Source organism: Microbacterium sp. C23T, assembly GCF_053345975.1.
Map to the genome: position 1 here is coordinate 1 of NZ_JBKFBD010000003.1, position 199,825 is coordinate 199,825.

Genomic DNA, 199,825 nt, shown 5'->3' on the forward strand with positions numbered 1-199,825 from the left:
CCGGCCGGTGGCCCGGGGTCCCGGGGGGCAGCGGGGGGGGCCGGGGGCGCCGCCCGCGGCATCGGCGTCGAGGTCGCCCGGCCAGCCGGTGACCTCGACGAAGCGGAAGCCGTGGAAGGTGAAGCGGGGTTCCCACTCCTCGACCTCGCGGCCGGCGAGCGTGTAGTTGTCGGTCGAGCGTGCATTGCGGAGCGGGCGCGTGTAGATCTCGCCGTCCTGCATGACCTCCGCGGTGCGCAGACTCACGGTGGTGCCTGCCTCGCCCGAGACCCGGATCCGCACGCGGCCCACCAGGTTCTGCCCGAAGTCGAGGATGCGCGAGCCGCTCGGCCCGGTCAGCACCGCGACGGGGTGGACCTCCTCGGTCGAGCGCACCGGGGGAGCGGTCGGCGCGACGAGCGTCGCGGGGTCGCGGTGGCGCTCCTGCACGCCCTCCCACGCCGAGTCGTCGTAGCCGGGGGTGGACCAGTCGGGCAGCTCCTCGCGAGCGTCGTAGTCCTCGCCGTCGTAGATGCCGCTCGCGAGGATCGGGCTCGGCGCCGAACGCCACGAGTGGTCGGTCGCGACGATCTCGCGGGATCCGTCGCTGTAGGTGAGCTCGAGCTGGCCGAGGAAGGACTGGTCGTCGCCGTAGAGGTTGCGGAAGCCGCCGCGCCAGCCGAGGCGGCCGCGGTACCAGCCGTCGCCGAGCCACGCGCCGAGCGCGTTGTCGCCGGGTGTCACGAGGTCGGTCACGTCGTATGTGTAGTACCGCAGGCGCTTGCCGTACACGGTCCAGCCGGGCGAGAGCGTGTCGTCGCCGACGCGGGCGCCGTTGAGCTCGGCCTCGTAGACGCCGTGCGCGGTCGCGTAGAGGCGGGCGCGCACCAGCCCGTCGCGCACGTCGAAGCCGCGGCGGACGAGCGAGGGGCGCCGCTCGTCCGACATCGGGTTCTCGTTGCGCGTCGCGCCGACCGGTCGGGCGACCCAGTCCGAGGGCTCGAGCAGCCCGGCCTCGAGGACGGTGGGGACGGATGCTGCGGACCACGCGCCGTCCTCACCCCGAACCGAGATCCGCACCGAGACGATCTCCCGCGAGCGCAGCGGTTCGGCGGGCCAGGCGACGAGCACCTGCTCGCCGGAGTCGATGACGTAGGTCGTGACATCGCCGCCACGGTCGACCTCGACCGAGTACGACGTCTGGCGCCAGCCGGACGGAGCTGAGGTGACGCGCCACGAGAGGCGCGGCATCCGCTCTCCGATGCCGAGCGGTTCGCGATGGTGTTCGATGCGGGGTGCGTCGACGATGACGGACATCGGAGTCCCTTCCGAGAGAACTGAAACGTTTCGGTTTCAACGTGTAAAGTGAGTGTCGCACCGAATTCGAAACGTTTCAAGTTGCGGTCGGGGTGCGAGTACACGGAGGTACGACATGCGGATCGGCGTCACCGGCAGCGGAGGCAAGCTCGGGCGGGCCACGGTGGAGCGCCTGCGCGCCGACGGCCACGACGTGATGGGCTTCGACCTCACGGGGACGCCGGGGCCGGGCTTCACCCGCGTCGACCTCACCGACTTCGGGCAGACCCTCGACGCTCTCCTCTCGGTGACCGCGCGCCACGACGGGCTCGACGCGCTCGTGCATCTCGCGGCGATCCCGGTGAACGGGCTGGTGCCCGACGCGGCGACCTTCCACAACAACGTCACGGTGTCGTTCAACGCGCTGTTCGCCGCGCACCGCGCCGGCATCCGCACGATCGTGCTGGCGTCGAGCATCACCGCCATGGGCTTCCCCTTCGACGAGGCGCCGCCGTCCCTGCCGGTCGACGAGACGTACACGAGCGCCAACAACACCTACGGCCTCGGCAAGGTGGCGGAGGAGGCGATCGCCGCCCAGCTCGTGCGATGGACGCCCGACACCTCGATCACCGCGCTGCGCTTCACGAACGTGGTCGGGCCCGACGAGTACGCGACGTTCGAGCGGGCGGCCGAGCCCGGCTACCGCCGCGACCTCGTCGGCTCGTGGGTCGATGCGCGCGACGGGGCGCTCGCGGTCGCCCTCGCGCTCGCCGCAGCGGAGCCCGGCTTCGAGGTGTACAACGTCTCGGCGCCGGAGTCCGGCAACGCGGAGCCCTCCCGCGAGGTCGCCGAGCGCTGGTTCCCCGGCACCCCTGTCGCCTCCGACCTCGGCGAGTTCGAGTCGCTCATGTCGACCCGCAAGATCCGCGAACGGCTCGGGTTCGCCGCCGAGCACGACTGGCGCTGACATGTCGCGCCCCGGCATCCGCCAGGTGGCCGCCCACGCCGGCGTGGCGGTCGGCACGGTCTCGGCCTACCTCAACCACCCGGATCGCGTGTCGCCCGAACGGGCGGGGCGCATCGCCGCGGCGATCGACGAGCTCGGCTTCGTGCCGTCGAGCGCGGGACGCCAGCTGCGCCTGGGCGTCAGCAGCCTCATCGGCTACCTCTCGCCCGACGTCAGCAACCCACGCTTCAGCGAGCTCGCCCAGGAGGTCGAGTACCGCGCCGAGCGGCTCGGCATGACGGTGTTCTTCGCTCACTCCCACGGCGACCGCGAGCGCGAGGACGCGTATCTCGAGGCCTTCGAGCAGCGCCAGGTGCGCGGCATCCTGGTGTCGTCGTTCCAGCCGATCGAGGCGAGGCTCGCCGCGATGCGCGAGCGCGGCACGCCCTCGGTCCTCGTCGGGCGACGCGCGTGCGACGAGCTCCAGCCGTCTGTGTCGATCGACGATGTCTCGGGTGGCCGGCAGGCGGGCGAGCACCTCATCGCGAACGGATGCCGCCGGCTCGCCTTCGTCGGCGGCCCGCTGCCCGTGCAACAGGTCGCCGATCGGCTCGACGGCATGCGGACCGCGGCGGTGGCAGCATCCGTCGACGCTCCTGAGGTCATCGAGGTCGCCGAGCGGTCGATCGCCGTCGGACGCGCGGTCGGCGCGGCTCTGGCGGCTCGCCCCGCGACCCAGCGCCCGGACGGCGTGTTCGCCGCGAACGACGTGCTCGCGCTCGGCCTGCTCCAGGCGCTCGTGGCCGGCGGTGTCTCGGTGCCCGGCGAGGTCGCGCTCGTGGGGTACGACGACAACGAGTTCGCCGAGGCGTCCCTCATCCCGCTCACGAGCGTCCGCGCGCGTCACGACGACTTCGGTGCGGCCGCGGTCGACCTGCTGTTCGAGGCCATCGAGCACGGAGCCGGGCCGCGCGCCGACGGCGCCACGGCGCAGCGCGTGTACGCGCCCGAGCTGATCGTGCGCGAGAGCTCGCGCCGCGCGCACTGAACTCCCACCCGTCACACGGATACGACATCGAAGGAGAATCCCCGTGTCCTCAGCGCTCCGCGCTCCCCAGTCCGAGCTGTACCGCCCCGTCGAGCTGACCTTCACCGGCAGCGACGTGATCCCCGCGGACCGCACGCCCGTCACCGTGCACGCGCGGCACGGAGCATCCGGAGCCGAGCGCGTCGCCCCCGGCTTCTGGGATGGCGGCACCTCCTACCGCGTGCGGTTCGCGCCCGACCTCGAGGGGGAGTGGTCGTGGACGAGCGAGAGCACGGATGCTGCGCTCTCGGGTCAGTCCGGCACGTTCGAGGTCGTGCGCGGCAGCGACCACGGGCCGGTGCGCGTCGCGCACCGCTTCCACTTCGCGCACGCCGACGGCACGCCGTTCCGGCCGGTCGGCGCGACCGTGTACAACTGGCTCCACCAGGACGAGCCGCTGTTCTCGTCGACCGTCGACGGGATCGCCGAGGCAGGCTTCAACAAGTTCCGCTTCATGGTGTTCCCGCAGGGCGGCGGGTACATCGAGCACGTCCCGACGCTCATGCCGTTCGAGAAGACCGACGGGCGCTGGGATGTCACGAAGCCCGTGCCGGAGTTCTTCCAGCGCCTGGACCGCGCCGTCGAGGTGCTCGGGGAGCGCGGCATCCAGGCCGACGTGCTGATCTACAACGCGTACGACCGCGGGCAGTTCGGCCTGAACGAGCTCACCGAGGAGGAGGACGCGGTCTACCTGCGCTACCTCGTCGCGCGGCTCGCCGCCTTTCCCCACGTGTGGTGGTCGCTCTGCAACGAGTTCGACCAGCTCGAGCGCCCCGACGACCGCTGGGACCGCACCGGCGAACTGCTCGCCGAGATCGACCCGTACGACCACCTCCGCTCGATCCACAACTGGATCGAGCTCTACGACAACAACCAGCCGTGGGTCACGCACGCGTCGATCCAGAACGGCGCGGTCACGACCGACTTCGGCCGCGCGAACCTGTACCGCGACGTCTACGGCAAGCCGGTCGTGCTCGACGAGATCAAGTACGAGGGCGACATCCCCGACCGCTGGGGGCACCTCGATGCCGAGCAGCTCGTGCACCAGTTCTGGATCGCCACCGTCGCCGGCACGTACGCGTCGCACGGCGAGAGCTTCGCGACCGAGTCCGGAAGCCTCCACATGGTCGAGGGCGGACCGCTCCGCGGCGACTCGCCGGCGCGGCTGGGCTTCCTGCGCACGGTCCTCGAGGAGGTCGATGGCGCGGGCCTCGACCCGATCGACAAGTGGGACGACCCGGCGTACGTCGCCGGCATCCCGCGCCGCCTGTACGTGCAGTATCTCGGCGCCTCGGCACCCGCGACGTGGGACTTCCGCCTGCCGATCGGCGTCCCCGGCGAACGGCCGGAGCCCGGCGACCGGTTCGTGGTGGACGTGATCGACACCTGGAACATGACGGTGACGCCGGTCGGCCGGACCTTCACCCTCGACGACGTGCAGCGCAACGACGCGTACGACCGCGCATCCGCTCCCGTCGAGCTGCCCGAGGGCGAGGCGCTCGCGCTGCGCATCACGCGGATCGGAGGCTGAGTCGTGGCATCCGTCGATCGCCTGCGCGCGTGGCGGGGCGGACCGCGGCTCGGCACGGCGTACTACAACGAGTACCTGCCCGATCCGGACCGGCTCGAGACCGACCTCGACCTGATGACCGAGGCGGGGATCACGTGCATCCGCGTCGGTGAGTCGGTCTGGTCCATGTGGGAGCCGCGCGACGGCGAGTTCGACCTCGAGTGGATGACGCCGATCCTCGACGCCGCCGGCCGGCTCGGGATCGACGTCATCTTCGGCACCCCGACCTACGCGGTGCCGCCGTGGCTGGCCCGCGCGCACCCGGAGCTCGCGGTCGTACGGCGCGACGGCTCCGCGGTGCCGTGGGGCGGACGGCAGGAGGTCGACTACACGTCAGAGCTCTTCCGCGGCTACGCCGAACGGGTGATCCGCGCCGTGATCGGCCGCCACGGTCGGCATCCCGCAGTGATCGGAGTGCAGCTCGACAATGAGGCCGGCCTCCACCTCATCCACAACGACGACGTCGTGCAGCGCTTCCGCGAGTGGGTCGCGGAGCGCTACGGCGACGTCGAGACGCTCAACCGGGAGTGGGGGCTGACGTACTGGTCGCACCGCATCGCCGACTGGGACGAGCTGTGGGCGCCGGCCGGCAACACGACCCCGGCCTACGACCTCGCCTGGCGCCGGTTCCAGGCGGAGCTCACGGCGGACTTCATCGGGTGGCAGGCCGGCATCGTCCGCGAGCTCGTCGACGACGACACCTTCCTGACGACGTGCATCGCCTACCAGCGCCCCGCGATGGACGACGTCGCGGTCGGCGCGCAGCTCGACATCGCCAGCGGCAACGCCTACTACCTCGCCCAGGACGCGCTCGACCTCGACCGCGAGGGCGCCGGCGGCCAGTGGTACGCCGACGACGTCCCGCAGTTCGTGCTCATGGCAGACCGCATGCGCGCCACGACGCAGGGGCCGTTCCTCGTCACCGAGACGGGTGCCGCGTCCATCGGTCCCGCGTGGCTCACGCGCCCGCCCTATGACGGGCAGCTCGCGCAGGCGGCCTGGCTGCTGGTCGCGCGCGGGGCGCGGCTCGTGTCGTACTGGCACTGGCACACCCTGCACTCGGGCGCCGAGGTGCACTGGGGCGGCATCCTCGGGCACGATCTCGAACCCGGCCGCATCCACGCGGAGGTCTCCACGATCGGCCGGCAGTTCGCGACGGCGGCGGAATGGCTGACGGATGCTGCGCCCGACGCCGACCTCGGGCTCGTGTACGCGCACGACAGTGAGTGGATGATGACGTTCGAACCGCCGCTCGCCGCCGGATCCGAGGGGGACCGCGGGGCGTACGCGCGGATCGTCGGCGCCTTCGGCCGCGCCGCGATCGATGCCGGGCTGCAGGTCGGATACGTGAACGAGCGCCAGCTGCCCGAGGCCGACGAGCTCGTGCGGCGCTACCCGGTGCTCGTGGTCGCCGGGCTGGTGGCAGCATCCGATCCCACCCTCGAGACGCTCGTCGAGTACGCGCGACTCGGCGGCCGGCTCGTGCTGGGTCCGCGCACGGGGTACGGCGACGACGAGGGCCGCCTGCGCGCGGCGCTCGCACCGGCGATCGTCGGGCCGGCGGCGGGAGTCGGCTACCGGGAGTTCGCGGCGCTCGCCGCGCCGGTGGAGGTCGTGCGCGACGGCGAGCACGTCGGGAGCGCCCGGGGCTGGGTCGACGGGCTCGAGCCCGACGATGCCGAGGTCGTGCTCGGATACCGGCATGAGCTGTTCGGGCGCTGGGCCGCCGTGACGCGGCGCGATGTCGGTGCGGGCTCGATCACGGTGGTGGGCACGCTCCTCGACCGCGCGACGCTCGCCGAGGTGATCACCGGCGTGGCGGGTGCGCCCGACGGGATCCTCGCGGCGCGGGCGAGCTCGGTCACGGCGCACTCCGTCACCGGGGAGCGGGGCCGGGTGTGGGTCGTGCACAACTGGTCGCCGCAGCCTCGGACGGTGGTCGTCGCGCGGGCGGCGGCATCCGTCCTCGATGACGCGGTGCATGAGGCGAGCGCCGAGGTCACGCTCGCACCCTGGGACGTGCGCGTCTGGCGCGAGGCCTGACCACCGACCGAACTCGGAGATCTGGCGGAACTCGGAGCGTTGCCGGCGCGGGCGTCCGCGTTTCGCCGGATCTCCGAGTTCCGCCCGTGTCAGAGGCGCTGGAAGGTGCCCGGGGCGAGTTCCGCGGTGCGGGACTCACCACCCGGGAGCTCGACCTCGGCCGCGCGGGGGGGGGGGGCGGGGGTCGCGGCGGGCACCGCGGCCCCCCCCGCGGGGGGGGCCCCCCCCCCCGGGGGCCCGCCCCCCGCCGGGGGGGAGCGGCGGTCGAGGTTCGCGACGAGCACGACGTCCCCGCCGGCGGTGCGGGCGCCGAGCGCCCACACGAGGTTGTCGAGGGAGTCGCCACGGAGGCCCGGCTCGCCCGCGAGGGCCGCGAGCGCGGCGACGGCGTCGAACACCGGCAGCGTGGCGCTGTCGGCCGTGCGCAGCCCGCGGGGGCCCCACTCCTCGAAGTAGGCGAGGGTCGCGACGCCGGGCACCGCGAAGGCGGCGGCGCTCGCGACGGTCCACGCGGCCAGCTCGGGGGCGGCCTGGCGCGCATCGACGGCGTCCGTCAGGGCCGAGCCGTAGCCGTCGCGGAGGTCGTCGTGCTCGGGCATCGGCGGCGGGGTCGTGGCCACGTCGTTGAAGTGCGGCCGCAGCGAGATCGGCCCGATGTGCACCGGCAGCCCGCCGGCGAGGCGCACGGCCTGCCCGGCGGCGACCCGCTGCATGCCGACGGACTCGACCAGTTGGGCGGTGCTCAAGCTGTGGAACAGCGGCGTGCTGCTGAACACGATCCCGTCCAGGCCCCGCGGAAGGCGGTGGTGCTCGCGGTTGAGCTCGGTGAAGTGCGAGCGCGCCCCGCCGACGACGTCGGCCTCGATGCCCGCCTCGGTGAGGGCGTGGCGCAGCGCGGCGATCGCCTCGAGGTCCGAGACGTGTCGCGCCGGACCCGTCGCCGGGAACGCGGTGACCCGTGCGACCGACAGGCCGTGGAGCGTGCGGACGGCGTGGTCGATGGCGGCCGGGTCGGCGTCCGCGAGGACGAACCTCACGTCGAGAGGGAGTCCGGATGCCGCGGCACGGTCGAGTGCCGCACGCCAGTTGCGCGTCGCGAGGTCCAGCTCGACGAGCACCGTCCCGCCGAGGGCGGCGAAGTCGGGCGTGGGGTCGGGAGCGGTCGACGCCGACACCCCGATCGCGGGCAGCGCCGGCCCCTCCTGGAGGAGGATGCGGGTCACCGGGTCGTCGACCACGGTGCCGGGCGTCCCCGACACGACGATGTCGACCGCCTGGACGACGCGCTCACCGGCGGCGAGAGAGTAGGGGAAGGGGAGCGCGAGGGGACGGCTGTACGTCTTGTACGAGGCATCCGACCAGTTGCGCTGGTCCTCCATCTCGAAGACGTCGCCCGCGAAGCGCACGTCGACGTCGAGGCCGTCGTGCGTCCAGGACAGGGCTGCGATGTCGAACGCCGGCTGATGAGGGCTGATGCCGGCCGGGAACCGGGAGCGCACCACCGCGCCGTCGGAGTGGCGGACGTGCAGCGTGGATCCCGCGAGCGTCGGCGGGTGGAGCACGACGAGGCCGGTGCGGTTGGTCTCGAAGTCCGAGGCCGACTCGAGGTCGGCGAGGACGCGCAGGCGCCCGGCGCCGCGCACCTCGGCGCGGACGATACCGCGGAGATCCGAGCCGAGCCCGGTCGTGTGCACGTGCAGAGTCAGCGCGATGCCGGACGCGTCGACGCGGTCGACCACGAGGCCGGCGGTGTCCCAGTTGCGATCGCGCACCACCGCGCGCACCGAACGGAGCACGACGCTGCCGTGGTACGAGATGTCGGCGAGCTCGTCGTCACGGAGTTCGAGCGACCATGGGCCGCTCCGCCACTCGCGTGCCGGCTCGCCGTTCCACAGGTCCGTCATCGTCCCATCCTCGCCTCGCCTGTCGCGATGTGCCACGGGTGGCGGCCGTTCGTGACCGGCGAGCAGTTCGTGTTCGTCCGGAGATGCTGCTCACCTGTCACGAGGTGCCACAGGTGGCGGCGGATCGTGACAGGTGAGCAGACGGTGATCGGGGTCAGAGTGAGGTCATACCGCCGTCGACCTGGAAGGTGGCGCCCGTCGCGAACGAGCCGTCGTCGCTGGCGAGGTAGACCATGATGCCCGCGACGTCGTCCGGCGTTCCGGCGCGACCGATCGGGATGCGGCTGACGATCGCGGCGCGGGACTGCGGGTCCTCGCTGATCGCCGCGACGAGGGGCGTCTCGGTGTAGGCGGGCTGCACCGTGTTCACGCGGATGCCGCGATCGGCGTACGCCGCGGCGACGGTGCGGGCGAGGCCGTGCATGCCGGCCTTCGACGCGCTGTAGGCGGTGAAGTCCTTGCCCTCGCCGTTGACCGCGGTGGGGCTGCCGGTCAGGATGATCGACCCGCCGCCCCGCAGGAGCATCGAGCGCACCGCGTGCTTGACCGTCAAAAAGGCGCCGGTCAGGTTGATGTCGATCGTCCGTCGCCACACCTCCAGGTCGAGGTCGGCCGCCTGCGCATCCTGTCCGAACAGCTGCACGCCGGCGTTTGCCACCACGACGTCGGGCGCCCAGCCGGCCGCCTCGACCTCGGCGAAGGCCGCGGCGACCGCGTCCTCGTCGGAGATGTCCATCGTGACGGCACGGGCGTTCTCGCCGATCGCCGCCGCGGCCGCGGCCGCGCCCTCGCCGTTGCGGTCGGCGAGGATCACGCGCGCGCCCTCACGGGCGAAGCGCTGGGCGACCGCGAGGCCGATGCCCAGTGCACCGCCCGTGATGAGCGCGGTCTTGCCCTCGAGCTGTCCCATGGATCAGCGCTCGATGTGGTCGAGGTGCAGCATGCGCGCGAGGTTCTTGTCGAGCTCGTCGTCGCGGAAGATCTTCTTCCAGTCGTCCTTGATGATCGACTCGCGGCCGTAGTCCATGGCGATGAGGCAGGCGTCCGAGAACGGGTTGTCGCCGCGCAGGCCGTTGGCGAGCGCCACCTGGGTGTGGCCGTACAGGATGCTGCGCGCCGCCGCCTCGGGAACGCCCATGGTGTTGATCGCCTCGTCGAGGGCCTCGTTGAGCAGCGCGCCGATCATGCAGGCGACGGTCTCGACCAGGGTCGGCTCGAGCTGGGCGAGCTGCTTGACCGTGACGAAGTGCACGTCGATGACGGGGGCGTAGATCGCGCGGACCGTCGCCTCGACGATCGCCTTGTGGGCCGGGTCGTCGCTCTCCACAGCAGCGATCGCGTCCTGCGGAGCGGCGATGCCGCCGAACGTGTCGGCCCACTCCTCCTTGGTGGTGCGCTCGAGGAACACCGACGGGTGGCACGGGTGCGCGACGGCCTGGATGACGTCCTCGCGCGTGGTGAGCAGGCCCGCGTACGCGGCGGCCGGGTCCAGCGTCAGCACGATCGCGCCCGACTTCAGCTGAGGCACGAGGTCGGCGGTGACGGGGCCGAGGGCGAGGTCGGGCACGGCCAGGACGACGATGTCGGCGTCGGCGACGGCGGTGGCGGCATCCGTCAGCTCACGGCCCGCGTCGATCGTGCGCTGCTGGCCGGCGGGCGAGTTCTCGACGTACCAGACCGTGTGGTCGGTCTTGACGAGGTTGTTGGACACGCGCATGCCCATCTTCCCGCCGGCGCCGACGACGGCGATCTTGTACGTCTCGGTGGTGGTCGTGCTCATGTCGTGCTCCTCAGATATTCGATGGTTCGGCGGGTCCATTCCCGCTCGGTGCGGACGGTGGTCTCGGCATCCCCCTGCCACGAGAGCCAGTGCTCGACGATCTCGTTGATCCCGCGCTCGCGCGGGCGGACGGTCTCGAGGAGGTGGGGGTAGTCGTGGAGGCCGTCGCCCATGGGCGCGCCCCCGTAGGTGAAGCCGACCCAGCCCGGCTGGCGGGCGAAGGCGAAGTCCTTCACGTGCACGTTCTTGACGTGCGCCGCGGTCTGCTCGACGCAGTCGCGCGGACGCTCGAGGCGCGCGACGACGTTCGCGGGGTCGAGGCAGATGCCCAGGCGGTCGCTGCCGATGCGCTCGACGAGCCCGGCGAGGTCTTCGGTCGAGACCTGCTCGTACGTCTCGAGCGCGAGGTCGACGCCGGCCGCCTCGAACGAGGGGAGCACGGCACGCAGCCATTCCTCGGCCTGCTCCAGCGTGGGACGGGTCTCGGCGGAGTACAGCATGCTGCGCACGAGCGTGGTGTCGAACGCGCTCGCGAGATCGAGGAACCGGGTCAGCCGGTGCGGCTCGATGCCCTTGGTGCCCAGCTCGATCGTCAGCTCGAGGTCGCGCGCCGCGGCTGCGGCATCGGTGAGCTCGGCGCCGGTCATGGCCTCGAGGGGCGCGTAGTCGCAGATCTGGAACAGGTCGACGCCGAGTTCCTTCGTCGCCTCGAACGCGCCGACGAGCGAGAGCGGCTCCGGCACCTGGTCGGAGTGCTGCCAGAAGAACGCGTACGTCCCGAGGCCGATCATGCGTCGACCCCCGCTCGGGACGATGCGAGAGCGGCGGCTTCGTCGAGCACGGCGATGAGGGCGTCGGGGTCGTGGGCGAAGCGGCCGAGGAAGAGGCCGTCGACGGCGTCGCCGAGGCGGGTGAGCAGGCCGGGGCCGGCGGAGCCGCCGTAGATGACGACGCTGCCTGCGCGGGCGGGGTCGGCGTCGACCGCGGCGCGGAGCGCTCGGGTGACGGTGGCGATGTGCGTGTCGGGGGCGGGCTCGGCGGCACCGATCGCCCACACCGGCTCGTACGCGACGATCACGGGGCCGGCCGGGACCTGCTCGAGGTTCGCGGCGAGCTGCTCGACGTTCGCGAGCGCTGCGGCGGGGGCGCCGAGGTGCTCGGCCTCGCCGATGCAGAGCACCGGGGTGATGCCGTGGGTGAGGGCGGCGGTGGCCTTGCCGGCGGTGACGGTGTCGGTCTCGTCGAACAGGCGGCGCCGTTCGGCGTGGCCGATCTCGGCGACCTGGACGCCGACCTCGGCGAGCTCTTCGGCGGTGACCTCGCCGGTGTACGCGCCGGGCGGGTAGGCGGAGACGTCCTGCGCGCCGACCAGCACCGGGGTGCCGGCGAACGCCTCGAGGGCGGGGAGGATCTGCAAGTAGGTGGGGATGACGAAGAACCGCACGTCGCCTGCGGCCACGGCGGGGTGACCGGCGGCGCGGGCGGCGACGTCGGCGAACCACGCTCGTGCCCGCTCGTGCCCGAAGTACGTCTTCAGGCTCACCCCGACCGTGATCCGGGGGTGCACCAACTCCTCAGATTCGCTCGAAGCCTGCGGACTCCGGGCGGACTCCTGCGAGTCCGGTGCGGTTCTGAGGAGTTCGTGCTCGGTCATCAGCAGGACCCGGTGGTCTCGAACTCGTCGATGACGGCGACCTTGTCGGCCGACGCCGAGGTGGTGTCGAACCGGTAGGTCAGCCACTCCCGCACGAGGCGGCGGGCGAGCTCGATGCCGACGACGCGCTGGCCCATGGTGAGCACCTGCGCGTTGTTGGACAGCACGCCGCGCTCCACCGAGAACGAGTCGTGCGCGGTGACGGCGCGGATGCCGGGCACCTTGTTCGCCGCGATCGCGACGCCCAGGCCCGTGCCGCAGATCAGCAGCGCGCGGTCGGCGGTGCCGGCCGCGACCTGCTGCGCGGCCTCGATGGCGACCTTCGGGTACGGCGTGTGGCCGTCGGCGTCCACGCCCACGTCGATGACCTCGACCACGCCGGGGTTCGCTTCGAGGTCCTTCTTCAGGATCTCCTTGTAGTCGAATCCGGCGTCGTCGGCGCCGATCACGATGCGCAGCGGCTGGGCGGTCTCGAGCTCAGGCATTGGCGCCCTCCTTCTTGTTCTCGGCCGCGAGCGTCTCGCCCACGGCGGTCACGATGAGCGCGAGACTGATCGCGCCCGGGTCGGGGGTTCCCACGCTGTTCTGGCCGTGCGTGCGCGCGCGGCCCATGCGGGGGAGGAGCTCGGCCGTCGCGGTCGCGGCGCGGGTGGCAGCATCCGCCGCCGTCCGCCACGCATCGGTGAGGCCCGCGCCCGCATCCACGGCACCGGTGAGGGTGGTGCTGAACGGCACGAGCGCGTCGACCAGGGTCTTGTCGCCGACCTCGGCCTTGCCGTAGTCGGTGACTCCCCGCGAGCCTGCCGCGACGCCCGCGGCGACGGCCGTCGGCTCGGGGCGGCCCTCGTCGCCGAGCTTCGCGGCGACCGCGTTCAGGATGACGCCCCACAGCGCACCGGAGGTGCCGCCGGCCTTGTCGGACCACGCGTCGGCGGCGTGCGCGAGCGTGGTGCGCGCGCCGGCGTCGGCGTCGACGGCGGCGGTCGCGGCGGCGAGGGCGGCGTGCGAGCCGCGCTGCATGCCGATGCCGTGGTCGCCGTCGCCGGCGATCGCGTCGATCCGGCCGAGCTCGTCGACGTGCGTGTCGACGGTCTCCGCGATCGTGCGCACCGCGGCGAGCACGGTGCGGGCGACGGACTGGGATGCCTCATCGCCGGGCTCGATGGCCTCGGCCACGGCGGCGGTGCTGTCGGCGGCCACGAGCCGCTGCTGCGGTGCGACCGAGCCGCGCCGGTAGGCGGGGGTGTCGACGGGGGTCTCCCACAGGCCGGCGAGCTCGTGGTCCAGCCAGAACAGGGTGAGCGACGTGCCGGCCATGTCGAAGCTCGTGCAGTACTCGCCCACGTGCGGGTCGACGATCTCGAGACCCGCGTCGGTGAGCAGCTGGGCGATGCGCCGGTAGACGACGAACATCTCCTCGTACTTCAGCGACCCGAGGCCGTTGAGGATCGGCACGACGCGGGCACCCGCGAGCTCGACCCCGTCGGGCACCTCGGCCAGCAGCCGCTCGACGAGCAGCTCGGCCAGTCCGTCTGCGGTGGGGATGTCGGTCTCGTCGATGCCGGGCTCGCCGTGGATGCCGAGGCCGATCGCCATCCGTCCCTCCGGGACGGTGAACAGCGGCTGCTCGGCACCGGGCAGCGTGCAGCCGGTGAACGCGACCCCGAACGAACGGGTGCGCTCGTTCGCGAGGCGGGCCAGGCGGGTGACCTCGGCGAGGTCGGCGCCGGCCTCGGCCGCGGCGCCCGCGATCCGGAACACCGTGAGGTCGCCGGCGATGCCGCGCCGCTTGTGCTTCTCGTCGGCCGTCGCGCTGACGATGTCGTCGGTGACCGTGACGGTCTCGCACGCGATCCCGTCGGCACGCAGCCGCTCCTGCGCCGCGTCGAAGTTCAGCACGTCGCCGGCGTAGTTGCCGTACGAGAAGAACACGCCGCCGCCGTTGTCGGCGGCCTTCGCGACCGCGAACACCTGCTGCGTCGAGGGCGACGCGAACAGGTTGCCCATCGCCGCGCCGTGCGCGAGCCCCGGACCCACCAACCCGCCGAACGCGGGGTAGTGGCCCGAGCCGCCGCCCACGACGACCGCGACCTGACCGGCCGGCGACACCGTCGACCGCACCACGCCGCCCGGCACCCGCCGCACGTACCGCTCGTTCGCCGCGACGAACCCGTCGATCATCTCGTCGGCGAAGTCCGCCGGCTCATTCCACAGCCGCGTCATCGCGCGTCACCCTTGGGGTCGGCCGCACCGTGCAGGGCCTCCGCGTCCACGGCGGGCGCAGCATCCGCGTCGTCGACGACGACCGGGTTGATGCGGTTGCTGCGGGCGAGGAGCACCATGAGCACCGCCGAGATGAGCATGACGAAGCCGACGATGAACATCGGGACCTCGTAGCCGCCGGTCCAGTCGTGCACGAAGCCCGTGACGAACGGGGCCGAGAAGCCGGCCAGGTTGCCGATCGTGTTGATCAGCGCGACGCCGGCGGCAGCCGCGGCTCCCGTGAGGAAGCGCGTAGGCAGCGTCCAGAAGTTGGGCAGGGCGGCGAAGATCGCGCAGGCCGTGACCGTGATGACCGCGATCGTGGCGGCCGGCGATCCCATGAACAGCGCCAGCGGGATGCTGACGGCACCGGCGATCGCGGGACCCGCGATGTGCCACGTCTTGAGGCCGCGCTTGGAGGCGTCTCGCGACCAGAAGTACATGACGACGGCGGCCGGCAGGTACGGGATCGCGGTGATGAGGCCCTTCTGCAGCGTGTCGAAGGTGACGCCGGACTGCGTCTGGAAGCCCTCGATGATCGTGGGGAGGAAGAACGCCAGCGCGTACAGGCCGTAGATGAACCCGAAGTAGATGAACGAGAGCACCCACACGCGTCCGCTCTTGAACGCGAAGCGCGCCGAGACGTGGCCGTGCTCCTTCTTCTGCGTCGCGGCCTTCTCGCGGTCGAGCGCGTCGGTCAGCCAGACCTGCTCGTCACGGGTGAGCCACTTCGCGTCGGCCGGCTTGTCCTTGAGGTAGAACCACGCGATGACACCGACGATGATGGCCGGGATCGCGACGCCGAAGAACATGAAGCGCCAGCCCTCGAGGCCGAAGAACACTTCGTGCTGCTGGATGAGCCAGCCGGCCAGCGGGGCGCCGATGACCGTGGTGAGCGGCTGCGCCAGGTAGAAGAGCATGAGGATGCGGCCGCGGTACTGCGCGGGCACCCAGAGGCTGAGGAAGAGGATCGCGCCGGGGAAGAAGCCGGCCTCGGCGACACCGAGGAGGAAGCGCAGCACGACGAGCTGTTCGAAGTTCTGCACCCACGTGAACAGCAGCGCGACGATGCCCCAGCTCACCATGATGCGCGAGAGCCAGCGGCGGGCGCCGAACTTGTGCAGCGCCAGGTTCGAGGGCACCTCGAGCAGGATGTAGCCGATGAAGAAGACGCCCGAGGCGAAGCCGAACTGAGCGGCGCTCAGGGCGAGGTCTTCGTTCATGCCGTTGGGGGCGGCGAAGCCGATGGCGGTGCGGTCGAGGTAGTTGATGAAGAACATCAGCGCGACGAACGGCACGAGGCGGATCGACACCTTGCGGATGGCGGATCGCGCGACGGGGGGCGCGTCTGCGACGGTCTGGTTCTGGTCCACGGTGACTCCTGCTCATCGACGGTGATCGAGGTGGTTTCCGTCGACCATTGTGACAAACCGGTTGACCAATTGCAAGTGAGAATGGATGCCTCGTCCGCGCCGCGGCGTCACGCACGGCGGTGTGCGCACGCCGAGGCGCGAAGCATCTCGGGTTCAGGCGACGCGGCGGGCCGCGGCATCCGCGATCTCGAACTCGAGCGTCTCGCCGCCGGGATCCGTCGCGGAGATGCGGAGCTCGACGTCCCCGAAGCGCTGTGTCCAGACGTCGGGCTCGCCCGCGTGTGCGGCGATCGCGTCCCGCGCGGCGTCGTCGTCGAGCGACTCGTACACGATCCAGCTCCCACGGCCGACCCGAGCGGACCGCGAACGCTCGGGAGCGCACAGCCAGGCCGCGATGAGCACGGTCGCGCCCGCTTCCGCGTGGGCGCGCAGCGCCTCGAGGGTCGCGCGGGGGAGCCGGCTGCCCGCGACCACGACGAGACCCGCGTCGGCGAGCTGATCGGCGCGCACGTGCTCGTCGAACACGAGCGTGCTGCGGGTCGGCTGGAACAGCCCGTGCAGGCGGGTCTCTTGAGCGGCGCCCGCGTCGAGCGGGAACCGCGGCCGCGGGATGCCGTTCAGCTCGTGGCGGGGGAAGTCGTAGCCGGGGATGTGGAGGCAGCTCCCGTGGTCGGGGAGCTGCCCGTGACTGAGCGCGTGCCAGGCCTCGAAGACGCTGCGGGAGGTGGCGGGCGCCGTCGTCGCCCGGTTGCCGAACGGCCGCGCGCCGCGGCCGAAGTCGCTGTCGTCGGCATGGACGAGGGCGATGTCGGCGCGGGCATCGAGATGGCTCCAGCGGAGCGGATGCCGCGGCACGAAGTCGCGGACGAACTCCCGCCAGACCTCGCCGTGGGCGGTGCGCTCGAACGCCCCCGAACCGCGGTGGCGCACGAGCACGTCGATGTTCTCGACGAACAGCCGCGTCGGGGCGAACAGGTGGGCCAGGCGCAGCGCCGACGCGAACTCGGCGGGCGAGTGCCCGGGGAAGCCCGGGGCGCGGGTGAGCCAGGGCCCGATGTCGGGGCCCCAGAGATCCGCGCAGATCCACAGCTCGCGCCCGTACTGGAGGGCCGCGCCGAGCGCGGTGCCCAGCTGCAGCGGCTGGAACGACTCCTTCATCACCTTGGGCGTCGGCGTCATCCCGGCGCGGGCGAGCGTATGGAACATGACCGGGAACACCTGCTCGGCGAGCACCGGAACGGACGCAGAACCCGCCGCGGAGGTCGCGGCGTCGACCTCGCGCACGATGCCGCGCACGGCGTCGTCGATCACCGCGACGGCCTCGCGCGCCCCGAGGCCCTCGGTCTGACCGAAGTGGGGCAGGTGCGCGTCGTGGCGGTACTGATCGGCGTGGATCTGGAGGTGCTCGGGCTCGTCGTACAGCACGCCGGCGAGCACGCCGGCGGCCGCAGCATCCTGGATCAACTCGGCCGGGAGGTCGTACCGGTTCGTGCCGTCGACGAAGGGTCCGTTGATGTTGCCGTACTCGTTGCCCAGCACGAGGTCGATGCCGGCGTCGGCGAGGTCGCCCAGCAGTGCGCCGTGGTCGGCGTGGGTCGGGATGACGTGGTGCACGTAGAAGTCGGCGCCGAGGTCGCGCAGCACGCCCACGAACTCGCGCGGTGTCGGCGGCGGATCCTGCGACGGGATCGGGATGCCGGTCCCCGTGCGCATGATCTCATCCGAGGCGGCTCCCGCCCAGGGGTCCTGGAACGCGACGACCGGCCCCTGGATGCCGAGCGACGGCCGGGCCGGGGTGGGGACCGATGAGGGGGTGGATTCGTCGACGGGCACGGGGACTCCTCGGAGAGTGGAACGGAGGTGCGGCGGCCGACGTTCCCTGGAGTCGGCCGCCGCACGGAACGGGTTACTGGTTCAGCACCACGTCCATCTCGGCGAAGAACTGCTCGACGGCCTGGTCGACCGTGAGCGTGCCGAAGTTGAGCTCCTCCGTCAGCTCACGGAACTTCTCGTGCAGCGAGCCGTAGCCGACGATCGGGGCCGGCGGCGCCTCGCCCAGCCGGTCGGCGATCGACGCCTCGTAGTCCACGATGTCCTGGCTCACCGGGTCGAGGTCCGCGGCCTCCCGCGCCGTCGCCGAGGCCGGCAGGCCGCGGTTGGTGCCGAAGATCTCGCCCGACTCCGGCGAGTTGATGAGGAAGTCGATGAGCGTCGCGGCCGCGGCGGGGTGCTCCGAGTTCGCCGCGATGGAGTACATCTGCGACGCCTTGAGGTACAGGTCCTTCGCGCCGTCCACCGACAGCGGCGGAGCCTGCAGCGTGACCTCGTTGCCCTCGCCGAGGTTCGCCAGGTAGCCCGCGAGGAAGTTGTCGGTCTGCGTGTCGCTCGCGCCGAGCCCGGCATCGAAGGCCGTCAGCGGCTGCACCTCGGCGACCCGCTGCTGCGGCACGAACTTTCCGCCCTCGCGAGCGTCGGCACCCTCTTCCCAGTACTCCGTGAGGCGCTCCTCGTCGAAGCCGGGGTTGCCCTCGTCGTCGAAGAGGTCCTTGCCCTCGGCGCGCAGCTGCATCTCGAAGTTCACGAAGCGCGAGGACGGGTCGACGCCGCCCCAGACGTCGGGCACGCCGGCCGCCTGCGCGGCGTCGGTCACCTCGGCGACCCACTCGTAGTACTCGTCCCACGTGCCGCCCGCGAACGGCTCGACGCCGATCTCATCGAGGATCGTCGTGTTCATGAACATCGACCAGGCGTTGGTGGAGATCGGGACGGCCGTCGTGACGCCGTCGACCACGCCGGCGCCGAGCACCGACGGCTCGATCGGGTCGGTCTGGATGATGCTGCCGAGGTACGGCTCCAGGTCGAGCAGTGAGCCGCTCTGCGAGTACTGGCGGATGTACGCGAGATCCATCGTCACCACGTCGGGGAGGCCGCCGCCGCTGGCCTCGATCTGGCGCTTCTCCCAGTAGTCGTTGGGGGAGAGGAACAGCACGGAGACATCGATGTTGGGGTTCTGCTCCTCGAACGCGGCGATCGCCTCGTTGTAGAGCTCAGCGCGCACGTCGTTGCCCCAGAACGTGAACGTGATCGACGCTTCCTCGTCGGGATCGAGGGTCGGCTGGCTGCTGGCGGGCGCGGCGGACGCGCAGCCGGTGAGTCCGACGAGGGCGATCAGGCCCACCCCTGCCACTCCCGCGAGGAGCTTCCTGTTCCGGAACTTCATTGTGATCGACCTCTCGTCTTCGAGTATCAGGAAACGTTTTCTCGTTGTGCCGTGAGAAAGGCGACTGACGTCGCCTGCCCACAGTCTGACAAACCGGTTGACCGAAAGCAATCCCAGAATCGTCCCGACTGCCGTAAGTTGTTCGCATGCCCGCCTACCCCGACGATCGCTCGGCCGAGATCACGGCGGCCCTGGGCGCCCTTCCGACCGGTACGCCGGTCTCCGAGGTCGCCCGCCGCCTGATGGACCTCTTCACCAGCGGCGACCTCGAGGCCGGCACCCGCCTGCCCCCGGAACGACAGCTGGCGGCGACGCTCGGCGTCGGGCGGTCCGCGGTGCGAGAGGCGCTCGCCGCGCTCGAGATCCTCGGCATCGTGGACGTGCGACCCGGCTCGGGCACGTACCTCCGCGGGACCGCGAGCGAACTGCTGCCCCAGACGCTGCGGTGGGGGCTCCTCATCGGCCAGAAGAACACGGCCGAGCTGCTCGAACTGCGCTCGGGGCTCGAGATCTACGTCGCGCGGCTCGCCGCAGGCCGGGCCGCGGCATCCGATCTCCGCGCGATCTCGGGGTCACTCGAGCGCATGCGGTCCGGCGTGGGCGATCTCAAGGCATTCGCGCGCGCGGACCTCGACTTCCACAACGCGCTCGCCGCGGCCGCGGGCAACGACACGCTGATCGACCTGCTGCATGTGGTGCGGTCGCTGCTGCAGGTGTACGCCGACCGGGCCGTCCACGACGAGGCCGAGGCGCGCACCGCCATCGACGAGCACGACGCCGTCTTCCGAGCGATCGAGGCGGAGGACGAGGATGCCGCCGCCTCCGCGATGGCCCTCCACATGGCGACCGCCTCGCAGCGCCTCGCGGCCGAAGCCGCACCCTGAACCGCATCGTCCGAAGGAGGCGCGATGCCGCGCAATTGGGCTGGAACGTACGAGTACTCCGCGCCGCGGATCGTCGAGGCGACGTCGGTCGACGACGTCCAGCGGGTGCTGCGTGAGCCGGGGCGCGTGCGCGCGCTCGGCACACGGCACTCGTTCACCGACCTCCCCGACACCACCGGCACGCTCGTCGATGTGACCGGGTTCGCGGCCGAGTTCGAGCTCGACGAGGTCGCGCAGACCGTCACAGTGCCCGCCGGCATCCGCTACGGCGTGCTCGCCGTGTGGCTCGACGACCGCGGGTGGGCCCTGCGCAACATGGGCTCGCTGCCGCACATCAACGTCGGCGGCGCGACGGCGACGGGCACCCACGGCTCGGGGGACGCGAATCCCGTGCTCTCGGCATCCGTCCGGGCGCTGCGCTACGTCGGAGCCGACGCCGAGGTGCACGAGGTGCGCCGCGGCGACCCCGACTTCGACGCGCTCGTCGTGGGTCTCGGCGCCTACGGGATCGTGGTGTCGCTCACCCTCGACGTCGTGCCCGCGTTCCGCGTGCGGCAGGACATCTACACCGGCATCTCGTGGGAGGCCGCGCTCACCGACTACGACGAGCTCACCTCCGCGGGATACAGCGTGTCGGTGTTCTCGCGCTGGGAGGAGCCGTCGGTCGGCTACGTGTGGCTGAAGACGCGCCTGGAGGCGGACGACGATCCGGTGCCCGACACGATCCTCGACGGCGTCCGCGCGACGGAGGGCGACTCGCCCCTCGGCGTGGAGGACAACATCACGGAGATCGCCGGCGTGCCGGGACCGTGGATGCTGCGCCTGCCGCACTTCCGCCTCGACGCCGAGCCGTCGTTCGGCGACGAGATCCAGAGCGAGTACTTCGTCGCGCGCGCTGACGCGCGGGCCGCGCTGGAGGCGGTGCGGACGCTGGGCGACAGCATCCGTCCCCATCTCATCTGGACCGAGCTGCGCACCGCCGCCGCCGACGAGCTGTGGCTGAGCCCGGCCTACCGCCGCGACGTCGTGATCATCCACTTCACCTGGTACAACCACCCCGACGAGGTCGCCGCCGCCGTCGCGCGCGTCGAGACAGCGCTCGAGCCGTTCGACGCGCGCCCGCACTGGGGCAAGATCCACGGCTTCGACCGCGCCGCGATCGAGCGCGTGCACCCGCGCCTCGCCGACGCGCGCGCCGTGTTCGAGCGCCTCGACCCCGGGGGCCGTTTCTCGAACGCGCACCTCGAGCGCCTCGGCGTGCGCGAAGCCCGCTGAGCGGAGGCATCCGATGGACTTCGCGGTGATCCCCTGGACGGTCGCGGCATGAGCGATCGGCGATTCCCCCGTTCGGTGTTCTCCCGGGGGACGGAGCCCGACGCGCGGTTCACCCTCGCCAACGAGCGCACCTTCCTCGCGTGGATCCGCACGGCCCTCGCGCTGATCGCGGGCGGCGTCGCGCTCGAGGTGCTCGGGCTCGACCTCGACGCGGGCCTCCGCCTGGCGGCGTCCCTGGTGCTCGTCGCCGTCGGCGTCCTCACTCCGGCGCTCGCCTGGTTCGGCTGGATGCGCACCGAGCTCGCGCTCCGCGAGGGGAGGCCCCTGCCGACCTCGCCGCTCGGGGTCATCCTCGGCTCGTCGGTGACGCTGGCCGGGATCCTCGTGATCCTGGCGATCCTGCTGCGATGAGCGAGCTCTTCGACGACGGCCTGCAGCCCGAGCGCACCGAACTGGCGTGGCGGCGCACGGCGCTGGCACTCGCCGTCGGGTCGCTCGTGGCGTTCCGCCTCCTGCCGTCGGCGTTCGGCGACGCCTGGTGGGCGCTCGGCGGCGTCGCCGGCCTGCTGGCCACCGCCTGGCTCTCCCTCAGCGCGCGGCGTCGGTACCGCCGCGTGAACGAGGCCCTCCGCCGGGAGGGCGACAGGGCGCGGATGCCGAGTGCCGGAGTCGTCGGCATCCTCGCTCTGTTCGTCCTCGCGGTCGGGATCACCGGCGTCGCGGTCGTCCTCGCCGTGGCCCTGCGCGGCGGCGCAGCGGTCTGACCGGCGTCGGGCGCCCGTCGGCCCGCGGGGTCACCTCCTGTCAGTCGGCGACGCGGATCGCGCGGACGGCCATGAACTGGCGGCCGGGCAGCGGCACGCGCACCGTGGTGCGGTGGGTGCCCTCGAGGCGCTCGACGGTCATGTTCCACGTGTCGATGACGTCGATCGTCCACTCGCCGTCGCCGAGCACGACGTTGCGGAAGCGGGGACGGTTGAAGCCGAAGTAGCCGACGCGGTGGGCGTCGCTGCCGCCCCAGGGGACGTCCCAGTCGGAGGGGAGCGGGTCCCAGACCCCGTCGGGGGCGTCGGCGAGCAGTCGCTCGAGGAAGCCGATGCGGTCGGGCGAGGTGCCGTGCAGGGCGCCGCCCTTCGACCACCACAGCACCTCGTCGTCGAGCCCGAGCGCCGAGGGGAGGTAGGTCTCGCCGTGGCCGACGTAGCCGCCGCGGACCGCACCCTCCCAGAAGCGCCGGGTCATCTCCTCGCCCGTGATGTTGCCCCAGCCCTGATCGATGTCGCCCTCGTAGGCGCACTCGTCGATCACGACGGGCTTGCCCCAGCGCTCGCGCCATTCGTCGGTGTTCTCGGCGGTGCGATAGACGTCCACGCGCTGGATGCTCACGTGGGTGATCCACGGCTTGGCGTAGTCGTAGAGCGGGCGGCAGTTGTGGATCGAGTTGAGGTGCCCGAACGGGTCCTCCTCGCCGACGATCGCAGCCAAGCGCTCCCAGTCCGCACCGGTCTTCGACCACAGCAGGTCGTACTCGTTCGCCATCGACCACCACACGTTCGAGAACGCGGCGAGGCGGCGCACCGCGTAACGCAGGTAGCGCTCATCGACGGCGGGTCCGAGGTCGGCGAAGCCCCACCGGTCGTACGCGTGGAACAGGATGAGGTCGGCCTCGATCCCCCGTTCGCCGAGCTGCGCGATGCGCCGCTCGAGCCGCCGGAAGTGGGCCGGGTCGAACCGCTCGAGATCGAAGCCGTCCTCGAGAGAGCCGGGGAACACGAAGTCGGCGGGCTCGTTCGCGTTGAACAGGTACGACTTCGGGAACAGACACATGCGGATCTTCGTGAACGGCGCCTCGGCCAGGGTGCGCAGAGTCTGCTCCTGCAGCTCCTCGAGCTGGTGGGTCCACACGTAGGCCGTGGTGCCGAGCGGGCGGTGGCGCGTGCCGTCGGCGTGCCGGAAGTGGAAGCCGTCCACCCGCACCGGCCCGTGCGAGCCGTCGCGAGCGGCCGTCACCGCGACCGTGCCGGCGATCCCATCGAGCGAGCGCGCGGTCGAGCGGGTCACGAAGGTCCACTCGCCCTCGGCGTCGGCGAGCGCCCGCACCAGGTAGCGGCCGTCGCCGTCGTAGAAGCCGCCGACGCGGACGTCCGAGCCGTCCGGACGCGTGAACACCGCGTCGAGCTCGACGTCGACGAACGGGTTGCCGTGGTCGGGGCCGTCGAAGCGCACCTCCAGCACGTCCCACTGGGGCGTCGAGGAAGGAAGGACGACGGATGCTGAGCCCCGCGTCACCTCGTCGCCCTCGTAGGACGGGTCAGGGCTGATCGCCGGCGCGTAGGGCGCACGCTCGTCGTCGCCGTCCTCGATGTCCGCGAGCGCCGCCCACAGGAGTTCCTGCGCGTCGGGGTCCTCGAGGGCGGGGACGAGCGCCACGAGCTGGCCGAGCCGCACGCCGCGGTACTGCGCCGCCATCGGCGACGCCGCGATTCCGGGCAGGTGGGTCTCGAGCACGGCACGGCCGGCGGGGCTGTCGAGGGTGTCTCCGAAGGTGGAGGCGCGGTCGAACACGGGGTTCCTTACGGTCAGAGGGTCGAGGTCAGCGGGCCACGGAGCGGCGGGCGGAGGGGGTGGCGATGCGGGAGCGCGGGAGGCGCGGCATCCGTCATTCGTCGTGTCCTTCCGCGACCCAGCGCAGCACGGCGATGTCGCCGTCGACGGCGTACACGCCGATGACGCGGCCGGTGAACGACTCCGCGACTTCGGAGGAGAGGAAGCGGCCGTCGATCTCGGCGAGCTCGCGGCGCTCGCCTCCGATCGTCGCGCCCAGGTGGAACATGTCGCTCGTCCGCGTGAAGACGCCGTCGGACACGGGCCGGCGCGACTCCAGGTGGAGGTCGAGCTCACCGCCGCTGAACGGGGTCCGCCATTCCTGCACGAGCCCCGCGATCGCGGCGCGGGCGACGACCTCGCCGGCACCGGCCTCGAGCTCGATGTGGAAGTGCTCGTCGTACCGCACGGCGAGGCCGCCGACCCCGGCCGAGACGTCGATGCGCACCGTCACGGCGTTCGTGAGGTGCTCCTGACGACGCCCGACGAACACGGGGCGCGGGTCGTTCAGGGTGGTGCCGTCGGCGTGGAGCACGAGCCAGCCCGGCCGCGCGGCGAGGTCGGCGTGGTCGGTCGGCAGAGCGCGGACGGCGATCCACTCGCCGTCGAGCGCCGTGTCGGTGGCGAACCCGATGTCCGCGCGCCTCCCCGGCCGCGGGTTCAGCTGCACGGGGTCGATCTCGGGCCAGCCGTCCGCGCCCCAGCGCACGGGGGTCACGAACGACTCGCGGCCGAGGGCCGAGAAGGCCCGGGTCATGCTGCGGGGGCGCACCCCGAGCAGCACGCACAGCCAGTCGCCGTCGGGACCGATCACGAGGTCGCCGTGCCCGGTGTTCTGCACCGGACGCGTCGTCCCGCGGGCGGTGACGAGGGGATTGTGCGGCGCCGTCTCGAACGGACCCTCCGGGCCGTCGCCACGGGCGATCGACACGCCGTGGCCGCGCTCGGTGCCGCCCTCGGCGATCATCAGGTACCAGCGCCCATCCACGTCATAGAGGTGCGGCGCCTCGGGGAATCCGCCGCCGGTGCCCGACCACAGTGATCGGGGCTCCTCGAGCGCGCGGTGGGTGGCCAGGTCGACCTTCACCTGCTGGATGCCCAGGTGCGCTCCCGCGTGTTCGCCCGAGAGGATCATGCCCGAGAAGGTGATGTACACGGTGCCGTCGGCATCCCACGCGATGTCGGGGTCGATGCCGTCCAGGCTCCCCGAACCGTCCGCCCTGAGGATCAGGTCGCCGTCGCTCCACGGACCTGCGGCGTCCGCGGCGGTGAAGTGCAGCATCCCGCGCCCCATCGCGTCGCTGATGACGAGATGGAAGACGCCGTCGCGGTGCCGGATGGTGGGCGCCCATGCGCCGCCCGCCGTCGGCACGTGCTCGACCGCGAGCTGACCCGTCCGCGTCGCGACGTGGCCGATGAGCTCCCACGTCTCGAAGTCGGTCGAACGGTGGATCGGGATGCCCGGCAGGTACTCGAACGTCGACGTCGCGAGGTAGTACACGCCGTCGACCGCCACGACGCTCGGGTCGGGGTGGAAGCCGTTGAGGAGCGGGTTGTAGAGCGTTGTCACGAGGTTCCTTCGGAGGGGAGGTTCAGGACGAGAGACGGATGCCGAGTTCCCGGGCGAGCGCGACGGCACGGGGGTCCGCCCCGCCCGGCCACGGGCCGCGCGCGATCGTCCACGCGAAGGCGAGGCCGGTGTCGGGGTCGACGCAGGCCAGCGCGCCGGCCGCGCCATCGTGGCCGAACGCACGTGGCCCGCCGAACGCGAGTTGCTGCGACGGCTTCTGGAACACGATCGCGTGCGCCCGGTCCTGCTGGTGCAGCACCTCGTCGTAGCCGCGGATCTGCTGCTGGCCGATCTCGGCGACGGTGTCCGCGCCGAGGAAGGGCTCGGCGCCGTCGACGCCCGTGACGGCCGCGGCGAACAGCCGCGCGAGGCCGCGGGCGGTCCCGGTGCCCGAGCCGGCGGGATGGCCGTACTCCCAGCTGCGTCGCGAGTTGGCGAGGTCGACCTCGCCGCCCATCGAGCCGAAGACGACCGGGCCGAGCGCCGAGAAGGTCGGAGTGGAGGTGTCGGAGACCGGCTTGATCATCGGCAGCACGTCGACGCGGCGCGACTCGTGCTCGGCGGGGAGGCCGAGGAAGAAGTCGATGCCGTACGGGGTGCGGATCTCCTGCTCGTAGAACTCGTGAAGCGTTCGGCCGGTCACCCGGAAGACGAGCTCGTCGCCGAGGTTCCCGATCGTGATGGCGTGATAGCCGAACGCGCTTCCCGGGTACCAGTACGGCCGGCTCGCCGCCAGGCGCTCCGCCGCCGCGTGGTGGTCGAGCAGCTCGTCCCAGGTGAGCGCGGGCTCCGCCTGCGGGAGACCGGCCTGGTGCGAGAGCAGCTGCCGCACGGTGACGTGCTGCTTGCCCTTCGCCGCGAACTCGGGCCAGTAGGTCGCGACGCGCTCGTCGAGGTCGAGCTCGCCCCGCTCGACGAGCAGGCCGATCGAGAGGCCGATCGTGTTCTTCGTGACCGAGTAGGGCACGATGACCGAGTCCTCGGCCATGTGCGGCCCGCCCCACGCGTCGAGCACGGGATGACCGTCGTGGAACGCGGCGACCTGGAACGACAGGTCGGGGTCGGCGGCGAGCAGCCCGTCGAGGCGTGTGACGACCTCCTCCAGCCGCTCGTCGGCGCGTCCCTTCAGACCGGCGGTGCCGAGCGCATTCACGCGACGCTCCAGTCGATCGACAGCGGCAGGTCGGCCACCGAGGCGCCTGCACGGAGCGTGAAGGCGCCGGGCTCGACGACCCACTCGCCCGCCCAGTGCGCGAGGCTGCGCGCCGGCACGGGGACCGACGCGGTGACGGTCTCACCGGGTGCGGCGTGCACGGTCGCGAATCCGACGAGCCAGCGCTCGGGGCGCTCCACCGCGGACTCCGCGCGCTCGGCATACACCTGTACGACCTGCTTGCCGGCACGGTCGCCGGTGTTCGCGAGCGTCACCTCGACCGTGTCGCCGATGCGCTGCGCGGCACCCCACGACCACGTCGTGTACCCGAGGCCGTGGCCGAACGGGAACGCCGGCTCGGCATCGGCCTTCAGCCACGCGCGGTAGCCGATGTGCAGGCCCTCGCGATAGTCGAGGCGGCCGTCGGTCGGAACGACCTCGGTCACCGGAACATCGGCGAGGGCTCCCGGCCACGTCGTGGGGAGGCGCCCGCCGGGCTCGGCGGCTCCCGTGAGCACGTCGGCGATCGCGTGCCCGAACTCCTGGCCACCGAAATACCCCTGCACGACGGCCGCGACCTCGTCCGCCCACGGCAGCACGACCGGCGAACCGGCGTTGACCACGACGATCGTCGGGGTTCCGGTGGCGGCGACGGCGCGCACGAGGTCGTCCTGGCGGCCGGGAAGGTCGAGGCTGGTGCGGTCGTAGCCCTCCGACTCGACCTTCGAGTTCGTGCCCACGACGACGATCGCGACCTCCGATGCCGCGGCTTCTGCGACCGCGCGGGCGATGAGCTCGTCGGGATCGGTGCGCTCGGGGGCGATGCCCAGCGTCGCGCTGAGGGCGCCCGACAGCGCACCGTGGCTCTCGCGTGTGAACTCGACGCGGACCGCGGTCTCGCGACCGGCCTCGACGGCGACCGTGGCGGTGATCGACGGCGGGTTGAGGAACGCCGCACCCAGGTCGGTGCCCTCGATGACGGGGGCGTCGTCGAGGACGAGACCCTCGTCGACGTACAGCCTGCCCGGGTTCGCGCCGGCGAAGCCGAGCTCGATCTCGCCCGACTCGGCGGGCGTGTACACGGTCTCGAACACCACCCTGGCGCTCGCCGAGATCGGGGCGTCGCCGCCGAACCAGACCAGCGCCGTGGAGCGGCGGTTCTCGGCGAAGAGCTCGGTGCCGTCGGCGTCGAAGAACGCGACGCGGATGCCGGCCTCACCCGTCGCCGGGTTGGTCAGCTGTGCGAGCGGGATCTCGGCGACCCCCTCCTGCACGACCGCGCCGATCTCGAAGTTCACCTCGACCGCCGGCACCGCGGCGCGGATCGCCTCGAGCGGGGAGACCACGGACTCGGGGATCACGGTGGCGCTGCCGCCGCCCTGCGTGCGTGCCTCGCGGGCGTGCTGCCCGATGACGGCGACGCGGCCGAGGGACGCGGCATCCAACGGCAGGACACCCTCGTTGCGCAGCAGCACCGTGCCCTCGATGGCGGCGTCGCGCGCGAACGCGGGACCATCGAGCGGAGCGGGCTCGATCGGGGTCGAGTCACCGAGGGCGCCGACGCGCTCGGCGAGCAGCAGCAGGCGCAGCACCTTGCGGTCGAGGTCGGCCTCGTCCACGCGGCCGTCGCGGATCGCGTCGACGAGATCGGCCCACGCGGGCGCGGGGCCGGGCATCGCGAGGTCCTGCGCGGCGGGCACGGAGCCGAGCGAACGGACGGCGGTCCAGTCGCTGATGACGACGCCGTCGAAGCCCCACTCCGAGTTGAGAGGCGTCTCGAGCAGGTCGTTCTCGGTCATCGTGACGCCGTCGACCGCGTTGTAGGCGCTCATGATGGTCCAGGCGCCGGCCTCGACCGCGCGCTCGAACGGCGCGAGGTACAGCTCGCGCAGCGCGCGCTCGTCGACGCGGACGTCGACCGTGAAGCGGTCGGTCTCGGCGTCGTTGGCGACGTAGTGCTTGGGCGTCGCGGCGACGCCGTTGTCCTGCAGGCCCCGCACGTACGCGGCGGCGAGCTCGGCGCTCAGTTCGGGATCCTCGCTGAAGCACTCGAAGTGCCGGCCGCCGAGCGGCGAGCGGTGCAGGTTGATCGTCGGTCCGAGGACGACGTCGACACCCTTGCGACGGGCTTCGGATGCTGCGGCCGCCCCGTAGCGGTAGGCCAGGTCGACGTCCCACGACGCGGCCAGCGCCGATCCCGACGGCAGGTTGAGCGACGGCTCGCGCTCGTCCCAGCGAGGACCGCGGACGCCGGCCGGGCCGTCCGACAGCGTCATCGCGCGAAGGCCGATCTCGGGCACGGGGACGGTCGTCCAGAAGTCGGCGCCCTGCACGAGGGCAGCCTTCTGCTCGAGGGTGAGGCGCTCGAGCAGCGGCACGAGGTGCAGCACCGACTCGGGGTGCGTGGAGGTGGCGGTCTCGGTCATCGGGGGAGTTTCCGTTCTCGGAAGGAGGGTCAGAGGGAGGATGCCGCGGCCCGGCCCTCGCAGGCCGGGCCGCAGCATCCGTCGCGTCAGAGGACGCCGGCGGCCGCCTCGGCGTCGAGGAGCGCGCGCCGGGCGACGCGGCGCTCCTCCTGCTTGTCGGGGTCGGGCACGGGCGCGGCCATGAAGAGCCGCTGGGTGTAGGGGTGCTCGGGCGCGGAGGTCACCCGGTCGCCGTCGCCGGTCTCGACGATCTCGCCGCGGTACATCACCGCCACGCGGTGGCTGATGTGGCGCACCACCGCGAGGTCGTGCGTGACGAAGAGGTAGGCGACGCCGGTGCGGTTCTGGATGTCGATGAAGAGGTCCAGCACGCGCGCCTGGGTCGACAGGTCGAGCGCCGACACCGGCTCGTCGCACACGATGAGCCGCGGCTCCAGGGCGAGCGCACGCGCGATCGCGACGCGCTGGCGCTGACCGCCCGAGAACTCGCGGGGCAGGCGTCCGCGCGCGTCGGCGGGAAGCCCCACCTGATCGAGCAGGTCGCGCACCCGCGACTTCGCCTCGCTCGACGAGACACCCGCCGCGGTGAGCGGCTCGGTGAGGATCTGCTCGATCGTCATCGACGGGTTCAGCGATGAGTACGGGTCCTGGAAGACGACCTGGATCTCGGAGCTGAGCGCGCGGCGCTCCTGGCGCTTGAGGTGCGAGATGTCCTTGCCGTCGTAGACGATCGACCCCTCGGTCACCGGCGCGAGGCCGAGGGCCGCGCGGCCGAGAGTGGTCTTGCCCGACCCGGACTCGCCGACGAGGCCGACCGTCTCACCCGGCAGGATGTCGAGCGAGACGCCCTTCAGGGCCCGGAACGGCTGGGCGCGGAAGCCCTTGCCCGGGTACTCGACGACGAGGTCCTTGATGTCCAGCAGCGGAGTGCTCATGCCCGTGCTCCCTTCATGACGAGCGGACCGCGGGCGGGACCCTCGTCGAGGATCGCGTCCAGCAGCGCCTGCGTGTACGGGTGCTGCGCGTCGTTGAAGATCGCGCGCACCGGGCCCTGCTCGACGAACCGGCCGCTCTGCATGACGGTCACCCGGTCGCACAGGTCGGCGACGACGCCGAAGTTGTGCGTCACCAGGAGCATCGCCATGTGACGCTCGGCCTGCAGGTCGCGCAGCAGCTCGAGCACCTCGGCCTGCACCGTGACGTCGAGGGCCGTGGTCGGCTCGTCGGCGATGATGAGGTCGGGGTCGGTCGACACCGCGCCCGCGATGAGCACGCGCTGCGCCATGCCGCCCGAGACCTCGAACGGGTACGCGTCGAACGTGCGCTTCGGGTTGGGGATGCCGACCCGGGCGAGCAGCTCGAGCGAGCGGTCGGTAGCCGCCTTCTTCGAGAGCCCGAGGTTCTTGCGCAGCGGCTCGACCAGCTGGCTGCCGATCGTGAACGACGGGTCGAGGTTCGACATCGGCTCCTGCGGGATGTATCCGATGCGCTTGCCGCGCAGGCCCGCATACGTGCGGTCATCGCCGTCGGCGATCTCGGTGCCCTCGTACAGGATCGAGCCGCCGGTGACGTGGCCGCCGCGGGGGAGCAGGCCCAGCACGGCGAATGCGGTCTGCGTCTTCCCCGAGCCGGACTCGCCGATGAGACCGTGCACCTCGCCCTTGCGGATGTCGAGCGAGACGCCGTGGACGACCTCGATGTGCGAGCCGTCGGGCTGGTCGTAGCCGACGTGCAGGTCGCGGACGTCGAGCACCTTCTCGGTCGCCTTGCTGCGCGCGTCGCCCTTGTGGACGATGACCCCGTCGGTCTCGAAGACCGGCGGCTCGTCGAGGTCGACGACGTCGCCTCCGCTGAGTCCCACCGACGTCGTGACGGCGGCCACCGAGCCGGTCGCGGTCGCGACCGCACGGCGCCGCTTGCGCCGCACCGACACGGTGCGCTCGATCTCGTCGCGCATCACGTTGGCCAGGAGCGTCAGCGCGATGCAGGTGAGGGCGATCGCGAGCGACGGCCAGAGCATCAGGAGCGGCTCCTTGTAGATGTTCTTGAAGCCGTCGTTGAGCATCTGGCCCCACGTGGGCACGGCGATGTCGCCGAGGCCGAGGAACTCGAGGCCCGACTGGATCGCGATGGCGATGCCGGCGATGATCGCCGACTGGATGATGATCGGAGCCCGCACCACCGAGAGCACGTGGCGGCTGATGATGCGCGTGTCGCTGAGGCCCGACACGCGGGCCGCATCGACGTAGAGCTCGGTGCGCACGGCGGTCACCGAGGCGTACACCAGTCGGTAGAACGCCGGTGCCAGCAGGATGCCGAAGATGAACATCGAGATCCACACCGACGGGCCGAGGACGGCACGCGCGGCGAGCAGCACCACGATGCCGGGCAGCGCCATGTTGAGCTCGGTGACCCACGTGGCCGCGTTGTTGAACCAGCCCTGGTAGTAGCCGGCGATGAGACCGCTGATCACTCCGAGGATCACCGCGACGACGAGGGCGAGCAGGGCGGCCAGGACTGTGGTCTGGGTGGCCACCAGGAGCCGCGAGAACACGTCGCGGCCGCTGCCATCGGTGCCGAGGAGGTGTTCTGCGCTCGGCGAGGCGAGCACGTTGCGGATGTCGGCGTAGTTCGGGTCCTGCGGAGCGATCCACGGCCCGATGACGGCGATCAGGCCGAGGAACGCGAGGAAGATCAGCGAGGCGAGGCCGATCGGCCGGCGCACCAGACGGCGCCAGAGCGAGACGCGTACCGGTGCGACCGGCACGTCGAGGGGGACGTCGATGGCGGTCATGAGAGTCGCACCTTCGGGTTCAGCGCCGCCTGGGCGAGGTCGATGAGGAGGTTCACGATGACGACGATGATCGCGAAGGCGATCACGACGCCCATGACGACGGGGATGTCGCCGAGGGTGGTGGCGCGGACGGTGAGCTGGCCCATGCCGGGGATGGCGAAGACCTGCTCGACGATCACCGCCCCGCCGAGGAGCCCGATGAACTGCACGGCGAGGACCGCGAGCGCGGGGCCGCCGGCGTTGCGGAGCACGTGGCGGTACACGACCGAGTTCGTGCTGAGGCCGCGCGAGCGGAGGGTGCGGACGTAGTCCCGCGACATCGCGTCGATGACCGAGCCGCGGACCTGCTGCGACACCGCCGCGATCGCGCCGATCGACAGCGCCACGATGGGCAGGGTCACGGACGACAGCCAGCCCGACACCGAGGTGGTCAGCGGCACGTAGCCGGTCGCCTTGAACCAGCCGAGGTTGATCGCGAACACGAGCACGAGGCCCAGGGCGATCAGGAAGCCGGGGATCGCGAAGCCGATGAGCGCGATCACCTGGACGCTGCCGTCGACCCAGCCGCCGCGACGGGCGGCGAGGATGCCGAGGACGACCGCGACGATCGCCGAGACGAGGGTCGCGCCGATCACGATCGCGAGGGTGACCGCCAGGCGGTTGCTGACGCTCGTCGAGACCAGCTCGCCGGTGAACCAGCTGCGACCGAGGTTGCCCGTGAGGGCGCCGGTGACCCAGTTCCAGTACTGCTGAAGGAGCGGCTGATCCAGCCCGAGCTGCTCGGTCTTCTTGGCGACCGTCTCGACAGTGGCGTTCTCGCCGAGGATGCGGCGGGCGATGTCGCCGCCCGCGGCGTAGAGGAGGACGAACGCGAGGAACGAGATCACCGCGATGAGGATGACGCCCGACAGTACGCGCCGGAGGATGAATGCAAGCATGTCGCTTTCCCGTGGGTGGTGTCTCCCCGCCCCCCCCCGCCGGGGGGGGGGGGGCGGGCGGGGAGAGGATTCAGTTCTTCGGCGAGAAGTCGAAGATCGACGGGTAGGCGTTGGTGGGCCAGAACTCGAGGTTCGTGTTCGCGTCGGTCGCGTACGTGCCCTGGACCCGGAAGAACGGCGCGAACCAGGCCTGGTCGACCAGGTAGGCGTTGAGGTCCTTCGTGGCCTGGTCGGCCTCGTCCTTCGTGCCCATCTGGATCGTCGAGATGTACTCGTCGACCTGCGGGTCCTGCGAGTGGAACGGGTTGAACGTGGCCTCGGGAGCGATCATGAAGTTGATCAGCTGCCAGTCCGGGTTCTGCTCGAGCGCCATCCACGTCGCCGGGTACTTCGGGGCGAGCATGTCGGTGATGAAGTTGCCCGTACCGGGGTCGGTGTAGTTCACCGTGATCCCGATGTCGGCGAGCTGCTGTGCGACCAAGTCGAACGTGGTCTGGAACGCCGGGGTCGACATCATGTCGATCGAGAACCCGTCGGGGTAGCCGGCCTCGGCGAGGAGCTTCTTGGCACCTTCGGGGTCGTACTCGTAGGTGCTGTCGAGCGCCTCGTCGTACCCGACCGACGTTGCAGGGAAGACCTGCTCGGTGACGGTTCCGTAGCCTGCCTGCAGCGCCTTCAGCAGCGCCTCGCGGTCGAACGCCATGTTGATCGCCTGGCGCACCTTGACGTCGGCGAGCTCGGGCGCCATCGTGCCGGCGCGGTCGAACAGCAGCAGGCCCTGGAAGTCGAGCTCGTTGGACTCGATCGTCCAGCCTGACGCCTCGATCTCGGGGATCGTGTCGTTGTTCACGATCTTCGCGCCGTTGGCCTCGCCGGCCTTGAGGGCGTTGAGCGTCGCGGTCGGGTCCTCGATGACGTTGATCGTCAGGTTGTCGTACTTGACGGCATCCGGGTTCCAGTAGTCCGGGTTGGCCGTGTAGACGTACGTGGTTCCCGTGACGGTCGCCGCGGTGTCGAGCACGTACGGGCCGGAGCCGATGGGCTCCGTGGCCGAGTCGGGGTCGTCGAACGTGGACGGCGCCTGGATGAGACCAGGGGCGATCGAGAGCATGTTGACGAGGGACGGGTCGGGCGCGTCCTGCGTGATGGTCACGGTGGTGGCGTCGACGGCGGCGAACTCCTTGCCGGCCAGCGTCGCGGCCTGCGGCGACGTGCCGTCGCGGAAGCGCTCGAGGCTCGCCACCACGGCGTCGGCGTCGAGCTTGGTGCCGTCGGTGAACTCGACGTCGTCGCGGAGCGTCAGCGTCAGCACGGTGTTGTCTTCGTTGTACTCCCACTTCGTGGCGAGCCAGGGCTCGATCTCACCGTCGGAGTTCTTCTGCAGCAGCGTGTCGAACACGGCCTGGAAGAACGGGCTGCGGTTGCCGTACTCCGCTCCCTGCCCGATGTCGTAGCTCGTGGGCCCGATGATCGCAGTGAGCGTGAGCCGGTCTGCTCGGCCGGAGTCGCTTCCGCCCGACCCGTCGTCCCCGGCACCGGCGCAGCCGGTGAGGGCGAGAGCGGCGATCGCGATGGTGGCTGCTGTGGCCTTCCAACGGAACATCCTTGGTCCCTTCATCTGTGGCGATGCCCCTGCGGATCACCATCTGGCGGGAGACGCTAACAGTAATTTCTAGTGGACGCTAGGTTTTTGACATTAAAAACTAGCGAGCATTAGGAATTCGTTATACAACGGAAGGGAAGGACCCCGACGGGCGCCGAGGGAGGCGACCGGGTTGACCCCGGGGATACGGTGTGACGATGACCGAGACCACTTCCGCCGCACGAAAGGCAGGGACCGCTCCCACAAGGACGCGCAAGCCCCGCGGCGAGTACGCCAAGTCGAAGGAGACGCGCACCGCGATCCTCGACGCAGCCCTCGAGGTGTTCTCGCAGTCCGGTTACCGTGCCGGTTCACTGCGCGAGGTGGCCGAGCGGGTCGGGATGAGCGAGGCGGGACTGCTGCACCACTTCCGCAGCAAGAGCGCGCTGCTGCTCGCACTCCTCGACCACCGCGACAACCTGTCGCGCGCCCGCGTCGATTTCGACATCCCGGACGGCGTCGAGGCGCTGCGCGCGCTGGCCGAGCTGGCGCGGTTCAACGCCGCGCAGCCCGGCATCGTCGAGCTGTACACCACGGTGTCCGCCGAGGCGACGGCCCCGTCCCACCCTGCACACGACTACTTCGTCAACCGCTACCAGTACGTCCGCACCAGTGTGACGGGCTCGTTCGAGCGTGCCGCCGCCGCCGGGCGTCTCGTCGACGGGGTCGATCCGGGCCGCGCGGCCGTGGCGACGATCGCGCTGATGGACGGCCTGCAGGTGCAGTGGCTGCTCGATCCGGAATCGACCGACATGGCCGAGGCGCTGCACGAGGTCTTCCGGAGCCTGATCCGGGGGTACGACCTCGTCTCGATCGAGAACGCGCTGGACGCGCTGGACGCGCCGCCGGACACCGCCGAACCGGAAGCGGTGGAGCGGACCGAGGATCCCGCATGATCCGCGAGCCCTTCCTCGATGGTTGGACCGCAGGACCGAAGCTCGGCGCGTTCGAGGCACCGACGCCGGAGTCCGCACCCCGACCCGTCCGCCTGCCGCACGACGCCGTGCGCGACCTCCCGCGCTCGGCCGACAGCGACCAGGGCGTGCACACCGGCTACGTCCCGGGCGGTGTCTTCGAGTACGCCAAGACGTTCGACGTCCCCGCCGAGTGGCGCGACAAGACCGTCCGACTCGAGTTCGAGGGCGTCTACCGCGACGCCGTCGTGTTCGTCAACGGCGACGCCGTGACGCACGAGCCGAACGGGTACAACGCGTTCGAGGCCGTGCTCGACCCGTACCTGCGACACGGCGAGCCGAACCGCGTGACGGTCGAGGCTCGTGCGCACCGCGACAGCCGGTGGTATTCCGGTGCGGGCATCTATCGTCCGGTCCACCTGGTCGTCGCCGATCCCGTGCACATCCCGCTCGACGGCACGCGCGTCACGACGCCCGACATCGACGCCGATCGCGCCGTCGTCCAGGTCGCGACCACGGTGCGCAACGGCACGCGCCGCACCCGCACGCTGCGACTGGGCTGGACAGTGGAGTCGCCCGACGGGTCCGCCCTCGCGACGGGGACGGCGCCGGTGACGGTGCTCCCGAACTCCGACGCCGTGGCGCGCGTGCGCCTCGCGGTCGACGATCCCGCGCTGTGGAGCGTCGACGCCCCCGCGCTCCACCGCGTGCGGACGACCCTCTCCGACGAGAGCGGAGAAGAGATCGACACGGATGCCGCGAACTTCGGCATCCGTCGTCTGCAGGTCGATTCGGCGCGCGGACTGCGGATCAACGGCGACACCGTGAAGCTCCGGGGCGCGTGCGTGCACCACGACAGCGGACCGCTCGGCGCGGCGACGTTCGCCGCCGCCGAGGACCGGCGCGTGCGCCTGCTGAAAGCCGCGGGGTTCAACGCGCTGCGGAGCTCGCACAATCCGATGAGCCGCGCGATGCTCGACGCCTGCGACCGGCACGGCGTGCTCGTGATGGACGAGCTCACCGACACCTGGACCCGCTCGAAGGTCGCGTTCGACGCCGCTCCGAGCTTCCCCCACCGGTGGCGTCATGACGTCGAAGCCCTCGTCGCGAAGGACGTCAACCACCCGAGCGTCATCATGTACTCGATCGGGAACGAGATCCTCGAGCTCGCGACGCCGGCGGGGTCCGCCTGGAGCCGGCGGCTGGCCGAGGCGTTCCGCGAGGCCGATGACACGCGCCTCGTCACCAACGGGATCAACGGGATCATCGCCAACCTCGACAAGATGGGGCGCCCCGAGGACTCCGACGAGGCCGGGGCGACCGATCCGAACACGATGATGGCGGCGATGGGCGACATGATGGCGCGCGCCAACGCGTCGGAGCTCGTCACCGCGTCGACCGAGGAGTCGGCGTCCGTGCTCGACGTCGTCGGGTTCAACTACGCCGAATCGCGGTACGAGCTCGACCGGGAGCTGTTCCCGCACCGCGTGATCGTGGGGTCCGAGACCTTCCCGTCGCGCATCGAGAAGATGTGGGACCTCGTCGAACGGCTCGACCACGTCATCGGCGACTTCACGTGGACCGGCTGGGACTACCTCGGCGAGGCCGGCATCGGCCGCGTCGACTACACCGACGAGCCCGCCTACGAGCCGACCGGCACGGCAGGCCCGTACCCGCACCTGCTGGCGGGATGCGGCGACATCGACATCACGGGCTTCCGCCGCCCGGTCTCGTACTACCGCGAGATCGTGTTCGGCCTGCGCACCGAGCCCTACCTGGCCGTGCACCCGCCGCGCCACCACGGCCGGCCGACCGCGACCACGCCCTGGTCCTGGGACGACTCCGTGTCGTCGTGGACGTGGGATGCCGAGCCCGGCGCCCCCGTCACGGTCGATGTCTACGCGCCGGCCGAGGAGGTCGAGCTGCTGCGGGACGGCGGCTCCCTCGGCGTCGCCGCGGTCGGAGCCGAGAAGGCGTTCCGCGCCCGTTTCGAGACCGAGTACCGCCCGGGCGAGCTCGTCGCGATCGCCCGCACCGGCGGGGTCGAGGTCGGGCGCACGATCCTGCGGACGGCCGGCGAGCTGCGGCTCGCAGCATCCGTCGAGGAATCCGAGATCTCCGCCGACGGGCTCGGGTTCGTCGCGATCTCGCTGGCCGACGCGGACGGCGTCGTCGCGGTCGACACCGACCGGCTCGTCACGGTGACCGTCGACGGCGACGCCGAGCTCGTCGGGCTCGGCACCGGCCGCATCCGCACCGAGGAGTCGTTCGCAGGTCCCTCGGTCACGACGCACGACGGGCGCGCCCTCGCGATCGTCCGGCCCACCGGGCCGGGATCGGCGACCGTGACGGTGGCCACAGACGGGCTGGCGTCGGCGTCGGCGTCGCTGACGATCCGCCCGTAGATCCGCCTCATCTGTCGTTCGTTCGCCACAGACGTACGCGGATCGGGCCGAAACGCGTACATCTGTGACGAAGAACGAGCGGCGGGGCGCTCCGCGTCAGCTGGCGCGAGCGCGGGTGCGGATCTCGTCCCCGTCGCCGGGGAGCACGCGGATCGGCGTGGTGCCGGCGACCTCGTCGCTGAACTCTTCGGGGGCGACGATGGTGAGCGGGCGCGTCTCGTCGAGCGTGAGGCGGAACCGCTTCTGCTCGTGGCGGTGCAGGCGCCCCGACCACAGCAGCCACGTGGCACCGATCGCGAAGGCGACGAACGCCGCGACCGCGCCGACGAGGATCGCCGCGCGCGGGCCGAACTCGCCGGCCACCCAGCCGACGATCGGCGCGCCGATCGGGGTGCCGCCCATGAGGATCGCCATGTACAGCGCCAGCACGCGGCCGCGCAGCACCGGGTCTGTGGTCGTCTGCACGTAGCCGTTCGCGGTGGTCATCATGGTGACGACGGAGAAGCCCGTGAACATCAGGGTGATCGCGTAGAGCCAGTACGTCGGCATGAACGCCGACACCACGGCGGCGATCCCGAACATCGCGGTCCCGCTGATGAGGACGCGCAGCCGGGCGCGGTCGCGGCGGGCGGCGAGCAGCGCGCCCGCGACCGAGCCGATCGCGAGGATCGAGCTGAGCAGGCCGAAGCCGTCGGCCTCCTTGCCGAATTCGACGGCCATGGTCGACGCGAGGATCGGGAAGTTCATGCCGAACGCGCCGATGAGGAACACCATCGCGCACGTGACGATGAGGTCGGGGCGGCCGGCGACGTAGCGGAATCCGTCGGCGAGGCGCGAGGACTGCGGCGCCTTGACGCGCGGCACGAGCTCGTGGGTGCGGATCAGCACGAGCGCGGCGAGCATCGCGAGGAACGTCACGGCGTTGGCGACGAACACCCACCCCGTGCCGATCGCGACGATGACGATACCGGCGACCGCGGGACCGATCATGCGGGCGCCGTTGAACGACGCCGCGTTGAGCGCGACCGCGTTCGACGCGTTCTCTCGGGCGACGAGGTCCGACACGAAGGCCTGGCGGGCCGGGTTGTCGAATGCGGCGACGACGCCGAGCGCGAGCGCGAAGACGTACATGATCGGCAGCGTCATCGCGCCGGCGAAGATCAGCACGCCGATCGCGACGCCGAGGAGGAGCAGCAGGCTCTGGGTGATCAGCAGGAGCTTGCGGCGATCGAAGCGGTCCGCGACCAGGCCGGTGACGCCGACCAGGAGCAGCGGCGGCGCGAACTGCAGCGCCATCGTGACGCCCATCGCGGCGGCGTCGTTGTCGGTCAGCTCGGTGAGCACGACCCAGCTGATCGCGGTGGACTGCATCCACGCGCCGATGTTCGACACCAGCGCGCCGATGAACCACACGCGGTAGTTGAACGCGGAGAAGGACCGGAACATGGCGCTCATCGGGCCACCATCCGCTCCATGATGTCGGCCGCGGCGGCGAGGGTCTCGCGCTCGGCCGGGGTGAGCTCGGCGAGCGAGGCCTCGACCCACGCATCGCGGCGACGCGCGGTCTCTTCGACGACCGCCACGCCCTCGGGGGTGAGCGAGATGACAACCTTGCGTCCGTCGTTCTCGTCGGCGCCGCGAACGATGTAGCCGGAGTCCTGCAGGCAGTTGACGGTGCGGTTCATCGAGGGGGCCGAGACGCGCTCGCGCTCGGCGAGATCGCCGAGCGTGTGGGGGCCGTGCACCTTGAGGGCGGCGAGCACCGCGAACTGCCCGTCGCTCATCGAGTCGACCGCGCGCTGGGTGCGCATGCGTCGAGCGAGACGGAACGTCGCGATCCGCAGCTGCGAGGCGGCGGGGGAGAGGTCTGCGTGAGGGCCGGCCTCGGGGCCGGTGTCTGAATCTGAAGTCTCGTTGCTGCTCATCCGGTTAGTTAGCCTAGCTCATTAGTCTTGCTAAACAAAGTCGAGACGGATGGATGCTGCGTCTCCGGGCCGTGCGCCGGGTCGCAGCATCCATCGCCCCTAGACTTCTCCGCATGCCCGAGTTCCACGATGCGCACGGCATCACGATCTTCTTCGACGTCCACCCGGCGAAGACCGAGCCGCGCGCGATCGTGCAGCTGCTGCACGGCATCGGCGAACACGCCGGACGATACGGTGCGCTGATCGCGGCACTGGTCGCCGAGGGGTACACCGTCTACGCGGCCGACCACCGCGGCCACGGGCGCACCGGCATGGGCCAGCACGGTGGCGACGCGTCGCGTCTCGGACACCTGGGCAAGGGTGGGCTGCGCGGCGCACTCGCAGCGATGTGGCAGTTCACCCAGCAGATCCGCGGCCAGAACCCCGAGCTGCCGCTCGTGCTGCTGGGACACTCCGGCGGCTCGGTGCTCGCACAGATGCTCGTCAACGACCACCCCGACGCGTACGACGCGGTCGTGCTGACCGGCACGGCGCTGCGCATGCCGGGGTCGATCCACACCACGGGCCTCAACAAGCCGTGGGACGGTCCCGGCGCGATGGGCACCGAGTGGCTCTCGAGCGACCTGTCGGTGGGGCGGGCCTTCCTCGACGACCCGCTCACCACCAGCGAAGACCCGATCAAGTTGATCGGGGTGGCCGACTCCCTCCGTATGTACGGCCGACCGCGCAAGAACCTCGGCCGCGACATTCCCACGCTCCTCATGATCGGCCGCGACGACACCGTCGGCGGACCCCGCAGCGTCCACCGGCTGGCCGATGCGTACCGCACGCGCTCGGGCTTCACCGACGTGACGACGCTCGTGTACCCGGGTGCGCGCCACGAGATCTTCAACGAGGTCATGCAGGCCGAGGTCCGTGCGGACCTGCTGGCCTGGCTCGACAAGCACATCGCGGACCGCACCTGAGTGCGGCGGCGCCCGGCCGATCGGCGCCTGTGCCCGCCGCGCGAATAGGCTGAAGCCCATGCACGGCGAATACAAGGTGCCCGGCGGCAAGCTCGTGGTCGTCGACCTCGAGGAGCGCGACGGACGCATCGCGGACTTCCACCTCGCGGGCGACTTCTTCCTCGAACCCGACGACGCGCTCGCCGACATCGACGCCGCCGTCAACGGGCTCCCGATCGAGGCGGATGTCGCGGCCATCGCCGCCGCGGTGCGCTCGGCTCTCCCCGACGGTGCTCAGCTCCTCGGCTTCACGCCCGAGGCGGTCGGCACGGCGGTCCGCCGCGCACTCGTGACGGCCCCGGGCTGGCGCGACTTCGACTGGGAGATCGTGCACGAGAAGCCGGTCTCGCCCCGCATGAACCTCGCGCTCGACGAGGTGCTCACCGGCCGGGTCGGCGACGGCCGCCGGCGCCCGACCCTGCGCATCTGGGAGTGGGACGAGAACGCCGTGGTGATCGGCTCGTTCCAGTCCCTCCGCAACGAGGTCGACCCCGACGGCGCTGCCGCGCACGGCTACGACGTCGTCCGCCGCATCTCGGGCGGTGGCGCGATGATGATGGGCGCGAACTCGATCGTCACGTACTCGCTGTACGTGCCGGCATCCCTGGTCGCCGGGCTCACCTTCGCGGACTCGTACGCGTTCCTCGACGACTGGGTGCTGCAGGCGCTGCGCGCGCTCGGCATCGAGGCGACCTACCAGCCGCTCAACGACATCGCCTCGCCGCAGGGCAAGATCGGCGGCGCCGCGCAGAAGCGCCTCGCGAACGGGGGAGTGCTGCACCACGCGACCCTCAGCTACGACATGGACGGCGAGGTCATGACCGAGGTGCTGCGCATCGGCCGCGAGAAGCTCAGCGACAAAGGCACGACCTCGGCGGCCAAGCGCGTCGACCCCCTGCGCCGCCAGACCGGGCTGCCGCGCGAGGCGATCATCGCCAAGCTCGAGGAGACCTTCACCAACCTCTACGGCGCGGTCCCCGGGCACATCACCGACGACGAATACGCCGAGGCCGAGGCGCTCGTGGCGTCGAAGTTCGCGACGGACGCATGGCTTCGCCGGGTCCCCTGATCGGCGCGCCGGATGCTGCGCCTCCGGGCTCGGTCGAGATCCACCACGGTGACAACCTCGAGGTCATCCGCACGCTGCCCGACGCGTCGTTCACGCTGATCTATCTCGACCCGCCCTTCAACACCGGCCGCCCGCAGGAGCGCTCCATCGAGACCGCGCGGTCCGCAGCTGGGCCCACGCGCCCCGAGGCTCCGGGCGACGCGCCAGCGGCGCCTGGAGGGGGCGTGGGGACCGTTTCTGTGTCGACCGCTTCCGCGGCGAAAGGTCAGCTGGTCGACGAGGGAGCGGGAAGCAACCAGCCTCTCGGCGACCAGGTGAACTCTCGCGGATCGAGAACGGCAGCGCCCGCCGTCGTGCGGCGCGGGTTCCACGGACGCGAGTACGAGCGGATCCGCGGCGACCTGCGCGCGTACGACGACACCTTCGACGACTACTGGGGCTTCCTCGAGCCGCGGCTGCTCGAGGCGTGGCGCCTGCTCGCCGATGACGGCACCCTGTACATCCACCTCGACTACCGCGAGGCGCACTACGCCAAGGTGCTCATGGACGCGCTCGTCGGGCGCGAGCGGTTCCTCAACGAGCTCATCTGGGCCTACGACTACGGGGCGAAGACGCGCAAGCGCTGGCCCACGAAGCACGACACGATCCTGGTGTACGTCAAGGACCCGAAGTCGTACTGGTTCGACTCGGAGGCCGTCGATCGCGAGCCCTACATGGCGCCGGGGCTCGTCACCCCCGAGAAGGCCGAGCGCGGAAAGCTCCCCACCGACGTCTGGTGGCACACCATCGTGCCGACCACCGGCCGCGAGAAGACCGGGTACCCGACGCAGAAGCCCGAGGGCATCCTCCGCCGCATCGTGCAGGCCTCGTCGCGCCCCGGCGATCGGGTGCTCGACTTCTTCGCCGGCAGCGGCACCACCGGCGCGGTCGCCTCGGCGCTGGGCCGCGACGCCGTCCTCGTGGACCACAACCCTGCCGCGATCGCGGTGATGCGCGAGCGGATGCCGCATGCCCGGGTGTTCGGGACCCCCGGCGAGCAAACGCTTCCTTAGGCTGAGGGGTATGCGCTTCGGAACCTTCATCCCCCAGGGCTGGCGATTCGATCTCGTCGGCATCGACCCCTCAGAGCACTGGGAGGTGATGAAGGGGCTCGCCCAGCGCGCCGACGCCGGCCCGTGGGAATCCCTGTGGGTCTACGACCACTTCCACACGACCCCGGTGCCGAGCGACGAGGCGACCCACGAGGCGTGGACGCTGATGGCGGCGTTCGCGGCCTCGACCGACCGCATCCGTCTCGGTCAGATGTGCACCTGCATGGGCTACCGCAACCCCGCCTACCTCGCCAAGGTCGCCGCCACCGTCGACATCGTGTCGGGCGGACGCACCGAGATGGGCATCGGCGGCGGGTGGTACGAGCACGAGTGGGAGGCGTACGGCTACGGCTTCCCGCGGGTGCCGGAGCGGCTCCGGATGCTGCGCGAGGGCGTCGACATCATGCAGCAGGCCTGGACGACCGGGCGTGCCACGCTCGACGGCAAGCACTACCAGGTGGACGGCGCCATCGTGCAGCCGCTGCCGCTGCAGGATGGCGGAATCCCCATCTGGGTCGCCGGCGGCGGCGAGAAGGTCACGCTCAAGATCGCGGCGAAATACGCGTCGTACACGAACTACGCGGGCTCGCTCGAGGACATCGACCGCAAGAGCGCCGTGCTCCGCGATCACTGCGACGCGCTCGGACGGGACTTCTCCGAGATCACCCGCACCTCGAACTTCAACACGATCGTCGGTGCGACCGAGGCCGAGGCGCGCGACCGCCTGGCCGCCGTGAAGGCGCGTCTGCTGCCGCACGTGGGGCAGGAGCGCGCCGACCACATCGAGCACGACTACCTGACGTCGCCCGCTTTCGGCACCCCCGAGCAGGTCGCCGAGCGCCTCGCTGAGCGCGAGCGCCACGGCATCGCCTACGCGATCCACTACTTCCCCGAGGCGGCCTACGACCTCTCGGGCGTGGAGCTGTTCGAGCGCGAGGTCGTCGCCGCGCTGTCCTGAGACACCAAGCACACGAAAGGGTGGGTCCTCACCGCTGCATCGGCGAGGACCCACCCTTTCGCGATTCCCGCGCTGCAGGGGCGGCGAGAGTCTGTGGTCAGAGCAGCGACGCGACGGCGGCGTAACCGTGGGGGTCGACGTCGGGGGAGCCCGCCGGCCCGCCGAAGACGCGCGTGGTGCCCGGAGCGCCCGACCATGCCGGCCAGCCGGGATCGGCGTCGACGATCAGGCCGACCGCCGCCGCGTGCGTCTGATCGGCGAGCTGCTGCGGCGGGTTCGGGCCGGTGAGCGGCGCGATCTGCACCGAGTCGAGGCAGTCGAACCAGAACGGAACGTCGATGCAGTGCACCGCCGACCCGTTCACCGCGCCGGGCTGCGACGAGCGGAACGAGTAGCGGTAGACCCACGTCGGAGCGGCGCCGCGGGCCCGCGCCGTGCGGACCACGGCGCTCCGGAACATGCGGTCGGTGATGTACCGGCCGAGCACGGCAGCGTGTCCGCGCGCCACCACGTCCCGGTTCGCCGCGAGGTACGCCTTGCGCTGCGTCCCCTTGAGTCCCGACCGGCCGAGGAGGAGGGCCAGCGGGACCCATCGGAGGGTCTTCGCCCGCCCCGCCACGACCATCGAGAACTCGTCGTCGGTCGCGCCGAGCACGAGGGGCTTGTCGGCGCCGACACCCGCCGCGATCGAGGCGATCGTGGGCCGGATGAGCAGGTCGCCGTCGATCGACGGGCCGAGCAGGAGTCCGTCGTCGAGCAGCTTGGTGATGGCGTCCGGGCCGGCCACGCTCGTCGCCTTCTTCTGCGCCTCGATGATGCGCTCCTCCGGCACCGTCGACAGCGCGGCGCGGGTGGGGGCGACACCGACGCGTGCCGCGACGTCGCGCCCGATTGCCTCCCAGCGCTCCGTCGCGACGTCGGCGGTGGCGCCGGACAGCGCCCACACCGAGTGGAACAGGTGCTGGGCTGCCGGCATCCCGAGCAGTGTCAGCACCGCCCCGCCGCCCGCGGACTGTCCGGCGATCGTCACGCGCGACGGATCGCCTCCGAAGTTCGCGATGTTGTCCTGGACCCACTGCAAGGCGAGCAGCCAGTCGCGCACGCCTCGGTTGGAGGGGGCGTCCTCGATCCAGCCGAACCCGTCGAAGCCGAGCCGGTACGAGATCGTCACGGTGACGACACCGTCGCGGTTGAACGACCGGCCGTCGTACCAGGGGCTCGCGGGCGAGCCCGCGAAGTAGCCGCCGCCGTGGATCCAGACGAGCACCGGGAGCGCAGCATCCGTCGCTCCGGGAACCGGCGTGAAGACGTTGACATTGAGGGTCGACTCACCGGGCACGGACGGCTCGGGGATGAGGGTCACCCCGGGGTCGCCGCGCTGCGCGGTGGCGCCGAACGCGGCGGCGTCGCGCACGCCCTCCCACGGCTCGGCAGGCACGGGGGCGGCGAACCGCAGGTCGCCGACGGGCGGCTTCGCGAACGGGATGCCGAGGAACGCGGCCGATCCGCCGGCGCCGGGCTCGCCCCGCCAAAAGCCGCGCACCCGTCCGGTGGCGGTGTCGGCTTCCGCATAGCGGAGTGCGGTGGTGGTGTCTGTCATGGGGGTCCTTTCTCGCGGACTCTAGCGGACGCCCTTGATGGGCGCCGTGGCGATCGCTGCCAGAATCACGAACACGATCGCGAACACGAACAGCATGGCGTACCCGCCCATCGCCGAGATGATCAACAGCGCGATCGACGGGCTGAGCGCCTGTGGGATGTTGGTGGCGACGTTGAGGATGCCGAGGTCCTTGCCCGCGGCGGTGCCCTCGCTGGGCAGCACCTCGGTCATGAGGGCGGCGTCCACCGACATGTACAGGCCGAAGCCGACGCCGTTGATGATGCTCATCAGGATCATGCCGGTCATGTCGGGCATGATCAGCGGCATCGCGAGCCCGGCGACCATGATCACCGACGCGGCGTAGATGAAGACCTTGCGGCGGCCGACCTTGTCGCTCCACCATCCCGAGAGCGCGATCGCGAGCAGGGTGGGCACGAACGCGACCAGCGTGAGCGTCAGCACGGCGCCCTGCGCCTCGCCGAGCGACAGCCCGATGTACTGCTGCAGCAGGTACAGCTGGTAGGTCGAGACGACGAAGTAGCCGAGGATCAGCAGGAATCGCGCCGTGAACGCCCAGAAGAAGTCGGGGTGCTTGCGCGGGTTCACCCAGAAGCCCCGGAAGAAGGCGCCCCAGCGGAACGGCTCGACGGCGGCGTCCCTGGACGACCAGTCCCGGTTGATGAGCACGAAGAGGAGCGTCACGACGATCACGGCCCCGCCGAACACGGAGTAGGCGACGCCGAACTGGGCCGCGAGGGCGCTCGCCACCATGATGCCGACGGTCATGCCGACCTGCGTGCCGAGCCCGATCATCGCGCTCGCCCCGCCGCGCTTCGAGCGCGGGAACCGGTCGGCGGTGATGGTGGTCAGCGGCGCCTGCAGGAAGTTCAGCGCGACCTGGATGACGACCCAGAACACGGTGATCCAGACGAGGTCGGTGAGCGAGCCCATCCCGAAGAGGAGGATGCCGCCGACCAGCGCGCCGAGCACCATCCACGGCGAGCGGCGGCCGAACCGCGAGCGCGTGCGGTCGCTCAAGGCGCCGGCGATCGGCTGGGCGAAGAGCGTGAAGACGAACGAGACCGTGGTGACGATCGCGAGGTTCGCCTCCTTCTGCTCGTCGCCGAACAGCAGCTGGATCTGCGTCGGCAGGAGGATCGCGATGAGGCCGCCGTACGTGGCGAACAGCGTCAGCGCGGCGACCAGCATGCTCGGCAGCAGCGCCCTGCGCGCGGGCGGGCTGGCGGGCGGCTCGCCAGGCGCCGGTGGGGTGCTTCGGATGAGGCCGGTGGGCGCGATGTCGAGGGTGGGGTCGGGCTGTGCGGTCATGGCGACTCCTCTTCGTCGAGATGTCTCGGGGCGGATCGGGGGTGAAATGCGAACGGCATTCGGGATCAGTGTGGCGCATCGCGTGACAAAGTTCAAGACCTGAACTATGTGTAACGATCGCACAACGAGGTGACCGATCCAATCCCGAGTGCCGCTAGCGTTTGGCGCGTTCAATCGAAGGAGATGACATGAACCGACTGATTCCGCGCCTCGCGATCGCTGCAGTGGTGGTGCTCGGCGCCACCGCGCTGGGCGGCTGGACCACGGCTCCGGCCAAGCCCCCGACCTCGAACCGCGACCCGGTCGTGCAGGTGTACCTGACACGCCATGGCGAGACGATCCTCAACGCGCTGCACCTCGTGCAGGGCTGGTCGGACTCGCCGCTGACCGCGGCGGGCCGTGCGACCGCGACGACCGTCGGCACGAACCTCGGGGCCGAGGTCGGGCAGGTGGACGCCGCCTACTCGGCCGACATGGTGCGCCACTACGAGACGGCGACGCGCATGCTGCAGGGCATGGGCTCGAAGCTGTCCGCGACGCGCGTCGAAGGCCTGCGCGAACTGAACTTCGGTGGCTGGGAAGGCGCGAAGCAGAGCGCCATGGGTGGCGCCGCCTTCGCACATCTCGCACAGCAGGGGATTCCTGAGCCCACGCTCGGGCAGATGACCGACGCGATCGGCGCCACGAACCCGGTGTCGGCGCTTCCCGCGGAGAATTGCGATGTCGTCTCGGATCGCATGCTGAGCTCGCTGAATGCGATCGCGAAGGATGCTGCGAAGCATCGTGACGACAAGGTCCTGGTGGTATCGAGCGGGCTGTCGATCTCGTGCCTGCTCGTCGACCTCGGCGCAGCCGACCGGGTTCCCGAGACGGGGATCGCCAACGGCGCCGTCAACCTGCTGACGTACAAGGCCGGAGCCTGGACCGTCGAATCGGTCAACGACACGCACTACGCGACGCAGCCGTGACCCGGGCCGGGGCGGGGCGCACCGCCCCGCCCCGCCCCGGCCTACGATGGCGATCATGCCCCTCGCGACCCCCGACGTGCGCCGACACAACCTCGGCCTGGTGCTGGGGCGCGTGCTCGAGGGGGCGGGTGAGGCGCGTGCCGACATCGCCGGCGCCACCGGCCTGTCGCGCGGTGCGGTGACTTCACTCGTCGCCGAACTCATCGATGCCGGCCTCGTCGAAGAGAGTGATGTCGTCGCCCCGGCGGGGATGGGACGGCCCCGGACGACGCTCACGCTCGCGGCCGCCGCCCCGTGCGTCCTGATCGCCCTGCTCGATGCCGACCACGCGACGGCGGTCGCCGGCACTCTGGCGGGTGAGGAGCTCACCCGCACCTCGCGCAGTCACGGGCGGCCGATGGGCGACCCCGCCGCCATCGTGGGTGTCCTGGCAGACGCTCTGGACGATGTCGCCGGTCGCATGGCCGCGGCCGGGCGGCGCATCGCCGACGTGTGCGTCGTCGTGTGGGCGCCGGTGGGTGGCACGCCGGTCCGCGTCCTCGCCGACACCGATCTGGCGTGGGGCGAGGTCGATCTGCTGGGCCTGCTGCGTGCGCGGTCGACGGCCCTCGCCGCCTTCGCCCGCGCGGGCGGGGAGCCCCGGCTGGTCTCGGATGCCGAGGTCGCGGCGCTCGCCGAGCACGCGGCCGTCGGCGGCGACACCCTGCTGTATCTCAAGGCCGACTCGGGAATCGGCGGTGCGGTCGTGCTCGCCGCGGGCGACGACTCCGGCGCACGCGTCCTCCCTGCGGCGCTCGGACATCTGCCCGTGGTGCCGGACGGCGTGCGCTGCGCGTGCGGTCAGCGGGGCTGCCTCGTCACGGTGGCAGGCCCTGACGTGCTGCTCGCCCGCTCCGGGCTCGGAGCGCTGGCGGCCGACGAGGGACTCACCGTCGCGCTGGAGGCGTTCGTGACGCAGGTAAGGACGGGCGACGAGCCCGCCGCGTCGGTGTGGCGCGGGGCGGCACGCGAGATCGCGCGCACCCTCCAGATCGTGGCGCTGACGGTTGCGCCCGACGTCATCGTGCTGGGCGGATTCGTCGCAGCGCTCGCCGCGGATGTCGATGAGATGTTCCGGGCGATCCAGCCTCGCATCGCGCACGCACCGGTTCTGCCGGTCGCACCGGTGCTCGGCAGCACGCTCGGCGCGGATGCGGCCCTGCGGGGCGCGCAGCGCGACGCCCGCCTGCGGCTCCTCGCAGACCCGCTCGCGATCTGATCAGTCGCCCTCGCGCGCGGCGTGGCCCTCGTCGGCGGCGATCGACGAGGGCGCGAGGAGCTCGAACAGCGCCGCGACCGGAGCGGCCATGTCGACGTCGGGTTCGAGCATCCACTGCACCTGCATGCCGTCGGCCACGGCCTGGAAGAGGCGTGCGACGGTGTCGGGGTCGACGCGATCGGTGATCTCGCCGGCCCGTTGCTGGGCCGCGACCGCGGCGGCGAAGAACCCGCGCAGGCTCTCGCCGCGGGCGACGAAGAACTGGTGGGCAGGATGCTCGGGATCGGCCGCGTCGACCGACAGCCGGGCGAACAGGTGCACGAGGCCGGGGACGTCGGCGTTGTGGCGGATCACGCCCAGGTAGCCGGCGCGGATGTCGAGCAGCTCGCCGCTCTCGGCCGCGGCGAGACCCTGCTGGAGGTCGCCGCCGAGGCCCTGCCCGACGGAATCGAGCTCGTCGCGTTTGCGGAGGATCTCGGTGAAGAGCTCCTCCTTGCTGTCGAAGTAGTGGAGGAGTCCGGCCTGGCTGAGACCCACGGCATCGGCCAGCTCTTTCACCGACGCGCCGCGATAGCCCTCACGGGCGATGACGTCCAGTGCGCGGGTGAGGATCTCCTCGCGCTTCGCAACGCCTTTCGCATAGGAGCCACGTCGCCCCGTGCCGCTGTCTGCCATAGGAGAAGTAAACCCGAATATCGCTTGATTTCTCAAAACCTAGTGACGTAAGGTTTTGCCGAGTCGCTCAATGTCGAGCCCTCACCACCCGAAGCAAGGACCCGTCCATGACAGCGCCGTCTGAGTACACCGCACCGCCCATGACCGAGAACACATTCGTCGCGACCGCCTCCGGCAACGACGATCCGCCCCCGCCCGTCAGGGGCCTGCGGCGGTTGATGTGGTGGATCATCCCTGCCAACCTGGGCGTCTTCCTCATCTGGGGAGCGGTTCCCGGGATCCTCCTGCCGCAGCAGATCACCCTGCTGTTCGGCGAGGAGGACAAGGTCGCGAACCTGGCGATCGTCGCGACCATCGGCGCGTTCGCCGCGATGATCGCGCAGCCGGTCGCGGGCCAGATCTCCGACCGCACGCGGTCGCGCTTCGGCCGTCGCGCTCCCTGGATGGTGCTCGGGGCGCTCGCGGGGGCGCTCGCGCTGGTCGGACTCGCGTTCGCGAGCTCGCTCGTGGGCGTGGTCATCGCGTGGACGCTCGTGCAGATCTGCTACAACTTCGCCCAGGGGCCGCTCTCGGCGGTCATGCCCGACCGCGTGCCCCTCAAGCGCCGCGGCACCTTCGCCGCACTGTCGGGCATCGGCCTCATGGTCGGCGCGCTGGGCGGGTCGATCGTCGGAGCGCTGTTCTACAACAGCATCACGGTGGGGTACATCATCTTCGCCGTCTTCGCCCTGGCGATCCTCACGCTGTTCGTGGCGTTCAACCCCGACTACCCGAGCACCGAGCTCAAGCCCGAGCCCTTCGACCTGCGCGAGTTCCTCGGCACGTTCTGGGTCAACCCGGTCAAGCACCCCGACTTCTTCTGGGCCTTCACCGGGCGGCTGCTGCTGTACACCGGGTACTTCGCCGTCACCGGCTACCAGCTGTTCCTCCTGACCGACTACTTCGGCGTCGAGCACCCCGAGCAGGTCATCCCGCTCCTGGGCCTGCTCAGCCTGGTGGGCATCCTGATCTCGACCGTGGTGTCGGGCCCGCTCTCCGACAAGGTGGGGCGCCGCAAGCCCTTCGTGTTCGCCTCCGCGGCGGTCGTGAGCCTCGCCTTCCTCCTCCCGTGGTTCTGGCAGGACCTCAACGCCTGGATGATCATGACGTTCATCGCGGGCTTCGGCTTCGGCATGTTCCAGGCCGTCGACACCGCGCTGATGAGCGAGGTGCTTCCTTCTGCGAGGTCCTTCGCGAAGGACCTCGGCGTCGTCAACATCGCGGCGACGCTCCCGCAGACGCTCGCTCCCGGCGTCGCCGGCGCGATCGTCCTGATGTTCGGCTACGCGGGGCTGTTCCCCGTCGCCATCGTGCTCGGCATCCTCGGTGCCCTCGCGGTCTGGCCGATCAAGGCCACCCGCTGACCGCGGCCACTCACACCTCGAAACCCCGATGAAAGGAACTCCATGAGCATCCCCGATGTCACGGAACTCACCCTCGAAGAGAAGGCGTCGATCACCAGCGGCGCGAGCTTCTGGTACACCAAGCCGGTCGACCGCGTGGGCGTGCCCGCGGTCATGGTGACCGACGGTCCGCACGGCCTGCGCAAGCAGCGCGAGGGCGGCGACCACCTCGGCATCGGCGACAGCGTGCCCGCCACCTGCTTCCCGCCCGCGGTCGGTCTCGGCTCGTCGTGGGACGTCGACCTCATCCACCGCGTCGGGGAGGCCCTCGGCACCGAGACCTCGATCGAAAACGTCGCGGTGCTGCTCGGCCCCGGCATCAACATCAAGCGCTCGCCGTTGTGCGGCCGCAACTTCGAGTACCTCTCGGAGGACCCGATCGTGTCGGGCGTCCTCGGCGCCGCGATCGTCCAGGGCATCCAGTCGAAGGGCGTGGGCACCTCGCTCAAGCACTTCGCGGCCAACAACCAGGAGAACGACCGCATGCGGTCCTCGTCCGACGTCGACCCGCGGCCGCTCCGCGAGATCTACCTGCGTGGGTTCCAGCGCGTCGTCGAGGACGCCCAGCCCTGGACCGTCATGTGCTCGTACAACCGCATCAACGGCGTGTACGCGTCGGAGGACCCGTGGCTGCTGACCCAGGTGCTGCGCGACGAGTGGGGCTTCGAGGGCCTCGTCGTCTCCGACTGGGGTGCCGTCAACGAGCGCGTGCCGGGCCTCGCCGCAGGCATGGACCTCGAGATGCCGTCGTCGAACGGCGTCACGGACGCGCAGATCGTCGCGGCGGTGCAGGACGGCTCGCTCGACGAGTCGGTGGTGGATGTCGCGGCCGGCCGTGTGCTCGACCTCGTGCGCAAGGCGACCGAGGGTGCCGGAGCCGTCGCAGGGCCGCTCGACGTCGACGCCCACCACGCCCTCGCCCGCGAGGCCGCGGGCCGCTCGATCGTGCTGCTCAAGAACGACGGCGCCGTGCTGCCGCTCGCGAAGGACGCGAAGCTCGCGGTCATCGGCGAGTTCGCCGCGGCGCCTCGGTACCAGGGCGCGGGTTCGTCGATGATCAACCCGACGCGCCTCGACACCGCGCTCGACGGGATCCGCGCGCTCGCCGCCGGCGACGTCGCGTACGCGCAGGGCTTCAGCAACGCTCTCGAGGTCTCGGACGACGAGGCCGCGGCCCTGCGCGACGAGGCTGTGGCCGCAGCATCCGTCGCCGAGGTCGCCGTGCTGTTCCTGGGCCTGCCCGCCCGTCTGGAGTCGGAGGGCTACGACCGCGACGACATCGACCTGCCCGCCGCCCAGCTCGCACTCGTCGACGCGGTGCTCGCGGCGAACCCGAACACCGTCGTGGTCCTGTCGAACGGCGGCGTCGTCGCGCTGCCGTTCGCCGATCGCGTGCCGGCGATCCTCGAGGGCTGGCTGCTCGGCCAGGCCGGCGGCGGTGCGACGGCCGACGTGCTGTTCGGCGACGTCAACCCGTCGGCAAAGCTCACCGAGACGATCCCGGCGCGCCTCGAGGACACCCCCGCGTTCCTCGACTTCCCGGGCGAGTTCTCGCACACCCGTTACGGCGAGGGCCTCTTCGTCGGCTACCGCTGGTACGACGCGCGTCGCCTCGAGGTCGCGTTCCCGTTCGGGCACGGCCTGTCGTACACGTCGTTCTCGTACGCGGATGCTGCGGCTCAGGTCGACGCGAACGGCGACGTCGAGGTGACCGTCGCCGTCACGAACACCGGCGACCGCGCGGGCCGTGAGGTCGTCCAGGTCTACACGTCGCTGAGCGGATCGTCGGTGCAGCGCGCACCGCGCGAGCTGAAGGCGTTCGCGTCGGTCGCGCTCGAGTCGGGCGAGACCCAGGTCGTGACGCTCACGGTGCGCCGCAAGGACCTCGCGTACTGGGACATCCGCGCCGACCGCTGGGTCGTCGAGGGCGGCGAGTACACCGTCGACGTCGCGGCGTCGAGCCGTGACCTCCGCTCGTCCGTCGCCGTGGCTGTCGAGGGCGACGTCCTGACGCTGCCGCTGTCGCGCACGTCGTCGATGGGCGAGGTGCTGAGCCACCCGATCGCGGGTCCGGTGGTGCAGGCCGCGATCGCGCAGATGATGGGCGGCCTCGGCGACAGCGCGGCGTCGATCATGCCGGAAGGCGTCGACATGTCCAAGATGATGGAGTCGTTCCCGATCGGCCGCATCGGCATGATGGGCGCGCTCGCCGGTGACGGCGCCGCCGCCGGCCCCGAGATGATCGACGGTCTGCTTGCGATGGCGAACGCCCCACAGCAGGACTGATCTGCACGACCGGATGCCTCGGCGCCGGGCCCTTCGAGGGCGCGGTGCCGAGGCATCCGTCGTCTGTCTCAGCTGTTGAGGAAGGCGAGCAGCGCCTCGTTGACCTCGGCGCCGTGGGTCCACAGCAGGCCGTGCGGGGCGCCCTCGATCTCGACGTACGTGGCGTCGGGGAGCAGGTCCTTGAAGCGCCGGGCCGTCTTGTCGATCGGGAGGATGTTGTCGGCGGTGCCGTGCAGGATGAGCGTGGGGACGTCGACGGCGGGGATGTCGGCGCGGAAGTCCGTCGGCCAGGTCAGCGGCGCCGCGGCGATCGCGGTGTTGCCGGCGTACGAAGCGACCTGGATGCTCGCGTCGAGCGCCTCCTGCGAGATGCGCGAACCCAGCGTGTCGTCGAGGTTGTAGAAGTCCTTGTAGAACCCTGCGATGAACGCGTAGCGGTCGTCGCGCACGGACTGCGCGATGCCGTCGAAGAACTCCTGCGGACCGGCCCCGTCGGGGTTGTCGTCCGTGATGAGCAGGAACGGCTCGAGCGACCCGAGGAACGCCGCCTTCGCGACGCGGCCGCTGCCGTAGCGCGAGAGGTAGCGTGCGATCTCTCCCGTGCCCATCGAGAAGCCCACGAGCACGGCCTCGTGCAGATCGAGGTCCTCGATGAGGGCGTGCAGGTCGCCGGCGAACGTGTCGTAGTCGAACCCCGAGCCGACCTTGCTCGACTGCCCGAATCCGCGGCGGTCGTACGCGATCACGCGGTACCCGGCGTCCAGCAGTGCCGCCTGCTGCTTGCCCCACGACTCGCCGTTCAGCGGGAAGCCGTGGATCAGCACGACGGGCTGGGCATCGGACGGTCCCTGGTCGGTGTAGTAGAGGTCGATGTCCACCGAGTTCTCGGTCCCGACGGTGATGTACGCCACGATCGCTCCTTCCGGATCGCGAACGGATGCCGCGACCCTGCGTTCGACGCTAGGCCGCGGCATCCGTCCTCGCCAGTGTCTTGCGCGCGCTCGTCACGAGCGTTCACACGGCGTTCAGTCACAGCAGGCGCAGCGACGAATCAATCGCGGGCGGCGCCTGCCGACGGAGACACCGTGAAGATCGTGGGAGCGGCGAAGCCGGCGGCCGCGAAGGCGGCGGTGGCGGCATCCGTCACGGCCTGGACCTTGTCGTGGGCGACCAGCGCGATCGCGGCGCCGCCGAAGCCGCCGCCGGTCATGCGGGCGCCGACGGCACCGGCCGCAAGCGCGGCCTCGACCGCCGTGTCGAGCTCGGGGACCGAGATCTCGAAGTCATCGCGCATCGAGGCGTGCGACGCGACGAGGAGGTCGCCGATCGCGGTCGGCCCCTGCTCGCGGAGCGTGCGCACGGTGTCGAGCACGCGCTGGTTCTCGGTGACGACGTGGCGGACACGCCGGTAGGTGACGTCGTCGACCAGTTCAGCGAGTCGCGGGAGGTCGTCGATGCTCACGTCGCGCAGCGCGGGCACGCCGAGGGCGGCCGCACCGCGCTCGCAGGCGGCGCGGCGCTCGCCGTAGCCGCCCGTCGCGTGGGAGTGCTTCACGCCGGTGTCGATGACGACGAGCTCGAGGCCCGCGTCCGCGAAGCCGAGGTCGATCACCTGCGCGTCGAGCGAGCGGCAGTCCAGGAAGATGGCGGAGTCGGCGCGGCCGAGGAGCGACGCCATCTGGTCCATGATCCCCGTAGGCGCGCCCACGGCCTCGTTCTCGGCGCGGCGGCCGACCTTCGCCAGCGCGACGCGATCCAGGTCGATGCCCCACGTGTCCGCGAGGGCGACGGCGGTCGCACCCTCGATCGCCGCGGACGACGACAGGCCCGCGCCCACCGGCACGTCCGACGCGAAGGCGAGATCGACGCCGGCGACGGCCTGCGGATCGGTTCCGGATGCCGCGAGCAGCGCCCATGCGACGCCCAAGGGGTAGCGGGCCCACTCGGGGACGTCGTCACGCTGCGCGGGGAAGAGCGCGTCGAGGTCGTCGAGGGCGACCTCGACGGTCGCGTCATCGAAGGTCGACGCGACGCGCACGCGGAAGACGCCATCGGCCCGCGGAGCGAGGGCGACGTGGGTGCGGTGCTGGATCGCGAACGGCAGCACGAAGCCGTCGTTGTAGTCGGTGTGCTCGCCGATGAGGTTCACCCGGCCGGGTGCGGACCACGTGCCGACGGCGTCGGCGCCGAAGCGGGCGGCGAAGAGGGCGCGCGCGATGGCGGCGGTGCGGATGTCGGTGGCGGTCACAGGGTCTCCTCGGGGATGGATGCGACGGCGTCGCGCAGCTTCGCAGCGGCCGTCTCGGGCGGGACGTCGCCGATCCAGGCGCCCATGGCGGCCTCGGATCCGGCGAGGAACTTGAGCTTGTCGGCCGCGCGGCGCGGCGACGTCAGCTGCAGGTGCAGGCGCGCGGTGTCGCGGCCGCGGTGCACCGGTGCCTGGTGCCAGGCGGCGATGTACGGGGTGGGGGTGTCGTAGAGCGCGTCGACGCCGCGGAGCAGCCGCAGGTAGAGCGGGGCGAGCTCGTCGCGCTCGGCATCCGTCGTCTCGGCGAAGTCCGCAACGTGGCGGTGGGGCAGCAGGTGGATCTCGATCGGCCAGCGCGCGGCGAAGGGCACGAACGCCGTCCAGTGCTCGCCCTCGAGGATCACGCGGTCGCCGGCGCGCTCGAACTCGAGGATGCGGGAGAACAGGTCGGGCCCCTCGCGGTCGATCGACGCGAGCAGGCTCGTCGTGCGCGGGGTGATGTACGGGTATGCGTAGATCTGCCCGTGCGGGTGGGGGAGCGTGACGCCGATCGCCTCGCCGCGGTTCTCGAACGGGAAGACCTGCTCGATCCCCGGCAGCGCCGAGAGCGCGGCGGTGCGGTCGGCCCACGCCTCGATCACGGTGCGAGCGCGGGTCGCAGACAGCGAGCCGAACGAGCCCGAGTGCTCGGGGCTGAAGCACACGACCTCGCAGCGGCCCACGCTCGTGCGGGTGCGGCCGAGACCGGGCGCGACGAGGTCGTCGAGGTCGCGGGGCGCATCGATGCCAGCGGGAGCATCGCTGTGGGCGACGGCGAGCGCGGGTCCGAACGACGGCGACTTGTTCTCGAACACGGCCACGTCGTAGAGCGACGGGATCTCGGACGGGTTGGTCGGCGTCTGCGGGGAAAGCGGGTCGAGGTGCGCCGGCGGCAGGAAGGCCCGGTTCTGGCGGGCCGCCGCGACCGACACCCAGTCCCCGGTGAGCACGTCGCGGCGCATCGTCGCGGTCTCGGGTCGCGGCGCGAGGTCGCGCGCGTCGACCCCACGGTCGGGGCCGAGGGTCGTCTCGGGGTCGTCGTAGTAGATCAGCTCGCGCCCGTCGGCAAGTCGGGTCGGGCGCTTCACCACACCCGCGCCGAGCGTCTCGGCGGGAAGGTCCTGGGCGGACACGACGGTGTCGTCCTGAGGCATGTTCACGTCAACACGGTAGCAAATCGGCTATGTTATCGTCAACACGGATGCTGCATCCCCGGCGTGACGCCGACGGCATCCTGCAGATCGGGGTGGGGCATGACGGCCAGGCGCGTGTCGATGGCGGACGTCGCGGAGCGCGCGGGCGTCTCGGGCCAGACCGTGTCGCGCGTGGTGAACGCCAGCCCCCGCGTCGACCCCGAGACCCGCGCGCGCGTCGAGTCGGCGATGACGGAGCTCGGCTATCGCCCGCACCGTGCCGCGCGGGCACTCCGCACCGGCCGCACGCAGACCATCGGGCTCGTGGTGTCGACGCTCGCCTCAGTGGGCAACTCCCGCATGCTGCAGGCGGTGGCGGATGCTGCGGCCACCCGCGGCTACGCGCTCACGGTGGTGACGCTCGGTGCCGACGGTGACGTCGCCGCCGCCTTCGAGCGGCTGGCAGAGCAGGGCGTGGACGGGGCGATCGTGCTGAACGAGGCGACGGCCCGCGTCCGCGGAGCCGATGTCGGCGCCGCTGGGCTCCGACTGGTGGTCGTCGACTCGCCGCGCGACGACCGGTTCGGCGTGGTCGAGACCGACCACGCGGGCGGTGCTCGCCTCGCTGTGGAGCACCTGCTGTCGCTCGGGCACCGGACCGTGCATCACCTCGCTGGACCCGAAGGCTCCTTCGCCGCGGCGGAGCGCGAACGCGGCTGGCGCGAGGCGCTGTCGGGGACCGGCGCCCCTGTGCCACCTGTGGTGCGCGGAGATTGGACGTCCGCGTCGGGCTTCGCGGCAGCATCCGTTCTTCTCGAATCCGGCGCGACCGCCGTCTTCGCCGCCAACGATCAGATGGCGCTGGGCGTGCTGCGCGCCGTGGCCGAGTCCGGGCGTGCGGTGCCGGAAGAAGTGAGCGTGGTCGGCTTCGACGACGTGGCGGATGCCGCCGACTACCGACCGCCCCTCACCACCGTGCGGCAGGACTTCGACGCCCTCGGCTCGCGCGCGGTGGCGGCACTCGTCGACGGGATCGAGGCGGGCGCGCCGGCTGCGTTCGAGACCGTGCCCACGCGGCTTGTCGTACGCGAGAGCACCGCGCCCGCCCGCTGACGAAGGGGTTGTGTGTCGGCGCCCGTCCCGGTTCTGGCCAGTCGCCAGGCTCTGCGGATTTCGCCTGGCTTCTTGGCGACTCGCCGCGACGCGCTCGCGGCCGACGGTGCTGCCCATTCCGGCGAGTCGCCAAGAACTGCGCCGGGGACGCGGACTCTTGGCGGGTCGCCAGAAACTGCACTGGGGAGAAGGCCCGGCGAGTCGCCAAGAACTGCCCCGGGGACGAGGGTTCCTGGCGAGTCGCCAAAATACGCCGAGGAGGGGCCCGGCGAGTCGCCAAGAACTGCCCCGAGGACGAGGGTTTCTGGCGAGTCGCCAGAATCACCCGTCAGGGTGGATGCCTCAGCGCGCGGCCTGGCGGGCCTCCCAGCCGGTGCGGACCATCTCGTCGACGCTGTAGCGGTTCTTCCAGTCCAGGTCGCGGGCCGCGAGCTCGCCGGTGGCGACGATGCGGTCGGGGTCGCCGGGCCGGCGGGGGGCGATCTCGGGTGTGAAGTCGATGCCGGTGACGCGAGCCATCGCGTTCATGATCTCGCGGACGCTCAGGCCGTTCTGCGAGCCGAGGTTGTATGCGGGCTCGATCGGCCGGTTCGCGAGCAGGCGCTGCGCGGCCGCGACGTGGGCCGCCGCGATGTCGGCGACGTGCACGTAGTCGCGCACGTTCGTGCCGTCGGGGGTGTCGTAGTCGTCGCCGTTGATGCGGGGCGTCTTGCCCGCGAGCAGCGCCTCGAACACGAGCGGGAAGAGGTTGTGCGGGCTGGTGTCGTACACCGACGGGTCGCCCGAGCCGACGACGTTGAAGTAGCGCAGCGCGGTGTAGCGGAGGGCGTGCTCCGACGCGGCCGTCGCGATCGCCTGGTCGCGGATGATCCACTCGCCGATGAGCTTCGACTCGCCGTAGGGCGAGGCCGGGCGCTTGGGCAGGTCCTCGGTGACGAGCGGAACGTCGGGGGTGCCGTAGACCGCGGCCGACGACGAGAAGACCAGGTTCGCGACACCCGCGGCCTGCATGGCGGCGAGGAGCACGCGCGTGCCCTCGACGTTCTGCGCGTAGGTGTGCAGCGGACGCTGCACCGAGACGCCGGCGTACTTGAAGCCGGCGAGGTGGATGACGCCCACGACCTCGTGCTCGCGCAGAGAGCGCTCGACGAGCTCTCCGTCGAGGATGGAGCCCTGCACGAACGGCACGCCCTCGGGCACGAACGACGCGTGCCCGCTCGAGAGGTCGTCGATCACGACGGAGTTCAGGCCCGCATCTGCGAGCGCACGGACGATGTGGGCGCCGATGTAGCCGGCGCCTCCGGTCACGAGCCAGGACATGTCACTCCGGATCCAGGTGGGGGCGGATGCGCCGAGCGGCGCCGCCTCCATTCTGCCCGGTCGGACGGATGCCTCGAATCCGGGGTCGGCCGGGCGCTCGGCGTGCACGGAGTCGGAGGTTCGGGCGGACACGCCGGGTGGCGGCATCCATCATCCGGCGTGTCGCGCGAGAGCTCCGATTCTGTGCACCGGTGTCGAGCCTCAGACCCGCGCGGCCCAGCGCGCCGCGCGCTGCAGCAGTTCGATGTGTCCGGGGGCGTCGTAGGAGCGCTCGTCGTGTCCGAGCGAGCACACGACGGCACGGGTCGGCGTCTCCCGCACCCACACGGCGGCGTGCTCGGCGCCGTCGACGTCGTGCACCGCGAGCACGCGCGCGCCGTCGTCGACCACGAGGTCGCTGTAGCGCTCGTCGAACACGTCGAGGTGCGGCATCCCTCCGCTCACGGGGTGACCGCCGTCGACGACCCGCACCCGCGCGTCGCCGATCGGGGGATGCCACGAGACTCCGGGCTGCCATTCGCCGCCGATGGCCTCGCGCCAGGCGGGGTGGTCGCGCAGGCTCGAGAGCGCGGCGTGCACGGCGATGAGCCCGATGCCCCGGTCGATCGCGGAGCGGAGGCCGGCGTCCGCCGCGGGGTCGGCGCCATGCCCCAGCTCGGTCGCGCCCTCCCGCCACGGGTCGCCGGCGTTGACGACGAGCAGATCGAACCCGTCGAGGCTCGAGAGCGCGTGGTCGACGTCGTCGTCGACCGTGACGTCCCAGCCGTCCGCGCGCAGCGCGTCGGCGATGCGGGAGGAGGTCGCGGGGAAGGGATGCCACGGGTCGGCGTACCGGCCGGTTCCGGTGGCGATCACCGCGCGGCGTGGGCTGGACTCGGCTTCCGGTCGCTCCATGGATACCATGATCTGCAGGATAACGCTTTCCCGTATCGGTGTCGGCCGGAAGCGACAACACCGTGCACGCCCGAGGAGAATGACGCCATGGCCCACACCGTCGTGATCGCCCCCGATTCGTTCAAGGGAACGATCGGCGCCGCGGCCGCCGCCGAGGCGCTCGCCACCGGGTGGCGCCGTGAGCGCACCGACAGCGCCCTGCGGCTCATGCCCATGGCTGACGGCGGCGAGGGCACCGTCGACGCCTTCGCGGCCGCGGTCCCCGGCGCGGAGCGCATGCCGGTGACGGTGACCGGACCCGAGGATGAGCCCGTCGCGGCGTCGTGGGTGCTGCTGCCGCCCACCCCGGACGCACCGCGGGGCACCGCGGTCGTGGAGCTCGCGAACACGAGCGGCATCGAGCTGCTCGGCACCCCGCCGCGCCTGCGCGCCTTCGACGCGCACACGCGCGGCTTCGGCGAAGCGATCGCCGAGGCCCTCGCGCACGGCGTCTCGCGACTCGTGCTCGGCATCGGCTCCAGCTCGTCGACGGACGGCGGCACCGGCATGCTCACCGCGCTCGGAGCGCGATTCACGGATGCTGCGGCCCGGCCCGTCGCCGCCGGCGCGCGCGGTCTCGGCTCCGTGGCGGCGGCCGACCTGTCCGCGCTGGCGCCGCTCCCGCCCGGCGGTGTGACGGTGCTCAGCGATGTGACGAACCCGCTCCTCGGACCCCGCGGAGCGGCGGCGGTGTTCGGCCCGCAGAAGGGCGCGCGGCCGGACGACATCGCCGTGCTCGACGCCGGGCTCGCGCGGCTCGCGCAGCTGGTCGACGCCGACCCCGAGACTCCGGGCGCCGGCGCGGCCGGTGGCACAGGGTTCGGCCTGCTCGCGTGGGGCGCGCGCCTCGTGCCCGGTTCGGCGGCGGTCGCGGAGCTGGTGGGATTGGATGCGGCGGTGGCCGAGGCATCCGGCGTCGTCACGGGCGAAGGGTCGTACGACGGCCAGTCCGCGGCGGGCAAGGTGCCCGCCCACGTCGGCGCGGTCGCCGCGGCGGCGGGTGTGCCGGTCGCCCTGGTGGCGGGCCGCATCGCGGCGGATGCCGACACCTCGGGCTTCGCCGCGACGGCGTCGCTCACCGCGCTCGCGGGCTCGGGCGAGGCCGCGATGGCCGAGACCGCGCGGTGGCTCGAGGAGGCCGGCGCGCAGCTGGCGCGCGAGCTCGCGCCCCGCTGACCCCGGGCTCGAGCATGCTCGAACACTCGAGGCGTTTCGTCTGCGGGCGCCAGAGCGCCCTCCGCTCAACGACCGGGCCAAGGCGCCGGTCGTTGAGCGAGCGAGGAACGAGCGAGACGAAACGTCCCAGGCCCGGCGCAGAACCCGGGCCCCGGAACCGCGTCAGCGGCCGGTGTGGAGCACGCCGTTGCGGCGGTGCGGGAGCGTCGCGAGCGCGGCGTCCCGGAGCACCTCGGGCAGCAGCGCCTCGGGGGCGTCCTGGAACACGACGGGCCGGAGGAACCGGCGGATCGCGGTCGCGCCGACCGAGGTGTGCAGCGACGTCGTCGCGGGCCACGGGCCGCCGTGGTGCTGCGACCAGGTCACGGCGACACCGGTCGGCCAGCCCGCGAAGAGCACACGCCCGGCCTTGCGGGTGAGCACCTCGAGCACCGCCGCGACGTCGTCGCCGGACTCGGAGTGCAGCGTGGCGGTGAGCGAGCCCGGCACGGCCTCGAGCGCGGCGTGCAGCTCCTCGTCTGAGGAGTAGCGCACGAGCAGCGTCACGGGGCCGAAGCACTCCTCGAGCAGTGTCTCGGGGCGCGCGGCGACGGCCGCGGCATCCGTCGACAGCACGATCGGCTGCGCCGACCCCGGCTCGGCCGGAAGCCCCTGGGCGACCACCGACACCGACGGGTCGGCCTCGAGGTGCTCGATGCCCGACGGGAACGCCGCGGTGATGCGGTCGGTGAGGAGCGGTCCGCCGGCGGCGCCGGCCGCGAAGCCGGTGACGAGGTCTTCGAACCCGGCGCCCGCGGGCAGGAACACGACGCCGGGCTTGGTGCAGAACTGGCCGACGCCGAGCGTGAACGAGCCGACGAGGCCCTGTGCGAGGGCCTCGCCGCGCGCCGCGACGGCGGCGGGCGTGATGACGACGGGGTTCACCGAGCCGAGCTCCCCGTAGAACGGGATCGGGTCGGGACGCCCCGATGCCAGGTCGAACAGGGCGCGACCGCCGCCGAGCGACCCGGTGAAGCCCGCGGCCTGGATGGACGGATGCTGCACCAGCGCGTTGCCCGCCTCGCGGCCTTCGACGAGCGCGAGGGAGCCCTCCGGCGCGCCGGCTTCGACGAGGGCGGCGGCGACGATGGCCGCCGTGCGCTCCGACAGGCGCGGGTGGCCCGAGTGCGCCTTCACGATGACCGGGTTGCCGGCCGCGAGGGCCGAGGCGGTGTCGCCGCCGGCGACCGAGAAGGCGAACGGGAAGTTCGACGCCGAGAAGACCGCGACGGGGCCGACACCGGTCAGCATGCGGCGCAGCTCGGGGCGGGGCGGCGTCGCCGCCGGGTCGGCGTCGTCGACCGTGAGCTCCAGGTACGAGCCCTCCTCGACGACGGTCGCGAACAGGCGCAGCTGCCCGGTGGTGCGTCCGACCTCGCCGCGCAGACGCGTCGCGCCCAGGCGGGTCTCCTCGTCGGCGATCTCGACGAGCTCGTCGATGTTCGCGTCGAGCGCGTCGGCGGCGGCGCGCAGCCACGAGGCCCGGGTCGCAGCATCCGTCGCCCGCCAGATCGGTGCCGCAGCGGCGGCGGCCCGCGCGAGGGCGTCGAGTTCGGTCGCGCTGGTGGTGGTCGTGGTGGTCATGTGCCGAACCTTCCCGGGTGGTCGATGTCAGGAGAAACGGAGGCCGAGGCCCGCGTGCGGGACCTCGGTGAGGGTGCCGTCGGCGATGCGCACGGGCGACGGGTCGCGGAGCGCGCCGAGGGCGCCGAAACCGGCATCCTCCACATCCTCCGCCATGGGCTCGGGAACTCCGGGCACCGAGCGGAGGCACAGGGCGAGCTGGCCGGAGAGTTCGGGCAGCAGGTGCGGGTGCACGGCGGCTCCGTAGACGCCCGCGATGGCCGCGATCCCGAGGAACGGGGTGATGCCGCCGACGCGGACGATGTTCGGCTGCACGATCTGCGCGGCGCCGGTGCGGAGGAAGTCGTCGAACCGGTAGACGTTGTGCAGGTTCTCGCCGACCGCGATCGGGATGGCGCTCGATGCCGCCAGCCGCTTCGACAGCTCGTAGTGGCCGTACAGGTCGTCGGCGCGGAGCGGCTCCTCGATCCAGGCCGGCGAGACCTCCGCGAGCACCTCGAGGGAACTCGTCGCGCGATCGAGGTCCCACCGCTGGTTCGCGTCGATCATGAGCTGCCGGCCGGGCCCGAGAACCTCGCGCACGGCCTTCATGCGGTCGAGGTCTTCCGCGACGTCGGGCTTCCCGACCTTCACCTTCACGGCGTCGAAGCCCGCGTCGACCCAGCGGCGCACCTGGGCCACCAGCTCCTCGGTCGAGTAGTGCAGGTTCACGCCCGATCCGTACGTGCGCACGCTCTCGCGCTGCGGACCGAGCCACCGCGCGACCGACTTCTGGTCCGCGCGCGCCGCGGCATCCCACAGGGCGAGATCGAGCCCGGCCATCGCGATGGTCGTGATCCCGCCGCCGCCGGCCTCGTGCAGGTGCTCCCAGAGTGGCAGCCATCCTTCGCCCGGCTCGGCCGAGCGCCCGATCGCCCACGCGGCGATGTCGTGCGCGAGCAGCGCGTGCACGGCCTCGACGCCGATCTGCGGCGTCCACGAGAAGCCCCAGCCCTCGGCGCCGTCGGAGCGCACGACATGGGTGGCCACGACGCCGATCGAGGTCACGTCGGCCGCCCAGGGCCGCGTCAGCGGCACGCGCACGAGGCGCGCGTCGAACGAGGCGATCGTGGTGCGGGGCGGGGTCGCCGAGGGCGAGGCGGAGGTCACAGCAGCGCTCGCCCCGCCTCGAGGATCTCGGCCAGGCGGGCCTCCTGCGCTGGCGTCGGGTCGACGAGCGGTGCGCGCACCGACCCGACGGGCAGGCCGCCCAGGCGCAGGCCGGTCTTGATGAGCGAGACGCCGAAGCCCGGGGTCTCGTCGCGCAGCGCGACGAGCGGCGAGTAGAAGCCGTCGAGCAGTTCGGCGCGGCGCGCCTCGTCGCCGTCGACGTACGCGCGGTAGTACGCGTTCGCGACCTCGGGGATCATGGCGAACGCCGCCGACGAGTACAGCGGGATGCCGATGCCGCGGTACGCGCCCTGCGTGAGCTCCGCGGTGAGCAGGCCGTTGAAGAACGCGAAGTCCTCGCGCCCCTCGGCCGCGACCGCGCGAACGATCTGCTGCGCGAGGCCGACATCGCCGACGCCGTCCTTGAAGCCCACGACCTTGGGGTTCTGCGCCAGGCGGCGCACCGAGTCGACCGAGTACTGCGCGTTGCCGCGGTGGTAGATGACGACGGGAAGATCGGATGCCGCCGCCACCGCCTCGACATAGGCGACGAGTCCCGCCTGCGGACCGCCGACGAGGTACGGCGGCAGCACGAGCAGTGCGTCGGCTCCGGCGTCGGCGGCGGCACGCGCGAGGGTCGTCGCGTGGCCGAGCGGACCGCCGGTGCCGGCGACGACCGGCACGCGGCCCGCCACGGTCTCGGTCGCGATCTGCACGACGCGCGTCGCCTCGTCGGTCGACAGCGCGTGGAACTCGCCGGTGCCGCACGCGGGGAAGACGCCGCCGGGGGAGTGCGCGAGGGTCGTCTCGAGGTGCTGCCGCAGCAGACCCTCGTCGACGCGGCCGTCGGCGTCGAACGGGGTGACGGGGAAGAAGAGGATGCCGTCGAAGTTCACGCCAGCACGTCCTTTCGGGCGGAGTCGGTGGTGGGGGCGGAGTCGAAGCCGATCGCGTTCGCGGGGCCGGCGGCTGGGGCGGGCTCGCCGAGCTCGCCGCGCCACGTGTGGGCCGGGCGCCAGCCCAGCACGCGCCGGGCCTTCGCGTTCGAGAACGCGGGCGCTGTGCCGGTGAGCTCAGCCGCGAGGTCGTCGGTGCCGGGCACGAACTGCGGCAGCAGCTCGGCGAGCGGGCGGCGGGCGAGCGCGTCGTCGGCGCCCACGAAGAACACCTCGGCGTTCGGGATCTCGGGGAGGGCGACCAGGAGGGTGTCGACGAAGGTCGCGACATCGCGCGCGTCGACGTAGTTGAAGAGCGCCGGCGCCGACAGCGCAGGGTCGGCGAGACGTTCACGCACCGTGTGGCCCTGCTGCGTGAGTGCGCCCTGCCACTCCTCGGGGGCGATGACGTAGCACGGCCGGAACGCCGCGAAGCGGGTGGCATCGCCGGTCTGGCGGGCCAGCATCGCGATCGTCTGCTCGGCGAGGTGCTTCGACAGCGCGTACGCGTTCCACGGCTTCGGCGTCGTCTGCTCGTCGAGGGGGAACCGCTCGGGGAGCCAGCCCGTGGGCGAGTTGTACCCGAGGACGGTGGGGCTCGACGCCGTCACGATCTTCGGGATGCCCGCCGCGACGCCGGCCGACATGACGTTGAGCGCCATCGTCGCGTTCGTGCGGAGGATGACGTCCTCGGGCGCGCTGAACGGCACGGCGATCGCGGCGAGGTGGATGAGGGCGTCGGCCCGGGTGTCGGCGATCGCGCGGGTGGCGGCATCCGTGTCCGTCAGATCCACGGCGATCTGCTCGAGGCCCTGCAGCTCACCCGCTTCGGACACCGCGCGGTCGAGCGAGACCAGCTCGTGCCCGGCCGCGGCGAGTCCCGCGACGAGGCTGCGACCGAGGCGCCCCGCGCCGCCGGTGACGGCGATGCGCGTCATGACCGGACGGCCTCGGCGCGCGCCGCGTCGCTCGCGAGGAAGCGGATGCCGAGGTCGGCGACCTGAACGGGGAGGCCGGTCTCGAGGGAGCGGTTGCCGGCGATGCCGACCGCGATGGAGCGGACACCGTCGCGCCAGTCGGCGGGGCGGGCGAGCGGGTCGTCGCCGGGGCCCTCGAACACGTCGGCGAGCAGCAGCGCGTCGCCGCCGCCGTGGCCGTCGCTGTTGCCCTCGAGCGGCACTTCGTAGGCCGCCTCCCAGTGGCGCTGCACGATGAGCCGCTCACCCTCGGGGCGGAGGGACCCGGTGGTGCCGGCGTCGCTGGCCGACGGGTCGAGCACCGGGTGCAGGCCCTCGTCGGCGAGCACGGCGCCGCGCTCGACGACCTCGAGCTCGGCGCGGCCGAGGGTGCCGTTGACCGCGACCCGGTAGCCCTCCCACGGCGAGTGGGCGTTGAGCGAGTACGACAGGGTGGCGCCGGAGGCGTAGTCGACCACGAGGGCGAGGTTGTCCTCGATGGTGATGCCCTCGCCGAAGACGTCGCGGTCGCGGAGGTATCCGTCGTGCTGCTCGGCGTCGAGGTACAGCGCCTTGAGGCGCTCGTCGTCGCGCAGGTCGAGCTCGAAGGCGTCGCCGCCGTCGTGGGTGCCGCGGGCGGGACGGTCGCCGAGGCCGCGGGCGGCGGCGTTGTCGGCGCCGTAGAACCGCAGCGCACCCGACGCGTAGACGCGGCGCGGGACGGAGCGGATCCACCAGTTCACGAGGTCGAAGTGGTGGCTGGCCTTGTGCACCAGCAGGCCGCCCGAGTGCTCCTTCTCGCGGTGCCAGCGGCGGAAGTAGTCCGCGCCGTGCTTGGTGTCGAGCACCCACGAGAAGTCCACCGAGGTGACCTCGCCGATCGTGCCGTCCTGGATGACCTGACGCAGCGCGGAGTTGCGGGGCGAGTAGCGGTAGTTGAAGGTGATGACGACCTGCCGGCCGGTGCGGTCGATGGCGTCCTCGATGGCCGCGGCGGAGGGCCCGTCGATGGTGAGCGGCTTCTCGACGACGACGTCGGCGCCGGCATCGAGCGCCCGCACGATGAGCGGGGCGTGCAGGTCGTCGCGGGCGCAGATCACGACGCGGTCCACCTGCTGCTCGCGGACCATCGTCTCGAGGTCGTCGGGCCCGTAGACCGCGGGAGCGGCGAAGCCGGCCTCGACGACGCGGTCGACGTAGTACTGCGCGCGCACCGGGTTCGGCTCGCAGATCGCGACCAGGGCGGCGTCGTCGGAGTAGGGTCCGATGATCGCGTCGACGTACATCTGGGCGCGGTGTCCCGCGCCGACGAGGGCATGCCTGCGGTGGCTCATCTCACTCCTTCAGGAAACGTTTTCTCAGACTACCACGACGAGGATGGGAAAGCGCTCGCCGCAGCTGATCAGGCTGCGGGGCCGGTCGTGCCGCGGATGGTCAGCTCGGGAAGGACGGTCAGCGGATGCCCCGGCTCCGCGCCCTCGAGCAGCTCGCGCATGCGCGCCCAGGCCTGCACGCCGAGCTCCGCCGCGGGCACGGCTGCCGTCGTCAGCGGGGGAGTCGTGTACCGGGCGAACGGGATGTCGTCGAACCCCACGATGGAGAGGTCCTCGGGTATGCGGCATCCGCTCGCCTGCACGGCGCTCAGGAGGCCCATCGCGACGAGGTCGTTGAAGGCGAGCGCGGCCGTCGCCCCTGATGTCAGCACCGCGGCACCTGCGGCGGCACCCGCCTCGAAGTCGACGCCGCACGGGATCTCGGTGACGTGCGTGTCGGGGTGCTCGGCGACGAACGACGCGATGGCCTCGAGGCGCGCGGTGTTGGCGACGCTGCCCGGGGCGCCGGCGAGGAAGACGATGCGCCGGTGCCCGAGTCCGTGGAGGTGGGCGAGCTCGGCGGCCAGCGCCGTGCGGTAGTCGGCGCGCACGTGCGGCACGTCCCCCGCGGCGCGATTGATGAGCACGACCGGGCGCAGTCCGCCGACGAGCCGGTCGAGCTCGTCCTGCGGCAGGCGCGGCGCGCAGAGGATCACGCCGTCGGTGCGCCGCCGCGTCGTGCCCGCGAGCACGCGCTCCTCTTCGACGGACTCCGCCGAGTCGGCGACGAGCACGTGGTAGTCGTCGGCCGCGGCCGCGTGGCTGAGTCCTCGCAGGATCGCCTGGAACGTCGGATTGCCGAGGTCGGGCACGACCACCGCGACGGTCTGCGTGCGTCCCAGCACGAGGCTGCGCGCGACCGGGCTCGCGGTGTAGTCGAGCTCGGCGGCGGCGGCCTTCACGCGTTCGGCCAGCGCCGGGTCGACGGTGGGGTTGCCGTTGAGCGCGCGGGACACCGTCGACAGCGACACCCCCGCCCGGGCGGCGACGTCGGCGATGGTGACGCGCGTCGAGCGATCGGCGCGGGGCGGTCGAGGCATCCGTGTCTCCCTGGGTCTCGGCGCGCTCAGCCTACCCGGAAACGTTTCCTCACCCGGCCATACGGCCGCCGGCGGTGACCTCCCGCCTGTCAGCTGCGCGGCGGCGTGCTGCCCCGCACGATCACCTCGAGCGGGAGCTGCGGCTCGGCCGCATCCCACTCCGGGTCGGTGGCGGCGTGCAGCGCGCGGTAGCCGAGGTCCTCGAGGGGCACGCGCACGGTCGTGAGGCCGGGACGGATGTCGCGCCCCGTGGCGATGTCGTCGAATCCTGCGACCGCGATGTCGGCCCCGACCTGGCGTCCGGCGTCGCGCACGGCCGACATGATGCCGATCGCGACGACGTCGCTGATGCCGAAGATCAGGGTGCCCGCGGGCACGTCGCCCTCGAGCAGCTCCGATGCGGCCGCGTAGCCGGCGTCGCGCGTGAAGCCGGCGCGGCGCACCTCGCGGACGTTGCCGCCGGCGGCGGTGAACCCCTCGGTGAACCCGTCGACGCGGTCGTCGGACGTGCGGATGCCCTCGGAGGCCGCGAGCACGATCGCGTCGCGATAGCCGAGGCCCGCGAGCTCCGCGCCGAGCGCCGCCGCGCCGCCGTGGTTGTCGACCGCGACCGAACGCGCCGTGCCGCCGCCGGGGCCGACGACGACGACGCGCCCGCCCATGTTCGAGAACGCCTCGAGCTCGCCCTGGAGCCCGGCGGCATCGGGGCCTTCGACGCGGGAGGCCGCGAGGATCAGGCCGCGCGGTCGTTGTCCGCGCAGAGCCCGCACCAGCTTGACCTCTCGCTGCGGATCGCGCTCGGTGATCGCGATCGTGACGACGAGGCCGGCCTCGTCGGCGCCGCGCGCGACGCCGGAGGCGAGTTGACCGAAATAGGGGTCGGCGATGTCGGCGACCAGGAGCGCGACGATGGCGGCGGTGCCTCGCGCGGTCGCCTGGGCGGAGAGATTGGCCGTGTAGCCGAGCTTCTCGGCGGCGGTCTCGACGCGCTCGCGGTAGCTCTCGGCCACCTTTCGCGTCGAGCCGTTGAGCACCCGTGACGCGGTCGCGAGCGAGACCCCGGCCTCGCGCGCGACATCGTGAAGGGTGGCGGCGCCTCGGGTAGGCGCGATGATGTCGCTCACAGGCCAGAGTCTAGAGCCTGTGTCCGGTTCCGGCGATAGCTTGGGAAGCGATTTCCCTCAGCTTTTTCCCCAGTTGAGCGGCGACATGCCCCGCGCCGGGCGCGCAACGACGAAGCGCCCGCGGGGACGCCGGTGGATCGGCGTGCCCCGCGAGCGCTTCTGAGCTCGCGGAAGCGTCGTCAGCTCGCGACGCGGGCGCGGAGGGAGGGCGAGACGGATGCTGCGAACCCGGCAGCCGTGCGCTGCACGGCGACGAGCGGGTCGGTGGCCCAGATCTCCTCGTTGAAGATCTCGACCTCGATGTCGCGGTCGTAGCCGGTCGCCTCGACGGCATCGGTCAGCGACGCGAAGTCGATGACGCCGTCGCCCGGGTAGTGGCGGCTGAGCAGCGGGTCCGCTGCGAGCGGCGTCTTCCAGTCGCACACCTGGTATGTCGCGATGCGACCCTCGCGGCCCGCACGCTCGATCGAGGCCAGCACGTCGGGGTCCCACCAGATGTGGAACGTGTCGACGGTGGCGCCGACGACAGCGGGGTCGAAGTCCGCGGCGATGTCGAGCGCCTGCCCGAGCGTCGAGACGACGCAGCGGTCGGAGGCGTACATCGGATGCAGCGGCTCGATGGCGAGCGTGACGCCCGCGGCCGCAGCATCCGGTGCCAGCTCGCCGATGGCGTCGCGCACGCGCTCGCGGGCGCCCACCAGGTCGCGGGAGCCCTCGGGCAGCCCGCCGGCGACGAGCACGAGGATCGCGGTCGAGCCCTCAGCGCCGGCGGCGGCCAGCGTCGCCGCCTCTTCGATCGCGACGCGGTTGTCGTCGATCGACGCGCGACGTGCGGGGCCTTCGGGCATCGTGAAGAAGCCCGAGCGGCAGTGCGTCGTGAAGCGGAGGCCCGAGTCGGTCAGCATCGAGGCCGCGGTGGCAAGACCGACCTCCTGCACGGGCTCTCGCCACAGGCCGATCGCCTGCACGCCTGCCTCGGCGGTGACGCGCAGGGCGGTCGCGAGGTCGGCGTACTTGATGGTGGCCTGGTTGATCGACAGGCGGGGGTCGGGGGCGTTCATGCGCGGCCCTCCTTCGGGCGTGCTCCGAGCGTGGTCGCCGACGCGCCAGCAGGCGACCACACTCGGAAGGCGGTGGCGGTGGCCGCGCTCACGCGATCACCCCGGGGACATCGATGCCGTTGTGGCGCAGCATCCCGTGCCAGCGGATCGCCGCGAGCTCGGGGCGCTCGAGGGCGAGCGACGAGTTCGCGAGCTCGACGATGCGCGACAGGTGCGGAAGGCTCCGCGCCGAGTGCAGCCCGCCGACCATCTGGAACGCCGGCTGGTGGCCGTTCAGCCACGACAGGAACGCGACGCCGGTCTTGTAGTAGAACGTCGGCGCGGCGAACACCTGGCGGCTGAGCTCCTCGGTCGGGCCGAGGATCTCGAGGTACCGGGCGGGATCGCCGGCGTCGAGCGCCTGGATCGCGGCCGATGCGACCGGCGTGATCGCCGCGAACGCGCCGAGGAGGGCGTCGGAGTGCTGACGCGGGCTCTCGGGGTTGCGCTCCGGCTGCGTCGCGTCGGGCACGTCCTGGCCGCCGATGAGGCCGACGTAGTTGAAGTCGTCGCCGGTGAACATGCGCACACCCTCGGGCAGGCGCTCGCGCACCGACACCTCGGAGGCGGCGTCGAGCAGGCTCATCTTCACGCCCGCGACCTTGTCGACGTTCTCGTCGATGATCTCGAGGAGCACCGCCGAGGCCTCGCGCCAGTCCGGCGAACCGAAGTAGCCCTCGAGCGACGGGTCGAACGCGGTGCCGAGCCAGTGGAGCACCACCGGCACGGTCGCGGACTGCAGCACCTCGCGGTAGACGTGGCGGTAGTCGTCGGCCGACTCCGCCACGCGAGCGAGGTGGCGCGACGCCATGAGCACGGGACCGGCGCCCTGCTCCTCGGTGAAGTGGAGCTGCTCCTTGTAGGCGTCGATGACTTCCTGCAGGGAGTTGCGCTCGGCCTCGACGTGGTCGGTGTTCACGCCGACCACGACGGAGCCCCCCTCCTCACGGGCGACCTGCGCGGAGCGTGCGATGAGGTCGCGCGTCGCGGCGGCGTCGAGGCCCATGTTGCGCTGGGCGGTGTCCATGGCGTCGGCGACGCCCAGACCCCACGAGTACACCGCGCGACGGAAGTCCAGCGTCGCGTCCCAGTCGACCTCGGCCGGCTGACCCGGGGTGTTGTCGGCCCAGGTGTTCGGCACGACGTGCGCGGCGGCGTACGCCACGCGGCTCTTCAGCGGGCCCCCGGGCTTGGCGTAGCCCGGGGACTCGTTCAGCTCGACGGCGGAAAAAGCCCCGGCGTCGGAGAGAAGTGTGAGCTTCGGCATCCGTCGTCCGATCAGTCCAGCGACAGTGTGGGCAGCTCGACCTTGCGGCCCTCGCGGCTCGACTGCAGGCCGGCCTCGGCGAGCAGCACGCCGCGCGCGCCCGACAGGAGGTCGAACTCGTACTCGGTGCCCTCGACGTACGAGACGAGGAACTCCTCCCACTGCTGGCGGAAGCCGTTCTGGAAGACGTCGTTCGTGGGAACCTCGGCCCAGTCGGCGTCGTAGTCGTGGCCGTCGGCGAGGTCGGGGTTCCACACCGGCTTCGGCGTGGCGTTGCGGTGCTGGATCTTGGCGCCGAACAGGCCCACGACGGCCGAGCCGTGCGTGCCGTCGACGTGGAACTCGACGAGCTCGTCGCGGTTCACGCGCACGGTCCACGACGAGTTGATCTGCGCGACGATGTCGCCCTCGAGCTCGAAGATGCCATAGGCGGCGTCCTCGGCGGTGGCGGTGTAGTGCTCGCCGTTCTCGTCCCAGCGGTCCACGATGTGAACGGCGGCCTGCGCGTAGACGGTCTTGACCTCGCCGAACAGGTTCTCGAGCACGTAGTTCCAGTGCGGGAACATGTCGACGATGATGCCGCCGCCGTCCTCGGCGCGGTAGTTCCACGACGGACGCTGGGCGGGCTGCCAGTCGCCCTCGAAGACCCAGTAGCCGAACTCGCCGCGCACCGAGAGGATGCGGCCGAAGAAGCCCGAGTCGATGAGGCGCTTGAGCTTCTGCAGGCCCGGGAGGTACAGCTTGTCGTGCACGACGCCGGTCTTGACGCCGGCCTCCTGTGCGAGCTTCGCGAGCTCGAGGGCCTCGTCGACCGTCTCGGCCGTGGGCTTCTCGGTGTAGATCGTCTTGCCGGCGGCGATCGCCTTGCGCAGCGCCGACGCGCGGGCCTTGGTGACGAGGAAGTCGGCGTAGATCTCCCAGCGCGGGTCGGCGAGGGCGGCGTCGAGGTCGGTCGTGTAGTCCTCGATGCCGTGCTTGGCGGCGAGCTCGGCGAGCTTGGCCTCGCTGCGGCCGACGAGGAGCGGCTTCACGGTGACCTTGGTGCCGTCGGGCAGCTCGATGCCGCCCTGCTCGAGGATCGCGAGGATCGAGCGCACCAGGTGCTGGCGGTAGCCCATGCGGCCCGAGACGCCGTTCATGATGATGCCGATCTCACGCACGGCGGGACGGACGGATGCCTCGGCCGAGGCCGGGGCGAGAGTCGTGTCAGTCATGGGGTCCTGCTTTCTGCTCTGAAGGCTGTGGGTACCCGGCCTCACGGTCGGGACCGGAGGCGGGTAAACGCTTTCCAATAGTGTGACACGGGATCGGATGCGGCGCAAGCGCTTTCCCAGCAGCATCCGACCACCGTCTGGTCAGGCGCGCAAGAGCACACACCCGTGGGGATCGAGCGAGACCCGTACGACCGAGCTGCCGGGTGCGACGCTGCGCGCGGCATCGGACTGCTCGTGCACGGCTTCGACCGGGACGGATCCTGCTTCCCACACGTCCACGACGACGGCCGGCGCGGGACCGAGTCCGAGGGAGCGGGTGTCGAACGGCACCTCGCGTGCTTCGTCGGCGGTGTTGAAGACGGCGACCCAGCGCGTGTCGCCGCGCTCGGCGGCCCAGATCACGAGGTCCCGCTCGCGCAGCAGCTCGCGGTTGCCCGTGGAGTCCCGGAGGATCTCGAGCACGCCGTCGTTCTGGAAGAGCGCGATCGTCTCGGGCGCGCTCGTCGGCAGATCGCCGCCGATCATGAGCGGGGAGCGCGCCATGACCCACAGCGTGACGAGGGTCCGGCGCTCGGCGAGCGTGAGTGCGCCCTCGCGCGGCTCGCCACGCTCGGCGCGGATGCCGATGCGGCCGAGCGGCAGCATGTCGGCGTCGGGCCAGCCCTCGGGTCCGGCGAGAGGAGCCCAGCGGGCCAGTCGCGCGAAGTTGGCTTCGACGTCGTCCCATCGGTCCCACAGATCGTCGCAGATGCGCCACATCGTGGCGTGCCCGCGAAGGTGCTCGAGATGGGCGGCCGACAGGTCGCGGCCGGGCGACAGCGACAGGGCGATCTCGCGCGGCGCGGTCTCGATCGCGGTCGAGAGGGCCTCGATCTCGGCGGCCTGGTACGGCCACAGCATGTCGTCGGCCTTGATGAAGTCGACGCCCCACTGCGCGTACTGGTCGGCGATCGAGTGGTAGTAGGCCGCCGCGCCGGGCGTGCCGTGGTCGAGACCGACGTAGTGCGGGTTCCACTCGCAGGCGTTGCGCGAATCCGCGATGCCCGCCGCGGTCGCCTCGACGCCCAGTACCGGCAGGTCGCGATCGACCGCGATCCGCGGGATGCCGCGCATGATGTGGATGCCGAACTTCAGCCCCAGCTCGTGGATGCGATCGGCGAGCGGCCCGAAGCCCGCACCGCCTGCCGCCGAAGGGAAGCGCACCGGGTCCGGCTGGACGCGCCCGAACCCGTCGATCACGAGCGGGGCGGACTCGTTGTAGCCGTGCGACCGGGCGGTGGGGTCCGCCCAGTCGATGTCGACGACGATCGTGTCCCACCCGTGCGGGAGCAGGTGCGCGGCCATGAACTCGGCATTCGCCAGCACCTCTGCCTCGGTCACGGTCGTGCCGTACGAGTCCCAGCTGTTCCAGCCCATCGGCGGGGTGGCGGTCTTGCGCAGCGTCATCGCTGTCTCGTCTTCCTTGTCGTGGCTCTCAGCGGATCTCGCGCCACCGGGCGCGCTGGTCGACGCGGGCGTCGGCGAGCTCGCACAGCCCGTCGGCCGATGCCGCGAGGCGGGCCGCGGCGTCCGCCGGCAGATGCACGCCGGTGTCGCGCCGCAGCGGGAGGACGTGCAGCTCGACGCGGGTGTCGGGGCGGGCGCCGGTGTCGCGGAGGTTCGCGACGAGCTCGGAGCCGTCCCAGAACCGGTCGGTCGCGGTCACGCCGTCGACGCGCAGCTGCGCGACGTCGCCCGCCCATCGCACGCGGAGCACGGCGTCGGCATCGAGTCCCTCGGGGATCTCGAGCCGGTACACCGCCGCGTGGGCGTCGAGCACGGCGTCGTCGGGCGCCGCCTGCCGCCCGTCGCGCGAGCCGTACTCCCCGGAAGGCGAGCTCGCCTCGCGGATGAGGCGGACATCGATGGTCCCCACGCCCCCTCCACGCGCCGCTGGCGCGTCGCGCGGAGCCTCCGGGCGCGTGGGCCCAGCCTCGGCCCCGGCCCCGTCCACGTGCTCCCAGTCCGGCGTGAGCCAGGATCCGTCCACGTACTCCCGCACGTCGGGGGCTTCGCCGCTCGCGCGTACCGAGACGCGGCCTGCCGCGTCCCACGTGAGCTCGTCCGATGACACGAAGAGGCGTCGGCCGCCCGCCGCCGCGTCGACGACCCACACCCGCGGGGCATCCGCGGCGGGGAGCACGAGCACGTCGAGCGCAGCGCCGTCCGCCTCTTCGATCCGCACCGGCGCGGCACCCGGCGTCACGGCGTGGGGGAAGCGGTCGTGCGCGACCTCCACGGGGATGCCGGCGTCCTCGATCAGGACGAGCGTCGGCGGGGAGTCCGGCGACCCCGGCAGCACGGTGACCGCCGACGCCGTGGCCCAGTCGATCGTGACGCCGCCGACCTCGAGTCCGAGCGGCCAGCGCGCGAGGGTGCCGGACGGGATGTCGACCGGCGCGCTCGGCAGCTCGACCGTGCCGTGGCGCGTGCCGACGCTGAGGCGTGCCCCGCGATATGCCGGCAGCGGCACGTGCGGCTGGTGCCGGCCGATGAAGACGAACCCCGAGCCGTCGTCGGCACGCACGGCCCAGCGAAGGGTCTCGGCGTCCTCGACGCCCGACGGTCGCACCTCGGGCAGGTACGACGCCATCGGCGCGAGCCGCTCGCCGAACGCCTCGACGAACGCGTGCTGGAGGCGCAGGGCCGCGTGGCTCGGCGCCGTGCGGCCGGACTCGCCGATGGGCGCGTGGAAGTCGTAGCTCAGCCGCGTCATGTCATTGGGGTAGCCCGTGGCCTGCGTCTCCTCGAGACCCGGCCCGGGGTTCGTGCCCCCGGCGTACATGTAGTAGCCCTGCCAGGCCGAGCCGCTGCCGAGCTTGGCGTGCGCGACCGCGGCGATGTCGAGCGCGTCCAGGCGCGGCCGGCGGTGGTAGGCCGTGGCCATGCCGCCGCCGAGCTCGCACGTCGCGGCGGGGAACCACGGCGACAGCTCGGAGCGGTGGCCGGCCTCCTCGCCGCGCACGTCCGCGCCGATGCCGGGGTCGTCCCAGGTGTCGGAGAAGAAGTAGTGCGCGCGGAACGTCGGGTCCCACGGCTCGCCGGGGTCGACCCAGAAGCCGTCGCCGTAGCCGCCCCACAGCGGGAGCACCTCGGGGTCCGGCAGATCCGCGCCACCCCACGCCGTCGCGGTCCACAGCGGCGCGGACAACCCGGCCTCGCGCGCCAGCCGTTTGAGGGTGGCGAGGTGGCCGGGCTGGTCGTACAGCTCGTTGTCGAGCTGGATCCCGAGCACGGTCTCCGGCGTGCAGCGGCCGTCGAGTGCGGCCGCGAGCCGGCCGAACCACTCCCGGACGAGCTCGAGGTAGGCGGGGTCGTCGGTGCGGTGCTTCACGGGCAGCTCCTGCACCCAGTCGGGGAACCCGCCGTTGCGCATCTCACCGTGCGCCCATGGCCCGATCCGCAGGATGATCTCGAGGCCCTCGGCGCGCACCGCGTCGACGAATGCCGCGACGTCGTAGCGCCCGTCGAAGCGGGTCTCGCCCCGCACCGGCTCGTGGTGCAGCCAGAAGACGTAGGTCGACACGACCGAGATGCCGCCGGCGCGCATCAGCCGCAGGCGCTCGGTCCACCGCTCGCGCGGCACGCGCGTGTAGTGCAGCTCGCCCGACACCGGCAGCCACGGGCGTCCGTCACGCCGCAGCGAGCGGCTGGTGAGAGAGAGTCCCGGTCGGACGTCCTCGGTGTTCGCCATGGCCGGGCGCCGCTCCGCGCGGGGCGATCCGGTCAGGTCGGCGCGCAGCATCCGGGTCTCCGTATCGAGGTTGGAAGCAGTGCTCACGCGAGCCGCACCGCCGTCCACGACACGGCCGGCAGCGCCAGCGACAGCAGTTCGCCGTCGACGGATGCCTCGGCCTCGCGCACGCCGACACGCTCGCGGTCTTCGAGCGTGTTGGCCGCGTACAGGTCGTCCTCGTGCAGGAGGTGCGACTCGACGACCGCGACGTCGCGGCCGAGAGCCCGCACCAGCGGAGCGAGGTCGACGCGCAGGTCCGCGGCATCCGTCGTCGAACGGTTCACGACGAACAGCGACACGCCCTCGTCGTCGATCGTGGCGACGGCGTTCACCGTCTCGACCTCGCCGAGCTTCTCGCTCGTGAACGTGCCCGCCGACACCGGCACGCGCACGGCGCGGCCGTGCGCGAGACGTGACGTGATCGAGAACGGGAAGAACGTGGTCTGCCGCCACGCGGGACCGCCCGGCTCGGTCATGATCGGTGCGATCACGTTGACGAGCTGCGCGAGCGACGCCGAGCGCACGCGGTCGGCGTGCTGCAGCAGCGTGATCATGAGGTCGCCGAACACCACGGCGTCGAGGGCGTGGTACTTGTCTTCGAGCAGTCGCGGCGCGACTGGCCAGGCGCCGCCCTTGAACTCGTGGCCCGACTCGCTGCCGTCGGCGTTGTGGAGGTACCAGACGTTCCACTCGTCGAACGAGATCATGATGCGCTTGTCGCTCTTCTTGGTCGCTGCGACCGTGTCGGCGATCGCCGCGACCGACTCGATGAAGCGCGCCATGTCGACGCCCGACGCGAGGAACTCCTGCGCGTTGCCGTCGTGCTCCTGGTAGTACGAGTGGCACGAGATGAACTCGACGTCGTCGAACGTGTGCTCGAGCACGGTCCGCTCCCACGAGCCGAACGTCGGCATGCCGCGACCCGACGACCCGCAAGCCACGAGCTCGACGCCCGGGTCGATCATCCGCATGGCCTTCGCGGTGCGCGACGCGAGCTTGCCATAGTCCTCCGCGTTGAGGTGCCCGACCTGCCACGGGCCGTCCATCTCGTTGCCGAGGCACCACATCTTCACGCCGAACGGCGTCTCGCGGCCGTTCTCGGCCCGCTGGTCGGTCCAGGCGGTCTGCGTGTCGGCGTTGGCGTACTCGAGCAGGTCGAGCGCCTCCTGCGTCCCGCGGGTGCCGAGGTTGACGGCGAGCATGAGCTCGCTCCCGACGCGGTCGAGCCACGTCTGGAACTCGTGCAGCCCGACCTCGTTGGTCTCGGTCGAGTGCCACGCGAGGTCGAGGCGTCGCGGGCGCTCGGCGACCGGGCCGACGCCGTCCTCCCAGCGGTAGCCCGACACGAAGTTGCCGCCGGGGTAGCGGATGGTCGAGACGCCCAGCTCCTTCACGAGCTCGATGACGTCGGTGCGGAAACCGTCGGCGTCGGCGGACGCGTGCCCCGGCTCGAAGATGCCGTCGTAGATGTGGCGGCCGAGGTGCTCGACGAAGCCGCCGAACAGGCGGCGGTCGATGTCGGCGATCTCGTAGTGCGGGTCGAGCCGCGCGGTGGCGTCGGTCGAAGAGGTCATGGGTGCTCCTTCATCGGATCGGTCGGGTCCGGCGTGCGACAGCGCCGCCGGCGGCGCGGGTCAGCCGAGCGTGGGCTCGTGCCGCAGGATCAGCGAGATGGCCCCCGGCTGCGCGGGCAGCCGGTGCCGCGGCAGAACGCCGGGCCCGCACGTCGCGGTGCCGACGCCCGACTGGGCGAGATCGATCGACACGAACGTGCGTCCTTCGGTGGTCAGCTCCCAGTTGTGCGCGGCGGCGGCGAGGGACTGCCGGCTGTGCCGCGAAACCGTGAGCGCGAACGGGTGGTCGAGGGTCGACACGTGCAGCGTGCCGCCTTCCGTGACGATTCTGGCATCTCGGACCCCGGTTCGGGAACCGCTTTCCTGAGGTTTCACATTGTCGACCGTGAGGTCGTCGGGGCCGAGCTGCCACCAGCCGAACCGGGCGCCCGAGCGGAGGTCGGGATAGCTGTGCATCGGCCCGTAGCCGGCGACGTCCGCGCCGAGGGGCTCGCCCTCGAGCACCAGGTCCAGACCGAGCCGTGCCCACTCGGTCGTCCAGGTCGCGCTGGGCTCGAGCTCGACGTCGAGGCGCACGGCCCCGTCGCCGACCGCGCTCCATCGCAGCGTGGCGTCGATCGCGCTGTCGAGGATGGGCGTGCCGGTCCGGGTGCGCACGACGACCCCCTCCGGGCTGGGGCGCAGGTCGACCAGGCGCGTCACCATGCGGTCGATGCCCGCGGCGCGCCAGCGCCCGGCATAGGGCGGAAGGTCGAGCTCGTCGTTGCCGAGATCGCGGTCGTTGTCGGTCGGTGCTCTCCACAGGCCCACCGTCGGGCCGGCGATCTGAAGGTCGCCCAGGCGCACGAGACCGCCGGTGGCGACGTCGAACCGAGCCGCTCCGACGCGATCCTCGGTCGCCTCGCCGAGGACGCGCGGCGGTACGACCGGGCGGCCGTCGCGCACCTGCTGGCCGCTCGCGAGCACATGGCCGGCCTCGGCCCAGGGCGAGCACGCCGTCGTCACGGCTTCGACGGTGAGAACGTCGGCGACCTCGGCCGAGGCCGGCATCCGTGCCTCGTCGGGCAGCTCGAGGGTGGCCGCTTCGCGGGGGCCGCACAGCGGGGTGGCGAGCGTGCCGGACGCGGTCGTCTGACCATCGACGACGCGCCTCCATCGCAGCTCGACGTGCGCGAGGTCGAGGAAGTCGTACCGGTTGGCGATGCGGACCGTCGCGCGCTCGCCATCGACGTCGACGACGACCGGAGCGATGACGGCCGCGTAGTGGAGCAGGCCGGGGCGCGGGTTGCGGTCGGCGTCCACGAGACCGTCGATCACGAAGTTGCCGTCGTGCACGGCCTCACCGAAGTCGCCGCCGTAGAAGATGCGACTGCGGCCGTCCGGCCCGTCGACCGCGATGCCGTGCTCGATCCACTCCCACACGAACCCGCCGGCATGCCGCGGGTAGGCCTCGAACAGATCCCAGTACTCCTGCAGGCCGCCGGGCCCGGTCCCCATCGCGTGGGCGAACTCGCACTGCAGGAACGGCAGGGTGAGGCGGTGCGCCTGCGCCGGGGTGGCGTCGAAGGGTGCGGGCCGGAGCGTCTCCTCACCGATCTCGCGGACCTCGTCGTGCGGCGCGTACATGCGCGAGTACACGTCGACGTAGCGGCTCTCCCAGTCCCCCTCGTAGTGGATGAGGCGGCTCGGATCGGCGGACCTCGTCCACCGGGCCATCGCCTCGAGGTTCGCGCCCACCTGCGACTCGTTGCCGAGCGACCACATGATGACGCTCGCGTGGTTCTTGTCGCGATGCACCGTGCGCTGCATGCGATCGAGGAAGGCGTCCCGCCACACCGGGTCGGCGCTCGGGTTGCCGCGCCAGCCGACGTGCTCGAAGCCATGGGTCTCGAGATCGCATTCGTCGATGACCCAGAACCCCAGCTCGTCGAAGAGGTCGAGCACGTCGGGGTGCGGGGGATAGTGCGACGTCCGGACCGCATTGATGTGGTGGCGTTTCATCAAGAGCAGCTCGTCGCGGGCCACGGTGGCGTCGAAGACGCGTCCGTGTCGCGGTCGGTGCTCGTGGCGGTTGACGCCACGCAGCATGATCGGCGCGCCGTTCACGAGGAGGCGCGCCTCGCGCACCTCGACCCGGCGGAAGCCGACCTTCAGCGAGACGGTCTCGGTCTCGGTGCGGACCTCGACGTCGTACAGACGCGGTCGCTCCGCGCTCCACGGCTCGACCCCGGCCAACCGATGGGAGCCGCCGGCGGGGACGTCGACACCGAGCTCCTCGATCACGAGGCGGGCGGCGCTGCCTGCATCGACCTCCGCCGCGACGTCGAGGATGCCCTCCGACGTCTGGTCGTCCCAATCTGCACGCACGAACAGGTCGTCGACGCCGCCGCCGGGCCGCGCGAGGAGCGTGACGCTGCGGAAGATCCCCGGCAGCCACCACATGTCCTGGTTCTCGAGGTACGTCGCGTCGCTGAACTGCGCCACCCGCACGGCCAGGCGGTTCACGCCCGCGACGAGGAGGGCTGATACATCGAACTCGTGCGTGAGGCGGCTTCCGCGCGTGGTCCCGACGAGGCTGTCGTTCAGCCAGACCTCCGCGGCCGACTCGATGCCGTCGAAGCGCAGCAGGCGCCGGCCGTGAGCGAGCACGCCCGCCTCTGCGATGAAGTCGAGGCGGTAGTCGCCGATCGGGTTCGCGTCCGGCGGGAACGGCGGATCGACCGGGAACGGCATCTGCACGTTGGAGTAGGCGGGAGAGCCGTGCCCCTGGAGGTTCCAGTGCCCGGGCACGTCAATGGTGCTCCATTCGGACGTGTCGGCGTCGCGCCAGTCGGCGGGCGCGCTGCGCAGTGAGGGGGAGACCCGGAATCGCCAGCTCCCGTCGAGCGACTGCCGCGGCGCGTCCGAACGCAGACGTGCGCGCGGAGCGATGGTGCCGGAACCGGGGCGGGTGGTGGCGATCTCCATGTGTTCCTCGTCGATGAGTGGTGAAGACGGGCAGCGTTCGCTCACACGGAAGACGCTTTCCCACTCGCTGAGGCGAACCTGGGAAGACGCTTGCCCGATGGCGCACTTTGCATTAATGTCCTAACATCGTATCAGCGATCGACTCCGCCCCACGGTTCCGGAGCCGCCCACAGGACGCGAAATCCCGCGCCCGATCGACAACGATGTTGGCCCCTGGTTCCCCGGGGCGAAAGGGAAATCCAATGAAGCATTCAGTCACTGCCCGCATGCGGGTGACTCTCGCCTTCGCCGCCGCGGCCGTCACCGCCATCGCCCTCACCGGGTGCAGCGGCTCGGGCGACGCCGGCCAGTCCGACGAGCCCATCCAGTTCTTCCTCTCGGGCGACGCCAACCAGGGCGGCGGATACGCGCACATGGCCGAGAAGTACGAGGAGGAGACGGGCGTCAAGGTCGAGATCGTCGACATCGCGAACGACGACCTCGCCACCAAGCTCCGCAACGCGGCCCAGGCCAACGACCTCCCCGCGATCGCCCGCGTCGGCGCGGTCGACCCGGTGTGGCGCAGCGAGGCCACCGATCTCTCCGACATCACCGACGGCAGCAAGATCCGCACCGAGCTGTCCGACAAGGACGACGACGGCAACGTCATCTCCCTCCCGTCCGACATCACCGCGGTCGGCATGTTCATCAACAAGACGCTGTTCGACGAGGCGGGTGTCGCGTACCCCACCAGCGAGGACGACATCTGGACGTGGGACGAGTACGTCGCCGCGGTCAAGCAGGTGCAGGCCGCCACGGGCACCAGCTACGGCATGGTGATGGACAAGTCCTCCCACCGCCTCAAGGCGTTCCTCTACGAGTTCGGCTCGGACTACTTCCAGCCCGACAAGTCGGGCGAGTTCAGCACCAACGACCAGACCAAGGTCGCGCTCGAGTACTTCGACTCGCTGAACGACGACTCGTTCATGCCCCGCTCGGTGTGGCTGTCGGACGCCGACGGCAACGCCCTCTTCAAGAGCGGCGACGTGGTCTCGTACCTCTCGGGTTCGTGGCAGATCGCCGACTTCGCCGTGAACATCGCCGACTTCGAGTGGGCCTCGGTGTACATGCCGCAGGACGAGGAGCGCGCGACGAACTACGGCAACGCCGCATCCGTCGTCGTCTTCGACGGGCCGCAGCAGAAGGCCGCGCACGACTTCATCAAGTGGCTGTACGAGCCCGAGAACTACACCGAACTCTCTGAGACCTCGTCGTTCATCCCCGCGATCGACGGGCTCGACATCACCTACGCGTCGCACGCGGACGCGTTCGACATCTACAACCAGGACATCGCGGCGTCGCCGGCGATCGTGGGCGACATCAAGGCGATGGAGCTGCAATACGGCGCGCAGAACGTGACGACTGACGGCGACCCGGTGCGCGACGAGACGGTCAAGTACCTGAACGGCGAGCAGGACGTCGACACCACGATCAAGAACATCAACGCGCTGTTCACGGACCAGCTGGGTCCGCTGGAGTGACCATGTCCACCACCAAGTCCGTCGATGGGCGCAGTGCAGAGACGTCTGCGCTCATCACCGTGGAGCGGCGTGCGAAGCGCGCACGCCGCTCCCGGCGGAGCTCGACGAGGTTCGTCCTGGCGCCGCTGTCGTTCATCGCGGTCGCGGTGGTGCTCTTCGGGCTCTTCTTCCTCTGGCCGGGCGCGCTCGGCCTCTGGTACTCGTTCACCGACTACAGCGGTGTCGGCACCCCCGACTTCATCGGGGCAGAGAACTACATCGACCTCGCCCAGGACCCGGTTTTCTACTCGGTGCTCGGCCGTACCTTCCTCTACACGATCCTGTCGGTGCCGCTCCACTTCGCCGCGGCGCTCGGCATCGCGATGCTGCTGACGAGCTCGCTCGCGAAGGGCAAGGCGACGGCCCGGATCATCTTCTTCCTGCCGTGGCTCATCTCGCCGATCGTCGCCGGTGTCATCTGGAAGTGGCTGTTCGGCGAGAACTTCGGCCTCGTGAACTACCTCATCGAGCTGATGGGCGGCAACGGCCTCCAGTGGGAGACCGACCCCAACCTCGCGCTGGTGCTCATCCTCATCGTGAGCACGTGGGGCGGTACGGCCTTCAACATGCTGCTGTTCATCGCGGCGATCCGGAACATCCCGCAGTCCTACCTCGAGGCCGCCCAGCTGGACGGCGCGAACGGATGGCAGCGGTTCTACCGCATCATCCTGCCGCTGCTGCGCCCGACCTCTTTCATGGTGATCCTCCTCACCACCATCGGCTCGATGAAGGAGTTCGCGATGGTGCAGGCGCTCAACGGCGGTGGACCGGGCACCTCGAACATGTTCATCGTGCAGTACATCTACCGCACCGGCTTCGAGCGTGCCGACGTCGGCTACGCGAGCGCCGCGTCCATGGTCCTCATGGTGATCCTCATCATCATCGCGCTCATCCAGATGCGCTTCGACAAGAGGAACGATCTCGCATGACAACTCTTCGATCCGCGAAGCAATCGCGCTCTCGTTCACCCCGGCCGCTCCGCTCCCTTCCGAGCACGCTGCTGCTGTGGGTCCTCGCCCTCGGCTTCCTGATCCCGGTCGCCTGGTTCATCCTCAGCTCGTTCAAGCCCGGCTCGGAGCTCTTCAGCCTCCCGCTGACGCTCTTCCCGAAGGACTGGACGGTCAGCGGCTATTCGACCGCCTGGAACCGCTTCAACTTCGCGCAGTACTTCCTGAACACGTCGATCGTCGCGATCGTCACGACGGCGCTGACGGTCTTCGTCAGTGCGCTGACCGGCTACGCGTTCGCCAAGTACAAGGCGTGGTGGCTGAAGGCGTTCTTTATCTGCATCCTCGCCACGACGATGCTGCCGACCGAGGTCATCATGCCGAGCTCGTTCGCAGTGGTCCGCGACCTCGGCATGTACAACACCCTCGCGGGCATCATCGTGCCGTCGATCGTCACCGCGACCGGCATCTTCATGTTCCGTCAGTACTTCAAGACAGTCCCCGACGAACTGCTCGAGGCCGCGCGCATCGACGGCGTCTCGGAGTTCGGCGCGTTCTGGCGCATCATGCTCCCGCTCGCGAAGCCCATCGCGGTCGTGCTGGCGATCTTCTCGTTCCAGTGGCGCTGGAACGACTACATCTGGCCGCTCATCGTGCTGCGCGACCCCGACCGGTACACGCTGCAGGTGGCGCTGCGGTCGATCGTCGGCGCCGACAACGTGGACTGGTCGGTGCTGCTCGCGGCCTCCGTGATCTCGCTCGTCCCGATGGTGATCCTGTTCGCCGTCTTCCAGCGCCAGATCATGAACGCCGACATCAACTCGGGGCTGAAGGACTGATCCGTGTCGGACTCCGAATTCCAGACGGCGCTCCAGGCGGCCGTCGCCGACGAGGTGCGCCGCGAGCTGGCGGCGACCCTCGGGCCCCACGAGCGGCACCGGCACCTCATGGATCGCGCGCGGCTGTTCGTCGCCGCCTACCTGTGGCCGCGCTCCGCGGACGCCGGCGACCCGGAGCTGATCGCCGCCGCTCGTGAGAGCGTCCAGGCCCTCCGCGCGCTGCAGGGGCCGAGCGGGCTGTTCGTCGGGGGAGACAACGTCGACTCGCCGCCGGACTCCTCCTTCACGGTCAACGATCTGTGCGACGCGCTCGAGCTCATCGCGCGGGCGCCGGCCGACGAGCAGGCGGCGCTGGCCGACCTCGAGGCCGAGCTGACGGCGATCGCCGACGCGATCGAGCCCGCGCTCGTCGTGGGCGGCGTGCACACGCCCAACCACCGCTGGGAGATCTCGGCGGCGCTCGCCCGTCTGCACCGCCGGCGACCGTCGCAGGCGCTCCGCGATCGCGCAGAGCAGTGGCTCGCGGAGGGGATCGACATCACGCCCGACGGCGTCTACTCCGAGCGCAGCGCCAACTACGCGGCCTACGTGTCGAACCCGTCGCTGACGGTGATCGCCGACGTGTTCGATCGCGCGGACGCGCGGGAGGCCGTCATCCGCAATCTCGAGAGCACGCTGGGGCTCATCCACCCCGACGATTCGGTCGAGACCGTGCACTCGCGACGCCAGGATCAGCTGAACCGGTTCTCCCTCGCGCCGTACCTCGTGGCCTACCGCCGCGCCGCGATCGAGCTCGGCCGTGGCGACTTCGCCTGGGCCGCCGGGCGTGCGCTGGCGGGCGGCATCCCTCATCCCTCCGCGGTGCTGACCGAGCTGCTGCTCGCGCCCCGCATCGGGGAGGAGCTTCCGGATGCTGCGGCCGCGGCGCCGCAGCGCGCATGGGAGCAGTCCGGGCTCGTGGTCGACGCCACGGCCCGCCGGCGGCTCGTCGTCTTCGGCGGCAGCGACTACCCGCGGTTCCGCCGCGTGCGCTCGGGGCTGTCGGCGAACCCGACCTTCCTCCGGATGTTCGCGGGCGACGTCGTGCTCGACTCGGTGCGGCTGTCGCGCGACTTCTTCGGTCTCGGTCCGTTCCGCGCGGACCGGTTCACGGCGCGATCCGGCGAGGGCGACCATGGCTACGAGCTCTCAGAGACGGTCTCGGCCCACTACTACCAGCCGCTCGTTGCCGACCGTCGGTCGCCGTCGGGGGAGTACGCGCTCACGGACGACGGCCGGTTCTACGGCTCGATGTCGTTCGGCGACCGCGCCACCGACGACGTGACCCTGCGCACCGTCGTCGACGTCGAGCCCACGGCCGATGGCGCCGTCCTGTCGATCGCGATCGACGGTCCTGACAGCCCGTGGGCGCTCGAGCTCGCGTTCCGCGAGGGGGGAGCGTTCGAGGGAGTGACCGAGCGCGAGGACGGCACCGCGATGCTGCACTCCGGCACCGGCCGCTACCGTGTGGGCTCCACCGCGATCGCGTTCGATGCCGCCGGCGACTACCGCGCCGACGGCGCCGGGCGGTACCACCCGGGCGAGGACTACGCGTTCCTCGGGGCCAGCGACGCCGCCGCCGGGCGCCGCGTCTACCTGACGGGGCGCGCCCCGGGCCGGCTCGTCCTCACCCTGCACGCGGAAGGGGCCGGCGAATGAGCGCCGTCATCGACGCCATCGGGTTCGACACGCTGCGGGCGCTCCGCGCCGAGCGACCCGACGCCGTGCAGGAGGCGCTGTCGAACCGTGTCCGGCGTGATGTCGTCCGCGGCGACGGCCGGCTGTTCATCGTCGCGGCCGACCACCCCGCGCGCGGTGCGCTGGCGGTGGGCGACCGTGGCGACGCCATGGCGAGCCGGTACCTGCTGCTGGAGCGGCTGGCCGTGGCACTCAGCCACCCGGGCGTCGACGGCGTCCTCGGGACGCCCGACATCATCGACGACCTCGCGATGCTCGGTCTGCTCGACGACAAGGTCGTCGTGGGTTCGATGAACCGCGGCGGGCTGCGCGGCTCGGCGTTCGAGATGGACGACCGCTTCACCGGCTACGACGTGCCGTCGATGGTGCGCTCCGGGATCGACTTCGCGAAGGTGCTGCTGCGGGTGAACCTCGCCGACACCGGCACCGCGTCCACGCTCGAGGCGACCGCCCACGCGGTGACCGCTGCGGCCGAGGCGCGGATGCCGATCATGGTCGAGCCGTTCATGAGTCGCTGGGCCGACGGCCGCATCGTCAACGACCTCACCCCCGATGCCGTGGTGCTGTCGCTCGCGATCGCCGCGGGGCTCGGGGTCAGCAGTGCGTACACGTGGATGAAGCTGCCCGTCGTGCCCGACATGGCACGGGTCATGGAGGCGACGACCCTCCCCACGCTCCTGCTCGGCGGCGACTCGGGTGCCGACCCCGACGAGACCTTCTCGTCGTGGGAGGATGCTCTCGCCCTTCCGGGCGTGCGCGGCCTGACCGCCGGACGAGCGCTGCTGTACCCGCCGGACGGTGATGTCGCCGGCGCCGTGGACGCGGCGGCCCGCCTCGTCCACACCGATCTCTGACCCGATGGGGGACTGCGTGAGCACTGCCGGAGCGATCCGATGAAGGCCACCGTCGCGGGAGCGCCCGTGAGCTTCGGGGTGTTCGAGATGACGCCTGAGGGTGCGGCCACGGTCGCGGCCGACGACCTGCTCGAGGTGCTGGCCGACGCGGGGTACGGCGGGGTCGATCTCGGCCCCGTCGGCTTCCTCGGCCGCGATGCCGACCTCCGCGCGCGGCTGGCCCGCTTCGGGCTCGAGCTCGCCGGCGGCTGGGTGCAGCTGCCCTTCTCGGACGACGAGGCGTTCGAGGCATCCCTGCCGTCGCTGCACGACGCACTGCGGGTCTTCTCCGACGCGGCGGAGGCAGGGCCCGGCCGCCTGCCACTGCCGACGCTGGCTGACGACGGCTCCCTGGCGCGGCGCGCCCGTCCCGGCCGCGGCCAGGACGTCGACCCGCTCACCGCCCCGGCCCGGGAGCGCCTCTTCGCGAACACCCAGCGCGCGGCCGACCTCGTCCGCGCCGCCGGCTTCGAGCCGACCTTCCACCACCACGCCGGCACGTTCGTCGAGTCGCCCGACGAGATCGACCGGTTCCTCGCGCACGTCGACGTCGACCTCACGCTCGACACCGGGCACCTGCTCATCGCCGACGGCGACCCGCTCGACGCGGTCCTCCGCTGGGGCGACCGCATCAACCACCTGCACCTGAAGGACGTCGACCTCGCCGAGCTGCGGCGGGTGCTGGCGGCGGGCGGCGGGATGACCGAGGTGTGGTCGTCGGGCTCGTTCGTGGCCTTCGGACGCGGCGACCTCGACCTGGCCGGGGTGATGGATGCCGTCGAGGCGCGCGGCTTCGACGGGTGGGTGGTCGTCGAGCAGGACGTCCTGAACGCGCCCGACGTGGCGATCGACGCGTTCCGCGCCGCGCGCGGCGACGACCAGCGCGTCAACCGCGCGGCCCTCCGCCCCTGGGCCTGACCGGCTCTGCACCGAACCCCTGACGAGAAGGACACCCGCAGTGACACACGCCCCGCTCCGCTTCGGTCTGATCGGCACCGGCCGCATCGGCCAGGTGCATGCCGCCAACATCGCCGCGAACCGCGACACGACGCTGTCGTGGGTCGCGGATCCGTTCGTCGAGGGCGCGCGTTCCGTGGCCGAGAGCTTCGGCGGCCGGGTCACGGCGGACACCGACGAGCTGTTCGCCGCCGACGACGTGGACGCCGTGCTCATCGCCTCGCCGACGCCGACGCACGTCGCCCTCATCGAGCAGGCCGTGGACCGCGGCATCCCGGTGCTCTGCGAGAAGCCCATCGACCTCGACATCACCCGGGTGGAGGCCCTGCGCCCGAAGGTCACCGCTGCCGGCATCCCCGTGGCGCTCGGCTTCAACCGCCGCTTCGACCCTGCCTTCGCCGAGGCGCGGGCACGGGTCGCGGCGGGCGAGATCGGGGCGCTGGAGCAGCTGACGATCATCAGCCGCGACCCGGCCGCCCCGCCCGCCGCCTACGTCGCGGTCTCGGGCGGGATCTTCCGCGACATGACCATCCACGACTTCGACATGGCGCGCTTCTTCCTGCCCGACATCGTCGAGGTCAGCGCGGTCGGGTCCACCACGTTCGATCCGGGCGCGCGCGAGCACGGCGACTTCGACACCGCCGTCGTGACCCTCCGCGCCGCATCGGGGGCGGTCGTCACGATCATCAACTCGCGGCACAGCGCGGTCGGCTACGACCAGCGCCTCGAGGCGTTCGGCGCGCTCGGCACGGTCCAGGTCGCGAACCGTTCGACGAGCCTGGTGAGCCTCTCCACCGCCGAGCGGGTCGAGGCCACCGCGCCGTACGAGGACTTCTTCCTGCAGCGCTACGCGGAGGCCTATGCGGCCGAGCTGCGCTCGTTCGTCGAGCTCGTCCGCGAGGGCGCGTCGGCGAGTCCCACGTTCGACGACGGCCGGGCGGCCCTTCTCCTCGCCGACGCCGCGCAGCGCTCCGCGACCGAGCGCGTCGCCGTCGCGGTCAGCCTCGACTGACCCGTCACCCGCGCGTCCGGCGTCACTCGACGGATGCCGCGGCCGCCGTGTGCACGACCGCGACGCCGGCGGGTTCCAGCGAGAGGGTGTCGCCGACGTCGAGGGCGCGCTCCGTCAGCAGATCGGTCCCGGCGCGGTCCAGAGTGACGGTGCGGACGGCATCGGAATGGTTCAGCACGAAGAGGAAGTCGCCGCTGTCGTTGCGTCGTTCGGTGATCTCGACACCGGGTGCGGACGTGCGCGGAGCGATGCCGGCGCGGCGGAGCGCAGCATCCGTCACCGCCCGCTGCGCGTCCGGCGCGAGCCGGGTGCCGACGTAGAAGACCGCACCCGCGCCGCTGTCGTGAAGCGTGATCGCCGGCTCGCCGGCGAGGTACCCGTCGCGGTAGACGGCCAGCGCCCGCGCGCCCTCGAGCACGATGTCGTCCTGCCAGAAGCCGGCGTCGGCGGCGAAGTCGGCGTCGAGCTCGCCGTCGGCGACACCGTCGACGTGCACGGTCGCGTCGTCGGCGAGAGGCGAGAACTCGCGGACGTGCGCGCCGATGAGCTCGCGCAGGCCGCCCGGGTAGCCGTTCTCGATGACCCGGTCGGATTCGTCGACGATGCCGGAGAAGAACGACACCAGGACGGTGCCGCCGGTCTCGACGAACCGGGTGAGCGACGCGCGCTGGATCTCCGTGATGAGGTACTGATTGGGCACCACCACCAGCGCGTACGTCGAAAGGTCGTCCGCCAGATCGACGACGTCGACGGCGACGTTCGCGTGCCACAGCGGGCGGTAGTGGTCGACCGCCGCCCGGGCGTAGGAGAAGGCGTTCGAGGGATGCGCGGCGCCCTCGACGGCCCACCAGTTGGGCCAGTCGAACGCCACCGCGACCCGCGCGTCGGTGCGTGCGCCGGTGACCGCCGCCACACGCGGCAGTTCCACGCCGAGATCGCGGACCGCCTGCCACGATCGCGTGGCGGTTCCGCCGTGCGGCAGCATCGCCGAGTGGAACTTCTCGTTGCCCTGCCGTGACGCCCGCCACTGGAAGAACATCACCGCGTCCGCGCCCCGGGCGACCGCCTGGTAGGAGCCCAGCCGCATCCGCCCGGGCTGCTTCACGAGGTTCGTGCGCCACTGGCTCACCGCGTTCGCGGCCTGCTCCAGGAGGAACCAGGGGCGGCCGCCGCGCAGCGACCGCATCAGGTCGTACTGGAAGGCGGACTTCATCAGACTCTCGGGATCAGCCGGGTCGGGGTACGCGTCGAGCGACACGACGTCCTCTTCGGCGGCCCATGCCCGGTAGTCGTTCGGATCGACGTACTGCATGAAGTTGGTCGTCACCGGGATGCCGGGCGTGAGCTCGCGCATGACGTCGCGCTCCGCCGTCATGAGCTCCAGCTGCCGATCCGACGAGAACCGTGCGAAGTCGAGTTCGCGGCTCGTCGTGACCTTCCCTTCGACAGGGCCGGGAACGTGCACCTGTTCCCACGCGCTGTAGCGCTGGCTCCAGAACGTTGTGCCCCACGCGTCGTTGAGCGCGTCGAGCGACCCGTACCGATTCTGCAGCCAGCCGCGGAACCGCTCGTCGCAGAGGTCGCAATAGCACTTCGCGTAGTACTCGTTGCCGAGGTGCCACATTGCGAGCGCCGGGTGCGAGCCGTAGCGCTCGGCGAGCAGTCGCGCGATGCGCAGACTGTGCGCCCGGTAGACCGGCGACGACGAGCAGTAGTGCGCGCGGCTGCCGACGCCGACGAGCGCGCCGTCGAATCGGCGCAGTCGCACCTCGGGGTGATCCTCGACGAGCCACGGAGGCGGCGACGCGTTGGGGGTGGCGAGGTTCACCGCGATGCCGTGCGCCCACAGCACCTCGACCACCTCGTCGAGCCACGCGAAGGTGAAGACTCCGTCGGCCGGTTCCAGCGCCGACCACGAGAACACGCCGACGCTCACGATATTCACCCCGGCCTCCCGCATGAGGCGTGCGTCTTCGTGCCAGACATCGCGCGGCCACTGCTCGGGGTTGTAGTCCCCGCCGTACGCGATGCCGCCGAGGCGGGTGCGCAGCTGCGACAGGCGTTCGTCGGATGCGTCGGACACGGGGACTCCTCTGGGGGTGAAAACACGGATGCCGCGGCACGAGGCCGTGCCGCGGCATCCGTCTCTGCGAATCGATCCGGCGTCAGCCGAGGATGGCGTCCGCCTCGGCGAAGAACTGCGTCACGGCGTCGTCGACCGACAGCACACCGAGGCCGATCGACTTGCCCGCGTCCCAGAAGGCCTGCTCGAGCGAGCCGTAGCCGACGACGGGGACCGGCGGGGCGTCGCCGATGCGGTCGGAGGCCGACTCGATGTAGTCGGCGACCTGCTTGTCGGCGCCCTCCAGCGTCGTGCCCTCGAGCTTCGACGACGATGCCGGGAAGCCGAGCGTCGTGCCGAAGATCTCGCCGGCCTCGGGGCTGTTCACCACGAAGTCGAGGAAGAGGGCCGCGGCCTCGGGGTGCTCTGTGTTCGCGGCGATCGCGACCTGGAGACCGGCCTGACGGTACAGATCCTTCGAGCCCTCCTTGGCGGTGGGCGGTGCGACGAGCGAGATCGAGGACGCGCCCGAGTCGGCGAGGTAGCCGCCGAGGAAGTTGCTCCAGCTCATCTCGCTCGCCGTGATGGCGGCGCCGAAGCCGGACTTCGGCGAGAGCTCCTCGAGCTTCTGCTGCGGCACGGTGACACCGTCGCGGATCTCGGCGCCGGACTCCCAGAAGTCCCGCAGGTCGTCCTCGGTGAAGCCGAGCTCGCCGTCGTCGGTGTAGAGGTTCCCGCCGTTCGCGCGCAGCTGCAGCTCGAAGACCTGGATGCGCTGCGTGTAGTCGGTGCCGCCGTACACGGCGCCGCCGGTGGCGTCGGTGACCGAGGCCATCCACTCGTCGAAGTCGGCGAAGCTCGTGCCGCCCTCGGGCGTCTCGACCCCGGCCTGCGCGACGAGGTCGTCGTTGACGAAGTTCGCCCACAGGCTGTAGCCGGTCGGGAGCGAGTACTGCACGCCGTCCAGGGCGCCCGTGCCGAGCAGCGACTCCTCGAACGTCGTGGTGTCGATGTAGTCCGAGACGTCGGCGAGGTCGAGCAGGTTGCCGGACTCCGCGTACTGGCGCAGGTAGCTGTCGGAGAACTGGAAGACGTCCGGGAGGCCGCCGCCGGCAGCCTCGGTCTGGCGCTTCTCCCAGAAGCTCGGGAAGTCCGTGAACGACGTGTTGATCGTGATGTTCGGGTACTCCTCGTTGAACGCCGCGATCAGATCGTTGTAGCGGGTCGCACGGTCGTCATTGCCCCAGAACGCGAAGTCGAGGGTGACCTTCTCGTCGGGATCGAACGCGGCGGCGTCGTCCGAGGCGCCGCCGGAGCAGCCCGAGAGGACGAGCGCGGCGCCCGCGGTCAGGGCGGCGGCCGCGAGCAGGGTACGAGGTGCAGGCATGGAGGTGCTCCAGTCTTCTGTTCGGATGGGGGTCAGGAGTGGGCTACGGCGGCGCGTGCGGAGACCGCGGCGGTGCCCGTGGCGCTGACAGGAGCCGACACGAAGGCGACCCCCTGTCCGTCGAGCACGACGCGCTCGACGGCGACCCCGGTCTCGGCATCCGTGCCGTCGATCGTGATCTCGACCCGCGCGTCGCCCTGGTTGATGAGGGTGACCAGGTCGCCCCGGCGAGCCGCCTCGACGCCTGCGGGCAGGTCCGCCACGACGGGTCGGACACCGGATGCCTCGACCACGGCCGCGACGATCGCGTCGAGTGCGTCGGCGCTGGGCTGGGTCGCGGTGTACCAGGCCTCGCCCGAGCCGAAGCGGTGGCGCGTGAGCGCCGGCGAGCCGGACTGCAGGCCCGAGGAGAACGTCGCGACCGCCGTCGCGCCGGTCGCGTGGATCGCCTCGGCGACCAGGCGACCGGACCGCTCCACCCCGTCCAGGTCGAACGTGACCGCACCGCGGCCGGCGGCGTCGCGCGCGGCCTGGACGGCGTCGCTGCTCAGGGCTCCGACGCCCGAGCCTCCGGAGGACTGGCCCGCGAGGACGCCGAAGTCCTCGAAGCGCAGCCCCAGCACCGGGCCGAGCTGCGTCAGGAAGCCGCCGTCGCGGAAGTGGTCGTGCGCGTCGACGATGTCGGTGAACGGCCCGGTGAGGAGTGTTCCGCCGTCGTCGACGAACCGGGCGAGCGCCGAGGCGCCCTCGTCGCGCAGCAGATACAGCGCCGGGGCGACCGCGAGGGCGTAGCCGTGGTCGACCTCCTCGGGAGCGACGATGTCGACCTGGATGTTCCGCGCGTGGAACGCGCCGTACCACTCGAGCACGAGCGCGAGGTAGTCGATCTCGGTGGGGTGGTCGCGCTCTTCGACCGCCCACCAGTTCTCCCAGTCGAACACCAGGGCGACCTGTGCGTCGCGGCCCGGTGCCGGGAGCGCCGGGAGCGCGGCGAGGCGCGCGCCGAGCTCGGTCACCGCGTCCCAGGTGCGGGTCTCGGTGCCGGCGTGCGGGAGCATCGCCGAGTGGAACTTCTCGCTGCCGGCGCGGGACTGCCGCCACTGGAAGAACATGATGCCGTCGGCGCCGCGGGCGATGGACTGCGCGGACTCGGCGGCCAGGGCGCCCGGCCGCTTGCCGGGGTTCGCGGGCCGCCAGTTGACGGCATCCGTCGCCTGCTCCCACAGCAGCCACGGCACGCCGGGCTTGAGTGAGCGGACGAGGTCGCGCTGGAAGGCGGCGTCGCGCACGCGGTTCGGGTTGGCGGGGTCGGGATAGCAGTCGTCGGCGATGACGTCCATGTGCGGCGCCCACTTGCGGTAGTCCGCGGGCTTGAACGGGCCCATGAAGTTCGTCGTGATCGGCTGCGTCGCGCCGGCGCCCTGCAGGATCTCGCGCTCCATGAGGTAGCACTCGAGCAGCATGTCGCTGGTGAACCGTCGCCAGTCGAGCATCGAGGACGGGTTGTGGCTGTAGGGGGCGAGGCGCGGCGGGAAGATCTCGTCGAACGAGCCGTAGCGCTGCGACCAGAAGCTCGTGCCCCACGCGTCGTTGAGCGCGTCGACGGTGGCGTAGCGCTTGTGGAGCCAGTCCCGGTACGCGTCGCGCGCAGCATCCGAGAAGTCCATCCAGAGGTGGCAGCCGAACTCGTTGCCGACGTGCCACATCACCACGGCGGGGTGATCCACGTAGCGCTCGGCCAGCCGGCGCACCAGCTCGCCGGCCAGGCGCCGGTAGGTCGGCGACGACGGGGCGAAGTGCTGACGGCTGCCCGGCCAGTACGACGCACCCGACTCGTTCGCCGGAAGCGTCTCGGGGTAGTTCTTGCTCACCCACGGCGGGGGAGAGGCGCTCGCGGTCGCGAGGTTCACCGCGATGCCGCCGGCGTGGAGCTTCTCGATGACGGTGTCGAGCCACGCGAAGTCCCACACGCCCTCGGCGGGCTGGATGCGCGACCACGCGAAGATGCCGAGGCTCACGATGTTGACGCGGGCCTCCTGCATGAGGCGGACGTCCTCGTCCCACACCTCCTCGGGCCACTGGTCGGGGTTGTAGTCGGCGCCGTACAGCACGTCGAGCAGCTCCTTCTGGCTGGTCTTGCGTTCGAGAGAGGGGGGGGTCAGCGGCGGCCGCGGCGCGCCGGGAGGGCGACGACGGCGAAGGTGGCGCAGCCGAGCCCGGCGATGATGAGCGGCGCGAGCATCCAGGTCATCACGCCGACCAGCACGGCGGCGGCCGCGAGGTACAGGGCGGCGATCGGGTCGGCCACGAGGGACGACGGGATGCTGCGCACCGCCGCCCGCCAGCCGCGCTCGGGCGTCCACGCGCCCGCGGCGACGAGCAGCGCCACGGCGCCGACGACGAGGCCGGCCCAGCCGACGATCGAGATGAGGCCGCCGCCGGGGAGCGCGCCGCTGTTCGCGAGGTAGATGTCGAGCGTGAGCACGAACGTGACCAGCACCGCGGCGACGCCGACGATCAGGCCGCCGGGCAGCGCCCGGCGCCAGTCCTGCCAGAACGTGCGCACGTGCGACTGCTCCGCGTTCACGTAGCGACGCAGATGACGGATGCCGGCGGCCAGCGCCGCGGGCAGCGTCACGACGAGGATCCCGGCCGCGGTGACCAGCAGCCCGGTGAGCAGCACCTCGCCGAACAGGGCGAAGGCTCCCTTGGCACCCGGGTAGCGGGCCGGAGCCCGCTCCTCGAGCGTGGGCCCTGCTCCGGACGCGTCGGCGCGACGCGCGGCGCGGAGTTCTCGGCGGTCCATGGTGGGGTCCTATCCCTTGAGTCCCTGCGTGGCGACGCCGTCGACGAGGAAGCGCTGGAACACGAGGAAGAAGAGCAGGACGGGGATGAGCGCGATGAACGACGCGGTGACGGTGGCGCCGTAGTCGCTGACGCTGGTCTGGTCGTTGTAGAGGCGCAGCGCGATGGGCAGCGGGTAGTTCTCGGGGCTGGTCAGGTACAGGAGGGGTCCGAGGAAGTCGTTCCACGCCCAGATGAACGCGAAGATCGAGCAGGTGATCAGGGCGGGCTTGATCAGCGGCAGGATGATCGACCAGAAGATGCGCATGTGTCCGGCGCCGTCGATGCGGGCGGCCTCGTCCATGTCGCGGGGCATCTGCCGGATGAACTGCACCAGCAGGAACACGAAGAACGCTTCGGTGGCGAGGAACTTCGGCAGCAGCAGCGGCCAGAACGTGTCGATCATGTCGAGGCGCTGGAAGATGATGTACTGCGGGATGATCACGACGTGGAACGGCAGCAGCAGCGTGCCGATCATCGCGGCGAACAGGATGCCGAGGCCCTTGAACTGGATGCGGGCGAACGCGTAGGCGGCCAGCGACGACGACAGCAGCACACCGATCACGGAGCCCGCGGCGATGATGAAGCTGTTCAGGAAGAACCGCCACATCGGCACGCCCGCGATGCCCTCCATCACCTTCGCGTAGTTGGCGATGGTGGGGTTTTCGGGGAGCAGGCCCATGTTGGAGCCGAACTCGCTGTTGGGCTTGAAGGTCGAGAACAGCAGCCAGACCAGCGGGTAGAGCACGATCGCGGTGACGGCGATGAGCACGACGAACCAGATCACGGTCTGCCAGGTGCCGCGCTTGACCTTGCGGCGGGGCTGCTGCGGGGTGGCGTCGACCTGGTTCTCGAGGGTGGCGATGGCGGGTTCGCCGAAGCTTGTGGTGCTCATCGGTTGTCTCCGGCGTAGTGGACCCAGCTGCGCTGGGTGCGGAAAAGGATGAAGGCGATGACGGCGACGACGATCAGCAGCACCCACGCGATGGCGGCGGCGTAGCCCATCTGGCCGTCCGAGAAGCCGCGCTTGTAGAGGTAGAGGGTGATGAAGTTGGTCATGCCGGCGGGGCCGCCGGTGCCGTTGGAGATGATGTAGGCGGAGCTGAAGACCTGGAACGCGCCGATCAGGCCGAGCAGCAGGTTGAAGAAGATCACCGGCGAGAGCATCGGCAGCGTGACCGCGCGGAAACGGTGCCAGGGTCCGGCGCCGTCCATCTCGGCGGCCTCGTAGAGCTCCTTGGGGATCTGCTTGAGGCCGGCGAGGAAGATGACCATGGTGGCGCCGAACATCCAGATCGCGAGGAGGATCATGGCGGGCAGCACGAGGGCGGGGTTGCCGATCCAGCCGCCGAGGTCGATGCCGATGGCGGAGAGGGCATTGTCGACCGGGCCATCGGAGGCGAACATGGCCCGCCACACGATCGCGACCGACACGGAGCCGCCGATGAGCGAGGGGGCGTAGAACGCGGAGCGGAAGAAGCCGGCGCCCTTGTCGCGGTAGTTCAGGAGCATCGCCACGCCCAGCGCGGCTGCCAGGGTGATCGGGGTGCCGACCAGGACGTAGATCATGGTGATCTGCGCGGACTGCATGAACGCCGGGTCGTTCGTGAACATCCGGACGTAGTTGTCGAAGCCGATCCACTTCGGCGGCGCGAAGATGTTGTACTTCGTGAACGACAGGTACAGCGAGTACGCCATCGGGATCAGCGTGAGGCCGAAGAACCCGACCAGCCACGGGATCAGGAACCCGTACCCCGCCAGCGTCTCCTTCACGACCCGGCCGCGCTGACCCGGCCGATTCACATGCTCAGGGCTGCTCCGGCGGAACAGGGACCGGCGTGAGGACTTCTCACCGGTCACGATGACTCTGGTCGCTGTGGTGCTCACGAGACTCTCCGATACGGGTTGTGGAGTAGTGGTTTTCCGGGCCCGGGCGCATCGTACGCCCGGACCCGGAAGCTGTCACTGGTTGAGGACGACGTCCATCTCGGCGAAGAACTGCGAGACCGCGTCATCGACCGTGACGGTGCCGAAGTTGAGCTCGGTACCCAGCTGGCGGAACTTCTCCTCGAGCGTGCCGTAGCCCACGATCGGAACCGGCGGGGCGTCGCCGAGACGGTCGGCGATCGACGCCTCGTAGTCCTTGACCTGCTGGCTCAGCGGGTCGAGCTCGGCCGCCTCGAGGGCGGTCTCCGAGGCCGGCAGGCCACGGTTGGTGCCGAAGATCTCACCCGACTGGGGCGAGTTCACGAGGAAGTTGACGAGCGTCGCGGCCGCCTCGGGGTGCTCGGTGTTGGCCGAGATGGTGTGGAGCATGGACGGCTTCAGGTACAGGTCCTTCGCGCCTTCCTTGGTCACCGGGGGAGCGATGAGGCCGAGCTCGGTGTAGCCCTCGCCGAGACCGGCGAGGTAGCCCGCGCCGAAGTTGTCCCAGGTCAGCTCGCTCGCCGTCAGCGCGCTGTCGAAGGCGCCCTTCGGGGCGACCTCTTCCACACGCTGCTGCGGGATGCCGATGCCGTCCTCGCGGATCGGTGCGCCGGACTCCCAGAACTCGGTGAGGCGCTTCTCGTCGAAGCCGGGCGTGCCGTCCTCGTTGAAGAGGTTCTTGCCCTCCGAGCGCAGCTGCAGTTCGAAGTTCTGGATGCGGCCGGTGTAGTCGCCGCCGCCCCAGAACTCGCCGCCGGCGCCGTCGGTGACCTCGCCCATCCAGTCGGTGTAGTCGTCCCAGCTGCCGCCTTCGAACTCCTCGACGCCGGCCTTCTCGAGCAGGACCGGGTTGGTGAACAGGCCCCACGCGTTGGTGGAGGTCGTGATGCCGTAGGTGGTGTCGTCGACGACGCCGATGTTGAGGATGTTCTCGGGCAGCGGGTCGGTCTCGATGATGTTGCCGAGGTACGGGTCGAGGTCGAGCAGCAGGCCGTTCTCGGAGTACTGACGCAGGTACGAGTAGTCGAACTGCATGACGTCGGGGAGGTTTCCGCCGGCGGCCTCGGTCTGACGCTTCTCCCAGAACTCGGGGAAGGTGAGGAACGTGGAGTTCACCGTGATGTTCGGGTACTCCTCGTTGAACGCTGCGATGGCCTCGTTGTAGAGCCCGGCGCGGACGTCGTTGCCCCAGAACGCCAGGTCGAGGGTGACCTTCTCGTTCGGGTCGAATGTGGGTGCGGCGTCGGGGGTCTCGTCGCTGCCGCCGGCGCAGCCGGCCAGCACGAGGGCGGCGCCGGCCGCGATGGCGGCGACGGCGAGTGCCCGCTTCTTGCTGAACATCCTTGTCCTCCTTGTGAACGTCTGCGTTCGCGGTTCCGCGTGAGACGTTCGTCGTCTGTGTGTGCGGTGTGGGGCGCTCTGTGGTGCAGATCCTGCGATGCTGGAAAGCGCTTGCCCGCTACGGTACTCGGTCTAAAAACGTTTCGCAAGGCGTTCGGATGAGATTTTTAAACGATTCAGTAACGGGCCGCGGGATTCCGGGCACGCCGACTGTGCACGGTCCCAGCCGCCACGCGCCGCCGCCGCTCAGTTCCCACAGGTCAACCGGCCTTCTGCAGGAGAGATCCGCTCTCCCGCATCCAGCGGAACCCCGGTTGACCTGTTGAAGGAGGGTGAGCAGAAGGGCGGGGGAGGGATGCCTCGGGTCAGCGCTCGGCGACGAGCTCGCCGTCGACCACGCGCACGCGCGCGACGTGGACGGCGCTGCGGCGATGGCTGCGCTCGTCGGTGTCGGCCAGCTCGCTGCCGTCCCACCAGGGGTGGGTGAAGAAGTACAGCCGCGCCTCGTCGCCGAGGAGCACCACCGAGCCGTGTCGCCCGATCTGGATGCCGTCTCGCGGAGCGCCGCTCTCGCCCAGGATGACGGCATCCGTCCCGCCCTGCCGCTCCCACGCGACGGCGTCGGCGCTCTGATGCACCGCCATGCCGCGCCACTCGTCGGTGAGGAGGAACCACGTGCCGTCGAGCGCGAAGACGAACGGGCCCTCATGCGGGCGCCCGCCGACGGCGGTGCCGTCGAGCCGCCACGAGTCGAGGTCGTCCGACACCGCGACCGCGGTCGTCGAGTCGGCCGCCTCGTCCTTGTACCAGAGGCGCCACAGGCCGTCGGGGCACCGGGCGACGGCGGCGTCGATCACACGGTCGCTCGCGAGCGGGATGACCCCCCGGCGGATCCAGGTGCGCAGGTCGTCCGAGAGGTACTCGACGATCCGGCGCGCGTGCCCCTCCCACTGGGTCGGCACGCCGTCGATCTCCGTGAGGTACATGCGCCAGCGCGTGCCGTCGTGGATGATCTCGGGCGCCCAGTGCGTCTCGCCGACCGCTGCAGGCGGCGGCCCGTCGGCCAGGCGCAGGCCCGCGGCATCCGGTTCCAGCGTTCCGGCGTAGCTCCAGCGCAGGCCGTCCTCGCTGCGGGCGACGCCGATGCGCGAGCCGTGCACCCACGCGACGCCATCGCCGGGATGCGGGTGCGTGGCGCGGCGCTGGGTGTAGAACATCCACCAGCCGTCGGCGTCCCTCACCACGGTGGGGTCGGTCGCGCCGTCGTAGACGGGATCGCGGTAGATCTCGCGGGGCGCTGCGGCGTCCGGCTCGAGTGTGGCGTCGATCGTCATCGGGCCGGTCGCAGGTCGATGACGGTGCTCGCGAAACTCTTGCGGTGCGTCGGGTGCGCGGCGAGGTCGGCGGGGGTCACCACGGCGCCGTCGGCGTCGGCCGACGCGTAGATCGCGGCGACGAGCTCGATCGAACGCGCGGGCGCCTCGGCCGTCGGCGGCAGGGGTGCGCCCGAGCGGAGGGCGTCGAACACGTCGCGCAGCAGATACACGTGGTCGCTGCGCTCTTCGGGCCCGCTGATCTCCCAGGTCGCGGCCTCGGCGGCGTCGACGTGGGGAGCCGGCGTGATGCGCCAGTTCTCGTGGCCGTGGCCGTACAGGTGGTCGACGGTGATCGTCGCCTTCTCGGTGTCGATGCGGATCGTGCTCGTCTCGCGGGGCGACAGCGTGCTCGAGACGACCTGTGCGACCACGCCGCCCTCGAAGACCACGGTCGCCGTCGACACGTCTTCGGTGTTCGTCTCGCGGTCGAGGCGCCAGAGGCGTCCCTCGACCCGCGTCCAGTCGCCGAGCAGGAACGCCAGGAGGTCGAGCTGGTGGATGGCGTGACCGAGGGTCGTGCCTCCGCCCTCGGTCTCCCACTTCCCTCGCCACGGCACGGCGAAGTACGCGGCGTCGCGGTACCAGAGCGTCTGGCACTGGGCGACGAGGGGGCGCCCGAGCGCGCCGGAATCGAGCAGGCGCTTCACGTGGGCGGGCGCGGTGCCCGTGCGCTGCTGGAAGACCACCGCGAGCTGCCGGCCGGCGGCGGCCGCGGCATCCGTCATCTGCTCGAGCTCGTCGAGGGACGGTGCCGGGGGCTTCTCGACCACCACGTGCGCGCCGGCCGCGAACGCCGCGAGGGTCTGCGCGGGGTGAGCGCCCGGGGGAGTGCAGATGTGGACGACGTCGGGGTGCTCGGCGGCGAGGAGCGCGTCGAGGTCGTCGTACACGGCGGGTGCGCCGTACGTCTCGGCGAACGCGTCGGCCGAGGCGCGGCTGAGGTCGGTGACCGCGACCAGCTCGGCGTGCGGATAGGCGGCGATGGCGCGGATGTGCGAGTGGGCGATGGCTCCCGTGCCCACTATGGCGCAGCGGAGGGTCTCGGTCACGGTGGCTCCTTCGGGTGGTCGCGAACGGATGCTGCAGCCCCGCGGCATCCGCTCCTCCAGGGTAGGCGGTGGAGACGGAAAGCGCTATCCCGCAGTGAGGTCAGTGCGGAAGGCCGGCCTGCGTCGCGTGCAGGCGGGCGTAGCGGCCCTCGGCGGCGACGAGGGCGTCGTGACCGCCGACCTCGATCACTTCGCCGTGCTCGAGCACGACGATGCGGTCGGCCTGGCGGATCGTCGACAGGCGATGGGCGACGACGAGCGTGGTCCGGCCCTTCATGAGGCGGTTGAGCGCCTCCTTCACGAGCTCCTCCGACTCGGGGTCAAGTGCCGACGTCGCCTCGTCGAGCAGCAGGATGCGCGGGTCGCGCACCAGTGCGCGCGCGATGGCGAGCCGCTGGCGCTGCCCGCCCGAGAGGCGTGCGCCGCGCTCGCCGACGACCGTGTCCCACCCGTCGGGCAGCCGGTCGACGAACTCGGCGGCGTTCGCGTCGCGCAGGGCGGCACGAAGGCGGTCGTCCGACACGTCGTCGAGGCCGTACGCGATGTTCTCGCGGATCGTGCCCTCGAAGAGCACCGACTCCTGCGGCACGACCGAGACCGATTGCCGCACGGTGCGCAGGTCGAGGTCCTGCATGTCGACGCCGTCGAGCAGGATCCGGCCCGCCGTCGGGCGCACGAAGCCCAGCACGAGGTTGAGCATCGTGGACTTGCCCGAGCCGGATGAACCCACGAAGGCCACGGTCTCGCCGGGCGAGATGTCGAGCGAGATGTCGTGCACGGCATCCCGTTCCGCCTCGTCGTAGCGATGCGACACGTGCTGCAGCTCGAGGTGGCCGCCGACGTTCGCAACGGCGCGCTTGCCCTCGTTCTGCTCGAGGTCGGGCTCCTGCAGCACCTCCGAGATCGATCGCATCGACTCCATGCCGCGCGCGCCGACCGGGATCAGCATGAGCAGCTGCGTCAGGCCACCGGTGAGCAGCGTGAAGTACGTCGACAGCAGCACGACTTCACCCGGGGTGATGGGGAGGAAGTCCGTCAGCGAGAAGATCGCCGCGAGCACGAGGCATCCCACGCCCAAGAGCTGCATCGCGACCCACGAGATCGACGCGACATGGCCGTTCAGCATGTCGAGGTGCAGGCCGGCACGGCGCACGCCGTCGGCGCCCGATGCGACGCGGGTGACGGCGGTCTGCTCGAGGCCGTGTGCGCGGGTGACGGGGATGAGGGAGGCCATCTCGCCGACCCGTGCGGAGAGGGTCTCGACCTCGCGGCGGAACACCTCGTTGCGCTCACGCGAGCGGTTGCGCAGTCCGTAGCGGATGCCGATGGCGATCGGGATCGCGAGCGCGTAGACGGGAAGGAACTGCGGCACCGCGATCGCGGTCATCGAGATGGCGCCGATCATGACCATGGTCGCCGACAGCAGGGGGTGGGTCACCTGCTGGAGCATGAGCTCGATGTTCTCGACGTCGCGCACGACCTTCGTCTGCACGATCGACGAGCTCACCCGCGTGTGGTAGCCGATCGAGAGGCTCTGCAGCCGCGCCGCGAGCGCGTTGCGGAGGTCCGCGCCGGTGTCGCGCACGACGGTCATGAAGTTGCGCGTATACACGATGTGCATCGGATAGTTCTGGATGAGCAGCACGGCCGCGACCGAGAACCAGATGAGCACGGTCGAGACCTCGCCGCCGGTCGCGACGATGTCGATGATCTTCGCCGTCACCACCGGGAGGAACCACAGCGGGACCTCTTTGCAGGCGAACGCGAGGATCGCCACCGTCATGCGCCCGGGCCGGCGCGCGAGCAGCTTCAGCACTGAGCGGCCGGGGCGGGGATTCTGGGCGATCGAGATGATGCGGATGGGTCCGGTAAACGCTTTCTGCGTCATGTGGACATGGTACTGGCGCGGACGATCAGTTCGGGCCGGTAGACGACATTGCCGAGGTCGGCCCCCGCGGTGCCGCCGATGCGCGCGAGCAGAAGCTCGGCCGCGGTGCGTCCCATCTCGCGTGCGGGCTGGCGCACGGAGGTGAGGGGAACGCCGGCGATCGCCGCGAACTCGATGTCGTCGTAGCCGACGACCGCGACGTCGTCCGGAACCCGCACGCCGCGAGAGATCAGTCCGTGCACGAGCCCGATCGCCAGGTGGTCGTTCGAGGTCACGATCCCGTCCGGGCGGTCGGCGGGGGAGCGGGCGGCGAGCTGCTCGCCGAACGCCACGCCGAGCTCGGACGTCGTGCGCTCGGTCCAGATCGGCTCGAGGGTCGCGTCGGGATGGGCGGCCACGGCGAGCCGCGCGCCCTGCAGGCGCTCGCGCACCTGCCGCACTTCTTCGCGCGCTCCCACGAAGGCGAGCCGCCGGCGTCCCGTCGAGAGCAGGTGCTCGGCCGCGAGCCGCCCCCCGGCGACGTCGTCGAACGACACCGAGGGCAGCTCGCCGGTGTCGTCGATCGCATCGACGAGGACGACCGGGATGCCGCGACCCCGCAAGCGCTGCAGCCAGGGCTCGAGGGGGCCGAACGGGCTCACCAGCGCCCCCTCGACCTGCACCCGCTCGAACAGCTCGAGATGGTCGCGCTCCTTGCCGACGTCGTCGCTGGAGTTGCCGACGAGCACGCGCATTCCGGCCGCCGAGGCGGCGTCCTCGGCGCCGGCGGGGGCGGCGCCGCGGGAGGGGGGAGGGGCGGGGGGGGGGGTCATCCCCAGCAGCCCGGAGCGCCCGGCGCGCAGCTGCTGCGCGGCCTGCAGCGGCACATAGCCGAGCTGGTCGGCGGCCGAGCGCACCCGGTCGACGAGGCGCTCGCTCACCATGTGAGGGCGGTTCAGTGCGTTCGAGACCGTGCTGATCGAGACGCCCGCGCGCTCGGCGACATCGCGGATGCCGACTCGCTTCATGTCGTTCGTCCCGTCATGCTCACCCGGCACGGGTCCGGGCCGGACGCCCCCGCGCGTCCGATGCGACCATGGTAGGCGCTTTCCCGCGCGCGGGAGAGCGCCGGCGACACGGTCGATCGTTACCCCCGCGTTACGAGGAGACATTTGACGAATCGGGCAGTGCCGCCTACTCTTCAATCGAAGCGGTTCGAAATCGAAGCGGTTCGATGAACGAACCTCGGATCCCGCCCCTCGACAGAGCGGCAGCCACGTACACGAAGGAGTGACATGGAACGGCATGCTCACCCGGCGGTCCCCGCGGCGGATGCCGCGAATCAGGGCACCCTCCGATGACCACTCAGGCGCAGTCGCAGGTCGTCTTCCAGGAGGCGGCGGTCCACAACCTCGACCAGAACGCCAAGAGGGGGCGCGGCCGGCGGCTGCGTCCGGCGGGCAGCCGGACGTCTTTCACGCTGTTCCTCTGCATCGTGCCGTTCCTGGTGCTGGCGTTCCTGTTCTCGTACCTTCCGCTGTACGGCTGGATCTACTCGCTGTACGACTACAAGCCGGCGCTCGGCCTCGAAGGCAGTGAGTTCGTCGGCCTGCAGTGGTTCCAGATGCTGGTGAGCTCGCCCACGCAGATGGCGCAGATCGGCCAGGTCCTCCTCAACACGCTCGCGATCAGCTTCCTCGGGATCGCGACATCCGTCCTGCCGCTCTTCTTCGCGATCCTGCTCAACGAGATCAAGGCGCCCTGGTTCCGCAACTCCGTGCAGACCCTCACGGCCCTCCCGAACTTCATCTCGTGGGTCCTCGTCTACATGATCGCGTTCTCGCTCTTCTCGAGCTCGGGCCTCGTCAACGACGTGCTCAACGACGCGGGACTCATCACGGCGCCCATCAAGTTCCTCGACACCGACCAGAACGTCTGGATCACCATGACGCTCTGGAGCATCTGGAAGGGGCTCGGCTGGGGCGCGATCATCTACCTCGCCGCGATCGCCGGCATCGACCAGTCGCTGTACGAGTCGGCCCGCATCGACGGCGCCGGCCGCTTCCAGCTGATGCGGTACATCACGGTGCCGCAGCTGATGCCGACCTACCTCGTGCTCCTGCTGCTGTCGATCGCCAACATCCTCAACAACGGCATGGAGCAGTACTACGTGTTCCAGAACGCCTTCAACAAGCAGTGGATCCAGGTGCTCGACCTGTACGTCTACAACATCGGCATGACGGGCAACAGCCTGTCGATGGCCACCGCGATCGGCATGCTCAAAAGCCTCATCTCGGTCGCCCTGCTGCTCACCGTCAACGCGGTCTCCAAGCGCGTCCGCGGCGAATCGATCGTCTGAGAGGCCAGGACATGACCACGACGATGACGAAGACGCTCACCACGACCAAGAAGGGCGACACCTCGGCCCGCTATCGCGGGACCGTCGGGGACGCGGTGTTCCGCCTCGCGAACTACGCGCTGTTCTTCCTCTTCGCGCTGATCTGCGCGTACCCCTTCTACTACCTGATCATCAACTCCGTCAGCGCCAACGACATCTCGGCGCTCGGCGACGTGCGCCTGTGGCCGGTCGGGTTCCACCTCTCGAACTACGGGCAGGTGTTCCAGCTGCCCGGCCTGCCGATGGCGACGGTGGTCAGCATCGGCCGCACCGTGATCGGCACCGCGCTGACGGTGCTCGCGTCCGCCTTCCTCGGGTTCATGTTCACGCAGACCCGCATGTGGGGCCGCAAGTTCTGGTACCGCTTCCTCATCATCACGATGTACTTCAGCGCGGGCCTGATCCCGGTGTTCATCATCATGAAGACGCTGGGTCTCACCAACAACTTCTGGGTCTACGTGCTCCCGTTCGTGGTGCAGCCGTTCAACGTCATCCTCGCGAAGACCTACGTCGAGTCGATGCCGAAGGAGCTGCAGGAAGCCGCCGAGGTCGACGGCGCCAACATCCTGCAGGTCTTCTTCAAGGTGTACCTGCCGAACATGACGCCGATCCTCGCGACGATCGCGATCTTCAGTGCGGTGACGCAGTGGAACAGCTTCCAGGACACCCTGATCTACATCACCGATCAGAGCCTGTACACGCTGCAGTACCTGCTCTACATGTTCATCAACCAGGCATCGAGCCTCGCCCAGGCGGCGCAGAACGCCGGCGGCAACATCGGTCAGATCGCCGGGCTCGCCACCGAGCAGACGCCGACCTCGATACGCATGACGGTCTCGGTGCTGGTCGTGCTGCCCATCATCTTCATCTATCCCCTGTTCCAGCGCTTCTTCGTGAAGGGCATCATGCTGGGCGCCGTCAAGGGTTGACGGCGGCCACGAACCACCACAGAACCACCAAGAAAGGAAAGCAATGACGCTTCGAAAGAAGGTGTCCCTGGCTCTCGTGGCGCTGCTCGCCGCGGGCTCGCTCGCCTCGTGCAGCGCCGGCGGCGGCGACGACCAGGGTGCGATCGACCAGTTCCCCGAGAAGTGGGACCAGGAGATCACGATCGACGTGTTCGACGGTCTCGCCAACTACATGGGCGTCCAGCAGGGCTGGTTCGCCAAGATCGTCAAAGACAAGTTCAACATGAAGCTGAACATCATCGCCCCGAACGTCGCGGGCGGCGGTGACACCCTCTACAACACGCGCGTCGCGGCCGGCGACCTCGGCGACCTGATCATCACCGACAAGGGCGAGAAGCTCGACGAGCTCATCGAGGGCGGTCTGGTCAAGGACTCGGCGAACTACTACGGCGCGATGGACAACCTCGCGAAGTTCGACGCCGCGGTCGAGCACCTCAACGACGGCAAGGACGGCGTGTACGGCTTCCCGTCGGCGGTCTCGTCGCTCAAGCCGACCGAGCCCTCCGAGGGTCTCAACCCGACCTTCGGGCCGTACCTCCGCTGGGACTACTACAAGGAGGCCGGCTACCCCGAGATCGGCACCCTCGAGGACCTCCTCCCGGTGCTCGCCGACATGCAGGCCGCGCACCCCACCGCCGACAACGGCCAGCCCACCTACGCCTTCTCGCTGTTCAAGGACTGGGACGGCAACATGATGGTCACGGCCAAGCAGCCCGCGTGCTTCTACGGCTACGACGAGCTCGGCTTCGTGCTGGCCAAGGCCGACGGCTCGGACTACCAGAGCATCCTCGACCCCGACGGCGAGTACATCCGCAACCTCAAGCTCTACTTCGACGCCAACCAGCTCGGCCTCGTCGACCCGGAGTCGACGACGCAGAACTACGACACGCTCTTCTCCAAGTTCCAGAACGGGCAGGTGCTGTTCTCGTGGTGGCCGTGGCTGGGCCAGTCCGCCTTCAACACCGAGGACAACATGGCCGCGGGCAAGGGCTTCGAGATGGTGCCCCTGGCGGACCAGAAGATCTTCTCGTACGGCGCCGAGGCGTACGGCGGCAAGCAGGTGTTCGCGATCGGCTCGAAGGCCGAGGACCCGGAGCGCATCGCCGCCTTCATCGACTGGCTCTACTCGCCCGAGGGCGCGTACGCCAACAGCAGCCAGACCGGTGCGTCGGCGGGACCCAAGGGCCTCACATGGGACGTGAACGACGCGGGCGAGCCCGAGCTCACGGACTTCGGCAACGAGGTCTTCCTCCAGGGCGGCGCGACCGTTCCCGAGGAGTGGGGCGGCGGCGAGTACGCCGACGGCGTCTCGGCGCTCAACCTCAGCGCGGTGCTTCCGATCGACACCGACCCCGAGACGAGCCTGCCGTACAGCTACACGTTCTGGCCCACCTACCAGGCGGCCATCGCCAACCCGCTGACCGTCGACTGGTCGGCGAACATGGGCGACGCGACCTCCACCATGGAGTACCTGCAGACCAACGACCAGGTGCTCGTCGCCCCGGGCGCGAGCTACGCGGCACCGGCCGACGACTCCGAGATCGAGACCCTGCGCAACCAGGTCAAGGAGATCATCAAGCAGTACTCGTGGCAGATGGTGTTCGCCGCGAACGAGGCGCAGTTCGACTCGCTCCGAGACGAGCTGATCAAGACGGCTGAGGGCCTCGGCTACGACAAGGTGCTCGAGTTCGACATGACCAACGCGAAGTCGCAGAACGACGCGCGCGTGGCCGTGGCGAAGGAGTTCGGCAACTAGCCGCACCGTGTGAAGCGAAGGGCTCGGGATGCAGCATCCCGAGCCCTTCGTCGTGCTGTTCGCACGGGCCTCCTCACTTGAGGGGATGCGCCGAGCTGAGGGGCCCAGCGTCGTAGGCGGTCCGCAGCTGGGCTCTCGTCCTCAATTGAGGTTCACGGGTGCTGTGGCGCCGGGTCCCCACGTCGCGCCCTCGACCGAGGATCACGGATGCTGCGGGGCCGCGGCATCCGCCACCGCCGGCGCCCGAGCGGTCAGGCGTCGTGGCGGGCGAAGACGCTGCGGAAGAGGAAGGCCGTGGCGTAGGCGCCGACGGAGAAGCCGATGGTGGCGATCAGGATCGCGACCGGCGGGAACAGGATCGTCAGGGCGACCGCGGTCACCGGGATCACGAGGACGCCGAGGGTGCGCACCGGTTCGGCCGCCGGGAGCAGCAGCGAGTTCTTGAGGGTCTGGCGCACGGGCCCCGTGAGGTACGCCACCTGGGCCATCGCGTAGAGGAACGCGGCGAAGAGGTATACCGCTCCGATCACCGCCACGACTCCCGCGACTCCGGCGAAGAGCGCGGGGTACGCGAACCAGAACACGCTCGAGAGTCCGAGCAGCGCGGCGGGCAGGAGCAGGCAGAGCATCAGCACCGTGGCGCGGCCGAAGTTCGCCCGGAACGCGGGGAAGAAGTCCTTGAGGGGGCGTCCGCTCTCGTCGTCGGAGTAGCGGATGGTGACCTCGTACAGCGCGCTCGTGGCCGCGCCGATCGTGACGATCGGCAGGCACACGAGGATGTAGAGCAGGTTGAGCGCGACGAACGTCAGGAACGTCGAGAAGCCGCCGAGCGTGCGGCTGTCGGGATCGATCCTCATGCGTGCGTCGCGATCACGGCGTGGGTGCTCCGGTGAGCGCCGGCGGCAGCAGGCGCACTGCGGGCTTCGCACCGCTCGAGAGGATCTCGCAGATCATGTCTGTCGCCGCTGCGCCGATCGCCTCCGCGGGCACCGCGATGCTGTCGGCGAGACCCGGCACCGAACGCGCCACGTCGTCGGGGCACAGGGCGACGATGGCGGGCTCGTCTCCGCGCTGCCGGCCGCGCTGGGCGATCGTCGTCGCGACGTGGGGGAGCGCGCCCTCGTTGTGCACGAAGAAGCCGGTGATGCCCGGGTCGTCCGTCATCACGCCGTCGACGGTGGCGATGGACTCGGACGTGCTCGGGCACGCGTGGACGGTGCCCGTCACGCCGTTCGCCTCGCACGCCGCCAGGAAGCCGCGCGCGAGCCGGTCGGCGTACGAGGTGTGGCGCGACATCACTTCGGGCGGCGAGCCGATGAGCGCGAGGCGCTTATGGCCGAGTGCGACGAGCCGGTCGACCGCGAGCCAGCCCGCGGCCTCGAAGTCGAAGTCGACGCAGGGCACGGAGCGCCGCCCCTCGGGAAGACCGATGAGGACGCTCGGATGCCCCAGCCCCGACAGCGTGTCGATGCGCGGGTCGTCGGACTCGACGTCCATGACCAGCAGCGCGTCGACCATCGAGCCCTTCGCCGCACGCTGCAGCGCCTTCGAGTCGTCGCTCGCGAGCAGCAGGATGTCGTAGCCGTGCTTGCGCGCCTGGGTGACGACGCCGGTGACGATCTGCATCACGACGTGCACGTCGACGCCGGTGCGCAGCGGAGCCTGCAGACCGATGACGTTCGTGGAGCGCGACGCGAGCGAGCGGGCGCCCGCGTGCGGGCTGAAGCCGAGGCTGTCGATCGCCTTCTCGACGCGGTCGCGCGTCTCCTGCGAGATGGCCCGCTTGCCGCTCATGACGTACGACACCGTCGAGATCGACACGCCCGCCTTCTGCGCGACGTCCGCGATCGTCACCATGAGATCCCCCGCTCTCCTCGTTCGATCACCCGCGTGGTTCCGGGTGCGAGCTCGTATGTTCCGATCGAACCGTCCGGCCCGTGCACACTCATTGTGACTGCTCGCGCTCCCGCGCGAAGCCGCGCCCGCACGAGTTCCCCACCGGCCCACTCGGCGTCGACCGACACGTCGCCGCGGGAACGGATGCCGCGCACCCGGCCGTCGGGCCACTCCGGCGGCAGCGCGGGCAGCAGTCGCAGCGTGATGTGCGCCGTCTCGGCGCTCGCCGCCGGCTCGTCGAACGACTGGGCGAGGGCCTCGGCGATGGCCGCCGTCACGCCCAGGTTGCCGTCGATCTGGTACGGCGGATGCGCGCTGAAGAGGTTCGGGTAGAGGCCGCCGCGATGGGCGTCGGTGGTCTCCTCCGCGGGCCGCAGCGCCATCCGCAGCTGCGCGTGCACGGCCGCGCCGTCGCGCAGGCGAGCCTGCATCGCGGCGCGCCAGGCGAGCGCCCAGCCGGTCGACTCCGGACCGCGCAGGCGGATGGACTCGGATGCTGCGCGCGCGAGCCCGGGCGTCGCGTCCGGGGTGATCTGCGCCAGAGGGAACAGCCCCATCAGGTGCGAGAGGTGGCGGTGATCCGGCTCGGCCTCGACGCGCTCTCGGTCCCACTCGAGCAGGTCGCCCCGTGCCGACACCTGCGGGTCGGGGAGAGCGTCCGTGAGCGTGGTCAGCTCCGCGATCCACGGGTCGTCTGCGTCGAGCACTGCCGCGGCAGCGCGGCAGACCGCGGCCAGCTCGCGCAGTAGCGCGACATCCATCGTGGCCGACACCGCGACGCCGCGCTCGCGTCCCTCGGCGTCGAGGTAGTGGTTCTCGGGCGAGGTCGACGGGCTCGTCCACGCGCGCTCGCCGTCGGTCTGGATCCACGACAGCGCGAAGGCCGCGGCTGACGCGAGCACCGGCCAGGCCTCGTTCCGCAGATAGGCGCGGTCGCCGCCGAACGAGTAGTGCTCCCACAGGTGCAGTGCGAGCCACACCCCGCCGAGCGACCAGTTCGCCCACGCCGGGTCGCCGTGGCCGGCGCCGACAGGGGCCGCGAAGGCCCAGGCGTCCGAGTTGTGGTGCGCGACCCAGCCGTCCGCGCCGTAGAGCTCGCGGGCGACCGCGGGGCCGGTCGTCTCGGAGAGGCGCCGTGTGAACCGCAGCAGAGGCTCATGGCACTCGGCGAGGTCGGTCGTCTCGGCCGGCCAGTACGCCATCTGGGTGTTGATGTTGAGGGTGTACGCGCTCGACCACGGGCCCGGAAGCTCGGCGTTCCACAGCCCCTGCAGCGTGACCGGCAGCCCGCCGGGCTGCGACGACGCGATGAGCAGGTACCGCCCGTAGTGGAACATGAGGGCAGCGAGAGCCGGGTCGTCGACCTCTTGTGCCCGGTCCACGCGATCGACGGTGTCGAGTGCCTCGACGTCGGCCGGCGTCGGCAGTTCGAGCGCGCACCGCGCATAGAGCTCGCCGTGCGCCGCGGCGTGGGCCTCGAAGAGCTCCGTCGCCGTCGCGTGGACATCGAACGACCCGCGGATGCCGCGCAGCACCGCCGCCGCGTGGCCGAGGGCGTCGCGGGCATCGGCCGGGTCGCCGGGGAGTGCGGGGGCGGTGGCCGTGGCGATCGCGAAGAGGTGGGTCGTCGCGGCAGCGCTCACGAGCACGCCGTCGACGACCTCGGAGGCGCCGCGGGCCTGGACGACGATCGCGCCGTGCCGGCCGTGGTCCTCGTCGTAGCGGATGGGCTCGGCGGGGTCCTCGTGGCCAGGGGCGACGTCGACCGGGAGCCACCACTCGGTGGCGAGATCGCCGCCCGCCGAGCGCGGGGCCGAGCGGGGTCGCAGGAGCGAGCCCACCTCGAGACGCACGCGCACGGGCTCGTCCGCGGTGATCTCGTGCATGACGGCGCCGGTGACGAGGTCCGCCCAGGTGCGGTGCCGCACGTCGACGCCGTCGATCGCGTACTCGTGGGTGGCGGCGCCGGTCGAGAGGTCGAGACGCCGCGCGTAAGGTGCGGTCGAGGACGCCGGGGAGACGACGTCCGCTTCCACTGTCAGCTCGATCCAGCCGAGCGGGAGATAGGCCTGCACCCATGGCGCCTGCATGCGCTGCAGGAGCGCCTCCGCGGTGTCGAGGTCGTCGGAGTCGATCGCCGCGCGCACGGCGGCGAGTGCCTCGGGGCCGCGATCCGCGACGCCGTCCAGCGGGTCGGCGCCGGCGTACCCGGACCATGCCGTGATGTCGTTCAGCCACAGCCGGTCGCCGCCGGCGAGCCCCGCGCACATCGCGCCGCGCACGCCGTTGCCCACCGGGTAGGCCTCGAGCCACCGCCAGGCGGGGGTGGAGGCGCGCAGCGCGTGGAGCCCTTCGGCACGCTCAGGGACCGAGCCGGGCGGCGGCGGGACCGCATCATCGCGGCGCGTGGACATCGTCACCTTCGTAGTATACCGTCTCAGTGTTGAAGCGCTTCGAAAGTTCGACGCTCTTCTCGCCGACAATTCCGTGACCGTCCGATCGAAACTCAGCGAAGAGGTTCCCCGCTCCATGGCCACCACGCCCGATCCGCGCCGCATCGACGCGTTCTCCGAGATCACCCGCGAGCTCGGCATCTGCTTCGGCGGGGACTACAACCCCGAGCAGTGGCCCCGCGAGGTCTGGCAGGAGGACGCCGAGCTCATGGTGCGCGCCGGCGTCAACCTGGTGACGGTCGGCGTGTTCAGCTGGGCGCGACTAGAGCCGTCGCCGGGCGAATACGACTTCGCGTGGCTCGACGAGGTGCTCGAGCTGCTCAACGCGCACGGCATCGCCGTGGACCTCGCGACGCCGACGGCGTCGCCGCCGCCATGGCTCGGCATCCTCCACCCTGAGACGCTGCCGGTGAATCCCGACGGCGTGCGTCTCGCGGCCGGATCGCGCAACCAGTTCACCCCGGCCTCGCGCGTCTACCGTGAGCACGCCCTGGCGATCGCGACCGCGCTCGCTGAGCGCTACGCCACCCACCCGGCCGTGCGCATGTGGCACATCGGCAACGAGTTCGGGCAGATCGACTTCGGCGACGAGGCGGCGCGCGAGTTCGGGCTGTGGCTGCGCGAGCGCTACGGCTCGATCGACGCGCTCAACGAGGCGTGGGGAACCCTCGTCTGGGCGCAGGGCTATCGCGACTTCGACGAGATCCTGCCGCCCCGGCGCATGCCCTACCTCGTGAACCCCGCGCAGTCGCTCGACTTCCGCCGGTACACGTCGTGGGCGCTGCAGCGCGTGTTCACCGAGCAGCGCGACACGATCCGCGCGACGGGCGCCACGCAGCCGATCACGACGAACTTCATGGGCTTCGAGCCGCTCACCGACCTGTGGGAGTGGGCGGGTGGCGTCGACGTGGTCGCCGACGACGAGTACCCCGACCACGGCTCCGCGACCGCGTCGTCCGACATCGCGCTCGTGCAGGACCTCATGCGCTCGCTCGGGGAAGGTCGGCCTTGGGTGCTCATGGAGCAGGCGGTGAGCGCGACCTCGTGGCGCCCGCACAACCTGCCCAAGAGCCGCGGCCGCGCGCGCCTCGACTCGCTGCAGGCCGTCGCCCGGGGGGCCGACGCGATCTGCTTCTTCCAGTGGCGTCAGGCCCGCACCGGCGCGGAGCGCTTCCACTCCGCGATGCTGCCGCACGCCGGCGCCGACACCGAGGTGTTCGAGACGGCCTGTGCGCTGGGCGCCGACCTGCGCCGGCTGCGGTCCGTCGTCGGCGGGCAGGTCGAGGCATCCGTCGCCCTGCTCTTCGACTGGCCGTCGCGCTGGGCCGCCGACGAACCGGGGCGCCCGACGGAGCGGCTCGACACCCTCGAGCAGGTGCAGCGGTGGCACCGCGCGCTGTGGCGCCGCGGCATCGCCGTCGACCTGGTGCGTCCGGGCGCCGACCTGTCGGCCTACGCCACGGTGCTCGTGCCGCACACGTACATCGTGGAGACGGATGCTGCTGCCACTCTCCGCGCGGCGGTCGAGCGCGGTGCGAGCCTCGTGGTGGGCCCGTTCTCGGGCGTCGCCGACGGCAACGCCGGCATCCTCACCGGTCGCTCGCCGGTACTGCTGCGCGACCTGCTCGGTGTGAGCGGCGAGGAGTGGGTCGGTCTTCCCGACGCGCCCACCCCCGTCGTCGTGGAGCAGACCTGGACGACCGCGCCGGCGGAGGCCGAGGCATCCGTCCTGGGTGAGCGTCTCCGCGCCGAGGGCGCCGAGGTGCTCGCCCGCTTCGGCGCCGGCCACCTGTCGGGGGCACCCGCCATCACCCGCCACCGCGCCGGCGCCGGCACGGCCTGGTACCTCGGCGCCGTCGTCTCGGACGACGCGCTCGCCGCGGTGCTCGACGACGCGCTCGACGCTGCCGGTGTCACGGGCGTCCTGCCCGACCGCGTGCTGCCCGACGGCGTCGAGGCGATCCAGCGCGGCGCGTCCCTCTTCCTCCTCAACCACGGCGAAGGGTCCCGGAGCATCACGCTGCCCGGCCCGCGCCACGATCTCCTGTCGGACGCGGACGTCGATGGTCAGCTGACGCTGGCCCCCGGCGCCGCCATGGTGCTCATCGAAAGGCACGCAGAGTGAAGTTCACCGATGGCTACTGGCTGACCAGGCCCGGCCTCGCCCCGCTGTACGCGGTCGAGGTCGACGACATCCGCGTCGACGAGGCGGCGGGCACGATGACCGTGTACGCGCCGACCGCCGCGATCCGCGACCGCGGCGACACGCTCAACCGCGCGATGCTCACCGTCACGTTCTCGGCGCCCGCGCCGGGCGTCGTCAAGGTGAACGTCGAGCGTCACGCGGGCGCCGTGCACCGTGGGCCGGACTTCGAGATCTTCGGCGCGGAGGGCTTCCGGCCGACGATCACGGTCGACGAGAACGAAGGCGTCCTCGACGCCGGCCCCCTGAAGGTGCGCGTCGTGCGGACGGCGGGCCAGTGGCGCGTCGACTTCGTCGAGGACGATGGGCGCGTGCTCACGAGCTCGCTCCCACGGTCGATCGGCCACTACACCGATACGACGGGCAAGAACGGCACCGCCGCCACCGCGGGCACGGCCGGCACCGCCGGCACGGCCGCCGGGGGCACGAAGCCGACGTGGGTGCACCAGCAGCTGAGCATCGAGCCGGGCGAGCGCGTCTACGGCCTGGGCGAGCGCTTCGGCGCGTTCGTCAAGAACGGCCAGGTCGTCGACACGTGGAACGCCGACGGCGGAACCTCCAGCGAGCAGGCGTACAAGAACGTGCCGTTCTACCTCACCTCTCGCGGGTACGGCGTGTTCGTCGACCACCCCGACAACGTGTCGTTCGAGGTCGGCAGCGAGGTCAACTCGCGCGTGCAGTTCTCGGTGGGCGGCGAGTCCCTCGACTACTACGTCATCGCCGGCCCCGAGCCGAAGGACGTGCTGCGCCGCTACACGGCGCTCACCGGCCGGCCGGCGCGCGTGCCCGCGTGGTCGTTCGGACTGTGGCTCACGACGTCGTTCACCGCCAGCTACGACGAAGACACCGTGAGCGCCTTCGTCGACGGCATGGCCGAGCGCGACATCCCGCTCTCGGTGTTCCACTACGACTGCTTCTGGATGCGCGAGTACCAGTGGAGCGACTTCGAGTGGGACTCCCGCGCGTTCCACGACCCGGTCGGGCAGATCGCCCGCATGCACGAGCGCGACGTGCACGTGTCGCTCTGGATCAACCCGTACATCGCGCAGCGCTCGGCGCTGTTCCGCGAGGCGGCCGACAACGGGTACCTGCTCAAGCGCACCGACGGCAGCGTGTGGCAGTGGGACATGTGGCAGGCGGGCATGGGCCTCGTCGACTTCACGAACCCGGATGCTGCGGACTGGTACGTCGCGAAGCTGCAGGGTCTGCTCGATCAGGGCGTCGACGCCTTCAAGACGGACTTCGGCGAGCGGATCCCGGTCGAGGGCGTCGTGTGGCACGACGGCTCCGACCCGCACCGCATGCACAACTACTACGCGAAGCTCTACAACGAGGTCGTGTTCCGCGCGCTCGAGCGGCACCACGGCGTCGGCGACGCTGTCGTGTTCGCGCGTTCCGCGACCGCGGGCTCGCAGCAGTTCCCCGTGCACTGGGGCGGCGACAACGACTCGACGTTCCTGTCGATGGCGGAGTCGCTGCGCGGCGGCCTGTCGCTCGCGATGTCGGGCTTCGGCTACTGGAGCCACGACATCGGCGGGTTCGAGGGCACGCCCGACCCGGGCCTGTTCAAGCGCTGGCTCGCGTTCGGCCTGCTGTCGTCGCACTCGCGGCTGCACGGCTCGTCGTCGGTGCGGGTGCCGTGGGCGTTCGACGACGAGGCGGTCGACATCGCCCGCTCGTTCACGAAGCTCAAGATGCGTCTCATGCCGTACCTCGCGGGCGCCGCCGAACAGGCCCATCGCTGCGGGACGCCGATGATGCGCCCGATGGCGCTCGAGTTCCCCGGCGACCGCTCGGGCTTCGACGCCGACACCCAGTACATGCTGGGCGACGCGCTGCTGGTCGCGCCGATCTTCACCGCCGACGGCAGTGTCGAGTACTACGTGCCGGAGGGGGAGTGGACCTCGCTCCTCGACGGCTCGGTGGTCGACGGGCGTCGGTGGATCTCCGAGACCCACGGCTACGACTCGGTGCCGCTGCGCGTGCGTCCGGGCACAGTGCTGCCCTTCGGTGCGGACGACACCCGCCCCGACTACGACTGGTCCGACGGCGTCACGCTCCGGTGCTTCGAGCTGCCCGACGGCTACGACCGCGAGACGCGGGTGCCCGGCCACGACAGCAAGGGATCCATCGACGGCGTCGGTGCGACGACGTTCCGCATCCGCCGCGAGGGCTCGGCGATCATCGCGTCGACGGACGACGCGCACGCCTCGTGGGCACTGCAGGTGGGCGACCGGATCGCCAGCGCCGCAGCATCCGGAGAGATCCGTATCGAGATCGAGGAGACCGCACGATGACCGACATCGCCACGGATGCTGCGACCCCCGCGGTCGCCGAAGACCAGCCGTCCGGCCAGCCGGTGTTCCGGCAGGCCGACCAGCCCCTCGCGGCGCGCGCCCGCGACCTGCTCGACCGGCTGACGCCCGACGAGCGCATCGCGATGCTGCACCAGGCCGCGCCCGCGGTCGAGCGGCTCGGGGTGTCGGCGTGGCACACGGGATGCGAGGCCCTGCACGGCGTCGCATGGCTCGGGCGTGCGACCGTGTTCCCGCAGTCCGTGGGACTCGCCGCGACGTGGGACACCGACCTCGTCGAGCGGGTGGGCGAGGTCGCCGCGGTCGAGGTGCGCGCGAAGCGCGCCGAGAACCCGATGGTGAGCCTCAACGTGTGGGCGCCGGTGGTCAACACGCTGCGCCACCCGGGCTGGGGGCGCAACGAGGAGGGCTACTCCGAAGATCCGCACATCACCGCCGTGATGGGCACCGCGTATTCACGCGGCCTGCGCGGCGACCACCCTCGCGTCTGGCGCACGGTGCCTGCGCTCAAGCACTTCCTCGCCTACAACAACGAGACCGATCGCTCGGTGACCTCGTCCGAGATGTCGCTGCGCACCCTCCATGAGGAGGAGCTGCCCGCGTTCCGCGGCGCGATCGAGGAGGGCGTCGCGGGCGGCATCATGCTCGCATACAACCGCGTGAACGGCGTCCCTGCGCACACGCAGCCCGAGCTCGTCGCGGAGGCCCGGTCATGGTCGGACGAATCGATCGCGGTGGTGTCGGATGCCGGCGCCCCGACCTTCCTCGTCACCACCCAGCGCACCCAGCCCGACCACGTGCACGCCGCCGCTGCCCTCGTGACCTCGGGCCTCGACTCGTTCACCGACAACGACGCGAACGCGGCGCCCACCATCGGCTACGTGACGGAGGCGCTCGCCGCGGGCCTGCTCACCACGGCCGACGTCGACCAGGCCGTGCTACGGCTGCTCGAGCTGCGCATCCGCACCGGCGAGTTCGACGGCGACGCCGACCCGTACGCGGGGATCGGCGTCGACGACATCGACGCACCCGGGTCCCGTGAACTCGCTCGGGAGGCGGTGGCGCGCTCGGTCGTCGTGCTGCGGAACGACGCCGGCGTGCTGCCGCTCTCCCGGGCGTCACGGGTCGCTGTCGTCGGCCCGCTCGCCGACCTCGTGCTCACGGACTGGTACGCGGGTACCCCGCCGTACGCGGTCGGGATCGGCGCCGCCGCCGCCGAGCGCTTCGACGAGGCCGAGGTCGTGACCGGCGCCGACACTCTCGCGTTCCGGGCATCGTCCAACGGACGGTACGTCGTGTCGAACGCGGACGGCTCGGTGGTCGAGGCGGCCGGCGACGCCGCGGCCGACGACGCGCTGTTCGACGTGACGGACTGGGGCGACGGCATCCTCACCCTCCGCTCCCACGCCAGCGGCCTGCTGCTCACCGGCGCGAAGTGGCCGATGCGCGCGGACGCGACGCGCGTGGGCGAGTGGGTCGTGCAGGAGAGCTTCCGCAAGCACATCCACGCCGACGGCACGTGGTCGCTGCTGCACCTCGGCTCGGGCCGGTGGCTGCGCGTGTTCCGCGATTCGGGACTGCTCGCCGCGGAGGCGGTCACGCTCGAGGCCGCCGAGCGCTTCGGTGTGCGCGTGGTGCGATCGGGCGCGGCCGCAGTGGCCGAGGCTGCTGCGCGTGCGGACGCCGTCGCCGTCGCGGTCGGCAACGACCCCCACCTCAACGGCCGCGAGACCGAGGACCGCCCGCACCTGCGGCTGCCCGCCGCCTGGGCCGAGGTGTGGCGCGCCGCGCGCGAGGCGAACCCGCGGGCGGTGCTCACGATCGTGTCGAGCTACCCCTATGTGCTCGCGGGTGTCGAGGCCGAGACCGTCGTGTGGTCGAGCCACGGCGGCCAGGAGCTCGGTCACGGCGTGATCGATGTGCTCTCGGGCGACGTCGAGCCGTCGGGGCGCCTCTCGCAGAGCTGGCCCGCCACCGAGGCGCAGGCGGGCGACCTGTTCGACTACGACACGCTCCGCCAGGGTGCGACCTACCGTCATCAGCCCGACGAGCCGACGTTCGCCTTCGGGCACGGCCTCACCTACACGACGGTCGCGTACGAGTCGATTTCGATTCGGGATGCTGCGACCCCCGCACCTGCGCCGACCCACCGGCACGCCGGCTTCGCGCCGCGATCGGATGAGTCCGTCGTGCACGCGGTGGTGCGGGTGCGCAACACCGGCGACCGCGATGCCGAGGAGCTCGTGCAGCTTTACGCGCTGCCTCCGGCGGGGCTTCCGCTGCCGGCGCCGCGCCGCGTGCTCGTGGCGTACCGCCGCGTGCGGCTCGCGCCCGGAGAGTCCCGCGACGTCGAGCTGTCGTTCTCGCCCGCGCGCCTCGCGGTCTGGGACGACGCCGTGCGCCTCCCGGGGGCCGTCGACGACTGGCTGCACGAGGGCGCGCTGCGCGTGCAGCCGGGGACCTACACGGTGGCCGCGGGCCCCTCGGCCTGGGACCTCCCCGCGCGGACCGAGCTGGAGGTCACCGCGGGCTGAGCTTGCGGCATCCCACCCCGCGGCCTTGGCAGCCGCCGCCGCCCGTTCTCAACAGGTCAACCGGGCTTCTGCAGGGACGTGTCGGCGCACATGCTCCTGGAGAAGCCCGGTTGACCTGTCGGAGGGAGGACACGAGGAGCCGGCAACGCAGTCCCGCTGGACTACGGTGCGAGTTCCTCCGCCAGGGCCCGCGTCTCGTCCGGGGTCCACACGCGGTCGCCGAAGACGTGGCGATGCGCGAGCGACACCTCGGCGCCCGGGGCCAGCATGACGTACTCGTCGAACGAGGGCGACGGCGCCATCACCGGGATCGGCTCGCTGCGCACGAACCAGCGGATCGGGGGCGCTCCGGTCGAGGTGCCGGCGAAGGCGAGCACGGAGGCGCCGCCGTCGACGTCGTCGTGCTCGCCCGAGAAGGCCACCCACGGCGCGATCTGGCCCATCACTCCGTCGTCACCGGCGTCGTCGGGAAAGCCGCCGGCCAGCACGCGGCCGCCGGTCCAGGCACGAGGCATCCGGATCATGAAGCCGGTGTAGCCGGCGCCGGGGCGCCCCTCGGTCGTCGGGCTGCCGAGCTCGAGCTCGCGTCCCGACACGTTGCGCAGCGTCGTCGAGAAGTCGAGCATCCAGAGGCCGCGGTCGAGGTCGACGCCGTGGAAGTGGTGCGTGCGGGTCTCGGCGAGCCACTCGTCGCCGCCCTGCGTGATCCACGTGAGCTCCTCGGTGAAGGAGACCTCGGGCCCGGCGTCGGCCACGGTCGTGAACCCGTCGTGGCGGATCGTGCCGACGTTGTCGAGGAGCGCATAGTCGCCGTACTCGGGACGGAACGTGTTCCCGCCCCAGAAGTTCTGGCCCGACACGTGGGTCCAGGTCATCTGGAGGCCCTTGTGCCAGCGGTGGTCCCACGGCCGGAAGCCGGTGAGCAGCGCGCCATCGAGTGCCCGCAGGGGGTGGAGGAAGGGCTTGGGGCCCTCGGAGATGTCGCCGCCGGGATCGAACGCGTAGCGCGCGATGTCGACGCCGGCAGCGGTGACGGTCACGTCGGACTGGTCGAGGCGGAGGGTGAGGTCGGTCACGGTCCCATTGTGGCCCAGATCGCCGGAAAACGCTTGCCCGATCTCGGTGCGAACGCATAATGTACCGCTCTCGAGGCGCGAGCGGTAGAGGCATCCCGGTGCAGGCAGGCGGCGATAGCGTCTTCGTCATCTCATACGAGGCCCCGCACCCCCCGCGGAGCCCACGGGACAGAAGGAGAGAAACATGCTCTGGACCATTCTCGGCCTGATCCTCATCGGCCTGATCGCCGGCCTCATCGCTCGCGCCATCATCCCTGGCAAGCAGAGCATGGGCATCCTGCTGACGATCGTTCTCGGAATCGTCGGCTCGTTCGTCGGCGGGTTCCTCGGCTTCCTGCTGTTCGGAAGCGACCCCAACGGCGGCTTCCTGCAGCCGTCGGGCATCATCGGGTCGATCCTCGGCTCGATCATCGTGCTGGGCCTCTACGTGCTGTTCACGCGTCGACGCGGCGTCAACCGCGCCTGACCGGCTTCCCCGGGCGCGAACGCACAGAACTTCGCCCGGACCCGTGCGCTCCCTCGCGCGGGTCCGGGCGTCGCTGTGTCGGCCGGGCTCAGGCGCCGGCGAGGGCCTGCGACACGACGTCGCGCGCCTCGGCCTGCACCTGCGCGAGGTGCTCGGGGCCGCGCAGCGACTCGGCGTACAGCTTGTACACGTCCTCGGTGCCTGACGGGCGCGCGGCGAACCACGCGTGCTCGGTCTGCACCTTGAGGCCGCCGATCGCGGCGCCGTTGCCCGGCGCGTGCGAGAGCTTCGCGGTGATGGGCTCGCCGGCGAGCTCGGTCGCGGTGACCGCTTCGGGCGCCAGCTTGCCGAGCGCCGCCTTCTGCGCGGGGGTGGCCGGGGCGTCCACGCGCTGATACGCCGAAGCGCCGAATTCGGCCTCGAGTTCCGCGTACCGCTGCGAGGGCGTCTTGCCGGTGACCGCGAGGATCTCGGATGCCAGGAGGCACAGCAGGATGCCGTCCTTGTCGGTGGTCCAGACGGAGCCGTCCTTGCGGAGGAACGACGCCCCCGCCGACTCCTCGCCGCCGAAGGCCACGGATCCGTCCAGCAGCCCCGGCACGAACCACTTGAACCCGACCGGGACCTCGAGCAGCTCGCGCCCGAGCGATTCGGCCACGCGGTCGATGATCATCGAGCTCACGAGGGTCTTGCCGACCGCGGCATCCGCCGGCCAATCCGGCCGGTGCGAGTACAGGTAGTCGATCGCGACGGCGAGGTAGTGGTTCGGGTTCATCAGCCCGGCGTCGGGCGTGACGATGCCGTGGCGGTCGGCGTCGGCGTCGTTGCCGGTGAGGATGTCGTACTCCTCGCGGCGACCGATGAGTCCGGCCATCGCCGACGGCGACGACGGATCCATGCGGATCTTCTCGTCCCAGTCGAGCGTCATGAACTTCCACGTCGGGTCGACGTCGGGGTTCACGACGGTGAGGTCGAGGCCGTGCACCTCGGCGATGAGCGCCCAGTACTCGACCGACGCGCCGCCCAGCGGGTCGGCGCCGATGCGCACGCCGGCCGAGCGGATCGCGTCGACGTCGATGATGTTCGCGAGGTCGCGCACGTAGGCGTCGCGGAAGTCGTACTCGCCCAGCTTGTCGCCGTCGAGGTCCTTGAACGGGGTGCGGGCGACCCCTTCCAGGTCCGCTGCGATGAGCTCGTTCGCGCGGTTCGCGATCCAGCCCGTGGCGTCGGTGTCGGCGGGCCCGCCGTTCGGCGGGTTGTACTTGAAGCCGCCGTCGCGCGGCGGGTTGTGGCTCGGCGTGACGACGATGCCGTCGGCGCGGGTCGGGTCCGCGGCATCCTTCCCGCGGTTGTAAGTGAGGATCGCGTGGCTGAGCGCGGGGGTGGGCACCCACGAGTCGCGCGAGTCCACGCGCACGTCGACGCCGTTCGCGACGAGCACCTCGATGGCGCTGCGCTCGGCCGGCAGCGACAGGCCGTGCGTGTCACGCCCGAGGAACAGCGGGCCCTCGATGCCCTGTGCCGTGCGGTAGTCGACGATCGCCTGCGTCGTGGCGAGGATGTGCGTCTCGTTGAAGCTCGCCGACAGCGAGGAGCCGCGGTGCCCGCTCGTCCCGAACGCGACGCGCTGCTCGGGGATGGCGGGGTCTGGCTTGACGTCGTAATACGCGGCGATCAGCTCATCGATGTCGATGAGGTCGGATGCTTCGGCCGGCTGTCCTGCGCGAGTCATGCGTCCCAGTCTGCCCGTCCTCGGCCTGCCGTGCACGGTCCGTGACACCTGCGCCGGCGCGCGATTCAGGACCGGTGCGCCGCGCGGTCGGCGCGGCCCCCGGAATTCCGCGGGCGGGGTCGATGTCGCACGACGTCGATCCTGAGTTACGGACGGGATCGGGCCCACTGGCCCCGGGCTAGGCTGGCACGCGTGACTTCCGAGGTCGCCTCCACCGAGGCATCCGTTCCCGTCCGCCGCACGTACAGCTTCCTGGGCCCCGCGGGCACGTTCACCGAGGCGGCGCTCGCCCAGGTGCCGGAGGCCCGCGGCCACGAGTGGCGGCCGGTGCGCAACGTGGGGGAGGCGCTCGCCGACGTCGTCGAGGGGCGCTCCGACGCCGCGATGATCGCGATCGAGAATTCGGTCGACGGCGGGGTGTCGACGGCGCAGGACGCCCTCGCGACGGTGCCGGGACTGCGCATCGTCGGCGAGTACCTCGTGCCCGTCGAGTTCGTCCTCGTCGGACGCCCCGGTGCGCGCCTCGAGGACATCTCGCTCATCGCCGCCCACCCCGTCGCGTACGCGCAGTGCCTGCAGTGGCTCTCGGCGGCGCTGCCCGCCCACGCCCACGTGCCGGCGGCGAGCAACGTCGCGAGCGCGATGGGACTGCTCGACGGCTCGAGCGACGCGGATGCGGCGATCGCCCCTCCCGGGATCCTCGAGCACCACCAGCTCGAGCTGCTCGCCTCGAACATCGGCGACAACCCCAACGCGGTGACCCGCTTCGTCTTGGTGAGCCGCACCGTCGTGCCGCCGCCGCCCACCGGCGCTGACAAGACGTCGCTCATCGTCGAACTGCCCGACGATCACCCCGGGGCCTTGCTCGAGATGCTGGAACAGTTCGCCACCCGCGGCATCAACCTGTCGCTGCTGGCCTCGCGCCCGATCGGCGACGAGCTCGGCCGGTACCGCTTCGTCGTCGACGCCGACGGCCACCTCGAAGATGAGCGCATGGCCGACGCCCTGATGGGCCTGCGTCGCTTCAGCCCCCGCGTGACGTTCCTCGGGTCGTACCCGCGCGCCGATCGCGCCGTCGTGCGCTACCCCGAGCGCTACGCCGACGACGTGTTCGTCGAGGCGCGCGACTGGCTGCGGGGACTCATCTCCGGGGAGCCCGAAGTCCAGGACTGAGGGGTCTCCGGCGGGGGTCCGCTGCGCGGGATCATCCTCCGGCGCGCGTTCCCGCTCCGTCGACTCGTCGACGTCTCCTTCGTCGGCGGCGACGAGCCGTCGGTTGCCCGCCAATCCCGATGCCCGCGCGCTCTCCGGATGATCCCGCGCCGCTGCGCCTGCGGCGTACGTTGAGCGCGCAGGAGATGAGAGGGGGGAAAGAAAGGCAGGTCCGAGTCCTGCGCCGCGTTCAGAGGTTGAGCTCGGCGGCCAGCAGCTCGAGGGTCTGCAGGCGGCCGGGTGCGGAATCCATCGGCTCGGCCTCGTACGATCCGGCGATCGGCGAGATCATCACCTCGTCGACGCCGTGCTTCGCGGCGAAGGAGCGGAGATCGGATGCCACGGCCGACGCCGTGCCGACGAACCACTTCGCGCGGGCCGAGGCCATGAAGGTGTCGCCGAGGCCGGCGAAGTCGGCCGCGTTCGCGAGCGCGTGCTCCACGGTCTCGAGCGGGACGAGGGGCTTGTTGGTGCGCAGGCGCGCCGTCATGCGGAGGTTGGGCAGGGCGCGCGCCTCGGCCTCGTCCTGTGTCGGGGCGACGAGCACGTTCGCGGTGAGGAACGTGCGCGGCGCGGCCAGGGCCTCGGAGGGGACGAAGGATGAACGGTAGAGGTCGAGCGCGCGCTCGAGACCCTCGCCCGAGAAGTGGTTCGCGAACACGTACGGCAGGCCCAGTGAGGCGGCGAGCTGCGCGGAGTAATCGCTCGAACCCAGCAGCCACACCTCGGGCGTGGTCGTCGCGGCGGGCGTCGCATGCACGTCGTAGGTGCCGCCGGACGTGAAGCGCAGCGAGGCGCCGTCCGGTGCGACGAGCGACATGATGTCGCGCACGTGGTCCGGGAACCGCTCGGCGTCGCTCGTGGTGCCGCTCTGGCGCAGCAGCTGCGTGATCACGGGGTCCGAGCCCGGCGCGCGCCCGAGCCCGAGGTCGATGCGGCCCGGAGCGAGCGCCTCGAGCGCTGCGAACTGCTCGGCGACGACGAGAGGGGAGTGGTTCGGCAGCATGACGCCGCCCGACCCCAGCCGGATGCGCGACGTCCGCGCGGCGGCAGCCGCCGCGAGCACCGGGGGAGTGGTCGAGGCGACCGCCGGCATGTTGTGGTGCTCGGCGAACCAGTACCGGCGATAGCCGAGCCGATCCGCCGCCTCCACGAGGGACATGGATGCTGCGACAGCTTGCGCGCTCGTCTGCCCGGTGCGCACCGGAACGAGGTCGAGGACGGACAGGGCCGGGGCGGGGGTCGCGGTGCTCATCGCTGAACGCAACCCCCGCCCCGGCCCTGGCATTCCGGACCGCGGCGACCGGCGTCAGGGCAGGCGGTTCGCCTTCGCGAGGTTGTCGCGCAGCTCGTCGGCGGTCTGCGCGACGACGTAGGCCGGACGGTCGCGCTCGAGGCGCCACGACTCGCTCAGCGGACCGGCGCTCACGGTGTCGAAGCCCAGCGCGTCGTAGACGCCCGTGACGAAGTCGATCGCCTCAGCGTCGTCACTCGCGGTGCCGAGTGCGCGGCGCTGCGGGTCGCCGGCGGCCAGCCCGCCGGCGTTGATGTCGGACGCGTACAGGTGGTTGAACGCCTTCACGACCTTCGAGGTCGGCAGGTGCTGCTGGAGGAGCCCCGAGGTCGTCGCCTCTCCGCGGTCGAGGGCGTCGATGTGCCCGTCGCGCTCGAAGTAGTAGTTGTTCGTGTCGAGCACGATCTTCCCGGCGAGCGGCTCGACCGGGACGTCCTTCAGCGCCTTCATCGGCACCGTCACCACCGCGATGTCGGCGGCTGCCGCAGCGTCGGCGGCGGTCGCCGCACTCACCTTCGGTCCCAGTTCGTCGACGAGCCCCGCGAGGCTCTCGGGTCCGCGTGAGTTCGAGATCACGACGTCGTAGCCGAGTCCCGAGAAGGCACGGGCGAGCGCGCTGCCGATGTGTCCTGCACCGATGATTCCGATCGTGGTCATGTCGACCCGCAACCTCGGGGCGCAGCATCCCATTCCGGATCCGTCACGGAAGGATAGTCAGGAAACGTTTTCGCGATTCGGCCCGCCACCGCACGAGGCCGTGTGACGATGTCCGCATGGATTACACCCACCTCGGACGAACCGGCACCTCCGTCTCGCGGATCGTGCTCGGAACCATGAACTTCGGCGACCGCACCTCGGAGGAGGACTCGTTCGCCATCCTCGACCGCGCGCTGGAACTCGGCGTCAACTTCATCGACACCGCCAACGGCTACGGCGGCTCGGGTGGCCGCGGCGCCACCGAAGAGATCATCGGGCGCTGGTTCGCCGCCCGTCCCGGCGTCCGTGACGACGTCGTGCTCGCCACCAAGGTGCACTCGCCGATGGTCGATCCGACCGCCGACGGCGACGTGGTCAACGCTCGCGGCGCGTCCGCGTGGCAGGTGCGGCGCGAGGCGATCGGGTCGCTCAAGCGCCTGCAGACCGACCGCATCGACCTGTACCAGTTCCACCACATCGACCGGCACATCTCGTGGCAGGAGCTCTGGCAGTCGATGGAGGTGCTCGTCGCGAAGGGCGACGTCGTCTACACCGGCAGCTCGAACTTCGCGGCGTGGAACATCGCCCAGGCCAATGAGGTCGCGGCCCAGCGCCACTTCCTCGGGCTCGTGAGCGAGCAGTCGCTGTACAACCTCACGCAGCGCTCGATCGAGCTCGAGGTGATCCCGGCGGCGCAGAACTACGGCCTCGGCATCCTGCCGTGGTCGCCGCTCGCCGGGGGACTTCTCAGCGGCGGATCGACGGATGCTGCCGCCCGGTCCGGATCCGAGCGCATCACGTCGCAGCGCGCCGAGCGCCGCGACCAGATCGCCGCGTACGAGGCGTTCGCGCAGGAGCGCGGCTGGACCCCGTCGGCACTCGGCCTCGCGTGGCTGCTGCACCAGCCCGGCGTGACCGGTCCGATCATCGGACCCCGCACGGTCGCCCAGCTCGAGTCGGCCGTGACGGCGCTCGACATCCACTTGAGCGGGGAAGACCTCGCGGCGCTCGATGAGCTGTTCCCCGGCCCGGGCGGGCAGGCTCCGGAGGCCTACGCCTGGTGACACAGCGAGCGGGTCGTGCGCTCAGGAGCGCGCGGCCCGCTTGACGTGCTCGTACGCAGCGAGCGCCGCCTTGCGCGTCTCGCCGAGATCGACGAGAGGCTCGGGCCCGTCGTCGCCCAGCGACTCGGGGGCCCACTCGCGCTGGTAGTGCCCGTCGGCGTCGAACTTCTTCGCCTGCAGCTCGGGGTTGAAGATCCGGAAGTACGGTGCGGCATCGGCGCCCGAGCCGGCGACCCACTGCCAGTTGAACGGGTTGTTCGCCTCGTCGGCGTCGACGAGCGTGTCCCAGAACCACTCCTCGCCGCGCCGCCAGTCGATGAGCAGGTTCTTCACGAGGAAGGATGCCGCGACCATCCGCACCCGGTTGTGCATGTAGCCGGTCGTCCAGAGCTCCTTCATGCCCGCGTCGACGAGCGGGACGCCGGTGCGCCCCGACTGCCACGCCTCGAAGTGCGTGGGCTTGAGCCGCGGCCACGGGAACGCGTCGAACTCGGACCGCAGGTTCTTCGTCGCGAGCTCCGGGAAGTGGAAGAGCGTGTGCCACGCGAACTCGCGCCAGCCGAGCTCGGAGAGGAACCGCCCGCCCTGCCCGGCCTCGACCGTCTCGTGCCACACGGTGTACGGGCTCACCTCGCCCCACCGAAGTCGGGGCGACAACAGCGACGTCGCGCCGGCCGCCGGCTCGTCGCGCGCCCGGTCGTACGCGGCGAGGTCGTCGTCGAGGAATTCGCGCAGCCGCCGTCGTGCCGCGGGTTCGCCCGGCTCCCACGTCTCGCGCAGCCCGCCCGCCCAGTCCGGGCGGCGGGGGAGCAACCCCCAGTCATCGAGGGAATCGGATGCTGCGCCCCCGCGCACGCCGTCGACCTCGCGCGGCTCCGGCAGCGGTGCCCGCGGCGACGGCAGCGCGAGGCACGCGCGCCAGAACGGGGTGAACACGGAGAAGTGCGTTCCGGCACCGGTCTTCACGGTCCACGGCTCGAAGAGCAGCGAGCCGGCGAAGGAGGCGACCTCGACGCCCTCCTCGCGCAGACCCGCCTTGAGCGCGGCGTCGACCTCCCGCTCGGGGCCGCCGTAGCGCCGGTTCCAGAACACGGCGCCGGCCGAGGCATCCGTCACCAGCTCCCGTACGACGCGCTCGGCCGGGCCTCGGCGCAGGACGAGGGTCGCGTCGCGCTCGCGCAACCGCTCGTCGAGGGACGCGAGCGAGTGGTGCAGCCACCACCGTGCGGCACCGCCGAGCGGGCGGATGCCGGGGGATTCCTCGTCGAGCACGTAGAGCGCGACGATCGGCTCGCCGCGGTCGATCGCCGCGCGCAGCGCCGGGTTGTCGGCGAGGCGGAGGTCATCGCGGAACCACACGATCGAGGGGCCGGCCATGTCCCCATCCTGGCGCGATGCCGACGCCGCTCGACCCCTGTTGACACGATGCGCATCGTCTGTCTGCGACGACTGCTGCAGTTTCCGGCAACCGCTGCGTCGCGCGACGCAGCGGTTGCCGGAACGTGCAGCACGTGAGACTCGACCCCGCGCAGACGGCTTGCGCAGGCTTGCGGGATCCTGCAAGTTCTTGCGTACACTGAGCGCATGTCGAAGCGTCTCGCCGAAGTGGCGCGCAAGGTCGGTGTGAGCGAAGCCACCGTCAGTCGCGTGCTCAACGACAAGCCGGGTGTCTCGGAGGCCACGCGGCAGGCCGTGCTCACGGCGCTCGACGTGCTCGGGTACGAGCGGCCGACCAAGCTGCGTGGCGAGCGCGCGCGTCTGGTGGGTCTCGTGCTCCCCGAGCTGCAGAACCCGATCTTCCCCGCGCTCGCCGAGATCATCGGCGGCGGGCTCACGCAGAACGGCTACACCCCGCTGCTGTGCACCCAGAACGCGGGCGGCATCACCGAGTCGGACTACGTCGACCTCTTGCTGCAGCAGCAGGTGTCGGGGGTGATCTTCCTCGGGGGCAACTACAGCCAGGCGGACGCCCCGCACGATCACTACGACCGGATCCGGCAGGTGAACCTCCCGACGGTGCTGGTGAACGCCCGCATCGGCTCACTCGATTTCGCCACGGTGTCGACGGACGACGCCGCGGCGGCCGAGCAGGCGATCCAGCACCTGCATCAGCTGGGCCATCGGCGCATCGGGCTGCTGCTGGGCCCGCTCGATCACATCCCGTCGCAGCGCAAGCTCGCGGCCGCGCGCCCCCTGCTCGAACGTCTCGGTTCGCCGCTCGAGGACGCGCTCGTGGTGCGGGGTCTGTACTCGCTGGAATCCGGCCAGGCCGGGGCTTCTCGCCTCTTCGCCGCGGGCGCGACCGCCATCGTCTGCGCGAGCGACCCCCTCGCGCTCGGTGCCGTCCGCGCAGCTCGTCGGGCGGGCCTGCGGGTCCCGGCCGACGTGAGCGTGGTGGGCTTCGACGACTCCTTCCTCATGAGCTGCACCGAGCCGCCGCTGACGACGGTGCGCCAGCCGATCGAGTCGATGGGTCGCACCGTGATCGAGCTCCTGCTCTCCCAGATCGCCGGCACGACCGCGGCCGGGGACGAACTCCTCTTCGAGCCCGAGCTCGTGCTGCGGTCGTCGACGGGCCCCGCCTCGGCCTGACCTCAGCCCGAGGCGACCTGGATCGAGCTCGGTTCACCGTCCGTTGGGCGATGGGCGCTCCAGCGCCCGAAGGCGAAACGCCTCGAGTCTGCGGAAGCGTTCGGATCGAGGTGTGCGCCGCGCCTGAGGCGTTTCGTCTCGCTCCTTCCCCGCTCGCTCAACGAGCGAGGGGAGCGCACCGCGCAGCGGTCCCCATTCTTCACCGACTCAGCCTGGTAATCGTAATCTTGCAAACATCTGTCCAAGACTTGCAACCTCAACATCGATCCAATACATTCAACGCATCACGTCCTTCCCATCGATGAGGAGACCCGTGGACACCGAGGTCCTGACCCGCGGCCCCCGAGCCGTTCCTGCGAGCGACAACCCGCTGTGGTGGCGGTCGGCCGTCATCTACCAGGTCTACGTGCGGAGCTTCGCGGACGGGAACGGCGACGGCACGGGCGACCTCGCCGGCGTGCGGGCGCACCTCGGCTACCTCAAGGACCTCGGCGTGGACGCCATCTGGTTCAACCCCTGGTACCCGAGCCCGCTGGCCGACGGCGGCTACGACGTGCAGGACTACCGCGACATCGACCCGCGCTTCGGCACCCTCGAGGAGGCGGAGCTGCTGATCCAGGAAGCACTGGAGCTCGGCATCCGCACGATCATCGACGTCGTGCCGAACCACATCTCGGATCAGCACCCGTGGTTCCAGGCGGCGCTCGCCGCGGGTCCCGGCAGCCCCGAGCGCGAGCGCTTCTGGTTCCACCCCGGCAAGGGGCCGAACGGCGACGAGATCCCGACGCACTGGGTGTCGAGCTTCCAGGGCGAGACCTGGACGCGCACGACGAACCCCGACGGCACGCCGGGGGAGTGGTACCTGCACATGTTCACGCCCGAGCAGCCCGATCTCAATTGGAACCACCCGGACGTCCGCCGCGAGCACGAGGAGATCCTGAGGTTCTGGTTCGACCGCGGCGTCGCGGGCGTGCGCATCGACTCGGCGGCGCTGCTCATCAAGGACCCGGAGCTGCCCGAGGTCGGCGAGAAGCAGGGCCCGGGCGAGCACCCCACGGAGGACCGCGACGAGCTGCACGACGTGTACCGCTCATGGCGCGCGATCGCCGACTCGTACCCGGGCACCCGTGTGCTCGTCGGGGAGATCTGGGTGCCCGACATCGTGCGGTTCACGAACTATCTGCGCGCCGACGAGATGCACACCGCGTTCAACTTCGACTTCCTCGCGCGGCCGTGGGGTGCGGCATCCTTCCGTCAGTCGATCACCGCGACGCTCGAGGCCCACGCGCCGGTCGGTGCACCGTCGACCTGGGTGCTCAGCAACCACGACGTCACCCGGCCCGTCACCCGCTACGGGCGGGAAGACACCGCGTTCGCCTTCCTCAAGAAGCGGTTCGGCGTGCCCACCGACCCCGAGCTCGGCCTGCATCGGGCTCGCGCAGCAGCACTCCTTGTTGCCGCGCTGCCCGGCAGCCTCTACATCTACCAGGGCGACGAGCTGGGCCTTCCCGAGGTCGAGGACCTGCCCCTCGACCTCATCGAGGACCCGATGCACTTCCGCTCCGGCGGCACGGACCCGGGACGTGACGGATGCCGCGTCCCGCTGCCCTGGTCGGGCGACCACGCGCCGTTCGGCTTCAGTCCCGACGCGACCCGCACGTGGCTGCCCCAGCCCGAGGGGTGGAGCGGGCTCACCGTCGCGGCGCAGGACGCTGACCCGGCGTCGACCCTCAACCTCTACCGCGACGCGCTCCGCCTGCGCCGCGAGCTCCCCGAGCTCGGCGACGGTCCGCTCGAGTGGTGGGACGACGCCGTTCCCGTCACGAACGGCGTCGCCGGTCCCGATCTCCTGGCCTTCCGGCGCGGCGACCGCTTCGCGTGCGTCGTGAACACCGGCGACGACCCGGTCGCGCTTCCCCCCGGCGCGACCGTCCTCCTCACGAGCTCGCCCCTCGAGGCCGGCCGGCTGCCCGGCAACGCCGCCGCCTGGCTGCGGCTCGAGGGCGCAGCATCCCACACCCGCACCAACACCCCGGAGACGTCCGCGCCGAGAGGCTGACGCGGACCTCCCCTCAGAAAGGAAAGACGATGAAGTCACCAGCAAGGGTCCTGCTCGCCGGTGTCGCCGCTCTGGCGACGGTCGGCGCGCTCGTCGGCTGCTCTGCGGCCGGCGGCGACGAGAACAGCGACGGCAAGCTCGAGCTCCGCGTCGCGACCTTCCCGCCCGGCGCCGACGCCGCGGCGTACGAGGCGTTCGCCACGCAGGAGGAGCAGTTCGAGAAGGAGCATCCCGACATCGACATCATCGGTGTCGAGTACGAGTGGGAGGGCCCGACGTTCGCCGTGCAGCTCGCCGGCGGCAGCCTTCCCGACGTGTTCACCGTGCCGTTCACCGACTCGAAGACGCTGCTCGAGAACGGCCAGCTCATGGATGTCACCGCCGAGGTCAAGGAGCTCGGCTACGAAGACAGCTTCAACCCGATCATCCTCGACGGAGTCAAGGACGCCGACGGGAACATCTTCGGCTTCCCGCGCCAGGCCTACGCGATGGGTCTGCACTACAACCGCGACCTGTTCGAGCAGGCAGGGCTCGACCCCGACCAGCCGCCCACCTCGTGGGACGAGGTGCGGGAGTACGCGAAGGCTATCCACGACGCCACCGGCAAGGCCGGGTACGCGCAGATGGCGATCAACAACACCGGCGGCTGGCAGCTGACCGCGCAGACCGTCGCCCGCGGCGGGCGCACGCAGACCGATGAGGCCGACGGCAGCGCCACCTCGACGATCGACAACGACGCGACCAAGGCGACGCTCGAGTTCCTGCACGACCTCCGCTGGGAGGACGACTCGTTCGGCGCGAAGGTCGACCTCGACTGGGGCACGATCAACCAGGAGTTCGCCGCCGGCAACATCGGCATGTACACCTCGGGCTCCGACGTCTACACCGCGCTCGTACGCGACTTCGGCCTCGACCCCGCGGTGTACGGCCTCGGCGTCGTGCCGATCGAGGGCGACGACCCGGGCACGCTCGGCGGCGGCGACATCGCGGTGATCAGCCCCACGGTCGACGACCAGACCAAGGCGGCCGCGGTCACCTGGATCGACTGGTACTACATGCAGAAGCTCCTCGACGAGGACGCCGCCGTGCAGGACGCCAAGGCCCTCGCCGAGTCCGACCAGGCGGTCGGCACGCCGGTGCTGCCGGTGCTCAGCCGTGAGCTGTACGAGGAGTCGCTCACCTGGATCGAGCCGTACATCAACGTGCCGCGCGACCAGATGACGTCGTTCACCGACAACATCTGGGACCAGACGCCGGTCGGCGAGCCGAAGAAGTCGACCCAGGAGGTCTACGCTCTGCTCGACACAGTGGTGCAGACGGTGCTCACCGACGAGAACGCCGACATCGACGCCCTGCTCGCGCAGGCGCAGACCGAAGCGCAGGCGCTGCTCGACGAGTGAGGAACGAGTGGTCCCCGCTCCCACTCCCAGCGGCGCTGGCGCGTCGCTCGGAGCCTCAGGGGGCGGGGGCCCAGCCGTGACCCGGCCTCGCCGCCGGGTCGCAGCATCCATCCCCCCAGGCCCGTGCACCCGACACAGCAAGGTTGACGATGACCGCCACCCTCCCGGAGCGCCCCGCCCCCGCGGCGGTGCCCCCGCCCGCCGCACCTCCCGCCCGGCGGAAGAGCCGCCGCACCCCGCTCACCTGGTACCGCGGGGGAGGCCTCGCGAACCTGCTGTTCGTGCTGCCGATGGTGTTCGTGTTCTTCTTCTTCTCGTGGTCGCCGATCGTGCAGTCCGTGATCATGAGCCTGCAGAAGACGAATCTGCTCGTCTCGGAGTGGGTCGGGCTCGACAACTACGTGGCGGTGCTCACCGACCCGCAGCTCGGCCGTGCGGTCGTCAACACCGTCTACTTCGCGCTGCTGGCCCTGCTGTTCGGCTTCCCGCTCCCGCTGTTCGTCGCTGTGCTGATGAGCGAGGTGAGCCGGGGCAAGGGGCTTTACTCCGCTCTCGCGTACCTGCCCGTCGTGATCCCGCCGGTGGTGGCGGTGCTGCTGTGGAAGTTCTTCTACAGCGCCGACCCATCCGGCGTCTTCAACACCGTGCTCAGCTGGTTCGGCATTCCGCCGCAGCCGTGGATCTCCTCAGCGGTGCAGGCGATGCCGTCCCTCGTGCTCGAGGCGACGTGGGCCGCCGCGGGCGGGTCGATCATCATCTACCTCGCCGCACTCCTGTCGGTGCCGCCGGAGCTTTACGACGCGGCCGAGGTCGACGGTGCCGGCATCTGGCGCAAGGTCTGGCACGTCACGATCCCGCAGCTGCGCGGCATCCTCTTCATCATGCTGATCCTGCAGGTCATCGCGACCGCGCAGGTGTTCCTCGAACCGTTCCTCTTCACCGGCGGCGGGCCGGCGGGGGCGACGAAGACGATCCTGCTGTACATCTACGACAAGGCGTTCCGCAACAGCCTGGGCGGCGACTACGGGGAGGCCACCGCGGTGTCGGTGCTGCTCGCGGTCGTGCTCGCGATCCTGTCCTGGCTGTACTTCAAGCTCACGAACCGCTGGAGCACCTCATGACCACCTCGATCACGAACGCCGAGCGCCGCGAGGGCATGAGGGGATTCCTCTCGCGCCGCGGCGTGGGCGGTCGCCGTCGCGACTCCGTGGACGACATGTCCGAGCGGTCGATCGTCTCGGCCTCGGAGCGCCAGCGTCCCGGCACGCGGTTCGGGATGTCGCTGACCCACGTCTTCCTCTTCGTCACGCTCACGATCGCGGGCCTCGGGCCGATCCTGTGGCTCGCGAAGTCCGCCGTCACCCCGACGCAGGACACCCTCCAGCAGCCGTTCGCGCTGTGGCCGAACGGCATCGACTGGGCGAATCTGTCGACGGCGTGGAACGACATCCACATCGACCAGTACTTCTGGAACACGATCGTCATCGCCGCCGGCGCGTGGTTCTCGCAGCTGTTCATCGCGACGACGGCGGGCTACGCGCTCTCGGTGCTGCGGCCCAAGTACGCGCCCGTGCTCAACGCGCTCGTGCTCGCGACCCTGTTCATCCCGGGCATCGTCCTGCTCGTGCCGCTGTACCTCACGATCGTGTCGCCGCCGCTTCTCGGGCGTGACGCGAGCATGCTCAACAGCTACCTCGCGGTGTGGCTGCCGATGGCGGCGAACGCCTTCAACATCCTGTTGGTGAAGCGGTTCTTCGACAATCTGCCGCGGGAGGTGTTCGAAGCCGCGAAGACCGACGGGGCCGGGCCGTTCCGCCTCTTCTGGTCGATCGTGCTGCCGATGTCGAAGCCGATCCTCGGAGTCGTCTCGGTGTTCGCGATCATCGCCGCGTGGAAGGACTACCTCTGGCCCAAGCTCGTGCTGCCCGACCCGGCGGTGCAGCCGCTCTCGGTGCGCCTGCCCGACGTCCAGTCGCAGACCGAGCTCGACGTCTTCCTCGCCGCACTCGCCATCGCGACGCTCATCCCGATCGCGATGTTCCTCGTGTTCCAGTCCGTGTTCCTGCGGTCGGCCGGACTCGGCGGCGCCGTCAAGGGCTGACTTCGGGGATGACGGATGCCGCGGCCCGCAGCATCCGTCAATCTCACAAGCCGTCGGTGGTGTGGCCCTTGGGGACCACGACGAGGAGGGCGGAGGCCTCGACCCGGGTCTTGACCGAGAGCGCTTCGCCGAACTCGTCGCCGTCGAGCTGGACCGGACGCGCCTCGTGCGTCGCGAGCTCGATGCCGGCGCCGCGCGAGTAGACGACCGCGCTGTCCTTCGTGCGCAGCGAGAGCACCCGGCGGCCGGCGCGGAAGCGGCGGAGGAAGCTGTTGTCCCACGCGACGCGCCGCCAGACGAACAGCCAGCCGAAGGGTCCCTTGGGCTGGAAGATCACGATGTCGAGGGCGCCGTCGGCGACGGATGCCTCGGGGATGAGGTCGAGGCCGGCGGGGAGCTTGCCGCAGTTCGCGAAGAGCACGCTCTGCACCTTCGACGAGTGCAGCCGGTGTCCTGGCAGCTCGTAGACGACGCGGAACGGCTTCGCCGACGGCAGCGACCGGGCGGCTCCGTCGACGTAGGCGACCCAGCCGACGGTCTTCTTCAGCTGCGGGTTCGTGTTCGCGATCATCGCGGCGTCGAGACCGATGCCGCCCATCACGACGAACGCGTGCTCGGCGGTGCTGCCGTCAGGACGGGCGATCTCGGTCCAGCCGACGTCCATCGCCAGCGTGTCACCGTCGAACACGGCGCGCACCATGGCGGCGGGCTCGGTGAGGGGGAGCTTCAGGTTGCGCGCCAGTAGGTTGCCGGTGCCGCTGGGAACGATCGCCAGGGGCACCCCGGTGCCGCTCATCGCCTCCGACACCGCGCGCACCGTGCCGTCGCCGCCCGCGACCAGCACGGCGTCCACGCCCTCCTCGAGCGCCTGGCGCGTGACCTCGTCGCCGAGGTCCTCGACCGTGGTCTCGTAGAAGAGGGGCTCCGACCAGCCGGCCTGCGCGGCGAGGCGCGTGACCGTGTCGCGCAGCGTGCCGGCGTCCACCTTGATCGGGTTGTACACCAGCGCCGCCTTCGGCGAGGGGCGCTCGCCGTCCTCCGGGATCGGGCGGGCAGCACCCTCCGTGCCGGCACGACGCGCGTGGCCGCTCTCGTCGTCGGCCGTGTCGGGCTCGATGTCGGGACCGTCGGCGTAGGCCGCATCGGCGGGGTGCGGAGTGAGGTCGGTGGGGATCTCGCCGGTGCGCACGTCCTCGGCGGGAACGCCGTCGGTGGGAACGCCGTCGGTGGGAACGCCGTCGGTGGGAACGCCGTCGGTGGGATTCTCGTCGCCCGATCCGGATGCCGCCGCCATGAGGTACAGATTAGGACCCGGATCGCCGGGCGGTCGCATCGGACGCGGGGCTCGGCACCCCAGGTCTCCCCTTGCGGTCGCCGACTAAGCTTGCAGCGTGATCGATCCCGTGCTGCTTCGCGACAATCCCGAGCTGGTCAAGCGCTCGCAGGAAGCACGGGGAGAGTCACCAGATACCGTCGACGCCGCCGTCGAGGCCGACCGCGCGCGACGTGCCGCCATCACCGCCTTCGAGGAGCTCCGCGCCGCTCAGAACGCGCACGGCAAGAAGGTCGCGCAGGCGCCCAAGGAGGAGAAGGCCGCGCTCGTCGCCGAGGCCAAGGATCTCAGTGAGCGCGTGAAGCAGGCCCAGCACGCGGTCGCCGCGGCGGAGGAGGCATCCGCCGAAGCCTTCGGAGCACTCGAGAACATCGTCATCGACGGCGTGCCGGCGGGCGGCGAAGACGACTTCGTCACGCTGCGCACCCACGGCGAAGTGCCGGCGTTCGGCTTCGAGCCGCGCGACCACCTCGAGCTCGGCGAGAAGCTCGGCGCGATCGACATGGAGCGCGGCACCAAGGTGTCGGGCAGCCGCTTCTACTTCCTCACCGGCATCGGCGCGCGGCTCGAGATCGCGCTCATGAACCTCGCGCTCGACCGGGCGCTGCAGGCCGGCTTCACGCCGATCATCCCGCCGACGCTGGTGCGCCCCGAGGTGATGCGCGGCACCGGCTTCCTCGGCAAGCACGCCGCCGAGGTCTACCACCTCGAAGACGACGACCTCTACCTCGTCGGCACGAGCGAGGTGCCCCTCGCCGGCTACCACATGGACGAGATCCTCGACCTGTCGCGCGGCGCGAAGCGCTACGCCGGCTGGTCCACCTGCTACCGCAGCGAGGCCGGCTCGTACGGCAAGGACACCCGCGGCATCATCCGCGTGCACCAGTTCAACAAGCTCGAGATGTTCGTCTACACGACGCCCGAGCAGGCGGAGGAGGAGCACCTGCGCCTCGTCGCCATGCAGGAGGGCATGCTGCAGGACCTCGGCCTGTCGTACCGCGTGATCGACGTCGCCGCCGGCGACCTCGGCTCGAGCGCCGCCCGCAAATACGACGTCGAAGCCTGGGTGCCCACGCAGAACGCGTACCGCGAGCTCACCTCGACCTCGAACTGCACGACGTACCAGGCGCGCCGGCTCGACATCCGCTACCGGCCCGAAGGTGGCAAGACGCAGCCCGTCGCGACGCTCAACGGCACGCTCGGGACCACCCGCTGGATCGTCGCACTGCTCGAGACCCACCAGCGTGAGGACGGCTCCGTCACGGTGCCGGAGGTGCTGCGGCCCTTCCTCGGCGGGCTCGAGGTGATGGAGCCCATCGCGTGAGCGAAGCGCACCTGCCGAAGACCGGTTCCATCAAGGTCGTCGCGCCGAAGAAGGCCGCGAAGCTCGTCGAGCAGGTCGCCCGCGACACCGAGAACCCCGCGGTCGCGACCGAGCAGCTTCTCATCGCCCTCGACATCGACGGCACCGTCCTCCTCGAGGACGAATCGCTGAGTCCCGGCGTCGTCGACGCCGTCGAGCATGCCCACCGCGCCGGCCACGAGGTGATGGTCGCGACGGGGCGCAGCTGGGAGGGCACCCGCGGCATCGTGCGCGTGCTGGGCATCGCCCCCGAATTCGTCGTGTGCTCCAACGGCGCCGTCGTGCTCAAGCGGCTCGAGGCCGACGAACTGAGCTACGAGCGCTGGCACGTCGAGACGTTCGACCCCCGCGAGGTGCTGGAGCAGCTGCGGGTGCACCTGCCCGACGCCCGCTACCTCGTCGAGCTCGCCGACGGGCAGCGCCTGTACACGGAGTATCTCGAGGACTGGAACCTCGTCCACGCGCGCCGCGTGCCGTTCGACGAGCTCGGCGCCCAGCCGGTGTGCCGCGTGGTCGTCGTCTCGCCCGACAAGGGCGAGCAGGACTTCGTCGACCTCGTGAAGCGCATCGGCCTCAACCACGTCTCCTACGCGGTCGGCTGGACCGCCTGGCTCGACATCGCGCCGAAGGACGTCGACAAGAGCACCGGCCTCGAGCTGGTGCGCACCGAGCTCGGCATCGACCCCGCACACGTCCTCGTCATGGGCGACGGCCGCAATGACGTCGGCATGTTCCGCTGGGCGCTCGACAACGGCGGCCGCGCGGTCGCGATGGCGCAAGGACCGCAGGAAGTGCGTGACGCCGCGGGCGAGATCACCGATTCGGTGCGCGACGGCGGCGTGGCCGCCGTGCTCCGCCGCCTCTGACGTCGTCGGCTAGACTCGACGCTTGTTCGACGGATGCCTCCGCCTGGAGTCGCATCGGTCGGGAGGGTTGTCCGAGCGGCCGATGGACCTGGTCTTGAAAACCAGTGGGCAGCAATGTCCCGTGGGTTCGAATCCCACACCCTCCGCAGGAGTGAGTCGATGCTGTTGCGCGGCGTCGAGGCTCAGCCGATCTTCGACAGCATCACGTTGCGGGAGCCCTCGGGGCTGGCGAAGAGCGCACCGCAGTTCGCGTCGACGGTGACCTCGGTGTCGTTGGGTCCGGGCGAGTGCCGCAGCTCCAGCGGGCCCAGGTCGCCGTCGGGAAGCTCGACCTCGTACGAGATCGTCCGCCTCTCGCCCATCTCGAGGAGAAGGGTCCGGCTGACCGCGGTGTTGTCATGGTCGACGCCGGAACGGTCGCGGAACCGATTGCCCTGCCAGTTCGCGGAGTCCTGCCAGTCGCCCCGCTTGGGGTCGGTCGACAGGATCTCCGCCCCGGGAGGGGCGAAGAACAGCACGTCCAGCATCATCGTGCGCGGATCGATCCCACGGAACTGGTTGCGCAGCCCCAGCGTGTACTCGCTCTTGATGTCCTCGCTCATGCGACTGTGCAGGTCCATCGTGACCGTGATCGTGCGCTCCTCCACGTTGCAGCTGGCACGCTGCGTGTAGTCGAGCCAGTAGTTGAGCTTTCCGACGGTGTAGTCGTTGAAGTAGATGCCGAGCTGCGTGGCCTCCGTCGTGTCCTCCCGGAGGACGCCGTCCACGCCGTACTCGTGCGCGAGCGACTGCAGGCCGTCATCCTCGAACCACGCGAACACACGGCCCTCTTCAGCGCTCCGCACGAGCTGATCCCACATCGCGCCGATCTCCCAGCCTCCGCCGGTGAGAGCGTCGAACATGACCGATGTCACCTCGCTGAAGTACGCGTCCATCGCGGCGTTGTCGGTCCCGAACCGCTCGTACGGCTCGCTCATCAGCAAGGAGGCCGTGTTCTCGGAGCTCACCGTCTCGCCGGAGGCCAGGGTCAGCGGACCCGTCGCCTCGAGCATGTGGGCCAGCACGATCGGGTCGATCGAGATCACCCCGTCGAACTCCGGCTTCCCGGTCAACTCCCGCGTCGCCTGGAACAGCTCTACGGCGCGAGGGAAGTGCGGGGTCATCGTGAAGTTCGACGACCAGTTCGCGAGCTCGAAGGGGTACAGCGAGCGGGTCTCCGCCGGCAGCTTGATGAGCGAGCCGTTGACCGTGTCGAAGCCCAGCGAGGGAAGTTCGCTGTACATCAGGTCCACGCCGTTCTCCTGGCCGAGCAGCTCCATCCGGCCGTTGTCGACCTTCAGCACCAGCCAATGCGCGGGCCCGCCGCCCGTCGCCCGGATCTCCGCCGGCGTCTGGATCATCAGCTGGTACAGCATGGGCTTGTCCGCGCCGGCGGCGTGCAGGATCGCCGGGAGGTGCTCCTGCACGATGTTCAGCGCCGGAACGGCCACCGCGATCAACTCCACCATCGAGTCGAGGGGTTCGTACACGGCGGGGAGCACGCCCGTCCGGTCCATGCCCGCGGCGATCGCCGACGCATCCTCGAGAGACGAGATGATCGTCGGCAGGACCGGTCCGGCCCCGAGGAAGGGCCGCAGGTCGATCCCGAGGCTGTCCTCGCTGCGCTCATCCGTGCCGGCGGCGGCCATCATGGCGACCAGGGGTGGAAGCGACTGCGACGTGATCGTGTGCACCGCTTCTGCCACGGTGCGCACCGCGAGCACGTTGTTGCCGACCTGGGGGACCTCCGCGGCGAGATCCCACAGGACGCCGTTCGACGTGGCTCGTGCCCGTTCCGTCCGGATGACGACGTCGTCGCTCGCCTGCTGCAGCCCGGCGACATCCATGGAGACGGCGGCGGCGGCGAGCACCTTCAGTTGCTCCTTCGCGGCTTCCATGTCGTCGCGGACCTGCAGTACCTGCTGCACGAACGCCCCGACGGTGAACAGCCCGACGAGAAGCACCGTCGCGACGGGGCCGACCACCACGCACAACAGGAGGTACCTGCGCCTGCGACGGAGCTGCGCCTTCGTCTCCCGTGCGGCGTGACGGGCAAGCGGGGTCGCGGCCGACCGTCCGCGGGCAGGACGGTGCTTCGTGGCTGGATGCGGTGCCGGCGAGGGCCCAGAGGCGGTCACGGCCAGGATGCTACCGGGTGACGGTGACGGAATTCTGACACGCGGGAGTCGATCGTCGCCGTGGCGCCCGCCCTCAGCGCACCCACAGGGCGGTGTGTAAGGATACCCCGATGCCTCGGCAGCGCTGTGACGTTGTGCGAGCGAATGATGGAACGACTGTGGAATTCTTGTCTGCGGTGACGTCGCGCGGGTTGCCCACCACGTCTTCCGCGGTGTGACGCCCCCGATCGGGAAGGGAACCGAGTGAGTTCGACGCACAAGCCCACGAGGCGCGGCCGCCGCACGGTGGCCCGTCACGGTGAGCTGTCGTCTCCGAGCCCGTTCGGTTTCATCCTGAAGCTCGTCGGCATCGTCGCCGCCGTCGTGCTGGTGTCGGGCGCCGGCGTCGCCGCGTACGCCGCCACGGACTTCACGGCGAGCTTCACCGAAGGCGCGGTCGAGCTCGAGGGGCAGGGCGCCGTCCCGCCCGACATCGGCGCGATCGAGGGCGGCGTCGATGTGCTCCTCGTCGGCACCGACGAGTGCGAAGAGCAGTACGCGTACCTGTTCGGCGACCGCTGCACGGGAGCGGACGCCGCGGGGCAGCTCAACGACGTCAACATGCTCGTGCACATCTCCGACAATCCGCGTCGCGTCACCGTGGTGTCGTTCCCGCGTGACCTCATGGTGCCGATCCCGTCGTGCACTCGCGAGGACGGCTCGACCACGTCGGCGACCACCAAGACGCAGATCAACGAAGCGTGGAGTTACGGCGGACTCTCCTGCGTCGCCAAGACGATCAAGGAGCTCAGCGGCCAGAACATCCCGTTCGCTGCGAAGGTGAGCTTCGGCAACGTCATCAACATCACCGATGCGATCGGCGGCGTCGACGTCTGCATCGGCAACGGCGGCATCAAAGACAAGTACACCGGCATCAACTGGCCGGCGGGTCCCCGCACGATCCAGGGCGTCGAGGCGCTGCAGTTCCTGCGCACCCGCCACGGCCTGCAGAACGGCAGCGACCTGGCACGCATCAGCAACCAGCAGCAGTACATGTCGAGCCTCGCGCGCAAGCTCGTGAGCGACGAGGTGCTGTCGAACCCGGCGACGCTGTACAAGCTCGCGGCGACCGCGGTCGACAACATCACGCCGAGCAAGTCGCTGACCAACCCGATGACGCTGGTGCAGATCGCGCTGGCCGTCAAGAACGTGCCCTTCGAAGACATCGTGTTCGTTCAGTACCCGGTGCTCACCGACCCCGCCGACGTCAACCGCGTGGTGCCCGACTACGACTCGGCCGAACAGCTGTGGGCGGCGCTCGCGGCGAACGAGTCGCTCGAGGTCACGCATGACCAAGACCTCACCGGAGGAGTGATCGTGGCCGACCCGCAGCCCACCGAGCCGCCCGCCGACCCCGCCCCCACGGCGACCGCCGACCCGTCGGCGACGCCCGACCCCAGTGAGACCCCCGTGGCGCTTCCGAACAACATCCCGGGCCAGAACGCGGCCCAGCAGACCTGCTCTGCCGGCAACGTCAGGTCCAACGGCTGATGGCATCGGACAAGCGGCCCTCGAGAGGGGGCCAGACGCCCCTTGCGCGCCACGGAGTGCTGAAGTCGCGGCATCCGTTCATGACCCTCTTCGCGATGTTCGGAGTCGTGCTCGCCGTCTTCGGCGTGAGCGCGGCGGGCATCGCGGCCTACAACCTGTTCGACGCCACGCAGACGATCACCGCGAACGCCGTCGTGCTCGACGAGGAGAAGCCACTGCCGCCGTCGCTGGGTGCGATCGAGGGCGGCGTGAACATCCTCATGGTCGGCACCGACTCGTGCGAAGGTGCGAACGCCGCGCTGTCGGGGGCGTGCCAGGCCAAGGCGACCGAGGGTGAGCGCAACGACGTCACGATGCTCGTGCACATCTCGGACGAGCCCCGCCGCGTGACCGTGGTGTCGTTCCCACGTGACATGCTCGTGCCGATCCCGTCGTGCCCGAAGGAGGACGGCAGCGGCAGCTACTCAGCGATGTCGTCGCAGATGCTCAACGCGTCCTACCAGTACGGCGGGCTTGCGTGCACCGTGCTCACGATCGAGTCCCTCATCGGGGATCAGATCGACTTCGCCGCGGCGATCCGCTGGACCGGCGTCATCAACATGTCCGACGCCATCGGCGGCGTCGACGTCTGCGTCGCCGGCGACATCAGCGATTCGCACACCGGACTCAAGCTGACCGCAGGCACCCACACGCTGCAGGGTGTGCAGGCGCTGCAGTTCCTGCGCATCCGCCACGGCATCGGCGACGGCTCCGACCTCGGCCGCATCTCGAACCAGCAGCAGTTCATGTCGTCGATGGTGCGCAAGCTGCAGTCCGATTCGGTGCTCGCCAACCCCGCGACGCTGCTGAACCTCGCGACCACGGCGATCAGCCAGGTGCAGCAGGAGCAGCTCGTTTTGAGCTCCGGCCTCACGAACCCGACGCTCATGGTGCAGATCGCGATGGCGGTCAAGGACGTGCCGTACGAGGACATCGTCTTCGTGCAGTACCCGACGCGCTACGCCGCGGGCGACGGCGCCAGCCGCGTGATGCCGGTGAAGGATGCCGCGAACGTGCTCTTCGAGGCGCTCAAGGCCAACCAGCCGCTGACGCTGACGGGCGACGCGAGCCAGGGCTACGGCGTCGAGGTGACCGGCGAGGCCGTCAAGCCCGAGGCGGCTCCGACGCCCGCCGCGACCGAGGCCGCCGGCGAGACGCCCGCGGCTGAAGCTCCGGTCACCGAGACTCCGGCGGCGGAGACGCGTGTCGAGCTGCCGTCGGCGATCGCGGGGCAGACCGCGGCGCAGACCACCTGCACGCAGCCCGAGGGCCGGTAGCCGACCAGCTGTCGTCGCTCGGATGCGCTGATTCGCCCACGTGAGCTCCAGCTCACACGGGGTGGCCGAGGCTGTCGGTGCGGTCGGACTGCGTCGAGAACTTCGAGATGAAGACGAGCCAGCTGCCGTCGGGCTGCTGCGTCGCGACGCCGCCGTCCTGCCAGATGCCGTTCTCGGGGAACCATTGCGACCCGGCGGGGTCGCCCTGGTTCTGATGGACGTTATGGATGCCTTGCACCGACGCCGGTGCCGCGCCCTCGGGGAACGGCTCGCCCCAGACGAGCGTGAGCGCGCCGACGTGCAGCGTCGCCTCCAGCGCCTGCGACGCCTGGAGCTGGTCGCCGGAGCGCCACGGCCGGAGGAACGTCACCCAGAAGGGCGAACGATCGGCCGCCACGGCATCCCGTGCACGGAACAGCCACTGCAGGAACCAGCGGATGCCGACGACCCGCAGCTCGCGGTGCCGGATGACATCGAGGGCGCCCGACGTGGGGGAGGAGAGGAGCTTCGTGAAGCCCAGAGCAGGCGGCGCAGGCCAGCCCAGCCTCGCGCCCGTGGTGCGGATGGTCTTCCACGGCACCCCCGCGGCGGAGTTCTTGCTGTCGACGTCGACCGCGACGCGGTAGTCGCGGGCCCCGCTGCGCAGCTTCAGGTCGACGTGCCACCATCGCCCGAACTCGTCCGGGTCGTCGCGCTCGTGCGACTCGAGGGTTCCGCTGAGCACTCCGTACTGTGTGAACGGCATACCGGGATGAGCGAGCCGCGACCACCGGTGATACCCACGGCGGATTCCACGCGTGCAAGAAGCGGTCCCGGTCTCGGTTATGATTGCTGGGTGCATCCGCGCCCTCGCGGCCGGATGCCTGGAGACGTCGCATAGTCAGGCCTAGTGCACCACCCTGCTAAGGTGGAGTCCTCGCAAGGGGACCGAGGGTTCAAATCCCTCCGTCTCCGCAGAGTTAGATGGCCCGAGATCCCTTGAAAACACTGGGATCGCGGGCCATAGGCATTTCATAGAATCCCGATTTGCGTCCCGTTTGCGTCAGAAGCGCAAAGAGGGGGTGATGAACGCGCTGCGAGAGCCCGATCTCATCGGGCTCTGCTGGTGCCTTGTGGACTCAGCTCGTGGGTCGGCCGAGCAGTCGCGTCACGCCAGCCTTGTCGGCCGCAGAGTTCAGTGCGTCCGACACGGAGTCCAGGTCCGTGTCGAACAGATCAGAGTAGACGTCGAGCGTCATGGCCGCAGATGTGTGGCCGAGCATTCTCTGAATCGTCTTCACGTTGGCGCCCGCCTGAACCGCGAGCGATGCGGCCGTATGCCGCAGGTCGTGCGTCGTCATCGGCGGCAGGTCCGCCTCTGCGAGAGCCGTCTTGAACCACGACTTCGACCCGTCACTCGAGCGGGTTCGACGCAGATGTTGCCCGTCCCTTCCGGGGAACACGAGTGCTGCCCGCGGCCGGCCTTCGACGGTGGCGGCCAATTCGTCCAGCAAGAACCTGGGGATCGGTACGAGCCGACCGCTGTGCGACTTCGGCGTGCCGACGTGGATCTTGCCGTGGACTTCGACAGCGTTCGTGGTGACATGCAATCGGCCGCGCTCGAGGTCGAGATCCATCACACGCAGCGCGATCGCCTCGCCCCACCGAATTCCCGTGTAGGCGAGGACGAGAACGAGGAGCTTGCGCTCGCCGGACGCCTGCGCCAGTCGCGCGACTTCCTCGTGGCTGAGGTAGCCGTGTCGCCCGCGCGTCTTGCGCGGTAGTCCGATCCGTCCCATTCGTGCGGGGTTCGAGGGGATGCGGCCGTCGTAGACGGCGTCGTCGAGAATGCTCGCAAGCACTCCGAAGGTACGAATCGTCACGGTGGCGCCGGTCTCCTGCGTGAGCTTGGCAACCCACGCGCGCACGTCCGTGTGTCGGATATCCCCGACCTCCCAGCGACCCCAGGTCGGCTGCACTCTTAGTCGCCATGCAGTGGACACTGGCGCGAACGACGAAGGCTTCATCGAGTGCCGCTTCGCCTCTAGCCACAGTTCGCCCAGAGAATCCACCGTGACTCGGGCAGCTTGCGGATCGATGAAGCTGCCTTTCGCGCGCGACGATTCGACGTCAGCCAGCCAGAGTTCGGCATCGCGTTTGCGGACGAAGCCTCGCTTCCCGCCTCTCGTGCCATCAGGCTTCTGATAGCGCACCTCGTATCGCTTGCCATTAGCCGAGGCGTACGGGCGAACGCTACCCACCGGCCGGTCGACCGGCGTTGTAGTTCACGCCTTCGAGCCGGCCCGTTTTGCGGGCGTCGATGATCCACTGCGAAGCCGTTCGGTGCGGAATGCCAAGCTCCTGTTGGATCAGTTGCGCAGGCGGCAGTCCGGCAAGCGCAGCCGTGCCGTACAGGAGCTCGATTGCTTCCATCCGTGCCGCCCCGCCCCCACGCCGCACAACCTCGGCAGCAACAGCTGGTGGCAGGATTCGGCCCGCAGCAGTCGTCAGTTCAGCGATGCAGATCCACTTCGCGAGTGGATCTTGTTCCTCATCAAGAGTGAGGAAGATGCATCGCGGTGCCGCGTTCTGGACGATGGCTTGCATCCCGACCTTCGCGACCGTGGGGTAATTCAGTTCAACATCGTCCTGCGTCGCGACGTTGGTCACGCCTTTGATGACGTACCGTCCCGCGCTGCGTACGTAACGCACCGTGAGAGACGTCGCGATGCCGAGTGCCTCGTTCGTCGATGCCGCAACGAACTCAGGGGCAATGCGCAGTGCGGACCCGACTGACTCCGTGGCGTCGCGCCAAGTGAGTTCCTGACCGTCGGGTGTCTTCACGTCGACCTTCACCCCCTTAGTTTGTCTAACCGCACGATGCTTGCCCATCACCTCTTGTAAAGCGTATCAGAAAGTGCTTCACTCATGTTGAACCTACTGGAACATAGGCACGGAGGTCTGAACATGGCAAGCATCATCGACCTGCGATCGGAGGACCCGGAACACACGTTCCTAACTCCCCAAGAACTCGCCGACATGCTGCAGACGATCCCTCTCAGCAGACTCGGCGCGTGGCGTCGGAACGGGGAGGGGCCCAGGTATCTGAAGTGGGGACGCACCGTCGTCTACAAGCTGTCCGACATCGACGCGTGGCTCCAGGAGTCCACGCATCGATCGACGAGCGACCGAGTCCCTGCGGCTCGGAGGCCGCGGTGAAGATCGTCGCGGTCGCCAGCCAGAAGGGCGGCGTGGGAAAGACCACCGTCGCGATGCAGCTGGGCGCGGCACTCGCCGCAGCGCACCGGGTACTCGTCGTCGACGTTGATCGCCAGCAGTCGATGGTGTCGTGGGCGGAGAACGCCCGCCATTCGCTTCCCTTCGACTTCGCAATCAGCCAGCATCCCAAGGCGCTGGGGCGGCTGGTTGAGCTGGCCGATTATGAGTTCGTCTTGGTGGATACCCCGGGCAGCTTGGAGGACACCGCGGTCCTTGAGGCGGTGCTCGACGCGGCTGATTTCGCGCTGGTCCCGCTTACCCCGGAGCCGTTGGCCGTCGATCCCACATTGCGCACGTTGCATCGGCTGATCGAGCCGCGGCAGATGCGGCATGGGGTGGTGCTGAATCGGATCGACCCGCGCGTGCCGGGCCAGTTGGAGCATTGGCAGGAAGCGCTCGATATGACGCTCGGAGTGCCCCGCCTGAATGCGTATCTCCGTCAGTACAAGGTGCAGGCGGACGCCCCGGTGCTCGGTGAGCTGGTCACGAGCATGCGACGCAACCGCCGCACTGAGGGCGCGATCTCTGACGTCACCGGAATCGCTCGTGAACTCGAGCACCTGCTGTCGCCGACAGTGGCCGGGAGGTGGTGATGATGCCTCGGATCGACCTCACCGAGAGCCTCGAGGACGCTCGCGCCCGGATCCAGGCGGAACTGCCGCCTGATCAGCGGGGGTTGGCGAAGTACGAGCAGCTCACGCGGAAGGAGACGTTGCTTCGGGATGACCAACTGCCGGCTCTGACGGCGCTCGCGCGCGTTCTGATGGGTCGCCGTCGCAGGAAGGTGGAGCGGATCACCGAGAACACGCTCATCCGCGTCGCGATCGACCTTCTCCTCGTCCACACCGACGAGTTGCGCGGATCGACCGAGGACGAACTCCGGACGTCGGTGACTCCCGAACTCCGCAACTCCCGCAGTCCCGAACACTCGCACTCCGCGACTGCGGAACTGCGCGACTCCCGCACTGCCGAAGTTGAACAGTCCGGCACCTTCGAACCCCGGAACTTCTCAACGCTCGAACCCGCAGTCGCGGGCAGTCCGGCGCCGCGCGTACCGGGGTCACCGAATCCGGGGACAAACCGCGCTGTGGAGGTGCGGCGATGATCACCGTCACGGTGTACTCGACCGGGCCGGGGTGTGTCCGCTGCATGCTTACTTGTCGATGCCTGACCGCCGCGAGTATCCCGTTCATCGTGATCGACCTCACCGATCACCGCAACGCGGCGCATCGGGAGTTCGTGACCGACGAACTCGGATACACAGAAGCGCCCGTGGTGCTGGTCAACAACGACCCGCAGCACCACTGGTCCGTGTTCCGCCCCGACCTCATTGACCGCCTCGCTGCGCGCCTCCTCGAGCAGGGGAGCAACCGGTGACCCCGCAGAACCCGGACGCTGAGCCGGACCCGGGTCGCGAGGAACGCCGGCAGCGTGAGCGTGAGGCACGGCGTCGCTACCGGGACGCGCACGCCGACCAGATGCGGGAGTACAAGCGGGCGTGGCGGGAACGGAACGCCGCGCACATCCGGGAGTACCGGGCCGCGTACGACGCCGCGCATCCCGAGGTGAAGCGTGCGGAGGCCCGCCGCTACGCCGAGAAGAAACGACAGGAGCGGCGGCGGAAGCAGGCGCGGCAGGTCAGTTCGAAGAAGTACTACGAGGCGAACAAGGCGCAGCATCACGAGTACACCCGGCAGTGGCGGCTGCGGAAGCTCGCCGCGGATCCGGAGGGCTACCGTGCCGCCCGGGCGGTGATTCAGCGGCGTTGGTATGAGAAGCACCGGGATGAGCGCAACGCGAAGCTGCGCGCCGAGCACCGGGAGAACCCGGAACTGAAGCGTGCCGCCGCCCGCGCCTACTATGCCGCGCACGCGGAGGAGCAGAAGGCGAAACGGCGGGCGTACTACGCCGCCAACCGGGAGAAGGTGCTCGCTAGCAACCGGGCCTGGAAAGACCGCGAGAAGCGCCGCCGCGACGCCGGCCTGCCCCCACGTCGCCTGCACACCACCCCAGCTGCAGAACGTCGCGCCAACAAGGCGGCGGCAGATGAGTTCTTTTCCCGGGTCCGCGTCGCTGAGGAGATCGCCGCGCTGCGTCGTCCACCTACTTCGGTCGACTCTTTGCGACCCACCCCGCCCGAGCTCGTGGCGGCGCTGGAAAGAGATAACCAGCGCGCCCGCATCGAACACGCCGTGGCGACCGACTTCACGCTGGCCAGCCACAGGCGCGCAGCAGAAGCACGCCGCTGGGTAGCTGCGAAAAGGCCATCGGGACGCGAACTCCGCGCCGCCGCGGAGGACGCCCGCATGGACGCGATCGGCAAACAGGTGAACGACCGATTACGCCACCGCGACCCGCCACGCCGACCACATCACCTCGACCCCGCCGCACCACACCCGATGCTGAACCCGAACACCACGATGGGAATGAACCGATGACAGACAACGCAACGCCCCACCTTCTCGACCGAGCCCACACCGACAAGGTTCTCTATCTGGTCGCGGTCAGCGCCTTTACCTACTATCCAGGCAAGGAGCTCGACGAACCGGGGTACACGATCGATGAAGACGTGACGGCGTGCCTGAACTGGCTCGCCGGGCTCACCGAGCAGCAGATCGATTGGTTCGGCGAGACGATGCGAACGCTTATCGCCGATCCGACCGCGGATCGTCGCCCGTTCCTCAACGCCCTCGAACGGGTCACCGCCGACTAGGGCGAAACATGAGGTGGTCGCCGAGGGGCCTTCCCTGGCCCGTCATCGTAGCTCCCGCCGGGGCGACTCCGTTCCGGGCTTTCGCGGCGTGTGCTCCCTCGCTGCGCTCAGTCCGCCACTCCACGGTCCCGGCACTGCGCGCCCCTCTGGTCGCTCACGACGCCTCTGCCAGGGAAGGCCACAATACAGGTCGGCGGGAAGGAGCGCGATGACCCACACGCGACGTCGCCCGCTGTCCCGAAAGAATCAAGGAGCAGGAAACATGAACACCATCACCGGCTGGGACCACCTCGAAGAGGCTGTCGACCAGCTCGCCACCACCTTCGCACGGCTGCTCGACACACCCGATGAGGTCATCTGCAGCCTGCCATTTGCCGAAGCAGAAGCGCTGGCCGAAGTCTTCGAAGCCGGCATGCACGCCGACGTCGCCGCACGTCTCATGCACCGGTGGGCGCTGACCGAACCCAACTGGGCGGACGAGCATGGCGACGCCATCCGGCACTGGCTCGCTCTCGACGCCAACGCCGCACCGATCGCCAACTGAGCCGAAAACCGCGGCCGGTCAGCTGACGTTGTCCGGGGCCGAGACGACACTAGAGACATCCAACAAACCGGGAAAGGGGAGCGAGCAGATGTCACTTATCGCGCTGAACATAGCGCTGGCCGTGTCGACGCTGTGCGCCGTGGGCCTCGTCGTCACGGTACCTTCGCTCGCCATCGCGGCACTCCGGGGCGACGTCACCCGTTCGCTCCGCATCGCCGGCGTGCTAGTCGGGATCACCGCATGCGCAGCGGTATCTTCGGCGCTGGCCGGCACCGGAGCTGTGGACTATCTCGTGTCTGCCTGAGGTTGATCAGCGTCGGAGGTCAGAGACCGTCGCACAGCGGCCTCGCTGACGCCGAGCGCGCGGCCAATCTGCACGAACGACCGGCCTTGCCTTCGGAGCTCGCGCGCGATCGCGACCTTGTCCTCAGTCATCACCCGTGGCCGCCCCGGTCGTCGCCCGGTGGCAGCCGCCGCGTCGAGCCCCTTCCGCGTGCGGAGACCGGCGAGCCGACTTCGTAGCCCTTCCAGCGCCTCCAGCACGTCGCCGGGGGACGCGGCGGTGGACGTCGTCGACAACGTCGGCTCGCTGAGACAGCGCAGGCTCACCCCGCCACGACGCAACTGAGTGACAGTGAGTACGAAATGGTCGACAGAGTGCGAGAGCCGCGCCGCCGTCGTGACCAAGAGGAGATCGCCGGGATGTAGCGCTCCCAGGCACGCGTCGAGTTCGGGACGAGACGCCGGACGCTCCTCAATGGCATCGATGAAGACCTGGGTCGCGCCTTGGTTCCGCAGCGTCTGCGCGTCCTCATCGGCATCATCGGTTGATAGAAGCGCACGCGTATAGCCGAGTGTCTCCGTCATCGCGAGAGTCCGCGGTCGGGCTGCGGCACCGGGATGACAGGTGCCGTGAGATCCGTGGCGCGGGGCCGCGCGGGGAGGCTTTGGCGCAGCGTGACGAGCCGGCCAGCGAGGCTCGCCTCGAGCGCCGGCCGCGCCCGGGAATCGGCAGGAAGGTCAAACGTCGGCAGCACTTCTTGCAGCGCAACCTGATGCAATTCAACGAGTAGTTCCGCCAACGGTTCCGGCGTCTTCTCGAGCGTCATGACGTAGTCGGTCATCGCGCGCAGCTCCGACAGCCAGCGCATCGCATTCGCGCTGGGCATCGCCGCCGACCTCGCACGATCCAATTCACGGACCGCTCCCGTGAAGCCGCCCGCACCGGGCTGCTCGACGTCATAGCGCGGCGCGCCGTCGCGGTCAATGATCGTCAGCCGGTCCACGTCGGCGGACGAGGTCAAGCGCTCGGCGAGGGCTCGTGTACCCTGCCAGCCCCCGTCATGGATCGCGACACTGGTGAACCGCGATGCGCGTCCGGCGCGCGCATCCAACAGATATCGGGATGCCGTCGACATGAGGCTCTCCGCTCGCGGCGTTCCCACCACGACGACCCGCGTCGCGAAGCCGTGCCGGCTGAACAGATCGGCCGTCGCGAGCGCGATGTCTGGAGTGTGGAAAGTCCCCTCGAGCAGCAGCGACCTGCCAGAAGTCCGCGCATGTGCGATGCAGCTGCGCAGCCAGTCTGCAGTCGACTCCGCCAGGATCTGCGGCGCCTCGACAGAACGCGAACGACTCAACTCCCAGAAATGCGGATGGAAAGCACGCAAGTCATCGCCGCTCAGCGCCACCGTGTCTCTGGGGGAGTCGGCGAGCAGAAGGGAGGTCGCACGCGACTTGCCAGCCCCCGGTTGCCCACCCAGCAACAGCAGGGTGGGAGTCTCCACTTGTGGGTGCGGCGGAAAGACGATCGGAAGGATCTGGTCTTCAAAGATCCGCAGCCGCTCCTCCTCGGACGGCGTCCACTCCGTCATTGCAACCTCGAGGTCAGCTCCGAGAGCCGCTCGTCGAGGAGCGCGCGGTGCAGGTCCACTCCAGCACGGTCGAAACCATCGACGCCGAGAACGCCTTGACGAATCTCACGGGCGGCCGAGAGCGATTCCTTCTCGCTCATTGCGCCCGTTGCCGACAGCCGGAGCAGAAGCGCGATCGCCGCATTGGCGGTCTCTCGCAACGCGTCATAGGCAACGACGTCGTTCGCCCGCCACGCTGACGATTCACCAGCCATGAGACCTCCCGATCGAAGTCTATCGCCGCGTCACAAACGTCACTGGCGGCATTTTGACGTGCACTCAACAGGCATGCTTCGATCACTTGAGCAATCCCCCTCGGACAAGCCCGTTGCCCGCGCCGGAGTCGAGACCCATCTTGACGGCTGCCGATTTGCGACTGGACCCAACCAACGGCGTTGGCGAAGCCTCCCGACAGACCTGATCGGTCAGCCGCGGCGGCTGGCTGTGCTGTCCGCCCGCCTCCGCGGGAGTTGTTCGCCATGAAGCCTGCGGCAGTCTACGGTCGGCGCCGCTGCACGCAAGCAGCTGACGCTGCCGGCTCCTCCGAGACTTTCGGCACGCGGTCGCTGCGCTCCCTTATCTCGCACCGAAACTCTCTCCTCCTCCGCCCTCCGGGTGGCACTCCGCGTCGCGCTCCCTGACCGGCACTTCGTGCCTTCACGGCGAACAACGAAAGGGAGAAGGACATGATCACCGCCACTGCCGGGACCATCGAGCACCTCGACCCGGGCGACCTCATCGTCGAAACCAACATCCGGACCACCGCTGCAACCGAGTCAGGGTTCGTGGACAGCATCCGTGCCAACGGGGTGCTGACCCCGATCCTGGCGTGGCGGGACCAGGACGGGGGAGTGCACGTTCGTGCCGGGCAACGCCGCACCTTCGCTGCCCGGGAAGCCGGCCTTGTCACAGTGCCGGTGTACGTCGTGGACGCGGGCGACGATGACATGGCGCGGCGGATCGTGGAGCAGTTGATCGAGAACGACCAACGCGAAGCGCTCACCGACGCCGACCGTCTCCAGGCGTGGCGTGCCCTGGAGCTGGAAGGCCTGTCGGCGACCGCGATCGCCAAGCGCACCGGCGCCACACGCGACCGCATCAAGACCGGCCTCGCCGTCGCCGCCAACGACACCACCAGCGGCCTCCTCACCGACGGCGGCATCACCCTCGACCAGGCTGCGATCCTCCTCGAATTCGACGGAGACACCGACACTGTCGCGGAACTGACTGAGGTCGCGACCACCGATCCTGGCTACTTCCCGGTCGCGGTCGAACGCGCACGACAGGACCGCACCGCTCGGCAGGCCAAGGAGCAGGTCGAGCGGGAGGAAGCTGCGAAGGGGCACCGGATCCTCGACGACCGGCCCGACTGGAACGCCGCCCCGTACCGGGTGCGCTCGCTCCGCACCGCCGACGACCAGCCTGTCGATCCTGACGCCATCCAAGGCCAGCCGGGGGTCGCGGTGTACGTGGCCACCTACTACGGCGGGGAGGCGCGGGCAGAGTACTTCGTCGACGACCCCGCCGCGCTCGGCTACACCGTCCACGAATACGCGCACCCCGGCACCGGCACCCAGTCGGGGCCGATGAGCGACCAGCAGAAGGCGGAACGGAAGGTGCTGATCGCCAACAACAAGGAGTGGGACGCCGCCGAAACGGTGCGCCGCGACTGGGTCACCCAGTTCCTGGCCCGCAAGACCACACCGAAGAACGCACAGACCGTGATCGCCGAAGCCCTCACCACCGCCCGGTGGAAGGTCGCCGACGGTCTCACCCGCGGCTCCTCCACCGCGAAAGCGCTCCTGGGGATCGACGACGGGCCTCGCGGTGACGAACTCGCCGACTACCTGGCTACGCACCCGAACCGCACCGTCCACGTCACCCTCGCCATCGTGCTGGGCGGCATCGAACAGCACACCAACCGGGACACCTGGCGCACACCCAGCCCCGACACTGCCTGGTACCTGCGCACCCTGCAGGACTGGGGCTACACCCTCTGCCCGGTCGAACGGATCGCCGCGATGCTCACCGACAGCGAAGAACCCGTCACCGAGTAGGCGCCGAACGGGTGGGCATCTCCCGGGTGTCCACCCGATCGGCCCCGTCGACCTGGATCAGGAGGACAGATCATGGACAAGCTGACCGTGTACAGCAAGCCCGGATGCGTACAGTGCGCCGCCACCTACCGGGCACTCGACAGCCACGGCATCCCTTATGACATCGTGGACCTCACCGACAACCCGGCAGCGCTCGCGTACGTCACCGACGAGCTCGGATACTCTCAAGCCCCCGTCGTCGTCGCCAGCGACCAGGACCACTGGTCTGGCTTCCGCCCCGACCACATCGATCGCATCGCCCGCACATGACTACCCTCGTCGACCTGTGGCTGCACGCGGCCTTCGAGGTCGATGCCCTTCGCGCCCAAGTGCGGTACCTCGAGGAAGCATGGTTGCGCGCCGAAGCCGACGCGGACTACTGGTACTTCCAGGCCAACAACAATGATCGGGGCGTGCCCTTAGCGGAAGGTTCTCACGCGACGCGACCGTGTCCGATGGCCAAGAAGGAACGCCGGAGCGACAAGCCAAGGACCCGTGTACGTCGGCGAAAAGGTTAGGTCAGGTCGACGGTGTCCGAGCCGGCGTTCGTCTTGACCGACTCGATGCCGTTCTTGGCAGCGGCTTTGGTCGTGTACGACTCCGACGACGCGATCACCTCGCCGTTCGCCGCCTTCAGGCGGAAGCGGAAGCCGCCTGCGGAATCGTTGTAAAGCTCGTACTTGCCGGCCATGTGTGCGCTCCGATCGATGGTGGGCAGTGCCAGACCACATCCTGGCCAACTCAGTCGAGCGGCACAATGTCTATCGGGCGAACCGTCGACGAGGGCGACGCGACAGCGCAGCGGGCGCCACGCATCGCAACGCCGGATTCCCAAGCGGGCGCTTGGGAATCCAGCGCGCGATCAGGGACCGCCGCCGTCCATCGGACACCGTGGTCCGGATGTGAGGGGCCGGGACGAGATCAGGTGCGAAGGCTCCATCGCATGTTGAAGCGCGAACACGAGTGCATAACGCGCGCGAGGGTCCCTCTGCGCGCGAGCCCGTCCCCAAGCCGAAGCTCGGCGGGTTCGGTCTCGAGGAGTCGTCGCAAGGGTAGTCCCACACCGCCGGGTTTTCCGAAGTGTGCGGTCAGTTCTGGAAGTAGCGCTCCCAGTGCAGCTTGCATCCGGGGTTGAACGGCGCCGCACACCTCGGGCAGGCATCTGCGCGGGCGTACTCGGCGATGGTAAGCAGGTGCCCGCATGGGCCGCAGAGCACTGCGCGCTCGTCGTGGGCGCCCGCCGACCATCGTTCGGCGTTGTGGCCGGCGGATTCGGCGTGGCAGAGGTGGCAGGGGTAGAACTAGCCGCAGCATGCGAACTTGATCGCGATGACGTCCAGGGCTGTGGAGTAGTCGATGCAGCGGGTCTCGGCATCCACTATCGCGCCGTGCACGTGAGGACGCTCGGGGCTCATCGCAGCCCCCGGGCGGCGAGGGCGTCGCCGAGCTGATCGGCGTGTTTGAGCGAGACGATGAGGAACGGCACGACGAAGGTGCGCAGGCCGGCGCGGCCGCCGCGGGCACGCTGGGCGTCGCGGACCTCTCCGGCGAGCCGGGCGAGCACGGGCACGGTGCCGAGTGTGACGGTCAGCAGCAGCGCAGCGCGCTCGGAGTCGACACCGACCCGGCGCAGCGGCCCGAGGCCCCGCTCGAAGGCGTCCAGGAGTTCGGTGACCCGGGTGGTGAGGACGAGGAGTCCGGCGAGCAGGAGGGATGCCGTGACCCGGGCGGTGTTGGCGATGGCGGCCTCCGGGCCGAGGAAGATGAGCTGACCGGCGAGCGTGATCAGGAGGATCCAGCGCACCGCGAACACTTGTCGGCCGAGCTCGCGCATGCCGCAGCGCCCGTCGCGGAGGTCGGAGGCCGCGTACCCGGCGATGCTGATCGCGGCCGCGGCTCCCACCGTCCACCACGCCGAGGGGAGCAGGAGCACGCCGAGCACCATCACAAGCAGCAGTAGCGTCTTGGGTCCGGCGGGCATCCGGTGCAGCCAGCCGTCGCCGGGGCGGTGGAGCGTCAGCATCGCAGGATCGTTTCGTATTCGGCGACGATCGTCGCGGGCTCGCCGATCGCCGTGACGCGGCCGCCGGCGAACAGCACGGCGGACTCGCAGCGCTGTGCGAGGTCCAGATCGTGCGTGACGAGCAGCAGCCGGTGGCCGTCGCCGTCAAACAGGTGGTCGGCGATGAGGCGGGCGTTGCGGGCGTCGAGGTAGGCGGTGGGCTCGTCGGCGATCACGAGGTCTGGCCGGCGGACGAATGCGCCGCACAGCGCGAGCAGCTGCTTCTGCCCTCCTGACAGGTCGTGAGCGGACCGCTCCGCGAGAGGTGCGAGCCCGAACCGCTCGAGCGCGACCGACACCCGCTCACGGACCTCGGCGGCCGGCAGCCGGTCGGCGCGGCGCGAGAACGCGACGTCTTCCGCGACGGTGGGCATGACGATCTGCGCGTCGGGATTGCTGAACACCAGTGCGGTGCGCCGGCGGAGCTCGGCCGCGTGTCGGTCGGCTTCGAGCCCCAGGATGCTTATCGCCCCGGAGGTCGGGCGGACCAGCCCGCCGATGAGCCGCGCGAAGGTGGACTTGCCGGAGCCGTTCTCGCCGATGACAGCGACGGTGCGGGCGGTGAGGTCGATCGTGATGTCGCGCAGCACGTCGGTGTCGCCGAGGCGGAGGGTCACGGCATCCGTTCGGATCGTCATCGCACCACCTCGACCACGGCCGCGATGCCGAGCCCGCCGCCGACGGAGGCGGCGGCGACGCCGAGGGGGCCCGCCGGCCGGCCGGCGCGCACCAGCCGGGTGAACAGCCGTACCAGCGCCACGGCCCCGCTCGCGCCCCACGGGTGGCCGAGCGCGAGTGCTCCGCCGTCGGCGCAGACCCGTGGGTCGTCGTCATGGACGCCGATCCGGTCGAGCACGGCGAGGCTCTGCGCGGCGAAGGCCTCCACGATCTCGAACGCCTCGACATTGGCGATGCTCGCGCCGGCTGAGTGCAGGGCGGAGTGGATGCCGGGGGCCGCGCCGATGCCGGGAAGCGCGGGGTCGCAGCCCACCACTGCGGTCGCGCGGACGGCGAGCCCCGGACGGGTGCCGGAGGGAGCGACGATGACGGCGGCGGCGCCGTCGCCGATGCGGGTGGAGGTGCCGGCGGTCACGGACCCACCGGGGAACAGGGCGGGCAGGCGGGCCAGCAGCGGCTCGGCTCCGCCGATCGCGTCGTCGTGCCGGAGGCCGGCGAGGGGCACCAGTTCGGCGTCGAACCGTCCGGCCGCGACTGCGGCGCGGGCGCGAGCGTGGCTGCGGGCGGCGTGCGCGTCCTGTCGACGGCGGTCGATGCCGTCGTGGACCGCGAGATCCTCGGCGGCCCGGGTCATGTCGGGGTCGGGGAAGCCGGGCGGCGCGAACGGCGCGCGGTCGTACGCGACGCCGTCGACGGTGCGCACCGGAGCCGTGGAAGGACTCTCGACGCCGCCGGCCACCCGGATCCCCTCGTCGCCCGCGCGGATCGCCGCGACCGCGTCGAGCACGGCGGCCAGCCCGCTGCCGCACTGCCGGTCGACAGTGCCGCCCGGCACCCCGGGGCCGAGCCCGGCGGCGAGCGCGGCGACGCGGGCAGGGTTGCCGCCCGGGCCCATGCAGTTGCCGAGCAGCACATCCGCGACCTCGACCGGCGAACCGGTCACGGATGCCGCATCGTTCAGCGCCGCACGGATCACCGCGGCGCCGAGCTCGCCGACACCGAGTCCGGCGAGCGCACGCCCGCGGGTGCCGATGGGTGTCCGGCGTGCGGCGATGATCACGGGGTCTCGGTCAGACGTCAAGGCGGGACACCTCGCCGTTCATCACGCGGCGCAGCGCTTCGGCGCGGGCGGGTTTGCCCGATGCGGTGCGGGGCAGCTCGCCGGCGTACCACCGGCGCGGGCGGTGAGCCGGTGCCAGGCGGCTCGCGACGATCTTCCGGAGGTCGCCGGGGTGGCCGTCGAGCTCGACGAGCGTGGCGACGAGCGCGCCGACACGTTCGCGGGGCAGTCCGAACACGATCGCGTCGCGGATCCCGGGAATCGTGCGCAGCACTTCCTCGACCTCCTCGGGCACGATCGTCGCCGACGCGCTGAGGATGGCGTCATCCGCGCGCCCGAGCAACCGCAACCGTCCGTCGATGAGCTCTGCGCGGTCGCCGACCGTCGCCCACTCGCCGTCTCGTCGCAGCGGACCGGCGGCGCCGGCATACCCCGACGCCACGAACGGCGACCGCACCCAGAGCTCACTGTCCCGGATGCTCAGCTCCACCCCCGGGAACGCGCGCAGGCCGTCACCGTGGTCGATCGCGACGAACGAGAGCTCTGCCGCGCCGTAATACCCGATCACCTCGACACCGGCGTGCCGGGCCCGCTCGCGAAGCGCCGCGTCCAGGTGTGACCCGCCGATGAGCGCGGTCCGCAGCCGGGGCGGGACGCCCGCGTCCAACACGGTCTGCAGCGCCTGCGGAGTACCGTGCAGACACGTCGCGCTCGTGACACCCCTCGCGCCCAGCGATCCCCGGGGACCGCCCGCCAACGCGTGGGCGATCGAAAACAGCGTGAGAGACGACGCCGGTGTGACGGGCAGCGCCACCGCATCATGTCGGCTCACACGGAGCAGGTCCGCCACCGTCGCGAAGGAGTCCGACCACGATGACGCGCTGCGCAACACGATCCGCGGACGACCGCTGCTGCCCGATGTCAGCGTCGCCCAGGCCGCACCCTCCGCCGCACCCGCCTGCACCGCCGCGGCCAGCGCCTGCTCTCGCTGGCCGGCAGGCCAGCGGGGATCACAGACCAGCGGCACGCGAGCGGCGTCACGGATCCGGCGCACTCGCCTGATCAGATCGGGAGCATCCGCGCTGACCGGAACGATCACGCCACAGCAGTGGAATCGGTGGCGCCCGCGGCGGCGCGCTTCGTCGCCCAGGTGCGACGGAACGCGCGCGGATACGCGCGCGTCAGGGTCACCACGATGGCCGTCGCGAGCACGACCTTCACCAGATCGCCAGGCACGAACACCAGGCTCGTCAGCGCCGTCTCGGCCAACGGTAGGCGCGTCACGAGGCTCTGCACCGGGATGCCGAAGGCGTACACGACGAGGATCCCGCCCACGAAGATGCCCAGCAGCGTGCGCCACGTCGTGGGCTTGCGGCCGCCGGCGTGCACGATGAGCCCGATCACGATCGCTCCGGCGATCCAGCCGAGCAGGTACCCGGCGGACGGCCCGAGGAACACGCCGATGCCGCCGCGCCCACCCGCCAGCAGTGGCATGCCCACCGCGACCAGCGCCAGGAAGACGGTGACCGAGAGCGCGCCGAGCCACGGCCCCAGGATCGCTCCGGCGAGCATGACGCCCAGGGTCTGCGCGGTGATGGGCACCGCACCGAAGATCGTGAAACCGCCCGGCAGGCCCAGCACGGCGATGATCGCGGCGAAGACGGCGACACGTGCCAACGCGGTCGCGTCCAGGGATTGCACGCCCCCATGGCGAGCGACGGAGGTTGCGGGGGAATCGACCATCGGAGGAGGTCCTCTCTATCGGGGAACCTGTCACCTGAACAGCGTTCACTAGAACGGTGTTCACTATAGTGAGCAACGTGGGGAGAGAAGCAACCGGCCGCGGACACACGCGCGAGGATGTCGCCCGCGCCGCCCTGCGGATCCTCGACGAATACGGACTCCCCGACCTCACGATGCGCCGCCTGGCCGCCGCACTCGAGGTCCAACCCAGCGCCCTGTACTGGCACTTCCCCAACAAGCAGAGCCTGCTCGCCACCCTCTCCGACCGCATCGTCGCGCAGACCGACCCCACGCCGGCCGACCTCGACTGGAGCACGCGCGTGACGGCCGAGGCATCCGCCCTCCGCGCCGCCCTGCTCGCTCACCGGGACGGCGCCGAACTGGTGGCGAGCACGTACGCGCTCGGGCTCGGTACCGCCCAGGCACAGGATCGGCTCACCGCAGCGGTCGCCGCCGGCGGGTTCGACGACGAGACCGTCGAACGTGCCACGTCGACGCTGCTGCACTTCATCCTCGGGCACGTCCAGCACGAGCAGCAGCGGCAGCAGTACCAACAGCTGGGCCTGCAGGACGCGACCGCGGACGCGTCACCTGACGGGGTGTCGGATGCGGCGTTCGCGTTCGGGGTCGATCTTCTCGTGAGCGGGCTGCAGTCCCGTCACGGCTGATCGGATCAGGTGGCGGGTTCGGCGTGCCAGGTGAGGTACCCGCCCGTAAGACTCGCGACGTCTGTCGCCCCGTGGGCCCGAAGAATGGGAACGGCGCGGGTCGAGCGCACACCGGAGGCGCAGTAAAGCACGATCGGTCGGTCCAAGGGAACTGTCTCAGGCGGACCCTGTGAGATCAACTCGGGAAATGGGACGTGAATGGTGCCTGGCAACGCCCCCGCGGCGTGCTCGGCAACACTGCGCACGTCGACGAGAGTGAAGGACTCGCCTGCTGCCAGCCGTGCGCGCACCTCCCCCGCCGAGATCCTCTGCACCTTCTCCGATGTGGCGGCGGGCTGCCTGATCGACGAATCCTGCCCCGCATCCGCCGTCGTCGTTGCGGGAGGGATCGGTTTACCACGAACCAAGGCGATGGTGCGGACAGAACCCTGCAGCGCGTCGATGACCTGCAGGCGCCCGAGCAGAGAGTGACCGATCCCGGTCAGGAGCTTCAGCGTCTCGGCGGCCATTGTGGACCCGACCATCGCGCACACCGCGCCGAGCACTCCGGCGACCTCGCACGGTGGTGCGTCGTCGTCGGCGGGGGGTTCGGGGAACAGGTCGCGGTAGCGGTAGCCGTTGCGGCTGGAGAACACGCTCACGTGTCCTGCGAACCGGTGCACCGCGCCCCACACCACCGGGACTCCGAGGGCTTCGGCGGCGTCGGCCACCGCGTACCGGGTGTCGAACTCGTCCGACCCGTCGATGACGAGGTCGACGCCGGTCAGCAGTGCGACGGCGTTGCCGGGGGTGAGCCGGTAACGCCGGGTCTCGACCCGCACGAACGGGTTCGACGCAGTGACGGCGTGGGCGGCGGAGTCGACCTTCGGCATGCCGACCTGGGATGTGGAGTGGATGACTTGCCGGCCGAGGTTGCTCACCTCGACGAGGTCGTCGTCGATGACACGGATCATGCCGACGCCGGCGGCGGCGAGGTACTGGATCACCGGCGAGCCGAGACCGCCCGCGCCGATGACCGCGACCCGCGCCGCCTTCAGCCGACGCTGCCCGTCGAGGCCGAGTTCGGGCAGTACGACCTGTCGCGTGTAGCGGGAGATTTCGTCGGGCGACAGGTCCGGCAGGCTCTCCGCGGGCAGGGTGCCCGTCGCGCACAGCGGAGCGGGTGTGCGTGGCGTCGGGTGCGTCACAGGTCGGCCCGCCCTTCCATCGCGGACGACGCGAAGGCGCTCTCGCGGCGGGGGATCCTGCCGGCGATCCGGGCGGCCCTTCCGGCGCGCACCGCGTCGCGGAATGCGCCCGCCATGAGGACGGGGTCGGCGGCGCGGGTGACGGCTGTCGCGAGGAGGACGCCGTCGCAGCCGAGTTCCATGGCGAGTGCCGCGTCGCTGGCGGTGCCGACGCCGGCGTCGAGGATGACTGGCACCGTCGCGCGGGACGCGATGAGCGCGATGTTGCGGGGGTTGAGGATACCGAGTCCGCTGCCGATGGGCGCCCCGAGCGGCATGACGGCCGCGCATCCCACCCGTTCGAGGTGGATCGCCAGCGCGGGGTCGTCGTTCGTGTAGGCGAGGACGTGGAAGCCGTCGGCGACGAGGTTCTCCGCCGCATCCGCCAGCTGCAGCGGGTCCGGGAGGAGGGTGTCCTCGTCGGCGATGACCTCGAGCTTCACCCAGTCCGTGTCGAGCGCCTCGCGCGCTAGCTGTGCCGTGAGGACGGCTTCGCGGGCGGTGAGGCATCCGGCGGTGTTCGGAAGGATTCGGATTCCGGCATCGCGCACCACCTCGTATAGTGCGCCGCCCTCTCGGGGGTCGAACCGCCGCATCGCGACGGTGGTGATCTCGGTGCCCGACGTGCGGAGCGCCCGGGCCAGCACGTCGAGGTCACGCGCCCCGCCCGTGCCCAGCAGCAGGCGGGAGCCGACGGACTCTCCTGCCAGCATCCACTGGTCGTCGTGTTCCGTGGTCATGTCAGCCTCCCTGCATCGCGGTGAGGATCTCCACCGCGTCCCCGTCGTGGACGGTGGTCGTGTGCCATTCAGTGCGTCGGACCACGGTGCCGTTGAGGGCGACCGCGATCCCTCGGATGCGCTCCGGCGTCAGGGGCGACGCGCTGATCGCAGGCGCCGCCTCCCCGAGGATCACCTGCGCGACGAGCCGGTCGAGCCCGATCGGAACCTGTTCCTCGCGGTCGATTCCGTTCACCTGGATGCTCATGCGGCCATCTCCTCTCGAGGGGATCGCGTCGCCGCGACCGGACGCGGAACCTCCGCGCCTTCCAGAACCGTGTCTGCGACGGTGCGGGCGATCCACGGGCTCAGCAGCACCCCGTGGCGATAGGCGCCCAGGGCCAGGTGAAGCTGCGGGATCGGCACGCCGTGGTCGTCGACCGCCGGGCCGAGCAGCGGCGCGTTGTCGCGCGTGGCGGGTCGCGCCTGGGCCGTCACCTCGACGACTTCGCACTCGGCGACGGCCGGGTAGACCGCGCGGGCGTCCCGGAGCAGATCGCCGATCGGCCCTGCCAGGGGCTGGTCGGCGCCGTCCTCCCGCTCGGTCGCTCCGACCACGAGTCCGCCGGCGGCCCGCGGCACCAGATACACCGCGCGTCCCCGCACCAGCGCACGGACGGTGTGCTCAAGCGGCGCCGTCCAGCGACCGACGCGCAGCCGAAGGATGTCTCCGTACACCGGCCGGACTGATCGCTGCACCCACGCCGGCAGCCCATCGGTGCGTGTCGAGTGCCCGCTTGCGACGATGATCGCGTCGACCGTCGTCCGCTCACCTGCCGAGTCCGTGACTTGCGGGCTGCGGTCGGGCGAATCTCGGGCGGGCGCGTCGATGTGAACGACGGCGGTCGGTGTGAGCCAGCCGGCGTGCCCACCGGCACGGCGATCGAGATCGCGCATGATCGCGGCGGTGAGTGCGCGCGGGTCGACCGCGTGGTCGCCCGGCGCGACCCACGCCGCGGCGACCGGTGCGAGACCGGGTTCGAGGCGCCTAAGCGAGGACGTCGTCAGCGGCTCGAAATGCCCACCGGCTGCGCTCGCGCGGCTTGTCAGGTGCCGTAGCGCGGCGCTGTCCGAGGCATCCGTCCCCACGGTGATCGTCGCGGCAGCCGAGTAGTCGACCGCCGACGGCTCCACGCCCAGCCGTTCGATCATCGCCGGGAAGAGACCGGCGGCCTCCCGGGCGAACTCGCGCAGGGTCTCCTCCCAGGGGTCGAACTCGCCGGTCGGGGCCAGCATGCCGGCGGCGGCCCAGGTCGCACCGCTGACGGGCTGCGGGTCCCACACGCGCACGGCGGCGCCGCGCACCGTCAGTTCGTGCGCGACGGTCAGGCCGACGATGCCGGCGCCCACCACGGCGACCCTCATCGTCCCACCACCATGACACGTCGAGCCGAAGCGATGCGACCTGGGCGCGGTAGGGTCACCTGGTGCTCCGCGACGACGAGACCCTGTACCTGTGCATCGACGCCCGCCCGACCGCGGCCGAGTTCGCGGCTCGCGTCGACGCCGCCTTCCGTGGCGGGGTCGACATCATCCAGCTCCGCGACAAGGTCATCGACGTGCGCACAGAGCTGTCGCGCCTCGAGATCCTGCAGGGAGTCGCCGAGCAGCACGGCAAGCGGTGGGCCGTCAACGACCGCGCGGACGTCGCCCTGATCGCCGGCGCACCCGTGTTCCATGTCGGTCAGGACGACCTGCCGGTCGAGGAGGCTCGACGCCTGCTCGGGAGCGAGGCGCTGATCGGACTGTCGACGCACGACCCGGCACAGGCGACCGCGGCGGCCCACCGGCCCGACCTCTCCTACTTCTGTGTCGGTCCGCTGTGGCAGACCCCCACGAAGCCCGGCCGCGCAGCCACCGGACTCGACCTGGTAGCCCATGCCGCGGCGCTGACCGCGTCGCTCCCGGACGCGCCGCCATGGTTCGCCATCGGCGGGATCGACCACCAGAACATCGACTCCGTCGTCGCCGCGGGAGCACGCCGGGTCGTGGTGGTGCGGGCGATCGCCGACGCCGACGACCCCGAGGCCGCAGCGCGTACGCTGAAGGCCCGGCTGTGACGGCTCACGCATCGACGCGGAGCGTCGGCGCGTCGAGGTAGACCGTCCCGCCGCTCGCGAGGAACTCGGCGGATTTCTCCCGCATCCCGTCGACGATCGCCGCTTGCGCGGACTCGTCGCCGAACCTGTCGCGGATGTCCTGCGAGATCCGCATCGAGCAGAATTTCGGGCCGCACATCGAGCAGAAATGCGCGGTCTTCGCGGGCTCGGCCGGCAGCGTCTCGTCGTGGAATGCCTCGGCGGTATCGGGGTCGAGCGAGAGCGCGAACTGGTCCTTCCACCGGAACTCGAACCGGGCCTTCGACAGCGCGTCGTCACGCTCCCGCGCGCCCGGATGCCCCTTCGCCAGGTCCGCCGCATGGGCGGCGATCTTGTAGGTGATGACGCCGGTCTTGACGTCGTCGCGGTCAGGCAGCCCGAGGTGCTCCTTGGGGGTGACGTAGCAGAGCATCGCGGTGCCCCAGCGGGCGATCTCGGTCGCACCGATCGCGGAGGTGATGTGGTCGTAGCCGGGCGCGACGTCGGTGACGAGCGGACCCAGGGTGTAGAACGGCGCACCGTGGCACACCTCGATCTCGCGCTCGATGTTCTCCCGCACCAGGTGCAGCGGGACGTGCCCCGGCCCCTCGACCATGACCTGGACGTCGTATTCCCAGGCCCGCGCGGTCAGCTCGCCCAGGGTGTCGAGCTCGGCGAACTGGGCGGCGTCGTTCGCATCAGCGACGGAGCCGGGGCGGAGCCCGTCGCCCAGCGAGAACGCCACGTCGTATCGGGCGAAGATCTCGCACAGCTCATCGAAGTGGGTGTAGAGGAAGTTCTCCTGGTGCTGCGCAAGGCACCACCCCGCCATGATCGAACCGCCCCGCGACACGATCCCGGTGACCCGGTCCGCGGTGAGCGGGACGTAGCGCAGCAGCACCCCGGCTTGGATGGTCATGTAGTCCACGCCCTGCTCGCACTGCTCGATGACGGTGTCGCGGAAGATCTCCCACGTCAGCGCATCGGCGTCCCCGTTCACCTTCTCCAGCGCCTGGTAGATCGGCACCGTGCCGATCGGCACCGGCGAGTTGCGGATGATCCACTCCCGCGTGGTGTGGATGTCGTCCCCCGTCGACAGGTCCATCACCGTGTCGGCGCCCCATCGGGTCGCCCACTTCAGCTTGTCGACCTCCTCCTCGATCGACGAGGTCACGGCCGAGTTGCCGATGTTCGCGTTGATCTTGACGAGGAACGCGCGCCCGATGATCATCGGCTCGCTCTCGGGGTGGTTGATGTTCGCCGGGATGATCGCTCGCCCGGCCGCGACCTCGCGGCGCACCAGCTCGACATCGCAGCCCTCGCGGAGCGCGACGAACCGCATCTCCTCCGTGACGATCCCGCGCCGGGCGTAATGCATCTGCGTCACCCGCCGACCCTCGCGCGCCCGCAGCGGTTCCGTCGCCCGCCCTTTCCACTCGGCGGATGCCGCGCCCCGGCGCACCGCCGAACGGCCATCGTCAGCGAAATCCCGGCCGCGGCCCAGGTACTCCTCGACGTCCTCGCGGCCGCGGACCCAGCCATCGCGGAACGCCGGGAGCCCCTCGGTCGGATCGCATTCCGGGCCCACTGTGCGATACACCTCGACATCGGCGTTGGGGGTGCCGTCCGGGGAGGGATCCAGCCGGATCCGGGTGACCGGGACGCGGGTGCCGGACTCCTGGTCGATGCGGAATGCGCTCTGATGGCGTGCTTGTACGACGGACATCACCGTCTCCTTCTTCCTACGCTGGTGCTAGCCAGACAGGTTCGAACGGTCCAGGGGGCATCACCCTGATCTCAGCCACTGCCGTGGTTCCCGCGGGATACAGAAGGCGACGCTAGCACGCCCAAGAACGCTGCTTCCGCGCCGTTACCTTCGTGGCCGTTGGCACATCCGCAGCCCGAGAAGGCCGCATCTTTGGTGCCGGATCTGACGGCGACTGGGGTCTCCTCGGGCGTCGAGCACGCGGACGACTCGATCGTGCACTGGTCGCGGGTCGATCCCCAACCGCGCGCGGCACGAAAGGCGGGCGCTGGCCGGGCATTTCGGCGGTAGCGGCCGACGTCGGGTGGGGCAGTTGGCGAGCGTGTGATGGCGGCCCGTTGTGGCCGTATGCACGATTAGGGAGGTCGCTCGCGCTCGTGTTCGGTCGTGAGAATTTCTCGAGACGCGGGTTGCCCTCCGGGCGAATAGGAAGGACGGCGAAGCTTTATCCTCGCTGTCCTTCGCTGGTCACGTGTCGCAGCCGATGCCGTCCTTGTCACGGTCGAGGTGCGGCGCGTAGCCCGATTGCCCCTGGTAGATCGGTGCTTTGCCGGCGGCGCGGACGGCGTCGCAGTTCTTGTAGTAGACGTCCGGCGTTGCGGGCGCCGGTGCGGGCTGCGCGGGTGCAGGCTGCGCCGGTGCCGGTGCCGGTGCCGGTGCCGGTGCCGGTGCCGGTGCCGGTGCTGGCGCTGGCGCCGCCGGCGTCGCTGGGGCGGGTGCGGGTTCCGGTGCGGCTTCGACGACGGGTGCCGTGGCGAAGGTGGAGGTGAACGCCTCTTGGTCGGGGCAGGCGCTCAGGATGCTGGCGATCGCATCGTGCTCAGCTTGCGTCACCCACAGGCTGTAGGTGGCCTTCACCGACACCTGCCGGGCGACGTACTCGCAGCGGAAGCCCTTGTTCTTCGGCAGCCACGTGGCGGCGTCGCCGTCACCTTTCTGCGCGTTGGCAGGGCCGTCGACGGCGAGGAGGTTGAGCGGGTCGTTGGCGAGCGTCGCGCGCTGGTCGGCGGTGAGCTGCTGGGCGCCCTTCTGCCAGGCGTCGGAGAGCGCGACGACATGGTCGATCTGCACGTCGGCGGACGTGTCCTGCCCCCGGACGAAGGAGATGGTGGTGGCGGTGTACGGATCGGCGAGCGTGCCCGAGTAGACGCGACAGTTGACGGCGTCCACGTCGGTCAGGTCGCGGGAGAGGATGTCGTTGCGGGTGTCGCAGCCGTTGCGGTCCACGTCCAGCCACCGCTGACCGAACTGGTCGCGGTCGTACCCGGTCTTCGGTGCGCGGCCCTTCACCTCGAGCGTCCCAAGCACCGCGAGCGCGGTCAGCTCCGAGGTCGCGGCGGTCGTCGCGACAGTCTGCGTCTCCCCGGCGAAGGCGACATCCGTGGTCTCGTCGTCCACCGGCTCGACGGTCGCCGTCGGCGTCGCCTCAGCGGTCGGCGTGGAGATCGGTGCGGCGATCGGCTTGGCTTCACGGCCCGCCTCGGCTGCGGCCGGGTAGATCACGGAAGTTGCCATGCCGGCGACGAAGAAGATGACGGCGGCGATGGCGGTCGCGACGATGGCGGTGTTGCGGGAGCGGAACCGGAGCCACGTCGGGGTGTTCTTCGCGAGCGCGACGATGCCGGTGATGAGCACGGTCAGGGCGACGGCTGCGACGAGAGGGCTGAGAAAGAGCAGCAGTGCGAGCCCGACGACGCCGATGACGATCCACAGCCAGACCGGCACACGCCGGCGCGTGCGCTTGCTGGGTGCGACGCCGGAAGGCTGAGCCGGCGGCGGGGTGATGTTGACGGTGGATGCCATGTGGGAGTTCCTTGGCGCGTGGGCGCAGTCGAGTGATGCTGAAGAACGAAGAGGGAGAGAAGCCCGCCGGGTTCCGGGGCAACCGGCTGAGGCGACGGGCGTTCGCGACGCCGTTAGCGGCGGGGTTAGAGGGAGATGTAGTTGCCGTTGTCGTACAGCATGAATGCCTGTGCCGTGTCGGGAACGATGTAGGCCGCGTAGCCGGTGAATGCGTTACCGGGATACAGCGTTGGACCGTCGGACATCGAGGGCATTCCGTCGTCGAGGACGATGTACTCGTTGGAGTAACGGTTACCCTCGCCGGTTGTGAGGAACAGGTCCCATTCCGCGAGCGATGGCTCCACGCCGTCGGGGTCGATGCCCGTCATCGTCAGTTCGACCACCACGTACTTGAAGCCCGCGGGGGCGTCGTCGTTGAACTGGTTCCAGCCCTCGACGAGCGCGTTCGCGTTCGCGTCGACGACTCTGCCGGTGAGGCTGTACTTCTCGCCGCCGAAGACCCCCCTAGCCACGTAGGGCTGCGGGAAAGGGCGGGACGCTGAACCGTCGGCGGCGGGCGCCGCCGGCGCGGCGGGCTCTTCCGCGGAAGGCTATTCGGCAGCGGGTGCCTCGGGCTCGGTCGACGGTTCAGCAGTTGGCGCTGCGGGGGCGGCGTTCTCGACCTGACGCGGTGAGGCGGCCGAGCTCGTAGTGCCGATCGCGGCGGAGAACGCGATCGTGGCGATCAGGCCGGCGATGAGGGCCACGCCACCCAGAACAGTCCCGGTAACCGCGAACGCCTTGCTCTGCTTCTTGACGAGCGCGAGAACGCCGAGGGCGACCGCCGCGATGGCGAGCAGTAGCCCGAGCCACGGCACGAGCCCGGTCAAGAACGCAGCGATCCCCACCATGAGCGCGGCAACGCCGAGGCCATTCCGGCGACTGGGCCGCACCGGCGCCGTGGTGACCGCCGGGGTCGTGGGCGACTGCGAGGCTGCGGTCGGCACGACGGGCGTTGCGGGCTCGAGCCACCGCTGGCCGTCCCAGTAACGCGATTCGTTGTTCGCGTGCGGTGCGGGATACCAGCCCGCGGGCGCCGTACTCGTCATTCTTCCCCAAAACCGGAGCGTTCGCGCTCCCCTGCATCGTCAATGAGATCCGCCGAGAACCCCCACGGCCTCCACGTCTCACGACGGATCCGTGGCGCTCGTGGTGTGGGACCAAGCGGTCGGAGCACCCGGGCAATTATTGGTTCCGTGGCCAAACTCCGCTACGAAAGAGTCTATGAGATGGCTATGCGGTTCGTATAGCGTGTCTATGCACTCTGTAAGCATCCTCACTGCACGCACCAAGGTTCACAGAGTCACCCTCTGCAGACAGTTGCACCGAGGCGTCGCACCTTGTCCGCTGCAGGATCGGGCGCGGATCGCAGGTCACGGCCATCCCGGTCACATCAAGCCAGCTCGCGGGCTATCGACGCCGATCGCTGCGACCGCGAGTGGTGTTCGCGGTCAGTAGGGCTCGCAGGCGAGTCCGTCGCCGTCCCGGTCGAGGTCGTAGATGTCGCTACCGACGACGCGTGCGATGCCGCTGAAGTAGGAGGGCCCGTTTCCGCTGCCACCCGCACAGTCCACGTCGCTATCGATCGGGACGCACGCGTCGGCGTAGTTAGAGTCACAGTGCCCGGCCGGTTGCGCGGGCACTGGGGCGGGCGGCGGGGGTGGTGCGACGTAAGTGCCGTTGGCGATCACCTGCGTGATCGGTTGCGTGGTGACCACCTCTGAGATGAGCTCGCGGCTGACTTCCTGCCCGTCGAGCAGGTGCACCAGGTAGGTCAGCGTCTTCTCGCCGTTCTGCCCGGGAGTGCGAACCTGGGTCTGTCCAGCGGGCAGGGCGCCGTCATCCACACGGGTCTCGGTGAACGGGATCGCCTCAGTCACCGCCTCTTCTCGCGTGCTCGCCACCGGAGTGGGGGTCGCCGACGGCGTCGTGCGGGCCGTGCTCGACTCTTCGGAGCGGTCGGCTTGCCCCGGCGACGGCAGTTCAGCGAACGGGGCAATGTCAGCGTTGCCGCTACCGCCCGTGTTCGGCAGCACCGCGGCGCTCACGCTTCCGGTCACCAGCAACACCGCGGCAGCGGCGGCGGTCACCGCGATTGCAGCCTTGCGGGAATTGAGGCGCAGCCACGTGCGGGTGCCCTTCGCGAGGGCCACGATGCCCGTGATGAGCACGATCAACGCGAGGACCGCGACGACCGGTGACAGCAGGATGATCGGGATCAGCGCCACCGCACCGATGAGGATCCACGCCCACACCGGCATCCGACGGGCCGCCCGTTCCACGGTCGGCGTGGCCGGTGGCAGTGGTTCGAACCACGTGGTGCCGTCGCTGGTGACGTGCGGACCCCATGCGTCGCCGTCCCACCACCGTTGCCGGCTGGCGTTCACCGGATCGGGATACCACCCAGGCGGCTGTGTCGTCATTGAATCTCCCCAGAAATCCATCCGACCCTAGCGGCCAATTCGCCGCGACCATGACCGAATGTCGCGTACACGAACCGGAATGGGCGAAAGCTGACGAGACCTTAAGGATCCACTTTCCTCAGTCGAGCTGGCGCGACCCCGAAGTAGGGTCGCGGGCGGAATGTGACTGCTACGGTCGGCGTCGTGACGCTGGAACTGGGGCCAGACGACAAACGCATGCGGCTGCGGTACGCCGGCACCTGTCGCCTCTGCGGGGAACCGCTCGACGCCGGCACGGATGCTGTCTACGAGCGCGGCACACGCACCGTCCGCTGCATCCAATGCCCCGGCACGGCCGAGACCGCCAAGCCGGAATCGGGGACCGCCGGTGCTTCTGCGCGCCGCGAGTACGAACGCCGCAAGCAGAACCGGGAACAGCGGATCCGCACCGCACACCCCAAGCTCGGTGGCCTCATCTTGGCCCTCTCCGACGACCGGCAGAGCACCCAGGCATGGGCGCAGGGCGCCATCGGCGAGGAACTCCTGGCGCAACGCCTCACCGAACTGCCCCACACGTTCCGGGTCCTGCACGACCGACGAATCCCCGGCACTCGCACGAACATCGACCACATCGTCATCGGTCCCTCCGGCGTGTGGGTGATCGACGCGAAACGCTACAAGAACAAACGACCCGCCCTGCACGTTGAGGGCGGCATCATCCGACCCCGCACCGAACACCTCCGGATCGGAGGCCGAGACGGCCGCAAGCTCATCGACGGCGTCCAGACCCAGCTCGCACAGGTCACCGCTGCCCTCGGAGAAGGCGGCGCGCCGGTGACCGGTGTGCTCTGTTTCCTCGAGGCCGACTGGCACGTGATCGGCGGCTCGTTCACCGTCGACGGCATCCACGTGCTCAGGCCGCGACTACTCGTCAAACGACTCACCGAAGCCGCCCCACAGACAATCGACATCGACATAACCCATGCGCAACTCGCGAAGGTGTTCCCCGCCGCGTGACGGTGTGCGTCCACGAGTCGACCTGCAGGCACGGCTTTCAGGATCGATCAGAGCAGGCGGATCACCCTCCGGGCCCCCGGACGATTAGGGGCGTTCGTCGCGCATCCGTCAGCGAGAGCCTCGCGACCGCTGATCGCGTAATGGGGTGGTGCGGTCGGATGAAGAAGCGCATACCCACCGGTTAGGCCACTATGTCGGGCATCGTCGGTCGATCTCGCTCAGAGCGCGCCGTGCACTTGGATTCCCCTGCAGCGAGTGGGTTACAACCGCCGCCGTAATCAGGGGCAACGAGGGCGGCGGGATCCTGAACAGCGAAGCGAGCTGTCGGCTGGACCCGTTCAGCCGGGGCCGTCCTTGAACTGCAACATGCCTACGAGCGACACGTTAGTCGATGACTGCCAAAACGCACGTGTCAGGGCGGAGGGCCCGCGAGACCGACTGAAGCCATTCAGCAAGAAGAGCAGCAGTCATTCAGGCTGACGCGCGATCTGGCTTTTTGCACGACGCCGACATGCTCCTCGCATGCTGGACGACAGCTCCCGGCTCCCAGCAGACAGAGTTGAAAACGACCTCAGCGACCGGTTCAAGGAGATCTACGAGCATTTCTTGGACTCTTGCCCGATACGACGGCGACCCTACACCGGGAGGAGCGCGCGAATGTAGTCAGCCGACGCCGAGTCGTCCTCGGGGACCAATCCGGACTCGACGACCTGAAGGGCAAGCCGCTTTATCTTAGCCACATTCTCCGGCGAGAATTCGAAGTCCGGCTCGTCGTCAAATTCAACATACTGGGAGTCACGTGCCATGGGGGTATCTCCACTCATCTGATTATTCAGATTCTACTCTGAGATCGGCGAATTGCCGTCTGGGTCTCGTAACTTATACGTCGCCGCAGATATCTTCTCCGAGACACTGGCCGCGACGATTCGCTCGATCCGCAGCATTGCGACCTCGAACTCCGGGACGAGGAGCGCCGATGAGTATCCCGGAGGATATCCGACGAACGTTCCGCGAATTGGCGCCGTGGACAGCTTCCATTCGATCGCTGCTCCAACCCCTTTCGGTGAGGGACCATCGCTGAGGCCGTACTTCCTGGGAACGGAAGCGAACAACGCGTCAAGCCTAGAGGGTGCTATACCCGCAAACGGAATGAACGCTATTCGTTCCCCGACCTCCAGGTCGTCAGGGAACACAGAAATCTCCTGTTTATATAGCCATTCCGCCATGCTCTTCCCGTACGGCTCGACGAAGAAGACTTGCTTAACTCCGAAGGAGATCAAGTTCCTCGTGCACTCATGACACGGGAATGTAGTTACATACATGGAAGGTTCACGAGCGTGCACACCCTTCCTGAACGCGTCGGAAAGGGTTGCAACCTCGGCGTGAACACTGCGGCCGAACTCGATCAGGTGCATAATCCTGGTCTTGTCAAAGGCTTCAAGAGCAGCCAATCCGACAATCGCCTGGTCGGACGGGCCGAGACCTTCGGGAGGAACACGCTCGAGTATCGCTTCCAACCAGTCTGCAGACTCTGAGTAGTTCTTTCGCAGTTCTGGGAGGGCATCTTTCCAATGCTCTGGCGAGAGCAGAATCTCGAGGAATGTCCTGATCGCGTGAACGCGACTCGCATCGCTTGGATCAAAGCCGTTTATATGGTCCCGGTAGTCCGGCAGGTCATCCTCTCGATATGGACCGCCGAATGGCTTAGCCACCTCATTCCAACCTGTGGCGAGAACGGACCCCGACTTGTCTACAAGCGCGGCGCCAACGCTTCGTCCCAAGGACACAGACGATTTCGCAGCGAGGAAGGCGGTAGCCATCGCGCTCTCCTCGGCAGTGGGAGTGCCGAAGGGGTTCGAAAAGATCTGCGCGATGAATCGACTGACCTGCTCTTTTGCGCGTGTGTCGACGTCGCGCGTCCTACCGTTCTCGCCGCCCTCCGAACGCGATCGCACAAACAGATCGGCCAGCTTGAAGGTGTCATCGACGTTCAACCGCCCTTTGGGGTCGAGCTGATGCATGGAGCTCTTAACCCCGGCATCGATAGCGATGAGCTCAGCCCCGAGCTGAGCCGCGTCGGATTCCGTTCGGGCCGGCGACGTCGGCTCCGAGCCGACATCCGTTTGCACTCGCGCCAATTGAGGCCCGCGGGATACGATCTTCTCGAATTCTGAAACGATGTATTGCTGGCGCTTTATTCGTGGCGCATTTGCCGCGATAAGAAAGAAGCGCGCACCATAGACGGATCGGAGTGTTCGCACCTCGTCGGGATGCATCAAATGCGTGACGATGTAGGCAACCCCGGTCTTGCCTGCGAGTATTGCGTCTTGGATGTCCTGCTCGCGATTGCGGTTTATCTCTAGTACTGCAAGTTCTGCAACCATGGCACGATCAATTACGCGCAGCATGTCGCCGGCCCGCATGAGGCTGCGATAGGAGGAATAGTCTCGTTGCCCGTCTTTCTCGGTCTTAGGTAAGGAGAATCCCGTCAACTCGAGGTATGCCTTTGCGATCAGCCGGGACAGCTTGACATTCTTAACATAATATCCCGCGGCGCCGAGCTTTTCCTTCAAGGCATCGGTGACGGAGGCGGTATGCGTACCGATTGGCCGAGATAAGGCGAAGTACAGAGGGTGCCGATTCAGACCCGAGAAGTCGTCGGGGACAGGTTCCCGCTCGGGCCCAAAGGTGAGCTGGTCTGCGAGCGCGCGCTCGATCCCCGATCTCGGATGCCCCATGCGCCTTGATCGTAGTGGTCACGTCGGACATCACGCGACCCCACACGCCCAGTGCGCACGGAACTCATCAAGCAGACAGGTCGAATTTCAGGTGGGCGCGTGTTCGGTGCTGACTGCCTCGGGTCTTCGGTGCGACAGGGGGCGCCTGACACGAGGTGCACAGACGAAGGCGAAACCCGGGCCTTCGTTCCTTCTGGAGTACGTCAACGTGGCAGGGAGGACAGTACGACCGTCGGCTGCGTTGGTCGACGAGCACGAGCCCATCGGAAGCACGCGATGTGTGACGGCTCGGTTGCAGTCATCGAGGATCTAGTCCAGACCCTCGATGTACCCGTTGATGTCGCACTGCTGTTGCTCCTGACTCTGGTCAGGGTAGCTGGGAGGTACGAGCCCGTCCTTGTGCATCTCGGCGACCCGCTCGTAGGAATCCGTGCACATCACGGGCTCAACCTTCGTCGCGTCGCCGATAGCCGATGCAACGGGTCCCGCCGCCGCGCTCAACCCGACGATCAGGCTCACCCCAAGAGCGATCCACTTGTACCGTCCTGAAGCCTTCTCGGCGGCGTCCAGGCGCCCATTCACCTTGTTCGCGAGCGCGTCGAAGTCCTTACGACTTACGTCCTTCCCGGCCAACTCACGACCCGCCCGAGTCGAGTTGCCGAGCGCGAGCGACCTCAGCCAGCGAGTCGTACTCTGCGTGCATGCTGCGATCCGCCTCGAACGACGCCATCTGATGGCGCATCTTGTAAATCGACTCGTCGAGTCCACGGCCTCCTCTGATCCCCGTGAGCAGGATCGCCGCGGCGCCAATGAGACCCATACCCGCAGTGATCACGACGACGATGTCTACCGGCAGCGAGATGCCCGTAAGCGAGAGGAGCAGAACAGCGCCGAAAACGGTGAGTATCGCCGACACCATCACCATGCCGACATTGAGGATACGACTGTTCCTCGCCCGAGCCTGCTCGGCGGCGCGCTCCGCGCGCGCCGTCATCATTTCAAGGAACGTCTGTTCTACTTGCAAGCGTTCCTGCTCATGTTCCATCTGAGCTTGCAACGCCGCGTTCTCGCGTTCCCCCGTCACGCCCACGATGCCGTCTGGCCAGTGGACGGAGAAGTGGCTAACGCTGTAAGGACTGCCGGACTCGCCTTCCCCCTCCGCGTCGGCGATCTGCTTGGTTTCCTTTCGCAACATGCGGATCCAACTTGAAAAAGGTTGATCGGAGATGGTCGCCGCATAACGAAGTTCGTCCGACTCACGGGAACGCTCTCCGCGAGGTTGATCGGGGCTCTCCGTGATTCCAGACGATTCAGGCCTGTCTGGCGTGTCCTCTTGGGGCATGCTCGCATGCTAGTGCCCCAGTCGCCGCTACCGAGGCTGATCGAGACGTTTCGCGTACACGCGCACGCGCGCGGACGCGTGTACGCGCGTGCGCGTTGACCTCGTTCTCGGGGTCGCGAACCTCCGGACGTGAACCCACTGACCGCGGCAGACATTCGCTACGTTGATTGGAAAGCGCGACTGATGGACGCTTTACTCCCCGTCCTTGTGCGCTTTCGCTACAACGATCGAGTTGAGCGACAGCGGCAACCGGGCGACGCGGCTCTCGTCGAAGTGACCATGCGGCGACTTGAGTGATGCCCGACCTCAGAGCGGAGAAGCGGCGCGGGTCGGCGGCGAAGCGCCTGGTGAGAAGCGCTGTTCGACGCGTGTTCACCCGGCGAACGTGACGAGAGTTCCTTCAGGGAACTGGCCCGCCCGCTTCTGATTCGGGGACGAGACAAGCCCTGCCTGCTGCATGGGCTTTAGGGTCTTCAGCTTGAGGTGACCCGACACGTATGGCGTCTCTCCGACGACGTAGCTCCACACCTCGTGGATCCCTACGGTCTGACCCCGGAATCGCTCGAGAAGGGCGTGCTTGAGTGGTTCGGTGTCGACGTCGGACTGAAAGAGAACCGTCTGTCCCGCGAGCACGTCGGAGAATCGATTTCCGCCCATCGGATCCACCTTCCACATTACGGACTTCATCTTGTCGAACGCCGTGAGATTGCGCGTACAGAAAAAGAGGTAGTACCCGGTGCGGTTGTCCGCGTTTACCATCTCGAAGCTCTGAACGTACGGAAGTCCGCAAACAGTCCGGAGTTGACGCTGGTACAGGTCGTGAAGAAATGACTTTCGCGTCGGATCTCCGGCCTTTGGCGCTTGTTTGTACTCCTCACACCCGAATAGTTGAGTGAAGTGCTCGTCGACGATACCCGCCGTGGAGAATCGGTTCATCGAATTGAAATCCCAGTAGATGAAGAGCTCACTCCGAGGGAATTGTACGAGCCGGCGCACGAGGTCGATCGGTACGTCTCGATACCCGAACGGGTCCAGAAACGCGAAGGTCGGGGCCATGACCTTGTCCCCGAGATCCTTGAGCATCTTCTCGGCGAGCACAGGGAAGCTCTCGCGGACAACGTGCACACGAACGTTCGGTGGCCACGGGCTACGGGCCTCCTTGAGCACGTCAACACGACCGCACAGGGACGCGTGGCGCTCCCGGTCCTGCTCATTGAAAATGAAGACGAAATCAGTCCCGCTCATCTGATTGAACGCCGCGTGGTCGAGCAGGTGTGAGAGGGCGATCTCTGGTGAACCGGGCTCACCGCCCGCGTAGACGCCGGGGCCAGCGAAGCCATCAAAGAACACGACGCGCTTGTTGTGTGTTGCAAGGATGGGAAACCACGCGTCGAGATACTGGGCAAGCAACTGATGCTTCGCCGCCGTGTGCGGCTCGATCGGCCAGATCGTTTGTGTCGTCGCCACGGTGCCCCCACTGCATCGATGTGCATACATCGTTGCATCGCCAACCGAAGTACGAGAGCGCGGCGCGCCCGCACTATTCGAGCTGGGCGAGTTCCTCCGCCCACCGCCATGCGGCGCTGGGATTGCGCGCGTAGAACCGGTACCGAGAGTCCGCATCGGGCAGGGGGCTGATGAGCCGGGCGTGGACAAGCGACTGGAATGGTTTCTGCAGGCTGCTGACGCTCACTTCGAGAGCCTTGGCTAGATCAGTGAGGCAGACGATACCGTCGTCGCTTCGCCCAACTTCCAGCATCAACTCGAGCCGATGCGTCTGCCCGAACACTTGCCGCGATATCTCACGGAGTGTCTCTCGACTAGTGCGCGTGGCGGCCATACGGTATTCATATCACGTAACGTAGATCGCGTTACGGGAAATGGGTAGAGATGGCTCAGCGTTCCGGAATCGAGTGGACCGAGGTCACATGGAACCCGACGACGGGTTGCGACCGAATCACCCCCGGCTGTGACAACTGCTATGCCCTGACGCTGTCGAAACGACTCAAGGCCATGGGCGCCGAAAAGTACCAGAACGACGGCAACCCGGTTACGTCTGGACCGGGCTTCGCCCTCACACTTCACGAGTCGGCGCTGGCGCAGCCGTACAAATGGGGCGGGCGCCGAGTCGTCTTCGTGAACTCGATGAGTGATCTGTTCCACGCGAAGGTGCCGCTGGACTTCGTCAGGCGTGTATTCGAGGTCATCGCCGACACTCCCCAGCACACATATCAAGTGCTCACGAAGAGGTCATCGAGGCTTCCAAAGGTCGCGGACAAGCTCGACTGGCCAGCCAACTTGTGGATGGGTGTTTCGGTCGAGGACGAAGAGCATCTATATCGTGTTGACGACCTACGCGCAGTTCCAGCTGCCGTACGGTTCCTATCTTGTGAGCCGTTGCTCGGGCCGTTGGCCGGCCTCGAACTCAATGGTATTGACTGGGTCATCACGGGTGGCGAGTCCGGGCACGGCGCGCGGCCGCTCGACCCGGATTGGGTGCGTGAGATTCGCGATAAGTGCAACACGGCGAACGTACCGTTCTTCCACAAGCAGTGGGGCGGTCGAACCCCGAAGGCAGGCGGTCGAGAGCTCGACGGCATGGTTTGGAGTCAGATGCCGCTTCGCAGCGCGAGCTGACGGTGGGTGGCGCGACGACGCCAATGAGCGGGGAGGTACGCACAGCCCACGCAGAACTCGGCGAGTCGAGTCCTGCACGGTTCGATTAGCGGTCGCCATGCGCGCGACTGCAACCAGCGAGTGCCTCGTGAGCGAACTGAATGCGCTCACGCGGGCATGCGGGGCGCCGGCGGTTGACGGGACATAGCGGAACGGACGACGCCATCCGCGCGCACGCCGATATGCGAGCGAGGTGCGGCTGATCTAAGAAATCCAGCCGATGACTGTCGGGTACAGCGAACTGAGCGCGACGAGGAAGAAGAAGGCGACGACAAGGATGGCACCGCGAACGGCTACTGGCGTCAGTGCGCGGACGAGGCGGTCAGTCGTCGGATTGGCGGTGAGACGCGGCATCAGTTCCTGATCGTTGTCATCTAGCCAGATACGCGTCCGGAGCGGCAACGCTTCGCGTGACCGCTCCGAACTAAGTGCACGAACAGCGGCGCGGGCGAAGTCTGCGTGATCGAGCGAGAAGCAGATCCACGCGCCCACGACGACGACGCCCGCCAACGCGACGAGTGAAACCGACACCACGATCAGCCCCAAGAACCCGTAGAAGTACTCATTCGCCGAGGACGGCGTACCGACCCGGTCGAGGTCAGACGCGACGAGAGTGGCTACGAACGCGCCGAGGGCAAAGGTGGCTGCGGTCCAGACGAGACGCCCCGCCCATCTACCCGCGCCGCCGAGAGCCGAACTGGGTCGTCCCGGTTTCGCTGGCATGCGTGCGGCGATCCAGACAACCAATGCAACAGGAGGCAGCGTGGCGATCACGCCGGCCAAGGAGACGAGGTCCTGCGAGGGCTGACCCGACAACGGCGAGAGCGTCACGGCCAAAACCCCAGTACCCACGAGCAGGAGGTAGAGGCCGTACCAGAACACAGGGTTCTTCAAGTGGTCTCGGAGGCCGTCGGCCGACGCGATGTTGGATGCTGCCACGGCACAAGCTTGCCGACCGCCGCCGACAACTGCGGTTCAGGAGGGTCCCTCAGGGAGCAGCTTGGTGACGTCGACCGAGCAGGTACCCGGCGATCGCGCCAAGCCCCACGAGACCGATGATGCCGATGGTGGCAGCTGCAACCATGAGCGGTGTCAGCGTGATGAGCGAACCAGGGAAGAAGGCTGCGCCGGCGAGTGGCTGATAGGCGAACCAGCCAAACGGTGCCGTGCCAGTCGGGCGTGCGGCGAGGAACATGATGACGCCGCCGAGCACAAGCACGCCGGAGATGATGGTGGCTGTCGCAACTCCGACGGGCACTCTGCGCATGCGGTCACCCTACCGACGTATCCGCTCGCCGACCGCGCTGACTCCGACGGGGTGACGGGACTTGAACCCGTTACTCACTCGGCCGCGCATCAGCCTGCCACCGTGCGGATGCCGGTCCCCGTCTGCCTCGTTTTGGGACTACCCGCCGCGGATGCTCGGGCCGTCGAATGTGGGGGCCGGCGGCACGTCGCCGACGACCATGAAAAGACCGCACGACGGGCACCGGTACGCGCCGGGCTCGTCCCGCATGAGCACGCCGCAGGAGGGGCAACGCGGCTGCTCCATGAGGTCCACGCCGCGAGTTTAGGACGACTCCACCCATCGGCGGCCAGGTGAAGCGTCCCCGTCCGGTGTGCGGTGAAGGCGGAATAGTCGGGCGCTCTCTGTTCGCGGGGTCTCCTCGCGTATATACCCCGCCCGCAGCGTTGTGCGCTCGTGTAGGTCAAGCGCGCGGTCGCGCCCGACGACCGCGGCGGTTTGATTGCTCGCTTGGCGAGGGGTTGACTCGAGGAGCGTCGGTTCGCCGAGTCGCACGTTCAGCTGTTGAGGCGGCGCGTCTCGTCGGTCCATCTAGTCGCGAGTGGTCGAAGTCTTGGGGCGAACAGTCGGCCGTGATGCGCGCAGTACAGTAACTCGGAGCCGTTGACGGTCGCGGCGATGTAGGCCTGCGCACCACACGCGTCGCACCGGTCCCGCGACGTGAGGCGTTCGGGGACGTGCTCGATCGGGGCGTCTGCGGCGGTAGTCATGATCGAGCCCTCCTTGGGTTGCCAGATAGTAGAACGGCCACGCGTGATGTCGCGCGTGTCTATCTTTGGTTCGTAGCCGATGCCTCGACCGGATCGGGGGTGTCACGACCGGTGCCGGGGCTACGCCTGACGGACCCCTCAGCACCCGCAGTCCGGGGTGGCTTTTCGTTGGGCCCACGCCCCGCCGCGGCGACCGTGCTCGCCGGACCCTTGAGCGCGATCGACAAGCCCCTCCTGAATGAGGCATGCGAAGACCCACAGATTGCCTCCGCTGCGAGATCACCACCTCGATGAAACGACTCGCCCCTGACACTGCACTCACGAGGATCACAGCAGCGAGAAACGCAATGCACGCAGGCACTTTCTGTGTAAGCACTCGTATCTAAGACATAAGCCGCGTACCCTGAGCTTGTGCGCGGTGGCCTAGAACGCTGGAAGCGGGGAGTCGAATCGCAGGGGGTTCGACAGGCGATGGCGTACGCGTTCAAGGGAACATGTGATTCCCACCTCCGGACGGTGACGGGAGTCGAGGCGCTCGCCGCGTACAGCGGCGCCGACGCAACGCATGTCGCGAGGTTCATCGTCGAGGATGGCGCGGTCGGTCAGGACCGCCTCACCGCGGAGGAGCTACGCCGCTGGGTCGACGGGCGCGACCCGCAGACGGATCTGGTTCGGGGCCGTGAGCTGACGTCGCCGCAGGCGGATCTGATCCTGGACGGGACGATCAACGCGCCCAAGTCCTACAGCGTCGCCGCGCTGATCCACCCCGACCTCGCGGCGCAGTTCGAGGCCCTCCAGGACCGCCTGCGCGACCGGATCATCACCACCTGGCAGCGGGAATTGAACGCCCGTCGCGGCGCCGGAGGTCGCATCCGTGAGTCGCTCCACCGGATCGAAGTCGTCGAGCTGCGCCACCGTCGCTCCAGGGCGTTGGATCCGCACATCCATCGACACCTCTGGCTGAATGTCAAGGTCTTGGGGGACGACGGCCAATGGTCGAACGTCGACTCGCGGGTCGCGATGCGGCTGCACACTCTCGTCAACGCGGAGGGTGAGCTCGCCGCACGCACCGATCCAGAGTGGATCGCCGCGCTCGCCGCCCATGGGTACACGCTCGATGCCGACGGTGAGATCTCAGAGCTCGCGGCGGCGGTGCGCCCGTTGTCGCGCAGGTCGAACCAGATCGAGGCGAACCGGGCGAGGTTCCTCCTGGACTGGCGTGCCGACCACCCAGGGCAGCAGCCTGACCATGAGGTGCTGCAGCAGATCGACCGACGCGCGTGGGCGGCGGGTCGCCCCAGCAAGCCTGGTGCCATCGACGAGTCGGACTGGGAGCAACTCATCCGCGACGAGCTCCGCGACATCGACGTACGGATGCTCAAGCCCCGGGCGCCGGCGCGAGTGACTGCTCGGGCACCGGACGAACTCGATCCCGACCTGCTCGCCGCGATGGCGATCGTCGATGCCGATGCCAGGTCGACCGCCTGCGGCGGACGGTTCAGTCGCTACGACGTGCGCGCTGGTGCCACCCGAGCGGTCGCAGCATCTGGCGTCATCGTGCCCCGTCCCGATCTCCAAGATCTGATCGACGATGTCGTCGCCCGCAGCTGGCGGCACGCCGTCGATCTTCTCGACGAAGACGTCGACCGGCCCGAACACGTGAAGGGCTTCATGGCGGCATCCACAGCGTCAATGAAGCTTCGACTCGCTGCCCGTTTTGATGCGATCACGCGGGCGGGCCGACCTGCAGATTCATCGTCGATCACGCAGGCCGCGGCCGACGTGCTGCCAGCCGGCGTCGCCCTAGACGCCGGTCAGGCGGATGCGGCCGCGGCCATCGCCGGCACCGATCGTCTCGTATCCGTGACCGGGCCCGCCGGTGCAGGGAAGACGACGATGCTGCGTGTGGCGAGAAGCGTGCTCGCCGGCAGCGGGCGGCGGCTCGTCGTGGTCGCGCCGACCAAGAAGGCCGCGTCAGTGGCGTCGCGCGAGGTCGGGGTGACCGCGTCGAGCGTACACGCGCTTCTCCACGATCACGGCTGGCGGTGGGGGCGTGACGAGGCTGGCGCGGATATGTGGACGCGCCTGACTCGCGGCGAGATCGACCCGCGAACAGGGCAAGTGTTCGACGGGCCCCGACGATTCGTGCTGACCCCGGGGGATCGCATCGTCGTCGACGAGGCCGGCATGGTCGACCTGCTTGTGGCCAACGCGCTTGCCATCCTCGCCGAGGAGTCCGGCGCTGGGATCGCGATGGTCGGCGACCATCTGCAGGCGATGCCCGTCGGTCACGCCGGAGCGATGGCCTGCATGACACGGCGCGCAACCGCGGTGGTCGAGCTGACGGCCGTGCATCGATTCCGCGATCCCGAGTACGCCGCGCTCTCGCTGCGGATGCGCGAACCGGGCTCGAAGGAACATGCGCTGGCGGTCGCTACGGAACTCGACGACCGCGGCCTCGTGCATCGGGTGGCAGATGGGGGCCAAGCGCGGGAGGTCATGGTCGAGACGTACTTCCGCTGGGCACGTCAGCACCAGCGCGTCGCCGTCGTCACCAGCACAAACGACGAGGCTGATGCGATCAACGAAGCCATCCAGCAACGTCGGCTTGACCTCGGGCAACTCGATCAGACACGGATCGCGATCGGCCAGGGCGAGCAACGCCTGCTCGAGGGAGACCTCGTGCAGACCCGCCTCAACGACGGTCGGGCGGATGTCGAGAACCGGGCACTGTGGACCGTCCGCCGCATCCGCGACGACGGTGTCGAGCTGTCGAGCATCAGCGACAGCACGGATCTGCGACTCGTCTCGCTTGACTACGCCGCGCACCACGTCCACCTCGCCTATGCGTCCACCGTGCACGGGATCCAAGGTGAAACCACCGATGCCTCGATCGTCGGCCCCGGCGTCAACGCCTCGGGCCTCTACGTCGGAATGACACGAGGCCGCCTCCACAACGAAGCCGTCGCCATCGCCCACACCGCTGCCACAGCGCGAGACCAGATCGCCGACAGCATGATGCGCGGCACCCCAGAGGTCAGCATCGACGACTCCGAGCGCGCCGCCCGAACCGAACTCGGACGGGCCGCCCGAACGCCAATGCCGACGAGCGCACACGACGTCCCCTGGTCAGATCGTGTGCGCCGTCCGCTCGGCCACCTCGTAAACCTCGGGCTAAGCATCTCCACGCATAAGCAACGAGCGGAGGCGATCCTCGCGAAACTCGACGAACTGCACGCATGGTTGGATGCGTCGGCTTCTGCGCTCCACAATGCAAGCCTCGACGACGCCGTGCGAAATGCCCGAGATCACGCACGCCCGACTGAGCCCGCGACGCACGACACGCAGGCCGTCGATGCTGCACGGAAGGCTCTGAGCGAGCGAAGGCTCGCGGTTGCCGCGGAACGAGACCAACTCGCAGCGGACTACTCGCGAGCGATCCTGCTCCTGGACCAAGCGCGAACGGAGCGCACGCTTAGAGCGGGTCTGGCGCCCAGCGTCCGCGCCCTGGAGGAACGTGCTCGCGACGCAGCGTCGGCAGCCCCCGGGCGATTGTCGCCCGCCCAGCCGGTCGCCGGCATGTCACCCCGCCGTTGAACGCGAGCGCGCCCCGGAACGGGCGCCGCGAGCGTCGTGGGCCCGTGGGGACAACGGGCTCACGGACCGTCGTCCGGTCCTTCGACCGCGCCGGCCCAGACCCAGCAACGGTGCTCGTGGCCGTCGATACGGAACCGAATGGCGACTGCACGAGAAGTCCAGGAGCACGCCTCGGCGTCCACGCGGATGGGGATACCGCCGAACCGGACCCACGCCCTGACCGGGCGTGCGACGGGGGCTCTGGTCAGCGGGAGCGTGTCGAGCTGCAGCTCGGAGTCGGTGAGTGTTTCCAGGCGACCGGTCTCGGCGGTGCGCTGCAGGATGCGCTCGTTCATCCGCGCATCGATTTGCGCGGCGTACCTTCGATTCGTGCCCACCAGCCGCCCCGTCTTCCCCGGCCATATGGACAGTATCGAACATTAGTTCTACAGTGTGAAGTCATGGACGAAACGACTGTAGAACACGATGTCACGCTATGGATGGTGGACGACATCCCGGTGCGGATGTTCTACGCGGGTCTGCGATGGCGAGTCTCCGACACTCCGACCCGGCTGCGGGAGTCGGTGTGGTCGGCGCCGCTCCAGGACGGGCGCAGCCTTTACGGGTGGCGGTTCCAGGCGACCGACGAGGACGGCGCCTCGTTCGAGTTCGATGTGTTCCGCACCGAGGACAACTGGCACGTGCACCGCGCCTACACCTGACCACAGCGCCGACGTAATCATCCGGCAGGCGCGTGTGGGGCGGCGTAGGCTCACGCGCATGCCGACCCACACGCCGCGAGAACTCGCGCGAGAGCTCGGCTACCTCGACGAAGCGCGACCGGGGAAGGTGGTCCGCGACTACCTCCGCACCAAGTATCCGGATCACCCGAAGTACAAGCGCTGGATGCTCGATGATGCGCAGGCCGACGATGTCCGCACCCATGTGCCGAGGAAGCCGTGAGCGCGGACGAGACACTCGCCGCGCAACCGCGGTGCCCGGAGTGCGGCACGGTGCTGCGCGACGCACCGCCCGGTTTCACGTGCGCTCCCTGCGGGCTGACGTTCCTCCGCACCCAGACTTGACCGTGGGTTGGGCGTACACAGCGGAGCGGGGCGAGAGTACGCTGACTCTCGCCCCGCTGCTTGTTAGTTCAGGTCAGCGTGACATCCCGGTGCCGGCGTACGAGGCCGGTGCTACCGAAGGGCCCGGAGCGTGTGCTGCGGGCCCTTCAGCTTTTGGGGTGCGGGCGACGGTGACGGTCTGGAACTTCACCGACGCGCCGACGTTGTCCGCGACGACGTCGCGGGTCTCGCGGGTCTGCCCGGTCTCCTTGTCGGTGTAGGTCCCGAACCGGAGGTCACCGCTCACGATGACGCTGTCGCCCTTGTGCAGGGAGTCGGCGACGTTGCGGGCCTGCTGGTTGAAGACCACGACCCGGTGGAACACGGTTCCCGCGTCTTCCCAGGTGCCGGTGGTCTCGTTCAGCCGGCGGTCGTTGACGGCGACGGTGAACCGGGCGTACTCGGTGCCATTGTCGGTGCCGCCGTGTTCGGGGTCACCGGTGAGGTTGCCCTCGAGGGTGACCGGGATTCTGGTGGTCATGGTCGTGCTCCTTTCGGTGGTGAGTCACCCGGTGGGGTGTCTCGGTGGGCGTGGGCCGTGGTGGTCCACGCGTCCCATTCCTGCTCGTCGATCGCATGCGACCAGGAGCGGGGTCTTGTGTCGTTGTGACCGCTGGCGCAGCCGGCACCGGCACGGCTCAGGCGGGGGAGAGCGAGGGACAGCCGTTCGTGCCACCCGATGGGACCGAGGCCGGTATCGCTTTCGTCGAACGAGGCGAGGTGGGCGATGTGCAGCGCGGAGAGTTCTTCGACGAGAGCGCCGTGTTTCCACCAGCAGTTCGGGACCACGCTGACGGGAACGTAGTAGCGGACGGTGAACCACTCGACCCACGCCCGCAGGGCGACCCACATCTCGCGCGCGTCCCTGTCGGAGAGGCGACGCCAGTCGACGACGTGCACGCCGATCGGGTCGGAAGGCCCATCGTGGTCGTCGGCGGGGGGTCCGGTGAATTCGGCCGCGGGTGTTCCGCTGAGTCCGGCGGCGCGGATTCCGGCGAGTTCGAAGGCGAGGAGGCGTTCGATCTCGGCGGGGTCGGATTCGTTCATCGCGGTGCTCCGGAAGGGATTAGCTTGAGCCGGAGTCGCTGGAGGGCGAGTGCGGATGCGGTTCGTCGTGTGCGGTGCCGCGAGAGCACGAGATCCCGGTCGATGAGGCGGTGGAGGAGGTCGTGGCAATACGGGTGCATGGGTACGAGGTCGTCGTGGCGTTCGAACGCCCGCCATGCACCGTCGACGAACCGGACGCCGCCGTAGTCGAGATGATGCAGTTCGAGGCGCTCTTTGGGCGCGGGCTGTCCGCACGCGACGCAGGCGAGTGGTCGACCGAGTCGTTGCTGTTTGCGGAACCAGCGGTCGCGTCGTGCGAACCAGGCGGGTGAGCGGAGGAACTGGGACCGATAGGAGTTCCAGGACGCGCTCTTACGGCGGTTGCTCACTCTTCTGTCACCGCCTCGACGTCGTCTGGGAGCTCGGTCTGGACGGGGCGTGCAGGGGCGGTGTCGGAGAACACAGCGCGCTGTTCGTCCTCGGTCTGACGCTTGCCGTTCTGGATGGCGCGCGCATCGCGGCGTTCATCCCACCCAGCAAGGTCGAGAAGAACGCCACGGCGATTGCGATAGGCGAGCAGCCCGACCGTCTGCGGCATCCGTCGGATCTCGTCGACGGACATCAGCGGGAGGCGTTCGTGGTGCTCGCTGGTGTTGTGGCCGACCTCACGAGTCGACCAGGAGCGTTGCGTGCGGCGGGTCTGCCGAGTGCCGAGGAGGGCTTCGACATCGCGGAGGTGGTCGACATGGGATGCGCCGCCCAGGAGGACTTTGGCGGTGGCTGCCGCCCAGATGGTGTCGGCTTCGGCGCGCGACCAGGACGTCTCGGCCTGGGAGAGGGCTTGCAGGACGACGAAGGTGCAGATGCCGCGGCCGCCGCCGTCGGCCATGATCCGGGGCAGGTTTCCCCATCGGAACATGTTCGCGATCTCGTCCAGGATGAGGCCGAGCGGGTGGGCGAGGCGGGAGCCCGGGGAAGCGAGCGCCCGCACTCGAGCGACTTCGACGACGTCGTCGAGCAGCGCGCCGAGGAATCCGCCCATCGCCGACGCACCGGACGCGGACCCCACCAGGTACAGCGTGCTGGAGTCATCCAGGAACTCGTTCGGGTCGAAGAGATTGTCCCCGGGCTGGGGCATGAGCGCGTCGCGGATCTTGGGGACCGCGAGCGGGGCGACGGCGTTCTGCACGCCGAACCAGACGGAGGAGACGAGCTTCTCGTCGCCGGCGAGGGTGGCTTCGAGGTTGTCTCCCCATCCGGGGGCGCCGTCGGCCCGCAGCACATCGACGGCTTTCCGGGCAACGACGGGGCTGGTGCCCCAGTTGTAGACATCGGCGATGGTGCGGTCGCCGACCGCGGCCGCATGCAGCAGCCGGCCGAGCACGACGCCGGAGGCCTGCGCCCATTCCGCGTTAGTGGTGGATGCACCCAGCGCGGTGCCCGTGATGATGGCAGCGCCGCGCTGCATCGCGACCAGGGGATCCTCGCAACCGGCGATCGGGGAAACGCGCAACGGATACCGCACACCGGAGAGACCCTGCGGGTCGAACACATGAACCTCGCCACGACGTTGCCGCATCCGCATCGTGGCGGTGAGGTTGTCGTTCGTCGTCGAGGTGGTGATGAGCGGGCCCGACCAATCCAGGATCGCGGAGATCAGTACCCGATAGCCCTTGCCAGAGCGGGGCGGGCCCTCCAGAGCCACGGAGTCTTCGATCGACACGTACACGTCCATCCCGCGGGACCGTCCCACTCGCCAGCCGACATCGGTCGGCTTCGGTCGTGGGATGTCGGGCCGGAGCTGCCGAGCACGTTTAAGGATGGCCTTGGCGGAGAGGTGCTGGCGGATCTCGGAGGCTTCGGCGAACCCAGGGCGGGCGCGGAGGTCGCTGATGAACGAGCTGTCCGACGCCTTGTGCCGCCGGTACGCGACCACGGTGAGGATCGCGAGTGCAGTGATCACCAGGACGGCGAGGATGTCGGCGGCGCGGATCTGCCAGACCGGCAGCGCGCAGCCGTCCGGCGCTGTGTACGCCGAGGGGTCGCCGGTGACCGCGATGATCAGGCCGGAGAAGGGGCTGGTGGGTTGGGGGCGGGTGCCGCAGACCAGTTGGGTGACCGCTTCGGCGATGAAGGATGTCGCGAACGCCAGGACGATGCCGACGGCGAGGGCGACGGCGATCAGCCTGCTGCGGGCGGTGTCGTTCATGGCGGCATCCCGCTCACAGTTCCGCGACCGCTGCGGCCGCGACGTGAAGCCAGGCACTGCGGGCAGCGGTGCGCAGCGCGTCGTAACGCAGCGCCCCCGCCTTGAGCGCCGGATCGAACGGGATGCTCACCACCGCGCGCACGTGATCGGTGAATCCGTCGACGATGCGGTGCATCTCGCGCTGCGCCGAGGGCTCGGCCTGGGTGACCACGACGACGGCGTTCCGGGCTAGGTACGCGGATCGCTCGTCCCGCTGCCGCAGCGCGTCCAGCAGGAGTGCGGCGGACTCGGCAGACTCCGGGGAGGTGAGGGTTGGGATGACGAGCTGGGAGGAATGGTCGACCATCCGCAGCCAGCGTTCGGCGGATTCGTCGTTCCCGGAATCGAAGATCACCAGCCGGTAATAGCGTGCGGCGACTCTCATCAGCACATCGAACTCCGTCTGGGTGAGCCGCTGATCGGTAGCGAGCAGTTCCGGGTTCGACCGCAGCACGTCGTACCGGTCGACGGACTGGTGATGCACGTACCGGGAGATGTCGGAGATCGCCGCGTCGGGGGCGAGGAGTTCTTCCGCTGCGGTGAGCAGGTCGCGGACGGTGGCGTCGTACGTGCCCTGCTCGGTGCGCCAGCCCAGCGTGCCGCGAGTGTCGTTGTTGTCCCAGGCGAGGACATTGCCGCCACCGTAGCGGGCGAGCACCGCAGCGATCATGGCGGTCGTCATCGTCTTGCCGACGCCGCCCTTGCCATTGGCGACCGCGATCGATCGGCATCCCGCCCAATGCTTGGACACCGTCGCCTCCCACTCGCGTCGCGCGATCTGCGTAGGGGACGGCCGGACGATGCCCAGCCGGGCGAGCCACCCGGTCGCCGAGTCGCCGACCGGTGGCGTGGCGGTAATGAAGGAGGCGCGCGCAGGAGGCTCAGGGGCCGAGTCGAGGCCGGTCGACTCGCGCCCCTGAGCGGTGATGCTCACCTCCTCTCCGTTGTGTGATGACGCCTTCTCCGACGCGCGAGTCGGGTATGACGCCGGCTCCGCGTCGGTCGCGGGAAGCGCCTCGACGTCGCCGTCGCCGTAAACGAGGAAATGGTGTACGCCGCGATCACCGGAGGTGATGAGCTCCAGCGGAGTGCCGGCGGTGCGCGCAGCGTCGGCGGTGCGCGAGACGATGAGCTGCCGGATGTCTTGATCCCGGGTTGCGGCGACCGCGTGAGACCGCCCGTCAGGGTTGGTGACAGTCGCGGAGGTGCCGGTGACGGTCGCGATCACGCGCGGGTAGAGTGCCGTGGTCATGGCAGGTGCCTCCTTGTTGTGGACAGCCACCCGTCGAGACCTGCGTCCGGCTGGTCGGGCCAGAGGGAGTCGAGGGCGTCGGGGTCGATGAGATGCAGCGCGCGGTCGTCGTGGTCGGCGGGTCGGACCGCGTCGTCGGTCTTGAACAGCTCGTACTCCCACTGGGTGGATGTGGCGAAGCTGTCGACCAGGTAGGCGTATTGGCCGACGTAGGCGATGAAGGTGCCCATCCGCAGTTGCCGGGCGTCGGCGACGTGGGCGGCGGGGATGTTCAGCCGGGTCTTGAGTGCGTCGGCTTCCTGGTGGTTGACGCGGAACACGAACTTGTTCTCGATGTCGCCGATGATCGACAGCGCCAGGTTGTGTTCGCGGGAGCCGGCGGAGCCGACAGCGTCGAGGTCGCCGACCTTGTGCAGGATGACAATGTTGCTGATGCCGTAATGGCGGGAGAGCTTCAGCCACTGCTGGAACATCTGCAGCGCGGGCAGCGAGGTCATGTCCCGCCACCCCTCCTCGCGAACGAGGTAGCGGGTGGACTTCGCGGATCGATCTGAGATCACCGCCTGGATCCACGCGGTGGTGCATACCTGGGTGAGCTGCGCGACCAGCTCGCTGCGTGCGAACAGTTCGGATGTGTCGACGACGACGATCGGTGCGGCGTCATCGAAGGTGACGGTCGATTCGTCCTCGAACAGTCCTGACAGGTCGCCTTGCACGAATCGGCGGAGCACGAACTCGGGCTGCACTGCTCCTTCCGACAGTCGCGGGTTGCTGCCGGGGTCGGTGACGATGCCGCCGAGGTGGCGGTACACGTCACGGAGGGTGGGGTGGTCGTGGGATTCGCGGATGCTTCGGGCGAGGGCTTCGTGGACGGCGGCGTGTTCGACGGCGGTGAGACGCGTGCCCCCAAGGGTCATCTCGATCAGGGAGATAAGGGTGGTGATGCGGCGTTGCTGGACGAGCTGTTCGTCCTCGTCGTCGGTGGCGCCGCCGCGTCGCGGCCCACGGTCGAGCGGGTTGAGACGGGCGCGGGTGCCGCCGCCGATGCGGATCACGACACCGCGCGGGTCGGCTTCGGCGACGGCCACCCACTCGCCTTTCGGGTCGGAGGGGACCACGACCTTGTGCCCGAACGCAATCGACCGCGTCACCAGCATCTTGATGGTGCCGCTCTTGCCGGCCCGGTACGCGCCCAGCACGAGGAGGTTGGTGGACAGGGCGCCGCGGTCGGACGCGTCGATGTACGCCTCCCACGGTGAGAAGTGCCACAGCGCGTCGGAGTTCAGATCGATCCCGACGACCGGGCCGCGGTGCCCGAGGCCGGCGTCGGCAACGAAGGGGTAGATCCCGGCGATGTGCTGAGACGTGGCCTGGTGCGCGAGCAGGTTTGGGCGGGCGAGGTTCCAGTACCCGCCCCGAACGATGCCCGGTCCGAATGGACCTGCCACAGCGGGCTCAGGAAGGGCGACATCCCGCCGTTTCGCGCGTGGCGGTTTGTCATCGCGGGCCGCGTCGGTGACGGCCCGGCGCATCGCCCGGCGCTCTTCTTTCGTGGCGTTGGCGGGTTGGATGAACGCGACGTGGCGGGCCATCACTTCATCCCCAGCCCGATCGGCAGGGCGTTGACCATGAGCGCCTCGGCCTGCTGGCAGTACAGGATCTGCCCTTCCATCTGCGCACGGGCGAGCGCGTTGCGCATGCCGGCGACCGCCTGATCGAGATGCTCCTCGTCGCCCGCGGTGATGGTGAGGTACGCCCCGAACCGGAACTCTCCATGCCCCGCAGTGATCTGCTGTTCCTGCTCCTCCAGTGCCAGCCAGTCGGCCTCGTCGGCAGCGGCACCACCGACGCCGCGCTTGCGACGCAGCTTCTCGTTGCCCTTCCACACCTTCTTGTCGTCGGCGATCCGCTTCAGCGCCTGCTTGTCCGAAACCGGAGTGAGCACGATGGAGAGGATGTGGGTGATCGCAGCTCCGGTGGACGGCATCCGCGCGAACACGATCGGTTCCACGAAGCCGATGCTGGTGTTGGATCGCGGCCATTCGTGGATCCACATCGTGCAATGCACTCCCGAGTCGGTGCGAACGATGCCGTTGCGGTGTCGGGGCTCCTCGAGGTACATGGGGCCGATGGCGATCGGGTCCACGCCCGCGAGGTCGTCGGGTCGGTTCTGCACATTCGCGGCGAACGCGGGGTCGAACGCGACCCGACCGAGAGCGGCGATGTCTCGGGGCGACATCCATTTGCGCACGGTGATCCGCGCAATCCGCAGCGCGTCCGCGAGGGTGCGGGTCTCCAGATACGCGAGGGTGCGGATCGCGTCCTTCCCACCGCCCAGTGATTTCAGCTGCCCGCTGAGCGCGAGCAGATCGAGGGTGAAGGTGAGGTAGTTGCGGTGTGCGACGGCGTACCGTTCGGCATCGTCCATGGCGTGCTGGTAGTTCTGCGCGAACGGGGAGGACCGGTCGAGGTCGCGAAGGTTAGCGACCGTGTCGAAATGGTCGCGCGCCGCACGAATGGTGGTGGGCAGGGTCCGCTCCTGCAGGGTCAGTCGCTTGATCCCGGGCCTCTTCGTGAACGACGCGAGCACGGTCGACCACTGGGCGGCCAGGTCGAACCGCTCCGCGGCGTCATGCATCAGGAACCCCTGCACCTCGAGCTCGGCGGTCACGGACACGGACCGGTCATGGGGGTTGTAGACGCAGGCGACGCCGTCGACATCCCAGAGTTCGATCGAGGCGCGCACCCCGGGGAGGTTCAACGTGCCGGCGAGCTCTGTGCGTTCCGGCCGGTAGACCTCTCTGGTCGCGCCGGCCGCGTGGCGGATCTGCTTCATCAGCCACAGTCCGGCTTGCCGCGGCGCGGAGTCGTGATTGATGCGCAGCAGCGCGAAGACCCCGAGCGGCAGGTAGACCGGGATGCCGACGAGTAGCCCGAGGACGCCGAACCGGTTGAGCGCGATCAGCATGGCGATGGCGGCCGCGGCCATGCAGGTGACCTGCCATGGGTCCATCCCCATCACCACGCCCTGTCCGGAGCGGCGGGGTAAGCGGACCGGATCGGTGAGATCTGATGCGGTCATGACGGGGTCCTCTCAGCGCGCGATGGCGTTCTGGATTCCGGGCTCGAAGGCGGGTTCGCCCTCGGCGTCGATGCCGGGGTCGGGTTACCCGGTGCGCGTCGCGGCTCCTGAGGCGCCGAGTTGGCGGCGGTCCGACCCGGCTGTCCCGACGTCATGGGGCGACCACCGGGTGGCTTCGAGCCCGCGTCACTGGATGAGCCGGAGAAGATCGCAGTGCCTCCGGCGGGGTGGGCGTTCAGGCGGCTTGGGATGCGGGATGCCGAGCGGGCGGCGTTGCCGGCACCCCGAGCGGCCCGAGTGCCGACCCCGGAGCCGACCGAGTCGGCGGCGACCGCGCCGACGAAGCTGAACAAGCCGAACACCGCGAACGGGGCCAACGCGACCAGCACGAGCCCGATGAGCATCGGCCAGGATTGCGGGTCCCAGATCGTGTGCACTGTCGAGAGTCCGTTGATGATGAGCGCGACGAACCCGATCGTGAGCGGACCGGTCAGCAGCAGCACCACGACCGCGGAGACGTAGCGGACGATCCACTGGGGGCCGATGCCGCGCACGGGGAACAGCATCCACGCCACCGGGCCGACGGCGATGAGCGCGGCGAGGACGATGTTGCGGAATGCGAAGACGAGCATGAGCAGCAGCATCCCGAGCATCAATAGCCCGTGGATGATGAACGCGAAGAAGTAGTTCGCCTGCCCGCCCGCCCACATCACGCTCTGCAGGGTGGTGAACAGCGCGTCTTGCCCGTCCCGGCTCATGATGTACCAGGTCATCTCGTCGATCGCGTTGACGAGGTGCCCGGTGATCCACAGCGAGATGGGTACCGCCGCGACAGCGATGAAACTGCGCACCAGCGCTCCGACCAGTTCGGCCCGGTCACCCGACACGACAGCTGCGGTGACCGCCCACACCATCGCCCCGAAGGTGATGACCAGGATCGCCCACTGCCAGAACGACCACTCCTGAACGGCCGCAGTCCATAGCAGCGACGACGTGTCGAATCGCATGTTCTGCGAGATCGCAAACATCATCCCCGTCGCCGAGAGTGCCATCCCGCGACCTGCATTCTCAAACGTCGTGCAGACCAGGTCGCCCAGGGAGCAGCCGTACTCGACCAGCAGGGGAGTGCCGCCACTTGTCTTGATCGCGGCGACGTGCTCCTCGTATGTCGTGCACAGCGTTGACTTCCCGCCAGCCAAGAGCACATTGACGAAGCACTGCTGAGCCTTTGCTTCCGAGGCGCTTTGCGGCGTGCACGTGATCTGATCGCCCGACTGCAAGCAATCAACCGGGTAGGCCGGTGCTGACCACGGTTGGCCGGTGACCGGAGCCGTGTTGGCGGCTGCAAGGTAGTTCACCGTCACCGTCACCGGCTCGGCGGTTGCGTGGGCGGGGGTGAGCACGCCGACCGCGAGTCCGAGACCGAGCACGGTCCCGACAACGAAGGCGCGCGTCGTCCGCATCAGAATCCGAAGTCGAAGTTCACGAACCATTGGAACAGTCCCGACGCGGCGCCGAGCACCGCAGCAGCGATGAAGATCCACAGGATGTTCTCGCCGGCCCAGGTTCGTACCCTGTCGTTCGCCAGCCCCCGGAACGCAAGGGATGCGCCGGCGATGATGAGCATGATCAGGACCACGATCATCGCGCCGGCGAGGATGTAGGAGGCGATGACCTGGAAGCCCTGGAAGAACGGGGCGGAGAAGTCCGGTTGGATGTCGGGTACATCCACATCGGCGGCGACGGATTCTGGGTTGCGCATCATCAGCTCCTCAATCGGCGGTCATTTCAGCGGCAGGCCGAGTGCGGCCATGAACGGCTCCGGAGGTGCCGGAGTCCCGGACTTCCGCAGTTCGAAATGCAAGTGGCAGCCGAACGAGCGGCCGGTGTTGCCCTCAGCGCCGAGCGGCGTTCCCGCGCTGACCTCGTCGCCGACGGCGACGCGAAGTGAATCCCACTGCATATGGCCATAGAGCGTGACGATGTCGTTGCCGTGGTCGATGCGGACGGCGTTGCCGTAACCCTGGTAGTTCCCGGCAGTGATCACCTCACCTGGGCCGGCGGCGTAGACGGTCGCCCCGCAACCCTGTGCCATGTCGTAGCCCTGATGATCGGTAGAGCAGTAGCTGCATCCACTCACGGGGTTGTACCCGAACCCACGCCCCTTCGAGTACGGACCCGCGAGGGGATACCCCCACGCGCCACTCGCCGCCGGCCCGGTCGTCGCACTCTCGACGGGAGCGGATGCGCCCGCGCCGACCGCAGCGAGTGGTATCGCCACCAACGGGGTAAGCACCAGCCCGGTTGCGAGCGCGAAGAGCAGCAGCATCCCGATCACGATCTTGCGGCCGGTCCTCGTGTTCGCGAGGGTCGCTGCCGCAAGAACCGGGGCACCCATGTCAGGGCTCCAATGACCCCGAGAAGTAGCGGACTACCTTGCAGTCGCCCGGCTGCTGCGCCGAGCCCGGCGTCGGAATCGAATCGTCACCGCACAGGACCTGCACGCTCACTCGCACGTTCTCGTCATACGATGCCTCGCCGCCGCTGCCATCCGTGCGAGTGAATGTCAGCACGACATCCGCAGTGCCGATGTGCATGTCCCCAGAAGCGTCCTCAGGAACATCCATGTACCTGATGTCGCCTACGGTGGTCGCGACGACGCGCCCGCTCTCGTTCGCCAACGATTCCCACTCCGTCTCTGGCAAGACGATCGCCTGTCGGAGTTCGAGTTGCGACGCTTGCATGGCGTCTTCGCGGTCAGCCTCGGACGTGTAGCGGGTATCCGGGGTGAACCAAATATCGAGGTAGGTGAGCCATTCAGATCGGCTGCTCTTCTGCGTATCGAACGTGGATGCCGCGGCCAGCGCCGCCCGGACATAAGCGTCGGGATCGGTTGTGATCGGCTCGGGAATCCAGCCCCTGTCGCTCACAGCGGCGTCGACGAAGTCCCCGTCTGCAGGCAACGAGGAGGGGGGCGTTTGGCCCGCGGTGGGGGACGCAGGACTGGTCGGATCAGCAGTCGGCGCCTGAGACACCAGCGACGACACGATGATCGCCACGATCGCCGCGACCAGTACGAGCCCGCCCACGAGGGCCCACACCAGTCCGCGGCGGCCACCGGATTGCTGACGCATCATCACGTGCCCTCCTGAACACTCAGGGCGACACCGCTGCACAACAGAAGGGACCCGCGCGACGGACGCCGTGGCGGCATCCTACGCACGATCGAGGCGCGACGAAAATGAGGATCGTCTAATAAAGACGGGCGCAGCACGCCAGTGGGCCGACGCGTGGCCGCGGCCTCTCTCGCATCGTGACCGCAGGATACTCCGTGGAAAAAGTGGGTGTCTGTAGGCATTTTGGGGGACACCAGGCTCGCCGCGTGTGCCGCCGCACCTGGCTGTCGGATCTCCGGCCTTGACATGAGGGAAGCGTATAGCAATACACTCCGATTGTGAAGCATTTTCTGCTTCTGTCATCTGGACGATGAGCCGGGCGTTGCGGAAGACTGGACGGGTGCCTCGCTATACCCGACCCGCGAACAGCGACTACGCGGAGGATCCCATCAAGGCCTTGGGGAACATGATGCAGGCGACCATCATCGGTCACTTGCGTCGCAACCCTGCCCAGACTCGAGGCGAAATCGCCGAGGCGTTGGAGATCCCCGCCATGACCGTGGCCAATGGGATCGAGAAGCTGCTCGACGTGGGTCTCATCATCGCCGACCCTCCTCGCGACATTGCCGTGCGCGGACAGCGTGTCCGATATAGCGTCGACGACGCCGCGGTGACTGAGATGGTGATGAGGCTCGGACAAGTTCTTGGGGAGTTCTGACCCGCGTCAGATGAGGGGGATGGTCATCGAACTGACCATCCCCCCATGAAGCCACCGAGCGATTAGCCGCCGATCAGCGTCAGTCGAGTGGGGTCGTTCGCGAAGACTTCCTCCATGTTCGCGATGGTCACGATCTCCGGATCCAGGTGGAAGACCGGCACATCTGCCGCGCCATTGATCTCAGTCCTGTCGGGCTCAGGAAGCTTGCCGGTCGCCTGAAGCGTCTTGATGATCTCCACGGTCTTCGCCACCAGGTTGTCAGTGGGCTGGTAGACGGTGAAGTACTGCTGACCATCCCAGATCGAAAGAACTGACTCGTTCTCGGCGTCGAGGCCGGTGATAACGGGCAGTTCCTTAAGGGTGTTGCCCACCGACGTGAGGATCGCCCGTGCAATGCCGTCGTTCGGCGACAGGACACCGTCGATCTCGGTGTTCGAGTAGAACCCCGAGGGTAGCGAGTCCATGCGGGCCTGAGCCTTGGCGTTGTCCCAGTCCTGGGTGGCGGCCTTGGTGAACTCGGTCTGTCTGGACACAATATTTGTCCGTCACGAAGTGCAGCATGGACGCCGCCGTGCGGCTGTCACCTACTTATCGGGCCGACCACGTAACCCGCAGCCGACCGACCGACCGACCGACCGAGCCGAGTCCGGGTCGCCCCGTTGGGACAAGATTGTCCAACCCTGGCTGCCGCCCCCGCCCACTACGTCGGTGAGTTCTTGCGAGAGGCAGCTTCGTATCCGGCTTCATAAATCGACCGGAGCGACTCACGCGAGGGATGGGAAGTAGGGTGCGGCGAGGGTCTCTGCGAAGTCGCTCACGTCGCCGCCCGCGAGAGCGCGATCGCGATGGGGCCGAACCTGGACGGCTCAGCGAGCCGCCTCGAGGGCCGTCTTGACGGTGCCCTGCAGGTCGTGCCAGGAGGCGATGAACTTGCTGACGCCCTCGTCCTCGAGCACCTGCGTGACGTCGGCGAAGTCGACGCCGACGGCGGCGAGGCGGTCGAACACGTGGTGCGCGGCCTCGTAGGTGCCGGTCACGGTGTCGCCGGCGATCTGACCGTGGTCGAAGGTCGCCTCGAGCGTCTTCTCCGGCATCGTGTTGACGGTGCCGGGGGCGACGAGCTCGGTGACGTACAGCGTGTCGGGGAGGTTCGGGTCCTTGACGCCGGTCGAGGCCCAGAGCGGACGCTGGGCGTGGGCTCCGGCATCCGTCAGCGCCTTCGCGCGGTCGCTGGCGAACTCCTTCTCGTACAGCTCGTACGCGAGGCGCGCATTCGCGACGCCGGCGAGCGACTTCAGGCCCGCGGCCTCGTCGGTGCCGATCGCGGCGAGACGCTTGTCGACCTCGGTGTCCACGCGCGAGACGAAGAACGACGCGACGGAGTGGATCTGCGAGATGTCGTGACCGTTCGCCTGCGCCTGCTCGAGGCCCGCGAGGAAGGCCTCGATGACCTCGGCGTAGCGCTCCAGGCTGAAGATCAGCGTCACGTTGACCGAGATGCCCTCGGCGAGCACCGCGGTGATGGCGGGCAGGCCGGCCTTCGTCGCGGGGATCTTGATGTGCACGTTGGGTCGGTCGACCTTCGCCCATAGCTCCTTGGCCTGCGCGATCGTCGCGTCGGTGTCGTGGGCGAGATCGGGGGAGACCTCGATCGACACGCGGCCGTCCACACCGTTCGTGGCGTCGTAGACGGGACGGAAGATGTCGGCCGCGTCGCGCACGTCGTCGGTCGTGGCCGCGAAGATCGCGTCGTCGACCGACGCGCCCGCCTTGGCGAGCTCGCCGATCTGGTCGGCGTAGGAGTGTCCGCCGCCGCCGATCGCCCCCTGGAAGATCGTCGGGTTCGTGGTGACGCCCGACACGTTGCGCGTCGAGATGAGTTCGGTCAGGTTGCCCGACGTGATGCGCTCGCGCGACAGGTCGTCGAGCCAGATGCTCACGCCTTCGGCGACCAGCTTCTCAGTGGGGGTGCTCATACCAATTCCTCCAGGTTCAGGGGCCCGCGTCGCGGACCGGTCTCGTAGGTTGCGATCTGCCGGATGCGGCGTTCGTGGCACTCGTCACCGGAGAAGGGCGTCTCGATGAAGACGTCCACGAATGCCAGGATGTCCTCGAAGGAGTGCTGCCGAGCGCCCATCGCGATCACGTTCGCGTTGTTCTGCTCGCGAGCGAGCGTTGCGGTGTCGAGGTTCCAGACGAGTGCCGCGCGCACGCCCTTGACCTTGTTGGCAGCGATCTGCTGGCCGTTGCCCGACCCGCCGAGGAGGATGCCCAACGCATATCGTCCGTCAGCCCAGTCGCGAGCCACAGCGGATGCCGCCTTGAAGCAGAAGGCGGGGTAATCATCGAGCGGGTCGTAGACTCGCGGACCATGGTCCCGCACCTCGTGCCCTCTTCTCTGCAGGTCCTCTCGTAGTCGAGTAGACAGACGGAGTCCCGAATGGTCTGTCGCGATGTGGATGCGCATCGCTGCCTCGTGCTTACTTCGCCGTTGCGAGTTCGAGTGCTGCCGTGGCCGCGAGGGACTCGCGGGCGGCCTCGACGACGTGCTCGGCGGTGATGCCGAACTTCTGGAACAGGGTCTTGTAGTCGGCCGACGCACCGAAGTGGTCGATCGCGACGGAGCGGCCGGCGTCGCCGACGATGCCCCGCCAGGTGAGCGCGGAGCCGGCCTCGACCGACACGCGCGCCTTGACCGCGGCGGGCAGGACCTTCTCGCGGTAGGCGGCGTCCTGCTCGTCGAACCACTCGAGCGAAGGGGCCGACACGACGCGGGCGTTGACGCCCTCGGCGGCGAGGGTCTCGCGGGCGGCGACCGCCAGCTGGACCTCGGAGCCGGTCGCGATGAGGATGACGTCGGGGGTGCCGTTCGGCGCCTCGGCGAGGATGTACGCGCCCTTGGCGACGCCGTCGGTCGACGCGAAGACGTCACCCGATGCCTCGCCGGTGCCGCGTGCGAACACCGGGATGTTCTGGCGGGTGAGCGCGATGCCCGAGGGGCCGCCCTGACGGCGGACGATCTCGAGCCACGCGGCCGAGGTCTCGTTCGCGTCGGCCGGGCGCACCA

Annotated in this window: 172 protein-coding genes and 2 tRNA genes; 66 read left to right on the forward strand and 108 right to left on the reverse strand. The window is 69.9% G+C overall.

All coding sequences use genetic code 11. The features are described 5' to 3' along the window. A partial coding sequence (locus tag ACLBXX_RS02115; RefSeq protein ID WP_447656607.1) for a family 78 glycoside hydrolase catalytic domain occupies positions 1 to 1,296 on the reverse strand: 1,296 nt, incomplete at its 3' end. 115 nt (positions 1,297 to 1,411) lie between these two features. Between ACLBXX_RS02115 and ACLBXX_RS02120 the strand changes: the two genes are divergently transcribed. From ACLBXX_RS02120 to ACLBXX_RS02135, 4 genes are read left to right on the forward strand one after another with little or no spacing between them, the layout of a single operon-like run. After that, complete coding sequence (locus ACLBXX_RS02120) at positions 1,412 to 2,242, forward strand: NAD-dependent epimerase/dehydratase family protein (RefSeq protein WP_447656608.1); 831 nt, start codon at positions 1,412 to 1,414, stop codon at positions 2,240 to 2,242. A 1-nt stretch (position 2,243) separates the two neighbouring features. Further along, entirely contained in the window at positions 2,244 to 3,269 is a 1,026-nt protein-coding gene (locus ACLBXX_RS02125; protein ID WP_447656609.1) for a LacI family DNA-binding transcriptional regulator, read from the forward strand. A gap of 43 nt (positions 3,270 to 3,312) precedes the next feature. After that, the gene (locus ACLBXX_RS02130; RefSeq protein ID WP_447656610.1) at positions 3,313 to 4,839 is read left to right on the forward strand and encodes an apiosidase-like domain-containing protein; all 1,527 of its coding nucleotides are present in this window, start codon (positions 3,313 to 3,315) and stop codon (positions 4,837 to 4,839) included. Positions 4,840 to 4,842: 3 nt separating this feature from the next. After that, positions 4,843 to 6,921 (forward strand): beta-galactosidase, encoded by a 2,079-nt coding sequence (locus ACLBXX_RS02135; protein ID WP_447656611.1) that lies wholly within the window; start codon positions 4,843 to 4,845, stop codon positions 6,919 to 6,921. A gap of 89 nt (positions 6,922 to 7,010) precedes the next feature. Here the strand turns inward: ACLBXX_RS02135 and ACLBXX_RS02140 are convergent, their stop codons facing one another. The 10 genes from ACLBXX_RS02140 to ACLBXX_RS02185 all read right to left on the reverse strand — a co-directional run bounded on the left by ACLBXX_RS02140 (position 7,011) and on the right by ACLBXX_RS02185 (position 19,114). After that, positions 7,011 to 8,825: a hypothetical protein gene (locus ACLBXX_RS02140; RefSeq protein ID WP_447656612.1), complete on the reverse strand. Its 1,815-nt coding sequence runs from the start codon at positions 8,823 to 8,825 to the stop codon at positions 7,011 to 7,013. A 154-nt stretch (positions 8,826 to 8,979) separates the two neighbouring features. Next, on the reverse strand, positions 8,980 to 9,735 hold the full coding sequence (locus tag ACLBXX_RS02145; protein WP_447656613.1) for an SDR family NAD(P)-dependent oxidoreductase: 756 nt from the start codon (positions 9,733 to 9,735) through the stop codon (positions 8,980 to 8,982). Between the two features lie 3 nt (positions 9,736 to 9,738). Then, positions 9,739 to 10,605 carry a phosphogluconate dehydrogenase C-terminal domain-containing protein gene (locus tag ACLBXX_RS02150; protein ID WP_447656614.1) on the reverse strand — a complete coding sequence of 289 codons (867 nt, stop codon included), beginning with the start codon at positions 10,603 to 10,605 and terminating at the stop codon, positions 9,739 to 9,741. Continuing rightward, positions 10,602 to 11,396, reverse strand: coding sequence for a sugar phosphate isomerase/epimerase family protein (locus tag ACLBXX_RS02155; protein WP_447656615.1), 795 nt, complete (start codon positions 11,394 to 11,396; stop codon positions 10,602 to 10,604). Before ACLBXX_RS02155 ends, ACLBXX_RS02150 begins: the two co-directional genes overlap by 4 nt. Next, positions 11,393 to 12,172 (reverse strand): triose-phosphate isomerase family protein, encoded by a 780-nt coding sequence (locus tag ACLBXX_RS02160; RefSeq protein WP_447656616.1) that lies wholly within the window; start codon positions 12,170 to 12,172, stop codon positions 11,393 to 11,395. The genes ACLBXX_RS02155 and ACLBXX_RS02160 overlap by 4 nt, the downstream gene beginning before the upstream one ends. Before the next feature lie 86 nt (positions 12,173 to 12,258). Next, positions 12,259 to 12,744 carry a ribose-5-phosphate isomerase gene (locus ACLBXX_RS02165; RefSeq protein WP_116195610.1) on the reverse strand — a complete coding sequence of 162 codons (486 nt, stop codon included), beginning with the start codon at positions 12,742 to 12,744 and terminating at the stop codon, positions 12,259 to 12,261. Next, a complete protein-coding gene (locus ACLBXX_RS02170; protein ID WP_447656617.1) occupies positions 12,737 to 14,482 on the reverse strand; it encodes a dihydroxyacetone kinase family protein in 1,746 nt (581 codons plus the stop codon). Before ACLBXX_RS02170 ends, ACLBXX_RS02165 begins: the two co-directional genes overlap by 8 nt. Beyond that, complete coding sequence (locus ACLBXX_RS02175; protein ID WP_447656618.1) at positions 14,479 to 15,894, reverse strand: MFS transporter; 1,416 nt, start codon at positions 15,892 to 15,894, stop codon at positions 14,479 to 14,481. Before ACLBXX_RS02175 ends, ACLBXX_RS02170 begins: the two co-directional genes overlap by 4 nt. A gap of 153 nt (positions 15,895 to 16,047) precedes the next feature. After that, positions 16,048 to 17,727 (reverse strand): hypothetical protein, encoded by a 1,680-nt coding sequence (locus ACLBXX_RS02180; protein WP_447656619.1) that lies wholly within the window; start codon positions 17,725 to 17,727, stop codon positions 16,048 to 16,050. 73 nt (positions 17,728 to 17,800) lie between these two features. Further along, complete coding sequence (locus ACLBXX_RS02185; protein ID WP_447656620.1) at positions 17,801 to 19,114, reverse strand: ABC transporter substrate-binding protein; 1,314 nt, start codon at positions 19,112 to 19,114, stop codon at positions 17,801 to 17,803. A 146-nt stretch (positions 19,115 to 19,260) separates the two neighbouring features. On the opposite strand from ACLBXX_RS02185, the gene ACLBXX_RS02190 reads away from it, so the two are divergent. The 4 genes from ACLBXX_RS02190 to ACLBXX_RS02205 are packed head-to-tail and all read left to right on the forward strand — an operon-like array spanning position 19,261 to position 22,037. Further along, a complete protein-coding gene (locus ACLBXX_RS02190; protein ID WP_387140882.1) occupies positions 19,261 to 19,998 on the forward strand; it encodes a FadR/GntR family transcriptional regulator in 738 nt (245 codons plus the stop codon). 24 nt (positions 19,999 to 20,022) lie between these two features. Continuing rightward, the gene (locus ACLBXX_RS02195) at positions 20,023 to 21,273 is read left to right on the forward strand and encodes a D-arabinono-1,4-lactone oxidase (protein WP_447656621.1); all 1,251 of its coding nucleotides are present in this window, start codon (positions 20,023 to 20,025) and stop codon (positions 21,271 to 21,273) included. Between the two features lie 48 nt (positions 21,274 to 21,321). Beyond that, positions 21,322 to 21,684 carry a YidH family protein gene (locus tag ACLBXX_RS02200; RefSeq protein WP_447656622.1) on the forward strand — a complete coding sequence of 121 codons (363 nt, stop codon included), beginning with the start codon at positions 21,322 to 21,324 and terminating at the stop codon, positions 21,682 to 21,684. Beyond that, positions 21,681 to 22,037 (forward strand): DUF202 domain-containing protein, encoded by a 357-nt coding sequence (locus ACLBXX_RS02205; RefSeq protein ID WP_447656623.1) that lies wholly within the window; start codon positions 21,681 to 21,683, stop codon positions 22,035 to 22,037. Before ACLBXX_RS02200 ends, ACLBXX_RS02205 begins: the two co-directional genes overlap by 4 nt. 40 nt (positions 22,038 to 22,077) lie before the next feature. On the opposite strand, the gene ACLBXX_RS02210 is transcribed toward ACLBXX_RS02205, so the two are convergent. From ACLBXX_RS02210 to ACLBXX_RS02245, 8 genes are all read right to left on the reverse strand, one after another. Continuing rightward, positions 22,078 to 23,838, reverse strand: coding sequence for a DUF5605 domain-containing protein (locus tag ACLBXX_RS02210; RefSeq protein WP_447656624.1), 1,761 nt, complete (start codon positions 23,836 to 23,838; stop codon positions 22,078 to 22,080). 94 nt (positions 23,839 to 23,932) lie between these two features. Continuing rightward, entirely contained in the window at positions 23,933 to 25,447 is a 1,515-nt protein-coding gene (locus tag ACLBXX_RS02215) for a family 43 glycosylhydrolase (protein ID WP_447656625.1), read from the reverse strand. Between the two features lie 22 nt (positions 25,448 to 25,469). Continuing rightward, on the reverse strand, positions 25,470 to 26,600 hold the full coding sequence (locus ACLBXX_RS02220; protein ID WP_447656626.1) for a serine hydrolase domain-containing protein: 1,131 nt from the start codon (positions 26,598 to 26,600) through the stop codon (positions 25,470 to 25,472). Then, a complete protein-coding gene (locus ACLBXX_RS02225; protein ID WP_447656627.1) occupies positions 26,597 to 29,026 on the reverse strand; it encodes a beta-glucosidase in 2,430 nt (809 codons plus the stop codon). The genes ACLBXX_RS02220 and ACLBXX_RS02225 overlap by 4 nt, the downstream gene beginning before the upstream one ends. An 86-nt stretch (positions 29,027 to 29,112) precedes the next feature. Then, positions 29,113 to 29,961 carry an ATP-binding cassette domain-containing protein gene (locus ACLBXX_RS02230; protein ID WP_376013670.1) on the reverse strand — a complete coding sequence of 283 codons (849 nt, stop codon included), beginning with the start codon at positions 29,959 to 29,961 and terminating at the stop codon, positions 29,113 to 29,115. Beyond that, positions 29,958 to 31,820 (reverse strand): dipeptide/oligopeptide/nickel ABC transporter permease/ATP-binding protein, encoded by a 1,863-nt coding sequence (locus ACLBXX_RS02235; RefSeq protein WP_447656628.1) that lies wholly within the window; start codon positions 31,818 to 31,820, stop codon positions 29,958 to 29,960. Before ACLBXX_RS02235 ends, ACLBXX_RS02230 begins: the two co-directional genes overlap by 4 nt. Then, positions 31,817 to 32,758 (reverse strand): ABC transporter permease, encoded by a 942-nt coding sequence (locus ACLBXX_RS02240; RefSeq protein ID WP_376013676.1) that lies wholly within the window; start codon positions 32,756 to 32,758, stop codon positions 31,817 to 31,819. The genes ACLBXX_RS02235 and ACLBXX_RS02240 overlap by 4 nt, the downstream gene beginning before the upstream one ends. Positions 32,759 to 32,828: 70 nt before the next feature. Then, the gene (locus tag ACLBXX_RS02245) at positions 32,829 to 34,361 is read right to left on the reverse strand and encodes an ABC transporter substrate-binding protein (RefSeq protein WP_447656629.1); all 1,533 of its coding nucleotides are present in this window, start codon (positions 34,359 to 34,361) and stop codon (positions 32,829 to 32,831) included. Between the two features lie 197 nt (positions 34,362 to 34,558). Between ACLBXX_RS02245 and ACLBXX_RS02250 the strand changes: the two genes are divergently transcribed. Both ACLBXX_RS02250 and ACLBXX_RS02255 read left to right on the forward strand, forming a co-directional pair. Beyond that, the gene (locus tag ACLBXX_RS02250; protein ID WP_447656630.1) at positions 34,559 to 35,296 is read left to right on the forward strand and encodes a TetR/AcrR family transcriptional regulator; all 738 of its coding nucleotides are present in this window, start codon (positions 34,559 to 34,561) and stop codon (positions 35,294 to 35,296) included. Continuing rightward, positions 35,293 to 37,719 (forward strand): glycoside hydrolase family 2 TIM barrel-domain containing protein, encoded by a 2,427-nt coding sequence (locus ACLBXX_RS02255; RefSeq protein WP_447656631.1) that lies wholly within the window; start codon positions 35,293 to 35,295, stop codon positions 37,717 to 37,719. The genes ACLBXX_RS02250 and ACLBXX_RS02255 overlap by 4 nt, the downstream gene beginning before the upstream one ends. Positions 37,720 to 37,815: 96 nt before the next feature. On the opposite strand, the gene ACLBXX_RS02260 is transcribed toward ACLBXX_RS02255, so the two are convergent. Continuing rightward, positions 37,816 to 39,174 carry an MFS transporter gene (locus tag ACLBXX_RS02260; RefSeq protein ID WP_387140843.1) on the reverse strand — a complete coding sequence of 453 codons (1,359 nt, stop codon included), beginning with the start codon at positions 39,172 to 39,174 and terminating at the stop codon, positions 37,816 to 37,818. Further along, entirely contained in the window at positions 39,171 to 39,644 is a 474-nt protein-coding gene (locus tag ACLBXX_RS02265; RefSeq protein ID WP_447656632.1) for a MarR family winged helix-turn-helix transcriptional regulator, read from the reverse strand. The genes ACLBXX_RS02260 and ACLBXX_RS02265 overlap by 4 nt, the downstream gene beginning before the upstream one ends. A 113-nt stretch (positions 39,645 to 39,757) precedes the next feature. Between ACLBXX_RS02265 and ACLBXX_RS02270 the strand changes: the two genes are divergently transcribed. From ACLBXX_RS02270 to ACLBXX_RS02285, 4 genes are read left to right on the forward strand one after another with little or no spacing between them, the layout of a single operon-like run. Then, entirely contained in the window at positions 39,758 to 40,609 is an 852-nt protein-coding gene (locus tag ACLBXX_RS02270; protein WP_447656633.1) for an alpha/beta hydrolase, read from the forward strand. A 58-nt stretch (positions 40,610 to 40,667) separates the two neighbouring features. Then, positions 40,668 to 41,717: a lipoate--protein ligase family protein gene (locus tag ACLBXX_RS02275; RefSeq protein ID WP_387140834.1), complete on the forward strand. Its 1,050-nt coding sequence runs from the start codon at positions 40,668 to 40,670 to the stop codon at positions 41,715 to 41,717. Then, positions 41,696 to 42,769: a DNA-methyltransferase gene (locus ACLBXX_RS02280; RefSeq protein ID WP_447656634.1), complete on the forward strand. Its 1,074-nt coding sequence runs from the start codon at positions 41,696 to 41,698 to the stop codon at positions 42,767 to 42,769. Before ACLBXX_RS02275 ends, ACLBXX_RS02280 begins: the two co-directional genes overlap by 22 nt. Positions 42,770 to 42,779: 10 nt before the next feature. Further along, positions 42,780 to 43,766 carry an LLM class F420-dependent oxidoreductase gene (locus ACLBXX_RS02285; RefSeq protein ID WP_447656635.1) on the forward strand — a complete coding sequence of 329 codons (987 nt, stop codon included), beginning with the start codon at positions 42,780 to 42,782 and terminating at the stop codon, positions 43,764 to 43,766. A gap of 97 nt (positions 43,767 to 43,863) precedes the next feature. Here the strand turns inward: ACLBXX_RS02285 and ACLBXX_RS02290 are convergent, their stop codons facing one another. Both ACLBXX_RS02290 and ACLBXX_RS02295 read right to left on the reverse strand, forming a co-directional pair. Beyond that, positions 43,864 to 45,366: a carboxylesterase/lipase family protein gene (locus tag ACLBXX_RS02290; RefSeq protein ID WP_447656636.1), complete on the reverse strand. Its 1,503-nt coding sequence runs from the start codon at positions 45,364 to 45,366 to the stop codon at positions 43,864 to 43,866. 21 nt (positions 45,367 to 45,387) lie between these two features. After that, positions 45,388 to 46,695, reverse strand: a complete 1,308-nt coding sequence (locus ACLBXX_RS02295) for an MFS transporter (RefSeq protein ID WP_376013707.1) — start codon at positions 46,693 to 46,695, stop codon at positions 45,388 to 45,390. A 188-nt stretch (positions 46,696 to 46,883) separates the two neighbouring features. Here ACLBXX_RS02295 and ACLBXX_RS02300 point away from each other — a divergent pair, with 188 nt between their 5' ends. Both ACLBXX_RS02300 and ACLBXX_RS02305 read left to right on the forward strand, forming a co-directional pair. Continuing rightward, positions 46,884 to 47,663, forward strand: a complete 780-nt coding sequence (locus ACLBXX_RS02300) for a histidine phosphatase family protein (RefSeq protein WP_447656637.1) — start codon at positions 46,884 to 46,886, stop codon at positions 47,661 to 47,663. A 55-nt stretch (positions 47,664 to 47,718) separates the two neighbouring features. Then, positions 47,719 to 48,921, forward strand: coding sequence for an ROK family protein (locus ACLBXX_RS02305; protein WP_447656638.1), 1,203 nt, complete (start codon positions 47,719 to 47,721; stop codon positions 48,919 to 48,921). Here ACLBXX_RS02305 and ACLBXX_RS02310 read toward each other — a convergent pair whose 3' ends face one another. Then, positions 48,922 to 49,596, reverse strand: a complete 675-nt coding sequence (locus tag ACLBXX_RS02310; RefSeq protein WP_447656639.1) for a TetR/AcrR family transcriptional regulator — start codon at positions 49,594 to 49,596, stop codon at positions 48,922 to 48,924. It abuts the gene before it with no gap. Between the two features lie 107 nt (positions 49,597 to 49,703). Between ACLBXX_RS02310 and ACLBXX_RS02315 the strand changes: the two genes are divergently transcribed. After that, on the forward strand, positions 49,704 to 50,999 hold the full coding sequence (locus ACLBXX_RS02315; RefSeq protein WP_447656640.1) for an MFS transporter: 1,296 nt from the start codon (positions 49,704 to 49,706) through the stop codon (positions 50,997 to 50,999). A 42-nt stretch (positions 51,000 to 51,041) separates the two neighbouring features. Beyond that, on the forward strand, positions 51,042 to 53,324 hold the full coding sequence (locus ACLBXX_RS02320; RefSeq protein ID WP_447656641.1) for a glycoside hydrolase family 3 C-terminal domain-containing protein: 2,283 nt from the start codon (positions 51,042 to 51,044) through the stop codon (positions 53,322 to 53,324). Between the two features lie 68 nt (positions 53,325 to 53,392). On the opposite strand, the gene ACLBXX_RS02325 is transcribed toward ACLBXX_RS02320, so the two are convergent. The 3 genes from ACLBXX_RS02325 to galT form a co-directional block, all read right to left on the reverse strand. Continuing rightward, on the reverse strand, positions 53,393 to 54,235 hold the full coding sequence (locus tag ACLBXX_RS02325; protein WP_447656642.1) for an alpha/beta fold hydrolase: 843 nt from the start codon (positions 54,233 to 54,235) through the stop codon (positions 53,393 to 53,395). 140 nt (positions 54,236 to 54,375) lie between these two features. After that, positions 54,376 to 55,572, reverse strand: a complete 1,197-nt coding sequence (gene galK / locus ACLBXX_RS02330; RefSeq protein WP_447656643.1) for a galactokinase — start codon at positions 55,570 to 55,572, stop codon at positions 54,376 to 54,378. Beyond that, the gene (gene galT, locus ACLBXX_RS02335) at positions 55,569 to 56,765 is read right to left on the reverse strand and encodes a galactose-1-phosphate uridylyltransferase (protein WP_447656761.1); all 1,197 of its coding nucleotides are present in this window, start codon (positions 56,763 to 56,765) and stop codon (positions 55,569 to 55,571) included. Before galT ends, galK begins: the two co-directional genes overlap by 4 nt. A 99-nt stretch (positions 56,766 to 56,864) precedes the next feature. Between galT and ACLBXX_RS02340 the strand changes: the two genes are divergently transcribed. Next, the gene (locus ACLBXX_RS02340; RefSeq protein ID WP_447656644.1) at positions 56,865 to 57,857 is read left to right on the forward strand and encodes a LacI family DNA-binding transcriptional regulator; all 993 of its coding nucleotides are present in this window, start codon (positions 56,865 to 56,867) and stop codon (positions 57,855 to 57,857) included. Between the two features lie 342 nt (positions 57,858 to 58,199). On the opposite strand, the gene galE is transcribed toward ACLBXX_RS02340, so the two are convergent. Together galE and ACLBXX_RS02350 are read right to left on the reverse strand one after the other, a co-directional pair. Next, positions 58,200 to 59,177, reverse strand: a complete 978-nt coding sequence (galE, locus tag ACLBXX_RS02345) for a UDP-glucose 4-epimerase GalE (RefSeq protein WP_447656762.1) — start codon at positions 59,175 to 59,177, stop codon at positions 58,200 to 58,202. 201 nt (positions 59,178 to 59,378) lie between these two features. Beyond that, positions 59,379 to 60,071, reverse strand: coding sequence for a ThuA domain-containing protein (locus ACLBXX_RS02350; RefSeq protein WP_447656645.1), 693 nt, complete (start codon positions 60,069 to 60,071; stop codon positions 59,379 to 59,381). A gap of 87 nt (positions 60,072 to 60,158) precedes the next feature. Between ACLBXX_RS02350 and ACLBXX_RS02355 the strand changes: the two genes are divergently transcribed. After that, a complete protein-coding gene (locus ACLBXX_RS02355) occupies positions 60,159 to 61,286 on the forward strand; it encodes a glycerate kinase (protein ID WP_447656646.1) in 1,128 nt (375 codons plus the stop codon). A 162-nt stretch (positions 61,287 to 61,448) separates the two neighbouring features. On the opposite strand, the gene ACLBXX_RS02360 is transcribed toward ACLBXX_RS02355, so the two are convergent. The 14 genes from ACLBXX_RS02360 to ACLBXX_RS02425 all read right to left on the reverse strand — a co-directional run bounded on the left by ACLBXX_RS02360 (position 61,449) and on the right by ACLBXX_RS02425 (position 81,383). Beyond that, positions 61,449 to 62,909: an aldehyde dehydrogenase (NADP(+)) gene (locus tag ACLBXX_RS02360; protein WP_447656647.1), complete on the reverse strand. Its 1,461-nt coding sequence runs from the start codon at positions 62,907 to 62,909 to the stop codon at positions 61,449 to 61,451. A 27-nt stretch (positions 62,910 to 62,936) separates the two neighbouring features. Beyond that, positions 62,937 to 64,058 (reverse strand): mandelate racemase/muconate lactonizing enzyme family protein, encoded by a 1,122-nt coding sequence (locus tag ACLBXX_RS02365; RefSeq protein ID WP_387140779.1) that lies wholly within the window; start codon positions 64,056 to 64,058, stop codon positions 62,937 to 62,939. Beyond that, on the reverse strand, positions 64,055 to 64,954 hold the full coding sequence (locus ACLBXX_RS02370) for a 5-dehydro-4-deoxyglucarate dehydratase (protein ID WP_387140775.1): 900 nt from the start codon (positions 64,952 to 64,954) through the stop codon (positions 64,055 to 64,057). The genes ACLBXX_RS02365 and ACLBXX_RS02370 overlap by 4 nt, the downstream gene beginning before the upstream one ends. Further along, entirely contained in the window at positions 64,951 to 65,931 is a 981-nt protein-coding gene (locus ACLBXX_RS02375; RefSeq protein ID WP_447656648.1) for an NAD-dependent epimerase/dehydratase family protein, read from the reverse strand. The genes ACLBXX_RS02370 and ACLBXX_RS02375 overlap by 4 nt, the downstream gene beginning before the upstream one ends. Beyond that, positions 65,928 to 67,283 (reverse strand): Gfo/Idh/MocA family protein, encoded by a 1,356-nt coding sequence (locus ACLBXX_RS02380; RefSeq protein WP_447656649.1) that lies wholly within the window; start codon positions 67,281 to 67,283, stop codon positions 65,928 to 65,930. The genes ACLBXX_RS02375 and ACLBXX_RS02380 overlap by 4 nt, the downstream gene beginning before the upstream one ends. Positions 67,284 to 67,351: 68 nt before the next feature. Further along, on the reverse strand, positions 67,352 to 68,362 hold the full coding sequence (locus tag ACLBXX_RS02385) for a LacI family DNA-binding transcriptional regulator (RefSeq protein WP_447656650.1): 1,011 nt from the start codon (positions 68,360 to 68,362) through the stop codon (positions 67,352 to 67,354). A gap of 89 nt (positions 68,363 to 68,451) precedes the next feature. Further along, positions 68,452 to 69,486: a LacI family DNA-binding transcriptional regulator gene (locus ACLBXX_RS02390; RefSeq protein ID WP_387140757.1), complete on the reverse strand. Its 1,035-nt coding sequence runs from the start codon at positions 69,484 to 69,486 to the stop codon at positions 68,452 to 68,454. Positions 69,487 to 69,665: 179 nt separating this feature from the next. Next, positions 69,666 to 70,547, reverse strand: coding sequence for a sugar phosphate isomerase/epimerase family protein (locus ACLBXX_RS02395; RefSeq protein WP_387140754.1), 882 nt, complete (start codon positions 70,545 to 70,547; stop codon positions 69,666 to 69,668). Between the two features lie 88 nt (positions 70,548 to 70,635). After that, complete coding sequence (locus ACLBXX_RS02400; protein WP_447656651.1) at positions 70,636 to 71,853, reverse strand: dihydrodipicolinate synthase family protein; 1,218 nt, start codon at positions 71,851 to 71,853, stop codon at positions 70,636 to 70,638. Between the two features lie 11 nt (positions 71,854 to 71,864). Continuing rightward, positions 71,865 to 73,067, reverse strand: a complete 1,203-nt coding sequence (locus tag ACLBXX_RS02405) for a Gfo/Idh/MocA family protein (protein WP_447656652.1) — start codon at positions 73,065 to 73,067, stop codon at positions 71,865 to 71,867. A 141-nt stretch (positions 73,068 to 73,208) separates the two neighbouring features. Beyond that, positions 73,209 to 74,513, reverse strand: a complete 1,305-nt coding sequence (locus ACLBXX_RS02410) for an alpha-galactosidase (RefSeq protein WP_447656654.1) — start codon at positions 74,511 to 74,513, stop codon at positions 73,209 to 73,211. A gap of 28 nt (positions 74,514 to 74,541) precedes the next feature. Beyond that, the gene (locus tag ACLBXX_RS02415) at positions 74,542 to 76,887 is read right to left on the reverse strand and encodes a beta-galactosidase (protein ID WP_447656655.1); all 2,346 of its coding nucleotides are present in this window, start codon (positions 76,885 to 76,887) and stop codon (positions 74,542 to 74,544) included. After that, positions 76,884 to 78,416: an arabinosylfuranosidase ArfA gene (gene arfA, locus ACLBXX_RS02420; protein WP_447656656.1), complete on the reverse strand. Its 1,533-nt coding sequence runs from the start codon at positions 78,414 to 78,416 to the stop codon at positions 76,884 to 76,886. The genes ACLBXX_RS02415 and arfA overlap by 4 nt, the downstream gene beginning before the upstream one ends. A gap of 60 nt (positions 78,417 to 78,476) precedes the next feature. Further along, entirely contained in the window at positions 78,477 to 81,383 is a 2,907-nt protein-coding gene (locus ACLBXX_RS02425) for a glycoside hydrolase family 2 TIM barrel-domain containing protein (RefSeq protein WP_447656657.1), read from the reverse strand. 242 nt (positions 81,384 to 81,625) lie between these two features. Between ACLBXX_RS02425 and ACLBXX_RS02430 the strand changes: the two genes are divergently transcribed. From ACLBXX_RS02430 to iolG, 7 genes are read left to right on the forward strand one after another with little or no spacing between them, the layout of a single operon-like run. Next, entirely contained in the window at positions 81,626 to 82,903 is a 1,278-nt protein-coding gene (locus ACLBXX_RS02430; RefSeq protein WP_447656658.1) for an ABC transporter substrate-binding protein, read from the forward strand. 2 nt (positions 82,904 to 82,905) lie between these two features. Further along, positions 82,906 to 83,871 carry a carbohydrate ABC transporter permease gene (locus ACLBXX_RS02435; RefSeq protein WP_447656659.1) on the forward strand — a complete coding sequence of 322 codons (966 nt, stop codon included), beginning with the start codon at positions 82,906 to 82,908 and terminating at the stop codon, positions 83,869 to 83,871. Beyond that, positions 83,868 to 84,728, forward strand: a complete 861-nt coding sequence (locus tag ACLBXX_RS02440; protein WP_447656660.1) for a carbohydrate ABC transporter permease — start codon at positions 83,868 to 83,870, stop codon at positions 84,726 to 84,728. The genes ACLBXX_RS02435 and ACLBXX_RS02440 overlap by 4 nt, the downstream gene beginning before the upstream one ends. 3 nt (positions 84,729 to 84,731) lie before the next feature. After that, positions 84,732 to 86,426 carry a hypothetical protein gene (locus ACLBXX_RS02445; protein ID WP_447656661.1) on the forward strand — a complete coding sequence of 565 codons (1,695 nt, stop codon included), beginning with the start codon at positions 84,732 to 84,734 and terminating at the stop codon, positions 86,424 to 86,426. Further along, positions 86,423 to 87,319, forward strand: a complete 897-nt coding sequence (locus ACLBXX_RS02450; protein WP_447656662.1) for a Cgl0159 family (beta/alpha)8-fold protein — start codon at positions 86,423 to 86,425, stop codon at positions 87,317 to 87,319. Before ACLBXX_RS02445 ends, ACLBXX_RS02450 begins: the two co-directional genes overlap by 4 nt. A 39-nt stretch (positions 87,320 to 87,358) precedes the next feature. Further along, on the forward strand, positions 87,359 to 88,276 hold the full coding sequence (locus ACLBXX_RS02455; protein ID WP_447656663.1) for a sugar phosphate isomerase/epimerase family protein: 918 nt from the start codon (positions 87,359 to 87,361) through the stop codon (positions 88,274 to 88,276). Between the two features lie 40 nt (positions 88,277 to 88,316). Next, entirely contained in the window at positions 88,317 to 89,327 is a 1,011-nt protein-coding gene (gene iolG / locus ACLBXX_RS02460; RefSeq protein WP_447656664.1) for an inositol 2-dehydrogenase, read from the forward strand. A 22-nt stretch (positions 89,328 to 89,349) separates the two neighbouring features. Here iolG and ACLBXX_RS02465 read toward each other — a convergent pair whose 3' ends face one another. The 11 genes from ACLBXX_RS02465 to ACLBXX_RS02515 form a co-directional block, all read right to left on the reverse strand. Then, positions 89,350 to 91,410 carry a beta-galactosidase gene (locus ACLBXX_RS02465; protein ID WP_447656665.1) on the reverse strand — a complete coding sequence of 687 codons (2,061 nt, stop codon included), beginning with the start codon at positions 91,408 to 91,410 and terminating at the stop codon, positions 89,350 to 89,352. An 82-nt stretch (positions 91,411 to 91,492) separates the two neighbouring features. Beyond that, a complete protein-coding gene (locus ACLBXX_RS02470; RefSeq protein ID WP_447656666.1) occupies positions 91,493 to 92,776 on the reverse strand; it encodes an ABC transporter substrate-binding protein in 1,284 nt (427 codons plus the stop codon). Positions 92,777 to 92,808: 32 nt separating this feature from the next. Then, positions 92,809 to 94,887: a beta-galactosidase gene (locus ACLBXX_RS02475; RefSeq protein WP_447656667.1), complete on the reverse strand. Its 2,079-nt coding sequence runs from the start codon at positions 94,885 to 94,887 to the stop codon at positions 92,809 to 92,811. Between the two features lie 47 nt (positions 94,888 to 94,934). Further along, positions 94,935 to 95,582, reverse strand: a complete 648-nt coding sequence (locus ACLBXX_RS02480) for a DUF624 domain-containing protein (protein WP_447656668.1) — start codon at positions 95,580 to 95,582, stop codon at positions 94,935 to 94,937. Between the two features lie 9 nt (positions 95,583 to 95,591). Beyond that, positions 95,592 to 96,515 (reverse strand): carbohydrate ABC transporter permease, encoded by a 924-nt coding sequence (locus ACLBXX_RS02485; RefSeq protein WP_310285845.1) that lies wholly within the window; start codon positions 96,513 to 96,515, stop codon positions 95,592 to 95,594. Beyond that, positions 96,512 to 97,507, reverse strand: coding sequence for a carbohydrate ABC transporter permease (locus ACLBXX_RS02490; protein WP_310285843.1), 996 nt, complete (start codon positions 97,505 to 97,507; stop codon positions 96,512 to 96,514). The genes ACLBXX_RS02485 and ACLBXX_RS02490 overlap by 4 nt, the downstream gene beginning before the upstream one ends. Before the next feature lie 75 nt (positions 97,508 to 97,582). Then, positions 97,583 to 98,887, reverse strand: coding sequence for an ABC transporter substrate-binding protein (locus tag ACLBXX_RS02495; RefSeq protein ID WP_387140720.1), 1,305 nt, complete (start codon positions 98,885 to 98,887; stop codon positions 97,583 to 97,585). A 365-nt stretch (positions 98,888 to 99,252) separates the two neighbouring features. Then, positions 99,253 to 100,221 carry a family 43 glycosylhydrolase gene (locus ACLBXX_RS02500; protein WP_447656669.1) on the reverse strand — a complete coding sequence of 323 codons (969 nt, stop codon included), beginning with the start codon at positions 100,219 to 100,221 and terminating at the stop codon, positions 99,253 to 99,255. Then, a complete protein-coding gene (locus ACLBXX_RS02505) occupies positions 100,218 to 101,312 on the reverse strand; it encodes a Gfo/Idh/MocA family protein (protein ID WP_447656670.1) in 1,095 nt (364 codons plus the stop codon). The genes ACLBXX_RS02500 and ACLBXX_RS02505 overlap by 4 nt, the downstream gene beginning before the upstream one ends. Before the next feature lie 100 nt (positions 101,313 to 101,412). Continuing rightward, on the reverse strand, positions 101,413 to 103,200 hold the full coding sequence (locus ACLBXX_RS02510; protein WP_447656671.1) for an ABC transporter ATP-binding protein: 1,788 nt from the start codon (positions 103,198 to 103,200) through the stop codon (positions 101,413 to 101,415). Continuing rightward, the gene (locus ACLBXX_RS02515; RefSeq protein WP_447656672.1) at positions 103,197 to 104,207 is read right to left on the reverse strand and encodes a LacI family DNA-binding transcriptional regulator; all 1,011 of its coding nucleotides are present in this window, start codon (positions 104,205 to 104,207) and stop codon (positions 103,197 to 103,199) included. Before ACLBXX_RS02515 ends, ACLBXX_RS02510 begins: the two co-directional genes overlap by 4 nt. Before the next feature lie 329 nt (positions 104,208 to 104,536). Here ACLBXX_RS02515 and ACLBXX_RS02520 point away from each other — a divergent pair, with 329 nt between their 5' ends. From ACLBXX_RS02520 to ACLBXX_RS02530, 3 genes are read left to right on the forward strand one after another with little or no spacing between them, the layout of a single operon-like run. Beyond that, a complete protein-coding gene (locus ACLBXX_RS02520) occupies positions 104,537 to 105,538 on the forward strand; it encodes an ABC transporter permease (protein WP_447656673.1) in 1,002 nt (333 codons plus the stop codon). Between the two features lie 11 nt (positions 105,539 to 105,549). Then, the gene (locus ACLBXX_RS02525) at positions 105,550 to 106,506 is read left to right on the forward strand and encodes a carbohydrate ABC transporter permease (protein WP_387140704.1); all 957 of its coding nucleotides are present in this window, start codon (positions 105,550 to 105,552) and stop codon (positions 106,504 to 106,506) included. Between the two features lie 43 nt (positions 106,507 to 106,549). After that, on the forward strand, positions 106,550 to 108,301 hold the full coding sequence (locus ACLBXX_RS02530; RefSeq protein ID WP_447656674.1) for an ABC transporter substrate-binding protein: 1,752 nt from the start codon (positions 106,550 to 106,552) through the stop codon (positions 108,299 to 108,301). Between the two features lie 251 nt (positions 108,302 to 108,552). Here ACLBXX_RS02530 and ACLBXX_RS02535 read toward each other — a convergent pair whose 3' ends face one another. The 3 genes from ACLBXX_RS02535 to ACLBXX_RS02545 are packed head-to-tail and all read right to left on the reverse strand — an operon-like array spanning position 108,553 to position 112,611. Continuing rightward, a complete protein-coding gene (locus ACLBXX_RS02535) occupies positions 108,553 to 109,158 on the reverse strand; it encodes a YesL family protein (RefSeq protein ID WP_447656675.1) in 606 nt (201 codons plus the stop codon). 13 nt (positions 109,159 to 109,171) lie between these two features. Continuing rightward, entirely contained in the window at positions 109,172 to 110,158 is a 987-nt protein-coding gene (locus ACLBXX_RS02540; RefSeq protein WP_447656676.1) for a LacI family DNA-binding transcriptional regulator, read from the reverse strand. Next, positions 110,152 to 112,611: a glycosyl hydrolase family 95 catalytic domain-containing protein gene (locus tag ACLBXX_RS02545; protein WP_447656763.1), complete on the reverse strand. Its 2,460-nt coding sequence runs from the start codon at positions 112,609 to 112,611 to the stop codon at positions 110,152 to 110,154. Before ACLBXX_RS02545 ends, ACLBXX_RS02540 begins: the two co-directional genes overlap by 7 nt. 115 nt (positions 112,612 to 112,726) lie before the next feature. Between ACLBXX_RS02545 and ACLBXX_RS02550 the strand changes: the two genes are divergently transcribed. Genes ACLBXX_RS02550 through ACLBXX_RS02560 form a run of 3 tightly spaced genes read left to right on the forward strand, consistent with a single transcriptional unit; the run spans position 112,727 to position 119,702 of the window. Further along, on the forward strand, positions 112,727 to 114,775 hold the full coding sequence (locus ACLBXX_RS02550; protein ID WP_447656677.1) for a beta-galactosidase: 2,049 nt from the start codon (positions 112,727 to 112,729) through the stop codon (positions 114,773 to 114,775). Further along, positions 114,772 to 117,150, forward strand: coding sequence for an alpha-xylosidase (gene yicI / locus ACLBXX_RS02555; RefSeq protein ID WP_447656678.1), 2,379 nt, complete (start codon positions 114,772 to 114,774; stop codon positions 117,148 to 117,150). Before ACLBXX_RS02550 ends, yicI begins: the two co-directional genes overlap by 4 nt. Then, positions 117,147 to 119,702, forward strand: a complete 2,556-nt coding sequence (locus ACLBXX_RS02560; RefSeq protein WP_447656679.1) for a glycoside hydrolase family 3 C-terminal domain-containing protein — start codon at positions 117,147 to 117,149, stop codon at positions 119,700 to 119,702. Before yicI ends, ACLBXX_RS02560 begins: the two co-directional genes overlap by 4 nt. Before the next feature lie 161 nt (positions 119,703 to 119,863). On the opposite strand, the gene ACLBXX_RS02565 is transcribed toward ACLBXX_RS02560, so the two are convergent. Further along, complete coding sequence (locus tag ACLBXX_RS02565) at positions 119,864 to 120,778, reverse strand: DUF6807 domain-containing protein (RefSeq protein ID WP_447656680.1); 915 nt, start codon at positions 120,776 to 120,778, stop codon at positions 119,864 to 119,866. A 184-nt stretch (positions 120,779 to 120,962) separates the two neighbouring features. Here ACLBXX_RS02565 and ACLBXX_RS02570 point away from each other — a divergent pair, with 184 nt between their 5' ends. Next, entirely contained in the window at positions 120,963 to 121,244 is a 282-nt protein-coding gene (locus ACLBXX_RS02570) for a GlsB/YeaQ/YmgE family stress response membrane protein (RefSeq protein ID WP_447656681.1), read from the forward strand. Positions 121,245 to 121,332: 88 nt separating this feature from the next. Here ACLBXX_RS02570 and pgm read toward each other — a convergent pair whose 3' ends face one another. Then, complete coding sequence (gene pgm / locus ACLBXX_RS02575; protein ID WP_447656682.1) at positions 121,333 to 122,976, reverse strand: phosphoglucomutase (alpha-D-glucose-1,6-bisphosphate-dependent); 1,644 nt, start codon at positions 122,974 to 122,976, stop codon at positions 121,333 to 121,335. 192 nt (positions 122,977 to 123,168) lie between these two features. On the opposite strand from pgm, the gene pheA reads away from it, so the two are divergent. Next, complete coding sequence (pheA, locus tag ACLBXX_RS02580) at positions 123,169 to 124,149, forward strand: prephenate dehydratase (RefSeq protein ID WP_447656683.1); 981 nt, start codon at positions 123,169 to 123,171, stop codon at positions 124,147 to 124,149. A gap of 229 nt (positions 124,150 to 124,378) precedes the next feature. Here the strand turns inward: pheA and ACLBXX_RS02585 are convergent, their stop codons facing one another. Beyond that, complete coding sequence (locus ACLBXX_RS02585) at positions 124,379 to 125,443, reverse strand: LLM class flavin-dependent oxidoreductase (RefSeq protein ID WP_447656684.1); 1,065 nt, start codon at positions 125,441 to 125,443, stop codon at positions 124,379 to 124,381. A gap of 54 nt (positions 125,444 to 125,497) precedes the next feature. Next, positions 125,498 to 126,139 carry an NADPH-dependent F420 reductase gene (locus ACLBXX_RS02590; RefSeq protein WP_447656685.1) on the reverse strand — a complete coding sequence of 214 codons (642 nt, stop codon included), beginning with the start codon at positions 126,137 to 126,139 and terminating at the stop codon, positions 125,498 to 125,500. A 116-nt stretch (positions 126,140 to 126,255) separates the two neighbouring features. Here ACLBXX_RS02590 and ACLBXX_RS02595 point away from each other — a divergent pair, with 116 nt between their 5' ends. Next, positions 126,256 to 127,242 carry an aldo/keto reductase gene (locus ACLBXX_RS02595; protein WP_447656686.1) on the forward strand — a complete coding sequence of 329 codons (987 nt, stop codon included), beginning with the start codon at positions 126,256 to 126,258 and terminating at the stop codon, positions 127,240 to 127,242. 21 nt (positions 127,243 to 127,263) lie between these two features. Here the strand turns inward: ACLBXX_RS02595 and ACLBXX_RS02600 are convergent, their stop codons facing one another. Further along, entirely contained in the window at positions 127,264 to 128,619 is a 1,356-nt protein-coding gene (locus ACLBXX_RS02600) for a cryptochrome/photolyase family protein (RefSeq protein WP_447656687.1), read from the reverse strand. A 207-nt stretch (positions 128,620 to 128,826) separates the two neighbouring features. Here ACLBXX_RS02600 and ACLBXX_RS02605 point away from each other — a divergent pair, with 207 nt between their 5' ends. The 5 genes from ACLBXX_RS02605 (at position 128,827) to ACLBXX_RS02625 (ending at position 135,394) form a co-directional block, all read left to right on the forward strand. After that, a complete protein-coding gene (locus ACLBXX_RS02605; RefSeq protein WP_447656688.1) occupies positions 128,827 to 129,834 on the forward strand; it encodes a LacI family DNA-binding transcriptional regulator in 1,008 nt (335 codons plus the stop codon). Positions 129,835 to 130,135: 301 nt separating this feature from the next. Then, positions 130,136 to 131,893, forward strand: coding sequence for a glycoside hydrolase family 13 protein (locus ACLBXX_RS02610; RefSeq protein ID WP_447656689.1), 1,758 nt, complete (start codon positions 130,136 to 130,138; stop codon positions 131,891 to 131,893). A gap of 29 nt (positions 131,894 to 131,922) precedes the next feature. Next, on the forward strand, positions 131,923 to 133,293 hold the full coding sequence (locus ACLBXX_RS02615) for an ABC transporter substrate-binding protein (protein ID WP_447656690.1): 1,371 nt from the start codon (positions 131,923 to 131,925) through the stop codon (positions 133,291 to 133,293). A gap of 149 nt (positions 133,294 to 133,442) precedes the next feature. Next, complete coding sequence (locus tag ACLBXX_RS02620) at positions 133,443 to 134,414, forward strand: carbohydrate ABC transporter permease (RefSeq protein WP_447656691.1); 972 nt, start codon at positions 133,443 to 133,445, stop codon at positions 134,412 to 134,414. After that, on the forward strand, positions 134,411 to 135,394 hold the full coding sequence (locus tag ACLBXX_RS02625) for a carbohydrate ABC transporter permease (protein ID WP_447656692.1): 984 nt from the start codon (positions 134,411 to 134,413) through the stop codon (positions 135,392 to 135,394). Before ACLBXX_RS02620 ends, ACLBXX_RS02625 begins: the two co-directional genes overlap by 4 nt. 43 nt (positions 135,395 to 135,437) lie before the next feature. Here ACLBXX_RS02625 and ACLBXX_RS02630 read toward each other — a convergent pair whose 3' ends face one another. Then, positions 135,438 to 136,688, reverse strand: a complete 1,251-nt coding sequence (locus ACLBXX_RS02630) for a diacylglycerol/lipid kinase family protein (protein WP_447656693.1) — start codon at positions 136,686 to 136,688, stop codon at positions 135,438 to 135,440. A 97-nt stretch (positions 136,689 to 136,785) separates the two neighbouring features. Here ACLBXX_RS02630 and serS point away from each other — a divergent pair, with 97 nt between their 5' ends. The 3 genes from serS to ACLBXX_RS02645 all read left to right on the forward strand — a co-directional run bounded on the left by serS (position 136,786) and on the right by ACLBXX_RS02645 (position 139,102). Next, the gene (serS, locus tag ACLBXX_RS02635) at positions 136,786 to 138,051 is read left to right on the forward strand and encodes a serine--tRNA ligase (protein ID WP_447656694.1); all 1,266 of its coding nucleotides are present in this window, start codon (positions 136,786 to 136,788) and stop codon (positions 138,049 to 138,051) included. Continuing rightward, on the forward strand, positions 138,048 to 138,956 hold the full coding sequence (locus ACLBXX_RS02640; protein WP_447656695.1) for an HAD family hydrolase: 909 nt from the start codon (positions 138,048 to 138,050) through the stop codon (positions 138,954 to 138,956). Before serS ends, ACLBXX_RS02640 begins: the two co-directional genes overlap by 4 nt. A gap of 61 nt (positions 138,957 to 139,017) precedes the next feature. After that, a tRNA-Ser gene (locus ACLBXX_RS02645) sits at positions 139,018 to 139,102 on the forward strand. A gap of 36 nt (positions 139,103 to 139,138) precedes the next feature. Here ACLBXX_RS02645 and ACLBXX_RS02650 read toward each other — a convergent pair. Next, the gene (locus tag ACLBXX_RS02650) at positions 139,139 to 140,983 is read right to left on the reverse strand and encodes a DUF4012 domain-containing protein (RefSeq protein ID WP_447656696.1); all 1,845 of its coding nucleotides are present in this window, start codon (positions 140,981 to 140,983) and stop codon (positions 139,139 to 139,141) included. 393 nt (positions 140,984 to 141,376) lie between these two features. Between ACLBXX_RS02650 and ACLBXX_RS02655 the strand changes: the two genes are divergently transcribed. Both ACLBXX_RS02655 and ACLBXX_RS02660 read left to right on the forward strand, forming a co-directional pair. Beyond that, positions 141,377 to 142,663 carry an LCP family glycopolymer transferase gene (locus ACLBXX_RS02655; RefSeq protein ID WP_447656697.1) on the forward strand — a complete coding sequence of 429 codons (1,287 nt, stop codon included), beginning with the start codon at positions 141,377 to 141,379 and terminating at the stop codon, positions 142,661 to 142,663. An 80-nt stretch (positions 142,664 to 142,743) separates the two neighbouring features. After that, positions 142,744 to 143,979 carry an LCP family protein gene (locus tag ACLBXX_RS02660; protein WP_447656698.1) on the forward strand — a complete coding sequence of 412 codons (1,236 nt, stop codon included), beginning with the start codon at positions 142,744 to 142,746 and terminating at the stop codon, positions 143,977 to 143,979. Between the two features lie 52 nt (positions 143,980 to 144,031). Here ACLBXX_RS02660 and ACLBXX_RS02665 read toward each other — a convergent pair whose 3' ends face one another. Beyond that, positions 144,032 to 144,724 (reverse strand): DUF2278 family protein, encoded by a 693-nt coding sequence (locus tag ACLBXX_RS02665; protein WP_447656699.1) that lies wholly within the window; start codon positions 144,722 to 144,724, stop codon positions 144,032 to 144,034. A gap of 120 nt (positions 144,725 to 144,844) precedes the next feature. On the opposite strand from ACLBXX_RS02665, the gene ACLBXX_RS02670 reads away from it, so the two are divergent. Further along, positions 144,845 to 144,933: transfer RNA gene (locus tag ACLBXX_RS02670), tRNA-Ser, on the forward strand. Positions 144,934 to 145,097: 164 nt separating this feature from the next. Here the strand turns inward: ACLBXX_RS02670 and ACLBXX_RS02675 are convergent. Then, positions 145,098 to 146,171, reverse strand: coding sequence for a tyrosine-type recombinase/integrase (locus ACLBXX_RS02675; RefSeq protein WP_447656700.1), 1,074 nt, complete (start codon positions 146,169 to 146,171; stop codon positions 145,098 to 145,100). A gap of 40 nt (positions 146,172 to 146,211) precedes the next feature. Next, on the reverse strand, positions 146,212 to 146,814 hold the full coding sequence (locus ACLBXX_RS02680; protein WP_447656701.1) for a hypothetical protein: 603 nt from the start codon (positions 146,812 to 146,814) through the stop codon (positions 146,212 to 146,214). Positions 146,815 to 146,925: 111 nt separating this feature from the next. On the opposite strand from ACLBXX_RS02680, the gene ACLBXX_RS02685 reads away from it, so the two are divergent. From ACLBXX_RS02685 to ACLBXX_RS02720, 8 genes are all read left to right on the forward strand, one after another. Continuing rightward, the gene (locus tag ACLBXX_RS02685) at positions 146,926 to 147,177 is read left to right on the forward strand and encodes a helix-turn-helix transcriptional regulator (protein ID WP_447656702.1); all 252 of its coding nucleotides are present in this window, start codon (positions 146,926 to 146,928) and stop codon (positions 147,175 to 147,177) included. Continuing rightward, positions 147,174 to 147,830, forward strand: coding sequence for a ParA family protein (locus tag ACLBXX_RS02690; RefSeq protein ID WP_447656703.1), 657 nt, complete (start codon positions 147,174 to 147,176; stop codon positions 147,828 to 147,830). The genes ACLBXX_RS02685 and ACLBXX_RS02690 overlap by 4 nt, the downstream gene beginning before the upstream one ends. 2 nt (positions 147,831 to 147,832) lie before the next feature. Beyond that, entirely contained in the window at positions 147,833 to 148,342 is a 510-nt protein-coding gene (locus ACLBXX_RS02695; RefSeq protein WP_447656704.1) for a hypothetical protein, read from the forward strand. After that, positions 148,339 to 148,614: a glutaredoxin family protein gene (locus tag ACLBXX_RS02700; RefSeq protein ID WP_447656705.1), complete on the forward strand. Its 276-nt coding sequence runs from the start codon at positions 148,339 to 148,341 to the stop codon at positions 148,612 to 148,614. Before ACLBXX_RS02695 ends, ACLBXX_RS02700 begins: the two co-directional genes overlap by 4 nt. After that, positions 148,611 to 149,675, forward strand: a complete 1,065-nt coding sequence (locus tag ACLBXX_RS02705) for a hypothetical protein (RefSeq protein ID WP_447656706.1) — start codon at positions 148,611 to 148,613, stop codon at positions 149,673 to 149,675. Before ACLBXX_RS02700 ends, ACLBXX_RS02705 begins: the two co-directional genes overlap by 4 nt. Further along, entirely contained in the window at positions 149,672 to 149,950 is a 279-nt protein-coding gene (locus tag ACLBXX_RS02710; protein ID WP_447656707.1) for a hypothetical protein, read from the forward strand. Before ACLBXX_RS02705 ends, ACLBXX_RS02710 begins: the two co-directional genes overlap by 4 nt. A gap of 262 nt (positions 149,951 to 150,212) precedes the next feature. Then, positions 150,213 to 150,494 carry a hypothetical protein gene (locus ACLBXX_RS02715; protein ID WP_447656708.1) on the forward strand — a complete coding sequence of 94 codons (282 nt, stop codon included), beginning with the start codon at positions 150,213 to 150,215 and terminating at the stop codon, positions 150,492 to 150,494. Between the two features lie 88 nt (positions 150,495 to 150,582). After that, on the forward strand, positions 150,583 to 150,798 hold the full coding sequence (locus tag ACLBXX_RS02720) for a hypothetical protein (protein ID WP_447656709.1): 216 nt from the start codon (positions 150,583 to 150,585) through the stop codon (positions 150,796 to 150,798). Here ACLBXX_RS02720 and ACLBXX_RS02725 read toward each other — a convergent pair. From ACLBXX_RS02725 to ACLBXX_RS02735, 3 genes are read right to left on the reverse strand one after another with little or no spacing between them, the layout of a single operon-like run. Next, complete coding sequence (locus tag ACLBXX_RS02725) at positions 150,780 to 151,361, reverse strand: recombinase family protein (protein ID WP_447656710.1); 582 nt, start codon at positions 151,359 to 151,361, stop codon at positions 150,780 to 150,782. The genes ACLBXX_RS02720 and ACLBXX_RS02725 overlap by 19 nt on opposite strands. After that, the gene (locus tag ACLBXX_RS02730; RefSeq protein ID WP_447656711.1) at positions 151,358 to 152,368 is read right to left on the reverse strand and encodes a zeta toxin family protein; all 1,011 of its coding nucleotides are present in this window, start codon (positions 152,366 to 152,368) and stop codon (positions 151,358 to 151,360) included. The genes ACLBXX_RS02725 and ACLBXX_RS02730 overlap by 4 nt, the downstream gene beginning before the upstream one ends. Continuing rightward, complete coding sequence (locus tag ACLBXX_RS02735; protein WP_447656712.1) at positions 152,365 to 152,622, reverse strand: hypothetical protein; 258 nt, start codon at positions 152,620 to 152,622, stop codon at positions 152,365 to 152,367. The genes ACLBXX_RS02730 and ACLBXX_RS02735 overlap by 4 nt, the downstream gene beginning before the upstream one ends. 471 nt (positions 152,623 to 153,093) lie before the next feature. Between ACLBXX_RS02735 and ACLBXX_RS02740 the strand changes: the two genes are divergently transcribed. Together ACLBXX_RS02740 and nrdH are read left to right on the forward strand one after the other, a co-directional pair. Further along, complete coding sequence (locus ACLBXX_RS02740; protein WP_447656713.1) at positions 153,094 to 154,464, forward strand: ParB/RepB/Spo0J family partition protein; 1,371 nt, start codon at positions 153,094 to 153,096, stop codon at positions 154,462 to 154,464. A 72-nt stretch (positions 154,465 to 154,536) separates the two neighbouring features. After that, a complete protein-coding gene (nrdH, locus tag ACLBXX_RS02745; RefSeq protein WP_447656714.1) occupies positions 154,537 to 154,773 on the forward strand; it encodes a glutaredoxin-like protein NrdH in 237 nt (78 codons plus the stop codon). A 244-nt stretch (positions 154,774 to 155,017) separates the two neighbouring features. Here nrdH and ACLBXX_RS02750 read toward each other — a convergent pair whose 3' ends face one another. From ACLBXX_RS02750 to ACLBXX_RS02775, 6 genes are all read right to left on the reverse strand, one after another. Then, positions 155,018 to 155,194 carry a YegP family protein gene (locus ACLBXX_RS02750; protein ID WP_447656715.1) on the reverse strand — a complete coding sequence of 59 codons (177 nt, stop codon included), beginning with the start codon at positions 155,192 to 155,194 and terminating at the stop codon, positions 155,018 to 155,020. Positions 155,195 to 155,914: 720 nt separating this feature from the next. Next, positions 155,915 to 156,526: an energy-coupling factor transporter transmembrane component T gene (locus ACLBXX_RS02755; RefSeq protein WP_447656716.1), complete on the reverse strand. Its 612-nt coding sequence runs from the start codon at positions 156,524 to 156,526 to the stop codon at positions 155,915 to 155,917. Then, positions 156,520 to 157,203: an energy-coupling factor ABC transporter ATP-binding protein gene (locus tag ACLBXX_RS02760; protein WP_447656717.1), complete on the reverse strand. Its 684-nt coding sequence runs from the start codon at positions 157,201 to 157,203 to the stop codon at positions 156,520 to 156,522. The genes ACLBXX_RS02755 and ACLBXX_RS02760 overlap by 7 nt, the downstream gene beginning before the upstream one ends. Next, a complete protein-coding gene (locus tag ACLBXX_RS02765) occupies positions 157,200 to 158,324 on the reverse strand; it encodes a thiolase family protein (RefSeq protein WP_447656718.1) in 1,125 nt (374 codons plus the stop codon). The genes ACLBXX_RS02760 and ACLBXX_RS02765 overlap by 4 nt, the downstream gene beginning before the upstream one ends. Continuing rightward, positions 158,314 to 159,402, reverse strand: coding sequence for an AMP-binding protein (locus ACLBXX_RS02770; protein WP_447656719.1), 1,089 nt, complete (start codon positions 159,400 to 159,402; stop codon positions 158,314 to 158,316). Before ACLBXX_RS02770 ends, ACLBXX_RS02765 begins: the two co-directional genes overlap by 11 nt. Continuing rightward, positions 159,399 to 160,046, reverse strand: a complete 648-nt coding sequence (locus ACLBXX_RS02775) for a biotin transporter BioY (protein WP_447656720.1) — start codon at positions 160,044 to 160,046, stop codon at positions 159,399 to 159,401. The genes ACLBXX_RS02770 and ACLBXX_RS02775 overlap by 4 nt, the downstream gene beginning before the upstream one ends. A gap of 77 nt (positions 160,047 to 160,123) precedes the next feature. Between ACLBXX_RS02775 and ACLBXX_RS02780 the strand changes: the two genes are divergently transcribed. After that, the gene (locus tag ACLBXX_RS02780) at positions 160,124 to 160,714 is read left to right on the forward strand and encodes a TetR/AcrR family transcriptional regulator C-terminal domain-containing protein (protein ID WP_447656721.1); all 591 of its coding nucleotides are present in this window, start codon (positions 160,124 to 160,126) and stop codon (positions 160,712 to 160,714) included. Between the two features lie 5 nt (positions 160,715 to 160,719). On the opposite strand, the gene ACLBXX_RS02785 is transcribed toward ACLBXX_RS02780, so the two are convergent. The 4 genes from ACLBXX_RS02785 to ACLBXX_RS02800 are packed head-to-tail and all read right to left on the reverse strand — an operon-like array spanning position 160,720 to position 164,084. After that, positions 160,720 to 161,901, reverse strand: a complete 1,182-nt coding sequence (locus ACLBXX_RS02785) for a ThiF family adenylyltransferase (protein WP_447656722.1) — start codon at positions 161,899 to 161,901, stop codon at positions 160,720 to 160,722. Next, positions 161,898 to 162,680: a thiazole synthase gene (locus tag ACLBXX_RS02790; protein ID WP_447656723.1), complete on the reverse strand. Its 783-nt coding sequence runs from the start codon at positions 162,678 to 162,680 to the stop codon at positions 161,898 to 161,900. The genes ACLBXX_RS02785 and ACLBXX_RS02790 overlap by 4 nt, the downstream gene beginning before the upstream one ends. Before the next feature lies 1 nt (position 162,681). Further along, a complete protein-coding gene (gene thiS / locus ACLBXX_RS02795; protein ID WP_447656724.1) occupies positions 162,682 to 162,927 on the reverse strand; it encodes a sulfur carrier protein ThiS in 246 nt (81 codons plus the stop codon). Further along, a complete protein-coding gene (locus tag ACLBXX_RS02800; protein ID WP_447656725.1) occupies positions 162,924 to 164,084 on the reverse strand; it encodes an FAD-dependent oxidoreductase in 1,161 nt (386 codons plus the stop codon). The genes thiS and ACLBXX_RS02800 overlap by 4 nt, the downstream gene beginning before the upstream one ends. A 62-nt stretch (positions 164,085 to 164,146) precedes the next feature. Here ACLBXX_RS02800 and thiE point away from each other — a divergent pair, with 62 nt between their 5' ends. Further along, positions 164,147 to 164,779 (forward strand): thiamine phosphate synthase, encoded by a 633-nt coding sequence (gene thiE / locus ACLBXX_RS02805; RefSeq protein WP_447656726.1) that lies wholly within the window; start codon positions 164,147 to 164,149, stop codon positions 164,777 to 164,779. Between the two features lie 4 nt (positions 164,780 to 164,783). On the opposite strand, the gene thiC is transcribed toward thiE, so the two are convergent. The 5 genes from thiC to ACLBXX_RS02830 all read right to left on the reverse strand — a co-directional run bounded on the left by thiC (position 164,784) and on the right by ACLBXX_RS02830 (position 170,827). After that, entirely contained in the window at positions 164,784 to 166,523 is a 1,740-nt protein-coding gene (thiC, locus tag ACLBXX_RS02810; RefSeq protein WP_447656727.1) for a phosphomethylpyrimidine synthase ThiC, read from the reverse strand. Between the two features lie 507 nt (positions 166,524 to 167,030). Next, positions 167,031 to 168,365 (reverse strand): GmrSD restriction endonuclease domain-containing protein, encoded by a 1,335-nt coding sequence (locus ACLBXX_RS02815; RefSeq protein ID WP_447656728.1) that lies wholly within the window; start codon positions 168,363 to 168,365, stop codon positions 167,031 to 167,033. Positions 168,366 to 168,490: 125 nt separating this feature from the next. Then, positions 168,491 to 168,877, reverse strand: coding sequence for a hypothetical protein (locus tag ACLBXX_RS02820; protein WP_447656729.1), 387 nt, complete (start codon positions 168,875 to 168,877; stop codon positions 168,491 to 168,493). Between the two features lie 78 nt (positions 168,878 to 168,955). Then, positions 168,956 to 169,453, reverse strand: a complete 498-nt coding sequence (locus ACLBXX_RS02825; protein WP_447656730.1) for a DUF2510 domain-containing protein — start codon at positions 169,451 to 169,453, stop codon at positions 168,956 to 168,958. A 402-nt stretch (positions 169,454 to 169,855) separates the two neighbouring features. Further along, a complete protein-coding gene (locus ACLBXX_RS02830; protein ID WP_447656731.1) occupies positions 169,856 to 170,827 on the reverse strand; it encodes a G5 domain-containing protein in 972 nt (323 codons plus the stop codon). A 183-nt stretch (positions 170,828 to 171,010) separates the two neighbouring features. Here ACLBXX_RS02830 and ACLBXX_RS02835 point away from each other — a divergent pair, with 183 nt between their 5' ends. After that, positions 171,011 to 171,823 (forward strand): nuclease-related domain-containing protein, encoded by an 813-nt coding sequence (locus ACLBXX_RS02835; protein ID WP_447656732.1) that lies wholly within the window; start codon positions 171,011 to 171,013, stop codon positions 171,821 to 171,823. A gap of 635 nt (positions 171,824 to 172,458) precedes the next feature. On the opposite strand, the gene ACLBXX_RS02840 is transcribed toward ACLBXX_RS02835, so the two are convergent. The 5 genes from ACLBXX_RS02840 to ACLBXX_RS02860 all read right to left on the reverse strand — a co-directional run bounded on the left by ACLBXX_RS02840 (position 172,459) and on the right by ACLBXX_RS02860 (position 177,370). After that, positions 172,459 to 172,629, reverse strand: coding sequence for a hypothetical protein (locus ACLBXX_RS02840; RefSeq protein WP_447656733.1), 171 nt, complete (start codon positions 172,627 to 172,629; stop codon positions 172,459 to 172,461). A 33-nt stretch (positions 172,630 to 172,662) separates the two neighbouring features. After that, the gene (locus ACLBXX_RS02845; protein WP_447656734.1) at positions 172,663 to 174,561 is read right to left on the reverse strand and encodes a hypothetical protein; all 1,899 of its coding nucleotides are present in this window, start codon (positions 174,559 to 174,561) and stop codon (positions 172,663 to 172,665) included. A gap of 309 nt (positions 174,562 to 174,870) precedes the next feature. Further along, a complete protein-coding gene (locus ACLBXX_RS02850; protein WP_447656735.1) occupies positions 174,871 to 175,194 on the reverse strand; it encodes a hypothetical protein in 324 nt (107 codons plus the stop codon). A 1-nt stretch (position 175,195) separates the two neighbouring features. Beyond that, positions 175,196 to 175,903 (reverse strand): hypothetical protein, encoded by a 708-nt coding sequence (locus tag ACLBXX_RS02855; RefSeq protein ID WP_447656736.1) that lies wholly within the window; start codon positions 175,901 to 175,903, stop codon positions 175,196 to 175,198. 372 nt (positions 175,904 to 176,275) lie between these two features. Next, positions 176,276 to 177,370 carry a three-Cys-motif partner protein TcmP gene (locus tag ACLBXX_RS02860; protein WP_447656737.1) on the reverse strand — a complete coding sequence of 365 codons (1,095 nt, stop codon included), beginning with the start codon at positions 177,368 to 177,370 and terminating at the stop codon, positions 176,276 to 176,278. Between the two features lie 423 nt (positions 177,371 to 177,793). Here ACLBXX_RS02860 and ACLBXX_RS02865 point away from each other — a divergent pair, with 423 nt between their 5' ends. Beyond that, complete coding sequence (locus tag ACLBXX_RS02865; RefSeq protein ID WP_447656738.1) at positions 177,794 to 178,540, forward strand: DUF5131 family protein; 747 nt, start codon at positions 177,794 to 177,796, stop codon at positions 178,538 to 178,540. Between the two features lie 243 nt (positions 178,541 to 178,783). Here the strand turns inward: ACLBXX_RS02865 and ACLBXX_RS02870 are convergent, their stop codons facing one another. From ACLBXX_RS02870 to ACLBXX_RS02880, 3 genes are all read right to left on the reverse strand, one after another. Then, positions 178,784 to 179,518, reverse strand: a complete 735-nt coding sequence (locus ACLBXX_RS02870; protein ID WP_447656739.1) for a hypothetical protein — start codon at positions 179,516 to 179,518, stop codon at positions 178,784 to 178,786. A 49-nt stretch (positions 179,519 to 179,567) separates the two neighbouring features. Further along, positions 179,568 to 179,846, reverse strand: coding sequence for a hypothetical protein (locus ACLBXX_RS02875; RefSeq protein WP_447656740.1), 279 nt, complete (start codon positions 179,844 to 179,846; stop codon positions 179,568 to 179,570). Positions 179,847 to 180,382: 536 nt separating this feature from the next. Continuing rightward, positions 180,383 to 180,595 carry a DUF7455 domain-containing protein gene (locus ACLBXX_RS02880; RefSeq protein ID WP_447656741.1) on the reverse strand — a complete coding sequence of 71 codons (213 nt, stop codon included), beginning with the start codon at positions 180,593 to 180,595 and terminating at the stop codon, positions 180,383 to 180,385. Positions 180,596 to 181,066: 471 nt separating this feature from the next. Between ACLBXX_RS02880 and ACLBXX_RS02885 the strand changes: the two genes are divergently transcribed. Then, the gene (locus tag ACLBXX_RS02885; protein WP_447656742.1) at positions 181,067 to 184,192 is read left to right on the forward strand and encodes an AAA family ATPase; all 3,126 of its coding nucleotides are present in this window, start codon (positions 181,067 to 181,069) and stop codon (positions 184,190 to 184,192) included. A 59-nt stretch (positions 184,193 to 184,251) separates the two neighbouring features. Here ACLBXX_RS02885 and ACLBXX_RS02890 read toward each other — a convergent pair whose 3' ends face one another. Beyond that, entirely contained in the window at positions 184,252 to 184,527 is a 276-nt protein-coding gene (locus ACLBXX_RS02890) for a hypothetical protein (RefSeq protein WP_447656743.1), read from the reverse strand. A gap of 105 nt (positions 184,528 to 184,632) precedes the next feature. Here ACLBXX_RS02890 and ACLBXX_RS02895 point away from each other — a divergent pair, with 105 nt between their 5' ends. Together ACLBXX_RS02895 and ACLBXX_RS02900 are read left to right on the forward strand one after the other, a co-directional pair. Continuing rightward, the gene (locus tag ACLBXX_RS02895; RefSeq protein ID WP_447656744.1) at positions 184,633 to 184,893 is read left to right on the forward strand and encodes a hypothetical protein; all 261 of its coding nucleotides are present in this window, start codon (positions 184,633 to 184,635) and stop codon (positions 184,891 to 184,893) included. Positions 184,894 to 184,951: 58 nt separating this feature from the next. Beyond that, entirely contained in the window at positions 184,952 to 185,134 is a 183-nt protein-coding gene (locus ACLBXX_RS02900; RefSeq protein ID WP_447656745.1) for a hypothetical protein, read from the forward strand. A 195-nt stretch (positions 185,135 to 185,329) separates the two neighbouring features. Here ACLBXX_RS02900 and ACLBXX_RS02905 read toward each other — a convergent pair whose 3' ends face one another. Further along, entirely contained in the window at positions 185,330 to 185,776 is a 447-nt protein-coding gene (locus tag ACLBXX_RS02905) for a single-stranded DNA-binding protein (RefSeq protein ID WP_056372729.1), read from the reverse strand. Then, the gene (locus ACLBXX_RS02910; RefSeq protein ID WP_447656746.1) at positions 185,773 to 186,342 is read right to left on the reverse strand and encodes a hypothetical protein; all 570 of its coding nucleotides are present in this window, start codon (positions 186,340 to 186,342) and stop codon (positions 185,773 to 185,775) included. Before ACLBXX_RS02910 ends, ACLBXX_RS02905 begins: the two co-directional genes overlap by 4 nt. 155 nt (positions 186,343 to 186,497) lie before the next feature. Here ACLBXX_RS02910 and ACLBXX_RS02915 point away from each other — a divergent pair, with 155 nt between their 5' ends. After that, on the forward strand, positions 186,498 to 186,674 hold the full coding sequence (locus ACLBXX_RS02915; RefSeq protein ID WP_447656747.1) for a hypothetical protein: 177 nt from the start codon (positions 186,498 to 186,500) through the stop codon (positions 186,672 to 186,674). Positions 186,675 to 186,727: 53 nt separating this feature from the next. Here the strand turns inward: ACLBXX_RS02915 and ACLBXX_RS02920 are convergent, their stop codons facing one another. Genes ACLBXX_RS02920 through ACLBXX_RS02955 form a run of 8 tightly spaced genes read right to left on the reverse strand, consistent with a single transcriptional unit; the run spans position 186,728 to position 196,064 of the window. Further along, positions 186,728 to 188,551, reverse strand: coding sequence for a type IV secretory system conjugative DNA transfer family protein (locus ACLBXX_RS02920; protein ID WP_447656748.1), 1,824 nt, complete (start codon positions 188,549 to 188,551; stop codon positions 186,728 to 186,730). 13 nt (positions 188,552 to 188,564) lie between these two features. Further along, positions 188,565 to 189,842 (reverse strand): AAA family ATPase, encoded by a 1,278-nt coding sequence (locus ACLBXX_RS02925; protein WP_447656749.1) that lies wholly within the window; start codon positions 189,840 to 189,842, stop codon positions 188,565 to 188,567. Further along, positions 189,839 to 191,434 carry a hypothetical protein gene (locus tag ACLBXX_RS02930; protein WP_447656750.1) on the reverse strand — a complete coding sequence of 532 codons (1,596 nt, stop codon included), beginning with the start codon at positions 191,432 to 191,434 and terminating at the stop codon, positions 189,839 to 189,841. The genes ACLBXX_RS02925 and ACLBXX_RS02930 overlap by 4 nt, the downstream gene beginning before the upstream one ends. Next, positions 191,434 to 192,924 (reverse strand): SCO6880 family protein, encoded by a 1,491-nt coding sequence (locus ACLBXX_RS02935; RefSeq protein WP_447656751.1) that lies wholly within the window; start codon positions 192,922 to 192,924, stop codon positions 191,434 to 191,436. Before ACLBXX_RS02935 ends, ACLBXX_RS02930 begins: the two co-directional genes overlap by 1 nt. Next, positions 192,921 to 194,468 carry a hypothetical protein gene (locus ACLBXX_RS02940; RefSeq protein ID WP_447656752.1) on the reverse strand — a complete coding sequence of 516 codons (1,548 nt, stop codon included), beginning with the start codon at positions 194,466 to 194,468 and terminating at the stop codon, positions 192,921 to 192,923. The genes ACLBXX_RS02935 and ACLBXX_RS02940 overlap by 4 nt, the downstream gene beginning before the upstream one ends. Then, a complete protein-coding gene (locus tag ACLBXX_RS02945) occupies positions 194,387 to 194,686 on the reverse strand; it encodes a hypothetical protein (protein WP_447656753.1) in 300 nt (99 codons plus the stop codon). Before ACLBXX_RS02945 ends, ACLBXX_RS02940 begins: the two co-directional genes overlap by 82 nt. Before the next feature lie 21 nt (positions 194,687 to 194,707). Further along, the gene (locus tag ACLBXX_RS02950; protein ID WP_447656754.1) at positions 194,708 to 195,322 is read right to left on the reverse strand and encodes a M23 family metallopeptidase; all 615 of its coding nucleotides are present in this window, start codon (positions 195,320 to 195,322) and stop codon (positions 194,708 to 194,710) included. 1 nt (position 195,323) lies between these two features. Continuing rightward, positions 195,324 to 196,064: a hypothetical protein gene (locus ACLBXX_RS02955; RefSeq protein ID WP_447656755.1), complete on the reverse strand. Its 741-nt coding sequence runs from the start codon at positions 196,062 to 196,064 to the stop codon at positions 195,324 to 195,326. Between the two features lie 376 nt (positions 196,065 to 196,440). Between ACLBXX_RS02955 and ACLBXX_RS02960 the strand changes: the two genes are divergently transcribed. Next, entirely contained in the window at positions 196,441 to 196,758 is a 318-nt protein-coding gene (locus tag ACLBXX_RS02960) for a hypothetical protein (RefSeq protein ID WP_447656756.1), read from the forward strand. A 62-nt stretch (positions 196,759 to 196,820) separates the two neighbouring features. Here ACLBXX_RS02960 and ACLBXX_RS02965 read toward each other — a convergent pair whose 3' ends face one another. From ACLBXX_RS02965 to ACLBXX_RS02980, 4 genes are all read right to left on the reverse strand, one after another. Next, a complete protein-coding gene (locus tag ACLBXX_RS02965) occupies positions 196,821 to 197,291 on the reverse strand; it encodes a substrate-binding domain-containing protein (RefSeq protein ID WP_447656757.1) in 471 nt (156 codons plus the stop codon). A 333-nt stretch (positions 197,292 to 197,624) separates the two neighbouring features. After that, positions 197,625 to 198,734: a transaldolase gene (tal, locus tag ACLBXX_RS02970; RefSeq protein ID WP_447656758.1), complete on the reverse strand. Its 1,110-nt coding sequence runs from the start codon at positions 198,732 to 198,734 to the stop codon at positions 197,625 to 197,627. Continuing rightward, a complete protein-coding gene (locus tag ACLBXX_RS02975; protein ID WP_447656759.1) occupies positions 198,731 to 199,225 on the reverse strand; it encodes a ribose-5-phosphate isomerase in 495 nt (164 codons plus the stop codon). The genes tal and ACLBXX_RS02975 overlap by 4 nt, the downstream gene beginning before the upstream one ends. 13 nt (positions 199,226 to 199,238) lie before the next feature. Further along, on the reverse strand, positions 199,239 to 199,825 hold a 587-nt coding region (locus ACLBXX_RS02980), incomplete at its 5' end, for a transketolase-like TK C-terminal-containing protein (RefSeq protein ID WP_447656760.1).

What these genes read in the sequence shown, in the direction of transcription:
- ACLBXX_RS02910 (WP_447656746.1), bottom strand. Translation starts at nt 186,342, where the DNA reads ATGAACGAATCCGACCCCGCCGAGATCGAACGCCTCCTCGCCTTCGAA.
- ACLBXX_RS02725 (WP_447656710.1), bottom strand. Translation starts at nt 151,361, where the DNA reads ATGACGGAGACACTCGGCTATACGCGTGCGCTTCTATCAACCGATGAT.
- ACLBXX_RS02205 (WP_447656623.1), top strand. Translation starts at nt 21,681, where the DNA reads ATGAGCGAGCTCTTCGACGACGGCCTGCAGCCCGAGCGCACCGAACTG.
- ACLBXX_RS02340 (WP_447656644.1), top strand. Translation starts at nt 56,865, where the DNA reads ATGACGGCCAGGCGCGTGTCGATGGCGGACGTCGCGGAGCGCGCGGGC.
- ACLBXX_RS02375 (WP_447656648.1), bottom strand. Translation starts at nt 65,931, where the DNA reads ATGACGCGCATCGCCGTCACCGGCGGCGCGGGGCGCCTCGGTCGCAGC.
- ACLBXX_RS02155 (WP_447656615.1), bottom strand. Translation starts at nt 11,396, where the DNA reads ATGATCGGCCTCGGGACGTACGCGTTCTTCTGGCAGCACTCCGACCAG.
- ACLBXX_RS02120 (WP_447656608.1), top strand. Translation starts at nt 1,412, where the DNA reads ATGCGGATCGGCGTCACCGGCAGCGGAGGCAAGCTCGGGCGGGCCACG.
- tal (WP_447656758.1), bottom strand. Translation starts at nt 198,734, where the DNA reads ATGAGCACCCCCACTGAGAAGCTGGTCGCCGAAGGCGTGAGCATCTGG.
- ACLBXX_RS02405 (WP_447656652.1), bottom strand. Translation starts at nt 73,067, where the DNA reads ATGACTGACACGACTCTCGCCCCGGCCTCGGCCGAGGCATCCGTCCGT.
- ACLBXX_RS02630 (WP_447656693.1), bottom strand. Translation starts at nt 136,688, where the DNA reads ATGGCGGCGGCATCCGGATCGGGCGACGAGAATCCCACCGACGGCGTT.
- ACLBXX_RS02740 (WP_447656713.1), top strand. Translation starts at nt 153,094, where the DNA reads ATGATCACCGCCACTGCCGGGACCATCGAGCACCTCGACCCGGGCGAC.
- ACLBXX_RS02355 (WP_447656646.1), top strand. Translation starts at nt 60,159, where the DNA reads ATGGCCCACACCGTCGTGATCGCCCCCGATTCGTTCAAGGGAACGATC.
- ACLBXX_RS02255 (WP_447656631.1), top strand. Translation starts at nt 35,293, where the DNA reads ATGATCCGCGAGCCCTTCCTCGATGGTTGGACCGCAGGACCGAAGCTC.
- ACLBXX_RS02275 (WP_387140834.1), top strand. Translation starts at nt 40,668, where the DNA reads ATGCACGGCGAATACAAGGTGCCCGGCGGCAAGCTCGTGGTCGTCGAC.
- ACLBXX_RS02615 (WP_447656690.1), top strand. Translation starts at nt 131,923, where the DNA reads ATGAAGTCACCAGCAAGGGTCCTGCTCGCCGGTGTCGCCGCTCTGGCG.
- ACLBXX_RS02570 (WP_447656681.1), top strand. Translation starts at nt 120,963, where the DNA reads ATGCTCTGGACCATTCTCGGCCTGATCCTCATCGGCCTGATCGCCGGC.
- ACLBXX_RS02825 (WP_447656730.1), bottom strand. Translation starts at nt 169,453, where the DNA reads ATGACGAGTACGGCGCCCGCGGGCTGGTATCCCGCACCGCACGCGAAC.
- thiS (WP_447656724.1), bottom strand. Translation starts at nt 162,927, where the DNA reads ATGAGCATCCAGGTGAACGGAATCGACCGCGAGGAACAGGTTCCGATC.
- ACLBXX_RS02280 (WP_447656634.1), top strand. Translation starts at nt 41,696, where the DNA reads ATGGCTTCGCCGGGTCCCCTGATCGGCGCGCCGGATGCTGCGCCTCCG.
- ACLBXX_RS02245 (WP_447656629.1), bottom strand. Translation starts at nt 34,361, where the DNA reads ATGTTCCGTTGGAAGGCCACAGCAGCCACCATCGCGATCGCCGCTCTC.
- ACLBXX_RS02470 (WP_447656666.1), bottom strand. Translation starts at nt 92,776, where the DNA reads ATGCCTGCACCTCGTACCCTGCTCGCGGCCGCCGCCCTGACCGCGGGC.
- ACLBXX_RS02240 (WP_376013676.1), bottom strand. Translation starts at nt 32,758, where the DNA reads ATGCTTGCATTCATCCTCCGGCGCGTACTGTCGGGCGTCATCCTCATC.
- ACLBXX_RS02230 (WP_376013670.1), bottom strand. Translation starts at nt 29,961, where the DNA reads ATGAGCACTCCGCTGCTGGACATCAAGGACCTCGTCGTCGAGTACCCG.
- ACLBXX_RS02755 (WP_447656716.1), bottom strand. Translation starts at nt 156,526, where the DNA reads ATGCTGACGCTCCACCGCCCCGGCGACGGCTGGCTGCACCGGATGCCC.
- ACLBXX_RS02920 (WP_447656748.1), bottom strand. Translation starts at nt 188,551, where the DNA reads ATGAACGACACCGCCCGCAGCAGGCTGATCGCCGTCGCCCTCGCCGTC.
- ACLBXX_RS02620 (WP_447656691.1), top strand. Translation starts at nt 133,443, where the DNA reads ATGACCGCCACCCTCCCGGAGCGCCCCGCCCCCGCGGCGGTGCCCCCG.
- ACLBXX_RS02625 (WP_447656692.1), top strand. Translation starts at nt 134,411, where the DNA reads ATGACCACCTCGATCACGAACGCCGAGCGCCGCGAGGGCATGAGGGGA.
- ACLBXX_RS02450 (WP_447656662.1), top strand. Translation starts at nt 86,423, where the DNA reads ATGAGCGCCGTCATCGACGCCATCGGGTTCGACACGCTGCGGGCGCTC.
- ACLBXX_RS02185 (WP_447656620.1), bottom strand. Translation starts at nt 19,114, where the DNA reads ATGAAGTTCCGGAACAGGAAGCTCCTCGCGGGAGTGGCAGGGGTGGGC.
- ACLBXX_RS02380 (WP_447656649.1), bottom strand. Translation starts at nt 67,283, where the DNA reads ATGAGCCACCGCAGGCATGCCCTCGTCGGCGCGGGACACCGCGCCCAG.
- ACLBXX_RS02760 (WP_447656717.1), bottom strand. Translation starts at nt 157,203, where the DNA reads ATGACGATCCGAACGGATGCCGTGACCCTCCGCCTCGGCGACACCGAC.
- ACLBXX_RS02455 (WP_447656663.1), top strand. Translation starts at nt 87,359, where the DNA reads ATGAAGGCCACCGTCGCGGGAGCGCCCGTGAGCTTCGGGGTGTTCGAG.
- ACLBXX_RS02700 (WP_447656705.1), top strand. Translation starts at nt 148,339, where the DNA reads ATGATCACCGTCACGGTGTACTCGACCGGGCCGGGGTGTGTCCGCTGC.
- pgm (WP_447656682.1), bottom strand. Translation starts at nt 122,976, where the DNA reads ATGACTCGCGCAGGACAGCCGGCCGAAGCATCCGACCTCATCGACATC.
- ACLBXX_RS02530 (WP_447656674.1), top strand. Translation starts at nt 106,550, where the DNA reads ATGACGCTTCGAAAGAAGGTGTCCCTGGCTCTCGTGGCGCTGCTCGCC.
- ACLBXX_RS02660 (WP_447656698.1), top strand. Translation starts at nt 142,744, where the DNA reads ATGACCCTCTTCGCGATGTTCGGAGTCGTGCTCGCCGTCTTCGGCGTG.
- ACLBXX_RS02535 (WP_447656675.1), bottom strand. Translation starts at nt 109,158, where the DNA reads ATGAGGATCGATCCCGACAGCCGCACGCTCGGCGGCTTCTCGACGTTC.
- ACLBXX_RS02975 (WP_447656759.1), bottom strand. Translation starts at nt 199,225, where the DNA reads ATGCGCATCCACATCGCGACAGACCATTCGGGACTCCGTCTGTCTACT.
- ACLBXX_RS02715 (WP_447656708.1), top strand. Translation starts at nt 150,213, where the DNA reads ATGAACACCATCACCGGCTGGGACCACCTCGAAGAGGCTGTCGACCAG.
- ACLBXX_RS02905 (WP_056372729.1), bottom strand. Translation starts at nt 185,776, where the DNA reads ATGACCACCAGAATCCCGGTCACCCTCGAGGGCAACCTCACCGGTGAC.
- ACLBXX_RS02885 (WP_447656742.1), top strand. Translation starts at nt 181,067, where the DNA reads ATGGCGTACGCGTTCAAGGGAACATGTGATTCCCACCTCCGGACGGTG.
- ACLBXX_RS02855 (WP_447656736.1), bottom strand. Translation starts at nt 175,903, where the DNA reads ATGCCCCAAGAGGACACGCCAGACAGGCCTGAATCGTCTGGAATCACG.
- ACLBXX_RS02600 (WP_447656687.1), bottom strand. Translation starts at nt 128,619, where the DNA reads ATGGCCGGCCCCTCGATCGTGTGGTTCCGCGATGACCTCCGCCTCGCC.
- ACLBXX_RS02300 (WP_447656637.1), top strand. Translation starts at nt 46,884, where the DNA reads ATGAACCGACTGATTCCGCGCCTCGCGATCGCTGCAGTGGTGGTGCTC.
- ACLBXX_RS02190 (WP_387140882.1), top strand. Translation starts at nt 19,261, where the DNA reads ATGCCCGCCTACCCCGACGATCGCTCGGCCGAGATCACGGCGGCCCTG.
- ACLBXX_RS02170 (WP_447656617.1), bottom strand. Translation starts at nt 14,482, where the DNA reads ATGACGCGGCTGTGGAATGAGCCGGCGGACTTCGCCGACGAGATGATC.
- ACLBXX_RS02845 (WP_447656734.1), bottom strand. Translation starts at nt 174,561, where the DNA reads ATGGGGCATCCGAGATCGGGGATCGAGCGCGCGCTCGCAGACCAGCTC.
- ACLBXX_RS02395 (WP_387140754.1), bottom strand. Translation starts at nt 70,547, where the DNA reads ATGAACGCCCCCGACCCCCGCCTGTCGATCAACCAGGCCACCATCAAG.
- ACLBXX_RS02500 (WP_447656669.1), bottom strand. Translation starts at nt 100,221, where the DNA reads ATGACGATCGACGCCACACTCGAGCCGGACGCCGCAGCGCCCCGCGAG.
- ACLBXX_RS02945 (WP_447656753.1), bottom strand. Translation starts at nt 194,686, where the DNA reads ATGCGCAACCCAGAATCCGTCGCCGCCGATGTGGATGTACCCGACATC.
- ACLBXX_RS02310 (WP_447656639.1), bottom strand. Translation starts at nt 49,596, where the DNA reads ATGGCAGACAGCGGCACGGGGCGACGTGGCTCCTATGCGAAAGGCGTT.
- ACLBXX_RS02710 (WP_447656707.1), top strand. Translation starts at nt 149,672, where the DNA reads ATGACAGACAACGCAACGCCCCACCTTCTCGACCGAGCCCACACCGAC.
- ACLBXX_RS02540 (WP_447656676.1), bottom strand. Translation starts at nt 110,158, where the DNA reads ATGGTGACGATCGCGGACGTCGCGCAGAAGGCGGGCGTGTCGATCTCG.
- ACLBXX_RS02595 (WP_447656686.1), top strand. Translation starts at nt 126,256, where the DNA reads ATGGATTACACCCACCTCGGACGAACCGGCACCTCCGTCTCGCGGATC.
- ACLBXX_RS02485 (WP_310285845.1), bottom strand. Translation starts at nt 96,515, where the DNA reads ATGAGCACCACAAGCTTCGGCGAACCCGCCATCGCCACCCTCGAGAAC.
- ACLBXX_RS02515 (WP_447656672.1), bottom strand. Translation starts at nt 104,207, where the DNA reads ATGAAGCGAGTCGGCATCCGCGATGTCGCCGAGCGCGCGGGCGTCTCG.
- ACLBXX_RS02735 (WP_447656712.1), bottom strand. Translation starts at nt 152,622, where the DNA reads ATGGCTGGTGAATCGTCAGCGTGGCGGGCGAACGACGTCGTTGCCTAT.
- ACLBXX_RS02385 (WP_447656650.1), bottom strand. Translation starts at nt 68,362, where the DNA reads ATGCCTCGACCGCCCCGCGCCGATCGCTCGACGCGCGTCACCATCGCC.
- ACLBXX_RS02270 (WP_447656633.1), top strand. Translation starts at nt 39,758, where the DNA reads ATGCCCGAGTTCCACGATGCGCACGGCATCACGATCTTCTTCGACGTC.
- arfA (WP_447656656.1), bottom strand. Translation starts at nt 78,416, where the DNA reads ATGACCTCTTCGACCGACGCCACCGCGCGGCTCGACCCGCACTACGAG.
- ACLBXX_RS02285 (WP_447656635.1), top strand. Translation starts at nt 42,780, where the DNA reads ATGCGCTTCGGAACCTTCATCCCCCAGGGCTGGCGATTCGATCTCGTC.
- ACLBXX_RS02550 (WP_447656677.1), top strand. Translation starts at nt 112,727, where the DNA reads ATGGCCACCACGCCCGATCCGCGCCGCATCGACGCGTTCTCCGAGATC.
- ACLBXX_RS02685 (WP_447656702.1), top strand. Translation starts at nt 146,926, where the DNA reads ATGGCAAGCATCATCGACCTGCGATCGGAGGACCCGGAACACACGTTC.
- ACLBXX_RS02480 (WP_447656668.1), bottom strand. Translation starts at nt 95,582, where the DNA reads ATGGACCGCCGAGAACTCCGCGCCGCGCGTCGCGCCGACGCGTCCGGA.
- ACLBXX_RS02125 (WP_447656609.1), top strand. Translation starts at nt 2,244, where the DNA reads ATGTCGCGCCCCGGCATCCGCCAGGTGGCCGCCCACGCCGGCGTGGCG.
- ACLBXX_RS02265 (WP_447656632.1), bottom strand. Translation starts at nt 39,644, where the DNA reads ATGAGCAGCAACGAGACTTCAGATTCAGACACCGGCCCCGAGGCCGGC.
- galE (WP_447656762.1), bottom strand. Translation starts at nt 59,177, where the DNA reads ATGTCCTGGCTCGTGACCGGAGGCGCCGGCTACATCGGCGCCCACATC.
- ACLBXX_RS02865 (WP_447656738.1), top strand. Translation starts at nt 177,794, where the DNA reads ATGGCTCAGCGTTCCGGAATCGAGTGGACCGAGGTCACATGGAACCCG.
- ACLBXX_RS02235 (WP_447656628.1), bottom strand. Translation starts at nt 31,820, where the DNA reads ATGACCGCCATCGACGTCCCCCTCGACGTGCCGGTCGCACCGGTACGC.
- ACLBXX_RS02250 (WP_447656630.1), top strand. Translation starts at nt 34,559, where the DNA reads ATGACCGAGACCACTTCCGCCGCACGAAAGGCAGGGACCGCTCCCACA.
- ACLBXX_RS02200 (WP_447656622.1), top strand. Translation starts at nt 21,322, where the DNA reads ATGAGCGATCGGCGATTCCCCCGTTCGGTGTTCTCCCGGGGGACGGAG.
- ACLBXX_RS02545 (WP_447656763.1), bottom strand. Translation starts at nt 112,611, where the DNA reads ATGTCCACGCGCCGCGATGATGCGGTCCCGCCGCCGCCCGGCTCGGTC.
- ACLBXX_RS02925 (WP_447656749.1), bottom strand. Translation starts at nt 189,842, where the DNA reads ATGACCACGGCACTCTACCCGCGCGTGATCGCGACCGTCACCGGCACC.
- ACLBXX_RS02730 (WP_447656711.1), bottom strand. Translation starts at nt 152,368, where the DNA reads ATGACGGAGTGGACGCCGTCCGAGGAGGAGCGGCTGCGGATCTTTGAA.
- ACLBXX_RS02430 (WP_447656658.1), top strand. Translation starts at nt 81,626, where the DNA reads ATGAAGCATTCAGTCACTGCCCGCATGCGGGTGACTCTCGCCTTCGCC.
- ACLBXX_RS02830 (WP_447656731.1), bottom strand. Translation starts at nt 170,827, where the DNA reads ATGACGACACAGCCGCCTGGGTGGTATCCCGATCCGGTGAACGCCAGC.
- ACLBXX_RS02665 (WP_447656699.1), bottom strand. Translation starts at nt 144,724, where the DNA reads ATGCCGTTCACACAGTACGGAGTGCTCAGCGGAACCCTCGAGTCGCAC.
- ACLBXX_RS02790 (WP_447656723.1), bottom strand. Translation starts at nt 162,680, where the DNA reads ATGACCACGGAACACGACGACCAGTGGATGCTGGCAGGAGAGTCCGTC.
- nrdH (WP_447656714.1), top strand. Translation starts at nt 154,537, where the DNA reads ATGGACAAGCTGACCGTGTACAGCAAGCCCGGATGCGTACAGTGCGCC.
- ACLBXX_RS02840 (WP_447656733.1), bottom strand. Translation starts at nt 172,629, where the DNA reads ATGGCACGTGACTCCCAGTATGTTGAATTTGACGACGAGCCGGACTTC.
- ACLBXX_RS02590 (WP_447656685.1), bottom strand. Translation starts at nt 126,139, where the DNA reads ATGACCACGATCGGAATCATCGGTGCAGGACACATCGGCAGCGCGCTC.
- ACLBXX_RS02440 (WP_447656660.1), top strand. Translation starts at nt 83,868, where the DNA reads ATGACAACTCTTCGATCCGCGAAGCAATCGCGCTCTCGTTCACCCCGG.
- ACLBXX_RS02350 (WP_447656645.1), bottom strand. Translation starts at nt 60,071, where the DNA reads ATGGAGCGACCGGAAGCCGAGTCCAGCCCACGCCGCGCGGTGATCGCC.
- ACLBXX_RS02525 (WP_387140704.1), top strand. Translation starts at nt 105,550, where the DNA reads ATGACCACGACGATGACGAAGACGCTCACCACGACCAAGAAGGGCGAC.
- ACLBXX_RS02145 (WP_447656613.1), bottom strand. Translation starts at nt 9,735, where the DNA reads ATGGGACAGCTCGAGGGCAAGACCGCGCTCATCACGGGCGGTGCACTG.
- ACLBXX_RS02165 (WP_116195610.1), bottom strand. Translation starts at nt 12,744, where the DNA reads ATGCCTGAGCTCGAGACCGCCCAGCCGCTGCGCATCGTGATCGGCGCC.
- ACLBXX_RS02585 (WP_447656684.1), bottom strand. Translation starts at nt 125,443, where the DNA reads ATGAGCACCGCGACCCCCGCCCCGGCCCTGTCCGTCCTCGACCTCGTT.
- ACLBXX_RS02720 (WP_447656709.1), top strand. Translation starts at nt 150,583, where the DNA reads ATGTCACTTATCGCGCTGAACATAGCGCTGGCCGTGTCGACGCTGTGC.
- ACLBXX_RS02800 (WP_447656725.1), bottom strand. Translation starts at nt 164,084, where the DNA reads ATGAGGGTCGCCGTGGTGGGCGCCGGCATCGTCGGCCTGACCGTCGCG.
- ACLBXX_RS02875 (WP_447656740.1), bottom strand. Translation starts at nt 179,846, where the DNA reads ATGCGCAGAGTGCCCGTCGGAGTTGCGACAGCCACCATCATCTCCGGC.
- ACLBXX_RS02890 (WP_447656743.1), bottom strand. Translation starts at nt 184,527, where the DNA reads ATGAACGAGCGCATCCTGCAGCGCACCGCCGAGACCGGTCGCCTGGAA.
- galT (WP_447656761.1), bottom strand. Translation starts at nt 56,765, where the DNA reads ATGCCTCAGGACGACACCGTCGTGTCCGCCCAGGACCTTCCCGCCGAG.
- ACLBXX_RS02930 (WP_447656750.1), bottom strand. Translation starts at nt 191,434, where the DNA reads ATGGCCCGCCACGTCGCGTTCATCCAACCCGCCAACGCCACGAAAGAA.
- ACLBXX_RS02260 (WP_387140843.1), bottom strand. Translation starts at nt 39,174, where the DNA reads ATGAGCGCCATGTTCCGGTCCTTCTCCGCGTTCAACTACCGCGTGTGG.
- ACLBXX_RS02695 (WP_447656704.1), top strand. Translation starts at nt 147,833, where the DNA reads ATGCCTCGGATCGACCTCACCGAGAGCCTCGAGGACGCTCGCGCCCGG.
- ACLBXX_RS02815 (WP_447656728.1), bottom strand. Translation starts at nt 168,365, where the DNA reads ATGGCATCCACCGTCAACATCACCCCGCCGCCGGCTCAGCCTTCCGGC.
- ACLBXX_RS02880 (WP_447656741.1), bottom strand. Translation starts at nt 180,595, where the DNA reads ATGACTACCGCCGCAGACGCCCCGATCGAGCACGTCCCCGAACGCCTC.
- ACLBXX_RS02520 (WP_447656673.1), top strand. Translation starts at nt 104,537, where the DNA reads ATGACCACTCAGGCGCAGTCGCAGGTCGTCTTCCAGGAGGCGGCGGTC.
- ACLBXX_RS02320 (WP_447656641.1), top strand. Translation starts at nt 51,042, where the DNA reads ATGAGCATCCCCGATGTCACGGAACTCACCCTCGAAGAGAAGGCGTCG.
- ACLBXX_RS02510 (WP_447656671.1), bottom strand. Translation starts at nt 103,200, where the DNA reads ATGACGCAGAAAGCGTTTACCGGACCCATCCGCATCATCTCGATCGCC.
- ACLBXX_RS02315 (WP_447656640.1), top strand. Translation starts at nt 49,704, where the DNA reads ATGACAGCGCCGTCTGAGTACACCGCACCGCCCATGACCGAGAACACA.
- ACLBXX_RS02290 (WP_447656636.1), bottom strand. Translation starts at nt 45,366, where the DNA reads ATGACAGACACCACCACCGCACTCCGCTATGCGGAAGCCGACACCGCC.
- ACLBXX_RS02895 (WP_447656744.1), top strand. Translation starts at nt 184,633, where the DNA reads ATGGACGAAACGACTGTAGAACACGATGTCACGCTATGGATGGTGGAC.
- ACLBXX_RS02775 (WP_447656720.1), bottom strand. Translation starts at nt 160,046, where the DNA reads ATGGTCGATTCCCCCGCAACCTCCGTCGCTCGCCATGGGGGCGTGCAA.
- ACLBXX_RS02305 (WP_447656638.1), top strand. Translation starts at nt 47,719, where the DNA reads ATGCCCCTCGCGACCCCCGACGTGCGCCGACACAACCTCGGCCTGGTG.
- ACLBXX_RS02195 (WP_447656621.1), top strand. Translation starts at nt 20,023, where the DNA reads ATGCCGCGCAATTGGGCTGGAACGTACGAGTACTCCGCGCCGCGGATC.
- ACLBXX_RS02295 (WP_376013707.1), bottom strand. Translation starts at nt 46,695, where the DNA reads ATGACCGCACAGCCCGACCCCACCCTCGACATCGCGCCCACCGGCCTC.
- ACLBXX_RS02400 (WP_447656651.1), bottom strand. Translation starts at nt 71,853, where the DNA reads ATGCCGAAGCTCACACTTCTCTCCGACGCCGGGGCTTTTTCCGCCGTC.
- ACLBXX_RS02610 (WP_447656689.1), top strand. Translation starts at nt 130,136, where the DNA reads ATGAGGAGACCCGTGGACACCGAGGTCCTGACCCGCGGCCCCCGAGCC.
- ACLBXX_RS02435 (WP_447656659.1), top strand. Translation starts at nt 82,906, where the DNA reads ATGTCCACCACCAAGTCCGTCGATGGGCGCAGTGCAGAGACGTCTGCG.
- thiC (WP_447656727.1), bottom strand. Translation starts at nt 166,523, where the DNA reads ATGTCCGTCGTACAAGCACGCCATCAGAGCGCATTCCGCATCGACCAG.
- ACLBXX_RS02750 (WP_447656715.1), bottom strand. Translation starts at nt 155,194, where the DNA reads ATGGCCGGCAAGTACGAGCTTTACAACGATTCCGCAGGCGGCTTCCGC.
- ACLBXX_RS02150 (WP_447656614.1), bottom strand. Translation starts at nt 10,605, where the DNA reads ATGAGCACGACCACCACCGAGACGTACAAGATCGCCGTCGTCGGCGCC.
- ACLBXX_RS02605 (WP_447656688.1), top strand. Translation starts at nt 128,827, where the DNA reads ATGTCGAAGCGTCTCGCCGAAGTGGCGCGCAAGGTCGGTGTGAGCGAA.
- ACLBXX_RS02140 (WP_447656612.1), bottom strand. Translation starts at nt 8,825, where the DNA reads ATGACGGACCTGTGGAACGGCGAGCCGGCACGCGAGTGGCGGAGCGGC.
- ACLBXX_RS02225 (WP_447656627.1), bottom strand. Translation starts at nt 29,026, where the DNA reads ATGACCGAGACCGCCACCTCCACGCACCCCGAGTCGGTGCTGCACCTC.
- ACLBXX_RS02900 (WP_447656745.1), top strand. Translation starts at nt 184,952, where the DNA reads ATGCCGACCCACACGCCGCGAGAACTCGCGCGAGAGCTCGGCTACCTC.
- ACLBXX_RS02950 (WP_447656754.1), bottom strand. Translation starts at nt 195,322, where the DNA reads ATGGGTGCCCCGGTTCTTGCGGCAGCGACCCTCGCGAACACGAGGACC.
- ACLBXX_RS02360 (WP_447656647.1), bottom strand. Translation starts at nt 62,909, where the DNA reads ATGACCACCACGACCACCACCAGCGCGACCGAACTCGACGCCCTCGCG.
- ACLBXX_RS02560 (WP_447656679.1), top strand. Translation starts at nt 117,147, where the DNA reads ATGACCGACATCGCCACGGATGCTGCGACCCCCGCGGTCGCCGAAGAC.
- ACLBXX_RS02425 (WP_447656657.1), bottom strand. Translation starts at nt 81,383, where the DNA reads ATGGAGATCGCCACCACCCGCCCCGGTTCCGGCACCATCGCTCCGCGC.
- ACLBXX_RS02935 (WP_447656751.1), bottom strand. Translation starts at nt 192,924, where the DNA reads ATGACCGCATCAGATCTCACCGATCCGGTCCGCTTACCCCGCCGCTCC.
- ACLBXX_RS02410 (WP_447656654.1), bottom strand. Translation starts at nt 74,513, where the DNA reads ATGACGCTGCGCAAGACCGCCACCCCGCCGATGGGCTGGAACAGCTGG.
- ACLBXX_RS02495 (WP_387140720.1), bottom strand. Translation starts at nt 98,887, where the DNA reads ATGTTCAGCAAGAAGCGGGCACTCGCCGTCGCCGCCATCGCGGCCGGC.